At 70.1% G+C, this 224285-nt stretch carries 217 protein-coding genes, 6 tRNA genes and 3 pseudogenes (1 of these 226 running past the window's edge); 165 read left to right on the forward strand and 61 right to left on the reverse strand.

What is annotated here, in order from left to right; genetic code table 11:
• The first annotated feature begins 33 nt into the window (after positions 1-33).
• The 17 genes from ACFQ0P_RS12505 (at position 34) to ACFQ0P_RS12585 (ending at position 17036) form a co-directional block, all read left to right on the forward strand.
• Entirely contained in the window at positions 34-1533 is a 1500-nt protein-coding gene (locus ACFQ0P_RS12505) for a primosomal protein (RefSeq protein WP_378772448.1), read from the forward strand.
• Positions 1533-2570, forward strand: coding sequence for an HAD-IIA family hydrolase (locus ACFQ0P_RS12510; protein WP_204979005.1), 1038 nt, complete (start codon positions 1533-1535; stop codon positions 2568-2570). The genes ACFQ0P_RS12505 and ACFQ0P_RS12510 overlap by 1 nt, the downstream gene beginning before the upstream one ends.
• Positions 2571-2610: 40 nt before the next feature.
• Positions 2611-2778, forward strand: coding sequence for a hypothetical protein (locus ACFQ0P_RS12515; RefSeq protein WP_204979006.1), 168 nt, complete (start codon positions 2611-2613; stop codon positions 2776-2778).
• Positions 2775-3575 carry a TlyA family RNA methyltransferase gene (locus ACFQ0P_RS12520; protein WP_204979007.1) on the forward strand — a complete coding sequence of 267 codons (801 nt, stop codon included), beginning with the start codon at positions 2775-2777 and terminating at the stop codon, positions 3573-3575. The genes ACFQ0P_RS12515 and ACFQ0P_RS12520 overlap by 4 nt, the downstream gene beginning before the upstream one ends.
• Positions 3572-4516 (forward strand): NAD kinase, encoded by a 945-nt coding sequence (locus tag ACFQ0P_RS12525; protein WP_204979008.1) that lies wholly within the window; start codon positions 3572-3574, stop codon positions 4514-4516. The genes ACFQ0P_RS12520 and ACFQ0P_RS12525 overlap by 4 nt, the downstream gene beginning before the upstream one ends.
• The gene (gene recN, locus ACFQ0P_RS12530; protein WP_204979009.1) at positions 4513-6201 is read left to right on the forward strand and encodes a DNA repair protein RecN; all 1689 of its coding nucleotides are present in this window, start codon (positions 4513-4515) and stop codon (positions 6199-6201) included. Before ACFQ0P_RS12525 ends, recN begins: the two co-directional genes overlap by 4 nt.
• A gap of 95 nt (positions 6202-6296) precedes the next feature.
• On the forward strand, positions 6297-7994 hold the full coding sequence (locus tag ACFQ0P_RS12535; RefSeq protein WP_204981398.1) for a CTP synthase: 1698 nt from the start codon (positions 6297-6299) through the stop codon (positions 7992-7994).
• Positions 7987-8601 carry an NUDIX domain-containing protein gene (locus ACFQ0P_RS12540; protein ID WP_204979010.1) on the forward strand — a complete coding sequence of 205 codons (615 nt, stop codon included), beginning with the start codon at positions 7987-7989 and terminating at the stop codon, positions 8599-8601. Before ACFQ0P_RS12535 ends, ACFQ0P_RS12540 begins: the two co-directional genes overlap by 8 nt.
• A gap of 1 nt (position 8602) precedes the next feature.
• Positions 8603-9544 carry a site-specific tyrosine recombinase XerD gene (gene xerD, locus ACFQ0P_RS12545; protein ID WP_204979011.1) on the forward strand — a complete coding sequence of 314 codons (942 nt, stop codon included), beginning with the start codon at positions 8603-8605 and terminating at the stop codon, positions 9542-9544.
• A 47-nt stretch (positions 9545-9591) separates the two neighbouring features.
• The gene (locus tag ACFQ0P_RS12550; protein ID WP_378772455.1) at positions 9592-10497 is read left to right on the forward strand and encodes a ParA family protein; all 906 of its coding nucleotides are present in this window, start codon (positions 9592-9594) and stop codon (positions 10495-10497) included.
• On the forward strand, positions 10481-11347 hold the full coding sequence (locus ACFQ0P_RS12555; protein ID WP_204979012.1) for a segregation and condensation protein A: 867 nt from the start codon (positions 10481-10483) through the stop codon (positions 11345-11347). The genes ACFQ0P_RS12550 and ACFQ0P_RS12555 overlap by 17 nt, the downstream gene beginning before the upstream one ends.
• Positions 11337-11936: an SMC-Scp complex subunit ScpB gene (gene scpB, locus ACFQ0P_RS12560; protein ID WP_204979013.1), complete on the forward strand. Its 600-nt coding sequence runs from the start codon at positions 11337-11339 to the stop codon at positions 11934-11936. Before ACFQ0P_RS12555 ends, scpB begins: the two co-directional genes overlap by 11 nt.
• Positions 11933-12754 (forward strand): pseudouridine synthase, encoded by an 822-nt coding sequence (locus ACFQ0P_RS12565; protein WP_204979014.1) that lies wholly within the window; start codon positions 11933-11935, stop codon positions 12752-12754. The genes scpB and ACFQ0P_RS12565 overlap by 4 nt, the downstream gene beginning before the upstream one ends.
• Positions 12755-12765: 11 nt before the next feature.
• On the forward strand, positions 12766-13872 hold the full coding sequence (locus tag ACFQ0P_RS12570; protein ID WP_204981401.1) for a prephenate dehydrogenase: 1107 nt from the start codon (positions 12766-12768) through the stop codon (positions 13870-13872).
• The gene (cmk, locus tag ACFQ0P_RS12575; RefSeq protein WP_204979015.1) at positions 13865-14581 is read left to right on the forward strand and encodes a (d)CMP kinase; all 717 of its coding nucleotides are present in this window, start codon (positions 13865-13867) and stop codon (positions 14579-14581) included. Before ACFQ0P_RS12570 ends, cmk begins: the two co-directional genes overlap by 8 nt.
• Positions 14571-16106, forward strand: a complete 1536-nt coding sequence (der, locus tag ACFQ0P_RS12580; protein WP_204979016.1) for a ribosome biogenesis GTPase Der — start codon at positions 14571-14573, stop codon at positions 16104-16106. Before cmk ends, der begins: the two co-directional genes overlap by 11 nt.
• A 30-nt stretch (positions 16107-16136) precedes the next feature.
• Positions 16137-17036: an NUDIX domain-containing protein gene (locus ACFQ0P_RS12585; protein WP_204979017.1), complete on the forward strand. Its 900-nt coding sequence runs from the start codon at positions 16137-16139 to the stop codon at positions 17034-17036.
• A 12-nt stretch (positions 17037-17048) separates the two neighbouring features.
• Here the strand turns inward: ACFQ0P_RS12585 and ACFQ0P_RS12590 are convergent, their stop codons facing one another.
• From ACFQ0P_RS12590 to ACFQ0P_RS12600, 3 genes are all read right to left on the reverse strand, one after another.
• A complete protein-coding gene (locus ACFQ0P_RS12590; protein ID WP_204979018.1) occupies positions 17049-17414 on the reverse strand; it encodes an RNA-binding S4 domain-containing protein in 366 nt (121 codons plus the stop codon).
• 16 nt (positions 17415-17430) lie between these two features.
• Complete coding sequence (locus ACFQ0P_RS12595; RefSeq protein ID WP_204979019.1) at positions 17431-18120, reverse strand: lysoplasmalogenase family protein; 690 nt, start codon at positions 18118-18120, stop codon at positions 17431-17433.
• An 89-nt stretch (positions 18121-18209) separates the two neighbouring features.
• Positions 18210-18797, reverse strand: coding sequence for a GNAT family N-acetyltransferase (locus ACFQ0P_RS12600; RefSeq protein WP_204979020.1), 588 nt, complete (start codon positions 18795-18797; stop codon positions 18210-18212).
• Between the two features lie 124 nt (positions 18798-18921).
• On the opposite strand from ACFQ0P_RS12600, the gene ACFQ0P_RS12605 reads away from it, so the two are divergent.
• Positions 18922-18995: transfer RNA gene (locus ACFQ0P_RS12605), tRNA-Pro, on the forward strand.
• Positions 18996-19154: 159 nt separating this feature from the next.
• Positions 19155-20147 (forward strand): aldo/keto reductase, encoded by a 993-nt coding sequence (locus ACFQ0P_RS12610; protein ID WP_204979021.1) that lies wholly within the window; start codon positions 19155-19157, stop codon positions 20145-20147.
• A gap of 39 nt (positions 20148-20186) precedes the next feature.
• On the opposite strand, the gene ACFQ0P_RS12615 is transcribed toward ACFQ0P_RS12610, so the two are convergent.
• The 5 genes from ACFQ0P_RS12615 to ACFQ0P_RS12635 all read right to left on the reverse strand — a co-directional run bounded on the left by ACFQ0P_RS12615 (position 20187) and on the right by ACFQ0P_RS12635 (position 25267).
• Positions 20187-20654 carry a DUF1294 domain-containing protein gene (locus tag ACFQ0P_RS12615; protein ID WP_204979022.1) on the reverse strand — a complete coding sequence of 156 codons (468 nt, stop codon included), beginning with the start codon at positions 20652-20654 and terminating at the stop codon, positions 20187-20189.
• Between the two features lie 91 nt (positions 20655-20745).
• Positions 20746-22620 carry an adenylyl cyclase gene (locus ACFQ0P_RS12620; protein WP_204979023.1) on the reverse strand — a complete coding sequence of 625 codons (1875 nt, stop codon included), beginning with the start codon at positions 22618-22620 and terminating at the stop codon, positions 20746-20748.
• A 164-nt stretch (positions 22621-22784) separates the two neighbouring features.
• The gene (locus ACFQ0P_RS12625) at positions 22785-23186 is read right to left on the reverse strand and encodes a DUF7144 family membrane protein (protein ID WP_204979024.1); all 402 of its coding nucleotides are present in this window, start codon (positions 23184-23186) and stop codon (positions 22785-22787) included.
• 118 nt (positions 23187-23304) lie between these two features.
• Positions 23305-23907: a GNAT family N-acetyltransferase gene (locus ACFQ0P_RS12630; protein WP_204979025.1), complete on the reverse strand. Its 603-nt coding sequence runs from the start codon at positions 23905-23907 to the stop codon at positions 23305-23307.
• A gap of 34 nt (positions 23908-23941) precedes the next feature.
• Positions 23942-25267, reverse strand: coding sequence for an HNH endonuclease (locus tag ACFQ0P_RS12635; protein ID WP_204979026.1), 1326 nt, complete (start codon positions 25265-25267; stop codon positions 23942-23944).
• Between the two features lie 236 nt (positions 25268-25503).
• Between ACFQ0P_RS12635 and ACFQ0P_RS12640 the strand changes: the two genes are divergently transcribed.
• From ACFQ0P_RS12640 to ACFQ0P_RS12650, 3 genes are read left to right on the forward strand one after another with little or no spacing between them, the layout of a single operon-like run.
• A complete protein-coding gene (locus tag ACFQ0P_RS12640) occupies positions 25504-26310 on the forward strand; it encodes a glycosyltransferase (protein WP_204979027.1) in 807 nt (268 codons plus the stop codon).
• Between the two features lie 55 nt (positions 26311-26365).
• On the forward strand, positions 26366-26791 hold the full coding sequence (locus ACFQ0P_RS12645) for an SRPBCC family protein (RefSeq protein WP_204979028.1): 426 nt from the start codon (positions 26366-26368) through the stop codon (positions 26789-26791).
• Positions 26788-27084, forward strand: coding sequence for a DUF1905 domain-containing protein (locus tag ACFQ0P_RS12650; RefSeq protein WP_204979029.1), 297 nt, complete (start codon positions 26788-26790; stop codon positions 27082-27084). Before ACFQ0P_RS12645 ends, ACFQ0P_RS12650 begins: the two co-directional genes overlap by 4 nt.
• A gap of 22 nt (positions 27085-27106) precedes the next feature.
• Here ACFQ0P_RS12650 and ACFQ0P_RS12655 read toward each other — a convergent pair whose 3' ends face one another.
• On the reverse strand, positions 27107-27967 hold the full coding sequence (locus tag ACFQ0P_RS12655; RefSeq protein ID WP_204979030.1) for a DUF3800 domain-containing protein: 861 nt from the start codon (positions 27965-27967) through the stop codon (positions 27107-27109).
• A 277-nt stretch (positions 27968-28244) separates the two neighbouring features.
• On the opposite strand from ACFQ0P_RS12655, the gene ACFQ0P_RS12660 reads away from it, so the two are divergent.
• From ACFQ0P_RS12660 to ACFQ0P_RS12705, 10 genes are all read left to right on the forward strand, one after another.
• Entirely contained in the window at positions 28245-28637 is a 393-nt protein-coding gene (locus tag ACFQ0P_RS12660; RefSeq protein WP_204979031.1) for a type II secretion system protein, read from the forward strand.
• A gap of 202 nt (positions 28638-28839) precedes the next feature.
• Positions 28840-29247 carry a prepilin-type N-terminal cleavage/methylation domain-containing protein gene (locus tag ACFQ0P_RS12665; protein WP_204979032.1) on the forward strand — a complete coding sequence of 136 codons (408 nt, stop codon included), beginning with the start codon at positions 28840-28842 and terminating at the stop codon, positions 29245-29247.
• The gene (locus tag ACFQ0P_RS12670) at positions 29244-29915 is read left to right on the forward strand and encodes a hypothetical protein (protein WP_204979033.1); all 672 of its coding nucleotides are present in this window, start codon (positions 29244-29246) and stop codon (positions 29913-29915) included. The genes ACFQ0P_RS12665 and ACFQ0P_RS12670 overlap by 4 nt, the downstream gene beginning before the upstream one ends.
• Entirely contained in the window at positions 29906-31519 is a 1614-nt protein-coding gene (locus tag ACFQ0P_RS12675) for a hypothetical protein (RefSeq protein WP_204979034.1), read from the forward strand. Before ACFQ0P_RS12670 ends, ACFQ0P_RS12675 begins: the two co-directional genes overlap by 10 nt.
• The gene (locus ACFQ0P_RS12680) at positions 31516-32346 is read left to right on the forward strand and encodes a prepilin peptidase (protein ID WP_204979035.1); all 831 of its coding nucleotides are present in this window, start codon (positions 31516-31518) and stop codon (positions 32344-32346) included. The genes ACFQ0P_RS12675 and ACFQ0P_RS12680 overlap by 4 nt, the downstream gene beginning before the upstream one ends.
• 31 nt (positions 32347-32377) lie before the next feature.
• Positions 32378-33433: a type IV pilus biogenesis protein PilM gene (gene pilM, locus ACFQ0P_RS12685; RefSeq protein ID WP_204979036.1), complete on the forward strand. Its 1056-nt coding sequence runs from the start codon at positions 32378-32380 to the stop codon at positions 33431-33433.
• Positions 33433-34080 carry a hypothetical protein gene (locus ACFQ0P_RS12690; RefSeq protein WP_204979037.1) on the forward strand — a complete coding sequence of 216 codons (648 nt, stop codon included), beginning with the start codon at positions 33433-33435 and terminating at the stop codon, positions 34078-34080. The genes pilM and ACFQ0P_RS12690 overlap by 1 nt, the downstream gene beginning before the upstream one ends.
• A complete protein-coding gene (locus ACFQ0P_RS12695) occupies positions 34077-34787 on the forward strand; it encodes a hypothetical protein (protein WP_204979038.1) in 711 nt (236 codons plus the stop codon). Before ACFQ0P_RS12690 ends, ACFQ0P_RS12695 begins: the two co-directional genes overlap by 4 nt.
• Before the next feature lies 1 nt (position 34788).
• Complete coding sequence (locus ACFQ0P_RS12700; RefSeq protein WP_204979039.1) at positions 34789-35934, forward strand: type IV pilus twitching motility protein PilT; 1146 nt, start codon at positions 34789-34791, stop codon at positions 35932-35934.
• Positions 35934-37178, forward strand: a complete 1245-nt coding sequence (locus ACFQ0P_RS12705) for a type II secretion system F family protein (protein WP_204979040.1) — start codon at positions 35934-35936, stop codon at positions 37176-37178. Before ACFQ0P_RS12700 ends, ACFQ0P_RS12705 begins: the two co-directional genes overlap by 1 nt.
• Before the next feature lie 57 nt (positions 37179-37235).
• Here the strand turns inward: ACFQ0P_RS12705 and ACFQ0P_RS12710 are convergent, their stop codons facing one another.
• Positions 37236-38903, reverse strand: a complete 1668-nt coding sequence (locus ACFQ0P_RS12710; RefSeq protein WP_204979041.1) for a GspE/PulE family protein — start codon at positions 38901-38903, stop codon at positions 37236-37238.
• 125 nt (positions 38904-39028) lie between these two features.
• On the opposite strand from ACFQ0P_RS12710, the gene ACFQ0P_RS12715 reads away from it, so the two are divergent.
• Both ACFQ0P_RS12715 and ACFQ0P_RS12720 read left to right on the forward strand, forming a co-directional pair.
• A complete protein-coding gene (locus tag ACFQ0P_RS12715) occupies positions 39029-40069 on the forward strand; it encodes a YihY/virulence factor BrkB family protein (protein ID WP_204979042.1) in 1041 nt (346 codons plus the stop codon).
• A gap of 1 nt (position 40070) precedes the next feature.
• On the forward strand, positions 40071-40781 hold the full coding sequence (locus ACFQ0P_RS12720) for an NAD(P)H-hydrate epimerase (RefSeq protein WP_204979043.1): 711 nt from the start codon (positions 40071-40073) through the stop codon (positions 40779-40781).
• On the opposite strand, the gene ACFQ0P_RS12725 is transcribed toward ACFQ0P_RS12720, so the two are convergent.
• Together ACFQ0P_RS12725 and glgP are read right to left on the reverse strand one after the other, a co-directional pair.
• A complete protein-coding gene (locus ACFQ0P_RS12725) occupies positions 40769-41500 on the reverse strand; it encodes a glutamine amidotransferase (protein ID WP_204979044.1) in 732 nt (243 codons plus the stop codon). The genes ACFQ0P_RS12720 and ACFQ0P_RS12725 overlap by 13 nt on opposite strands.
• A 37-nt stretch (positions 41501-41537) precedes the next feature.
• Positions 41538-44090, reverse strand: coding sequence for an alpha-glucan family phosphorylase (gene glgP / locus ACFQ0P_RS12730; protein WP_204979045.1), 2553 nt, complete (start codon positions 44088-44090; stop codon positions 41538-41540).
• Positions 44091-44235: 145 nt separating this feature from the next.
• Here glgP and ACFQ0P_RS12735 point away from each other — a divergent pair, with 145 nt between their 5' ends.
• Positions 44236-44469 (forward strand): response regulator, encoded by a 234-nt coding sequence (locus tag ACFQ0P_RS12735; protein ID WP_204979046.1) that lies wholly within the window; start codon positions 44236-44238, stop codon positions 44467-44469.
• The gene (locus tag ACFQ0P_RS12740) at positions 44456-45091 is read left to right on the forward strand and encodes a CYTH domain-containing protein (protein ID WP_204979047.1); all 636 of its coding nucleotides are present in this window, start codon (positions 44456-44458) and stop codon (positions 45089-45091) included. Before ACFQ0P_RS12735 ends, ACFQ0P_RS12740 begins: the two co-directional genes overlap by 14 nt.
• A gap of 75 nt (positions 45092-45166) precedes the next feature.
• Here ACFQ0P_RS12740 and lpdA read toward each other — a convergent pair whose 3' ends face one another.
• Genes lpdA through ACFQ0P_RS12755 form a run of 3 tightly spaced genes read right to left on the reverse strand, consistent with a single transcriptional unit; the run spans position 45167 to position 47588 of the window.
• On the reverse strand, positions 45167-46567 hold the full coding sequence (lpdA, locus tag ACFQ0P_RS12745; protein ID WP_204979048.1) for a dihydrolipoyl dehydrogenase: 1401 nt from the start codon (positions 46565-46567) through the stop codon (positions 45167-45169).
• A 9-nt stretch (positions 46568-46576) separates the two neighbouring features.
• Entirely contained in the window at positions 46577-47269 is a 693-nt protein-coding gene (locus tag ACFQ0P_RS12750; RefSeq protein WP_204981404.1) for a copper resistance CopC family protein, read from the reverse strand.
• Positions 47270-47315: 46 nt separating this feature from the next.
• Positions 47316-47588 carry a hypothetical protein gene (locus ACFQ0P_RS12755; RefSeq protein ID WP_378772477.1) on the reverse strand — a complete coding sequence of 91 codons (273 nt, stop codon included), beginning with the start codon at positions 47586-47588 and terminating at the stop codon, positions 47316-47318.
• Here ACFQ0P_RS12755 and ACFQ0P_RS12760 point away from each other — a divergent pair.
• The gene (locus ACFQ0P_RS12760; protein WP_378772480.1) at positions 47578-47775 is read left to right on the forward strand and encodes a hypothetical protein; all 198 of its coding nucleotides are present in this window, start codon (positions 47578-47580) and stop codon (positions 47773-47775) included. The genes ACFQ0P_RS12755 and ACFQ0P_RS12760 overlap by 11 nt on opposite strands.
• Positions 47776-47812: 37 nt before the next feature.
• On the opposite strand, the gene ACFQ0P_RS12765 is transcribed toward ACFQ0P_RS12760, so the two are convergent.
• Positions 47813-48163 (reverse strand): hypothetical protein, encoded by a 351-nt coding sequence (locus ACFQ0P_RS12765; protein WP_378772482.1) that lies wholly within the window; start codon positions 48161-48163, stop codon positions 47813-47815.
• Between the two features lie 166 nt (positions 48164-48329).
• On the opposite strand from ACFQ0P_RS12765, the gene ACFQ0P_RS12770 reads away from it, so the two are divergent.
• From ACFQ0P_RS12770 to ACFQ0P_RS12780, 3 genes are all read left to right on the forward strand, one after another.
• Complete coding sequence (locus ACFQ0P_RS12770; protein WP_204979050.1) at positions 48330-48839, forward strand: FHA domain-containing protein; 510 nt, start codon at positions 48330-48332, stop codon at positions 48837-48839.
• The gene (gene ftsR / locus ACFQ0P_RS12775; protein WP_204979051.1) at positions 48839-49531 is read left to right on the forward strand and encodes a transcriptional regulator FtsR; all 693 of its coding nucleotides are present in this window, start codon (positions 48839-48841) and stop codon (positions 49529-49531) included. The genes ACFQ0P_RS12770 and ftsR overlap by 1 nt, the downstream gene beginning before the upstream one ends.
• 112 nt (positions 49532-49643) lie before the next feature.
• A complete protein-coding gene (locus tag ACFQ0P_RS12780; protein ID WP_204979052.1) occupies positions 49644-50189 on the forward strand; it encodes a MerR family transcriptional regulator in 546 nt (181 codons plus the stop codon).
• Between the two features lie 19 nt (positions 50190-50208).
• Here the strand turns inward: ACFQ0P_RS12780 and ACFQ0P_RS12785 are convergent.
• Positions 50209-51418 (reverse strand): annotated as a pseudogene (locus tag ACFQ0P_RS12785) (trans-sulfuration enzyme family protein).
• A 102-nt stretch (positions 51419-51520) separates the two neighbouring features.
• Between ACFQ0P_RS12785 and ACFQ0P_RS12790 the strand changes: the two are divergent.
• Complete coding sequence (locus tag ACFQ0P_RS12790) at positions 51521-52009, forward strand: Lrp/AsnC family transcriptional regulator (protein WP_204979053.1); 489 nt, start codon at positions 51521-51523, stop codon at positions 52007-52009.
• Positions 52010-52018: 9 nt separating this feature from the next.
• On the opposite strand, the gene ACFQ0P_RS12795 is transcribed toward ACFQ0P_RS12790, so the two are convergent.
• Entirely contained in the window at positions 52019-52828 is an 810-nt protein-coding gene (locus ACFQ0P_RS12795; protein WP_056119365.1) for a ParA family protein, read from the reverse strand.
• Between the two features lie 73 nt (positions 52829-52901).
• Here ACFQ0P_RS12795 and ACFQ0P_RS12800 point away from each other — a divergent pair, with 73 nt between their 5' ends.
• From ACFQ0P_RS12800 to ACFQ0P_RS12810, 3 genes are all read left to right on the forward strand, one after another.
• Entirely contained in the window at positions 52902-56309 is a 3408-nt protein-coding gene (locus ACFQ0P_RS12800; RefSeq protein WP_204979054.1) for a pyruvate carboxylase, read from the forward strand.
• A gap of 235 nt (positions 56310-56544) precedes the next feature.
• The gene (locus ACFQ0P_RS12805) at positions 56545-57873 is read left to right on the forward strand and encodes a MinD/ParA family ATP-binding protein (protein ID WP_378772890.1); all 1329 of its coding nucleotides are present in this window, start codon (positions 56545-56547) and stop codon (positions 57871-57873) included.
• A gap of 8 nt (positions 57874-57881) precedes the next feature.
• Positions 57882-58370, forward strand: coding sequence for a peptide deformylase (locus ACFQ0P_RS12810; RefSeq protein WP_204979056.1), 489 nt, complete (start codon positions 57882-57884; stop codon positions 58368-58370).
• 84 nt (positions 58371-58454) lie between these two features.
• Here ACFQ0P_RS12810 and ACFQ0P_RS12815 read toward each other — a convergent pair whose 3' ends face one another.
• On the reverse strand, positions 58455-60281 hold the full coding sequence (locus tag ACFQ0P_RS12815) for an AMP-dependent synthetase/ligase (RefSeq protein WP_204979057.1): 1827 nt from the start codon (positions 60279-60281) through the stop codon (positions 58455-58457).
• A 149-nt stretch (positions 60282-60430) separates the two neighbouring features.
• Here ACFQ0P_RS12815 and ACFQ0P_RS12820 point away from each other — a divergent pair, with 149 nt between their 5' ends.
• Genes ACFQ0P_RS12820 through ACFQ0P_RS12830 form a run of 3 tightly spaced genes read left to right on the forward strand, consistent with a single transcriptional unit; the run spans position 60431 to position 63442 of the window.
• A complete protein-coding gene (locus tag ACFQ0P_RS12820) occupies positions 60431-61366 on the forward strand; it encodes an ROK family glucokinase (RefSeq protein WP_204979058.1) in 936 nt (311 codons plus the stop codon).
• Between the two features lie 2 nt (positions 61367-61368).
• Complete coding sequence (locus tag ACFQ0P_RS12825) at positions 61369-62055, forward strand: lysophospholipid acyltransferase family protein (RefSeq protein ID WP_204979059.1); 687 nt, start codon at positions 61369-61371, stop codon at positions 62053-62055.
• A gap of 49 nt (positions 62056-62104) precedes the next feature.
• Positions 62105-63442: a class II 3-deoxy-7-phosphoheptulonate synthase gene (locus ACFQ0P_RS12830; RefSeq protein WP_204979060.1), complete on the forward strand. Its 1338-nt coding sequence runs from the start codon at positions 62105-62107 to the stop codon at positions 63440-63442.
• Between the two features lie 11 nt (positions 63443-63453).
• Here the strand turns inward: ACFQ0P_RS12830 and ACFQ0P_RS12835 are convergent, their stop codons facing one another.
• The 3 genes and pseudogenes from ACFQ0P_RS12835 to ACFQ0P_RS12845 form a co-directional block, all read right to left on the reverse strand.
• Complete coding sequence (locus ACFQ0P_RS12835; RefSeq protein ID WP_449288944.1) at positions 63454-64071, reverse strand: PASTA domain-containing protein; 618 nt, start codon at positions 64069-64071, stop codon at positions 63454-63456.
• Positions 64048-65307 (reverse strand): annotated as a pseudogene (locus ACFQ0P_RS12840) (protein kinase domain-containing protein); the annotation flags it as partial. The pseudogene ACFQ0P_RS12840 and the gene ACFQ0P_RS12835, both read right to left, overlap by 24 nt.
• Before the next feature lie 156 nt (positions 65308-65463).
• Positions 65464-66606 (reverse strand): LysM peptidoglycan-binding domain-containing protein, encoded by a 1143-nt coding sequence (locus ACFQ0P_RS12845; protein ID WP_378772487.1) that lies wholly within the window; start codon positions 66604-66606, stop codon positions 65464-65466.
• Positions 66607-66822: 216 nt separating this feature from the next.
• Between ACFQ0P_RS12845 and ACFQ0P_RS12850 the strand changes: the two genes are divergently transcribed.
• Positions 66823-67170 (forward strand): Rv2175c family DNA-binding protein, encoded by a 348-nt coding sequence (locus ACFQ0P_RS12850; protein ID WP_378772490.1) that lies wholly within the window; start codon positions 66823-66825, stop codon positions 67168-67170.
• Between the two features lie 12 nt (positions 67171-67182).
• Here ACFQ0P_RS12850 and ACFQ0P_RS12855 read toward each other — a convergent pair whose 3' ends face one another.
• Complete coding sequence (locus ACFQ0P_RS12855) at positions 67183-68277, reverse strand: polyprenyl synthetase family protein (protein ID WP_204979062.1); 1095 nt, start codon at positions 68275-68277, stop codon at positions 67183-67185.
• Positions 68278-68341: 64 nt separating this feature from the next.
• On the opposite strand from ACFQ0P_RS12855, the gene ACFQ0P_RS12860 reads away from it, so the two are divergent.
• From ACFQ0P_RS12860 to ACFQ0P_RS12955, 20 genes are all read left to right on the forward strand, one after another.
• Positions 68342-68710: a DUF3040 domain-containing protein gene (locus ACFQ0P_RS12860; RefSeq protein WP_204979063.1), complete on the forward strand. Its 369-nt coding sequence runs from the start codon at positions 68342-68344 to the stop codon at positions 68708-68710.
• Positions 68711-68895: 185 nt separating this feature from the next.
• Complete coding sequence (gene mraZ, locus ACFQ0P_RS12865) at positions 68896-69327, forward strand: division/cell wall cluster transcriptional repressor MraZ (protein ID WP_204979064.1); 432 nt, start codon at positions 68896-68898, stop codon at positions 69325-69327.
• Between the two features lie 103 nt (positions 69328-69430).
• Positions 69431-70384 (forward strand): 16S rRNA (cytosine(1402)-N(4))-methyltransferase RsmH, encoded by a 954-nt coding sequence (gene rsmH, locus ACFQ0P_RS12870; protein ID WP_204979065.1) that lies wholly within the window; start codon positions 69431-69433, stop codon positions 70382-70384.
• Entirely contained in the window at positions 70381-70974 is a 594-nt protein-coding gene (locus ACFQ0P_RS12875; RefSeq protein WP_204979066.1) for a hypothetical protein, read from the forward strand. The genes rsmH and ACFQ0P_RS12875 overlap by 4 nt, the downstream gene beginning before the upstream one ends.
• A gap of 4 nt (positions 70975-70978) precedes the next feature.
• Positions 70979-72763, forward strand: coding sequence for a peptidoglycan D,D-transpeptidase FtsI family protein (locus ACFQ0P_RS12880; RefSeq protein ID WP_204979067.1), 1785 nt, complete (start codon positions 70979-70981; stop codon positions 72761-72763).
• Between the two features lie 24 nt (positions 72764-72787).
• Entirely contained in the window at positions 72788-74200 is a 1413-nt protein-coding gene (locus ACFQ0P_RS12885; RefSeq protein ID WP_204979068.1) for a UDP-N-acetylmuramoyl-tripeptide--D-alanyl-D-alanine ligase, read from the forward strand.
• Positions 74197-75309, forward strand: coding sequence for a phospho-N-acetylmuramoyl-pentapeptide-transferase (gene mraY / locus ACFQ0P_RS12890; RefSeq protein WP_204979069.1), 1113 nt, complete (start codon positions 74197-74199; stop codon positions 75307-75309). The genes ACFQ0P_RS12885 and mraY overlap by 4 nt, the downstream gene beginning before the upstream one ends.
• A complete protein-coding gene (gene murD / locus ACFQ0P_RS12895; RefSeq protein ID WP_204979070.1) occupies positions 75306-76859 on the forward strand; it encodes a UDP-N-acetylmuramoyl-L-alanine--D-glutamate ligase in 1554 nt (517 codons plus the stop codon). Before mraY ends, murD begins: the two co-directional genes overlap by 4 nt.
• Positions 76810-78075, forward strand: a complete 1266-nt coding sequence (gene ftsW / locus ACFQ0P_RS12900) for a putative lipid II flippase FtsW (RefSeq protein ID WP_204979071.1) — start codon at positions 76810-76812, stop codon at positions 78073-78075. The genes murD and ftsW overlap by 50 nt, the downstream gene beginning before the upstream one ends.
• A 25-nt stretch (positions 78076-78100) precedes the next feature.
• Positions 78101-79198 carry a UDP-N-acetylglucosamine--N-acetylmuramyl-(pentapeptide) pyrophosphoryl-undecaprenol N-acetylglucosamine transferase gene (locus ACFQ0P_RS12905; RefSeq protein WP_204979072.1) on the forward strand — a complete coding sequence of 366 codons (1098 nt, stop codon included), beginning with the start codon at positions 78101-78103 and terminating at the stop codon, positions 79196-79198.
• Positions 79199-79259: 61 nt separating this feature from the next.
• A complete protein-coding gene (gene murC / locus ACFQ0P_RS12910; RefSeq protein ID WP_204979073.1) occupies positions 79260-80681 on the forward strand; it encodes a UDP-N-acetylmuramate--L-alanine ligase in 1422 nt (473 codons plus the stop codon).
• A gap of 6 nt (positions 80682-80687) precedes the next feature.
• Positions 80688-81659, forward strand: a complete 972-nt coding sequence (locus ACFQ0P_RS12915; protein ID WP_204979074.1) for an FtsQ-type POTRA domain-containing protein — start codon at positions 80688-80690, stop codon at positions 81657-81659.
• Positions 81660-81815: 156 nt separating this feature from the next.
• On the forward strand, positions 81816-82955 hold the full coding sequence (gene ftsZ, locus ACFQ0P_RS12920) for a cell division protein FtsZ (RefSeq protein ID WP_204979075.1): 1140 nt from the start codon (positions 81816-81818) through the stop codon (positions 82953-82955).
• A 31-nt stretch (positions 82956-82986) separates the two neighbouring features.
• Positions 82987-83694: a YggS family pyridoxal phosphate-dependent enzyme gene (locus ACFQ0P_RS12925; protein ID WP_204979076.1), complete on the forward strand. Its 708-nt coding sequence runs from the start codon at positions 82987-82989 to the stop codon at positions 83692-83694.
• A gap of 32 nt (positions 83695-83726) precedes the next feature.
• Positions 83727-84188: a cell division protein SepF gene (locus ACFQ0P_RS12930; RefSeq protein WP_204981412.1), complete on the forward strand. Its 462-nt coding sequence runs from the start codon at positions 83727-83729 to the stop codon at positions 84186-84188.
• Between the two features lie 9 nt (positions 84189-84197).
• Positions 84198-84497 (forward strand): YggT family protein, encoded by a 300-nt coding sequence (locus ACFQ0P_RS12935; RefSeq protein ID WP_204979077.1) that lies wholly within the window; start codon positions 84198-84200, stop codon positions 84495-84497.
• A gap of 135 nt (positions 84498-84632) precedes the next feature.
• Positions 84633-85232, forward strand: a complete 600-nt coding sequence (locus ACFQ0P_RS12940) for a DivIVA domain-containing protein (RefSeq protein WP_204979078.1) — start codon at positions 84633-84635, stop codon at positions 85230-85232.
• 9 nt (positions 85233-85241) lie between these two features.
• Complete coding sequence (lspA, locus tag ACFQ0P_RS12945; protein WP_204979079.1) at positions 85242-85850, forward strand: signal peptidase II; 609 nt, start codon at positions 85242-85244, stop codon at positions 85848-85850.
• 1 nt (position 85851) lies between these two features.
• Complete coding sequence (locus ACFQ0P_RS12950; RefSeq protein ID WP_378772502.1) at positions 85852-86772, forward strand: RluA family pseudouridine synthase; 921 nt, start codon at positions 85852-85854, stop codon at positions 86770-86772.
• A 40-nt stretch (positions 86773-86812) separates the two neighbouring features.
• The gene (locus tag ACFQ0P_RS12955; protein WP_204979081.1) at positions 86813-87382 is read left to right on the forward strand and encodes a GNAT family N-acetyltransferase; all 570 of its coding nucleotides are present in this window, start codon (positions 86813-86815) and stop codon (positions 87380-87382) included.
• Between the two features lie 3 nt (positions 87383-87385).
• Here ACFQ0P_RS12955 and ACFQ0P_RS12960 read toward each other — a convergent pair.
• A pseudogene (locus ACFQ0P_RS12960) lies at positions 87386-87858 on the reverse strand (NUDIX hydrolase).
• Between the two features lie 162 nt (positions 87859-88020).
• Between ACFQ0P_RS12960 and dnaE the strand changes: the two are divergent.
• The 5 genes from dnaE (at position 88021) to ACFQ0P_RS12985 (ending at position 95521) form a co-directional block, all read left to right on the forward strand.
• Positions 88021-91491, forward strand: a complete 3471-nt coding sequence (dnaE, locus tag ACFQ0P_RS12965; RefSeq protein WP_378772895.1) for a DNA polymerase III subunit alpha — start codon at positions 88021-88023, stop codon at positions 91489-91491.
• A gap of 85 nt (positions 91492-91576) precedes the next feature.
• Positions 91577-92578, forward strand: a complete 1002-nt coding sequence (locus tag ACFQ0P_RS12970) for a hypothetical protein (protein ID WP_204979083.1) — start codon at positions 91577-91579, stop codon at positions 92576-92578.
• 29 nt (positions 92579-92607) lie between these two features.
• Entirely contained in the window at positions 92608-93945 is a 1338-nt protein-coding gene (gene hisD, locus ACFQ0P_RS12975) for a histidinol dehydrogenase (RefSeq protein ID WP_204979084.1), read from the forward strand.
• Between the two features lie 11 nt (positions 93946-93956).
• Positions 93957-94436: a transcriptional regulator NrdR gene (nrdR, locus tag ACFQ0P_RS12980; protein WP_204979085.1), complete on the forward strand. Its 480-nt coding sequence runs from the start codon at positions 93957-93959 to the stop codon at positions 94434-94436.
• 41 nt (positions 94437-94477) lie between these two features.
• Positions 94478-95521 (forward strand): quinone-dependent dihydroorotate dehydrogenase, encoded by a 1044-nt coding sequence (locus ACFQ0P_RS12985; RefSeq protein WP_204979086.1) that lies wholly within the window; start codon positions 94478-94480, stop codon positions 95519-95521.
• Here the strand turns inward: ACFQ0P_RS12985 and ACFQ0P_RS12990 are convergent.
• The gene (locus ACFQ0P_RS12990) at positions 95496-96080 is read right to left on the reverse strand and encodes a DUF3043 domain-containing protein (RefSeq protein WP_204979087.1); all 585 of its coding nucleotides are present in this window, start codon (positions 96078-96080) and stop codon (positions 95496-95498) included. The genes ACFQ0P_RS12985 and ACFQ0P_RS12990 overlap by 26 nt on opposite strands.
• 48 nt (positions 96081-96128) lie before the next feature.
• Between ACFQ0P_RS12990 and ACFQ0P_RS12995 the strand changes: the two genes are divergently transcribed.
• The 6 genes from ACFQ0P_RS12995 to ACFQ0P_RS13020 all read left to right on the forward strand — a co-directional run bounded on the left by ACFQ0P_RS12995 (position 96129) and on the right by ACFQ0P_RS13020 (position 102059).
• The gene (locus tag ACFQ0P_RS12995; protein ID WP_204979088.1) at positions 96129-97529 is read left to right on the forward strand and encodes a dipeptidase; all 1401 of its coding nucleotides are present in this window, start codon (positions 96129-96131) and stop codon (positions 97527-97529) included.
• A 102-nt stretch (positions 97530-97631) separates the two neighbouring features.
• Positions 97632-97997 carry a HesB/IscA family protein gene (locus ACFQ0P_RS13000; RefSeq protein ID WP_204979089.1) on the forward strand — a complete coding sequence of 122 codons (366 nt, stop codon included), beginning with the start codon at positions 97632-97634 and terminating at the stop codon, positions 97995-97997.
• Between the two features lie 161 nt (positions 97998-98158).
• Positions 98159-99052 carry an aa3-type cytochrome oxidase subunit II gene (gene ctaC / locus ACFQ0P_RS13005; protein ID WP_204979090.1) on the forward strand — a complete coding sequence of 298 codons (894 nt, stop codon included), beginning with the start codon at positions 98159-98161 and terminating at the stop codon, positions 99050-99052.
• A gap of 2 nt (positions 99053-99054) precedes the next feature.
• Positions 99055-100818 (forward strand): aa3-type cytochrome oxidase subunit I, encoded by a 1764-nt coding sequence (gene ctaD / locus ACFQ0P_RS13010; protein ID WP_204979091.1) that lies wholly within the window; start codon positions 99055-99057, stop codon positions 100816-100818.
• Complete coding sequence (locus ACFQ0P_RS13015; RefSeq protein WP_204979092.1) at positions 100819-101253, forward strand: cytochrome c oxidase subunit 4; 435 nt, start codon at positions 100819-100821, stop codon at positions 101251-101253. It begins immediately after the preceding gene.
• A 2-nt stretch (positions 101254-101255) separates the two neighbouring features.
• Positions 101256-102059 (forward strand): PP2C family protein-serine/threonine phosphatase, encoded by an 804-nt coding sequence (locus tag ACFQ0P_RS13020; protein ID WP_204979093.1) that lies wholly within the window; start codon positions 101256-101258, stop codon positions 102057-102059.
• Between the two features lie 21 nt (positions 102060-102080).
• Here ACFQ0P_RS13020 and ACFQ0P_RS13025 read toward each other — a convergent pair whose 3' ends face one another.
• From ACFQ0P_RS13025 to ctaE, 5 genes are all read right to left on the reverse strand, one after another.
• Complete coding sequence (locus ACFQ0P_RS13025) at positions 102081-102509, reverse strand: rhodanese-like domain-containing protein (RefSeq protein ID WP_204979094.1); 429 nt, start codon at positions 102507-102509, stop codon at positions 102081-102083.
• Between the two features lie 142 nt (positions 102510-102651).
• Positions 102652-104505: a cytochrome bc1 complex cytochrome b subunit gene (qcrB, locus tag ACFQ0P_RS13030; RefSeq protein ID WP_378772511.1), complete on the reverse strand. Its 1854-nt coding sequence runs from the start codon at positions 104503-104505 to the stop codon at positions 102652-102654.
• 2 nt (positions 104506-104507) lie between these two features.
• Positions 104508-105587, reverse strand: a complete 1080-nt coding sequence (qcrA, locus tag ACFQ0P_RS13035) for a cytochrome bc1 complex Rieske iron-sulfur subunit (RefSeq protein ID WP_204979095.1) — start codon at positions 105585-105587, stop codon at positions 104508-104510.
• Positions 105588-105621: 34 nt separating this feature from the next.
• A complete protein-coding gene (gene qcrC / locus ACFQ0P_RS13040; protein ID WP_204979096.1) occupies positions 105622-106425 on the reverse strand; it encodes a cytochrome bc1 complex diheme cytochrome c subunit in 804 nt (267 codons plus the stop codon).
• A gap of 20 nt (positions 106426-106445) precedes the next feature.
• A complete protein-coding gene (gene ctaE / locus ACFQ0P_RS13045) occupies positions 106446-107090 on the reverse strand; it encodes an aa3-type cytochrome oxidase subunit III (protein ID WP_204979097.1) in 645 nt (214 codons plus the stop codon).
• Positions 107091-107277: 187 nt separating this feature from the next.
• Between ctaE and trpD the strand changes: the two genes are divergently transcribed.
• Together trpD and ACFQ0P_RS13055 are read left to right on the forward strand one after the other, a co-directional pair.
• Positions 107278-108339 (forward strand): anthranilate phosphoribosyltransferase, encoded by a 1062-nt coding sequence (gene trpD, locus ACFQ0P_RS13050; protein ID WP_204979098.1) that lies wholly within the window; start codon positions 107278-107280, stop codon positions 108337-108339.
• A 13-nt stretch (positions 108340-108352) separates the two neighbouring features.
• Positions 108353-109348, forward strand: a complete 996-nt coding sequence (locus ACFQ0P_RS13055) for a PHP domain-containing protein (protein ID WP_204979099.1) — start codon at positions 108353-108355, stop codon at positions 109346-109348.
• Between the two features lie 43 nt (positions 109349-109391).
• Here the strand turns inward: ACFQ0P_RS13055 and ACFQ0P_RS13060 are convergent, their stop codons facing one another.
• Both ACFQ0P_RS13060 and ACFQ0P_RS13065 read right to left on the reverse strand, forming a co-directional pair.
• Positions 109392-110324 (reverse strand): 5'-3' exonuclease, encoded by a 933-nt coding sequence (locus tag ACFQ0P_RS13060; RefSeq protein WP_204979100.1) that lies wholly within the window; start codon positions 110322-110324, stop codon positions 109392-109394.
• Positions 110325-110356: 32 nt separating this feature from the next.
• Positions 110357-110965: a dihydrofolate reductase family protein gene (locus ACFQ0P_RS13065; protein WP_204979101.1), complete on the reverse strand. Its 609-nt coding sequence runs from the start codon at positions 110963-110965 to the stop codon at positions 110357-110359.
• A 149-nt stretch (positions 110966-111114) separates the two neighbouring features.
• On the opposite strand from ACFQ0P_RS13065, the gene ACFQ0P_RS13070 reads away from it, so the two are divergent.
• The 14 genes from ACFQ0P_RS13070 (at position 111115) to ACFQ0P_RS13135 (ending at position 125246) form a co-directional block, all read left to right on the forward strand.
• Positions 111115-112029: a hypothetical protein gene (locus tag ACFQ0P_RS13070; protein WP_204979102.1), complete on the forward strand. Its 915-nt coding sequence runs from the start codon at positions 111115-111117 to the stop codon at positions 112027-112029.
• On the forward strand, positions 112026-113222 hold the full coding sequence (locus ACFQ0P_RS13075; RefSeq protein ID WP_204979103.1) for a cytidylyltransferase domain-containing protein: 1197 nt from the start codon (positions 112026-112028) through the stop codon (positions 113220-113222). Before ACFQ0P_RS13070 ends, ACFQ0P_RS13075 begins: the two co-directional genes overlap by 4 nt.
• The gene (locus tag ACFQ0P_RS13080) at positions 113219-114091 is read left to right on the forward strand and encodes an N-acetylneuraminate synthase family protein (protein ID WP_204979104.1); all 873 of its coding nucleotides are present in this window, start codon (positions 113219-113221) and stop codon (positions 114089-114091) included. The genes ACFQ0P_RS13075 and ACFQ0P_RS13080 overlap by 4 nt, the downstream gene beginning before the upstream one ends.
• Positions 114088-115407 carry a DUF6716 putative glycosyltransferase gene (locus ACFQ0P_RS13085; protein WP_204979105.1) on the forward strand — a complete coding sequence of 440 codons (1320 nt, stop codon included), beginning with the start codon at positions 114088-114090 and terminating at the stop codon, positions 115405-115407. The genes ACFQ0P_RS13080 and ACFQ0P_RS13085 overlap by 4 nt, the downstream gene beginning before the upstream one ends.
• Positions 115338-115721, forward strand: coding sequence for a TraR/DksA family transcriptional regulator (locus tag ACFQ0P_RS13090; protein ID WP_204979106.1), 384 nt, complete (start codon positions 115338-115340; stop codon positions 115719-115721). The genes ACFQ0P_RS13085 and ACFQ0P_RS13090 overlap by 70 nt, the downstream gene beginning before the upstream one ends.
• Before the next feature lies 1 nt (position 115722).
• Positions 115723-116154, forward strand: a complete 432-nt coding sequence (locus ACFQ0P_RS13095) for a YchJ family protein (RefSeq protein ID WP_378772520.1) — start codon at positions 115723-115725, stop codon at positions 116152-116154.
• A 38-nt stretch (positions 116155-116192) separates the two neighbouring features.
• A complete protein-coding gene (locus tag ACFQ0P_RS13100; protein ID WP_204979108.1) occupies positions 116193-116969 on the forward strand; it encodes an isocitrate lyase/PEP mutase family protein in 777 nt (258 codons plus the stop codon).
• 57 nt (positions 116970-117026) lie between these two features.
• Entirely contained in the window at positions 117027-118124 is a 1098-nt protein-coding gene (locus ACFQ0P_RS13105) for an NAD(P)-binding domain-containing protein (RefSeq protein WP_204979109.1), read from the forward strand.
• 81 nt (positions 118125-118205) lie between these two features.
• Positions 118206-118850, forward strand: coding sequence for an SDR family oxidoreductase (locus ACFQ0P_RS13110; RefSeq protein WP_204979110.1), 645 nt, complete (start codon positions 118206-118208; stop codon positions 118848-118850).
• A gap of 44 nt (positions 118851-118894) precedes the next feature.
• Complete coding sequence (locus ACFQ0P_RS13115; protein WP_204979111.1) at positions 118895-119944, forward strand: zinc-dependent alcohol dehydrogenase family protein; 1050 nt, start codon at positions 118895-118897, stop codon at positions 119942-119944.
• Between the two features lie 240 nt (positions 119945-120184).
• Positions 120185-121633: a 30S ribosomal protein S1 gene (gene rpsA / locus ACFQ0P_RS13120; protein WP_204979112.1), complete on the forward strand. Its 1449-nt coding sequence runs from the start codon at positions 120185-120187 to the stop codon at positions 121631-121633.
• Positions 121634-121771: 138 nt separating this feature from the next.
• A complete protein-coding gene (locus ACFQ0P_RS13125) occupies positions 121772-122305 on the forward strand; it encodes a GIY-YIG nuclease family protein (RefSeq protein ID WP_204981415.1) in 534 nt (177 codons plus the stop codon).
• A gap of 86 nt (positions 122306-122391) precedes the next feature.
• Complete coding sequence (locus tag ACFQ0P_RS13130; protein ID WP_204979113.1) at positions 122392-124083, forward strand: sensor histidine kinase; 1692 nt, start codon at positions 122392-122394, stop codon at positions 124081-124083.
• On the forward strand, positions 124080-125246 hold the full coding sequence (locus ACFQ0P_RS13135) for a hypothetical protein (protein WP_204979114.1): 1167 nt from the start codon (positions 124080-124082) through the stop codon (positions 125244-125246). The genes ACFQ0P_RS13130 and ACFQ0P_RS13135 overlap by 4 nt, the downstream gene beginning before the upstream one ends.
• 2 nt (positions 125247-125248) lie before the next feature.
• Here the strand turns inward: ACFQ0P_RS13135 and ACFQ0P_RS13140 are convergent, their stop codons facing one another.
• Positions 125249-126043, reverse strand: coding sequence for a response regulator transcription factor (locus ACFQ0P_RS13140; RefSeq protein ID WP_204979115.1), 795 nt, complete (start codon positions 126041-126043; stop codon positions 125249-125251).
• 487 nt (positions 126044-126530) lie between these two features.
• On the opposite strand from ACFQ0P_RS13140, the gene coaE reads away from it, so the two are divergent.
• Positions 126531-127148: a dephospho-CoA kinase gene (gene coaE, locus ACFQ0P_RS13145; protein WP_204979116.1), complete on the forward strand. Its 618-nt coding sequence runs from the start codon at positions 126531-126533 to the stop codon at positions 127146-127148.
• A gap of 55 nt (positions 127149-127203) precedes the next feature.
• Positions 127204-127827, forward strand: coding sequence for a hypothetical protein (locus tag ACFQ0P_RS13150; RefSeq protein ID WP_204979117.1), 624 nt, complete (start codon positions 127204-127206; stop codon positions 127825-127827).
• Between the two features lie 336 nt (positions 127828-128163).
• Here ACFQ0P_RS13150 and ACFQ0P_RS13155 read toward each other — a convergent pair.
• Positions 128164-128237, reverse strand: a tRNA-Gly gene (locus tag ACFQ0P_RS13155).
• Between the two features lie 98 nt (positions 128238-128335).
• On the opposite strand from ACFQ0P_RS13155, the gene ACFQ0P_RS13160 reads away from it, so the two are divergent.
• From ACFQ0P_RS13160 to ACFQ0P_RS13205, 10 genes are all read left to right on the forward strand, one after another.
• Positions 128336-128713 (forward strand): nuclear transport factor 2 family protein, encoded by a 378-nt coding sequence (locus ACFQ0P_RS13160; RefSeq protein ID WP_204979118.1) that lies wholly within the window; start codon positions 128336-128338, stop codon positions 128711-128713.
• 79 nt (positions 128714-128792) lie between these two features.
• A tRNA-Pro gene (locus ACFQ0P_RS13165) sits at positions 128793-128866 on the forward strand.
• Between the two features lie 80 nt (positions 128867-128946).
• Positions 128947-130368 carry a trigger factor gene (tig, locus tag ACFQ0P_RS13170; protein WP_204979119.1) on the forward strand — a complete coding sequence of 474 codons (1422 nt, stop codon included), beginning with the start codon at positions 128947-128949 and terminating at the stop codon, positions 130366-130368.
• 67 nt (positions 130369-130435) lie between these two features.
• Complete coding sequence (locus ACFQ0P_RS13175) at positions 130436-130921, forward strand: tetratricopeptide repeat protein (RefSeq protein ID WP_204979120.1); 486 nt, start codon at positions 130436-130438, stop codon at positions 130919-130921.
• A 291-nt stretch (positions 130922-131212) separates the two neighbouring features.
• Complete coding sequence (locus ACFQ0P_RS13180; protein ID WP_204979121.1) at positions 131213-131797, forward strand: ATP-dependent Clp protease proteolytic subunit; 585 nt, start codon at positions 131213-131215, stop codon at positions 131795-131797.
• 32 nt (positions 131798-131829) lie between these two features.
• The gene (locus ACFQ0P_RS13185; RefSeq protein WP_204979122.1) at positions 131830-132501 is read left to right on the forward strand and encodes an ATP-dependent Clp protease proteolytic subunit; all 672 of its coding nucleotides are present in this window, start codon (positions 131830-131832) and stop codon (positions 132499-132501) included.
• 168 nt (positions 132502-132669) lie between these two features.
• Positions 132670-133938: an ATP-dependent Clp protease ATP-binding subunit ClpX gene (gene clpX, locus ACFQ0P_RS13190; protein WP_204979123.1), complete on the forward strand. Its 1269-nt coding sequence runs from the start codon at positions 132670-132672 to the stop codon at positions 133936-133938.
• A gap of 88 nt (positions 133939-134026) precedes the next feature.
• Positions 134027-134866, forward strand: a complete 840-nt coding sequence (locus tag ACFQ0P_RS13195; protein WP_204979124.1) for a hypothetical protein — start codon at positions 134027-134029, stop codon at positions 134864-134866.
• Positions 134867-134961: 95 nt separating this feature from the next.
• Positions 134962-136089, forward strand: coding sequence for a class I SAM-dependent methyltransferase (locus ACFQ0P_RS13200; protein ID WP_204979125.1), 1128 nt, complete (start codon positions 134962-134964; stop codon positions 136087-136089).
• Between the two features lie 80 nt (positions 136090-136169).
• Positions 136170-137222 carry an alpha/beta fold hydrolase gene (locus ACFQ0P_RS13205; RefSeq protein ID WP_378772529.1) on the forward strand — a complete coding sequence of 351 codons (1053 nt, stop codon included), beginning with the start codon at positions 136170-136172 and terminating at the stop codon, positions 137220-137222.
• An 8-nt stretch (positions 137223-137230) separates the two neighbouring features.
• Here the strand turns inward: ACFQ0P_RS13205 and ACFQ0P_RS13210 are convergent, their stop codons facing one another.
• Positions 137231-139282 carry a M3 family metallopeptidase gene (locus ACFQ0P_RS13210; protein ID WP_204979126.1) on the reverse strand — a complete coding sequence of 684 codons (2052 nt, stop codon included), beginning with the start codon at positions 139280-139282 and terminating at the stop codon, positions 137231-137233.
• A gap of 106 nt (positions 139283-139388) precedes the next feature.
• On the opposite strand from ACFQ0P_RS13210, the gene ACFQ0P_RS13215 reads away from it, so the two are divergent.
• Genes ACFQ0P_RS13215 through ACFQ0P_RS13225 form a run of 3 tightly spaced genes read left to right on the forward strand, consistent with a single transcriptional unit; the run spans position 139389 to position 141567 of the window.
• Entirely contained in the window at positions 139389-140027 is a 639-nt protein-coding gene (locus ACFQ0P_RS13215; protein ID WP_378772531.1) for an ArsR/SmtB family transcription factor, read from the forward strand.
• A complete protein-coding gene (locus tag ACFQ0P_RS13220; RefSeq protein ID WP_204979127.1) occupies positions 140024-140230 on the forward strand; it encodes a hypothetical protein in 207 nt (68 codons plus the stop codon). Before ACFQ0P_RS13215 ends, ACFQ0P_RS13220 begins: the two co-directional genes overlap by 4 nt.
• Positions 140227-141567, forward strand: a complete 1341-nt coding sequence (locus ACFQ0P_RS13225; protein ID WP_204979128.1) for an MFS transporter — start codon at positions 140227-140229, stop codon at positions 141565-141567. Before ACFQ0P_RS13220 ends, ACFQ0P_RS13225 begins: the two co-directional genes overlap by 4 nt.
• Before the next feature lie 10 nt (positions 141568-141577).
• On the opposite strand, the gene ACFQ0P_RS13230 is transcribed toward ACFQ0P_RS13225, so the two are convergent.
• From ACFQ0P_RS13230 to ACFQ0P_RS13240, 3 genes are all read right to left on the reverse strand, one after another.
• Positions 141578-141826 carry a hypothetical protein gene (locus ACFQ0P_RS13230; protein WP_204979129.1) on the reverse strand — a complete coding sequence of 83 codons (249 nt, stop codon included), beginning with the start codon at positions 141824-141826 and terminating at the stop codon, positions 141578-141580.
• 1 nt (position 141827) lies between these two features.
• Entirely contained in the window at positions 141828-144407 is a 2580-nt protein-coding gene (gene valS, locus ACFQ0P_RS13235; RefSeq protein ID WP_204979130.1) for a valine--tRNA ligase, read from the reverse strand.
• Positions 144408-144505: 98 nt separating this feature from the next.
• Entirely contained in the window at positions 144506-145165 is a 660-nt protein-coding gene (locus ACFQ0P_RS13240; RefSeq protein ID WP_204979131.1) for a pentapeptide repeat-containing protein, read from the reverse strand.
• Positions 145166-145290: 125 nt separating this feature from the next.
• Here ACFQ0P_RS13240 and ACFQ0P_RS13245 point away from each other — a divergent pair, with 125 nt between their 5' ends.
• The 8 genes from ACFQ0P_RS13245 (at position 145291) to ndk (ending at position 156108) form a co-directional block, all read left to right on the forward strand.
• The gene (locus ACFQ0P_RS13245) at positions 145291-146907 is read left to right on the forward strand and encodes an ABC transporter substrate-binding protein (protein ID WP_204979132.1); all 1617 of its coding nucleotides are present in this window, start codon (positions 145291-145293) and stop codon (positions 146905-146907) included.
• A gap of 31 nt (positions 146908-146938) precedes the next feature.
• Complete coding sequence (locus ACFQ0P_RS13250; RefSeq protein ID WP_204979133.1) at positions 146939-147937, forward strand: ABC transporter permease; 999 nt, start codon at positions 146939-146941, stop codon at positions 147935-147937.
• On the forward strand, positions 147934-148746 hold the full coding sequence (locus ACFQ0P_RS13255) for an ABC transporter permease (RefSeq protein WP_204979134.1): 813 nt from the start codon (positions 147934-147936) through the stop codon (positions 148744-148746). Before ACFQ0P_RS13250 ends, ACFQ0P_RS13255 begins: the two co-directional genes overlap by 4 nt.
• Positions 148743-150284, forward strand: coding sequence for a dipeptide ABC transporter ATP-binding protein (locus tag ACFQ0P_RS13260; RefSeq protein WP_204979135.1), 1542 nt, complete (start codon positions 148743-148745; stop codon positions 150282-150284). Before ACFQ0P_RS13255 ends, ACFQ0P_RS13260 begins: the two co-directional genes overlap by 4 nt.
• A gap of 200 nt (positions 150285-150484) precedes the next feature.
• The gene (gene ileS / locus ACFQ0P_RS13265; RefSeq protein WP_204979136.1) at positions 150485-153922 is read left to right on the forward strand and encodes an isoleucine--tRNA ligase; all 3438 of its coding nucleotides are present in this window, start codon (positions 150485-150487) and stop codon (positions 153920-153922) included.
• A complete protein-coding gene (locus ACFQ0P_RS13270; protein WP_204979137.1) occupies positions 153919-155277 on the forward strand; it encodes a bifunctional folylpolyglutamate synthase/dihydrofolate synthase in 1359 nt (452 codons plus the stop codon). Before ileS ends, ACFQ0P_RS13270 begins: the two co-directional genes overlap by 4 nt.
• Positions 155274-155678: a DUF4233 domain-containing protein gene (locus ACFQ0P_RS13275; RefSeq protein ID WP_204979138.1), complete on the forward strand. Its 405-nt coding sequence runs from the start codon at positions 155274-155276 to the stop codon at positions 155676-155678. The genes ACFQ0P_RS13270 and ACFQ0P_RS13275 overlap by 4 nt, the downstream gene beginning before the upstream one ends.
• A 16-nt stretch (positions 155679-155694) precedes the next feature.
• Positions 155695-156108 (forward strand): nucleoside-diphosphate kinase, encoded by a 414-nt coding sequence (gene ndk / locus ACFQ0P_RS13280; RefSeq protein ID WP_204979139.1) that lies wholly within the window; start codon positions 155695-155697, stop codon positions 156106-156108.
• A gap of 78 nt (positions 156109-156186) precedes the next feature.
• On the opposite strand, the gene ACFQ0P_RS13285 is transcribed toward ndk, so the two are convergent.
• Entirely contained in the window at positions 156187-156789 is a 603-nt protein-coding gene (locus tag ACFQ0P_RS13285) for a vitamin K epoxide reductase family protein (RefSeq protein WP_204979140.1), read from the reverse strand.
• Positions 156790-157094: 305 nt separating this feature from the next.
• On the opposite strand from ACFQ0P_RS13285, the gene ACFQ0P_RS13290 reads away from it, so the two are divergent.
• A complete protein-coding gene (locus tag ACFQ0P_RS13290; RefSeq protein ID WP_204979141.1) occupies positions 157095-159476 on the forward strand; it encodes an Rne/Rng family ribonuclease in 2382 nt (793 codons plus the stop codon).
• A gap of 9 nt (positions 159477-159485) precedes the next feature.
• Here ACFQ0P_RS13290 and ACFQ0P_RS13295 read toward each other — a convergent pair whose 3' ends face one another.
• Complete coding sequence (locus ACFQ0P_RS13295) at positions 159486-159761, reverse strand: DUF4031 domain-containing protein (protein ID WP_204979142.1); 276 nt, start codon at positions 159759-159761, stop codon at positions 159486-159488.
• Between the two features lie 240 nt (positions 159762-160001).
• Between ACFQ0P_RS13295 and rplU the strand changes: the two genes are divergently transcribed.
• The 10 genes from rplU (at position 160002) to ACFQ0P_RS13345 (ending at position 166865) form a co-directional block, all read left to right on the forward strand.
• A complete protein-coding gene (rplU, locus tag ACFQ0P_RS13300) occupies positions 160002-160310 on the forward strand; it encodes a 50S ribosomal protein L21 (protein WP_168914039.1) in 309 nt (102 codons plus the stop codon).
• Between the two features lie 20 nt (positions 160311-160330).
• On the forward strand, positions 160331-160588 hold the full coding sequence (gene rpmA, locus ACFQ0P_RS13305) for a 50S ribosomal protein L27 (protein ID WP_204979143.1): 258 nt from the start codon (positions 160331-160333) through the stop codon (positions 160586-160588).
• A gap of 98 nt (positions 160589-160686) precedes the next feature.
• Positions 160687-162201 carry a GTPase ObgE gene (obgE, locus tag ACFQ0P_RS13310; RefSeq protein ID WP_204979144.1) on the forward strand — a complete coding sequence of 505 codons (1515 nt, stop codon included), beginning with the start codon at positions 160687-160689 and terminating at the stop codon, positions 162199-162201.
• Positions 162198-163028 (forward strand): glutamate 5-kinase, encoded by an 831-nt coding sequence (gene proB / locus ACFQ0P_RS13315; RefSeq protein WP_204979145.1) that lies wholly within the window; start codon positions 162198-162200, stop codon positions 163026-163028. Before obgE ends, proB begins: the two co-directional genes overlap by 4 nt.
• 9 nt (positions 163029-163037) lie before the next feature.
• The gene (locus ACFQ0P_RS13320) at positions 163038-164297 is read left to right on the forward strand and encodes a glutamate-5-semialdehyde dehydrogenase (protein WP_204979146.1); all 1260 of its coding nucleotides are present in this window, start codon (positions 163038-163040) and stop codon (positions 164295-164297) included.
• A 53-nt stretch (positions 164298-164350) separates the two neighbouring features.
• On the forward strand, positions 164351-164575 hold the full coding sequence (locus ACFQ0P_RS13325; protein WP_204979147.1) for a hypothetical protein: 225 nt from the start codon (positions 164351-164353) through the stop codon (positions 164573-164575).
• Between the two features lie 10 nt (positions 164576-164585).
• Positions 164586-165182 carry a nicotinate-nucleotide adenylyltransferase gene (nadD, locus tag ACFQ0P_RS13330; RefSeq protein ID WP_204979148.1) on the forward strand — a complete coding sequence of 199 codons (597 nt, stop codon included), beginning with the start codon at positions 164586-164588 and terminating at the stop codon, positions 165180-165182.
• A complete protein-coding gene (locus ACFQ0P_RS13335; RefSeq protein ID WP_204979149.1) occupies positions 165179-166345 on the forward strand; it encodes a hypothetical protein in 1167 nt (388 codons plus the stop codon). Before nadD ends, ACFQ0P_RS13335 begins: the two co-directional genes overlap by 4 nt.
• Positions 166345-166722: a ribosome silencing factor gene (gene rsfS / locus ACFQ0P_RS13340; protein WP_204979150.1), complete on the forward strand. Its 378-nt coding sequence runs from the start codon at positions 166345-166347 to the stop codon at positions 166720-166722. The genes ACFQ0P_RS13335 and rsfS overlap by 1 nt, the downstream gene beginning before the upstream one ends.
• 70 nt (positions 166723-166792) lie before the next feature.
• Positions 166793-166865, forward strand: a tRNA-Ala gene (locus ACFQ0P_RS13345).
• 115 nt (positions 166866-166980) lie between these two features.
• On the opposite strand, the gene ACFQ0P_RS13350 is transcribed toward ACFQ0P_RS13345, so the two are convergent.
• The 3 genes from ACFQ0P_RS13350 to ACFQ0P_RS13360 form a co-directional block, all read right to left on the reverse strand.
• Positions 166981-167823 carry a universal stress protein gene (locus ACFQ0P_RS13350; protein ID WP_204979151.1) on the reverse strand — a complete coding sequence of 281 codons (843 nt, stop codon included), beginning with the start codon at positions 167821-167823 and terminating at the stop codon, positions 166981-166983.
• A gap of 109 nt (positions 167824-167932) precedes the next feature.
• On the reverse strand, positions 167933-168424 hold the full coding sequence (locus ACFQ0P_RS13355) for an FBP domain-containing protein (RefSeq protein ID WP_204979152.1): 492 nt from the start codon (positions 168422-168424) through the stop codon (positions 167933-167935).
• Between the two features lie 287 nt (positions 168425-168711).
• Positions 168712-169893: a hypothetical protein gene (locus ACFQ0P_RS13360; RefSeq protein ID WP_204979153.1), complete on the reverse strand. Its 1182-nt coding sequence runs from the start codon at positions 169891-169893 to the stop codon at positions 168712-168714.
• Positions 169894-170060: 167 nt separating this feature from the next.
• Between ACFQ0P_RS13360 and ACFQ0P_RS13365 the strand changes: the two genes are divergently transcribed.
• The 4 genes from ACFQ0P_RS13365 to ACFQ0P_RS13380 are packed head-to-tail and all read left to right on the forward strand — an operon-like array spanning position 170061 to position 174487.
• A complete protein-coding gene (locus tag ACFQ0P_RS13365) occupies positions 170061-170537 on the forward strand; it encodes a VOC family protein (RefSeq protein ID WP_204979154.1) in 477 nt (158 codons plus the stop codon).
• Positions 170534-171679, forward strand: a complete 1146-nt coding sequence (locus ACFQ0P_RS13370) for a PQQ-dependent sugar dehydrogenase (RefSeq protein WP_204979155.1) — start codon at positions 170534-170536, stop codon at positions 171677-171679. The genes ACFQ0P_RS13365 and ACFQ0P_RS13370 overlap by 4 nt, the downstream gene beginning before the upstream one ends.
• A 46-nt stretch (positions 171680-171725) precedes the next feature.
• Positions 171726-172811: a zinc-binding metallopeptidase family protein gene (locus ACFQ0P_RS13375; RefSeq protein ID WP_204979156.1), complete on the forward strand. Its 1086-nt coding sequence runs from the start codon at positions 171726-171728 to the stop codon at positions 172809-172811.
• The gene (locus ACFQ0P_RS13380; protein WP_204979157.1) at positions 172808-174487 is read left to right on the forward strand and encodes an acyl-CoA dehydrogenase family protein; all 1680 of its coding nucleotides are present in this window, start codon (positions 172808-172810) and stop codon (positions 174485-174487) included. The genes ACFQ0P_RS13375 and ACFQ0P_RS13380 overlap by 4 nt, the downstream gene beginning before the upstream one ends.
• A 4-nt stretch (positions 174488-174491) precedes the next feature.
• On the opposite strand, the gene ACFQ0P_RS13385 is transcribed toward ACFQ0P_RS13380, so the two are convergent.
• Positions 174492-175592 carry an endonuclease/exonuclease/phosphatase family protein gene (locus ACFQ0P_RS13385; RefSeq protein ID WP_204979158.1) on the reverse strand — a complete coding sequence of 367 codons (1101 nt, stop codon included), beginning with the start codon at positions 175590-175592 and terminating at the stop codon, positions 174492-174494.
• A 91-nt stretch (positions 175593-175683) separates the two neighbouring features.
• Here ACFQ0P_RS13385 and ACFQ0P_RS13390 point away from each other — a divergent pair, with 91 nt between their 5' ends.
• Positions 175684-176892 carry a glycoside hydrolase family 3 N-terminal domain-containing protein gene (locus ACFQ0P_RS13390; RefSeq protein WP_204979159.1) on the forward strand — a complete coding sequence of 403 codons (1209 nt, stop codon included), beginning with the start codon at positions 175684-175686 and terminating at the stop codon, positions 176890-176892.
• A 10-nt stretch (positions 176893-176902) separates the two neighbouring features.
• On the opposite strand, the gene ACFQ0P_RS13395 is transcribed toward ACFQ0P_RS13390, so the two are convergent.
• Genes ACFQ0P_RS13395 through ACFQ0P_RS13410 form a run of 4 tightly spaced genes read right to left on the reverse strand, consistent with a single transcriptional unit; the run spans position 176903 to position 180275 of the window.
• Positions 176903-177772, reverse strand: a complete 870-nt coding sequence (locus ACFQ0P_RS13395) for a 3-methyladenine DNA glycosylase (RefSeq protein ID WP_204979160.1) — start codon at positions 177770-177772, stop codon at positions 176903-176905.
• Positions 177773-177804: 32 nt separating this feature from the next.
• Positions 177805-178518, reverse strand: coding sequence for an SOS response-associated peptidase (locus ACFQ0P_RS13400; protein ID WP_204979161.1), 714 nt, complete (start codon positions 178516-178518; stop codon positions 177805-177807).
• A 28-nt stretch (positions 178519-178546) separates the two neighbouring features.
• Entirely contained in the window at positions 178547-179584 is a 1038-nt protein-coding gene (locus ACFQ0P_RS13405; RefSeq protein WP_204979162.1) for an App1 family protein, read from the reverse strand.
• A gap of 4 nt (positions 179585-179588) precedes the next feature.
• A complete protein-coding gene (locus ACFQ0P_RS13410) occupies positions 179589-180275 on the reverse strand; it encodes a DedA family protein (protein ID WP_204979163.1) in 687 nt (228 codons plus the stop codon).
• 42 nt (positions 180276-180317) lie between these two features.
• Here ACFQ0P_RS13410 and pabB point away from each other — a divergent pair, with 42 nt between their 5' ends.
• The 5 genes from pabB to holA all read left to right on the forward strand — a co-directional run bounded on the left by pabB (position 180318) and on the right by holA (position 188403).
• Positions 180318-181619, forward strand: a complete 1302-nt coding sequence (gene pabB / locus ACFQ0P_RS13415; RefSeq protein ID WP_204979164.1) for an aminodeoxychorismate synthase component I — start codon at positions 180318-180320, stop codon at positions 181617-181619.
• Between the two features lie 69 nt (positions 181620-181688).
• The gene (leuS, locus tag ACFQ0P_RS13420) at positions 181689-184280 is read left to right on the forward strand and encodes a leucine--tRNA ligase (protein ID WP_204979165.1); all 2592 of its coding nucleotides are present in this window, start codon (positions 181689-181691) and stop codon (positions 184278-184280) included.
• A 95-nt stretch (positions 184281-184375) separates the two neighbouring features.
• Positions 184376-184996, forward strand: a complete 621-nt coding sequence (locus ACFQ0P_RS13425; protein WP_204979166.1) for a helix-hairpin-helix domain-containing protein — start codon at positions 184376-184378, stop codon at positions 184994-184996.
• The gene (locus ACFQ0P_RS13430; RefSeq protein ID WP_204979167.1) at positions 184993-187356 is read left to right on the forward strand and encodes a ComEC/Rec2 family competence protein; all 2364 of its coding nucleotides are present in this window, start codon (positions 184993-184995) and stop codon (positions 187354-187356) included. Before ACFQ0P_RS13425 ends, ACFQ0P_RS13430 begins: the two co-directional genes overlap by 4 nt.
• A 9-nt stretch (positions 187357-187365) precedes the next feature.
• Complete coding sequence (holA, locus tag ACFQ0P_RS13435; protein ID WP_204979168.1) at positions 187366-188403, forward strand: DNA polymerase III subunit delta; 1038 nt, start codon at positions 187366-187368, stop codon at positions 188401-188403.
• 69 nt (positions 188404-188472) lie between these two features.
• On the opposite strand, the gene rpsT is transcribed toward holA, so the two are convergent.
• Both rpsT and ACFQ0P_RS13445 read right to left on the reverse strand, forming a co-directional pair.
• Positions 188473-188733, reverse strand: coding sequence for a 30S ribosomal protein S20 (gene rpsT / locus ACFQ0P_RS13440; protein WP_204979169.1), 261 nt, complete (start codon positions 188731-188733; stop codon positions 188473-188475).
• A gap of 114 nt (positions 188734-188847) precedes the next feature.
• A complete protein-coding gene (locus tag ACFQ0P_RS13445) occupies positions 188848-189567 on the reverse strand; it encodes an alpha/beta fold hydrolase (RefSeq protein ID WP_204979170.1) in 720 nt (239 codons plus the stop codon).
• A gap of 73 nt (positions 189568-189640) precedes the next feature.
• Between ACFQ0P_RS13445 and lepA the strand changes: the two genes are divergently transcribed.
• The 11 genes from lepA to era all read left to right on the forward strand — a co-directional run bounded on the left by lepA (position 189641) and on the right by era (position 200619).
• Complete coding sequence (gene lepA / locus ACFQ0P_RS13450) at positions 189641-191491, forward strand: translation elongation factor 4 (RefSeq protein ID WP_204979171.1); 1851 nt, start codon at positions 189641-189643, stop codon at positions 191489-191491.
• A 10-nt stretch (positions 191492-191501) separates the two neighbouring features.
• Positions 191502-192152 carry a DUF1990 family protein gene (locus ACFQ0P_RS13455; protein WP_204979172.1) on the forward strand — a complete coding sequence of 217 codons (651 nt, stop codon included), beginning with the start codon at positions 191502-191504 and terminating at the stop codon, positions 192150-192152.
• Positions 192153-192159: 7 nt separating this feature from the next.
• Entirely contained in the window at positions 192160-193377 is a 1218-nt protein-coding gene (gene hemW / locus ACFQ0P_RS13460) for a radical SAM family heme chaperone HemW (RefSeq protein ID WP_204979173.1), read from the forward strand.
• Between the two features lie 95 nt (positions 193378-193472).
• Positions 193473-194513, forward strand: a complete 1041-nt coding sequence (hrcA, locus tag ACFQ0P_RS13465) for a heat-inducible transcriptional repressor HrcA (protein WP_204979174.1) — start codon at positions 193473-193475, stop codon at positions 194511-194513.
• A gap of 54 nt (positions 194514-194567) precedes the next feature.
• Positions 194568-195683 (forward strand): molecular chaperone DnaJ, encoded by a 1116-nt coding sequence (gene dnaJ / locus ACFQ0P_RS13470; RefSeq protein ID WP_204979175.1) that lies wholly within the window; start codon positions 194568-194570, stop codon positions 195681-195683.
• A 2-nt stretch (positions 195684-195685) separates the two neighbouring features.
• On the forward strand, positions 195686-196420 hold the full coding sequence (locus ACFQ0P_RS13475; protein WP_204979176.1) for a 16S rRNA (uracil(1498)-N(3))-methyltransferase: 735 nt from the start codon (positions 195686-195688) through the stop codon (positions 196418-196420).
• 49 nt (positions 196421-196469) lie between these two features.
• Positions 196470-196817, forward strand: a complete 348-nt coding sequence (locus ACFQ0P_RS13480) for an HIT domain-containing protein (protein ID WP_204979177.1) — start codon at positions 196470-196472, stop codon at positions 196815-196817.
• A 52-nt stretch (positions 196818-196869) separates the two neighbouring features.
• Entirely contained in the window at positions 196870-197898 is a 1029-nt protein-coding gene (locus tag ACFQ0P_RS13485; RefSeq protein ID WP_378772898.1) for a PhoH family protein, read from the forward strand.
• A complete protein-coding gene (gene ybeY / locus ACFQ0P_RS13490) occupies positions 197895-198365 on the forward strand; it encodes an rRNA maturation RNase YbeY (protein WP_204979179.1) in 471 nt (156 codons plus the stop codon). The genes ACFQ0P_RS13485 and ybeY overlap by 4 nt, the downstream gene beginning before the upstream one ends.
• A complete protein-coding gene (locus ACFQ0P_RS13495; RefSeq protein WP_204979180.1) occupies positions 198362-199726 on the forward strand; it encodes a hemolysin family protein in 1365 nt (454 codons plus the stop codon). The genes ybeY and ACFQ0P_RS13495 overlap by 4 nt, the downstream gene beginning before the upstream one ends.
• Positions 199723-200619 (forward strand): GTPase Era, encoded by an 897-nt coding sequence (gene era, locus ACFQ0P_RS13500; protein WP_204979181.1) that lies wholly within the window; start codon positions 199723-199725, stop codon positions 200617-200619. Before ACFQ0P_RS13495 ends, era begins: the two co-directional genes overlap by 4 nt.
• A 3-nt stretch (positions 200620-200622) precedes the next feature.
• On the opposite strand, the gene ACFQ0P_RS13505 is transcribed toward era, so the two are convergent.
• Entirely contained in the window at positions 200623-201270 is a 648-nt protein-coding gene (locus ACFQ0P_RS13505; protein ID WP_204979182.1) for a hypothetical protein, read from the reverse strand.
• Positions 201271-201474: 204 nt separating this feature from the next.
• Between ACFQ0P_RS13505 and leuA the strand changes: the two genes are divergently transcribed.
• Positions 201475-203235, forward strand: coding sequence for a 2-isopropylmalate synthase (leuA, locus tag ACFQ0P_RS13510; protein WP_204979183.1), 1761 nt, complete (start codon positions 201475-201477; stop codon positions 203233-203235).
• Between the two features lie 106 nt (positions 203236-203341).
• Here leuA and ACFQ0P_RS13515 read toward each other — a convergent pair whose 3' ends face one another.
• Genes ACFQ0P_RS13515 through ACFQ0P_RS13525 form a run of 3 tightly spaced genes read right to left on the reverse strand, consistent with a single transcriptional unit; the run spans position 203342 to position 205232 of the window.
• Complete coding sequence (locus ACFQ0P_RS13515; RefSeq protein ID WP_204979184.1) at positions 203342-204028, reverse strand: trimeric intracellular cation channel family protein; 687 nt, start codon at positions 204026-204028, stop codon at positions 203342-203344.
• A 20-nt stretch (positions 204029-204048) separates the two neighbouring features.
• Entirely contained in the window at positions 204049-204774 is a 726-nt protein-coding gene (locus ACFQ0P_RS13520) for a hypothetical protein (RefSeq protein WP_378772561.1), read from the reverse strand.
• The gene (locus tag ACFQ0P_RS13525) at positions 204768-205232 is read right to left on the reverse strand and encodes a MarR family winged helix-turn-helix transcriptional regulator (protein ID WP_204979185.1); all 465 of its coding nucleotides are present in this window, start codon (positions 205230-205232) and stop codon (positions 204768-204770) included. The genes ACFQ0P_RS13520 and ACFQ0P_RS13525 overlap by 7 nt, the downstream gene beginning before the upstream one ends.
• A 96-nt stretch (positions 205233-205328) precedes the next feature.
• Here ACFQ0P_RS13525 and ACFQ0P_RS13530 point away from each other — a divergent pair, with 96 nt between their 5' ends.
• The 6 genes from ACFQ0P_RS13530 (at position 205329) to ACFQ0P_RS13555 (ending at position 210545) form a co-directional block, all read left to right on the forward strand.
• Positions 205329-206516: an aminotransferase class I/II-fold pyridoxal phosphate-dependent enzyme gene (locus tag ACFQ0P_RS13530; RefSeq protein WP_204979186.1), complete on the forward strand. Its 1188-nt coding sequence runs from the start codon at positions 205329-205331 to the stop codon at positions 206514-206516.
• A 57-nt stretch (positions 206517-206573) separates the two neighbouring features.
• Positions 206574-207317 (forward strand): DNA repair protein RecO, encoded by a 744-nt coding sequence (gene recO / locus ACFQ0P_RS13535; protein ID WP_204979187.1) that lies wholly within the window; start codon positions 206574-206576, stop codon positions 207315-207317.
• Entirely contained in the window at positions 207314-208126 is an 813-nt protein-coding gene (locus ACFQ0P_RS13540; protein ID WP_204979188.1) for an isoprenyl transferase, read from the forward strand. Before recO ends, ACFQ0P_RS13540 begins: the two co-directional genes overlap by 4 nt.
• 94 nt (positions 208127-208220) lie before the next feature.
• Entirely contained in the window at positions 208221-208853 is a 633-nt protein-coding gene (locus tag ACFQ0P_RS13545) for a hypothetical protein (RefSeq protein ID WP_204979189.1), read from the forward strand.
• Positions 208853-209818, forward strand: coding sequence for a hypothetical protein (locus tag ACFQ0P_RS13550; protein WP_204979190.1), 966 nt, complete (start codon positions 208853-208855; stop codon positions 209816-209818). Before ACFQ0P_RS13545 ends, ACFQ0P_RS13550 begins: the two co-directional genes overlap by 1 nt.
• Before the next feature lie 46 nt (positions 209819-209864).
• On the forward strand, positions 209865-210545 hold the full coding sequence (locus tag ACFQ0P_RS13555) for a DsbA family oxidoreductase (protein WP_204979191.1): 681 nt from the start codon (positions 209865-209867) through the stop codon (positions 210543-210545).
• A gap of 87 nt (positions 210546-210632) precedes the next feature.
• Here the strand turns inward: ACFQ0P_RS13555 and ACFQ0P_RS13560 are convergent, their stop codons facing one another.
• Complete coding sequence (locus ACFQ0P_RS13560; RefSeq protein WP_204979192.1) at positions 210633-211136, reverse strand: glutathione peroxidase; 504 nt, start codon at positions 211134-211136, stop codon at positions 210633-210635.
• 81 nt (positions 211137-211217) lie between these two features.
• On the opposite strand from ACFQ0P_RS13560, the gene dusB reads away from it, so the two are divergent.
• From dusB to ACFQ0P_RS13585, 5 genes are all read left to right on the forward strand, one after another.
• The gene (gene dusB / locus ACFQ0P_RS13565) at positions 211218-212393 is read left to right on the forward strand and encodes a tRNA dihydrouridine synthase DusB (protein ID WP_378772566.1); all 1176 of its coding nucleotides are present in this window, start codon (positions 211218-211220) and stop codon (positions 212391-212393) included.
• A complete protein-coding gene (locus tag ACFQ0P_RS13570) occupies positions 212383-213723 on the forward strand; it encodes a deoxyguanosinetriphosphate triphosphohydrolase (RefSeq protein WP_204979193.1) in 1341 nt (446 codons plus the stop codon). Before dusB ends, ACFQ0P_RS13570 begins: the two co-directional genes overlap by 11 nt.
• Complete coding sequence (dnaG, locus tag ACFQ0P_RS13575; protein ID WP_204979194.1) at positions 213723-215582, forward strand: DNA primase; 1860 nt, start codon at positions 213723-213725, stop codon at positions 215580-215582. Before ACFQ0P_RS13570 ends, dnaG begins: the two co-directional genes overlap by 1 nt.
• A 46-nt stretch (positions 215583-215628) precedes the next feature.
• A complete protein-coding gene (locus ACFQ0P_RS13580; protein WP_204979195.1) occupies positions 215629-216417 on the forward strand; it encodes an ATP-binding cassette domain-containing protein in 789 nt (262 codons plus the stop codon).
• 62 nt (positions 216418-216479) lie between these two features.
• A tRNA-Asn gene (locus ACFQ0P_RS13585) sits at positions 216480-216552 on the forward strand.
• 55 nt (positions 216553-216607) lie between these two features.
• Here ACFQ0P_RS13585 and def read toward each other — a convergent pair.
• The gene (def, locus tag ACFQ0P_RS13590; protein ID WP_204979196.1) at positions 216608-217174 is read right to left on the reverse strand and encodes a peptide deformylase; all 567 of its coding nucleotides are present in this window, start codon (positions 217172-217174) and stop codon (positions 216608-216610) included.
• A gap of 51 nt (positions 217175-217225) precedes the next feature.
• On the opposite strand from def, the gene ACFQ0P_RS13595 reads away from it, so the two are divergent.
• Entirely contained in the window at positions 217226-218302 is a 1077-nt protein-coding gene (locus ACFQ0P_RS13595) for a DMT family transporter (protein WP_204981420.1), read from the forward strand.
• Between the two features lie 64 nt (positions 218303-218366).
• Here ACFQ0P_RS13595 and ACFQ0P_RS13600 read toward each other — a convergent pair.
• Positions 218367-218440: transfer RNA gene (locus ACFQ0P_RS13600), tRNA-Ile, on the reverse strand.
• Positions 218441-218454: 14 nt separating this feature from the next.
• A complete protein-coding gene (locus ACFQ0P_RS13605; protein ID WP_204979197.1) occupies positions 218455-220479 on the reverse strand; it encodes a DUF262 domain-containing protein in 2025 nt (674 codons plus the stop codon).
• Positions 220480-220692: 213 nt separating this feature from the next.
• Between ACFQ0P_RS13605 and ACFQ0P_RS13610 the strand changes: the two genes are divergently transcribed.
• Complete coding sequence (locus tag ACFQ0P_RS13610) at positions 220693-221466, forward strand: hypothetical protein (RefSeq protein WP_204979198.1); 774 nt, start codon at positions 220693-220695, stop codon at positions 221464-221466.
• A gap of 205 nt (positions 221467-221671) precedes the next feature.
• A complete protein-coding gene (locus ACFQ0P_RS13615; RefSeq protein WP_204979199.1) occupies positions 221672-222175 on the forward strand; it encodes a DUF3145 domain-containing protein in 504 nt (167 codons plus the stop codon).
• A gap of 141 nt (positions 222176-222316) precedes the next feature.
• Here ACFQ0P_RS13615 and ACFQ0P_RS13620 read toward each other — a convergent pair whose 3' ends face one another.
• From ACFQ0P_RS13620 to ACFQ0P_RS13630, 3 genes are all read right to left on the reverse strand, one after another.
• Entirely contained in the window at positions 222317-223555 is a 1239-nt protein-coding gene (locus ACFQ0P_RS13620; RefSeq protein WP_204979200.1) for a beta-ketoacyl-[acyl-carrier-protein] synthase family protein, read from the reverse strand.
• A 145-nt stretch (positions 223556-223700) separates the two neighbouring features.
• Positions 223701-223949 carry an acyl carrier protein gene (locus ACFQ0P_RS13625; RefSeq protein ID WP_124293295.1) on the reverse strand — a complete coding sequence of 83 codons (249 nt, stop codon included), beginning with the start codon at positions 223947-223949 and terminating at the stop codon, positions 223701-223703.
• Positions 223950-224020: 71 nt separating this feature from the next.
• Positions 224021-224285, reverse strand: the 3' portion of a protein-coding gene (locus ACFQ0P_RS13630; protein ID WP_204979201.1) for a beta-ketoacyl-ACP synthase III. The gene runs 737 nt beyond the window's last position; only the last 265 of its 1002 coding nucleotides appear in the window; its start codon lies beyond the right edge, outside the window; it ends in the stop codon at positions 224021-224023.

The following is a 224285-nucleotide window of genomic DNA, read 5'->3' on the forward strand; positions in this document are numbered from 1 at the left end:
TGATCAGATCACGGGTATCGGAAGGATCGAGATATGGCCGAGCAGGAGCCGCGAGACGGGTCGGGCGATCGCTCGTCGACCGGACGTGCGAGTGACAGGCCGTCTTCGACCCACGGATCCACATCCCGGAAGCCCTTTCAGAAGCGCGACGGTGACCGCAAGCCGTACCCGAAGCGCGATGGCGAGCGGAAGCCGTACGAGAAGCGCGACGGTGACCGCAAGCCGTACCCGAAGCGCGATGGCGAGCGGAAGCCGTACGAGAAGCGCGACGGTGACCGCAAGCCGTACGAGAAGCGCGACGGTGACCGCAAGCCGTACGCGAGCCGTGACGGTGATCGCAAGCCGTACCCGAAGCGCGATGGCGAGCGGAAGCCCTACGAGAAGCGCGACGGTGACCGCAAGCCGTACCCGAAGCGCGATGGCGAGCGGAAGCCCTACGAGAAGCGCGACGGTGACCGCAAGCCGTATGCGAGCCGCGACGGAGACCGTGGCTCCCAGCGTGCTGGCCGGCCGGATCGACCCACTCGGGGCGGAGCCGGGCGCCCGGATCGTGCCACTCGGCCGGAGGAGATCCGTCCGGTCCGGCCTCGCCACGACGACCCAGTCATTCCTGACGAGGTCACACCGAAGGATCTGCACCCGAGCGCGCGAAACGAGCTCAAGACGCTGAGCAAAGAGAACGCCGAGCAGGTGGCGCGGCATCTCGTGATGGCCTCAGAGCTCATCGACGACGACCCCGCGTTGGCGCATCAGCATGCGCTGTCGGCATCGCGGCGCGCCGGCCGGATCGCCATCGTGCGAGAGACCCTGGCCATCACGGCATACGCGACGGGGGACTACGCTCTCGCGCTCCGTGAGCTGCGCACGTACCGCCGCATCTCCGGCAAGGATGACCAGATCGCGCTCATGGTCGACAGTGAGCGCGGAGTAGGACGCCCCGACCGGGCACTCGAGGTCGGTCGGGGCGTGGACCGGGCCTCGCTCGCCACCGATGTCCGCGTGAGTCTTGCGATCGCCATGTCGGGCGCGCGCCTCGATCTCGGTCAGCCCGAGCGGGCGCTCCAAGAGCTCGACATCCCCGAGCTCGACCCTGATCGCGCGTTCGAGTGGAGCCCGGCGCTCTTCTCCGCACGGGCGACCGTGCTCGAGGAACTCGGCCGAACCGAGGAGGCTGCTCGCTGGACCGAGCGGGCGCAGGTGGCCGAAGACGCGATCGACGCGGCCCACGGCGCGGGCGATCTGGAGACGGTCTTCGTCGACGAGATCTTCGAGATCGACGACGCCGACTCCGAAACCGACGACGCCCCGGCAGAGCCCGACGCCGAGGACGACCCGACTGCCGAGGCCGCAGGCGAAGACGCCCCGACTGCGGAGGGAGTCCGCGATCACGACGACGGCGGGGGAGCGGCATCCACCTCGCTGACGGTTGAGGACGAGGTCGCCGAGATCCTCGCCGATGCCGGGGTCGATGAGGCGCCTGGCGCGGAGGACGGCTCGACGGGCGCCGTCGACGACGAAGGCACCGCCCGCTGATGCCGCTGTTCGGACGCCGCGCGCAGCCGGCCGCTCCGCTCGACGGCGTCGATGTCGTCCTCGCAGACCTCGACGGGGTCGTGTACGCGGGTGCGGGCGCGCTGCCGCACGCGGTGGAGAGCCTCAACCGCGCGCGCGAGGGCCGCGCGATCGGCTATATCACCAACAACGCTTCGCGAACGGATGCCTCGGTGGCGGCGCATCTGTCGGAACTGGGCCTCTCCACCCGACCCGCGGACGTGGTGACGAGTCCGCAGGCGGCGATGCGCCTGCTCTCGCGCCGGGTGGCGCCGGGCTCGAAGATCCTCGTGGTCGGGGGCGAGGGACTGGTCGACGAGGTGACGAAGGCGGGCTTCATCGTCACGCGGTCGGCCGAGGATGCCCCGGCAGCCGTCGTCCAGGGGTTCGCCCCCGAGGTCGGCTGGACGCAGCTGGCGGAGGCGGCTTTCGCGCTCAAGGTGCCGGAGGAAGACGGCGGCATCCCGTGGATCGCCACGAACACCGACTGGACGATCCCGCAAGCGCGTGGGGTGGCTCCGGGAAACGGCACCCTCGTGTCGGCGGTGCACACCGCGGTCGGCCGCCTGGCGACGGTCGCGGGCAAGCCCGAGGTGCCGATCTTCGAAGAGGCGGTCGCCCGCTTCGGCGCACAGCATCCGATCTTCCTCGGAGACCGCCTGGACACCGACATCCTCGGGGCGAATCGCGCGGGCATCCCCTCAGCGCTCGTGCTGACGGGAATCGACCGACCCAAGCACGTCCTCGCCGCTCCGCAGGGCTCGCAGCCCACCTTCATCCTCGGCGATCTGCGCGAACTGCACGAGCCGTACCCGGACGTCGTCGTCGTGAACTCGCGGGCGACCGTGCGGGGCGCGGCCGTCGAGATCGACGGACCCGACGTCCGCATCCTGTCTCAGGGCGACCGTCCGATCGACCTGCTGCGGGCCGGCGCCGCAGCGATCTGGTCGACCGGGCGCGCCATCTTCGGGTTCCGCGTTCCCGAGCAGCTTTACGCGGATCCGTTCCACCGTCCCTGAGTCGCCGGGCTGCGACGGAGGTTCGCCGTATCCTGGGGTGATGGTGCAGCCAGATCCGTCCCGCGAAATCGATCCCGGCGATCTGCTGTCCACCCTCGAGGTCATCGAAGCGCAGCCGCTGGTCACGCGGGCCGACGCCTACGAGGCGCTGCACGACACCCTCGCCCGCCGACTCGAGGCGGCTCCCGCCGATCCGGCGGCCCCGTGACCGCGCGTCTCGATGCCGCGCTCGCGGCCCGGGGGCTCGCCCGCTCGCGCACCCACGCGGCGACGCTCATCGCGGAGGGACTGGTCTCCGTCGACGGCAGGCCGGTCGTGAAGGCGTCGACGGCCGTGCCGGAGGAGGCCGTCATCGAGGTCGCCGGCGCGGATCACTACGTGAGCCGCGCCGCGCACAAGCTCATCGCCGGACTGGGCGCGTTCGGAGTGGATGTCCGCGGCCGGCTCGCGCTCGATATGGGCGCATCGACCGGCGGATTCACCCAGGTGCTGCGCGAGCGGGGCGCCGAGCCGGTGATCGCAGTGGATGTCGGACACGGGCAGCTCGCGGCATCCATCTCCGCCGACCGCGGCGTGGTATCGATCGAGGGCTTCAACGTGCGGCACATGACTGCCGCCTCCCTCGCCGAGGCCAGCGGCATCGCGGCGGCCCCGTCGGTCGTGACCGGCGATCTGTCGTTCATCTCGCTGACGCACGTCCTGCCCGCCGCGCGCGCCGTCGTCGACGACGACGGGGATCTCGTCCTCCTGGTCAAGCCCCAGTTCGAGGTGGGCCGCACGTCGGTCAAGGGCGGCCTGGTGACCGATCCCGGTCTTCGCGCCGACGCCGTCGCGGGAGTGCTGTGGTCGGCCTGGGACGCGGGCCTCGGCACGTGCGGGGTCATCGCCTCCCCGATCGCCGGGACGCACGGCAATTCCGAGTACATCGCGCACCTCGCGCCGGCGCGGGGGACCAATCCGACAGAATGGTTGAGCACCGTGAACCGACTGGCGGGAGCCCGATGACCGACCCCGATGACCGCGCCGAGCGCAACATCCTCGTCGTCGCGCACGCCCATCGCGACGACACCGTCTTCGCTGCCGAACGCGTGGTCGCGGCGCTGCGGGGGGCTGGCGCCCGCCCCGTCCTGGCGGCGGACGACCGCGCCGAGCTGTCGGCGGTGATCCCTTCCTTCGGCGAGGTGAGCGTGCTCGGCGAGGACGTGCCGGTGTCCGAGATCGAGCTCGCCATCGTGCTCGGCGGCGACGGCACGATCCTTCGCGCGGCCGAACTCGTGCGCGACGGCACGGCGCCCGTGCTCGGCATCAACATGGGGCACGTCGGCTTCCTGGCCGAGATCGAGCGCGACGACATGGACGACGCGGTGCGCCGCGTCATCGCCCGCGACTACGAGGTCGAGGAGCGGCTCGCACTTTCGGTCCGGGTGAAGGATGCCGCGGACTCCGTGCTCTACGAGACGTGGGCGCTGAACGAGGCGACGGTCGAGAAGGCCAGCCGCGAGCGGATGCTGGAGGTCGTCATCGAGGTCGACGGACGCCCGCTGTCGTCGTTCGGATGCGACGGCGTCGTGGTGTCCACTCCGACGGGCTCGACCGCCTACAACTTCTCCGCGGGCGGTCCGGTGATCTGGCCGACGGTGGAGGCGATCTCGGTCGTGCCGCTGTCGGCCCATGCGCTCTTCGCGAAGCCGCTCGTTGTCGGCCCCGAGCACGCGGTGGCGATCGAGGTGCTCGAACGCACCAACGGCGTCGGGATCCTGTGGTGCGACGGCCGGCGCTCGCACGATCTTCCACCGGGCGCGCGCGTCGTCGTGCGCCGCTCCGAGCGACCCGTCCGGCTCGCGCGGCTGCACCCCGCGCGCTTCACCGACCGCCTCGTGCGCAAGTTCCGGCTGCCCGTGGAGGGCTGGCGCGGGCCGGCCGCCATCGCGGGGGCGCCTGGATGATCGAGGAGATGCGGCTGCGGGATCTCGGCGTCATCGCCGAGGCGACGCTCCCGATCGGCCCTGGATTCACCGCGATCACCGGCGAGACCGGTGCGGGCAAGACGATGGTCGTCACGGGTCTCGGGCTCCTGCTGGGTCAGCGTGCCGACTCGGGCGCCGTGCGCTCGGGGGCGAGCCAGGCGACGGTGGACGGCGTGTGGATCGTCCCCGAGCAGGGTGCGGTTGCCGATCGCGTGCGGGATGCCGGCGGAGACCTGGAGCCGCTGGGCGACGGCCGGGCGGAGCTCTTCGTGGGGCGCTCGATCTCCAGCGAAGGGCGCGGACGCGCCTCGGTGGGCGGACGAACGGCTCCGGCGGGGGTGCTGGCCGATCTCGCCGACGACCTCGTCGTCGTCCACGGTCAGTCCGATCAGCTGCGACTGCGCAGCGCCGCGGCGCAGCGCGACGCGCTCGACCGCTTCGGAGGCGCGCCCGTGCAGTCGGCACTGGCCGGCTACCGCACCGCGTACGAAAGGTGGCGCGCGGTCGATCGCGAGCTCTCCGAACTCACCGATGATCGCGAGGCCCGCGCGCGAGAGGCCGACGAACTGCGCGCCCAGGTCGCCGAGATCGAACAGGCGGCACCGAGCCCCGGCGAGGACGCCGAGCTCTCGGCACGGGCGGAGCGGCTCGCCAACGCCGAGGAGCTGCGCGCCGCGGCGGCGATCGCGCACGACGCGCTCTCCGGCGACGGCGAGCCCGACGCGGCGTCGCTGCTGGCCGAGGCCCGGCGCGCACTCGAGCGAGTCCACGACCCGGCGCTCGAGGACCTCGCGGGCCAGGTGGCCGACCTCGGCTATCGCACCTCGGACGTCGCCGCTGCGCTGGCCGGGTACCTCGCGGATCTCGACGAATCCGGCCCTCACGAACTCGCCGCGGTGGAGGAGCGCCGGGCCGTGCTGGCGACGCTCGTTCGCGTCCACGGCTCGCTCGAGGCGGCGATCGATCTGCTCGACACCGGTTCGGCGCGGCTCGCCGAGCTCGACGACGACTCCGAGCGCGTCGAGCGTCTCTCGGCGGAGCGGGAGGCTGCAGCATCCGCCCTCGATGAAGCGGCCGACCTGCTCACCGCCGCCCGCACCGCCGCCGCCCAGCGGCTGGGAGAGGCCGTCACCGAAGAGTTGCGCGCACTGGCGATGCCCGATGCGCGCCTGACCGTCTCGGTCTCGCCGGGCGCCGAGTCCGCCTTCGGGCGCGACGACGTCTCCCTCCTCCTCGCTCCCCATCCTGGCGCCGTCCCCCGCCCGGTCTCGCGCGGCGCCTCGGGCGGTGAGCTCAGCCGCGTCATGCTCGCCATCGAGGTCGTCATCGCCGCCGTCGACCCCGTCCCGACGTTCGTCTTCGACGAAGTGGATGCCGGGATCGGCGGTGCGGCCGCGATCGAGGTGGGGCGTCGCCTGGCGAGACTCGCGCAGTCGTCGCAGGTCATCGCCGTGACACATCTCGCGCAGGTCGCGGCGTTCGCCACCAACCACCTCACGGTCGTCAAGGAGACGGGGGATTCGGTCACGGCGTCCGACGTCCGCCGCCTCGAGGGGGCGGACCGCGAGGCGGAGATGGCCCGGCTGCTGTCGGGGATGCCGGATTCGGATGCCGCGCTCCTGCACGCCCGCGAACTCCTCGGCCTTCGAGCGGAGGTCGTATGAGCCGGCCCGTCGCCCGCGACAGCGCCGCGTCGCCTCCACCGTGGCGCGTTCGCTCAGGCTCGACCCCCCGACGTGAGATAGGATAAAAGCCCGTGATGCAGACTTCTGGTTCTTCCCGCGGCGACTCTTCGAACGACACCACCAAGCACATCTTCGTGACCGGTGGTGTCGTTTCCTCTCTGGGCAAGGGCCTCACCGCCGCCAGCCTCGGAAACCTGCTCACCGCGCGGGGACTCCGGGTCGTGATGCAGAAGCTCGACCCGTATCTCAACGTCGACCCGGGAACCATGAACCCGTTCCAGCACGGCGAGGTCTTCGTCACCGACGACGGCGCCGAGACCGATCTGGACATCGGGCACTACGAACGATTCCTCGACATCGAGCTGAGCCAGGCGGCGAACGTCACGACGGGTCAGATCTACTCGCAGGTCATCGCGCGCGAGCGGCGCGGGGAGTACCTCGGCGACACGGTGCAGGTGATCCCGCACATCACCGACGAGATCAAGCGCCGCATGCGTCTGCAGGCGTCCGAAGAGCCGCGGCCCGACGTGATCATCACCGAGATCGGCGGCACGGTCGGCGACATCGAGTCCCAGCCGTTCATCGAGTCCGCGCGCCAGATCCGCCATGAGCTCGGCCGCAACAACGTCTTCTTCGTGCACGTGTCGCTCGTTCCCTTCATGGGCGCCTCGGGGGAGCAGAAGACCAAGCCGACGCAGCATTCGGTGCAGGCACTGCGTCAGATCGGCATCCAGCCCGACGCGCTCGTGCTGCGCAGCGATCGTCCGGTGACCGAGTCGAACAAGCGCAAGATCGCCCTCATGTGCGACGTCGACGAAGAGGCGGTGGTCAACGCCGTCGACGTGCCGAGCATCTACGACATCCCGTCGATGCTCAACGAGCAGGGTCTCGACGAGTACCTCGTCCGGGCGCTGGGTCTGTCGAAGGCGGCGGAGGTGGACTGGTCGCGATGGGAGCGGGTGCTCCAGGCGGTCCACAACCCCAAGCACGAGGTCACGATCGGTCTCGTGGGCAAGTACATCGATCTGCCCGACGCCTACCTGTCCGTGACCGAGGCGCTCAAGGCCGGCGGATTCGCGCAGGAGACCCACGTCACCATCCGGTGGATCCCGTCCGACGAGTGCGAGACCCCCGAGGGCGCCGCGAAGGCGCTCGCGCCGCTGGACGGCATCGTCATCCCGGGCGGCTTCGGCATCCGCGGTATCGAGGGGAAGATCGGGGCGCTCAAGTTCGCACGCGAGCAGGGCATTCCGACGCTCGGCATCTGTCTCGGCCTGCAGTGCATCGTGATCGAGTACGCCCGTCACGTCGCGGGGATCCAGGATGCGTCCTCGAGCGAGTTCGACCCCGACACCGAGCACCCGGTCATCGCGACGATGGAGGAGCAGATCGACATCCTCGAGAGCGGTGACCTGGGGGGCACGATGCGGCTCGGCCTCTATCCCGCGGCTCTCGCCGAGGGATCGATCGCGGCCGAGGTGTACGGCGCCACGACGGCGTCCGAGCGCCACCGTCACCGGTACGAGGTCAACAACCGCTACCGCGATCGGATCGCCGAGGCGGGCCTGGTGTTCTCGGGGATCAACCCCGACCTCGATCTCGTCGAGTACGTCGAGCTGCCGCGCGATGTCCACCCGTACTACATCGCGACGCAGGCCCACCCCGAGCTGCGCTCGCGCCCGACCGACGCGAACCCGCTCTTCCGGGGTCTCGTGGGTGCCGCGCTCGAGCGCCACCGGTCGAGCGAGCTGTTCGACGTCGAGAATGACTGACTCCGTGAGCGCGCCGCTGTCCGACGAGCCCGTCTCGGCGGAGGTGCTCGACAGCGACCTCGTGTACGAGGGGCGCGTGTGGGACGTGCGCAGCGACACCGTTGCCTACAACGGCGGGCGGATCGTCCGGCAGTACGTCGACCACCCGGGTGCGGCGGCGATCGTCGCGCTGGACGAGCGCGACCGGATGCTGCTCATCCAGCAGTACCGGCACCCGATCCGCCACCGCGACTGGGAGGTCCCCGCCGGACTGCTGGACATCGAGGGGGAGTCGCCGCAGCAGACCGCCGTGCGCGAGCTCGCCGAGGAGGCGGACCTCACCGCCACGTCGTGGGAGCCCCTCGTGAGCATCTTCACCACCCCCGGCGGCAACGACGAGGTCGTGCACCTGTTCCTCGCACGGGGCTTGTCGTCGGCAGGCGAGACGTATGCTCGCGAGGACGAGGAGGCTGACATCCGCATCGAGTGGATGCCGCTGGCCGACGTCGTCGCCGGCGTGCTCTCGGGCCGCCTGCGCAACGGCATCCTCGCGGTGGGGGCGCTCGCCGCGGCCGAGCGCCTGCGCGGCGCGGCCGCGGAGGTCGCGGGCGGCGTTCCCGGGGTGTGACGTGCGGCTCGAGCGCGCGATGGACGCCTACCTGCGTCACATCTCGATCGAGCGCGGCTTGTCGGAGAACACCGTCACGGCCTACCGTCGCGACCTCACGGGGTACGTGGCCTGGCTGGCGGAGCGCGGCATCGCCGACTCCACGGAGGTGACGCCCGAGGTCGTCGCGACGTTCGCGGCCGAGCGCGCCGCTGCTCAGCCGCCTGTCGCGGCGTCCTCGCTCGCCCGTCTTCAGTCCTCGGTGCGCGGGCTCCACCGCTTCCTGGCGCGCGAGGGCATCGAGTCCTCCGACCCCTCGGCACGGCTCCGGCCGCCGAAGCAGCCCCGCCGCCTGCCCAAGGCGCTCACGATCGACCAGGTCGAGTCGCTTCTCGACGCGGCGGGTCCGGCGCCGGCCCTACCCGACGGCGCCGCGGGTGCACCGGCCGGTGACCTCATCGGGTTGCGGGACCGCGCCCTGCTCGAACTGCTCTACGCCACCGGCGCGCGCGTTTCGGAGGCCGTGCAGCTCGACGTCGACGACCTCGCCCACGGCGATGTGATCCGGGTGAGGGGCAAGGGCTCCAAGGAGCGGATCGTGCCGGTCGGGTCCTACGCGCGCGCCGCCCTCGAGGCGTACCTGACGCGAGCACGTCCGGAGCTCTCGCGGCGCGGTCGCGCGACGCCCAAGCTGTTCCTCGGTGCGCGCGGTGCTCCGCTGTCGAGGCAGAGCGCGTGGCTCATCATCCACGACGCCGCAGAGCGTGCGCAGCTCACCTCGCACGTCTCGCCGCATACGCTGCGTCACTCGTTCGCCACGCACCTGCTGCAGGGCGGAGCCGACGTGCGCGTGGTCCAGGAGCTGCTCGGGCACGCGTCCGTCGCGACGACCCAGATCTACACGCACGTCTCGGTCGACGCCCTCCGCGACGTCTACGTGACCTCTCATCCGCGCGCCCGCTGACGGTTCCGGGGTGCGGGGCCGCACCGTGACTAGAATCGGTGCACGGCATGGGAAAGTCAGGAGAGTCTGTGGCGGGCAGCAAGCGGGGCGCGACGAAGGCCTCAGGCGACGACACGCCGATCGGTCCCACCGGGCGCCCGTATCAGGGTTTCCCGACTCCGCCCAAGCTCGACGGTCACGGTCCCGCTCGCATCATCTCGCTGTGCAACCAGAAGGGCGGCGTCGGCAAGACGACGACGACCATCAACCTCGCGGCGTCGCTGGCGAACTACGGCCGACGCGTGCTCGCGGTGGACTTCGACCCGCAGGGTGCGCTCTCGGCCGGGCTCGGCATCCCGACCCATGAGATCCCGACCATCTACGACCTGCTGCTCGACAGCAAGCGCGACCCGCACGAGGTCGTCGTGCAGACGCGCGTCGACGGCCTCGACGTGATCCCGGCGAACATCGACCTGTCCGCGGCCGAGGTGCATCTGGTCAACGAGGTCGCCCGCGAGCAGACACTGGCACGCGCGCTGCGCCGTCTGGCACCGGACTACGACGTGATCCTCGTCGACTGCCAGCCCTCCCTGGGCCTGCTCACGGTGAATGCGCTCACCGCCAGCCACGGGGTCATCATCCCGCTCGAGTGCGAGTTCTTCGCGCTGCGCGGGGTGGCGCTGCTGATCGAGACGATCGACAAGGTCCGCGACCGGCTCAATCCGACGATCACGCTCGACGGCGTGCTCGCCACGATGTACGACCCGCGCACGCTGCATTCCCGCGAGGTGCTCGAGCGCGTGGTGGACGCCTTCGGGGACGACGTCCTCGAGACGGTCATCGGCCGCACCGTGAAGTTCCCGGACGCGTCGGTGTCGGGCATGCCGATCACCGAGTTCGCGCCCGAGCACGCGGCTGCACAGGCGTATCTGCGGCTCGCGCGGGAGCTGGTCGCCCGTGGCGCCGTCGCCTGACCGAGAGCCCCTCGGTGCCGTTCCGTCGACCTCCGGCGGAACAGGGGATGCCCCGGCCGATGCGGGGGCGGACGGCTTCCGCGTCTCGCTCGCGGGGTTCGACGGCCCGTTCGACCTGCTGCTGACCCTCATCTCGAAGCACGAGCTCGACATCACCGAGATCTCGCTCTCGCTCGTGACGAACGAGTTCATCGCCTATCTGCGCGAGCTCGGACCGGACGAGGAGCTGGAGGAGGCCTCCGAGTTCCTCGTGGTCGCCGCGACACTCCTCGACATGAAGGTGGCCGGTCTCCTCCCGCAGGGCGAGCTGGTCGACGCCGAGTCCGTCGCCCTGCTCGAGGCACGGGACCTGCTGTTCGCACGGCTGCTGCAGTACCGCGCGTTCAAGGAGGTCTCGGCGTGGTTCGAGCGCTGCCTCCGCCGCGAGGATCGCCGGCACACGCGCTCGGTCCGCCTCGACGAGAAGTACCGGCGAGCGGTGCCCGAACTCGTCTGGACTCTCACAGTCGACGACTTCGCCGCGCTCGCCCTCCTCGCGATGACGCCGAAGGAGATCCCGCACGTCGGGCTCGACCACCTCCACGCCCCGCTCGTGAGCATCCGTGAGCAGGCCGCCGTCGTGGTGACGCTGCTGAGGGATGCCGGGACCCTGAGCTTCCGCGAGCTGGTCGCCGGCGTCACGCAGCCAGGTGTCGTCGTCGCGCGCTTCCTCTCGGTGCTGGAGCTCTATCGACACGCCGCACTGTCCTTCGAACAGCTCGAGCCGCTGGGCGAGCTCACACTGCGCTGGAGCGCGCAGCGCTGGTCCGACGAGAACCTCGCCACCCTGGGAGCCGACTATGACCGCTGAACCCCTCGATACCCCGGCGCCGCCCGCGCACACGACCGACGTCGCGCGGCGGCTCGAGGCGATCCTGCTCGTCGTCGAAGAGCCGCAGAGTCTCGTGAGCCTCGCCGCCGCGGTGGGCTCGCCCGTCCCCGCGGTGCGGCAGGCGATCGAGGGGCTCGTCGCCGACTACGACGGACTCACCGGTGGCCCGGTGCGCGGGTTCGAACTGCGTGAGGTCGGCGGCGGATGGCGACTCTACGTCCGCGAGGAGCACGACGACCTCGTCGGCGAGTTCATCAACGCGCAGGCCCCGTCGCGGCTCTCGCAGGCCGCGCTGGAGACCCTCGCCGTCATCGCGTACAAGCAGCCCGTCACGCGCAGTCAGGTCGCCTCGATCCGCGCCGTGAACGTGGACTCGGTCGTGCGCACGCTGCTCGCTCGCGGGCTCATCACCGAGCTGTTCACGGATGCCGAGACCGGTGCCATCAATTACGGGACGACCGACGCGCTGCTGGTCAACCTCGGCATCAACTCGCTCGACGAGCTGCCGCCTATCTCGCCACTGCTGGACGACGGCGCGGAAGGCTTCGACGAGGAGGCGCGGCGATGAGCGATCGCGATCCTTTCACCGCCCCCGAGGGCGTACGGCTGCAGAAGGTGCTCGCGGCCGCGGGTGTGGCGTCACGCCGTGTCGCGGAGCAGCTCATCGTCGAGGGCAGGGTGCGGGTGAACGGGAAGGTCGTCACCGAACTCGGGTCGCGGATCGACCCCGAGAACGACCTGGTCGACGTGGACGGCACCGCGGTGCAGCTGGATCAGTCCAAGCGCTACGTCATGCTCAACAAGCCGACGGGCGTGGTGAGCTCCATGAAGGACGAGCGCGGCCGCCCGGACCTTCGACGGTTCACGAATGAGTGGCCAGAGCGCCTCTACAACGTGGGCAGGCTGGATGCCGAGACCAGCGGGCTCCTCGTGCTCACCAACGACGGCGAACTCGCGCACGTGCTGGCCCATCCGTCGTTCGGTGTGACCAAGGTCTACATCGCGAAGGTGGAAGGACGCGTCACGCCGCAGACCGTTCAGCGGCTCCTCCGGGGGATCGACCTCGAGGACGGCCGGATCGCGGCAGACAAGGCGCGCCTGCTGTCGTCGTCGACCGAGGGAGGGGGATCGCTCGTCGAGCTGACCCTCCACTCGGGACGCAACCGCATCGTGCGCCGCATGATGGCCGAGGTGGGGCATCCGGTCGTCGAACTGGTCAGGCGCCAATTCGGCCCGCTCCACCTGGGAACGCTGCCAGCCGGGCGCGCACGCGAGTTGACTAAGGTGGAGCGGGGTGCTCTGCTGACTCTCGCGCGTCGCGCGACGGGCGATGCGCCCGAGCCTCGCGACGGCTCCGACCCGCGGAGCGATCAGGAGAACGAGTGACCGAGTCCACGATGTCTGCACGCGCGCGCGCCGCGCGCGTGCAGGGTACCGTGCGCATCGTCGGCGCCGGCCTCCTGGGCGCGAGCATCGGGCACGCCCTGACTGCGCTCGGGGTCGACGTCGCGCTGGATGACACGTCGCCCGCGCAGCTGCGGCTCGCCGTCGACTACGGTGCGGGCCGCCGCGCCGAAGCGGACGACGAGCCTTCGCTCGTGGTCGTGGCCGTGCCGCCGGATGTGACCTCAGACGTCATCGAGCGCGAGCTCGCCCGCTTCCCGCAGGCCGTGGTGACCGATGTCGCGAGCGTCAAGCTGGAGCCCCTGCGCGCGCTCCGCGATCGCGGCGTCGACCTCACGCACTACATCGGCTCGCATCCGCTGGCCGGGCGAGAGCGCGGCGGAGCGATCTCGGCGCGCGCCGACATCTTCATCGGCCGTCCGTGGGTGGTCTGCCGCGACGACGAGACGAGCACGGGCGACCTCGCCGTCGTCGAGGCCCTCGCTCTCGACCTCGGGGCCACGCCGATCGAGATGAGCCCCGAGGAGCACGACCGCGCCGTCGCGCTCGTGTCCCACGTGCCGCAACTCGTGGCGAGTCTCCTCGCCGGCCGCTTCGTCGAAGCGCCCGACGGCTCGCTGAGCCTCGCCGGACAGGGGGTGCGGGACACCACGCGGATCGCGGCATCCGCCCCCGAGCTGTGGGTCCAGATCCTCGGAGCCAACTCAGCGCCCGTCGTCGATGTGCTGGATGAGCTGGCGGCCGACCTCGCGACGGTCGCCGACGCGCTGCGCAGCCCCGACGCACCCGGTGCGCGCCGGGCGGTGGCCGACACGATCCGACGGGGGAACGAGGGCGTCGAGCGCCTTCCGGGCAAGCACGGTCAGAACCGTCGCTTCGAGCAGGTCGTCGTCATGGTCGACGACACGCCCGGCCAGCTCGGCCGTTTGTTCGGGGAGCTCGGCGAGCTCGACGTGAACGTGGAAGACCTTCGCCTGGAGCACTCTCCGGGCGCCCAATTCGGCTTGGCCGAGATCAGCGTCGTGCCCCGTGCGGTCCGGCGCGCCGTGGAGGGCCTGCAGGCCCGCGGCTGGAAGATTGCGAGCACCACCAATGACTGACCTCACCATCGTCGGCGGCGAGCCGTTCGTGGTCGCCATCGACGGGCCCGCCGGGAGCGGCAAGTCCAGCGTGTCCCGGCAGGTCGCACGCCGGCTCGGGTACGGGTTCCTCGACACCGGCGCCGCGTATCGCGCGCTCGCCTGGCACGCCCTCGAGCGCGGCATCGACACGTCCGACGCCACCGCGGTCCTGGAGCTCATGGGCGACTTCGACTACGCGATCTCGCTGGATCCCGACGCGTTCTGGGTGCGCGTCGGCGCCGCGGACGTGACCCAAGCGATCCGCGAGCCGCGCGTCTCCGAGGCCGTCAGCGGCGTCGCACGCGTCCCGGCGGTGCGGCAGGCCGTCAACACGCTCTTCCGGGCGCTGGTGGCGGCATCCGGTCGCCCCGGCGTGGTGATCGAAGGACGCGACATCACCACGGTCGTGGCACCCGACGCACCCGTGCGGATCCTGCTGACCGCCGCCCCGGAGGTACGCGCGGCCCGCCGCTCCGCGGAGCTGACCGGGCAGGATGCCGCTGACGTCGCCGCCGCTCTGCACAAGCGGGACGCGTCCGACTCCGCCGTGGTCGACTTCCTCACCGCCGCGCCCGGCGTCGAGGTCGTCGACTCCACCCACCTCGACTTCGATCAGACCGTGGATGCCGTGATCGGCGTGATCCACGCGACGGTCCCGGCACCCACGGGAGCGAACGATGGCCGCTGACAACCCCGAAAACGACGAGTACGAAGCCGGCGAGGACCACCTCGCCGAGAATCTCTCCGCCCTCGACGACGAGCTCGTCGAGCAGCGAGCGGCGTCGCTGCGGGCCGGTCTCGACGACTACGACCTTGATGACGAGGACGCGGCCATCCTGGCCGGCGTCGCGCGCGGCGAGGACGGCATCGAGCTCCTCCCGGCACTGCCGGTCGTGGCGATCGTCGGGCGTCCGAACGTCGGCAAGTCCGCGCTGGTGAACCGCATCCTCGGGCGCCGTGAGGCGGTCGTGGAGGACACGCCGGGCGTGACGCGCGACCGCGTGACCTATAAGGCCGAGTGGATGGATCGCCGGTTCTCGCTGGTGGACACCGGCGGGTGGGAGCCCGACGCGCGGGGGATCGACCGCTCGGTCGCGGCGCAGGCGGAGGTCGCGATCGATCTGTCCGACGTCGTCCTCTTCGTCGTGGACGCGATGGTTGGGGCGACCTCCACCGATGAGCATGTCGTGCGCTTGCTCCGCAAGAGCGGCAAGCCGGTCTTCCTCGTGGCGAACAAGATCGACGATGCCCGCCAGGAACCCGAGGCCGCGGCCCTGTGGAACCTGGGACTGGGGGAGCCGCACCCCGTGTCGGCCATCCACGGGCGCGGCGTCGCGGACCTCCTCGACGAGATCATGAAGGTGCTGCCGGATGTGTCCGCCGTGGCCAAGGCCGAGATCGGCGGCCCGCGCCGCGTCGCGATCCTCGGGCGTCCCAACGTCGGCAAGTCGTCGCTGCTCAACAAGGCGGCCGGCGAGGAGCGGGTCGTTGTCAACGAGCTCGCGGGCACCACGCGCGACCCGGTCGACGAGATCGTCGAGCTCGGCGGAAAGCTGTGGCGCCTCGTCGACACCGCCGGGATCCGCCGCCGTGTGCACCTCCAGCAGGGTGCCGACTTCTACGCGTCGCTGCGGACGTCGGCCGCGTTGGAGAAAGCCGAGGTCGCGATCGTCGTGATCGACGTGACCCAGCCGATCAGCGTGCAGGACCTCAACATCATCGACCTCGTGCTGGAGTCCGGCCGTGCGCTGGTGATCGCGTACAACAAGTGGGACCGTCTCAACGACGACGACATGGACGGTCAGGATCGCCGACGCTATCTCGAGCGCGAGATCGAGCAGGACCTCGCCCACGTCGCGTGGGCGCCGCGCGTGAACATCTCGGCGCGCACCGGCCGTCATCTCGACCGGCTCGTGCCCGCCCTCGAGACCGCGCTGGCGTCGTGGGACCAGCGCATCCCGACGGGCAAGTTCAACGCGTTCCTCACAGAGCTCGTGAACGAGCATCCGCACCCGGTGCGGGGTGGCAAGCAGCCTCGCATCCTGTTCGGAACGCAGGCCGCGACCCGGCCGCCGACGTTCGTGCTGTTCACGACCGGATTTCTCGATCCCGGGTATCGCAGGTTCATCCAGCGTCGCCTGCGAGAGATCTACGGCTTCGAAGGGTCGCCGATCGTCGTCAACATGCGGGTCCGGGAGCGGCGCCAGCGCTGACCGGTCCCGTCGGTGTGACAGGCTGGCACCGTGACGATCGAGCCCCCTGCGCCTGGTGAGCCCCGCCGGCCCACCGGGCCGCGCGACGCCGGTGACGCGTGGGTTGTCGCGCCGACGGGGGAGCGGTACTGGGGCAGGTTCGGCGCCGCGGGTCTGCTCGCCGTCGACCCCGAGCGCGGAGTGCTGCTGCAGCATCGCGTGTCGTGGAGTCACTTCGGCGACACGTGGGCGCTGCCGGGCGGTGCGCGGCACGAGGGCGAGTCCGCGTGCGACGCCGCTCTGCGCGAGGCCGCGGAAGAGGCGGGTGTTCCGGATGCCTCGATCCGGCCACGTGTGCTGTCGGTGCTCGATCTCGGCTACTGGAGCTACACGACGCTGGTCGGAGACGTCGCCACACCGTTCGAGCCGACGATCAGCGACCCGGAGAGCCGCGAACTCGCGTGGGTTCCGGTCGACGAGGTGGCGCGGCATCCACTCCACCCGGGATTCGCGGCGTCGTGGGAGCGGCTCCGGGCGCTGCTCGGCACGAGGCCGGCGATCGTCGTCGACGCCGCCGATGTGGTCGGCTCGGTGCCGGACGGGTGGTGGCGCGATCGCGCGAGGGCCGCGGAGCGCCTGCTCTCGGACGTCGCCGCTCTGGCTGCGGGCGGGGTTCCGGCGTCCGCCCTCGACCTTTCCGAAGAGTCTTGGTTCCCCGAGTGGAGCGTCGTGCTCGAGGGCCAGGCCCGCGCCGCCGGCGATGCACCGGGCGTGCACGTCGTGCGGGCCGAGGCATCCGGGGATGATGCGATCGTCGCCGAGACGCAGCGGCTGGTGACCGCGGGCCGAGTCGTGACAGTCGTCACGAGCGATCGCGGGCTGCGCGATCGTGTGGTGGATGCCGCGGCTGCGGTACGCGGGCCACGGTGGCTGCGGGATGTGATCGGGTAGACGGTAGCCGGTTCAGTGGCCCCGGAGCCGCTCGAGATCGCGCCGCTCGCGTTTGGTCGGTCGTCCGGCCCCGCGGTCGCGGACGGGAACGAACGCCGTGAGCTCGCGTGGCGGCGGGGGCGGCGTGCGGTCTTCGACCGCCTCGGCGGCGATCGCCGCGCCGACACGCTTGGTGATCGGGCGTCGCACGACGAGGATGCGGTCGAAGCCCGCGATGCGCACTCGCAGCTCGTCGCCAGGGCGGACTGGCTGAGCAGCCTTCGCCCGTTCGCCGTTCACGCGGACGTGTCCTGCGCGGCAGGCCGTCGTCGCTGCGGACCGGGTCTTGTAGACGCGGACCGCCCACAGCCACGCGTCCACGCGGGCGGCCTCGGTCACGCGATCGCCTCGGGAGTCACGCGATCGCCTCGGCCCTGACCGTCGACGGTTGACTCGAAACCGCCCGCTCCCGCACGGAGACGATGACCCCGGCGGCGAGGAGGCCCTGCCCGAGGCAGTACATGGTCATCACCACGGGGCTCGACCACGCCGGGAGGGCCTCCGGGCGGAAGAGCTCGAACGCGAGCACCGAGTCGGCGAGCAGGAAGGACGCGCCGCCGGAAGCGATGAGGGGGTGGCACCGCGCCGCGCTCGCGGCGGTTCCGGCGAGGAGCAGACCGTAGGCGGCCACGGGAACGAGGAGCGCGCCGAGGTCGTTCCAGAGCACCGCGAGAAGAGTGACGAACCACGCGGCATAGATCGCTGCCCACCAGGGAAGACGACGGACCGGGAGCACGCGCCAGAACAGCCAGATGTAGCAGAGGTGGGCCAGCGCGAAGAAGAGCAGCATGAGCGGAAGGGTGTCTGCGCCGGGGAACAGGGGGCCGGCGCCGTCACCGATCCAGGCCAGGCCGATCGCCGTCACGAGGACGGTGTGAGCGGTCGTCCACTCGCGGTGCCCCGCCCAGACGACCGCGAGAGCGAGGAACGGCATGAGCATGAGCTTCGTCGGCCCGGCGGCGTCGGTGGCGTCGACGGCGAGGGTCCAGACGTGGACGACCGACGCGAAGGCGAACGGAATGAAGGCGATCCAGAGCCGCGACATACTCCCCCTCGGATGTGCGGGCACAAGAGAGTCCATCGTCGCATGCCGAACGCCGATGTGGGAGTCCTCGCGGGTTAATTCGGTAACCGTCATCCCGCGAGCTCGAGTTCCACGATGGCGAGGTCCGCGCGCGGACGAGCGACCTCGTGGAAGCCCGCCCCGAGGAACGTCGTCAGCAGGCCATGGAACAGTTCGTTGGACGACTTCTTCCGCCCCTGATCCGGATCGAACGGGTAGGCCTCGATCGTGCGCGCGCCGCCCTCCTTTGCGAATCCGATCGCGGCCTCGAGGAGGCGTTCATTGAGGCCTTTGCCGCGGTGCTCCCTCCGGACCACGAAGCAGCTCACCGCCCACACCGTCTCGTCGTCCCACGGTTCTGGCGAATGTGCGGAGAAGTTGCGCGTGCGCGCGAGTCGGCGTTGGCGGGTACGCGGCCCGACTCGCACCCACCCGGCGGGTTCGCCGTCGACATACGCGATGAGCCCGGGTGGGGGCCCGGTCTCGACTTCGTCGCGGAACAGCTGCTCGCGTTCCTGCGCCGTCGACGCGTTCCACTCGGTGTTCGTGATCGTCCACCACTGGCACTGGCAGCTCCGCCCATCGCCGCCCCCTTCCCAGGTGTGCTGCGCATCGGCGAACCGGTCGGGGGTCGCGGGCTCGATGGTGATCTGAGGCATGCGGCGACGGTACTCCGGGCGACCGACATGGGCGAAGCAGGCGCCGTGACGTGTGGTGCGCCGGTTCGCGGCGCGTCCGGGGACCGGGTAGGATGGGGGAGTTGTCCGCGCTCCGGCCGGGCATCGGGATGTGGCGCAGCTTGGTAGCGCACTTGACTGGGGGTCAAGGGGTCGCAGGTTCAAATCCTGTCATCCCGACAGAGAAAGCCCCGGTAGATCTGAGGATCTGCCGGGGCTTCGTCGTTGCCCGCACCAGCAGGCGGGGGTGAAGCGGGATCGGGCTCCGAACCCGATGTCGCCCGCCCGTGCCATGCTGGATCACGCCGCAGGATCCGCGGCCATACGAAGGGGAACCCCATGCAGCACCGTCCTCTCGGCCGGACCGGACGCGCGGTCTCGGCGGTCGGCCTCGGCACCTGGCAGCTCGGCGCCGACTGGGGTGCCGTCAGCGAGGAGGACGCGCGTGCCGTGCTCGCGGCATCCGCAGATCGCGGAGTGACCCTGTTCGACACCGCCGACGTCTACGGCGATGGGCGCAGCGAGTCGATCATCGGGCGGTTCCTCGCCGGCCGTGGCGGCCACGACATCACGGTGGCGACCAAGATGGGTCGCCGGCTCGCCCAGGAACCCGAGAACTACACGCCCGAGAACTTCCGTGCGTGGACCGACCGCTCCCGAACGAACCTCGGGGTCGAGACCCTTGATCTGGTGCAGCTGCACTGCCCGCCGACGGCCGTCATCGAGGATGACGCGACCTACGAGGCGCTGGACGCACTGGTGGCAGACGGGGCGATCGCGGCTTATGGAGTATCGGTCGAGACGACCGCGCAGGCGCTCGCCGCGATCTCGCGGCCGAACGTGACGAATGTGCAGATCATCTTCAACCCGTTCCGTCTCAAGCCGCTGGACGAGGTGCTGCCCGCAGCCGAGGCGGCAGGAGTCGCGATCTTCGCGCGCGTCCCGCTGGCGTCGGGCCTGCTCTCGGGCAAGTACACCGCCGCGACCACGTTCGCCGACGACGACCACCGCACGTACAACCGCCACGGCGAGGCGTTCGATCGCGGCGAGACGTTCTCGGGCGTGGACTACGAGGTCGGGCTGGATGCCGCGGCCGAGCTCACCGCCGCGCTACCGGACGGGGTCTCGCTCCCCGCGGCGACGCTGGCGTGGATCGCCGCGCAGCCGGGCGTCACGTCGGTGATCCCCGGAGCCCGCAACGTGCGCCAGGCCGAGGCGAATGCAGCCGCGGCAGACCTGCTCGACGACGGCTTCGACATCGCCGCCTTCGATCGCGTCGTGCGCGACGTGTACGACCGGCGCCTGCGGGAGGCCATCCACCCGCTCTGGTGATTCCCTGGCACAGCCGGGGTATCGGGGCGGATGTGCGGATCAGGAGAGTCCGAGCACACCGGCGAGAGCTGGCAGCTCCAGGGTCCAGCCCTGCACGATCGCGAGAGTCAGGAAGCCCGCCAGCGTCACGACGTTGAGGACGACGGTCGTCCAGAAGGCGCGGCGGAACGATCGCTTGCGAGTCTTGTGACGGAACACCCGCTGAGCCACGATCGAGCCGGGCCAGCCACCCAGCGCCCCGAGAAGGAGAAGACTCTGCTCGGATACGCGGGGTCGACCCCGCCGCGCGGCGCGTTTGTCGCGTCCGTAGACGGCGAGGGCGACGAGGCTCAGCACGACGTAGAGCCCGGGAAGCCACCACGGCAGCCCCAGCACGAAGAACGCGACCGCGAACGACGCGACGAAGACGATCAGAACGCTCCAGCTGAGGCTCGCGGGCAGCGGTCGGCTGAGATCTCGCGGGCGCTCTGCGGCACGGGGCGGGCGATTGGCCGAGGCGAGGGACATGAGGACGATGATAGGTCGCGCCGACCTGCGCTGAAGGCGATGGATGCCTCATCCCGGCGCGATCGGCCGGGACGAGGCATCCGGTCCAGCCCTACGGGGCGGGGTAGTCCACGATGTACTGCGGAGTGCCCGTGTTGGAGTTGTCGGCCTGCCCGCCGACACCGTTCACCACGTGCTGGATCGTCCCCGCGCTGAGGTTCACCGTCATGATGTGGTGCAGCTGCACTCCCGGGCGCTCGGGGACCGAGAATCCGTTCGCGGTGATGATGGACGGGTTGTTCTGGTTGTACACGTAGACGCCCGCACCGTCGAGGCGGTGCTTCTTCACGTCGGGGGCCACGACGTAGCCCGGGTAGCCGAGCGTGCCGTCGCGCTGCGTCCAGTCCGCCTGAGTGGGCGGGTCGTAGGGCAGCTCGTTCTGGTACAGGATCACGCGGCCGTTCTCACCCTTCCAGAGAGTGTTGTAGCGCTGGAAGTGCTCGACGAAGAGGCCCGTCGCAGTCACGTTGTCGCCGTTGACGATCACCCCGTTCGTGCCCGTGTTGGTCTGCCAGCGCTGCGTGTCTCCGTTCACACCCTCGGTGAACCCCTCGACGCCGTGATCCGCGCGCCACACCCACGTGTGGTCGATGAGGACGTTGTCGGAGTTCACCTCGAGCGCCGTCGTCGCCTTGCCGATGTGCGGTCCGCCGACGCGGAAGTACACGTCGCTGAGGGTGATCGGGTCGGCGGCGCCGAGGGGCTTGCCGCCCCTCGCCTTTCCGACGCGCAGCAGCACGGGGGAGAGCTCGGAGCCGGCGTCGATCGTGACACCCGCGATGACGATGCCCGGCGCATCCTTCACCTCCATCGGAACAGCACCGCCCACGGCCGTGAGGGTCGCGTGCCCGATGCCGAGGACGACGGTGCCCGCGCGCTTGACATCGATCGTCTGGGCGATGTCGTAGACGCCCGGCGTGAGCAGCAGGTGCTGGCCGCGCGCGAGCGCGTTGTTGATGTCCTTCACGGAGTCGCCGGGCTTGGCGATGAAGAAGTCCGTGATCGGGATGCTGCGCCCCGGCGTCATTCCGTCCGCCCAGCTCACTCCGCGCGAGTCCTGCTGGACCTCGGGAACGCGGACGTTGTACTTTCCGTCGGCGTCCACGTACAGGTACGGCTTCTCCCGGCTGAGCGGGGTCTCGTCGATCGTCGTATACGGAGGGTCGGGGAATCCGGCGTCGTCCGGCGCGCCGACGACGCCCGAGAAGACCTGGTTCCATACGCCGTTCGACCAGCCGGCCACCTCGGTGTTGCGGGTCAGCCACTGCTGCTGCGAGCCGCTGACCACGTAAGGAAGCCGCGAGTCGGCGATGAACCCCCCGCTCGCGAACTGCGGACCGGCCGTGCAGTAGTCCATGAGGGAGAGATTCGCGCCAGAGATGTCGAGGCGGCGCATGGAGACGGCTTGCGACACCGCCCAGAAGTTGGCGCTGCCGCGACACCCGTCATCTCCGAGGCTGTTGATCTGGAGCGAGAGGTTGGAGATCGTGCGCCAAAAGTTGACGAGGGCGATGCAGTTGTCCGCGGTCAGGCAGCGGTTGTAGACCTCGACGGAGCCGTTGACGTCGACGTCGCCCGGCGACGAACCGAGTCCGGCGACCTCGGTGTAGTAGCCCACCTCGAACTGCAGCGGGTTGTCGGCCGTGCCGTACTGGCCGGGCTCGAACAGCACCGCCTTGCGGACCTCGCTCATCTCGGCGTCGCGCTGCTGGTCGGCGAGTGCGGCGAGATCGGCTTCGATCTCGTCGACGGGGGTCTCGGGGTCGTAGACCGTGACATTCGGGCCGAAGTCCGGGTCGAACGGGTCGACGGGGCGGGGCGGCGCAGCGTTGGCGGGGGACGCCATCAGTGCGCCCGCGATCAGCGCCACGCCGCTGACGGCGGCGGCGAGCCGAGTCACCGTGCGGTGGGGGGCGGTTTTCGTCATGCGAAGGTCCTCTCTTCGTCGAGGGATGTCGCGCGGCAGGGAGCGCCGCCTACTTACAGGACAGTAACTAATCCATGAGAGCGGTTTCAAGGGGGGTCGGGGCATCGAAACAGCGCCGCACCCCGGATGGGGTGCGGCGCTGTTTCGATGAGGTGGCGTCTGCGTCAGTCCTTGAGCTCCCGGCCGTGCACCGTGAGCGCGTAGATGATGATCACGTCGAGGGCGAGGACGGCGATCGACCACCACGGCTGCACGCCGAGGAGCGCGAGCTGACTGATGGCGTTGATCGCGACCAGGATGATCGCGATCACTCGCGCCCACGCGGCTCCGCGCAGGACGAAGATGCCCACGAGGACCAGCGCCAGCCCGATGATGAGGTGCCACCAGCCCCACCCGACGACGTTGAAGAGGAGGATGTAGGCGTCACCCGCGGCGATGAACTTCTCGGCCGGCGCGAGAATCGCGGTGAGACCGAGGAGCGCGTCGAAGGCGCCGGCGACGATGAGGACGATCCCTGCGAAGACGGCCCAGCCGGCCCAGCCCGAACGCTGTTGCGAATCCGACATGATGTTTCCTTCCGGAGGTGGGCCGCGGCGAGGTGCGACCCGGAGCGACTCCATCGTTCTGCGGTCGGAAAGACGCCGCGTCACCCCGCCGGGGTGAAGGTTCCGCCGGGGTGGAAGGTCACAGGTCGACGCGCACGACCACCCGGCGCTTCGTCGGGTGCGTGATCTCGCGGAATCCCGCGGCCGCGAACGGACCCAGCGGGCCGACGTTGAGCTCGTCCCAGATCACCTGCGATCCTCCGGTGAGGAGCGGGTAGCCCTCGACGGCCTTCGCGCCCCGGTCGCGCGCATGGTCCACCGCGGCGGCCACGAGCGGATACGTGAGCCCGCGTCCGCGGTGACCTTTGCGCACGATCATGCAGGCGATCGCCCACACGGTTTCGTCGTCCTTTTCTTCGTCGCGGCCCGCCCACGGCACGGGGGAGCCGCGGAGGCGGCCGAACACGCTCCGCCGGTCGATCGCGCACCAAGCGACGGGGACTTCCGCGTCGTACGCGACGATGCCGATCGTCTCGGTCGCGCGCGGGTCGTCGCAGTGCGTCTCGGCCCGAAGGATGGCCGCCCGCTCGCTTTCGGGCATGTGCCACCAGTCGCGGTCGCCAAGGCGCTGTCGCTGGCACTGACAGCGACCCGCCGTGCCCGTGAGGATCGCCTGAAGGTCGTCCCAGGTGGCTTCATTGGCCGGCACGACGCGCAGGTCCGGTGGGGCGGGTGCATCCATGCGCCGAGGGTAGCGCCGGGATCGGACAGTCGACTCACACCGCGAACGCGAATCGTCGCCGCCCGCCGAGCCGCGGGGTGCGGGACGGATCGACGTGGGCCGGCGGGATGAACCACACCTCCGCGTCGACTCCCGTACCGAGGATGCGGATCTCCCATCCGTTGTCGTGCACGCGATGATGACACGTCTCGCACAGCAGCACGCCGTTGGACAGGTCTGTGGACCCGGAGTCGCGAGCCCACCATCGGAGGTGGTGAACCTTCGTCATCCCCGGGGGGGGTCCGCACATCGCGCACCCGCCGTCTCGCTCCGTGAGCGCGAGCTTCTGGGCGGGGGTGAAGAGTCGCCTTCGACGCCCCCAGTCGAGGATCTCGCTGTCGCCTCCGAGCACACAGGGGATCACGGATCCCGATGCCGCCATGCGCCGGGCGGTCGCGGCCGATACCGGTTGGTCGAGCCCGTCGATGATTGCGCTTCCGCGCCCGGACTCCAGGTCGGCGAGACTCATACGCACCACCACCGTGGCGCCGCCGATCGGCGTGTCACGCTCGCAGCCCAGCAGGTGTGCGGCGATGATCGCGAGTGCGTCGGCCTGGCGTTGCGGCAGCGTCCGTCGCGGTGCGTCGGCGTCGGCGGGGTCGCCGACGGCGGCGCCGTCGGAAGCCCAGACCCGACCATGGGGGTCTGCGCCGAGGCGCCCCTCCGCGCGGAACTCCGACGTCACCATCGCCTCGATCGCCGCCTTCACTGGCGCCGCGGACTCGGGGTCGAGCGTCGCGCTGAGATGTAGCATCCCGTCACGCTCGAACATCGTGAGGCCGCGCTTCCCGCGAAGCTCCTGTTCCTGGGGCTCGAGTCCGTCAGGGTCGAGGTATGCCTCGGCGCGAGCGATGACCCGCCTCAGCAGATCGGGGCCGAGGCCCGCTGCCTGGCGCGCGAGCATCCGCTCGACGTCGTCGCAGGCTGCGGGGTTCGCACGCATTGCAACGCGATCGAGCATCTGGATGATCGCCGAGGCCGCGGCCGCGCCGATCGCGCCGGATGCCAGGGCGTCGCCGACATGCGGATGCCGCGCGGGTGTGTCGGCTCCGGTCAGGGTGCGACGCGGCGATGTCGCCTCGCCGACCGCCACCAGCCGCGCGGCGTCGCCGACGGTCGTGCCGCCGGACGCGGCGATCATCTGCGCGGCGCTGCGGTAGCCGTTCGCTTTGGCGAGACTGTCGGGACCGGCCTCGGGCCGAGAGCGACGGGCGATCTCGGCGGCAACCCCGGCGTGCACGGCCTCGACACGGCGACGGACGGCGCCGATGCCATCGTTCAGCTCGACGAGTTGGACGTTGGTCAGAGCATCCAGCGGCACCCGGCCGCCGCCTGGCGCTGCCGGCCAGGCGAGCGAGATCTCACCGAGCCCGAGGGCGAAATGCGCCGGAGGATCGTTCGAAGTTTCGATGATGTCGTGCCTTCCGTGTCGATGCGCGTCATTCGCGACGGCGGTGCGACAGGGCGGGCACTCCCTGGTGAGAACGAATGTACGACGTACCTCCGACACGAGCCAGGCTGTCTGTCGGGGAGGTCACCCGGGAGTAGGGTGTGGCTGTGTCTCTCGCGCCCCGCGTCACGGTCGTCATCCCGTGCCGCAACGACGCCGCCTTTCTTGACGCGTGCCTGGCGGCGCTCGCGGAGCAGCAGCATCCGCCCGATCGGATCGTCGTCGTCGACAACGCGAGCAGCGACGCGTCCGCCGCTGTGGCCCACCGCTACGGCGCGGACGTGGTTGAGGAACCCCGCATCGGGATCTGGCCCGCCGCCGCGCGCGGGTACGACGAAGCCCTCGCCGGCGCCGACATCATCGCGAGGCTCGACGCGGATTCCCGGCCCCACCCGGACTGGATCGCGAGACTCGTGCGCGCTTTCGTCGCCGATCCCGAGCTCGGGGTGCTCACCGGCGGATCGGAGTTCTACGGCGGCAGCGCGCTCACGAACCACCTCGGCGATCGATGGTACGTCGGCGGCGGTCACTACTGGGTGAAGAAGTGGCTGGGCATCCCTCTCGTCTTCGGCTCCAACTTCGCCATGCGGACGAGTGTCTGGGAGCGGGTCCGCGCGCGGGTCGACCGCGACAACTCCCGCATTCACGACGATCTCGATCTGACCATCCGCCTCCGTCGCGCCGACGGGGTCCGCTACGATCCGCAGTTGCGCATGCCGGTCTCGGCGCGCCCCCTCCAGACCGTCGGGGGCCTGTCGCGGCGTGTGTACAAGGTCGCCACGACGTTCGCCGCGAGCTGGCCCGAGGGTGCGGCCTGGCGACGCCGCGACGACCAGCGCTGGGTCGCGGATGCTCCGCCTGGCGGCGACTGGACTCCCGAGGCCGACGACCTCACGCCGGAGTTCGGCCGCTGAGCGACGCCGGGCGGACGACCGGCGCGTGTCGGTGTGCTCCGCTACGGTGGCGGGCATGAGGGAGATGACCGAAAGCGCGCTGGTCGCGGCATCCGTCGACGTCGTGTGGGCCGACCTGACCGACGCCACGCGTCTTGCTGAATGGTTCTGGCCGCCGCGATTCGAGACGGAGGCCATCGTCGATCGGGTCGAGCTGGGGCGATGGGAGGTCCGCTCGTCCGTCGCCGAGCTCGCTGTGATCGGCCGGGTGCTGGCGATCGATCCGCCTGAGCGACTCCGGCTCGAGTGGCGGTGGGAGGGCGAGGAGCACGCGACCGACGCCGAGTTGACTCTCGAGAGGGCAGCGGATGCCGCGACCCGCCTGACGGTCAGGCACACCGGGTTCGTGTCCGACGAAGAGCGCGCCAGTCACGTCGATGGCTGGTCGAGCTGCCTCCAGCGTCTCGTCGATCGCTACGGCGGAGTCTCCACGCGCGGATGATCGTCGAGTTCGAGGGTGATGTCTTCCGCTGGGACGCCCGCGAGGACTCGGCGTGGTTCTTCACGGCGGTGCCCCCGGAGCTGAGCGACGCGATCCGCGAGATTCCGCGCCCGCACCGCGGATTCGGCTCGGTGCGGGTGCGAGCGCGCGTGGGATCGACCCAATGGGCGACATCGATCTTCCCGTCGTCCGACGGCACGTACGTGCTCCCGCTCAAGAAGGCGGTGAGGGATGCCGAGCAGCTCGTCGAAGGCGGGATCGCCGTCGTGCGGCTCGAGGTGCTCGACGGCTGAGGGGGCCGGAAGCTGAGGGGCGCTAGAAGCTGAGTCTGCTCGACCGCGGCGGGTACATCGCGATGCCGCGTCCGAGCACCTTGCCCGACTTGTGGTGGAGCGCGAACTGGGGGAGCATCGCCTGCCACAGCCGCTCGAGCTCGGCGGGCGGCTCGCCCTCGTCGATGACCTTCGTCACGAGGAAGGACGCGATGTCGGCGAGTTGCAGGATCTCGCGGTCCCACATGCTCAGGTCGGTGTCGAGCCAGAGGGGCTTGTCGAGGACGAGGTTGTAGTTCGGGACGCGGGTCAGGTCCTTCTCGAGTTGCGCGCGGATCTCGTGGATGCCGCCGCTCTTGAACAGCGCCTCGTGCTGGGTCTGCTGGTCGGCGACGATCACCGCCGATTCGCCTGACAGCTGGTGCTCGAGGGTGAGGGCGATGTTGCGTTGGAGATAGCTGTACGCGATCCCGATGGGGTTGGTCTGATTTCCGCGCGCGATCATCTTCTGCTTGTCGACGACGTTCGTCATGATGAGCGGCCGGAAGATCGACAGGGCCAGCCCGAGCGCGTGGAGGAGCGCATCCATCGCCGGGGGCTCCGTGAGCGTTGAGTAGCCGGCGGGCGCGGAGTGCTGCTTGCGACCCCGCAGCGCCTTCGCGACGTGGAGGAGGTAGCGGCCCTTGATCTCGGTGTCCTCCCACGGCGCATCCGCGGCGGCGCCGAGGTGCTCGGCCTTCACGCGCAGCAGGTACTCGGCGAGAGAGCGGCGCGCGCTGTCACGGATCCCCACGGCCGCGAGCGTGAAGAAGCGGGCACTGCCCGCCACGAGGGCGGGCGGGTCGCTTCCGGGGACGGTGGCCAGCGAAGCGGTCCCGGTCTCGTCGACGTAGAAGATGAGCATCCCGACCAGTGTCGTCCACGATTTCACTGATGCCCGGCACCGCGAAGAGTGAGTCGCCGCTGAGCTTTCCTCAGCAAACCCTCAGGAAACTGCTTGCCGAATCTTGGGCAAATACCGTCTTGGACATCGGATGAGAAGTCCCTAATGTGAGTCGCGGGGAAGGGATACGTGCCAAGGCATGAATCCGAAGTGTGAAACCTGAGCCGGCTGGCAGACTGGGCGAAAACGCGGTCCGATCAGGGATGTTAGTACTCATCCGATCAGAAAGCTGTCCGACATGCGCACCTTCATCAAGAACTACCTCGAGGCCGAGAAGGCCCGCCGCGAGGAGAACGGCGAAGCCGGCTTCTCCCTCATCGAACTCATCGTCGTCGTCGTGATCCTCGGCATTCTCGCCGCGGTCGCGATCCCCGTCTTCCTGGGCCTTCAGGGTCAGGCGGAGCAGACCGCGCAGGACGCGGTCGCCGCCAACGCTGCGAGCCAGGCCGCTGCGGCGTACGCCCAGGACGACGCGTACGACATCACCGCCGCTGACTTCAGCAACCTCGCAGGCGGCACCGCCGCCGACCCGACCTACACGATCACTGGCACCGGCACGGGCATCGACGACTTCTGCGTCAGTGTGACGGGACCTGGTGACGCTACGTCCACGTCCGGCCCCGAGTGCTGATCGCAGCCTCGACCCGGACCCAGAACCGTCTGAGGGATTGATCCAGGTCCAGGACGCTGCGTCCCCAGCGCAGCCCTGAGTTCCTGACCCGAAGACCGAGGCGCAGCCGTCGCGTCCCCAGCGCGCAGCCTGCACCTCCACGGCCAGGGCGACCTTTCCCCAGAAGGTCGCCCTGGCCAAAACCGCATGAGGGAGGTGGAAGATGTTCCGCAATGAAGACGACGGGTTCAGCCTCGTCGAGGTCATCATGGCGATGTTCCTCCTCGCCGTGCTCGCGCTGACGGTGCTTCCGCTCATCATCGGCGCCACACAGGTCAGCGTCTCCAACCGGGACCTGGTGGCGGCGACCACCTTCGCCAACGCGCAGCTGGCTCCTATCAAGGCGGCCTTCCCGAATGATCCGGCTACGCCGACCTCCTGCGCCACGCTCCGCAGCACCTACGCGAGCACCGCGGTCCCCGACCCCGCGGGGACCGGGCTGACCGCCGACGTGACGATCGGCACCTGCCCCGCCGCCTATCCCGGGACCGTCGAGGTCACCGTCCGCGTCGTCGAAGACGGAACGACCATCGTGACCGTCCCCACCCGCATCATGGTGTCGCTCTCATGAGCATCCGGCGCGACGAGGACGGGCTCACGATGATGGAGCTCATCGTCGCCATGGTCGTCTCCGGGCTCTTCCTCGGGTTCCTCGCGGTGCTCTTCGCAAACGGCGTGCAGGCACAGGCGCAGGCCACTGAGCGCGACCTCGCCACCGGACGTGCGGGAGTCGTGAGCAACTCGATCCTCACGTCGGTGCGGGATGCCTCGGGCTTCGTCATCGTGTCGGGCAATCGCGCTCTGATCGCCGAGGTCGTGGACTCGACCGGCGCCTCGTCGTGCCGAGCGTGGCTCGTCCTCGCCCCCGGGGATGCCGAGTACCGCAGGAACGTGGGTGATGCTCCCTACCGGACGGGCGACCTCATCTACAAGGAGAGCGCCTCGACGATCCTCCTGAGCGACCGCACCGGCTGGTCGCCCCTCATCGAGCGCGGCAGCGCCGCCGGAGACGGAGTGGTCGGCTCCATGCGCGTGCGCAGCGGAACGAACGCCGACGGCACGCCGCGCTTCGTGAATGTCGACGCAGACGGCGACGGCCGCGCCGACGCGTTCGGTCGCTCGGGATCGACCCTCACCGTCGGACTCGACGTCACGCTCGGAGACGCCACCGTCGCCGTCACGAACGGCGTGACCATGCAGGCCCAGAGCAGTGGAACGGATACGACGACATGCTGGTGAAGCTCCGCCGCCGGTTGAGCGGCCACTCGGACGAGGGCTCGGCCCTCATCGCGGTCCTGGTCATCATGCTCGTGCTGAGCATCGGCGGCATGGCCCTGGCGGCCATCGTCACCAACACCTCGGGTGTGCTGTCGGATGCCCGCAGCACGACGCAGTCCCGCGCGGTGGCCGACGCGGGCCTCGCGGACGCCCTCGGTCTCGCCAAGCGCAGCGGCAGCTTCTGCGGGCTGACGCTCGAGGACGACCTCGCCGCGAGCGGCGGCGTCACTCCGGAGTACTCCGTCACTTCGACGTGCGACACGACGGCCAAGACCGTGACCTTCACGTCCATCGGACGGGCCGGCTCCGGCGAGACGACCACGCGCGCGGTGTACAACTACACGACCGGGTCGACCGGGCATGGCGCCGACATGGTGTTCTACAGTGACACGACCTTCACCAAGGAGGTCCTCACGTCGAGCGCGTCGAACGGACTGCTGTCGATCGTCATCCCGTCCGGCGGTTTCGAATGCATGGTGCATACGCCGGCAAACGTCATCGCCTCCGGCGATCTCGTGACCAAGAGCGGGTGCGTCATCGACGGTAATGCGCGCGTGGGCGGCAAGGTGACCATGAACGGCTCCGCCGACACGATCAAGGGAAACCTCACGGCCTCCTCGACGGTGAGTTCGAAACTGGAGGGACAGATCCTCGGCGACATCACCCTCGGCGGCGCTATGACGACAGGGTGGAACAACCGCACGTATCCCGGCAAGGTCAGCGTTCGCGGGAACGTCAATCTGGCGTCCAACAGCTTCGCGGGATCGCTCACCATCCCGAAGGCGAACGAGGTGGAGTACGACGGCTACCTCAAGATCAAGTCGCCGACCGCGACGAATCCGCGCGTCGCCGGCGGTCTCGTCTGGCAGGACTCCGTGCCGATCCCGACCAAGCCGACTTTCGATCCGTGGTTCGACTACTCCTACTCCGTCGCGGACTGGCGTCCCTTCAACGGCGTCACCTTCGCCGAGATCACGCTCGTGAACTCGGGAAACGGACCATGGACCTGCAACCGGTTCAAGGACAACAACCCCAGCACGTCGAACGCCGCCGGTTGGCGTGAACTCGGCGCACTCACGACACCGACGATCATCAACGCGACGGCCTGCGGGTCGCTCTCCTCCAACAACGGCTCGGTGCCCAATGTCGCCCTCGGCACGGACATCGTCTTCATCGCGAAGTCGTTCGACCTGACGCAGCTCACCTTCACGTCGAAGGCCGGGACGTCGCCGCGGGTCTGGTACATCGTCAACGACGGCGCGCCGACCGGTGCCGGCGCAGCGGTCCCGTCGTGCAACAACGGCGCAGGAAGCATCGTGAGCAACCACACGAACATGGCCGCCGTCACCGCGATGGTCTACACGCCGTGCACGATCGACATCAAGGGCAACAGCAAGTGGACAGGCGCGTTCTACGGCGGCGCATTCTCGTACGGTGGCGGGATGACCTTCGTCGGAGCGAACATCGCCCTTCCCGGTATGCCGTCCAGCGCCACCATGCCCGGAGCAGGCACCAGCACCAGCGCCGCGCTCGGCACGCTCGTCTCGCGAGGAGACCTGCCGTGACGCCGCTCGCCCCGCCCGTCCTCGCCTTCGTCCTCGTCTTCGCGGGGCTGTTCGGCCTGGTGATCGGCTCTTTCCTCAACGTCGTGATCCACCGCGTCCCGGCCCGTGTTCCTCTCACGCGCGAGAGCCGCTGCCCGTCGTGCGATCACGCGATCAAGCCATGGCAGAACGTGCCGGTGGTGGCGTGGCTGGCGCTGCGTGGGCGGTGCGCGCAGTGCGGCGAGCCGATCTCCCCCCGCTATCCGCTCGTCGAGCTCGCAACGGGACTGTCCTTCGTGGGCGTGGTGTGGTTCTTCCTGGCGACCGCCACGACCCCGATGCCCGCGACCGTCGTCGTCATCGTGGCCTACCTCTACTTCTCGGCGATCACCATCGCGCTCGCGATGATCGACCTGGACACCCACCGGCTGCCCAACGCGATCGTGCTTCCGGCATACGTCGTCTCGCTCCTGCTGCTCGCGCTCGCGTGCGTCCAGGGCGCGGACTGGTCGGCCCTGCTGCGCGCCGGGGCCGGCGGGGCGATCCTCTACGCGTTCTACTTCGTGCTCCGGCTCATCCGTCCGGGCGGCATGGGCGGCGGAGACGTGAAGCTCGCCGGGGTCATCGGCATCTACCTCGCATGGCTCGGTTGGGGGGCGCTGATCGTGGGCGCGTTCGCCGCCTTCGTGTTCGGAGGCGTCTTCGGACTGGCACTGATCGCCGCTCGACGGGCGGGGCGCAAGACCGCGATCCCGTTCGGCCCGTGGATGCTCGCGGGCGCATGGACGGGGATCTTCGCGGGCGAGGCCATCGCCCGCGGCTACATGGGACTGCTCGCCCCCGCGTGAGCGGGGGCGGGATCGAAAGGGAGGAGAGGCCATGGCGAAGACGATCGTGGGTCTGGAGATCACGGAGGAGGGTGTGCGGGCAGCCGAGGTGACCGTCGGCCGGTCGCCCTCGCTCGTCGCGTGGGGTTCCGTGCCCCTCCCGCCCGGGGCTGCCAAGGACTCGGAGATCTTCGACGTGGATGCCGTCGTGCTGGCGCTGCGACAGCTGTGGAGCCGGGCGGGCATCAAGAACCGCCGGGTCACGCTGGGCATCGGCAGCCGCCGCATCCTCGTGCGCGAGTACACGACGCAGGCGATGAAGCCGGAGCTGCTGAAGCAGGCGCTGCCGTTCCAGGTGCAGGACCTGCTCCCGGTCCCCGCCGACCAGGCCGTGCTCGACTTCTTCCCGACCGCGGCGCACGACGGCCAGGTCAGCGGGCTCCTCGTGGCAGCCGTGGCGGAGACCGTCGAGCAGCTGGTCTCCACCGTGGCGAAGGCCAAGCTCACCGTGGACGTCGTCGACCTCGCTCCGTTCGCGCTCGCCCGCGCCGTGAGCCGCGTGGCCGCGCCCGGCGAGACGGTGGCCGCACTCCATCTCGGCGACCACACCAGCTACGCCGTCGTGGTCCGCGACGGCATCCCGCAGTTCGTCCGCATCCTTCCGGTCGACATCGTGACCGAGGCGGTGCGCAACCGCGAGCTCGCGACCCTCGCCGCGGACGGCGAGTCCAGCATCCCCCTCGAAGAGGTGCTGGAGACGGTGCCGCCCTCGGATGCCGCGCCCGCGCGGCGGTCCCGCGCCGGCGGTCGCATCGCGCGGCCGGCCGGCATGTCGGAGTCGGCCCTGACGGCGCTCGCCACGAGCCTGCACAGCACCCTCGCGTTCTACGCGAGCCGCGCCGGCGAGCAGCAGGTGACCCGCGTGCTGTTGAGCGGCGCGGGTGCTGCTGCCCCCGGCGTGATGGATGCCGTGGCCTCGAGCCTTCCGCTGCCGGTCACGTTCGCCGGTGCCGCCGAGGTGATCGCGTCCAAGCGCGATCTTCCCGGCGGCGACGACGGCCTCAACCTCCTGACGACGGTCGGGCTCGCGCTCGGGGAGGCCCGCTGATGGCGGCCGCAGTCGCTCCGGCACTCGCGCTGCCTGCCGTCGCGCAGGTGAACCTCATGCCGCGCGCCGAGATCGAGCGGCGCCAGACTTCCGCGCTGCTGCGACGCTGGGTCGGGTTCCTGCTGCTCGCTCTGCTCGTGGTGGCGGTCGTCTGCGGCGGCACGGTGTGGTTGCAGTTCGGCGCTCAGCAGCGCCTCGCCAGCGAACAGGCGCGCACGCAATCCCTCCTCACCGATCTCGCTGCGCTCTCCGACGTGCGCGCGACCCTCGAGCTGGAGTCCGAGCTGACGACGTTCCGCGAGCAGGCCATGGCGACCGACCTCGAGTGGGCGGGACTTCTCAGCACGATCGAGAGCGCGCTTCCCGCGGGGGTCGCCGTCAGCGGATTCCAGCTCGCGCCGGGCGGCGTGCCCATCGGCGAGGAATCCGCGAGCGAGGTCGGCGCGGTCGGATCGGTCTTCCTGAAGAGCGCCGTGCCGCAGGACATCGTCGCACTGGTCCGCACGCTGCGCCCCGTCGAGGGGGTCCTCGTCGCCGAGGCGTGGAAGATCACGCCCGACCCCGAGGGCGGCTTCACGTACGAGATCCGTGTCGCGTTCGATCAGTCGGTCTACACCGGCGCCTACCGCGAGGAGAGCGGCGAATGAACGTCCCCAGGCAGTTCGTCAACCTCATCGGAGCGGTCGTCGTCGTGGCGATCCTCGCGCTGGGGATCACGCTCATCGCGGTGCCGCTGTACAGCGACTCGCAGACGATCGACGCCTCGCGCCGTGAGGTCGCGCAGACGAACGACATCTACGCGGTGCAGGTCGCCCAGCTCTCCTCGGCCAACGAGCGGATCGACGAGATCAACGCCGACGTCGCGACGCTGCGCGCGCAGATCACGCCGATCCTCGCCCTGGACGACATCATCGAGATCGTCCTGCGGTCGGCGGAGGCCAACGGCGCGGCGATCGAGAGCGTGACGGTCGCGGACATCGAGGCCTTCGCGCCGCGCCCCGGCGCCGCCGCCGAGGATGCGACCGCCCGAGCGACGGCATCCGATCCCACCGCGCCCACGGAAGAGGACCAGACGGCCGTCGACGAGTCAGCCGCCGAGACGGATGCCGCGGCCGCCGACGACACGACCGACGCCGCCGCCGCCGAAACTGCCGAGACGCCGCCCGCCGAAGCGGAGTCGCCGCAGAGCCAGGTCCCCCTCACGATCGAGGTGACGGTCGAGTCGGCGGCACGCGCCGCCGCCTTCATGGACGCTCTCGGACAGGGGCCGAGGCTCATCGTGCCCACCAGCGCCAAGCTCGACGCGGGACGACTCATCATCACCGCCTACGCCCTCATGCGAACGGGAGACTGACATGACCGACCCCGCGACCTCTCTCGCGCACATGCTGGCCGCCGCCGGCCGTGCCGGAGCATCCGACGTCCATCTCACCGCCAACCACCCGCCACTCATGCGGGTGGACGGCGATCTGGTCGAGATCGCCGGCTTCACAGACCCGACCAGCACCAACTGGCTCGAGCACGCGCTCGCCTCGCTCATGACGTCCGATCAGGTCGCGGAGTTCCGCAAGCACGGCGAAGTGGACCTGTCGTACTCGGTGCCGAACGTCGCCCGATTCCGCGTGAACGTCTTCCGTCAGCTCGGAGACGTGGCCGTCGCGATGCGATTCATTCCCGACAAGGCATTCACCCTCGACCAGCTGGGTGTTCCCGCCGTCGCGCGCGATCTCGTGCTCAAGCCGCGCGGGCTCGTCCTGGTGACCGGGCCGACCGGCTCCGGCAAGTCGACGACGCTCAGCGCCATGATCGACATCGTCAACCGCACGCTGCCGGCGCACATCGTCACCGTCGAGGACCCGGTCGAGTTCCAGCACACCAGCCGCAAGTCGCTCATCCACCAGCGCGAGATCGGCAGCGACACGGCCTCCTTCGCGGAGGCGCTGCGTCGCGTGCTCCGTCAGGACCCCGACGTGATCCTCATCGGCGAGCTCCGGGACCCGGCATCCATCTCCACCGCGCTGTCCGCGGCCGAGACCGGCCACCTCGTCCTCTCCACGCTCCACACCCAGAGCGCGGCCAAGTCGATCAACCGCATCGTCGACGCCTTCCCGCCCGACCAGCAGACGCAGGTGCGCACGCAGCTCGGCGACACGCTCCAGGGCATCATCAGCCAGACCCTGCTGCCCATGGCGCAGAGCGACGGACGCGTGATCGCCACCGAGGTCCTCATCAACACCCCCGCCATCGCCAATCTCATCCGGGAGGGCCAGGTCAGCCAGATCTACTCGATGCTCCAGGCCGGCGGCGGCCTCGGGATGCACACGCTCGATCAGGACCTGCGTCGCCACGTGGAGGCGGGAAGCATCGCGATGTCGGTCGCGAAGGCGTACGCGATGGACCCGTCGTCCCTCGACGACGCCCGCGTGCGTCCGCGGGACCTCGATGCGGAGGCCTGGTCGCTGCATTCGTCCGAGCGTCTCGAGGCGGGCTGGGGGCACTGATGGCACTGCTCGAGGAGTACACATACCGCGCCGTCGACACGAGCGGCGGGGCGATCGTCAAAGGCACGCTCGAGGCCGCGGGGGAGAACGCGGTCGCCTCGAAGCTGCGCGCGCAGGGTCTCACCCCGCTCGAGGTGAGCCTGACGTCCAAGACGGGGCTCAACCGGGACATCTCGATCCCCGGCTTCGAGAAGCGCGTCAAGATCGGCGCGCTCGCGGTCTTCGCAAAGCAGATGGCGGGCCTCATCAACGCCGGGCTGCCGCTGATGAGGACGCTGTCGATCCTCATCGAGCAGTCGGAGGACAAGAAGCTGCAGAGCGCCCTCATCGGCGTGCACGCCTCGATCGAGTCGGGCATGTCGTTCTCGCAGGCCCTCGCCCTGCACCCCGACGTCTTCCCGCCGCTCATGATCAGCATGGTGCGCGTCGGCGAGATGGGCGGCTTCCTCGGCCAGTCGCTGTCGACGATCGCCGACACGTACCAGGGTGAAGCCGAGCTGCAGGGCAAGATCAAGTCGGCCACCACCTATCCGATCATCGTGTTCGTCATCGCGATCCTCGGTGTGATCGCGATGGTCACGTTCGTCGTCCCGATCTTCGAGGGGATGTTCAAGAACCTCGGCTCGGAGCTCCCGATCCCCACGCAGATCCTCGTCACCCTGTCGAACAACATGGTGTGGCTGCTCCCGGTCGGCATCGTGCTCGCCATCGTGGGCTGGCTCTGGTGGATGCGCAACCGCCGCGAGGAGAAGGTGCGCAAGGTCGTCGACCCCTGGAAGCTCAAGCTCCCCGTCTTCGGTCCGCTCGCCACGAAGATCGCCGTCGCCCGCTTCACGCGGAGCCTCTCGATGATGCTCGACGCCGGCGTCCCGCTCGTGCAGGCCCTGTCGATCGTCGGCTCGGCGTCGAACAACTGGAAGATCGAGCAGGCCGTGCGCGACATCCAGGAGTCGGTGAAGCAGGGACGATCGTTCTCCGCGCCCCTCGCGAAGGCCGAGGTCTTTCCGCCGATGGTCGCGCAGATGATCGCGGTCGGAGAGGAGTCCGGCACGCTGGCCGACATGCTCGCGAGCATCGCCGACTTCTACGAGAACGAGGTCGAGACGGCCACCGACCAGCTCACCGCCTCGATCGAGCCCATCCTCATCGTCGGCATCGGCATCATCATCGGCGGCATGGTCATCTCGCTCTACATGCCGATCTTCTCGATCTACGGCGAACTGGGTCAGCAGGGCGCCGGCTGAGCCTCCGGACACGCGGCTCGGGGGCTCGCTGCGCCTGGTGCGAGCACCCGGGCCGCGTCAAACTGCGACGCGCAGCACCTCTTCGATCGTCGTGATGCCCTGGGCGACCTTGGAGAATCCGTCGTCCCGCAGCGAGACCATGCCCTCCTCGAGGGCGAGCTGACGCATCGCCGTGCCCGTCGCGCGTCCGACGGCCAGGTGCTCCAGACCCTCGCTGAGGGTCATCACCTCGTGCAGCGCCACGCGGCCGCGGAACCCCGTTCCCGAGCACGCGGAGCACCCCGCCGCGCGGTACAGCTGCGGGAGGTCGTGAGGGTCGTGGGGGAAAGCGACCGAGGCGAGCATGTCCGCGTTCTCGACGTACGGCTCCCGGCACTTCGTGCAGAGCCGCCGTGCGAGCCGCTGCGCGACCACGGCCGACAGCGCCGTCCCGACCAGGTACGGCTCGCAGCCGATCTCGATGAGGCGCGTGAGCGCACTGGGTGCGTCGTTGGTGTGGAGGGTCGAGAGGACCAGGTGGCCGGTGAGGGCGGCCTCGATCGAGATGGTGGCGGTCTCCTGATCACGGATCTCGCCCACCAGCACCACGTCGGGGTCGGACCGGAGGATCGACCGCAGCGCCGCCTGGAACGTCATCCCGGCGCGCTGGTTGACCTGCACCTGGTTGATCCCGGCGATGCGGTACTCGACGGGGTCCTCGACCGTGATCACGTTGATGCGGGAGTTGGCGACCGTGTTGAGCGCGGTGTACAGCGTCGTGGATTTGCCCGAGCCCGTCGGTCCGGTGACGAGCACCATACCGTGCGGCCGGGTGATCGCGGTGCGGAAGCGCTGCTCGTTGATCGCCGAGAACCGGAGGTCCGCCATCTCGAGCGCCGTGCCCGAGTTGTCCAGGATGCGCATGACGATCTTCTCGCCCCACACCGTCGGCAGCGTCGCCAGGCGCAGATCCACCTGTCGCCCGTCGTGCAGCACGGAGAGACGGCCGTCCTGCGGCTTGCGGCGCTCGGCGATGTCGATGGAGGCCATGATCTTCAACCGCGAGATCACGCCGTCCTGGATCGAGCGGTCGGCCTTCTGCATCTCGTGGAGCACGCCGTCGATGCGGTAGCGCACGGTGAGCTGGCGCTCGCCGGGCTCGATGTGGATGTCGCTCGCCCGGTCGTTGATGGCCTGGGTGATGAGGAGATTGACGAACCGCACGATGGGCGCGTCGTCGACCTGCTCCTCGAGGATCTCCGTCGTGCCGACGCCGTCCGCGGCGGCGATCTCGCCGATCTGCTCGGACAGATCGCTGAGCTCCTCGTCCGAGCGGAGGAGGCGGCTGAAAGCGGCGGCGAGCGCATCGGCGGCGACGACCACCGGACGGATGTTGAGGTCGGTGGCGGTGGCGACGTCATCCAGCGCGATGAGATCGGAGGGATCCAGCATCCCGACCGTCAGCTGACGCCGACCGCGGGCGATGGGGATGAGGTGGTAGCGCCGGCACAGCGTGGGCGACACGGTCGCGACGACCTCGGGATCGAGCACCGCTGCGCCGAGGTCGACGAAGCGATACCCGGTGTGCGCGGCGATCGCCTCGGCGATCTGCGTCTCGGTGGCCAGCTGCGCCGAGACCAGACGCTGCCGGAGCTCGGAGTCGTCGGAGATGTCGACGAGGATGGCGGAGATCTCATCGGCGTCCACCACTCCGGTGGTCACCAGAGTCTGCGCCAGGCCATTCATTGCGCACTCCTCCCCTCCATCGCTCCCACGATGTCCCCGACGCCATGATATTGCGCCCCATACGAAGAAGGGAATGCCTCGTCAACCCCGGCTTCTCGGCGCCTGCGCGCCGATAGCCTGACGCAATGGACGCCACCCAGCCCTCGAGTCGTTCGCTCGTCGAGAAGGTGACCGCGTGGGCGCTGTCGCTCAAACCGGTCCGGGTCTGGTTCCACTACGTCGAGCGCCGCGGGCCGATGCTGTCGGACAGCGTCACCTACCGGGCGCTGTTCTCGGTCTTCGCAGCGGTCCTGCTGGGGTTCTCGTTCGCCGCGCTCTGGCTGAGCGGCAATCCGCAGGCGTGGGACGCGCTCGTCGAGGCGGTGGATGCCGCCATCCCGGGCCTGCTCCAGGTCGACGGGTCCGACGGGCTCATCGACGTGACCACCATCACCGCTCCCGAGGCTCTGACCATCACGGGAATCCTCTCCCTCCTGGGTCTGGTCGGCGCCGCGATCGGCGCGATCGGCTCGCTGCGGGCGGCGCTGCGCACCCTGGCCGACGACATCCACGACGACGCCTTCTTCCTCTGGGTGATCCTGCGCAACCTGCTGCTCGCGGTGGCGATCGGCGGCGGCTTCGTGCTGTCGGCGGCAGTCACCGTCTACGGGTCGACCTTCATCGAGACGCTGGGGGACTGGTTCGATGCCGGCAGCGCGGTCGCCGACTTCGCGACGCAGGCGCTCGCGATCGTCGTCGTGTTCGTGCTCGACGCCGGACTGATCGCCCTGGCCTTCGTCGTCCTCAGCGGGGTGAAAGCACGTCCCGGCCGGGTCATCACCGGTGCGCTCATCGGCGGCGCCGGGCTGATCGTGCTGCAGCAGTTGTCCGGCCTCTTCGTCCGAGGAGCGGGCTCCAACCCCCTGCTCGCGTCGTTCGCCGCTCTCATCGCCCTGCTCCTGTGGTTCAACCTGTCGGCGCAGGTCATCCTGCTCGCCTCGACGTGGATCATCGTCGGCGTCGCGGAGGACACGGACCGCGTGCGGGAGAAGTACGGCACCCCGACCTTCGAGGCGCGGCGCGTCAAGCGTGCCGAGGACGCGGTGCGCGTGGCTACCCGGGAACTCGCCGCCGCTCAGACGGCCGCGGCGAAGGCTCGCACGCCGGACGACCCGAAGGACGAGTGACATGGTCCGCACGGTGCCGACGTATTCGGCGGCGCAGGTGCGGGCGGCCGAAGCGCCGCTCCTCACGGCCGGTGTCCCCCTCATGCGGCGGGCAGCGGCAGCCCTCGCCGAGATCACGCGAGAGCAGCTGGCGGATGCCGCGACCGCACGCATCCTCGTCCTCGCCGGAGGCGGCGACAACGGCGGCGACGCGCTCTACGCGGCAGCCGACCTCGCCGGGGCGGCGACGGTGGACGTGCTCCCCGTCGGAAGGAGAGTGCACGAGGCCGCGCTTGCCGCCGCGCTCGGGGCCGGCGCGCGGCGCATCGGTCCCGACGAGGCCGAGGCCGCGGCATCCGCATCGTCCGTCCTGATCGACGGGATCCTCGGCATCGGGGCCGCGAGTGATCCCGCACTGCGCGGGCTCGCGCGCGACGTCGTCGAGCGCCTGCTGCCCGTCGTGCGCGAGCGGGGGCCGCGCGTCATCGCCGTCGACGTGCCCAGTGGACTCCACCCGGACACGGGCGACGCCGACGAGGTCGTCCTCCCGGCGACGACGACGGTGACCTTCGGCGCGGTGAAGGCAGGGCTCCTCGCCGGTCGCGGACCCGAGCTCGCGGGCGACATCGTGCTGGTCGACATCGGGCTCGGTCCGACACTGAGCGGGGTGACGCCGGTCGGGGAGGGCGTAGTCTCGCGCCTCGTGCGGGCGCCCGGCCCTCACACCCCGTAGCGCTCGACGAACGTCCGCAGCATCCGGCTCGGGTGGGACACCGGCGCGCGCCGCACGGCCGCCAGAGTCGTGTCGAGCTCGTGCGGAGCGAAGTACCCGTAGCCGGCGTACGCGTGGATGCGGGTCACGATGCCGTCGAGGTCGAGCTCCGGGTGGAACTGCGTCGCATAGACGTTCGTGCCGACGCGGAACATCTGCACGGGGCACGCAGGTGACGAGGCGAGGAGCGTCGCCGATGCCGGCAGCGCCGTGATGGCCTCCTTGTGGCCGACGAACGCCTCGAACCGCGACGGGAACCCTGCGAGGAGGGGATCGGATGCCCCGGCCCCGGTGAGCGTCACCGGCACCACGCTGATCGGCTCGGTGTACGTCCGGTCGATGACGGCGCCCTGGTGGACCCCCAGGGTTCCGACGCCGTAACAGGCGCCGAGGAAAGGGAAGTCGCGCGCCACCACGTCGTCCAGCAGTCGTCGGAACTCGGCCTCCACCCGGTGCTGCACGGCCGACTTGGCGTGCTCGGGATCGGACGCGTTGAAGGGTCCGCCGCCGACGAAGATCCCGGAGTAGTCGTCGAGGTCGAAGTGCGGCATCGGCCCCGCCTCCAGTCGCACACGCACGAGCTCGCGCTCGTCGAGGCCGGTGTAGCGCAGGAACAGCGCGTACTCCTCGTCGGCGGGCACGTCCTCGGCGCGTGTGGCGAGGAGGAGGAACGGCTTCACGTGGGGGGATCTCGGTTCGGGTGGCGCGGTGCCGCGCTCAGGACGGGGACGTGACGAGCCCGAGTTCGACGGGGGAGACGAGCTGCGGGTGGGCCGGCACGACCCGCACGGTGTACCCGAACGTTCCGGTCACCGCGAGCGGAAGGGTGCCCGTGAAGGTCGTGACGCCGTCGACCGGGGCCGCCGCGGGCTGCAGTCGCTGGACGGAGTGGTCGCGCGCGAGCGTGTCGTCCTCGTCGGTGCGGCCGTATGCGAGCTCCACCGCGACGTCGTCGGGGGAGAGGCCGTCCAGCCGCACCGCGGCGGTCACCTCGAGGCTGTCGCCTGCCTGAGCCTGCGCGGGGATGCCGGACGAGTCGACGCTCGCGATCGAGACGTGCGGCCACGCGTCGGTCACGCGCGCGACGAATGCCGCGAGAGCCTTCGCGCCCGCGAACCCGTCGCGGCGCAGCGCGACATCGTGTGCCGCCGCGGGAACGTACAGCCGCTGCACGTAGTCGCGCACCATGCGGTCGCTCGTCGCCTTCTGCCCGAGGTCGGTCATCGTATGCCGCACCATGTCGAGCCACGCCACGGGGACCCCGCCCTCGCGCTCGTAGAAGCGCGGCACCAGCTGGTGCTCGATCAGGTCGTAGAGCGCGGACGCCTCGGCGTCGTCGCGCTCCTCGTCGCTCGTGGCGGTGTCGGCTGTCGGGATCGCCCAGCCGTTGCGGCCGTCGTACCACTCGTCCCACCAGCCGTCGAGGATCGAGAGGTTCAGCGCACCGTTGAGCGCCGCCTTCATCCCGCTGGTGCCGCACGCCTCCAGGGGACGCAGCGGGTTGTTGAGCCACACGTCGCAGCCCGGGTAGAGGTCCTTGGCGAGGCCGATGTCGTAGTCGGGGAGGAACACGATCCGCCCACGCACCTTCGGGTCGCGACTGAAGCGCACCAGCTGCTGGATCAGGATCTTGCCGGAGTCGTCGGCGGGGTGCGACTTGCCGCCGATCACGATCTGCACGGGGCGCTCCGGGTCGGTGAGGAGGGCGGTGAGCCGCTCGGGGTCGCGCAGCATCAGCGTGAGGCGCTTGTAGGTGGGCACGCGCCGGGCGAAGCCGATCGTGAGCACCTCGGGGTCGAGCAGGTCGTCGATCCACGCCGGCGCGTGTCCGTTGGAGAGGGATGCCGCGACCCTCCGCCGCGCCTCCGAGACCAGGGCCGCCTTCATCTGCTGACGGACTCCCCACAGCTCGGCGTCGCTCACGGCGCTGCGGTCGTTCCAGTCGTGGGTGTCGGTGTGCGCATCGCCCCATGCCTGCTCGCTGAGGGCTTTGAGGGCGGGATGGACCCAGGTCGGCGCGTGCACTCCGTTGGTGATCGAGGTGATCGGCACTTCGTCGACGTCGACGCCGGGCCACAGCATCCCGAACATGCCGCGGCTGACCTCGCCGTGCAGCACCGAGACGCCGTTGGCGTGCTGGCCGAGGTGGAGGCCCAGGACGGCCATGTTGAAGACGCCCGGGTCGCCGCCGCTCCACGACTCGAGCCCGAGGGCGATCGCGCGGCCGGCGTCCAGCCCCTCGAACAGGCCGCTCGCGAGATAGTCGGCGATCAGGTCGCGCGGGAAGCGGTCGATGCCGGCGGGCACCGGCGTATGGGTCGTGAAGACGGTGCCGGCCCGGACCTGTGCGAGCGCGTCGTCGAATCCGAGCCCGTCCTGCGTGATGAGCTCGGACATGCGCTCGAGCCCCTGGAACCCGGCGTGGCCTTCGTTCGTGTGGTAGACATCCGGCGCAGGGCGCGCGGTGAGCGCGCACCACGCGCGCACCGCGCGGACGCCGCCGACGCCGAGCAGGAGCTCCTGGAGCAGGCGGTGCTCGCCTCCGCCGCCGTAGAGGCGGTCGGTCACGCGTCGCATCTCGTCGGAGTTCGACGGCGTCTCGGAGTCGAGGAGGAGGAGCGGGACGCGCCCGATGTCGGCGACCCACACACGCGCATGGAGGACGCGGTCGCCCGGAAGATCGAGGGAGATCTCGACCGGGGAGCCCTCACCGTCGCGGAGCAGCGTGAGTCCGAGGCCGTAGGGGTCGAGGAGAGGGTAGCTCTCGCGCTGCCAGCCGTCGTCGCCGATGGACTGGCGGAAGTACCCCGCGCGGTAGAACAGGCCGACCCCCGTGAGCGGGACACCCAGATCGGACGCGCTCTTGAGGTGATCGCCGGCGAGGATGCCGAGTCCGCCCGAGTACTGCGGGAGTGAGCCGTCGACACCGAACTCGGGGGAGAAGTATGCGATGTGGGCCGGCTTGTCGCCCTCGAGCCGCTGGAACCAGCGGTCGCCCTCGAGGTAGGCGGTGAGGCGCTCGTCCTCCTCGCGGACGCGCTGCACGAATCCCTCGTCGTGCGCGAGCTCGTCGAGGCGATCCTGACCGAGAGCGCCGAGCATGCGTGCGGGGTTCTGGCCGATGTGCTCCCAGAGTGCCGGGTCCATCGAGGCGAAGAGGGCGTGGGTCGCACGGCTCCATGACCAGCGCCAGTTGGCGGCGAGCCGGTCGAGCGGGGCGAGGGCCTCGGCGAGGACGGGGCGGACGGTGAACGTTCGGATGGCCTTCACGCGTGAGATTCTAGGGGCTCCGGATGAAAACGCTTGCACGGGTGTGGATGACGTCATCCGGACAGCGACGTCGCCTCGCGGGCCCCCGGACACACGGTCCTCGCCGATCCGGGCGGTCGTCCGAGGGCGGGGCTACGCTGGGGACATGGCCATCGCACGACTCCACGGAGGCCCGCTCGACGGGCAGCTCATCCCTCTCGAAGACCCCGAGCTCGACCGGCTCATCGTCCCCTACAGCGAGACCCAGGTCGTCTACGAGCGCAAGGGCTCGCTCGAGAACACCGGCGAGGGCGACGGCCCGACCGAAGCCGAGTTCTGGTTCATCGAGGCGCAGGACGACATCGACCCGTACAGCGATTCACCCAGTGACCGACGCTGACCGCCAGCCGGTCCGCTCCGTCGAGATCGAGCGGAAGTTCGACGTCGACTCCGGCACGCCCGTGCCGGACTGGTCCGGACTCCCCGGGGTCGTGACGGTGAGCGCGGGAGAGTCCCGATCGCTCGACGCGACCTACCTGGACACCGCGGACCGCGCACTCGCCCGCCACGGCTACGCGCTGCGGCGCCGCACCGGCGGCCCGGACGCCGGCTGGCACATCAAGGGTCCGCGCGGCGCCGACGGCGGTCGCGTCGAGCTCCAGTGGCCGCTCGGGGATCCCGACTCGGTCCCCGCGGCCGCACGGGCCGAGCTCGCGGGGGTCGTCGCCGATGCGGCCCTCGAGCCTCTCGCCCGCATCCGCAACGAGCGCACGGCCTACGCCCTGCTCTCGGCCGGCGGCGGGGTGGTGGCCGAGTTCGCCGACGACCACGTCACGACCCGCGACGAGCGGTCCGGCATCGACCGCGAGTGGCACGAGTGGGAGGTCGAGCTCGGCCCCGCAGCCCCCACCGACCCCGCGTGGCGCGAGGCGTTCTTCACCGCGGTCGAGTCGGCCGCGGTCGCCGCCGGCGGACGGCCCGCGGCATCCGACTCCAAGCTCGCCCGTGCACTCGGACACTGATCCGCACACGCACCCGTACGCGAAGGAGCCCCGGATCGGATGGATCCGGGGCTCCTTCGTCGGCTGCGGTGCGGACTACAGGTTGATCATGTGTCCGGCGAGGCCGTGGAAGGCCTCCTGGACCGCCTCCGACAGCGTCGGGTGCGTGTGGACGTTCCGCGCAGCCTCGAGGGCGGTGAGGTCCCACTTCTGCGCGAGGGTCAGCTCGGGCAGAAGCTCGGAGACGTCCGGGCCGACCATGTGGCCGCCCAGGAGCTCGAGGTGCTCGCCGTCGGCGATCAGCTTGACGAAGCCGATGGCCTCGCCGAGCCCGTTGGCCTTGCCGTTGGCGGAGAACGGGAACTTCGCGACCTTCACGTCGTAACCGGCGTCGCGCGCCTGCTGCTCGGTGAGGCCGAACGAGGCGACCTGCGGCGAGCAGAACGTCGCGCGCGGCATCATCCGGTAGTCGCCGAGCGTCATGGTCTCGGCCTTGCCGATCGTCTCGGCCGCGACGACACCCTGGGCCTCGGCGACGTGGGCGAGCTGGAGCTTGGCGGTGACGTCGCCGATCGCGTAGATATGCGGCACATTGGTGCGCATGTGGTCGTCGATGTCGATGGCTCCGCGGTCGGTGAGCTTCACGCCGGTCGTCTCCAGGCCGAAGCCCTCGACGTTCGCGGCGAAGCCGATCGACATCATCACCTTGTCGGCGTCGATCGACTGCGTCTCGCCGCCGGAGGCAGGCGTGTAGGTGACGGTGACCCGGTCGCCGTGGTCGGTGACCGTCTCGACCTTCGTCGAGGTGAGGATGTCGACCCCGTAGCCCTTGTACTGCTTGGCGATCTCCTTCGACACGTCGGCGTCCTCGTTGGGAAGCGCGCGGTCGAGGAACTCGATGATGGTGACCTTGACGCCGTAGTTCGCCATGACGAAAGCGAACTCCATGCCGATCGCACCGGCGCCGACGATGACGATCGAGCCGGGCAGATCGCGAGCGAGGATCTGCTCTTCGTACGTCACGACGTTCTCGCTGAGCGTCACACCCGGCAGCAGGCGCACCTTGGAGCCGGTGGAGATGATCGCGTTGTCGAACGTGAGGTCTTCGGTGGAGCCGTCGGCCTTGGTCACCGTGATGGCGTTCGGGCCGGTGAACGACCCGCGACCCTCGTACTCGGTGACCTTGTTCTTCTTCATGAGGTAGTGGATGCCCTTGACGTGGGTGTCGGCTACCTTGCGGCTGCGGTCCCACGCCACTCCGAAGTCGAAGTGCACGTCGCCCGAGATGCCGAACAGCTCCGCCTTGTGGTGGAACTGGTGGGCCAGGTCGGCGTTCTTCAGGAGAGCCTTCGAGGGGATGCAGCCCACGTTCAGGCACACACCGCCCCAGTACTTCTCTTCGATGATCGCGACCGAGAGGCCCAGCTGTGCGCTGCGGACGGCCGCGACGTACCCGCCGGGGCCGGCGCCGAGGATGACGACGTCGTAGTGAGGCATGCTCCCAGCCTAGTGCGCGGCGGGAGGCTCGGAACCGGACCCCTCGGCTCCTCCCAGAGCCCGCTCGCGCGCCGCCGTGAGCTCACGCTCCCGTCGGGCGCGGGAGACGAGGAGGTAGAGCACCGCCCCGCCCAGGCCGGCCAGCAGGATCCCGCCGACCACCCACGGCCACGCCTCGGCGAACGTGCTGTCATCGCCGGACGGCACGGGGGTGGCCGAGGGCGACGTGGTCGCGGACGGCGTCGGCTCCGGCGTGGTCGTCTGCGTCGGCTCCGGAGTCGTGGTCTGCGTGGGGGAGGGCCCGCTCGCCACGGTGAACTCGAACTCGCCCGAGATGGGGTGCCCGTCGCTGGAGACGACCTTCCACAGCACCGTGAGGGCGCCGGATGCCTCGCCCGCGAGCGGCTGCGTCAGCACGTTGTCCTGCGCGGTCGGCGTCCCGTCCGCGAGCTCGGTGCCCGAGGCATCCGTCACCGACACCTCGGATGCGCCGTCGTCGGCCGCGATGATCCCGCTGAAGGTCAGGGAGATCTCGGCCGGAAGGGTGTCGACCGTCTCGTCGGCCGCGGGGTCGCTGCCGAGGAGTTCGTCGTGCGCGTGCGCCGGCGACGCGGGGAGGAGGAAGGCGGCCGCCGCGAGGAGGAGCGCGCCGACGAGCGCCATCGAGCGGATTCCGGGACGTGTGTGAATTCCTTGTGACATCACGCCGTCGAGCCTAACGACCCCTTCGGCGGGGAGCCTGAGAGGTCTAGCATGGCGCCAGGCGGGCGATCCTGCCCGTTCCCCACGGGAAAGGGAGGTGACCCATGGACGCCATGATGATGGACGCCATGTCGAAGGACATGATGTCGATGCCGGGCATGGACACGATGGACATGGCGGTGCTGCAGGCCTGTATGGACGCCTGCTCGGCGTGCGAGCAGGCGTGCACGGTGTGCTCGACGCAGATGATGTCGTGCGCGCCGGCGTGCATGAACTGCGCGGACATGTGCAACACGATGATGCGGGCGATGATGCGCATGCAGGGCATGACGCCCGCATCCATGATGGCCATGCTCGACGCGTGCATCGCGATGTGCCAGACGTGCATGGACGAGTGCATGGAGCACGCCGACGACTCCGACGTGTGCCGCATGTGCGCGCAGTCGTGCCAGGCGTGCATGGACGCGTGCATGGCCGTCAGGGACATGCTGAGGAAGGCCGCCTGAACCGGATCGGGTGATCAGCCGGGCCGCGCCGAGGAGCTCAGCGACGTACGACGTTGTACCGCGCGCGGCCGACGGCGAGCACGTGGTAGCGCTCGTGCACCGAGACCGGGGTGCCCGACGTCAGCGCGCCGGCGGCCCCGGACGCGTTCCACAGCGCCACCGTCGTGCCGTCGCCGAGGGAGCGCGCCAGGATGACGCCCGAGCGGGCGTCGGCGTGCTCCACGATCGCGTCCGTCCATTCGGACGGCGTCGCCGCGGCGAGGCGCGACTGGATGAGGTGCAGCGCGTGGCCGGGGGCGTACGTCGAGCACGGTTCGCCGCGGTCGCACATGCACTCCGCACGCTCACGCACCTCGAGGGGCGGGATCTGATGCGGGTGGCTCGACACGGCGGGGCTCCTTCTCGTAGGTTCGATGCTCATCCACGTTAGGTCGGGCGCCGCCCCCGGACACCCTGACCGACACGGGACGAAACATTGCGGGACGCCCGAGGGGTCGATCCGTCCTTTCGCCCCTCGGGCGATCGGCTAGGCTTGCAGGCAGAGGAGGGGCACAGTGGAGGAACTTCGCCGACCCGATGAGGGCGACATCCGCCGGGCATCCGGCGCGGGCGCCGTCTCAGGCGATACCGACCGCGGAACCGACACGACCCAGACCTTCGGGCACGACTCCGATCTCTCCTTCGTGCCGTTCGGAAGCGAACTGGCCACCGCCGAGCTCGAGGCGATCGACGCCCTCCCCTCCGGTGCCGCGCTGCTGCTCGTCCGATCCGGACCGACGGCCGGCGCCCGGTACCTGCTCGACACCGACGTGACGACCGTCGGCCGTCATCCCGAGGCCGACATCTTCTTCGATGACGTCACCGTCTCCCGTCGTCACGCCGAGATCACCCGCACGGGCACATCCTTCGAACTGGTCGATCAGCGCTCACTCAACGGCACCTACGTCAACGGGGAGCGCGTGGATCGCGCCGTCCTCGACAACGGCGCCGAGGTGCGCGTCGGGAAGTTCCGCTTGAACTTCTTCGTGTCGCCCGCCGACCTCGTCCAGCCAGCGGCCGGCTGATGCCGCCCGCAAGCGCCCGCGAACGATCCTCGTCCGCGGGTCTTCTGAGCATCGGACAAGTGCTGGCACGGCTGTCTCCCGAGTTCCCGTCCCTGACCTCCAGCAAGCTGCGCTTCCTCGAGGTCCAGGGCATCGTCACACCGCTGCGCACGGAGTCCGGGTACCGGAAGTTCTCTCCCGCCGACCTCGAGCGCCTGCGGCTCGCGCTCACGCTGCAGCGCGACCACTACCTCCCGCTCGTCGTGATCCGCGAGTATCTGGCGGACATCGACGCGGGGCGGGAGCCGCAGGCGCCGACCGCGGTGTCGCCGCCGTCGATCGTGCCGGCTCCCCGCCGCTATCGCCGTGACGAGCTGCTCGCGGCGGCGGGGGCCGCGCCCCAGCTCCTGAACGATGCGATCAGCACGGGCGTGCTCGCCGGGTCCGACGCCTACACAGAGCAGTCGGTCGCCCTCCTGCGCGCCCTCGTCGCGCTCGACCGGCACGGGATCGAACCGCGCCACGTGCGCGCGCTCCGTCAGAACGCCGAGCGCGACGTCGCCCTCGTCGAGCAGGCTCTCGCGCCGCTTCTGCGACGGACGGATGCCCCGTCCCGGGGTCGCGCCGGTGAGCTCGCCCCCGAGCTGGCCAAGCGCCTCGACGAGGTGCGGTCGATCTTCGTCCGCGCCGCGCTCGAGCGACTGCTCTCCTGAGCGGCTCGACGGCCGCCGGACGCGACACGCCGGACCGTTCGGCCCGATGTCGTTGCCGCAGCGGGGTGGCTCATCTAGCGTGGAACCAAGCGATCCGACAGGGGGGCCGAGCATGACTGCTCGAGAAGCGGCCGAGGGCGAGCCGTTCATGGCCGATCTCCTCTTCACCGATGGACTCCCCGCCATGGACGACGAGGTCGGCTACCGCGGTGCCGTCGCGGCGCGCGCCGCCGGCATCACCTACCGCCAGCTCGACTACTGGGCCCGGACGGAGCTCGTCGAGCCGACGGTGCGCGGGGCGAGCGGTTCGGGCTCGCAGCGGCTGTACGGCTTCCGCGACATCCTCGTCCTCAAGCTCGTCAAGCGCCTCCTCGACACCGGCATCTCGCTCCAGCAGATCCGCACCGCCGTCGACCAGCTTCGCGCGGCGGGCATCCGCGACCTCGCGGGCACGACGCTCATGAGCGACGGCGCTTCGGTGTACCTGTGCACCTCGAACGACGAGGTCATCGACCTCGTCAGCCGCGGCCAGGGCGTCTTCGGGATCGCGGTGGGCAAGGTCCTGCGCGAGGTGGAGTCCGAGCTCGTGGAGTTCGACGCGCAGGCGCCGGACACGATGGACGAGCTCGCGGCGCGTCGCGCGGCCCGCACCGCCTGACGCACCGCGTCCGTGGCGCTCAGTGTGCCGCGACCGCTCCCGTCGCGCGCACCGCGATGCCCGCGAAGGCCTGCGACAGGTCGGCGATGAGGTCCTCGGGCGCCTCGAGTCCGATCGACAGCCGCACCAGCGCCTCCGAAGGCTTCGCCTCGCTCTGCACCGGGCGGTGCGTGAGGGCGGCGGGGTGCTGGATGAGCGAGTCCACGCTGCCGAGTGATACGGCGTGCGTGAAGAGCTGCACGCCGGACGTGAGGGCCGCGGCGGCGGCGAAGCCCCCGGTGAGCTCGATCGCGATCATGGCCCCGGGGCCGGCCTGCTGCCTGCCGACCAGGCCGAGCGGGTCGCACTCATCGAACTCCGGGAAGTGGACCCGCGCCACCTCGACGCGAGTGGCGAGCCAGCGCGCGACGGCGCGCGCGCCCTCCTGCTGCGCGCGCATCCGCACGGGGAGCGTGGCCAGCCCGCGGTGGAGGAGGTAGGCGGCGAGGGGATGCATGATCGCCCCGGTGATGGCCCGCGTCCGTCGCAGGGCGGCGGCGACCCCGGCGTCGCACGCGACCACTCCGCCGACGACGTCGCCGTGGCCGCCGAGGTACTTCGTCGCGCTGTGCAGCGACATCGCCGCGCCGAGATCCAGCGGATGCTGCAGGACCGGCGTCGCGAACGTGTTGTCGACGAGCACCGGAACGTCACCGGCGGCGTCCACGACGGCGCGGATGTCGACGAGCTCGAGGGTCGGGTTGGCGGGCGACTCGATGATCACGAGCGCGGTGTCGGGCCGCACCGTCGCGGCCACGGCATCGGCTGCGCAGAAGGTCGTCTGCACACCGAGAAGCCCGGAGGCGAGCAGGTGGTCGGTTCCCCCGTACAGCGGGCGCACGGCGACGACGTGACGTCGGTCCCGCTCGTGGGACAGCCCCAGCAGCACGGCTGTCAGCGCGGCCATGCCCGACGAGAAGGCGACGGCCTCCTCCGCGTGCTCCAGACGCGAGCGCCTCCTCGAAGCGGGCGACCGTGGGGTTCCACAGCCTGGCGTAGACGTTCGAACCTCCCTCGAAGGGATGACCGCCCGTGGCGAGCACCTCGTACGACAGCCCGCCGGCGTCGATTCCGGGAAGCGGGTTCGTCGAGGACAGGTCCAGGGGGAGGGCATGCACTCCCAGCTCGGCGAGATCGTCGCGGCCGGCGTGGACGGCGAGGCTATCGGGATGCAGTGTCTTCGGCGACATGCCACGATGGTCGTCGATCCTTCAGAGAACAGCAAGCTGATTCGACCCTATTCGGTCAGAGTGGGAGAGTAGGCTGTGTTTTCCGCAAGATCGGAGGTTGGGATGCCGTCGCCGTCGAAGAAATCGCAAGCGGGCCTCGACTCGACCGATCGGGCGATCCTCGCGGCGCTGATTGAGGACGGTCGCATGACCAACTCCGCACTCGCTGCGCGAGTGGGCCTGGCGGAGTCCACGTGCGCCTACCGGGTGCGCGCGCTGCGGGAGTCCGGGGTCGTCGCCGACATCTCGGCGCGCATCGATCTCGCCGCCGTCGGACGACCGATCCAGGCAGTCGTGCAGGTGCAGCTCGCCAGCCACAGCCGGACGCACATCGATGCGCTGTTCGACCGGCTGGCCGGCATCCCGGGTGCGCTGTCGGTCGTCCACGTCGCCGGCGACAACGACTTCCACGTGCATGTCGCCGTGGCGAGCCCTGAACGGCTGCGCGACCTGATCCTCGAGCACATCACCAGCCATCCGGCGGTCACGAAGACCGAGACGCAGCTGATCTTCGAGGCGCGCCGGGGCAGCGGGGTCCTCGGGCCCCTGTGAACGCCTCTATCAGGCTCGTGCCTCGCCCGGCACCGGGATACGGCCGGTCCGCATGACGCGGTCGAGGAGCGAGTCGAAGTCGGCCGCGAGCTCTTGCGCGGAGTCGCCCGGCCAGATGTGCAGCGGCTTGGCCGCTCCCTGCGCCTGCTGAAGCGAGGTGCGTTCGGGGAGCTGCGGGGAGAGCACGAGGGGGCCGAACATGTCGCGGAGCTCCTTGATGCGGAACTGATGCTCGATGGACTGGGGGCGCACCCGGTTCACCACGATGCCGAGCGGCTGGAGGCGGGGGGACAGGCCCCGGCGGATCTCTTCGATCGCCCGCAGCGCGCGGTCCGCCGCGGCGACCGAGAACAGCCCGGGCTCGGTGATCACGATGACGCGGTCGCTGGCGGCCCACGCCGTGCGCGTCAGGGCGTTGAGGGAGGGCGCGCAGTCGATGAGCACGAGGTCGTAGTCGGCCTCGATCGTCGCGAGGGCCTCCTCGAGCTTCCACACGTCGCGCACGCTCGGGTGCGGGCCGTCGAAGTTGATCGCCGAGGGGCTGCCGATCATGACGTCGATCGTGCCGGGGTGCACCTTCGCCCAGCCGCTGGAGGTGATGGCCTGGCGGACCGTCTTCTCCTTCGGATTGGCGAGGACATCGGCGACATTCAGGCGGCCGGCCACCTGGATGTCCATGCCCGTCGAGACGTCGGACTGCGGGTCGAGGTCGACGACGAGCGTGCGGACGCCGCGGGCGAAAGCCGCCGAGGCGAGTCCGAGAGTCACGGTCGTCTTGCCGACACCACCCTTGAGCGAGCTGACGGAAAGGACGTGCACAATTCACCACGTTACCGTCCCCTAGGCTGAGAGCACACTCAGGCCCGCCCGCACTGCTGCCTTCGGAGGTCGAATGTTCCGCAAGATCCTCGTAGCGAACCGAGGCGAGATCGCCATCCGCGCCTTCCGCGCCGCATACGAGTTGGGGGCGCGGACCGTCGCGGTGTTCCCCTTCGAGGACCGCGGTTCCCTGCACCGGCAGAAGGCCGACGAGTCCTACGAGATCGGCGAGCAGGGGCATCCCGTGCGCGCGTATCTCGACGTCGACGAGATCATCCGCGTCGCCCTGGCCGCGGGAGCCGACGCGATCTATCCGGGCTACGGTTTCCTCTCCGAGAACCCGGAGCTCGCCGAGAAGGCGGCCGCGAACGGCATCGTCTTCATCGGCCCGCCCGCCTCCGTGCTCGAGATGGCCGGCAACAAGGTCACCGCGAAGCAGCACGCGGTCGCCGCCGGGGTTCCCGTGCTGCGTTCGACCGAGGCATCCGACGACGTCGACACGCTGGTCTCCCAGGCGGACGGGATCGGCTTCCCGATCTTCGTGAAGGCTGTGGCGGGGGGCGGCGGCCGCGGCATGCGTCGCGTCGAGCAGCCCGCCGAGCTGGCACCCGCGCTGGCCGAGGCGATGCGCGAGGCCAGCAGCGCCTTCGGTGACGCGCGCGTGTTCCTCGAGCAGGCGGTCCAGCGTCCTCGCCACGTCGAGGTGCAGATCCTCGCTGACAAGTCGGGGGAGACGGTCCACCTCTTCGAGCGGGACTGCTCGGTGCAGCGCCGGCACCAGAAGGTGATCGAGATCGCCCCAGCGCCCAACCTCGATCCCGCGATCCGCGACGCGCTGCACGGGTACGCCGTCGCCTTCGCACGCTCGATCGGATACGAGAACGCGGGCACGGTCGAGTTCCTCCTCGAGACGGCGGGCCCGCGCGCCGGCGAGGTCGTCTTCATCGAGATGAACCCTCGGATCCAGGTCGAGCACACGGTCACCGAAGAGGTCACCGACGTCGACCTCGTCCAGTCGCAGATCCGCATCGCCGCCGGTGAGACGCTGAGCGACCTCGGCCTCACCCAGGACCGCATTCAGCTGCGCGGCGCCGCGCTGCAGTGCCGCATCACGACCGAGGACCCCGCGCAGGGCTTCCGCCCCGACACCGGACGCATCACGACGTACCGCTCGCCGGGCGGTGCCGGCATCCGCCTCGACGGTGGTACGACGGCGGCCGGATCGCAGATCAGCCCGCACTTCGACTCCATGCTGGCCAAGCTCACGTGCCGCGGTCGGGACTTTCCCGCGGCGGTCACCCGCGCCCGGCGCGCGCTGGCGGAGTTCCGCATCCGCGGCGTGGCCACGAACATCCCGTTCCTCCGGGCCGTGCTCGATGACGAGGCGTTCGTCGCGGGGGACGTCAGCACGTCGTTCATCGACGAGCGACCGCAGCTGCTCACGAGCAACCCGTCGCGCGACCGCGCCACCAAGCTGCTCAACTGGCTGGCCGACGTCACCGTCAACCGGCCCTACGGCGAGAAGCCGCTCTCGGTCTCGCCCGGCAGCAAGCTCCCCGAGATCGACCTGACGACGGCCCCTCCGGCGGGCGCGCTCGAGCGGCTGAGGGCCCTCGGTCCGGAGGGCTTCGCACGGTCACTCCGGGAGCAGACGGCGCTCGCGGTCACCGAGACGACGTTCCGCGACGCGCACCAGTCGCTGCTGGCCACCCGCGTGCGCACGCGCGATCTCGTCCGCGTCGGGCCGCACGTGGCGCGCATGACCCCCCAGCTCCTGTCGGTCGAGGCATGGGGAGGGGCCACCTACGACGTGGCGCTGCGATTCCTGGCCGAGGACCCGTGGGAGCGCCTGGCCGCGGTGCGCGAGGCGATGCCGAACATCCCGGTTCAGATGCTGCTGCGCGGCCGCAACACCGTCGGCTATACGCCGCGTCCGGTCGAAGTGACGGACGCGTTCGTGACCGAGGCGGCCGCGACCGGGGTCGACATCTTCCGCATCTTCGACGCGCTCAATGACGTGTCGCAGATGAGGCCGGCGATCGACGCCGTCCGCGCGACCGGAACCGCGGTCGCCGAGGTGGCGGTCTGCTACACCTCCGACCTCCTCGACCCCGCCGAGAAGCTGTACACCCTCGACTACTACCTCCGCCTCGCCGACGAGATCGTCGCGGCGGGCGCGCACATCCTCGCGATCAAGGACATGGCGGGGCTGCTCCGCCCCGCGGCGGCGGCGCAGCTCGTCTCGGCGCTGCGGGAGCGGTTCGACCTGCCCGTTCACCTCCACACGCACGACACCGCCGGGGGACAGCTGGCGACGCTGCTCGCCGCGAGCGCAGCGGGCGTCGATGCGGTGGATGCCGCGGCGGCCCCGATGTCGGGGACGACCAGCCAGCCGTCTCTCTCGGCGCTCGTCGCGGCGCTCGCCCACACCGAGCGCGACACGGGCCTGGATCTGCAGGCGGTGTGCGATCTCGAGCCGTACTGGGAGGCGGTGCGCCAGCTGTACCGTCCGTTCGAGTCGGGTCTCCCGTCGCCGACCGGTCGCGTCTACCATCACGAGATCCCCGGTGGGCAGCTGTCGAACCTGCGTCAGCAGGCGATCGCGCTCGGCCTCGCCGACGACTTCGAGCTCATCGAGGACATGTACGCCGCCGCCGATCGTCTGCTCGGCCGCATCCCGAAGGTCACGCCCTCGTCCAAGGTCGTCGGCGATCTCGCACTCGCGCTCGTCGCGGTGCGTGCGGACCCGGCCGACTTCGAGCAGAACCCGCAGAACTACGACATCCCCGATTCGGTGGTCGGGTTCATGGCGGGGGAGTTGGGCGACCTTCCCGGCGGCTGGCCTGAGCCGTTCCGCACCAAGGTCCTCGCCGGCCGCTCGGTGTCGATCGACATCCCGCCGCTGACCGACGAGGAGCAGGCCGGGCTGGCCGGCAGCGGCGTCGAGCGGAAGCGCACGCTGAACCGGCTCCTCTTCCCGGGGCCGGCGCGCGAGTTCGAGAAGAACCGCGAGGCGTACGGCGATCTGACGGCTCTCGGCACGCCCGACTACCTCTACGGACTCAAGCCGGGCGAGGAGCACGTCGCCGAGATCGACCCCGGCGTGCAGCTCTACGTCGGCCTGGAGGCGATCGGCGAGGCCGACGCCAAGGGCATCCGCACCGTGATGACCACGCTCAACGGCCAGCTGCGCCCGGTCTTCGTGCGCGACCGCAGCATCGCCGTCGACGTCACGCCCGCCGAGCGGGCGGACACCACGAAGCCGGGTCAGGTGGCGGCGCCGTTCTCGGGCGTCGTGACGCTCAAGGTGGCGGTCGGCGACACGGTGACGGCGGGCCAGCCGGTCGCATCGATCGAGGCGATGAAGATGGAGGCGGCCATCACCGCGTCCGTCGACGGGGTCGTGGAGCGCATCGCGATCGGCGGAACGGCGCAGGTCGACGCGGGAGACCTTTTGGTCGTGATCCGCCCGGGCAAGTAACCTGGTGGGCGGTACCCGCCCGAATTCCCTCCCTGCCTTGGAGAACTCCGCAGTGACGCCTGATCGCACCGACCACACGCCCGACGACGCTGAGAACGGCGTGCTGTCCGACTCCGGCAGCCTCGACACCAGCGGAATCGGCATCCTCGGCGGCGGGACCGCTCAGGTCAACGTCGAATTGCCGTCCGAGACCGACGACGACGACTTCGTCGAGGACGAGGTGATCGACGGCGGCATGCCGTTCGTAGTCGAGATCCCGGCGGACACCACCGAGGCGGAGATCGTCGAGACCGCCGACGCGGAGGACTGGACCGTCGAGGGAGACATCGACGACTGGGCGGACCTCGACGACATCGCGGACGCGGATGTCGTGGACGACGAGACTGTCGTCGACCCGACGCCTGCGGCCACGCCGGCCCCCGAAGACGCCTCGCCGGAGCGGGGGACGGATGCCGCAGCATCCCTTCCGTCGGAAGACCCCACCGACGACGAGCTCGTCGTCGCGGCCGCCACCGCTGCCGCGCCCCGTGCCGCGGCGGCTCCCGTGGAGCGCGCGCCGTATCCGCACCCCGAGGTGACCCTGACCTCCAAGCGACTCGGCGAGTTCGAAGCCGATCGCGAGACGGCCGACCTGCTGACCGCCGACCGTCTGCTCGACCCGCACCACGTCGTCAAGAGCGAGCCCGAGGGCTACTGGCAGCACCTCGTGTACTCGATCTCCGGACGGCGCATCAACCTGGGCGACAGTAAGCGCGCCCGCGCGCGCAAAGAGCTCGACCGTCGGATCGCCGCCCCGCTGGCCGGCGGTGCGCGGTTCGTGCCCGTGCTTTCGCGCAAGGGCGGCGTCGGCAAGACCACGGTCACGACCCTGCTCGGCATGGCCCTTGCCGACGCCCGCGACGACCGTGTGATCGCCGTGGATGCCAACCCCGACCGCGGCACCCTCGCCGAGCGGATCGCCCGCACGAGTGGCAAGACCGTGCGCGATCTGGTCCGCACCAGCGGCGACGTCGTCGGATTCAACGACCTGTCGAACATCGTCGCGCGCGACGAGACCCGCCTCGACGTCGTGGCGTCCGACTCCGACCCGCGCGTCTCCGAGGCGTTCAGCGACGTCGATTACCGGAGCGTCGCGACGCTCGCCGCGCACTACTACTCGGTCGTGCTCACCGACACCGGCACGGGCATCGTCCACTCCGTCATGGGAGCGACCCTTGAGATGGCCGACCAGCTCGTCATCGTCGCCGGTCTCAGCGTCGACGAGGCTCGGCTCGCGTCCGAGACGCTCACGTGGCTCGAGACCAACGGATATGCCGACAAGGTCCGCAGTGCCGTCGTCGTGCTGAACAACTCGCGGCCGGGCGCGCCGCTCGTCCAGCTCGCGGAGCTGGAGGCGCACTTCCGCACCCGCGTTCGCGCCGTCGTGCGGATGCCGTACGACGCGCACATCGCCGCGGGCAGTGCGATCTCGTTCCGGGATCTCGAACCCGCGACGCGCGACGCCGCACGCGAGCTGGCAGCGACCGTGGTGGAGGGCCTGCGCGCCCTCGCGCCCGCCGCGTAGGCGCCGCCATGACGGTGCGTCCCATCCGGGTCTTCGGCGACCCCGTTCTCACGGCACCCAGCGCTCCCATCGAGGAGATCGACGACGGCGTGCGCGCACTCGTGCGCGATCTGCTCGAGACCGTCGCGCTCCCGGGCCGAGCGGGAGTCGCCGCGCCGCAGATCGGGGTCGCCCTGCGCGCGTTCAGCTACAACGTCGACGGAGAGATCGGCTACGTGCTCAACCCGGTGCTCGAAGTGTCGGGCGAACCGCAGCCGATCGGAGAGGGGTGCCTGTCGGTCCCCGGCCTGTGGCACGACGCGGTCCGTCATCCGTGGGCCCGCGTGACCGGGATCGACCTCGACGGCGCCGAGGTCGTGCTCGAGGGGGAAGGCCTCATGGCGCAGGCACTCCAGCACGAGACCGACCACCTCGACGGCATGCTCTACCTCAAGCGCCTCACGCCCGAGGAGCGCCGTATCGCGATGCGCGAGATCCGCGAGTCCGACTGGTTCTGACGCGACGCGCCACAGACCCGCCCCGGAACGCACGAAGCCCCGGCCCTCCGAGGAGGGCCGGGGCCGCGGCATCCGTCTACCGCGCTAAGACAGCGACACGTTCGACGTGTTGACCGGGACGCTGTAGAGCTCCTCGATCTGCGCGGCGAAGTCGTCCATGATGACGTTGCGCTTGATGCTCATCTTGGGCGTGAGGTGTCCGCTGGCCTCCGTCCACTCGGTGTCGAGGATCGTGAACTTGCGGATCGACTCCGCGCGGGAGACCGAGGTGTTGGCGCGGTCGATGGCTCGCTGCACCTCGGCGCGCACCGCGTCGTTCTTCGCGGCATCCGCGAGCGACATGTCTCCCGACAAGCCGTTGTTCGCCAGCCACGTCGGAAGCATCTCGGGGTCGAGCGTGACCAGGGCCGAGATGAACGGCTTCTGATCCCCGACGACGACGACCTGGCCGACGATCGGGTTCGCGCGGATCGGGTCCTCGAGCATCGCCGGGGCGACGTTCTTCCCGCCGGCGGTGACGATGATCTCCTTCTTGCGGCCCGTGATCGTGAGGAAGCCCTCCTGGTCGAACGCGCCGATGTCGCCGGTCTTGAACCAGTCGCCGTCGAACGCGGCGGCGGTCGCCTCGGGGTTGCGCCAGTACTCCTTGAACACGTTGATTCCGCGCACCTGGATCTCGCCGTCGTCGGCGAGCCGGATGCCCACGCCCGGGAGCACGGGGCCGACCGTGCCGATCTTGGACTTCGTGACGAGGTTGACCGTCGCGGGGGCGGTCGTCTCGGTGAGACCGTAGCCCTCGAGGATGGTCACGCCGAGGCTGTGGAAGAAGTGGCCGAGCCGAGGCCCGAGCGGCGCGGATCCCGACACGGCGTAGGCGACGTTGCCTCCCATCGCGGCACGGAGCTTGCTGTACACGAGGCGGTCGAAGAGGCGGAACTTGACCTTCGTCATGAACGGCACCTTCTTGCCCTCCTGCAGGAGGCGCGAGTGCTCGATCGCGGTGTGCGCGGCGGTGCGGAAGATCTTTCCCTTGCCGCCGGCCTCGGCCTTCTGCTCGGCCGAGTTGTACACCTTCTCGAAGACGCGGGGCACCGCGAGCAGATAGGTCGGCTTGAAAGAGCCCAGGGCGGGGAGCAGCTGCTTCGTGTCGGGCTGATGGCCGGTCTTGACGCCCGCGTGGATGTTCAGCACCGAGATGAAGCGCGCGAAGATGTGCGCGGTCGTGATGAACAGCAGCGTCGAGGCGCCGGGCTTGGCGACGACCTCCTGCAGCGCCTTGGCGGAGTTGCGCGTGAGCTCGACGAAGTTGCTGTGGGTGAGAACGCAGCCCTTCGGCCTGCCGGTGGAACCCGACGTGTAGATGAGCGTCGCGATGTCGGACCCGTTTGCGAGCCCGCGGCGACGCTGGATCTCGGCGTCGGTGACGTCCTTGCCGGCCGCGACGAGCTTGTCGAGGTCGCCGCGCGCCATCTCCCACGTCGAGCGCACGAGAGGGACGTCCGCGCGGACCTCGTCCAGGCGGGCGGAGTGGTCGGCCGACTCGGTCAGGCACGCCACGGCGCCGGAGTCGGTCAGGATCCAGCTGATCTGCGACGGCGAGCTCGTCTCGTACACGGGCACCATGACAGCGCCGGCGTAGAAGAGCGCGAAGTCGACGAGCGTCCAGTCGTACGTCGTGCGGGCGATGAAGGCGACCTTGTCGCCGGGCTCGATACCGGCGGCGACGAAGCCCTTCGCGAGGGCGATCACCTGCTTCTCGAAATCTGCGGCGGTGATGTCGCGCCAGCCTTCGCCGTCGGGAACGGCGAACAGAGCAAGCTGCGGCGTCGCCTTCACCCGCTCGGCGAGCAGATCGCTGACGTTCGCCTGGGGATCGGCGGGGACGATGGCGGGGACTTCGAATTGGACCACGGCAGCTCCTTCGGTACCGGATGATGAATCTCGGGTGGATCTCATCCGAGTCTAATCCGAAGAGCGGCTCGATCCGGCGGGGCGGCCGCGTCGCCTCGCCGCTAGACTGCATGGCGCCGTCGTGCGCGCGCCGGTGGGAGAGGAGTGCGGTGCTCAAGGTCGGGATCGACATCGGTGGGACGAAGATCGCCGGAGGCGTCGTCGATCCGGACGGCCGCATCCTGGAGAAGCTCCGCGTCGACACCCCCGTCGACACCGCGGCGCTCGCCGCAGCCGTCATCGACATGGCGCGCCACTTCGCCGCGGGCCACGAGATCGCCGCCGTCGGCGTGGCGGCGGCGGGGTTCATCGATCGCGATCGCGCGACGGTCATCCACGCGCCGAACATCGCGTGGCGCAACGAGCCGCTCAAAGCCACGCTGGAGGCGGGCATCGAGGTGCCGGTCGCGATCGAGAACGACGCCAACGCGGCCGGGTGGGCGGAGTTCCGGTTCGGGGCGGGGCGTGACGTCGACAACATGGTGATGCTCACGATGGGCACCGGCGTGGGCGGGGCGATCGTCCTGGACGGCGAGCTCTTCCGCGGCGGGCACGGCATCGCCGCGGAACTCGGGCACACGCGGTTCACCCGCGACGGGCTTCCCTGCGGCTGCGGACAGAACGGATGCCTCGAGCAGTACGCCTCCGGACGCGCCCTGCAGCGCGAGGCCAACGCCATCGCAGACGGCGGCGGCATCGGCCGAGCCCTCGCGGCGCTGCGCGAGGAGAAGGGGTCGATCAGCGGACCGGCCGTGTCGCGGCTCGTGCTCGCCGGCGACCCCGGCGCGACCGAGGCGCTGCGTCGCGTGGCGACGGCACTCGGCGAGGCGTGCGGCGGCTTCCAGGCCGTGCTCGACCCCGAGCTCTTCGTCATCGGCGGCGGCGTGGCGCAGCTGGGCGAAGACCTGCTGGCTCCGGTCCGCCTGGCCTACGAGACGTCTTTGCCCGGCTACGGCGACCGTCCGGTGGCCGAGTTCGCGATCGCGCAGCTCGTGAACGACGCCGGACTCATCGGGGCCGCCGACCTCGCCGGCGCGGAGGGGTAGCGATGTTCTACTGGCTGATGAAGTACGTGGTGATCGGACCGCTCGTCAAGGCGATCTTCCGCCCGTGGGTCGTCGGCCGTCGCAACATCCCCGCCGAAGGCGGCGCGATCCTCGCGAGCAACCACCTTTCGTTCATCGACTCCGTCATGCTCCCGCTCATGATCGACCGGCGCGTGGCATTCCTCGCCAAGAGCGACTACTTCACCGGCAGGGGCATCAAGGGGTGGGCGACCCGGATGTTCTTCAAGGGCACGGGCCAGCTTCCGATCGACCGCTCGGGAGGCAAGGCATCCGAGGCATCACTCAACACCGGGCTCCAGGTGCTCGGGGGCGGTGAGCTGCTGGGGATCTACCCGGAGGGCACGCGCAGCCCCGACGGCAAGCTCTACCGCGGACGCACCGGGATCGCCCGAATGGCGCTCGAGGCGCACGTGCCCGTGGTTCCCGTGGTGATGGTCGACACCGACACGATGATGCCGATCGGCCAGCGGCTGCCCAATGTCGTGCGCGTGGGAGTGGTGATCGGCGAGCCGCTCGACTTCTCGCGGTTCGCCGGGATGGAGGGTGATCGGTACATCCTCCGCTCCATCACCGACGAGATCATGGTCGCGCTCCAGCGGCTGGGTGAGCAGGAGTACGAGGACGTGTACGCGTCCACCGTGAAGGACCGCCTGAAGCCCAAGGCCTGAGCGCGTCACACGCGTCCGGGACCGAGTCCGCCGCGGGTAGGATCGAGGGATGCTCCAGCAGCTCGACAGTCTCGACCACTGGCGGACCCTGCCCATCAAGCAGCAGCCCGCGTGGCCCGACGCCGATGCGGTCGCCGCGGCATCCGCCGAGCTCGCGACCCTTCCGCCGCTCGTGTTCGCGGGCGAGGTCGACAACCTCCGCGAGCGCCTCGGGCGCGCCGCGTCCGGTCAGGCCTTCCTGCTCCAGGGCGGGGACTGCGCCGAGACGTTCGCCGGCGCGACGGCCGAGCAGATCCGCAACCGCATCAAGACCGTGCTGCAGATGGCCGTCGTCCTCACCTACGGCGCCTCGATGCCGGTCGTGAAGATGGGCCGCATGGCGGGGCAGTTCGCCAAGCCGCGCTCGAGCGACTCGGAGACCCGTGGAGACGTGACGCTGCCGGCCTACCGCGGCGACATCGTCAACGGCTACGACTTCACCGAGGGGTCCCGCCAGGCCGACCCCCAGCGCCTGCTGAAGGGCTACCACACGGCGGCCTCGACGATCAATCTGATCCGCGCCTTCACGCAGGGCGGGTTCGCCGACCTCCGCGAGGTGCACTCGTGGAACAAGGGCTTCGCGCAGAACCCGGCGAATCAGGCGTACGAGCGGATGGCTACCGAGATCGATCGCGCCATCCGCTTCATGGAGGCCGCCGGTGCGAACTTCGACGAGCTCAAGCGCGTCGAGTTCTACACCGGGCACGAGGGGCTGCTCATGGACTACGAGCGCCCTCTCACGCGGATCGATTCGCGAACCAATCTGCCCTACAACACGTCGGCGCACTTCCTGTGGATCGGCGAGCGCACACGCGAGCTCGACGGCGCCCACGTGGACTACTTCTCGAAGATCCGCAACCCGATCGGTGTCAAGCTCGGCCCCACCACGTCACCCGACGCCGCCCTCGCGCTCATCGACAAGCTCGACCCGGAGCGCGAGCCCGGACGCCTGACCTTCATCACACGCATGGGCGCCGGGAAGATCCGCGACGCGCTGCCTCCGCTGCTCGAGGCCGTCAAGGATTCCGGTGCGACACCGCTGTGGGTCACCGATCCCATGCACGGCAACGGCATCACGACGCCGACGGGCTACAAGACGCGCCGGTTCGACGACGTCGTCGACGAGGTGCGCGGCTTCTTCGAGGCTCATCGCGCGGCGGGCACGTTCCCGGGCGGCATCCACGTCGAGCTGACCGGGGACGACGTCACCGAGTGCCTCGGCGGATCCGAGCAGATCGACGAGGCCACGCTCGCGACCCGGTACGAGAGCCTGTGCGACCCGCGCCTCAACCACATGCAGTCGCTCGAGCTCGCCTTCCTCGTGGCCGAGGAGCTCGAGAAGCGCTGACGGATGCTTCGTCAGCCGCTGACGGTGATCTCGATGTAGATGCGGGTCCCCTTGACGAGCATCGACCCCGCGGCCGGGTCGGATGACGCGACCTCGGTGATCTCGTCGGGGAACGGTGTCCACAGCGCCGAGTAGTCGACCTGGAAGCCCGCGTCCTCGAGGGTCGCGATGGCGGTGTCACGGGTCTGCCCGACGACATCGGGGACCTCGAAGAGCGGGGGACCGGTCGAGACGATGAGGCTCACGCGGTCTCCGGGCCGCCACCAGCCGCCGCCCTCGCGCTCGGTGGTGCCGATGACGAGGCCCTGTGCGATCTCGTCGCTCGCCTGCTCGATGACCTCGTCGGCCACCTCGAGCTGCGCTCCCGTGAGGGTCGCGCGAGCAGCTTCGACCTCCTGCCCGCCCACACCCGGCAGCGCGCCGAGCGAGATCCACAGCGTGGCGGTGTCGCCCTCGCGAACGGTGCAGCCCTCGAGACAGGCGACGTCCTCCCCGCCGGCGCGGGGCGTGATCACCACGCCGACCGTGGTCTCGGCCGGGCTGCCGGTGTAGAAGACCTCGTCGCCCGTCACCTCGATGCTGTGCGAGGCGAGCACGGCGGTCGCGTCGTCGCGGGAGAGTCCTTCCATCGATTCGACCTGGGCTTCGGCTGGGCCGAGGGAGATCAGGACGGCGACCTCGGTCTCTTTGTCGACCCGCGATCCGGCCGGCGGATCGGTGCCGATCGCCTGCCCCGCCTCGACCTCGAGACTGCTCTCGCCGCGCTCGACGGCGATGAGCCCGTCTTGGGCGAGCCGCTCCTCGGCCTGGGCGAAGGTCAGACCGGAGACGTCGGCGACGGCGACCTGCGATCCCGGACCCGAGCCGAACCACCAGCCGAGGCCGGCGGCGAGGGCCGCCAGCAGCACGACCAGCGCGACCATCCATGCTCCGGTCGCGCGCCGCCGCTTCATCGCGCGACGCAGCCGGGTGGCGTTGTCGACCTCTTCGACGATGCGGGTGGGTGCGGTCCCGCCGGTGGGCAGGACGGCCGTCAGCTCGCCCGACGGAATCCCGTCGTCGTGGAGCGCGGTGATCGCTCCGGTGCGGGTGACCACGGGCGTGATCGCCAGCTCCTGCTCGATCTCGCGCAGCCGGTCGAGCATTTCGCGGGCGTCGACGGGCCGGTCGTCCGGGCTCTTCTCGGTGGCCCACAGCACGAGCTCGTCGAGCGGCTCAGGGACGCCGGGGTTCTTCACGCTGGGACGGGGGACGGAGTCGGTGGCGTGCTGGAACGCGATCTGCATCGGCTGCTCGCCCTTGTAGGGCTGCTCGCCGGTCAGCATCTCGTAGAGCATGATGCCGAGGGCGTAGATGTCGCTGCGGGCGTCGGCGGTTCCCCGCGTGACGAGTTCCGGCGCGAGATAGGCGATCGTTCCCAGCAGCTGGGCACCCGTGGCCGTGTTGGCCGTCGTCGCGCGCGCGAGCCCGAAGTCGCCGATCTTGATGCGCCCGTCTTCGGCGAGCAGGACGTTCTCGGGCTTGACGTCGCGGTGCACGATGCCCGCACGGTGGGCGGCTGCCAGCCCCGACAGGATCGCGTCGAGGATCGTCACCGCCTGCGGGACCGTCAGGCGCCGCTGCTCGCGCAGCAGTTCGCGCAGCGTGATTCCGGGCAGGTACTCCATCACGAGATACGCCATCTCGCCGTCCTGGCCCTGATCGAAGACGTTCACGACGTGCGGATCGGCCAGGCGTGCCGCGGCGCGTGCTTCCTGGATGAAGCGGCTCTGGAACACCGTGTCGTCGCTGAGATGGCCGTGCATGACCTTCAGCGCCACGCGCCGCTCGAGGCGCAGATCGGTGGCCACGTAGACGGTCGCCATCCCGCCTCGCGCGATGCGAGCACGGACGCGGTACCGGCCGTCGACCAGACGGCCGATCAGCGGATCCGTCTGCTGGCTCGTGCTCACGCCTGAAGTCTACGGACGCGTACCTGCGAGGCCGCGGAACGGCTCACCCTGCGTCACGGATGCCGCGGATCATCCGAGCGCGGCGAGCCAGGCGTACGCGGGCTTCTCCCACCGTGCATAACGATCCGGATACGCGGAGATCTGCACGGCCTGCGCGGCCTCGGCGAAGGACAGACCCTCCCAGCCGGGGATGTCGAGGAGTCCGCGGGTGCGCGTGCCGTTGGGATCGGATCGGCCGCCGTAGAACGCTGCGATCGCCCACGCGGGATCGCGGACCTGGTCGGCGGTGCCCCACCCGGTGCTCGGACGCTGCTGGAAGAGACCCAGCGAGTCACGGTCGCCCCGGTCGAGGTTGCGGATCCAGGACTCCTGCATGGCGGTTCCCAGGGCGATCGCGATGCCGCGATCGGGGACGCCCAGTTCACGGCCGATCCGGATGATCAGGCGCGCATTCGCGGCCTGCTCGGCGTCGAGTCCGGCGACGGCTCCGGCCTCCGCCGGCCCGGCGGCTACGGGAATGGAGAGCTGCTGCCCGGGGTAGATGATCGAGGAAGGTGAGAGTCCGTTCGCCGACAGGACCGAGGGCACGCTGACCCCGTGCCGCTGCGCGATCGCGGTGACGGTGTCGCCTGCGACGACGAGGTGGGTCGCCGCGGCGGGCGCGGGAGCCGGCGGAGGCGGCGCGACCGGCTTCGTCGCTGACGCGAGCACAGGGGTTTCAGGGATCGCGAGGGTCTGGCCCGGGTAGATGATCGATGACCAGCCGAGCCCGTTCGCAGAGAGGATCGACGCGACGGAGACGCCGTGGCGTCGTGCGATGTCGCTCACGGTGTCGCCCCGCACGACCACGTGCGCTCCGGATTCCGCGGCGGGGGTCGCCGGAGCGGCCGACGGAGGCGCCGCCGTCAGACGCAGGACCTGTCCGGGATGGATGACCGAGGACCACGAGAGTCCGTTGATCGCCAGCACGTCGGCGGTACGCAGCCCGAACCGCGCGGCGATCCCGCTCACGGTGTCTCCGGGGCGGACCTCGTAGGACGACGGAGTGGATGCCGCGGCCACCGCGGACCGCGCGATCGCGCTCCCGGCGCCTGCTCCCGCGAGGGCGGCGTGCCGGGAATCGGCCGGCCGAGGCATCCGCTGGTCTTCACGCTCTCCGCCGACGGCCTGAGCGGGCGCGGCGGACAGGGCCAGCGCGATGGATCCGGCCACTGCCGGGACCCCCGCCAACACGCCGTGTCGGAGCCGCGGCGAACGGTTCGAGATGTCGGGTCGCACGGGCTTCCCCCCTCCATGGACTCCCAGCACGGTGTCACGGATGTAAATCAAAGTCAACGCGTGAGGTCAGAGTGACAGCAGGGGCGGGAGTGAGGGAAGGAGGGTGAGCGGCGGTGTGCGAGTGCCGTCGGGGAGTGCAATAGTTGCTGGGTGACCGCTGACGCTTCGCGCATCGAGACCGAATGGCTCACCCTGCCCGAACTCGTGGAGGTGCTCGGCGAACCGCTCGGACGCGTTCGCCGCTTCCTCGACGAATCCCAGCTGATCGGCTCCCGACGTGACGGACCGCTGAAGGTGCCGGCGGTCTTCATCGTCGACGGGCACCCGATCCCGTCGCTGCGCGGCACCGTGATCGTGCTCCACGACGCCGGGTTCTCGGACGACGAGGCCATCGACTGGCTCCTCACCACGGAGGACTCGATCGGCCTCCCGCCGATCCAGGCGCTCATTGCCGGCCGGAAGGCGGAGGTCCGCCGCGTCGCCCAGGCCCAGGCCTGACCCTCGAGCGGCTCAGGTGACCCGCACCGTCGCCGCTCGCGCGAGGTCGCGCAGTTCGCCGACGGCGGCGTTGCCCAGCCGGACGCCCGAGAGCGCCCGCTCGGCCTCGCGAGCGTAGTCGGCGATGAGCGACTCGACGCGCTCGAGTGCACCGCTCTCGACGATCGTGCGCTGGAGCGCGGCGATCTGATCGGGCTGCAGGCCCGGGTCGCCGAGCATCTCGTCGACGATGCGGCGCGCCGGCGGGGCCAGCGATTCCCGCGCGTACGCGATGAGCACCGTGCGCTTGCCCTCGCGGAGATCGTCGCCGGACGGCTTGCCGGTCTCGCGCTCGTCGCCGAAGACGCCGAGCACGTCGTCTCGCAGCTGGAACGCCATACCCACCGGATGCCCGAACGCGGCCAATGCTGCGGTCTGCGCCGCGTCGGCTCCGGCGAGAGCCGCCCCGATCGCGAGGGGCTGCTGGATGCTGTATCGCGCGGACTTGAGCGATGCCACGCGGAGCGCGCGCTCGGCGTGACGCTCGTCGGGTTCGGTGCGGAACGCGGACTCCTCGGCGACATCGAGGAACTGTCCGATCGTGACCTCGCGACGCATCGCGGCGTATTCGGAGCGGGCCGTCGAGGCGGGCTTCATCTGTGCGAGGGCGAGGCCTTCCTCGAACAGATCGTCGCTCCACGCGACGAGCAGATCGCCGAGGAGGATCGCGCTGGAGCGGCCGAACGCGGCGGCGTCGCCCGCCCACGCCGATCGCCGGTGCGACTCCTCGAGCGCGCGGTGCGCGGCGGGGCGGCCGCGGCGGGTGTCCGAGTTGTCGATGATGTCGTCGTGCACCAGTGCTGCCGCGTGGAAGATCTCGAGCGCGGCGGCCGCCGCCACCACCTCCGCGGGCGGGGGACCGGCGGGCCGGTCGGCCTCCTCCACTGCCCTCCACCCCGCGACGCAGAATCGCCCGCGCAGGCGTTTTCCGCCCGTCACGGCCGCCGCGGCGGCCTCGATGAAGAGGGCGGCCTCGGCGCCGAGGTCGGCCGAAAGGAGGCGTTGCGCCGAGACGAAGATGTCCAGACGCTGGGAAATGGCTTCGACCGGGTCTGGAGAGGCGGACACGGGCCTAGCCTAGTGATCTACGGCACGCGTAGAATCGTCGTACTCGAGCTAAAGAGGGGGATGCATGCCACTCTCCGAACAGGAGCAGCGTCTGCTCGACGAGATGGAGCGGCACCTGATGCGCAACGACGCGGACGTCGTCAGCGCGCCGCGTGACGGTCGCAGTCTCAGTTACCGCAACATCGTCTACGGCACGATCCTCGTGCTCCTCGGCCTCGGCGGTCTCATCGTCGGCGTCTCCCTTCCGCTGATCGTCGTCGGGGTGATCGGCTTCGTCGTCATGCTCGGCGGCGTGGTCCTCGCCGTGACGCCGACCCGCGGACCCGGGCGAGTCCGGGTCGAGTCGCCCAAGCCCGCCACCGCCGGCAAGCAGGGCGCCTCCTTCATGGATCGCATGAACGACCGATGGGACAAGCGCCAAGGCGAGCGCTGACACTTCCCGCACCACGACGAAAGCACCGACCTCCGGGTCGGTGCTTTTTTCGTTGCCCGCGCTCGTGGCGAGGGTGCGTGCTCGCCCGGGGAGGAATTGGTGAGCGGATGGGTGACAAAGTGGAGGAAAGTGGAGTAATGTGGTGAGCATCCCGGGGGGCCGGACGAAGGGGGAGTGATGAAGCGATGCTTCTTGGCACGCACACTCCCAAGCTCGACGACAAGGGCCGCGTCATCCTCCCGGCAAAGTTCCGCGAGGATCTCGGCGGGGGCGTCGTGGTGACCCGGGGGCAGGATCGCTGCCTCTACGTCTTCAGCACCGCGGAGTTCGAGCGGGTCCACGAGCGCATCCGCGAGGCGCCCCTCGCCAACAAGCAGGCCCGTGACTTCCTGCGGATGTTCCTGTCGGGGGCGAGCGCCGAGAAGCCGGACAGCCAGAACCGCATCACCCTTCCCCCTCCGCTGCGCGCCTACGCCGGTCTGGAGCGCGACCTCGTCATCACCGGCGTGGGCGCCCATGCCGAGATCTGGAACGCCGACGCGTGGAGCACCTACGCCGAAGCGAACGAAGAGAGCTACGCCGAGTTGGAGCAGGAGGTGATCCCGGGCCTCTTCTGAGCCCCTCGGTCCTGACTCCCAGCCGCCCTCCCTGACGCACTTCCCCGGCGCCAGGTCGGAGCGGATGGGGATCAGGACCGAGGGACCAGGGCCCCGACCGATCATGAACCTGCGCGACATCCACACCCCGGTCCTGCTCGAGCGGTGCCTCGAGCTCCTCGCCCCCGCACTCGAGCGCGACGGGGCGGTGTTCGTCGATGCGACGCTCGGCATGGGCGGCCACTCCGAGGCGTTCCTCGACCGCTTCCCCGGAGCGCGGCTCGTAGGCCTCGACCGCGACACCGACGCGCTGCGCATCGCGGGTGAGCGCCTGGCGCGGTTCGGCGACCGGGTCACCCTCGTCCACACCGTCTACGACGGGATCTCCGACGCGGTTCGCGGCGCGGGGTTCGCCTCGGCCGACGCGATCCTCTTCGACCTGGGTGTCTCGTCCCTGCAGCTCGACGTCGCCGACCGCGGGTTCGCGTATGCCCAGGACGCCCCGCTCGACATGCGCATGGACCAGTCGGCCGGAACGACCGCGGCCGAGATCCTCGCCACGTACGGCGAGGGAGACCTTCGCCGCATCTTCGAGCGGTACGGCGAGGAGAAGCTCGCCGGCCGGTACGCGCGCGCCATCATCGCCGCGCGGGCCGAAGCGCCGATCGAGCGGTCGGGGAGGCTGGTCGAGATCCTGCAGGCCGCCACCCCCGCCGCGGTGCAGCGCACCGGCCACCCGGCCAAGCGGGTGTTCCAGGCGCTGCGCATCGAGGTCAATCGCGAGCTCTCCGTGCTCGAGCGTGCGATCCCCGCGGCCCTCGGCATCCTTCCGGTCGGCGGACGCATCGTCGTGCTGTCGTATCAGTCGCTAGAGGACCGCCTCGTCAAGCGAGAGTTCGCGGATGCCGCGGCGTCGACGGCGCCGGCAGGGCTCCCCGTCGAGCTGCCCGAGCACGCGCCCCGCTTCCGTCTGCTCGTGAAGGGCGCCGAACTGGCCTCCGACGAGGAGCGCGCCGCCAATCCCCGCGCCACCCCCGTGCGCCTGCGCGCCGCCGAGCGAATCCGGGAGGACGCATGAGCGCCGCCACGAACGTCCTCCAGACGCCCGCGGTCGCACCGATTCGCTCGGACGCCCCCACGCGCAGGCTCCGGGTCGTCGACGCACCCGTTCGCCGCCGCAGGCCGAAGCTCCTCTACGGGGTCGTGGCCGTCCTCGGCGCCTTCCTGATCGCCGGAGCGCAGATCGCGCTGTCCATCATGACGACCCAGGGCACGTACGAGCTGTCGACCCTCACCGCGCAGCAGCGCGAGCTCACGTTCCAGAAGCAGGTGCTCTACGACCAGGTCGCGGGGCTCAGCTCCCCGCAGTACCTCGCCGCCAACGCGGCGGCGCTCGGAATGGTCATCGACGAGTCGCCGAGCTACCTGCGCCTCAGCGACGGCGCGCTCCTCGGAGCGGGGGAGGTCTCGTTCGGCAACTCCTCCGTCAACGCCCTCGGGCGCGGGGTGGTCCCCAACGCCCTCATCACGCAGACCCCGCTCGTGACCGATCCTGACGCGACGATCGAGGGCGAGAAGGCGCCGAAGGCGGCACCCGTCGAGGACGCCGGAGTGGCCAACACTCCGCCGCCGATCACCGACGGACTGCCCACGCCCAGCACACACTGATCACATGACGACCCGCAGCACCCGAAGCCCGCGTCGGCGCACCGTCGTCGCCCTCGCCGTCGTCCTGGCGGTGCTGGGGGCGTTCATCGTCCGGCTGGTCGACATCCAGGTCGTCAACGCCGACGATCACGTGGCCGACTCGCTCGAGGTCGCCCTCGGGGACGGACAGGTCCTCCACGGCACCCGCGGCGCCATCGTCGACGCGTCCGGCCGGACACTGGCCGGCAGCATCCTCGAATACGACTGCCAGCTCGACCCGTCACTGATCGCGCAGATCGACGACGAGATCGCCGCGGGCGAGTCCGAGGCCCGCCCGTGGGAGGAGGTGTCGGGGGACGTCGCCGAGATCACCGGCCAGAAGGTGGAGGACGTCCGCGCGATCGTCACCGACACGCTCGCCGAGAACCCCGGCTCGCAGTACGCCGTGCTCCGCAACGGCGTGAGCACCGAGACCTACCGCGAACTCATGGACCTCAAGACGCCCTACCTCGCCTGCGGGCAGAACCCCGCACGTGCCTACCCGGACGGCGCCGTCGCGGGCAACCTCCTCGGCTTCGTGGGCACGGACGGCGACGCTCTCGAGGGCCTCGAGCGCTCCTACGACCAGTGCCTGCGTGCGACCGACGGCGCGCTGGCCTACCAGAAGGGCAAGGACGGCGTCGTCATCCCGGGCACGCGCCGCGAGCAGCCCGCCGTCGACGGCGGAACCCTCACGCTCACGATCGACCGCGACCTGCAGTGGTACATGCAGCAGCTCATCGGCGAAGAGGTCGTCGACCGCCGCGCCGAGTGGGGATCGATCTTCGTCGTCGACGTGAACACCGGCAAGATCAGGGCGGCGGCCGAATACCCGACGATCGACCCCAACGAGCCCACCGCGCTGGAGGGCGTCCGCGGAAGCAAGATCTTCGAGGCGACGTTCGAACCCGGGTCGACCTTCAAGGGCCTGACGGCGGCGACGGTCGTCGATGCGGGGGGTCAGCACGCCGACTCGACCGTCGTGGCGTCGGGATACGAGTTGTTCGCCAACGGCGCGTTCGCGCGGGACTCCTTCCAGCACCCGGCCTTCACCTACACGCTCACCGGTGTGCTCGTCGATTCGTCGAACGCGGGCATCTCGAAGTTCAGCGAACGGGTGTCGCCCGACGTGCGCTACGACTACTTCCGAAAGCTCGGGATCGGCTCCGGCAGCGACGTCGACTTCAGCGGTGAGGAGACGGGATACCTCCATCCGCTCGAGGACTGGGACCCCCAGACGACGTACAACACCGCCTTCGGCCAGGGACTCACCACGACGGTCCCCGAGCTGGCCGGCGCGTACGCCGCGATCGCCAACGGCGGCATCAAGGTGCCGCTGTCTCTCGTGGAGTCGTGCACGAGGGCAGACGGGACGGTCGTCGAGCCCGAGAAGCCCGAGCCGACCCGGGTCCTGAAGGAGAGCACCTCCGTCGAGATGCGCAAGATGCTCGAGAACGTGTTCCTGCAGTCGTCCTTCGCGCCGATGGTGGAGATCCCGGGCTACCGCATCGCCGGGAAGACCGGCACGGGAGAGAAGCCGGACCTGGTCAACGGCGGCTACAAGCGCGGCGTCTATTTCACGACGATGCTCGGCTTCGCGCCCGCCGAGGACCCCCAGTACCTCGTGATCGTCAGCCTGGACGAGCCCAAAACGGTAACATCGTCTGCGGCCAACGGGCCCACGTTCCAGCAGGCGATGACCCAGGTCCTGAAGACCTACCGCGTCATGCCGGCGACGTCGGCGCCGGAGCTGTTGCCCAAGTTCGGGTGACCTCCCGATCCGGCCGGAGAAGACATGATCGCGCTCACCATCGCCCAGCTCGCCCGTGCCGTCGGAGGAGAGGCGGTGCTCGCGGGCGACGCGACCGCCGACACCCTCGTCTCGGGCGGCGTCGACACCGACTCGCGCCTCATCGGCCCCGGCGGCGTGTTCGTGGCGAAGCCCGGTGAGGAGACCGACGGGCACCTCTTCGTGGACGCCGCCGTCGCGAACGGCGCGGCGGTCGCCATCGTCGAGCGACCTGTGGACGCGGACGTCCCCCAGATCATCGTGCCGAGCGCCGTCGAGGCCCTCGCCGATCTCGCGCGACACGTCGTCGCGACCGTCCGCGCGGACGGAGGCCTGCGGATCGTCGGCATCACGGGGTCCAACGGCAAGACGACCACGAAGAACCTGCTCGCCCGCATCCTCGAGGACGAGGGCGAGACGGTGTCGCCGAAGGCGTCCTTCAACAACGAGGTCGGTGCACCGCTGACGATGCTGCGCGTGACGCGCGACACCCGGTTCCTCGTGAGCGAGTTCGGCGCGAGCGCGCCGGGAGAGATCGCGCGCCTCGCCGGCCTCGTCGAGCCCGACGTGGGAATCGTGCTCATGGTCGGACTCGCGCACGCGGGCGGCTTCGGCGGCATCGAGGCCACCTTCCACGCGAAGTCCGAGCTCGTCCGGGCGGTGCGCCCCGGTGGGCTGGCCATCCTCAACGCGGACGACGGGCGGGTGGCGGCGATGGCGCCCATCGCCGCGGAGCTCGGGGTCGCGGTCCGCTGGTTCGGACGCGGGCACGGCGCCGAGGTGCGTGCCGACGACGTCGTGGTCGAGGCATCCGGAACCTCGTGCGTCGTGTCGGTCGACGGCGAGTCCGCCCCGCTGCGCCTGCGGGTGCTCGGCGAGCACCACGTCATGAACGCCCTCGCCGCGATCGCCGCCGCCACGGCGCTCGGCGTCTCGCTGACCGACTGCGTCGCGCGACTCGAGACCGTCGAGCTCGCCGAGCGCTGGCGCATGCAGCCGCTCGGGTCCGACCGGGTGCGGATCATCAACGACGCGTACAACGCCAGCCCCGACTCGATGGCCGCAGCGCTGCGCACCCTCGCGCAGATCACCGGACCGGGCGAGCGCACCGTGGCCGTCCTCGGAGCGATGAGCGAACTCGGGGAGCACGCCGACGAGGAGCACGATCGCGTCGGGCTGCTGGCCGTGCGCCTGGGCGTCAAGCGCATCGTCGTCGTGGGAGCCGACGCGCGCCGCATGTACCTCGAGGCGATCGCGCAGGGATCGTGGGACGGCGAGGCGGTCTTCTTCGCCACGGCGGACGAGGCCTACGCCTACCTCCTGACCGAGCTGCGCGACGGCGACCGGGTGCTGGTGAAGTCGTCGAACTCGGCGGGTCTGCGGTTCCTCGGGGATCGTCTGGGAGAATCGTTCTCGTGAGATCCCTCCTGACCGCGGCCGCGATCTCGCTGGCGTTCACGCTGTTCCTCACTCCGATCTTCCTCCGGCTCTTCCGGCGGTGGGGGTGGGGGCAGGTCATCCGCACCCCGGAGAACGTCCACAATCCGAGCCACGGCGCGAAGCGCGGGACCCCCACCATGGGCGGCACGATCTTCATCCTCGGAACGATCGTCGGGTACCTCGTCGGTGCCTACACCGGCAACAACCCGCCCACGATCTCGGGCCTCCTCGTGCTGTGGATGATGGTCGGGTTCGGCGCCGTCGGCTTCATCGACGACTTCATGAAGGTTCGCAGTCAGCGCAGCCTCGGTCTCAGCGGCTGGCGCAAGATCGTCGGGCAGCTGCTCGTCGTCGTGCCGTTCGCCGTCGTGGGTCTCAACTTCGCCAACACGTGGGAGGAGACCCCGGTCTCGCCGTACGTGTCGATCTTCCGCGATCTGCCGGTCCTGTCGTTCTTCGCACTCGGTCCCGTGCTCGGATGGCTGCTGTACCTGGCGTGGACGTCCTTCATCGGCGTGGCCTACTCCAACAGCGTGAACCTCACCGACGGCCTCGACGGCCTCGCCGCCGGGGCGGGGATCTTCGTCACCGGCGCCTACAGCCTGATCGCGTTCTGGCAGTTCAACCAGGCCTGCTGGGGCGGCGAGGGGCTCTCACCGGGCGCGTTCTCCGCGTGCTATCCGACGCCCAACCCCTTCGACCTCGCGATCGTGTCGGCCTCGTTCGTCGGCGCCCTGGTCGGGTTCCTCTGGTGGCAGGCCCCCAAGGCCGAGGTCTTCATGGGCGACGTCGGCTCGATGTCCATCGGCGGCGTGGTCGCGGCGATGGCCATCCTCACGCGGACCGAGCTGCTCTCGGTGCTGGTCGCGGGGGTGTTCATCATCGCCCCGGGCTCGGTCATCCTGCAGCGCATGTACTTCAAGGCCACGCGCGGCAAGCGGCTCTTCCTCATGAGCCCGTTCCACCACCACCTCGAGATGCGCGGCTGGCCAGAGGTGAAGATCACCGTGCGCATGTGGATCATCGCCGGTCTGCTCGCGGTCTCCGGCATCGGCTTCTTCTACGTCGAGTGGCTGTCGCAGACATGACGACGACACGCCTGAACACGCTCACCAGCTGGCACGCGGACTGGAAGGGCCTGCGCGTCGCGGTGCTCGGTCTGTCGGTCACAGGATTCTCGGTCGCCGACACCCTCGCCGAACTCGGCGCCGACGTGCTCGTGGTGACCGAGCACGCGGACGAGGAGTACGCGCGCCTGCTCCCGCTCATCGGCGCACGCCTGTGGACGGGGTCGCTCGATACCGTCCCCGCCGATCTCGCGGACTTCGGTCCCGAGGTGGTGGTCGCTTCGCCCGGCTTCGCGCCGGGGCATCCACTGATCTCCTGGACCCGTGAGAGCGGGATCGCCCTGTGGGGCGACATCGAGCTGGCCTGGCGCGTGCGCGACAAGGTGCTCCGGCCCGACGGCAGTCCCGCCGACTGGATCCTCATCACGGGGACCAACGGGAAGACGACCACGACGCGCCTGACCGCGACCATGCTCGTCGCGGGCGGGCTGCGGGCCGCGCCGGTCGGGAACATCGGGACGCCCGTCCTCGACGCCGTGCGCGACCCGGGCGGATTCGACGCGCTCGTGGTCGAGCTGTCGAGCCACCAGCTGTGGTACCTCGGGCTGCAGGACTCGCCCGATCCCGTGTCCCCGCACGCCGCCGTGTGTCTCAATCTCGCCGACGACCACCTCGAGTGGCACGGGTCGTTCGAGGCGTATCGAGACGCCAAGGCCCACGTGTACGACAACACGCGCGTCGCCTGCGTCTACAACAAGGCGGATGCCGCAACCCGGTCGATGGTCGAGGACGCCGAAGTGGTCGAAGGCGCCCGCGCGATCGGCTTCGATCTCGGCGTGCCCGGCCCGAGCGATCTCGGCGTGGTCGACGGCATCCTCGTCGACCGCGCTTTCCTCGAGGATCGGCGCACCAGCGCGCTGGAGCTGACGACCGTCGCCGAGCTCCAGGAGCTCGGGCTCTCTGCACCGCACATCGCCGCGAACATCCTCGCCGCGTCCGCCCTGGCCCGCTCTCTCGACGTCGCACCCGCGGATGTACGCGAAGCCCTGCGGACCTTCCGCCTCGACCCGCACCGCTCCGAGGTGGTCGCCCGTCACGACGGCATCGTGTGGGTGGATGACTCGAAGGCGACGAATCCGCACGCGGCGGCGTCTTCGCTGGCCGCGTATCCGGGCGCCGTCTGGGTGGTCGGGGGCCTCTTCAAGGGCGTCGACATCGCCGAGCTCGTGGCCGCACGCGGAGCACAGGCGAAGGCCGCCATCGTCATCGGCGCCGAGCGCGAGATCGTTCTTGCGGCGTTCTCGCGACACGCGCCGGGGGTGCCGGTGTTCGAGGTCGACGCCACCGACACTGAAGAGGTCATGGCGCGCGTCGTCGAACTGGCGGCCGGGATCGCGCGTGACGGGGACGTGGTTCTGCTCGCCCCCGCCGCGGCATCCTTCGATCAGTTCGCGTCGTACGCCGACCGCGGCCGGCGATTCGCGGCCGCGGTGAGGGAACGCATCGGGACGGGGGCCGCGGGTGAGCACGACGCAGCCACGGACCCGCCCGACGGCCCCGCTGCCGCCTGAATCCCCTCGGCGCGGCCTTGCGGCGCGCGTCAACCTGGGCAGGGTCTTCGCGCCCGTGCCGAGCGAGTTCCTGCTCATCGCCTCGACGGCCGTGCTGCTGACCATCTTCGGACTGGTGATGGTGCTCTCGGCGACCTCGGCGGTCGCCGCCGCGGCGGGGGAGTCCCCCTACGACACGGCGCTGCGCCAGGCGATGTTCGCGGCCCTCGGCATCCCGATCATGTTCATCGCGAGCCGGCTGCCGCTGTCGTTCCTCAAGCGCATCGCGTGGCCCGCGCTGATCCTCGCCACGACCTTCCAGCTGCTCGTGTTCACGCCCCTCGGCTTCGACAACGACGGCAACCGGAACTGGATCGTCATCGCCGGCGTGCAGGCGCAGCCGTCGGAGTTCCTCAAGCTCGCGCTCGCGCTGTGGGTGGGCTACGTCCTCTACCGCAAGCAGACGCTGCTGGGTCTGTGGCGCCACGTGTACATCCCGCTCGTGCCGGTGGCCGGTCTCGCGATCGCGACCGTCGTGGCGGGTAGGGACCTCGGCACCGCGATGATCCTGGTGCTCATCGTCCTCGGAGCGCTCTTCTTCTCGGGCGTCAAGCTGCGGATCTTCATCCTCCCCGCGATCGGGGCCGCGGCCGTCGTCGCGTTCCTCGCCGTCACGAGCCCCGACCGCATGCGGCGGTTCATGAGCTTCCTCAACCCGAACTGCCTCGACGACTACTTCAACGACTGCTGGCAGCCGCTTCACGGGATCTGGGGGCTCGCCAGCGGCGGAGTGTTCGGGCTGGGCATCGGCAATTCGCGCGAGAAGTACGACTGGCTTCCCGCCGCCGCGCACGACTACATCTTCGCGATCGTGGGCGAGGAGCTCGGGCTGATCGGCTGCGGCGTCGTGCTGGCCCTCTACGGACTCTTCGCGGTCGGCGCCTTCCACATCATCCGCAAGACGGACGACCCGTTCGTGCGCATCGTGGCTGGCGGCATCACGGTGTGGATCGTCGGGCAGGCGCTCATCAACATCGGCGTGGTGCTGCGGGTGTTCCCGGTTCTGGGCGTGCCGCTGCCGTTCATGTCGCAGGGCGGGACCTCGCTCCTGTCGGTGCTCGCGGCGTCCGGGGTGCTGCTCGCGTTCGCGCGCACGCTGCCCGACGCCGTCGCCCGCCGGCAGGCCGCGATCGACCTCGCCGCCGCGCGCCGGGCCGCCGCCGCCCGCACCCGCTGACGCGCGCGCCGGATAGGCTCGCCGGGTGACGACGTACCTCCTCGCCGGCGGCGGCACCGCCGGACACGTCAATCCGCTGCTCGCCGTGGCCGATGCCCTGCGGGCGCGGGAGCCCGACGCCGAGATCCTCGTCCTCGGCACCAGGGAGGGCCTGGAGGCCCGCCTCGTGCCCGCGCGCGGGTACGAGCTGCTGTTCGTCGACAAGGTGCCCTTCCCGCGGCGCCCGGACCGCGCTGCGGCCTCGTTCCCGGTGCGGTTCCCGCGTGCCGTGGCGCAGGTGCGCTCCGCGCTGACCTCGCGGGGTGTGGATGTCGTGGTCGGCTTCGGCGGGTACGCCTCCGCACCGGCGTATGTCGCGGCCCGGCGCCTGCGCGTGCCGTTCATCGTGCACGAGGCCAACGCACGGCCCGGCATGGCGAACGTCCTCGGAGCCCGCACGGCCGCCAAGGTCGGCGTCGCCTTCGAAGGCACCCCGCTCAAGCGCTCGCACGTGGTCGGGATGCCGCTGCGGCGCGAGATCGTGGAGTTGGACCGCGACGCGCGGCGCGAAGAGGCCGCCGCGTACTTCGGGCTGGATCCGGCGCGTCCCGTTCTCCTCGTCTTCGGCGGGTCGCTGGGAGCCCAGCGCCTCAACGAGGCCTTCGGCGCCGGCCACGGCGAAGCCTGGAGCGACGTGCTCGACGCCGGATGGCAGCTCCTCCACGTGACGGGGGAGCGCTCGGACCTGGCCGACCCCGAAGCGCCGGGATACTGCGTGCGCCGCTACGTCGACCGCATGGACCTGGCCTTCGCGCTCGCAGACCTGGTCGTCTCGCGCGCGGGGGCGGCGACCGTCAGCGAGATCAGCGCCCTCGCGATCCCCGCCGTCTACGTGCCGTACGCGGTCGGCAACGGCGAGCAGGCACTCAACGCCTCTTCCGCGATCCGCGCCGGGGCGGCGATCCTCATCCCCGACGCCGAGCTGACCGGTGATCGCGTACGATCCGAGATCGTCCCGCTCCTCGCCGACGACGATCGGCGCTCCCGAATGGCGGCGGCCGCGGCATCCACCGGCACCCGCACCGGAACCGAGAACGTCATCGCCCTCATCGACGAGGCGCTCGGGCGCCCCGCCGCCGGCTGAGGCGCCACGCCCCGCGCGGCGGGGCTCCGACGCGCGCGGCCCAACTTAGGATTGACGGGTCATGATCAGACCCGACCTCTCGCTTCCCCTCCCCGACACCATCGCGGCCGCGCACTTCATCGGCATCGGAGGCTCGGGGATGTCGGGCCTGGCGCGCATGTTCCTCGAGCGCGGGATCCGCGTGTCCGGTTCGGACCGCGCCGACAGCAAGGCCCTGCGCGAACTCGCCGAGCTCGGCGCCGACGTGCACGTCGGCCACGACGCCGCCCATCTCGGTGAGGATGTCGACACCGTGGTGCACACGGGGGCGATCTGGCCGCAGAATCCGGAGTTCCTCCTGGCGAAGGAACGCGGGCTGCATGTCATCCACCGTTCGCAGGCGCTCTACTGGCTCATCGGCGGACGTCGGCTGGTATCGGTCGCCGGCGCCCACGGCAAGACGACGTCGACGGGCATGATCGTGACGGCGCTGCACGCGCTCGGGGTCGATCCGACCTTCGTCAACGGCGGGGTCATCGCCCAGCTCGGCGTGTCGAGCGGGACGGGTTCCGACGACCTGTTCGTCATCGAAGCCGACGAATCCGACGGCACATTCCTGCTCTACGACACCTCGGTCGCGCTCATCACGAACGTGGATCCCGACCACCTGGATCACTGGGGTTCGCGCGACGCGTTCTACGACGCCTTCGCGCGGTTCGGCGATCGCGCGCGCGAGGCCGTTGTCATCTCGGCCGACGACGAGGGCGCGCGTCGCGTGACCGAGCGGCTGACCCACTCCCGGGTCGTCACCTTCGGCGAGTCCGACGATGCCTCGGTGCGCGTCGGCGACATCCGCACCGACGGGCCGGTCTCGTTCTCGATCACTTCCGCGGGGGTCACGGTCGCGGGCCGGCTCCCCGTCCCGGGAGCGCACAACGCCGTCAACGCCGCGGGAGCGGTGGCCGTGCTCCTGACCCTCGGGTTCGAGCTCGAGCCGGCCGTGCGCGCCGTCGAGGGGTTCGCGGGGACCGTCCGCCGCTTCGAACTGCACGGGGCTCGGCGGGGCGTGAGCGTGTACGACGACTACGCCCACCACCCGACCGAGGTGGAGGCCGCGCTCGTGGCCGCGCGCACCGTCGTCGGCGACGGGCGGATCATCGCGATCCAGCAGCCGCACACGTACTCGCGCACGCAGGAGATGTACCGCGAGTTCGCCCAGGTCCTCGAGACGCACGCCGATCACACCGTCATGCTCGACGTCTACGGTGCGCGCGAGGACCCGGTTCCGGGTGTCACCGGGGAACTGGTGAGCGGTGCGTTCGACGATCCTGCGCACGTGCACTTCGTTCCCGACTGGCAGGAGGCGGCGGAGTACACCGCGTCGGTGGCGCGCGAGGGTGACTTCGTCATCACGCTCGGCTGCGGAAACGTGAACCTCATCATCCCCCAGGTGCTGGAGGCGCTCGAGGGCACCGTGCCGCCGGCGGCGAGCGCGGGGGAGTAGCAGCGGATGCGCCGGCCGTCGCCGCTCCCGCCGCCGCCCGCGCGCGGCGACGCGAAGCCACCGGAGGCACCGCTTCCGCGCGGCGCTGAGGACGCCGACCCGCACACGGACGACGAGACCGCACCGGTCATCCCCCTGCCGGTGCCGCGGGACGATGCACCCGAGGAGACGCGCGAGTCGTCGGCTAATCCTCTGCCGGATTCCTCGGACGCCCCGGTCGGATGGCGGGAGGTCTGGCGTGCCGCGCGTGCACGCCGTAAGGCGCTGCGTGCCGAGGTGCGCAGGTTCACGGTGCGGCAGCGTCGCCGGCGCCTCGTGTGGCTGGGGTCGGCCGCCGCTCTCGTCGTGCTCGCGCTCGGCACGCTCGGCGCCGCGTACAGCCCGCTGTTCGCCGTGGAGCAGATCACCGTCTCCGGGGTCGAGCAGCTCGACGAGGCGCAGGTCGTCGCTGCGCTGGAGGGTCAGATCGGCACGCCGATGCCGCTCGTGGACACCAGTGCCGTCAAGGCGGCGCTGGTGGCGTTCCCGCTCGTCGAGTCGTACACCCTCGAGGCCCGCCCGCCGCACGAGCTCGTGGTGCGGATCGTGGAGCGCACCCCCATCGGCGTCGTCGAGACCCGTGCGGGGGCGACAGTGGTGGATGCCGCTGGCGTCGCCCTCTCGACGTCTGCCGAGGCGCCCGCAGGTCTCCCGCTGCTGGACATCCGCGGCGGGGTCGGATCGGATGCGTTCACGGCAGCCGGCCAGGTGATGCATTCGCTCCCGGCGGCGATCCGAGATCAGGTGACGGCGGTGGCCGCCGGAACCCCGAACGACGTCACCTTGACGCTCGGTGGGACCAACACCCAGGTGGTGTGGGGGAGCGCCGAGGAGTCGGCGCGCAAGGCGGTCGTGCTCGAACGGATCATGGCGGCGCGGCCGCCCGATTCGGTGCGGGTGTACGACGTGTCGGCGCCCGACGCCGTCGTCGTGCGCTGACCGATCTTCGACAGGATGTCGCGACACGCCGCACCGGTCCGCGCACTCCCGCGCCCTCCGCTTACTTTCGATTCAGGAATTGCATACCGGGCAATTCTTTATACCTCTACTAGAGGTTGAAGGTTTAGACAAGGGTCCAGGGCTACGGAGGCCGGCATGAGCCAGAACCAGAACTACCTCGCCGTCATCAAGGTGGTCGGAGTCGGCGGAGGCGGCGTCAACGCCGTCAACCGGATGATCGAGCTCGGACTCCGCGGCGTCGAGTTCATCGCGGTGAACACCGACGCCCAGGCGCTCCTCATGAGCGACGCCGACGTCAAGCTCGACGTGGGCCGTGAGCTCACGCGCGGGCTCGGTGCCGGCGCCGATCCCGAGGTCGGGCGCCGCGCGGCAGAGGATCACGCCGAAGAGATCGAAGAGGCCCTGCGCGGCGCCGACATGGTGTTCGTGACGGCCGGCGAGGGCGGCGGGACCGGCACCGGCGGTGCGCCCGTCGTCGCGAAGATCGCCAAGTCGATCGGCGCACTGACGATCGGTGTCGTCACGAAGCCCTTCTCCTTCGAGGGGCGCCGCCGTCAGCAGCAGGCGGAGACGGGCGTCGCCCGGCTCAAGGAAGAGGTCGACACCCTCATCGTGGTGCCGAACGACCGTCTGCTCGAGATCAGCGATCGCGGGATCTCCATGATCGAGGCGTTCGCCACCGCCGACCAGGTGCTCCTGGCCGGTGTGCAGGGCATCACCGACCTCATCACCACGCCGGGTCTCATCAACCTCGACTTCGCCGACGTCAAGTCGGTCATGCAGGGTGCCGGATCGGCGCTCATGGGCATCGGGTCGGCCCGGGGTGCGGACCGCGCCATCAAGGCCGCCGAGCTGGCCGTCGAGTCCCCGCTGCTCGAGGCGTCGATCGAGGGTGCGCACGGCGTGCTCCTCTCCATCCAGGGCGGGTCGAACCTCGGTATCTTCGAGATCAACGACGCTGCGCAACTGGTGAAAGAAGCCGCCCACCCCGAGGCGAACATCATCTTCGGAACGGTCATCGACGACACCCTCGGCGACGAGGTGCGCGTGACGGTGATCGCCGCCGGGTTCGACGGCGGGGAGCCGCAGCAGCGGATCGAGCCGATCACCGCGACCAGGGTCGTGACGACTCCGGCCGTGCCCGCGCTTCCGGCCGAGGAGGCTGCGAAGGAGGCAGACGCCGAGCCGGTGCCGGTGGGCGCATCGCTGCCCGAGGCATCGTTCGACTCCGCCTTCGGCGACGACGACCTCGACATCCCCGACTTCCTCAAGTAAGGCCCGCGCCGGGCTCTGGAGCGATACTGCCGTGCCACCGTCCCCAGAGCCCGCCTCGAATCTCGCCGCGCGGCTCGCCGACGTCGACGCGCGCATCGCGGCGGCGGCCGCGGCGGCCGGCCGCGAACCCTCGGAGATCACCCGGATCGTCGTGACGAAGTTCCATCCGGCGTCCGTCGTCCGCGAGCTGTACGGGCTCGGAGTCCGGGATGTGGGAGAGAACAGGCAGCAGGAGTTCTCCGTCAAGGCGGCCGAGCTCGAGGCGCTCCGCGACGTGCGCTGGCACTTCATCGGCCAGGCGCAGACCAACAAGGCCCGGGCGATTCGTGCCGCGGCATCCATGGTCCATTCGGTCGACCGATCGCGCCTCGCCGACGCCCTCGACGCGGCGGCACCCGCGGACGCTCAGCAGCTGGATGTCCTGCTTCAGGTGAACCTGACCGACGACCCCGGCCGAGGGGGCGTCCACGCCGCCGATCTCGAAAGGCTCGCGACCCACGTCGCCGGCCTGCCCACCCTTCGGGTCCGCGGAATCATGGCCGTCGCTCCGCTCGACGTGCCACCCGCGCAGGCTTTCGCGCGCCTGCCGGGGCTGTCCGACACCGTGCGCGGCGTCGTGCCCGATGCGACGTGGATCTCGGCGGGAATGACCGCCGACTTCGCCGAGGCGATCGCGGTCGGCGCGACACACCTTCGGATCGGCTCGGCAATCACGGGCCCGCGACCCGAGCGCGGTTAACCTCGGAACAGATGAGCACTACGGAGGATGCGATGTCGAACCCGCTCAAGAAGACCATGGTGTACCTGGGCCTCGCCGACGAGGAAGAGGTCTACGACGAGCCGGCACCCCAGCCGCGCTCGCGCAAGACCGAAGCCGCCGTCGAGAAGGCGGCCCCGGTGACGCCGATCCATCGCCCGGCCGTCGTGCGGCAGCCCGCACCGGCGGCGATCAACGAGATCGTCACCGTGCACCCGAAGCAGTACCGCGACGCGCAGGTCATCGCCGAGAACTTCCGGGACGGCGTGCCCGTCATCATCAACCTTTCCCAGATGAGCGACGCCGACGCCCGTCGACTCATCGACTTCGCCAGCGGGCTCTCGCTCGGCCTGTACGGGCGCATCGAGCGGGTGACCAGCAAGGTGTTCCTGCTCTCGCCCGAGAACGTCGCCGTGTCGGGTGACGGCGCCGTGGCGCAGGCCGATCCGGAATCCGTGCCCTTCGCACAGCCGTAGTCTGGATCCGTGGCCGTCGTTCAACTCATCGCCTCGATCCTCAATCTGGCGCTCCTCCTCTACGTGTTCGTGCTGCTTGCGCGGCTCATCATCGACTGGATCCCGTTCTTCAACCGCGAGTGGCGGCCTCGCGGCGCGGGACTGGTCGCCGCCGAGCTCGTCTATACGGTCACCGACCCGCCGATCAAGCTCTTCCGGCGCTTCATCCCGCCGTTGCGGGTGGGTGCCATCGCGATCGATTTCGGCTTCGCGCTGACCATGCTGCTGTGCTTCATCCTGCTCAGCGTCACGCGCGCGATCGCGACCTGACGCGCCACGCCGCGCCCGGGGCAGTCCTTCGACACCCTCGCGACCCGCGGCTATGCTTGGCTGATACGACCAGCCGCCGGCCGGTCGCGCCCCCGACATCGGCCAGCGACCTGAGCGCTCGAAAGAGGAATCACCATGGCATTGACCCCCGATGACGTCGTCACCAAGCAGTTCCAGCACGTTCGCTTCAAGGAGGGCTTCGACCCGGACGAGGTCGACGACTTCCTCGACGAGATCGTCGTCGAGTGGCGCAAGGCCCTCGCCGAGAACGAGGAGCTGAAGGCCAAGCTCGCCGCCTACGAGTCCGGCGCCGCCGCTCCCGCCCAGGCCGCCGCTCCCGCGCCGGCTGCGGAGCCCGTCGCCGCTCCGGCGCCGGCCCCGGCTCCCGCCGCCGACACGAGCGCTCCCGGAGCCGCGAGCGCGGGCATCATCGAGCTCGCGCAGCGTCTGCACGACGAGCACGTCGCCGAGGGTGTCGCCCAGCGCGACAAGCTCATCGCCGACGCGAAGGCGCAGGCGGCGTCGATCATCAACGACGCCGAGACGCGCGGCCGCGAAGAAGTGGCCAAGCTGGATCGCGAGCGGGCGCAGCTCGAGACCCGCATCTCGGAGCTGCGCAACTTCGAGCGCGACTACCGCGCGCAGCTGCGCAGCTACATCGAGGGCAAGCTGCGCGACCTCGAGACCACGGCCACGACGTCCGGGTCCAACCCGGTCTCGGCCATCGGTCTCTAGGCCGGTCCTTTGACGGGCCGATCCCCCCTGCGCAAGGCGGCGGCCGGCACCACCATCGCGATCCTCGCGGTGCTGGTGCTGGCCGCCGACCAGTTCACGAAGCATCTCGCCCTCGAGAATCTGCCGTACGAGCAGCCGGTCCCCGTGCTCGGCGACTTCCTGATCTTCTACCTCGTCCGGAACCCCGGCGCGGCCTTCTCCCTCGGGGAGGAGGTGACCTGGATCTTCACGATCGCCCTCGCCGCGGTCGCGATCGTCATCGTCTGGCTCGCGGCGACGCGGATCCGCTCACGCCTGTGGGCTGTCGCTCTCGGTCTGCTCCTGGGCGGGGTCCTGGGAAATCTCACGGATCGCGTCCTGCGCGAGCCGGGCTTCCCCGTCGGTCACGTCATCGACTTCATCAACACCCCGTGGATGATGCCGGCGATCTACAACGTCGCGGACATCTTCATCGTCTCGATGATGATCGGGGTCGCGCTGCTGGTGCTGATCGGGCTGCAGTTCGACGGAACGCGCGAGTCGCGTCGCACCGCGGTCGACGAGGGCACGACGCCCGATTCCGGGACACCCGGCGACGATGAAGCGGATGCCGCGGCATCCGACTCCCGTAGGGACTGACGTGGAGTCGCGCGGTCTTCCCGTCCCGGACGGACTCGACGGCGTGCGCGTGGACGCCGCCCTCGCCAAGATGCTCGGCTTCTCCCGTACCTTCGCCGCGGAGGTGGCTGAAGCAGGCGGCGCTGCGATGGACGGCCGCGTGCTGGCGAAGTCCGACCGGCTGCGGGGCGGAGCCTGGCTCGACGTGACGTGGGCACCGCGGGAGGAGCCCCGTGTGGTGCCGGTCGCGGTGCCCGATCTCGGAATCGTCCACGACGACGACGACATCGTCGTCGTCGACAAGCCGGCCGGTGTCGCCGCCCATCCCTCGGTGGGATGGGAGGGCCCGACCGTCCTCGGCGCGCTGGCGGCAGCGGGCTACCGGATCGCGACGACGGGGGCACCGGAGCGCCAGGGCGTCGTGCACCGACTCGACGTCGGCACCAGCGGCCTGATGGTCGTCGCGAAGACCGAACGCGCCTACACCGCCCTCAAGCGGTCGTTCAAGGAGCGCGAGGTGGAGAAGATCTATCACGCGGTCGTCCAGGGCCATCCCGACCCGCTGGCGGGAACGATCGACGCGCCGATCGGCCGCCACCCCACGCACTCGTGGAAGTTCGCCGTCACGCCCGACGGCAAGGACTCGGTGACCCACTACGAGACGCTCGAGGCGTTTCCGCGGGCGTCGCTCCTCGAGATCCATCTCGAGACCGGCCGCACGCACCAGATCCGGGTGCATATGGCGGCGCACCGGCATCCCTGCGTCGGGGACCCGCTCTACGGGGCCGACCCGACCCTCTCGGCGATGCTCCGGCTCACTCGCCAGTGGCTCCACGCCCGCGAACTGTCTTTCGCGCATCCCGCGTCGGGGGAGTGGGTGACCTTCACGTCGGAGTACCCGGCCGACCTCGCCCACGCTCTCGCGGTCCTGCGCGGCGAGTGAGCCCGGGCGCGATGTCGACGGCATCCGGCATGCTGGGCGGATGACCATCGAGGTGCGACCGGCGACGGAGTTCGGCGACGTCCGCACGATGGTCGGGCCCAAGCGTCCCGACGCGAATGTGTGCTGGTGCCTCAGCTACCGTCTGCCCGGCCCCGAACACCGCGCGCTGAGCGGAACCGCACGCGGTGAACGCGTGCGCGCCCTGATGCGTGACGGACCCCCAGGTGTGCTGGCGTACGACGACGAAGAGGTCGTCGGGTGGGCCGCGGTGCACGCGCGTGCGGACACCTCGTTCGCCACCAACCGGCGGATCCCGCACGTCGACGATGCCGACGTGTGGTCGGTCTGGTGCATCCGCGTGCGGCCGGGCCATCGAGGGCGCGGAATCTCGCACGACCTCCTCGCCGGCGCGGTCGAGTTCGCACGCAGCAACGGCGCCCCGGCGATCGAGGGGTACCCCGTCGACAACCGCGGCGAGAGGGTCGATCTCACCATGGCGTACGTCGGAACGCGGGCCCTCTTCGAGGCGAGCGGCTTCCACAAGGCCGCCGACACCGACTCCGTGCTCGCCGGGTTCCCGCGGGTGCTGATGCGCCGCGAACTGGCGTGACCGTCACCGCCCGCCCGCGAACACCGCCGGATCGTCCTCGGGCACGGCCAGGGCGATCTTGCGCACGTGCGCCGCATCCATCTCCCCCAGCTCGTGGAGCCCAGCCAGCCCACCTCGGTCAGCTCGCCGTCGGCCGGGTGCGGCTCTCCCGACACCCACGTGCACCGGAACACCAGGTCGAGGTAGTCGGCCTGATCGCCGTTCGCGTACGTGATCCGCGGAATCTGCTGCACGAGCGCGAGGCGTTGGGCGCGCACGACGACGCCGGCCTCCTCGAGGCACTCGCGAACCGCCGCGTCGGCCGGTTCCTCGCCGGGGTCCACGATTCCCGAGACGCACTGCAGCATCCCGTTGTCGGCTCGCCGCCCCACGAGCACGTCGTCGCCCCGGAAGACCACGGCCGTCACACCGACCAGGGGGAGCGGTTCCGTGCCGATCCGCTCCCGCAGCCGCAGCACGAAGTCGGGTGTCGCCATGGACCTCACCCTAACCTTGACCCTTCACTCGAACGTGAAGCGACCTGGCGCGGCGGTCCCCGGAAACCAGCGCCCACGACCAGGACTGTCCGAACCGCTCCATAGACTCGGGGGGTGGCATCCGACTCCTTCGTTCACCTGCACGTGCACAGCGAGTACTCGATGCTCGACGGGGCCGCCAAGATCGGCGCGATGACGCAGGCCGCCGCCGAGTACGGCATGCCCGCCATCGCCGTCACCGATCACGGCAACACCTTCGCGGCCTTCGAGTTCTACAACGCCGCGAAGGCCGCGGGCGTCAAGCCCATCATCGGCCTCGAGGCCTACGTGACCCCCGGCACCCACCGCAGCGACAAGTCGCGGGTGCAGTGGGGCACGCCCGAGCAGCGCAGCGACGACGTCTCGGGCTCCGGCGCGTACACCCACATGACGATGTGGAGCCAGAGCACCGCGGGAATGCACAATCTCTTCCGGCTGAGCTCGTTGTCCAGCATGGAGGGCTACTACTTCAAGCCCCGTATGGACCGCGAGCTGCTCGAGACCTACGGCAAGGGTCTCATCGCGACGACGGGGTGCCCGTCGGGCGAAGTGCAGACGCGCCTGCGCCTCGGCCAGTACGACGCGGCGCGCGCGGCGGCAGCCGAGTTCCAGGACATCTTCGGCAAAGAGAACTACTTCGCCGAGATCATGGACCACGGGCTCTCGATCGAACGCCGCGTGATGACAGACCTCATCCGCATCTCGAAAGATCTCGGCATCCCGCTGGTCGCGACGAACGACTCCCACTACACCCACCAGCACGAGGCCGACGCCCACGCCGCGCTCCTGTGCGTGCAGTCCGGGTCGACGCTGGACGATCCGAACCGCTTCAAGTTCGACGGAGACGGGTACTACATCAAGACGGCGCAGGAGATGCGTCAGCTGTTCCGCGATCATCCGGAGGCGTGCGACAACACGCTGCTGATCGCCGAGCGGTGCGAGGTCGAGTTCAACACCAGCGCCAACTACATGCCGCGCTTCCCGGTGCCCGATGGCGAGACCGAAGACAGCTGGCTGATCAAAGAGGTCGAGGCCGGGCTGCATTACCGGTACCCCGGCGGCATCCCCGACAAAGTCCGCAAGCAGGCCGAATACGAGACGGGCATCATCCTGCAGATGGGCTTCCCCGGCTACTTCCTCGTCGTCGCCGACTTCATCAACTGGGCGAAGGACAACGGGATCCGCGTGGGCCCGGGCCGCGGATCCGGTGCCGGGTCGATGGTCGCCTACGCGATGCGGATCACCGACCTCGATCCGCTCGAGCACGGCCTCATCTTCGAGCGGTTCCTCAACCCCGATCGTGTGTCGATGCCTGACTTCGACGTCGACTTCGACGACCGCCGCCGCGGCGAGGTGATCGACTACGTCACCGAGAAGTACGGCTCCGAGCGGGTGGCGCAGATCGTCACGTACGGCACCATCAAGTCCAAGCAGGCGCTCAAGGACGCCGGGCGCGTGCTCGGCTTCCCGTTCAGCATGGGTGAGCGGCTCACCAAGGCTATGCCGCCCGCCGTCATGGGCAAGGACATGGAGCTGGGGGGCATGTTCAACCCCCAGCATCCGCGGTACAAGGAGGCGTCCGAGTTCCGGGCGCTCATCGACACCGACCCCGAGGCCAAGACCGTCTTCGACCGCGCGCTCGGACTGGAAGGGCTGAAGCGCCAGTGGGGCGTGCACGCCGCCGGCGTGATCATGTCGAGCGAGCCGCTGCTCGACATCATCCCGATCATGCGGCGCGAGCAGGACGGGCAGATCGTCACGCAGTTCGACTACCCGTCGTGCGAGACGCTCGGGCTGATCAAGATGGACTTCCTGGGGCTGCGCAACCTCACGATCATCTCGGACGCGCTCGACAACATCCGCATGAACCGGGGGGAGGAGGTCGATCTCGAGCACCTCGCGCTCGACGATCGCGCGGCGTACGACCTGCTCACGCGGGGCGACACGCTCGGCGTGTTCCAGCTCGACGGCGGCCCCATGCGCTCGCTGCTGCGCCTGCTGAAGCCCGACAACTTCGAGGACGTCTCGGCCGTCATCGCGCTGTACCGTCCCGGCCCCATGGGAGCGAACTCCCACATCAACTACGCGCTGCGCAAGAACGGGCAGCAGGAGGTCACTCCGATCCACCCCGAGCTCGAGGAGCCCCTGCGGGAGATCCTCGACATCAGCTACGGCCTGATCATCTATCAGGAGCAGGTGATGGCGATCGCGCAGAAGGTGGCGGGGTTCTCGCTCGGGCAAGCAGACATCCTGCGGCGCGCGATGGGCAAGAAGAAGAAGTCCGAACTCGACAAGCAGTACGAGGGCTTCTCGAGCGGGATGAAGGAGCGCGGCTACGGCGAAGCCGCGATCACCGCGCTGTGGGACATCCTGCTCCCCTTCTCCGACTACGCCTTCAACAAAGCGCACTCGGCCGCATACGGCCTCGTCTCGTACTGGACGGCCTACCTCAAGGCGCACTATCCCGCCGAGTACATGGCGGCGCTCCTCACGAGCGTGGGCGACTCCAAGGACAAGATGGCGGTCTACCTCAACGAGTGCCGACGCATGGGGATCAGGGTGCTGCCGCCGGACGTGGGGGAGTCCATCCGCTACTTCGCCGCCGTCGGCGAGGACATCCGTTTCGGTCTCGGGGCGGTGCGCAACGTCGGTGCGAACGTCGTGGACGGCATCGTCGCGGCTCGCAAGGACGGCTCGTTCTCGTCGTTCCACGACTTCCTCACGAAGGTCCCCGTCCACGTCGCGAACAAGCGCACGATCGAGTCGCTCATCAAGGCCGGCGCGTTCGATTCGATGGGCGACACGCGTCGAGCCCTCCTCGAGGTCCACGAAGACGCGACCGAGGCGGCCGTGGACCGCAAGCGCAACGAAGCCCAGGGCGCGATCGGCTTCGACTTCGACAGCCTTTACGACCAGGCTGAAGAGGCGGTGCCGCCCAAGGTCCCGCCGCGGCCGGAGTTCGCCAAGAAGGACAAGCTCGCGTTCGAGCGCGAGATGCTCGGCCTGTACGTGTCGGATCACCCGCTCGCCGGGCTCGAGATCCCCCTCGCAAAGCACGCCTCGACGAGCATCCACGATCTGCTGTCCTCCGACGACGTCCAGGACGGCGACCAGGTCACGGTGGCGGGACTCGTCACGAGCGTGCAGCATCGAGTGGCCAAGGCCAGCGGCAACCCCTACGGCATGATCACCGTCGAGGATTTCAACGGCGAAGTGACGGTGATGTTCATGGGCAAGACCTACACCGAGTTCTCCTCGATGCTCGTGGCCGACTCGATCCTCGTCGTGCGCGGGCGCGTGTCGCGACGCGACGACGGGCTCAACCTCCACGCGCAGTCGGCGTTCTCGCCCGATCTCGGATCGACGGATGCCTCGGGGCCGCTCGTGCTGGTGATCCCGGAGCGCCGCGCGAGTGAGGCGACGGTCGGCGAGCTGAGGCAGATGCTGGACAGACACAAGGGCGACACGGAGGTCACGCTCAAGCTGCACGCGGGGTCCGTCGCGAAGGTCTTCGAGGTGCCACACCAGGTTCGTCTCACCGCCGATCTCTACGGCGAGCTCAAGGGCCTGCTCGGACCCCAGTGCCTCGGCTGACGGCGGCCGATCTCATTTCCGTCTCATACGCCGTGGGTAGCATGAAGAGGCTGCGCGCCGTCTCGCGCGGCCGGAAAGGAAGATCGTGACGGACGACCAGCGCAACGACGAGTTCGATGTCGAGGAGAAGACCACACACGCGGAGGAGCCGACGGCCGGCGATGCCCCGCAGTACGGAGTGGGGCCCTTCTCGATCCGCGAAGTCGCACTCGTCGGGATCTGGCTCGTCGCGTTCATCGTCTCGTTCTTCTCGATCAACGTGGGCAGGTTCGAGTCCGTGTGGACGTCGGCCATCCTGTGGATCCTCGCGATCTTCGTCCCCACGGCAGCCGTGTTCCTGCTCGTCCTGCGCCGCCTGTCGCCGCAGGGCATCCGCCGTGTCGGCTCGCTGGGGATCGATCAGTTCGCGTCGGTGGCCTTCTCGGTCGGAGCCCTGGTGTGGCTCCAGCTGATCTGGGAGACCGTCGAGTTCGCGATCGAGACCGGCGCGTGGGCGCGCACGTGGGTGATCTGGGTCGAGGGCGTCCTGATGCTCGCCGGCGTCGCGCTGACCGTCTTCGCGCCGCTCATCCCGGTGATCGGCGAGGACTTCCGCGGTCGCCGCGAGGTACCGGCCCACCGGTACGCTCGCCCGATCCGTCCCGTCGCTCCGCGCCCCGCGCGCGAACGCCGTCCCGACGCCGTCCCCGCGCAGGAACTCGACCCCTTCGCGCCCCCGCCGTCCGCACCCACCGCCCCGAACGCGCCCGCCGCGACGACGGGTGCCCCGCCCGCATCGACCGAGTCGCCCGAACCGACCGCGGAAACCCGCTCGTTCGCCCCGGCCCCGTCGCGCGACACCTACGAGCCCATCGAGGAGCCGTCCTCGACGGTCGAGCCGGCCGTCGAGCCGGCCCGCCAGCAGGCGTTCTGGGCTCTCGTGCCCGAAGAGCGCGACGTCGTCGACGAGATCGGCATCCCGGTGTTCCGCATTGGGCCGACGGCCTGGGCACTCGTCATCGAGGACCGCGGCGAGGTCTTCGTCGTGCGCCACGAAGACGGCCGCATCGGCTACCTGCACGACGTCGCCGACGTCACGCGCGGCTGAGCAGCCGCCGCGCCGGATAGCTTAGAAGGATGCTGCGCACGATCGACCTGCGCGGACGCACGTTCACGTCCGCCGAACTGCTTGCGACGGTGCCGCGCGCGACCGCCGCGCGCGAGGAGGCCCTCGCCACGGCGGCCCGCATCGTGGCCGACGTCGCGTCGCGCGGCGAGACCGCCTTGCGCGAGCAGGCGGAGCGGTTCGACGGGGTCACCGCGCACGCCATCCGAGTACCCGCGTCGCACATCGACGACGCGCTCGCGGCTCTCGACGCGTCGGTTCGCTCGGCCCTCGAGGAGGCGATCGAGCGCGTGCGCGCGGCATCCGCGGCGCAGGTTCCTCCGCCCGTGATGACCGAGCTCGGTCCCGGCGCGCGAGTGTCGCAGCGCTGGCAGCCCGTGCGTCGCGTGGGACTGTACGTTCCCGGCGGCAAGGCGGTGTACCCCTCGAGCGTGGTCATGAACGTCGTCCCGGCCCAGGTCGCCGGGGTGTCCGAGATCGCGCTCGCCTCACCGCCGCAGCGTGATCACGACGGCCGGTTGCATCCCGTCATCCTCGCCGCCGCCGGCCTGCTCGGGGTCGATGAGGTGTACGCGATGGGCGGAGCGGGCGCGATCGGCGCCCTCGCGTACGGCGTCCCCGCCCTCGGCCTCGATCCCGTCGACGTCGTCACCGGGCCGGGCAACAACTTCGTCGCCGCCGCCAAGCGTGCCGTGGCGGGCCGGGTGGGCACGGACTCCGAGGCCGGAGCGACGGAGATCCTCATCGTCGCCGACGACAGCGCCGATCCGGGGCTCATCGCAGCGGACCTGATCAGCCAGGCCGAGCACGACGAGCAGGCGTCGGCGGTGCTCGTCACGACGTCGCAGGAGCTCGCCGAGGCCGTCTCGTCCGACATCGGTCCCCGGGCGGCAGCGACGCGGCATGCGGAGAGGGTCGCCACCGCGCTGGCCGGCCCGCAGTCCGCCATCGTGCTCGTCGACGACCTCCGGGTGGCCACGGAGTTCAGCAACGCCTACGCCCCGGAGCACCTCGAGCTGCATCTGCGCGATCCGCGTCCCGAGGAGTTCGTCCACGCCGGGGCGGTCTTCGTCGGCCCGGACTCGCCGGTGAGTCTCGGGGACTACCTCGCCGGGAGCAATCACGTCCTGCCGACGGGCGGTCAGGCACGCTACGCCGCCGGTCTGTCCGCGTCCACCTTCCTCCGACCGCAGCAGGTCATCCAGTACGACCGTTCCGCCCTCGCGGCCGTGCGCGACGCGATCGTCACGCTCGCCGAGGCCGAGGCCCTCCCCGCCCACGGCGAGGCCGTGGTCGCCCGATTCGAGGCCGCGAGCCGCGTTCAGCCCCGCGCCGATCTCCAGGCGTAGTCTTTCCTGCCATGCACTGCCCGTTCTGCCGCCACCCCGACTCCCGTGTGATCGATTCGCGCACGAGCGACGACGGCCTCAGCATCCGCCGTCGCCGACAGTGCCCCGAGTGCGGCGGGCGCTTCACGACCATCGAGACCGCGAGCCTGAACGTCATCAAGCGATCCGGTGTCATCGAGCCGTTCAGCCGCGAGAAGGTGATGTCGGGCGTGCGCAAGGCCTGTCAGGGGCGACCCGTCACCGAGGCCGACCTCGCCGTCCTCGCCCAGACGGTCGAAGAGACGGTGCGCCAGACCGGTGCGTCGCAACTCGATACGAATGAGATCGGTCTGGCGATCCTCGGTCCGCTGCGGGAGCTCGATGAGGTCGCCTACCTGCGGTTCGCGAGCGTCTACCAGGCCTTCGACTCGCTCGAGGACTTCGAATCGGCCATCGAACAGCTGCGTGCGGATCACGTGCGCCCCGCACCCTCGGAGGCAGCCGGCGCCTGAGCCGCGCGGGCGCGCGCGGGCAACCGGCTAGCCTGGAGGCGATGTATCCCCTCCTCTTCCGGACCGTGCTGTCGCGTATGGACCCCGAGACGGCTCATCACGCCGGAATGGTCGTGATCCGCCTCCTGGGCCTCCCGCCGTTCGCGGCGATCACGCGAGCGATCACGCGGCCCGACGCCTCGCTCGCCGTATCCGCCCTCGGTCACCGCTTCGACTCGCCATTCGGCGTAGCCGCCGGGTTCGACAAGGACGCGCTCGGCGCGGCCGGCCTGTTCGCGCTCGGCTTCGGGCACGTCGAGGTCGGAACCGTCACGGCCATCCCGCAGGAGGGCAATCCGCGTCCCCGACTGTTCCGGCTCATCGCCGATCGCGCGGTGATCAACCGGATGGGCTTCAACAACCACGGCGCCGAGGCCGCCGCCCGACGTCTCGAGAGGCTTCGGCGTCGGCACCGCCGCGGCGTGCTCGGCGTGAACATCGGCAAGAGCCGTGTCGTCGACGTCGAGCGGGCCACCGACGACTATGTGAAGAGCGCCACCCTCCTCGCGCCGCTCGCCGACTATCTCGTCGTGAACGTGTCGTCCCCGAACACCCCGGGCCTGCGCGGACTTCAGGCCGTCGAGACGCTGCGTCCGCTCCTCGAAGCGGTACGCGACGCGTCGGGTTCGACCCCTCTGCTCGTGAAGATCGCGCCGGACCTGTCCGACGACGAGGTGACCCGCATCTCGCGCCTGGCGGTCGACCTCGGCCTCGCGGGTCTCATCGCCACGAACACCACGATCTCTCGCGACGGACTCGCGACGGACCCGGCGGTCGTCGCGGCGGCGGGCGTCGGAGGTCTCTCCGGCGCACCGCTGAAAGCACGCTCGCTCGAGGTGCTGAGGGTCGTGCGGGCCGTCGTCCCCGCGGATTTCAGCGTGATCTCGGTCGGCGGCGTCGAAACGGCCGCCGACGTCAACGAGCGATTGGATGCCGGGGCCACCCTCGTGCAGGGCTATACGGCGTTCCTCTACCGCGGCCCGCTGTGGGCGCGGCAGATCAATCGCGGACTGCGGAAGATCAGGACGGGCGCTGCCCCCGCTTGACCTGGGGCTTCGGAAGGCGCAGGAATCGCATCTGGACGGTGCGCATCGCCGAGTACCAGCCCAGTCCCTTCTCGATCTTGTCGGCGCCGAACTTCGTCTTCACGGCGCGCTTGACCAGGATCGACGTCAGGATCATGTCGCCGATGACGAAGAAGATGAAGATCCACAGTGCGACGAACGAGTAGTACTGGACTGCGGGCACGGGGATGAACGTCGCCAGGATGACGACCACCATGGCAGGCATCACGGCCTCGCCGAGGTGCCATCCGGCATCGACGTAGTCGCGGACGAACTTGCGCTGCGGACCCTGGTCGCGGGCGGGGAGGTACTTCGGGTCACCCGCCGCCATGCCGACGCGGGCCTTCTCGCGCGCCGCCTGGAGCTCGGCCCGCTGGCGCGCCTTCGCCTCTTTCGTGTCGGGGACGAGAGGGCGCTTCCGTGCGGCCTCCTGCTCGGCGCGGCTCGGGGTGGCGCGCCCCTTCCCCACCGGGACGCCGTTCAGGGTCGTCCCCTCGGAGGGCGCGTCGTTGGACGCGGGTGCTGCGGAGTTGTTGGCCACGATGATCCTCGGGAGTGCGGGTGACGGGGTGGACTTAAGATTACCCGCATGACCTCTGAGCTCTCCCGACAGGATTCCGTGCGCGAAGCCGCGGCATCCGGCATCCCCTCCGCCCTCGCCGACCTCGGGGCGCTCGTGCGCATCCCGTCGATCGCGTTCCCCGGATTCGACGGGGAGCCCGTGCAGCGCAGCGCGGAGGCGGTCGCCGAGCTCGTGCGCGACACGGGGCTGTTCGAGACGGTGGAGATCCGTCGCGCCGTGATCCCGGGCACGGATGAGCAGGGCAAGCCGGCCGTCCTGGCAACTCGCGCGGCGCGCAACGGACGCCCGACGATCCTGCTGTATGCGCACCACGACGTGCAGCCGGTGGGGGACGAGTCGCTGTGGCAGTCGCCGCCTTTCGAACCGACGTTGAGGGACGGTCGGCTGTACGGGCGCGGGGCCGCCGACGACAAGGCCGGGATCATGGCCCACATCGCCGCGCTGCGCGCGATGAAGGAGGCCGTCGGTGAGGACTTCGAACTCGGCGTCGCGCTGTTCTTCGAGGGCGAGGAGGAGGCGGGATCGAAGTCGTTCGCCCAGTTCCTCTCCGACAATGCCGACGCGCTGCGTGCCGATGTGATCGTCGTGGCCGACTCGGGCAACTGGGACGCTCGCACGCCCGCCCTCACCGTCTCGCTCCGCGGGAACACGCGATTCACGATGCGCGTGAAGACCCTCGAGCACGCCTCCCACTCCGGAATGTTCGGCGGGGCGGTTCCCGACGCGATGCTGGCGACCGTGAAGCTGCTCGCGACCCTGTGGGACGACGACGGCGCGGTGGCCGTAGCCGGACTCACGGAGCGGGATGCTGCGACTCCGCCGTACAGCGAGGAGACGCTGCGCGACGAGGCGGGCCTGCCCGAGGGGGTGTCGCCGATCGGGCGGGGCACCATTCTCAGCCGCATCTGGAACAAGCCGTCCGTCACGGTCACCGGAATCGACGCCACGAGCGTCCGGGATGCGTCGAACACCCTCATTCCCGAGGTCTCCGTCGTGATCAGCGCGCGGATCGCTCCGGGCCAGCCCGCGCGCGAGGCGTACGCCGCCATCGAAGCGCATCTGCGCGAGCACGCCCCGTTCGGCGCCGAGCTCACCTTCAGCGACCACGACTTCGGCGACGCGTTCCTCGTGGACACGTCCGGCTGGGCGGTGTCAGCGGCGCGCGAGGCGCTGAGCGAGGGCTACGGTGTCGAGCCGGTCGACATCGGCGTGGGAGGCTCCATCCCGTTCATCGCCGACCTCGTCCGCGAGTTCCCCGGTGCGCAGATCCTCGTCACGGGCGTCGAGGATCCCCACGCGAAGGCGCACAGCCCCAACGAGTCGCTGCACCTCGAGACGTTCCGCAACGCGGTGCTCTCCGAGGCGCTGCTGCTGGAGAAGCTCGACCGCCGCGATGCGGGGGAGTGAGCGGCGCAAGCGGGCGACACGCCTCGCTCGCAGCCCCCTTACCGAGAACGCGCGTAGAATCGCAGCATCCCGCCGCTGTCGCGGCCCGTTCCGAGGAGTGCCATGACCGACACCGCACTGTCGACCGACCAGCCCGTTCGCGAGCACGGCGTCCTGCTCACGGACGCGGCTTCGCTCAAGGTGAAGAGCCTTCTTTCGCAGGAGGGTCGCGACGATCTGCGCCTGCGCGTCGCCGTCCAGCCCGGCGGATGCAGCGGCCTGATCTACCAGCTGTACTTCGACGAGCGCTACCTCGACGGCGACAAGACGGTCGACTTCGACGGCGTCGAGGTGATCGTCGACGACATGAGCGTCCCCTACCTCGACGGAGCGACGATCGACTTCAAGGACACCATCTCGGAGCAGGGGTTCACCATCGACAACCCCAACGCCGCCGGCAGCTGCGCGTGCGGCGACAGCTTCCACTGATCCGCCCGGATTTCCGCCAGGCCCGGTGCGCTCGCATGAGCGCCCGGGCCTGCGTTTTTTAGGGTCGGCTCACCCGATACAACCTGGGCGGTTGGCCCGAATAGCCTGAGCGCTTGCCCTAGACTGAGGAGAGTCCTTCTCACGACCCGGAAAGGTGCACCGTGCCCTCGAAACGCCGAATCCGCTGGGCCGCTCTCCCCGTCGGGATCGCTGCGGCGGCAGTCCTCGCCGGGTGCACCCCGACGGAGCTGCACGGCTTCCTGCCGGGCTTCGTCGAAGACGGCACACCTGCCACGAACCACACCGACATGGTCGCCGGACTGTGGGTCAACTCGTGGATCGTGCTGCTCGCCGTCGGCATCATCACGTGGGGACTCATGGGATGGGCGGCGATCGCCTATCGCCGCCGCAAGGGTCAGGTGGGCCTGCCGGTCCAGCTGCGCTACAACATGCCGATCGAGATCTTCTACACGATCGTGCCGTTGATCCTCGTGATCGGCTTCTTCGCCTTCACCGCCCGCGATCAGGCCATCCTCGAGACCCAGACCGAAGACCCCGACGTCTCGATCGTCGCCATCGGCAAGCAGTGGTCGTGGGACTTCCAGTACGACGGCGACACCGAGGATGAGACGGTCTGGTCGATGGGCGTCCAGGCGCAGACCGACGACCAGGGCAACATCACCAGCGAGCTCCCGACCCTCGTTCTGCCGGTGGACCAGACCGTGAAGATCAAGCTGCAGTCGCGCGACGTGATCCACTCGTTCTGGATCATCGACTTCCTGTACAAGAAGGACATGTACATCGGGAAGGACAACTACTGGTCGTTCACGCCCACGCGTGAAGGCGAGTACGCCGGGAAGTGCGCGGAGCTCTGCGGCGAGTACCACTCGATGATGCTCTTCAACGTGAAGGTCGTCAGCGACGACGAGTACGAGCAGTACCTCGGCTCCCTCCGCGCGGCAGGTCAGACGGGCGACATCAACGACGAGTACGACCGCCTCCAGAACCTGCCCGGCACCGGTGGGACGCCCGAGGACGAAGAGGGAGACAACTGATCATGGCGACGACGCTTCCGCTTCAGGGGCAGACCCAGGGTCGCCCGACGACGCTGCCGCCTCGCCAGGCCGCACTGCTCAGCGCCTCGCGCGTCGAGCAGAAGGGCAACATCATCGTCAAGTGGATCACGTCCACCGACCACAAGACGATCGGCTACCTGTACCTCATCTCCTCGGTGCTGTTCTTCCTCCTCGGCGGGGTCATGGCGCTGATCATCCGCGCCGAGCTCTTCGAGCCCGGGATGCAGATCATCCCGACCAAGGAGCAGTACAACCAGCTGTTCACGATGCACGGCACGATCATGCTGCTGATGTTCGCGACGCCGTTGTTCGCGGGCTTCGCCAACGCGATCCTCCCGCTGCAGATCGGTGCCCCCGACGTCGCGTTCCCGCGACTGAACGCCTTCGCGTTCTGGCTGTTCCTGTTCGGCTCGACGATCGCCGTCGCCGGCTTCCTCACCCCGCAGGGCGCCGCCTCGTTCGGCTGGTTCGCCTACCAGCCCCTGGCCAATGCGAGCTTCTCACCGGGGGCCGGAGGCAATCTGTGGATGCTCGGCCTGGGCATGAGCGGATTCGGCACGATCCTCGGCGCCGTGAACTTCATCACGACGATCATCACGATGCGCGCGCCGGGAATGACGATGTGGCGCATGCCGATCTTCTCCTGGAACACCCTGGTCACCAGCATCCTGATCCTGATGGCCTTCCCGGTGCTCGCCGCAGCCATCCTGGCCGCGGCCGCCGACCGCGTTCTCGGCGCCCACATCTACGACCCGGCGAACGGCGGCGTGCTCCTGTGGCAGCACCTGTTCTGGTTCTTCGGGCACCCCGAGGTGTACATCATCGCGCTGCCGTTCTTCGGGATCGTGTCGGAGATCTTCCCGGTCTTCAGCCGCAAGCCGATTTTCGGGTACAAGACACTCGTTTACGCGACCATCGCGATCGCGGCGCTGTCGGTCGCGGTGTGGGCCCACCACATGTACGTCACGGGCGCCGTGCTGCTGCCGTTCTTCGCCCTGATGACGATGCTGATCGCGGTGCCCACCGGCGTGAAGATCTTCAACTGGATCGGCACGATGTGGCGCGGCTCGGTCACGTTCGAGACGCCGATGGTGTTCGCCCTGGGCTTCCTGGTGTCGTTCGTCTTCGGCGGGCTCACCGGCGTCATCCTGGCCTCGCCGCCGCTGGACTTCGCGCTCTCCGACTCCTACTTCGTCGTCGCCCACTTCCACTACGTCGTGTTCGGCACGGTGGTCTTCGCGATGTTCGCCGGCTTCTACTTCTGGTGGCCGAAGTGGACGGGCAAGATGCTCAACGAGCGTCTCGGGATCGTCCACTTCTGGCTGCTGTTCATCGGCTTCCACATGACCTTCCTCATCCAGCACTGGCTGGGAGTGGACGGCATGGTGCGCCGCTACGCGGACTACTCCGAGGCGGACGGGTGGACGTGGCAGAACCAGGTCTCGACCGTGGGTGCGATCATCCTCGGCGCCTCGATGATCCCGTTCCTCCTCAACGTGTGGATCACGGCCCGCAAGGCACCGCGCGTGACCGTGAACGACCCGTGGGGCTACGGCGCCTCGCTCGAGTGGGCGACGTCCTGCCCGCCGCCCCGCCACAACTTCACGTCGATCCCGCGGATCCGCAGCGAGCGTCCGGCGTTCGACCTGAACCACCCGGAGGCGGGGATCCCGGTCGGCGTGGGGCCGGCGAAGGACGCCCCCGAGGCCCCCGTGGTCGACATCGCCGAGGGAGAGGTCAAGTAAGTGCGCACCAACACCGGACTCTGGTGGCTGCTGGCCGCGTTCTTCCTGCTGGTCGCCGTCGTCTACACGACGTGGAACATTATCGCCCACCCGCAGCTGCCGATCGTGAACGCGATCGAGTGGGTCGGCACGGTGGCGCTTCTCTTCACTGCGTTCATGGGCGCGCTCATCGCGTTCTACATCGGCCGTGTGCACAAGGCCCAGGGCGGCGAGCTTCCCGAGGACGTGCTGACGTCGGACATCGATGACGGCGACCCCGAGCTGGGCGAGTTCAGCCCCTGGTCGTGGTGGCCCATCGTGCTCGCCTTCTCGGCGGCGCTGGCCATGATCGGCCTCGCCGTGGGCACGTGGATGGTGCCCATCGGACTGGGCGTGTTCCTCGTCGCGATCGTCGGCTGGGTCTACGAGTACTACCGCGGGTACTTCGCGCGCTGATCGTGCCGACGCCTCGCGTACGGCTCCGTGCCGCCGCCGTCTCCGACGTGGGCGTGCACCGGACCGTCAACCAGGATGCCGCGTTCACGGCTGCGTGGGGCAGCGCTGTGGCGGACGGCGTCGGAGGGGGCCCGGCGGGAGATCTGGCGTCTGCGGCACTCGTCCACCGGCTCGCCGCCGGCCGGGTCGACACCGTCGACGCCGAGTCACTTGCGGTGAGCGTGCGCACCGCGAATTGGGATCTGCGCGCCCACGTCCAACGTGATGCGTCCCTGACAGGCATGGCGACGACGTTCACCGGCGTCTTCGTCTCGGCCGTCGGCACGGTTCTGCTCGCTCACACCGGGGATTCCCGTGCGTATCTGCTCCGCGACGGCATGCTCGTGCAGCAGACGCGGGACGACTCGTACGTGCAGGCGCTCGTCGATCGTGGGCTCGTCGCGGCAGAGGACGCAGCATCCCACCCTCGGCGCAATCTCATCACGGCGTCGCTCAGCGGAGGCGAACGCGACCGCGTCGTCGTCGTCGAGCACGATGCCCGCCCGGGCGACCGCTGGGTGCTGTGCAGCGACGGTCTGAGCGACTACGTGCCACACGCCGAGATCGCCGCGGCGGTCACCCACAGCAGTGCCACGCAAGCCGCGTCTGTGGCCGTTTCCGAGGCGCTGGAGGCGGGGACGCGCGACAACGTCACGGTCGTCGTGTGCGACGTCGATCTCGACACGGAAGGCGTGTCACCCGAGCGGGAGACTTCGTTCTACGGCGCCGCGGCCGTCCGCTTCACGGAGAGTCTCGAGTCGGCCTGACTCGCACCGTACGCCGACCGGCTAGGCGCCCGCCGCGGAGGCGGGTTCGCGCACGACCATGACCTGCGGATCGAACGTGCGGGGGAGCGGCCCGCCGTCATTCTCGGTCGGCTGTCCCTCACGAACCCAGTACTCGTAGCCGCCGATCATCTCTCGCACGTCGAAGCCGGCAGTCGAGAAGGCCAGCGCACCCTTCGCACCGCCGTTGCACCCGGGGCTCCAGCAGTACACGACGACCGGCACCGATCGGTCGAGTTCTTTCGTCGCGCGGTCCGCGATCTCCGCGTGCGGCATGTGCAGGGCACCGGAGATCCGCCCCTGGGCCCAGGCGTCATCCCCGCGCACATCGACGAGCACGAACCGCTCGCCCGCCTTCTGGGCGGCGTACACGTCGGAGGCGTCCGTCTCGAGTGCGAGTTTGGCGGCGAAGTAGTCGCGGGAGCTGATCATGCCTTCACGCTACGGGGACGACGGCGCGGTGTGCTGTCCGCGGACAGCCATGCTCGCGCGCATTCCTGCCGAAGACGACGGATGCCTCGGCACCGTTACCGTGAGGTCAGGTGCCGAGGCATCCGATCTGATCGGTACCGACCTACTGGTCGGACTCCTTCTCGCGATTGCGCGGCTTCTTCGCGCCATCGTCCGTCACGATGATGTTCGACGGGCGCACGGCCGTCTCGGAGTTGTGTCCGTCATCGATGGGCTTGTGGGGTGCGTCCGGCACGCCGGCTCGCTCGTGCGCCCCCTGCAGCTCGAGGTCCTCTTCGGCGGCGATGTGCTCGAGCGCGTGGTGCTGGTGCGCGAGAGCCTCGTCGAGTTCGGTCTGCGTGACCGGAGTGAGGCGATCCTCGAAGAACCAGCGTGAGAATCCTGCGCGAAGGTTCTGGTGCCAGGGGATCTGGCCCTTGGCGTTCGGGCGCACCACGAGAGGCTCGTACGTCTCGAAGTCCACCAGCTTGTATCGCTCGTACTCGTCGACGGGCTGGTGCACCTCGATGTACTCGCCGCCCGGTAGGCGGACGATGCGACCGGACTCGTAGCCGTGAAGCGCGATCTCGCGGTCCTTCTTCTGCAGGGCGATGCAGATGCGCTTGGTGACGAAGTAGGCCACGACAGGACCGACGAACAGGAGTGCCTGGAGGGTGTGGATGACCCCCTCCATCGTGAGCCAGAAATGGGTCGCGATGATGTCGGAGGATGCCGCAGCCCACAGGACCGCGTAGAACGTGACGCCGGCCGCGCCGATCGCCGTGCGGGTCGCCGCGTTGCGCGGGCGCTGCGCGATGTGGTGCTCGCGCTTGTCTCCGGTCACCCACGCCTCGATGAAGGGGTAGATGAGCACGACCAGGATGAACAGCCCCAGACCGACCAGCGGAACGAGGATGTTGAACGACCACGTGTGGTCGAGGAAGACGAACTCCCACCCGGGTGGAATGAGGCGCAGGGCACCGTCGGCGAAGCCGATGTACCAGTCGGGCTGCGTGCCCGCCGACACGGGGGACGGGTCGTAGGGGCCGTAGTTCCAGATCGGGTTGATCGTGAACAGAGCGGCGATGAGGGCGATGAAGCCGAAGGTGATGAACAGGAAGCCGCCCATCTTCGACATGTACACCGGCATCATCGGGTAGCCCACGACGTTGCTGTTGGAGCGGCCCGCGCCGGCGAACTGCGTGTGCTTGTTGATGACCATGAGCATCAGGTGAAGCACCAGCAAGCCGACGAGGATCGCCGGGAGCAGGAGGATGTGGAGCGCGTAGAGGCGTCCGACGATCGCCGTGCCCGGGAACTCGCCGCCGAAGAGCAGGAACGACGTCCACGTGCCGATCAAAGGGATGCCCTTGATCATGCCGTCGATGATCCGCAGGCCGTTGCCCGACAGCACGTCATCGGGGAGGGAGTAGCCGGTGAAGCCCTCGCCCATCGCCAGGATGAACAGGACGAAGCCGATCACCCAGTTGAGCTCGCGCGGCTTGCGGAACGCGCCGGTGAAGAACACGCGCAGCATGTGCACGCCGATGCCGGCGACGAACACGAGCGCAGCCCAGTGGTGCATCTGGCGGACCAGCAGACCGCCGCGGAGATCGAAGGAGATCTCGAGCGTCGATGCCATCGCCGCCGACATCTCGATACCCCGCATGGGCAGGTAGGCGCCGTGGTAGTGGGTCTCGACCATCGAGGCCTGGAAGAAGAAGGTGAGGAACGTGCCCGTCAGGAGCACGACGACGAAGCTCCACAGCGCGATCTCGCCGAGCATGAACGACCAGTGGTCGGGGAAGATCTTGCGACCGAGCTCCTTGACGAAGCCGGAAAGGCTGGTGCGCTCGTCGATGTAGTTCGCCGTCGCGCCGACGAAGCGTCCGCCCAGGGGCTTCTCGCGGGGGGCCCTCGGCTCGGCGTACGACGCCGGCGCCTGCGTCAGGTTCTCAGGGGGGTGCGTGGTGGTCATGATCAGTGACGCTCCCAGAAGCTCGGGCCGACGGGTTCGGTGAAGTCGCTCCGCGCGATCAGGTAACCCTCGTCGTCAACGGTGATCGGCAGCTGCGGCAGCGGACGGGCGGCGGGTCCGAAGATGACCTTGGCGGCGTCGGTGACGTCGAACTGCGACTGGTGGCAGGGGCACAGCAGGTGGTGGGTCTGCTGCTCGTACAGCGCCACGGGGCATCCGACGTGCGTGCAGACCTTCGAGTAGGCGACGATGCCGTCGTAGGACCAGTCCGCGCGCTCGGGCGACTCGGTGAGCTGTTCGGGAAGAAGGCGCATCAGCAGGACGATGGCCTTCGCCTTCTCTTCGAGGTATCCGTCGGAGTGCGACAGATCGGCGAGGTCCTCGGGGATGACGTGGACCGCGGAGCCGAGGGTGACGTCGGCGGCGCGGATCGGCTCGCCGCTGGGGTCGTGCGCGAGCCGCGTGCCCTCCTTCCACATGGTGTGGCTGAGGAGATAGACCGGGTCGCCGCCGTGCGGGTGCTCGGGGGTGTTCTCGGGAGCGAGACCGCGGAAGAGCACGATCGCCGGCGCCACCGAAGCCACGAGCGCCGCGATCATGGAGTTGCGGATCATCGTGCGGCGTCCGAAGCCGGACTCCTCGTTCGCGTCGGAGAACGCCTGGATCGCCGCCGCACGCGTCGTGTCGCGTCCGCGCGTCGCGTGGCGGGGCTCCACGAACTCCTTGTCGGACATGATCGCCTTGGACCAGTGGATCGCGGCGATGCCGATCGCCAGGAGCGCCAGCGCGATCCCGAGGCCGATGAAGAGGTTGTTCTGCCGGATGTCGATCATCCGGCCGCTCTCGATGGGGAACAGCATGTACGCCGCGACGGCCCAGATGCTGCCGGCGATCGAGAGGTAGAAGAGCGTGTAGACCGTCCGCACGGCGCGCTTCATCGCGACCGGGTCCTTGTCGGTCATCCGCTCGCGGTGCGGCGGGAGCTCCGGGTTGCGCACCGGGTCGGTGACCGCGACGGCGAGCCCGGGGGAGGGCTTCCAGGAAGCCCTCTCGAGCTCGAGCGGGTCGTCCTCGTGTGCCATGCTGCTCCTCGTCAGTTCTTGCGTGTCAGTGCGTTCAGTTGGACTTCGCCGTGATCCACACGGTCAGGGCGATGAGGCCGCCGATCCCGAAGATCCAGATGAACAGGCCTTCGGAGACGGGTCCGAGTGAGCCCAGGGTGAAGCCACCGGGGGACGTGGTGTCCTGCAGGAAGAGGAGGTACGTGATGATGTCGCGCTTCTCCTCGGTCGTCAGCGTCATGTCGTTGAACACGGGCATGTTCTGAGGACCGGTCACCATGGCCGCGTACATGTTCAGCGGCGTGGTGTTGTAAAGGGCCGGGGCGTACTTGCCCTCGGTCAGCGCGCCGCCGGCACCGGCGACGTTGTGGCACATCGCGCAGTTGATGCGGAACAGCTCGCCGCCCTCGGATGCGTTGCCTTCACCGTCCAGGACCTCGGGATCGGGGTACGTCGGCCCGGGCGCGATGCTCTGGATGTACGCGCCGACCGCGGCGATCTGCTCCTCGGTGAACTGCACGGGCTTCTGCGGAGCCTGCGGTCCCTGCATCTGGAGGGGCATGCGGCCGGTGCTCATCTGGAAGTGCACCGCCAGCTCGCCGACGCCGTAGAGCGACGGGCCGTCGGCCGTGCCCTGGACGTCGAGTCCGTGGCAGGTCGCGCAGTTGGCCTGGAAGAGCCTCTCGCCGTCTTCGACGGTGGATGCGCTCACGACCGTCGCTTCGGTGTTGGTCGCGGCGACGGCTGCGGACGCGCCGGCATAGACACCGCCGGTGATCAGGAGGCCGATGCCGATGAGGGCGGCTGCGGCCCAAGGGCTGCGACGGCCTTTCGAGCGGCGCGGGGTCTCACGTGCCATGTCGGGAATCAGCTCCGCTCTTATTTCAGGAAGTAGATGACGAGGAACAGCGCGATCCAGACGACGTCGACGAAGTGCCAGTAGTACGACACGACGATCGAGGACGTCATCTCTTTGCGCCCGAAGTTCTTGACCGCGTAGGCCCGGCCGATGACCAGGAGGAACGCGATGAGGCCGCCGGTCACGTGCAGGGCGTGGAAGCCGGTGGTGAGATAGAAGGCCGACGCGTAGGAGTTGGCGTCGATCGGCATGCCCTCGGCGACGAGCTGGGCGTACTCCCACACCTGGCCGGACACGAAGATCGCGCCCAGGGCGAAGGTGAGCCAGAACCACTCGACCATGCCCCAGCGCTGCCAGAACGAGTTCGACTTCACGGTGTAGGGCTGGAAGCGCTCCGCGGCGAACACGCCCATCTGGCACGTGACCGAGGACAGCACGAGGATGATCGTGTTGACGGTCGCGTAGGGGATGTTGAGAAGCGCGGTCTCCTGCGCCCACAGATCGGGGGAGGTGCTGCGCAGGGTGAAGTAGATCGCGAAGAGGCCCGCGAAGAACATCACCTCGCTGCCCAGCCACACGATGGTGCCGACGGCGACCGGATCGGGCCGCTTGACGGACCGCATGGCCTGGGCGTAGGTCGCTGTAGTGGTCGTCACGCTCCCCATTATGGCCGATGGTGCGACCCGAGTTTCCCATCGGGAGGCAAGTCGTGATCTCCGGTAGAGCTTAGGCGACCCTAAGAGAACCACGGGAGTTCACCGTGAACATGCGATGAGGACGCAGAACCGCGGGAAGCGGCATCCCGTGTCACGAAACGGTTCCGGTTCGGGGGCGCGGCTAGGCTTCTGCGTTATGGCGGAGCTGTACACCTGGCCGGGCATCCTCACGACCCTCCTGGAGAGGCAGGATCTGAGTGTCTCGGAGTCGACCTGGGCGATGCGTCAGATCATGTCGGGCTCGGCGACGCCCTCGCAGCTCGGCGCGTTCCTGGTGGCGCTGCGGGGCAAGGGCGAGACCGTGGACGAGATCGTCGGATTCCGCGACGCGATCCTCGAGGCTGCGCTGCCGCTGCGGGTGGACCCGGCCGTGCTCGACATCGTCGGCACCGGCGGCGACCGCTTCGGCACCGTGAACGTCTCGACCATGGCGGCGCTCGTGGCCGCGGCATCCGGCATCCCCGTCGTCAAGCACGGCAACCGCGCCGCCAGCTCCTCGTCCGGCTCGTCGGACGTGCTCGCGGCGCTCGGCGTGGACCTGTCGCTTCCGCCGGAAGCCGTCGCGGAGGCGCTCTCGCGAGCGGGCATCACGTTCGCGTTCGCGGCGGCCTTCCACCCCGGGTTCCGTCACGCGGGGCCCACTCGGAGCGAGCTCGGCGTGCCGACGGTGTTCAACTTCCTCGGCCCGCTGTGCAACCCCGCCCGCGCCGAGGCCAATGCCGTCGGCGTCGCGCACCTCGATCGCGTCCCCCTCATCACCGGCGTGTTCCGTACCCGCGGCGCGACCGCCCTGGTCTTCCGCGGCGACGACGGACTGGACGAGCTGACCACCACCGGTCACAGCCGGCTGTGGGAGGTGAGCCGCGGCGACATCCACGAGCACGACCTGGATCCCCGTGATCTGGGAATCCCGCTCGCGGATATCGACGATCTGCTCGGGGCCGATCCGGCGCACAACGCTCAGGTCGTGCGCCGCGTCCTCGCGGGGGAGGAGGGGCCGGTGCGCGACATCGTGCTCCTCAACGCCGCAGCGGGGATCGTGGCCTACCGCCTCTTCCGGGATGCCGCGCAGGTGCAGCGCCCGATCCTCGAGCGGCTCGCCGAGGCGAGGGACGATGCCGCAGCGGCGATCGATTCGGGCGCCGCCACGACGACGCTGGATCGCTGGGTCGAGGTCACGCGCGACCTGGCGCCCTGACCGAGGGCCACCCGTGAACCCGCACGACGCGCTCACCGAGATCGCCACGCTGCTCGAGCGGGAGCGATCGTCGCGCTACAAGTCCAAGGCGTTCCGCGCTGCCGCCGACGCGATCGCGGAGCTGACCGACGAGCAGCTTCGGGATGCCGCATCCCTCCGCCGTCGCAAGGGGATCGGCGACTCCTCCTTCGCGGTCATCCAGGAAGCGCTGGCGGGGAACGTCCCCGCCTACCTGAGCGACCTGCGGGAGCGCGCGGGCGTTCCCGTGGCGTCCGGTCTGCGGGCGAAGCTCCGCGGCGACCTTCACTCGCACAGCGAGTGGTCGGACGGCCTGACGTCGATCGACCTCATGGTGGCGGCCGCCCGCTCGCTCGGACACGAGTACCTCGCGCTGACGGATCACTCGCCCCGTCTCCGTGTGGCGAACGGCCTCTCGCCCCAGCGGCTGCGCGCGCAACTGAAAGTCGTCGCCGGAATGAGCGGCGACGGCTTCACCCTGCTGTCGGGCATCGAGGTCGACATCCTCGACGACGGTTCGCTCGACCAGGAGCCCGACCTGCTCGACGAACTCGACATCGTGGTGGCGTCCGCGCACTCGAAGCTCCGGATGGAGCGCGGGCCGATGACCCGGCGCCTCGTGGCGGCCGCGTCCGATCCGCGAGTGGACGTGCTCGGTCATGTCACGGGACGACTGGTCGAGGGGTCACGGGGGACGAGGCCGCAATCGACGTTCGACGCGGGCGCCGTGTTCGAGGCCTGCGCCGCGCACGGCGTGGCCGTCGAGATCAATTCCCGCCCCGAACGGCAGGACCCGCCCGATGAGCTCATCGCGATGGCGCTGCGGAGCGGATGCCTCTTCTCGATCGACTCCGACGCGCACGCCCCGGGACAGCTGTCACTGCTGGATCACGGTGCAGCGCGCGCCGAGAACGCCGGGGTGCCGGCGGACCGCATCGTGACCACCTGGCCGCTCGATCGACTGCGCGAGTGGACCAGCCGGCCGCGCTGACCTGCCGCCGACCCTGAGGCGCTGGAGGATCTGGGGAGACTGATCAGTCGGAGCCGACCCCGTCCAGCGCGTCGATGATCCTCGACATAGACGAGCCCAGTGCCCATTGCCCGGCGAGCGCTTCCGCGTCGGCCCGGCGGCTGTCGTCGAGCGAACGCAGCCGGGCGTCGACCTCCGGAAGCGGCAGGTCCCGCACGACCTCGACGACGGTCGGCGCGACGGCCAGATAGGGACGACCCGCGTCGAGCTTGGCACGGACGCCGGCGGACATTCCTTCGCCGGACTCTGCCGCGGCGAGGATCCCGGCGAGATCGCCGTGCGCGGCGAGCAGACCCGCCGCGGTCTTCTCGCCGATGCCCGCGACGCCCGGCAGTCCGTCGGACGAGTCTCCGCGCAGCGTCGCGAAGTCGGCGTATTGGGAAGGCAGCACGCCGTACTTCGTCACGACGGTGGCGTCGGTGACGACCTCGAGGTTGCTCATGCCGCGCGCGGTGTAGATCACCCGCACCCCTCGATCGTCGTCGACGAGCTGGAACAGGTCGCGGTCGCCCGTGACGATGTCCACCGGCAATACTGCGCGGGTCGCGAGGGTGCCGATGACGTCGTCCGCCTCGTGTGCCTCGTGCCCGACGATCACGATGCCGAGGGCGTCGAGAGTTTCGCGGATGACCGGCACCTGAGCCTCGAGAGGGTCGGGCACGACCTCGACGTCGGGGCCGGTGGCGACGACCTCGGCGACGCGGTGGGTCTTGTACGTGGGGATGAGGTCGACGCGCCATTGCGGACGCCAGTCGTCGTCCCAGCACGCGACGAGATGCGTGGGGCGATAGGTGGTGACGAGCCGCGTGATGATGTCGAGGAATCCGCGCACCGCGTTCACCGGCGTCCCGTCCGGCGCCTTCACGGTGTCGGGCACGCCGTAGAAGGCGCGGAAGTACAGGCTGGCGGAGTCGAGGAGCATGAGGCGGTCGGTCACGCGCCTCATCCTGGCACGGGGGCCCGACTCCGTCAGCCCAGGCGGTACGTCACGTGGGTGACGTGGGGCGTGCCGCGCACGCTCACCGGAGCCAGGGCGAGAGGCGGCACCCCGTCGAAGAGTCGGACCACGTCGGAGCGGCCGTTGAGACCGAGCGTCACCGGTGCGATGTGCAGCCGCAGCTCGTCGATGAGACCGGCCGCGAGGAACTGGTTGAGGGTGCTCGCGCCTCCCGCGATCGACACCGAGCCGTCGCCTGCGGCGTCACGCGCCTGCGCCAGCGCGGACTCCGGGCCATCGGTCACGAAGTGGAACGTCGTGCCGCCGGCCATCTCCACCGGCTCGCGCGGATGGTGGGTGAGTACGAAGACCGGGCCCCGGTAGGGCGGTTCCGGACCCCACCAGCCGCGCCAATCTCCCTCCCATTCGCCGCGCACCGGCCCGAACATGTTGCGACCCATGACGTACGCACGCGCCTCCAGGATCGCGTCGAGTTCCGCGCGATGGTCCTCGGCGTGCTGGAACATCCAGCCGTGCAGCGCATCCTCGGCGAACACGCCGAGGGGGTGCTCCTCGGACTGATCGGGGCCGGCGGAGTAGCCGTCCAGGGAGAGGGCGATGTCGGCGGTCACGCGATTCATGGGTTCACCCTGCCTGCTGCGGGCCCGCTGCACCAGTCCGAGGGAGTAGCACCGCCCGTTCACCAGCCTGACCCCTCTCGTACCACGGGGATCTGGTGACTCGTTCACCGTCGACGTCCACCGTGGGGAAAACGGCCGGAGGAGGTCTCATGGCGCGCGAAGACGTGATCGCATGGGTCGAATCGCCGCTCCAGCTCATCGGGGCGGCGGAGTGGGCGGCCGCTCACCGCACGACGGTTCCGGTTGCCGGCAGGCTGACCGCGCAGATGTCGGCAACCGCCGACGCGCTCGTCGCCCGACGCGCCCGCTTCGGTCCGATGGAACCCTACGTCGGCGTGCCGTTCTCGCTTCTCGCCCGCCACGGGCACTGGCTCGTCGGGGATGGCTTCTCGGGGCAGTTCCGGCTCGCGGCATCCCTTCTGCGTCCGCGGCGCGTGACGTTCCTCGACGACGGCGCGAATGCGCTGCCCTATGCCGACTCTCTGCTCGGACGGCGCCCCTATTCGCGACCCGGGGTGCACGAGCGCGGACTCACCACGCTCTTCGCGCCCTTCGCGCACGAGATCGTCCTTCGTCGTGCGCTGAGTCGCCGTGCCGAATTCTTCACCGCTTTCGACTTCGGGCACGAACGCGTCGACGCGCTGTCGGACCGAGGCTTCGGCATCCGCCATCACCGCTTCGAGTGGACCAGGGAGACCGCGCCGGCCGCCGCCGGCCTCGGCGCGCGGATCGTGCTCGGCAGCGCGCAGCCCGTCGACGGACGACTCGACGTCGCCGACTACCTCTCCTGGGTGAGGGATGCCGCGGCCCCCGGCCCCGCGGTCTACCTTCCGCATCGGCGCGAGACGGCGGCGCAGCTGTCCGCCGTCGCCGCGGTGCCCGGGATCACGGTGCGCCGGACCGAGCTGCCGGTCGAACTCGTGTTGGCCGGCGCCGTCGAGGCCCTCGATGTCCGGACCCTCGCCTCGAGTACCGCCACCACCCTGCCGTTGATCCTCGAGGGCACCGGGTCGATCGTGAGCGTCGGCGACGTCGCCCCCGCACAGCGGGAGGCGTCGGCATGAGCGAAGTCGTCGCCATCGTCCCGGCGCGGGGCGGGTCGAAGGGCGTCATCCGAAAGAACCTTCGCCGGGTCGGTGGGATCCCGCTCGTGGCGCGCGCGATCGACGCGGCCCAGCGGTGCCCGTCGATCGATCGCGTCGTGGTGACGACCGACGACCATGACATCGCCGCTGTCGCGGCCGAGTGGGGCGCCGACGTCATCATCCGGCCCGACGAGCTCGCGGGCGACACCGCCAGCTCCGAGAGCGCGCTGCTGCACGCGCTCGCCGTCCTGGAGGAGCGCGGAGCCGACGTCGGCGTGCTGGCGTTCCTGCAGGCGACGTCCCCGTTCATCGACGCACCGGCGCTCGAGGAGGCGATCCAGCTCGTGCGGTCGCGTCGTCGTGACAGCGTGTTCTCGGCGGTGCAGACCTACGGCTTCCTCTGGGCCCGGACGGCGTCCAGCGCTGCCGAGGCCGTGAACCACGACGCCGAGGTCCGCCCCCGCCGCCAGGACCGCGACCCGCACTACCTCGAGACCGGCGCCTTCTACGTGCTGCGCGCGGCGGGGTTCCGGGCGCTGCGGCACCGCTTCTTCGGAAGCGTCGGATTCGTCGAGGTGCCCGCGCGGACCGCGATCGAGATCGACAGCGAGGGCGAGCTCGAGATCGCACGCGCATTGGCGCCGCTCATCGACGCTCCCGGTCCCCTCGCCGTCGACGCGGTCGTCACCGACTTCGACGGCGTGCACACCGACGACTCGCTCCAGCTGTCCCAGGACGGCACCGAATCGGTCACGGTGAGCCGCACCGACGGCATGGGCGTCGCGCTCCTGCGCGCGGCCGGCGTGCCGGTCCTCATCCTCTCGACCGAGACCAACCCGGTGGTGGCCGCGCGCGCGGCGAAGCTGCGCGTGGAGGTCGTGCACGGCGTCGCAGACAAGGCCGCGGCGCTGCGCGACTGGGCCGCCCGCCACGACATCGCGCTCTCGCGCACCGCCTACCTCGGCAACGACGTCAACGATCTCGCCTGCCTCGAGCTCGTCGGCTGGCCGGTCGCCGTCCCCGGTGCCCACCCGCAGGTGCTCGCCGCAGCACGGGTGGTGCTCGACAAACCCGGCGGCGCGGGTGCCGTGCGCGACCTCGCCGACCGCGTGCTCGCGGGCCGGGCCGCGGCATCCGTTCCCCCCTCCGTCCGACCCCAGGAGAGAGCATGACCGTCACGATCGGATCCCGCGTCATCGGAGGCGGTCGTCCCGCCTACGTCATCGCGGAGATCGGCCTCAACCACAACGGCGATGTCGAGCTGGCCAAGCAGCTGATCGATGTCGCCGCCGACGCCGATGCGGACGCCGTGAAGTTCCAGAAGCGCACGCCCGAGATCGCCACACCCGAGCACATGCGCGACCTGCCTCGCGAGACGCCGTGGGGGACGATGAGCTACCTCGACTACCGCCGCCGCGTCGAGTTCGACCGCGATCAGTACATCGAGATCTCCGATCACGCACTGCTGCGCGGGCTCGAGTGGTTCGCATCGCCGTGGGACGAGCCGAGCGTGGCATTCCTCGAGGACCTCGGCGTCGCCGCGCACAAGGTCGCCTCGGCCTCGCTCACCGACCATGATCTCCTGCGCGCCCTTCGAGACACGGGCAAGACGATCATCCTCTCGACCGGGATGTCGACCATCGAGCAGATCGACGCGGCGATCGGCGTGCTCGGCACCGAGCGGCTCCTCCTGCTCCACGCGACCTCGACCTACCCGATGGAGCCCGCCGAGGCGAACCTGCGCATGATCCCCGCTCTCCGAGACCGGTATCCGGGCGTCCCCGTCGGCTATTCCGGGCACGAGCGCGGTCTCCAGATCTCGCTCGCCGCCGTGGCGCTGGGCGCCGTGGCCGTCGAGCGCCACATCACGATCGACCGCACGATGTGGGGATCCGATCACGCCGCCTCGCTCGAGCCGACGGGCCTGCAGCACCTCGTGCGCGACATCCGCGTCATCGAGGAGGCGCTGGGCGACGGCGTCAAGCGCGTGTACCCCGGCGAGCTCGCTCCGATGGCGAAGCTGCGTCGCGTTCCCGCGTGAGCACCGGTCGGCGGATCGTCGCCGTCGCCGACACCGACTCCTACGTCAAGTGGGCGGCGGCGCTGATCGGCGGCCTGACGGAGTGGGATGCCTCTCTCCTCGTGCTCGAGACTCCGCTGGTCGTGTCGGAAGCGCAGCTCTCGGCGGCCGTCTCGGGCAGCGGACTGGCCGCGACACAGGTTTCGCGCGTGACGTGGGACCGGCTCGCGGCGTCAGTCGACGGTGCCGACGCGGTCCTGCTCGCGGCACGGGGACCGCTCGTGCGCGTCCTCGCGCGCGAGATCGCCGCGCTGTCGCCGCGACCCGTGCTGGTGACGGGACTTCCCGGCATCTCGATCCCCGCCACGCGCAAGGCGATCTCCTACCGCACGCAGTGCGACCTGTTCGTGCTCCACTCCCGCCGGGAGTGCCGCGACTTCGACGCTCTGGCGCGGGAACGGGGGATGCCGCAGCGCTTCGCTCTCGCGACCCTGCCCTTCGCGCGTGGTGGCATCGCGTCGGGGCCACGGGGAACGGACCTCGTGTTCGCCGGTCAGGCGAAGGTGCCCGCGGAGCGCGCGGACCGCGTCCGGATCGCGCGTCTGCTGCGACGAGCGGCCGAGGTCGATCCGACACGGCGGGTCGTGGTCAAGCTGCGCGCCGGAGCGGGGGAACAGCAGACTCATGCCGAGCGCGATGCGTATCCCGATCTGCTGGCCGCCCTGGGTCCCCTCCCGCCGAATCTGTCGACGAGCACCGCATCGATGCGAGAGGCGCTCGACACGGCCGAGGGCCTCGTGACGGTGAGTTCGACGGCCGCGATCGAAGCGGTCGGACGCGGCATCCCGGTGATCGCCCTCGACCTCTTCGGGGTCGCACCCGAACTGATCAACGAGGTCCTGGCCGAGGCGGGGCTCCTGGGCGGTGAGGACGACGTCGTCGCGCGCCGCTTCCGGATCCCCGACCCGGCATGGCTGGAGGACAACTACTTCCACGACGCCGCCGCCGACGACTGGGACTCGCGGCTCATCCGGCTGATCGAGGCGCGCGAAGCGGGACTGCTCGTGCCGCGCGCGCCGCTCGCTCGCCGCGGCGGCATCCTGCGCGACGCATGGGAGCGGCGGACGGCCCTCGGTTCGCATGACCGATCGGTGAGCGGCGGGATCGCTCTCGCGCTCGGGATGCCGGCGCGGGCTGCCGTGCGCGGTGCGAGGCGCGTCCAGGCCGTCACCCGTGGGTCGGAGGGGACGCGTACGCTCGAGGGGCAATGGCCTCCTCCTTCCTCCCTCGCGACGACGAGGGCGATGACGACCGCGACGCCCAGCTCGCCACGCTGAGGGATGCCGCGCAGACCCGCCTCGACGCCCTCGACCGCGACATCGCCGAGCTGCGCCGGGACCGCGGCGCCGACACCGCCGACGACGAGCACGATCCGGAGGGCGTGACCCTCTCGAGCGAGTGGGCGCGGCTCGCCGGCCTCCGTGAGGATGCCGTCCGAGAGCTCGCGGAGGCGGATGCCGCCATCGCACGGCGAGCCGGCGGCGACGACGGACGATGCGCGGACTGCGGCCGCAGCATCCCGCTTGCCCGCTTGATCGCGCGACCGGCCGCGACCCGCTGTGTCGAGTGCGCCGTGCGGGCAGGGGGCTGAGGTGTCCTTCGGTCCCGCCGTCCCCGGAGGCGACCCACGGTTTCCGCGCCCGGCCGACCATGATCCGTGTCCGTGCGGCAGCGGCAGCGAGTTCGGCGGATGCTGCGGCCCCGTATTGCGGGGCAGCCCCGCACCCACGGCAGAGCGCCTGATGCGGTCGCGCTACACCGCGTTCGTCGTCGGCGACGCGCGGTACCTGGCCAAGACGTGGCATCCGGGCACGAAGCCGGACGCGATCGAGCTCGACCCCGCTCAGCGATGGACCGGACTCGAGATCATCGACGTGGAGGCCGGCGGCTCCGCCGACTCGCGCGGAGTAGTCGAGTTCCGGGCCTCGTGGCGTCACGGCCGTGACACCGGCATGCTCCGCGAGCGCAGCCGCTTCCGGCGTCAGGGAGAGCGGTGGTGGTACGTCGACGGCGCGATCGGCTGACCGCCTCCGCGGCCCTCCGCGCGGATAGCGTTGGACCCATGAGCACCCAGGTCGAAAGAGCCCAGTCCCTCGAGCATCTGCACGCCGCCCCCGAGATCCTGCGCGTGGTGAACGTGTGGGACGTCGTCTCCGCGCGCACCGTCGCCGCGCTCCCCGAGACGCGCGCCATCGCCACCGCCGGTCACTCGATCGCGGCCACGTACGGCTATGCCGACGGCCAGATCCCGATCGAGACGATGCTCGACATGGTCGGGCGCATCGTCGATGCGGTGGGGGATCTCCCCGTCACCGCCGACCTCGACGACGGTCACGGGGACGCGGGAGAGACGGTGCGTCGTGCGATCGGCGCAGGAGTCGTCGGAGCCAACGTCGAGGATCGGCTGCGGCCGCTGGCGGAGTCGGTCGCGGTCGTCGAGGCGATCGTCGCCGCCGGCGAGGCCGAAGGGGTCCCGTTCGTGCTGAACGCCCGCACCGACGCGTTCGTGCGCGCCGGCGGGCGGTCGGTGGAGGACTCCGTCGCCGACGCGATCGAACGGGGTCGGGCATACCTCGACGCCGGCGCGAGCCTGGTCTTCGTGCCGGGCATCCTCGATGCCGACGTGACCCGGCGACTCGTCGAGGGGATCGGCGAGCGCAAGGTGAGCGTGATCGGCCTCCCCGGCTCCCTCAGTTCGAGCGAGTACGAGGCGCTCGGCGTCGCGCGCATCTCCTACGGCCCGATGACGCAGCGCGTAGCGCTGACCGCCCTTCAGGATCTCGCCGCGGACCTGTACGCCGGCGGGGTCATCCCCGCCTCGACGCGAAGCCTCAACTGATCCTCGCGCGGGGGGCGCGGAGGGAATCGGACGCGCCGCCTCCGCGTTGAGAACGGCATGCAGCCCCGCGATGTCGACGTCGTCGTGATCGGCGCCGGTCAGGCGGGGTTGTCCGCAGCCTTCCATCTGCAGCGACGGGGATTCGTACCCGCCCCTCGTGCCACCGGAGACGCCCGTACCTTCGTGGTCCTCGACGCCGAGGGGCGTCCGGGCGGCGCGTGGCAGCACCGCTGGGCGTCGCTGCGCATGGGCACGGTCAACGGCATCCACGAGCTGCCGGGATATCCGGTTCCGCCCGCGGATCCCCGCGCCCCCAGTCGCGATGTGCTCCCCGCCTACTTCGCGGAGTACGAGCGGCGGTTCTCCCTCGAGGTGCAGCGTCCGGTTCGCGTGCGGAGCGTGCGCCGACAGGACGACGATCCCGCGGGGCGCCTGGTCGTGGACACGGATGCCGGAGCCTGGGCCGCGTCGTACGTCGTCAACGCGACCGGCACGTGGTCCCGTCCGTTCTGGCCGCACTATCCCGGCCAGGACCGATTCCGGGGGCGGCAGCTGCACGTCGCGGACTACGTCTCCCGAGACGAGTTCGCCGGTCAGCGCGTCGTGATCGTCGGCGCGGGCGTCTCCGCGATCCAGCTCCTCGACGAGATCTCCCACGTCGCCGACACCTTCTGGGTCACCCGGCGCGAGCCGGAGTGGAGCGAGACGGAGTTCGACGTGCCGGCGCGGATCGCCGCGATCGCGGGTGTCGAGGACCGGGTGCGCCGCGGTCTTCCGCCGGGAAGCGTGATCGGGGTCACCGGCATGCATTGGACGCCGTGGGCGCGCGCCGCCCAGCGCCGGGGCGTCCTGGTGCGGCATCCGATGTTCTCCGCGATCGAGGAGCACGGCGTGCGCATGCCGGACGGGACGTTCGAACCCGCCGACGTGATCCTGTGGGCGACGGGGTTCCGCGCCGCCGTGGACCACCTCGCGCCGCTGCGCCTGCGCACGCGGGAGGGTGGCATGCGGGTGGCCGACGGCCGCTCGCTCGACGAGCCGCGCCTTTTCGTCATCGGCTACGGGCCGTCGCAGTCCACGGTGGGCGCGAACCGCGCCGGCCGCGACGCGGTGCGGGCGATCGTCGCGGAGAGCGCTGCGCTCGCGGCCGCGTGAGGAGCCGCGCCGCCGCCGTCAAGACCCGGCTCGGCCGAGGGTCGGCGCGTTAGCGTTGAGCTACCGACGAAAGGACTCCCCATGGCCCGCATCCTCGTCTTCGGCGGACACGGCAAAGTCGCCCTGCTGCTCGAGCGACTCCTGGTCTCCGAGGGGCATACCGTGACCGCGGTCGTCCGCAACCCCGACCATGAGCCCGACGTCGCGGCGGCGGGCGCGCAGCCCCTCGTCGCCGACGTCGAGGCGTTCGACGTCGGGCAGCTCACCAACGTGATCAGCGGCAACGACGTCGTCGTGTGGTCGGCGGGAGCGGGAGGAGGCGATTCATCCCGCACGTATGCGGTCGACCGGGATGCCGCCATCCGCTCCATGGACGCCGCCGCCGCAGCCGGGGTCGAGCGGTACGTCATGGTGTCGTGGCTGGGCTCCCGCGCCGATCACGGGGTCGCGGCGGACTCTTCGTTCTTCGCGTACGCCGACGCCAAGTGGGCGGCCGACGAACACCTCGCGAACAGTTCCCTGGACTGGACGATCCTCGGACCCGGCACCCTCACCCACGACGAGCCGACGGGGCGGATCGAGATCGACCCCGACGGGCGCGGCGAGGTCTCGCGCGCCGACGTGGCCGCCGTGATCGCGGCGACGATCGCCGACGACACCACGATCGGCCGGACGATCCGATTCGGCGCGGGCGACGAGCACATCGGTCACGCGATCGCCGGATGAGGAACGCACGCCTGACGACGGCCCGTGCGGCTTAGGCTCGGAACATGCGAGCCACCGTCATCCACGCCCCCCGAGACATCCGCGTCGAAGAAGTGCCCGACCCGCGGCTGTCCACCGGTGCCGATGCGATCGTGCGCGTCGTCGCCGCGTGCGTGTGCGGCTCCGACCTGTGGCCGTACCGAGGCGTCACGCCCACCGACGAGCCGCACCGCATCGGTCACGAGTTCGTCGGCGTCGTCGAGGAGGTCGGGCCCGATGTCCGCTCTGTCGCGGTGGGAGACTTCGTCATCGCGCCGTTCTACGTGTGCGACGGCACGTGCGCGAACTGCCGCAACGGCGTGAGCACGTCGTGCCTCTCCGGCGGCTGGTGGGGCAGCGATGACCAGTTCGGCGGTTTCGCCGACGGCGGCCAGGGCGAGCGCGTGCGCGTCCCCCTTGCCGATGGAACGCTCGCCGTCGTTCCCGGCCCGGTGTCCGACGCCGAGATCCCGGGCCTGCTGACGCTGAGCGACGTCATGGGGACGGGTCATCACGCCGCCGTGTCGGCGGGAGTCGGCGTCGGGGACTCGGTCGCGGTCGTGGGCGACGGGGCGGTCGGCCTGTGTGCGATCATCGCCGCCAAGAGGCTGGGTGCGGGCACGATCATCGCGATGTCGCGTCACCCGCAGCGTCAGGCGCTCGCCCGCGAGTTCGGCGCCACGCACATCGTCGAGGAGCGCGGCGACGAGGGGGTCGAGCGGGTGCTCGCACTCACCGGAGGAATCGGCGCGGACCGGGTCCTCGAGTGCGTCGGCACGAAGGAGTCGATGGATCAGGCGCTGCGCTCGGCCAGGCCGGGCGGCATGGTCGGCTACGTCGGGGTGCCCAACGGCGGCCCCGAGCTGCCGATCCGCCGGATGTTCGGCACCAATGTCGGCGTGAACGGGGGAGTCGCCCCTGTCCGCGGCTACATCGAAGAGCTCCTTCCGGACGTCCGCTCCGGGGCCATCCGGCCCGGGCTCGTGTTCGACCTCGAGCTCCCCCTCGCAGAGGCCGCCGAGGCCTACGCCGCGATGGACGAGCGGCGTGCCACGAAGGTCCTGCTCCGCCCGTAGCCTCGGCATCCCGCCCCGGCGGGAACATCGCGGTCCGAGTCCGCGTTCTGTTACCCTGGAGTGTCACTCGTGTGGCTGTCTTGCCACGCCTCGGCTGCGACTCGCGTCGCCAGCAGGGTGACATCGCATGAAAACAATCCGCTTCGCTTCGGCCCGAGGCATCCGTTCGCCATCGTGCGGACGGGCGGCGAAATCTCGGCCCGAGCCCGACACCCCAACCCAACAAGGACAACCCACTACATGACTACCGCAACGACCGCCCCGGCCACCAAGCAGGTCGCGATCAACGACATCGGATCTGCCGAGGACTTCCTGGCAGCGGTCGAGAAGACCCTCAAGTTCTTCAACGACGGAGACCTCATCGAAGGCACCGTGGTGAAGATCGACCGCGACGAGGTCCTCCTCGACGTCGGCTACAAGACCGAGGGCGTCATCCCCTCGCGCGAGCTCTCCATCAAGCACGACGTCGACCCCAACGAGGTCGTCAAGGTCGGCGACGCCGTCGAGGCGCTCGTTCTCCAGAAGGAGGACAAGGAAGGCCGCCTCATCCTGTCGAAGAAGCGCGCCCAGTACGAGCGCGCCTGGGGCGACGTCGAGAAGATCAAGGAGAACGACGGTGTCGTCACCGGCTCCGTGATCGAGGTCGTCAAGGGTGGCCTCATCGTCGACATCGGCCTGCGCGGCTTCCTCCCCGCCTCGCTGATCGAGCTCCGCCGCGTGCGCGACCTCACGCCGTACCTCGGCCAGGAGATCGAGGCGAAGATCCTCGAGCTCGACAAGAACCGCAACAACGTCGTGCTCTCGCGCCGCGCGCTCCTCGAGCAGACGCAGTCCGAGTCGCGCACCACGTTCCTCAACAACCTGCACAAGGGTCAGGTCCGCAAGGGCGTCGTCTCCTCGATCGTCAACTTCGGCGCCTTCGTCGACCTCGGCGGCGTGGACGGCCTCGTGCACGTCTCCGAGCTGTCCTGGAAGCACATCGAGCACGCGTCCGAGGTCGTCGAGGTCGGCCAGGAGGTCACCGTCGAGATCCTCGAGGTCGACCTGGACCGTGAGCGCGTCTCGCTGTCGCTGAAGGCGACCCAGGAGGACCCGTGGCAGGTCTTCGCCCGCACCCACGCGATCGGCCAGGTCGCCCCGGGCAAGGTCACCAAGCTCGTTCCGTTCGGTGCGTTCGTGCGCGTCGCGGACGGCATCGAGGGCCTCGTGCACATCTCGGAGCTCTCGGGCAAGCACGTCGAGCTCGCCGAGCAGGTCGTGTCGGTCGGCGAAGAGGTCTTCGTCAAGATCATCGACATCGACCTCGAGCGTCGCCGCATCTCGCTGTCGCTCAAGCAGGCGAACGAGTCGGTCGACCCGTTCGGCACCGAGTTCGACCCCGCCCTCTACGGGATGGTCACCGAGTACGACGAGAACGGCGAGTACAAGTACCCCGAGGGCTTCGACCCCGAGACCAACGCGTGGCTCGAGGGTTTCGACGCCCAGCGCGAGAAGTGGGAGCAGGAGTACGCTGCGGCCCAGGGTCGTTGGGAGGCCCACAAGGCCGCCGTCGCCAAGGCCCTCGAGGCCGAGGCGAACGCACCCGCCGAGACCGGCTCGTCGAGCTTCGCCTCCGACAGCGGCTCGGTCGGAACGCTGGCCGACGACGAGGCTCTCGCCGCTCTGCGCGAGAAGCTGTCGGGACGCTGATCCCGCTGTCGTGATCGATCGGCGCGCGACGCGCTGAGACATACGGTCGAAAGGGCCGGGACCTTCGGGTCCCGGCCCTTTCGCGTGGCCGATGTCGGCGGCGCGGCATACCCTCGCGACGTGCCCTCAGACTGCCTCATGGCGAGCGGATGCCGCGGCCCGGTGCCCGCCGATGCCCCGATCCCGCTGTGCGAATGGCATCTCGCGGTAGCATCCGACTGGGAGCAGCGGCGCAACGGCGTCACCGACGCCCTCCCGTCACCGTGCGCCCTGTGCGGTTCTCGGCTCGGGGTGCGCCATGGGTCGGCGTGGCTGTGCGCCGTGTGCGAGTGGCGCTACGGCGAGGTCGTGGACGCCGAGCTCCCGCCCCCGCGGGTGGACGTCGTCTACTACCTGCGGTACGACGACCGCATCAAGATCGGCACGACGGCGAACCCCCGCCAGCGGCTCGCGGCCATCTGGCACGACGAGCTCCTCGCCTTCGAACGCGGCGATCGCGCCGTGGAGCGGCGGCGCCACGTCCAGTTCGCCGACGACCGGTTCGGCGGCACGGAGTGGTTCCGGCGCTCCCCGGCGCTGGAGGCGCACGTGGGGTCGCTCGCCGCCGGCGTCGACGATCCGTGGCTCCTCCATGCGCGGTGGGTGAGCGAGGCCGTCGCCCGCTCCGGCTGACCTCGACGATCCGTCGCGGAGCCGGGGTTCGGACGAGTCTCGCGAGCCGAACGCGCGGAGGGCGCGGCATCCACTAGTTTCACCATATGGTCGGCGCGCCACACGGCGAACAGCGTCGCGCCCGGCGTCCCCCCGAAGCGCGCGGCGGTCGCGCGCGCGCCACGTGGCTGCGCGATGATTTCGCCGATCGCACGCGGGGCCGCACGGCCACATTGAACCAGCTGCTTCTCGCCTCCGTCGTCTTCGCGCTCGGCACCCTCGTCGCGGTGGGGCCGTTCCCCGGAGACGCCGTGCTGTTCTTCGTCGGCGTGGTCGTGATCGTTGTCGTGACGGGCGCGACCCTCGTCGTGCCCTGGAACCGCCTCGCCTACGGCTGGGTCGCGGTCGTCCCGGCGATCGACATCATCGCGATCACCCTGCTCCAGCTCGCCGCGCCGGGGTCGGCGATGGGTCTGCTGTGGATCTTCCCGACCACGTGGCTGGCGTCCGGGTTCGGCCTCCTGGGGCTCTTCGCCGTGATCGTGGCGATCGCCGGGATCACCTCCGTGCTGGCGGTGGTGAGCGCACAGCAGGTGACGTACACGACCTTCCTGCTGCCGCTGGTCCTGTTCGCGGTCGCCGCCACGAGTCACCTCACCGCGCGCCGCTCCGACGCTCAACGCACCCTGCTGGCCAAACAGGCGCAGCTGCTGCACGGCGTCCTCGACAGCTCCCGGCGGCAGGAGCAGGTCGTCACGGAGGTGCTGGATGCCGTGGACTTCGGGCTGGTGCGCATCGATGGCTCCGGCCGCATCGCCGTCACGAACGAGGCGCACGGCCGGCTCCAGCAGGCGCTCGGGGGCGAGGACGGCGAGCAGCCGCCCGCATTCCGGGACGACGGCGTGACCCGGCTCCCGCCGGACGAGCTGCCCGTCGAGCGTGCGCTGCGGGGCGAGGCCTTCAGCGGTCAGATCGTGTGGTTCGGCGAGGATCCCGGCCCGCGCAAGGCGCTGAGCGTCACCGCACGCCGCCTGATCGACCCCGACGGCGGCGACGGGGGAGCCGTCGTGATCTCGCGCGACGTGACGAGCGAACTCGAGGCGCTGCGCGCGCGCGACGAACTGGTCGCGTCGGTGTCGCACGAGCTGCGCACGCCCCTGACCTCGATCCTCGGATACCTCGATCTCGTCATCGAGGATCCGGCGATCCCCGATCAGGCGCGCGCCAACCTCGACATCGCCGAGCGCAACGCGGAGCGCCTCCTGCGGATCGTCGCGGACATCCTGGCGGCTTCGAGCTCGTCGTCCTCGTCGATCGAAGCCACCATGGCGGCCCAGTCCCTCGACGTGCGCGACATCGTCCGCGCCTCCGGCGAAGCGCTGCTGCCGCGTGCGGCGTCGCGTGCGATCACGATCGACACCACGGGCCTGGAGGAGGCGACGGTGTGGGCCGACCCGATGCGCCTGCGCCAAGTCGTCGACAACCTCGTGTCGAACGCGATCGCATACAACAAAGACGGCGGCACCGTCTACCTCGGCACCACCACGGACGGCCGTTCGACCTGGATCCTCGTTCGCGACACGGGCATCGGGATCACCGACGCCGATCGGTCGCGGCTCTTCCAGCGCTACTACAAGGCGGGCGCCGAACGGCGTGCCGGCACCGGCCTCGGCCTGGCGATCACTCGCGACATCGTGCGTGCGCACGGCGGCGAGCTCGGCCTCCACAGTTCACCGGGCGTCGGTTCGACCTTCATCGTGAAGCTGCCCGCGACCGCCCCGGGAGGGACGACCTCATGACACTCCAACTCGCGAGCGTTCTGGTGATGACGGCGCTCGTCGTCAACACGAGCGGCGTGCTCTTCATCGTCGAGACGCTGCTGCGCCGCGACGAGGGCGCCGGTCGGATCTGGGCGCTCGGCTTCCTCGCCGCCATGCTCACGACCCTCGCGTACACCGTGTGGACTCAGATCCCCGACGCGTGGTGGGCGGTCGCCGTCGGCAACGGCGCCTTCGTGGCGGGGACGGGATGCATGTGGCTCGGATGCCGTCGCTTCAACGGTCGGCGCATGGACTGGGCATCGGGTGCCGTGGCGCTCGGGGTGGTGCTCTCCGCGGGGTCGGTGGTGATCGCCGGCGATACGGGCGGCCCCTGGACCGGCGCCCTGTGGATGTTCGCCGCGCTCGTCGTGTTCGCCGGCGCGGGCGCGGTGGAGTGCCTCCGCGGCGCCCTGCGCGAATCTCGGACCGCGTGGGTGCTCGGCGCCGTGCTGGGGGTCCAGTCGCTGTACTACGTCTCGCGCACGACCGCGTTCGTCACGGCCGGACCGGAGTCGACGCTGTTCGAAGCGGCGTTCGGAACGATCCCCACGAGCTTCCTCACGGTGGTGCTCATCATCGTCGCCGTCGTCGTGACCTCCGTGCTGCGCGCCTCGCGCGCGCCGATGCGCGGTTACCGCAGAGGGGTCGCCTCCGTCGCCATCCGTGACGGGGTGCTCGAGCACGCGATGTTCGGCGAAGCGTTCTCCGACCTGTGTGAGCGCGCCTCGTGGCGCGGCGAGCTCGTCGGGGTGATCGCCGTGCGCGTCGAGGACCTCGAGCAGATCTCGACGGCCTTCGGGAGCGAGGTCGCACGTGCGGTCACCGAGACGTGGCGGACGGGGGTTCGCCGTCACGCACCGTCCAACGCGCTCGTGGGCGAGGACGGTCCCACCGGGCTGTGCGTGGGAATCCTGGTCGAGTCTCCGTCGGAGGCCCGGCGTCAGGCGGGAGTCATCTACCGCGGGCTCTTCGACGATCTGGGCAAGGTCGGCGGGGGCGTGATCCCGGTGGTCGGCGTCGGGATCGCGCTGAGCGACACCACCGGGTACGACCCCCGGGCGCTCCAGGGCAGCGCGCGGGACACGGCGATTCGCGCCGCCGACAGCGTCGAGACGTCGGTGCTCGTCGCCGAGGCGGGCTAGCGTCAGGGCGCGGTGAGCCGGTACCCGACCCCGCGGACGGTTTCGATCCATCGCGGATTGGTGGGGGACTCCCCGAGCTTGCGTCGCAGATTCGCCACGTGCACCTCGATCGCGCGCGCATCGCTGTCGCTGACGAACTCAGCGCCGGTGAACTGCTCGCCGCGCAGCATCAGCGCGAGGTCCGACTTGCCGCGAACGCGGCGGCCGGCGGCGAGGAGATCGGCGAGGATGTCGAATTCGCTGCGCGTGAGATCGAGATCGGCTCCGTCGACCGTGACGACGCGCATCTCGGTGTTGAGCCTCAGGCCCTGATGCTCGAGCCAGTCGCCCGACGGCTCGGCCGTCTCGGCGGCCGGCGCGGCGGCGATGTGATGGCGCGGGCGCCGGAGCATCGCGTCGATGCGCGCCCGCAGCTCGCGAGGACGGAACGGCTTGGCGACGTAGTCGTCGGCACCGGCCTCGAGTCCCTGCAGGGCGTCGATCTCCTCGGTGCGGGCGCTGAGCATCACGATGTAGGTCGTGCTGACGGCACGGATGCGCTTCGCGGTCTCGAAGCCGTCCATTCCCGGCATGTTGACGTCGAGCGTCGTGACGATCGGCTGGTGCTCGCGAACGAGCTCGAGCCCGATGTAGCCGTCGGGAGCGCCGTGGACCTCGAATCCGGCCTGCGCGAGCACGGCAGTGAGCAGGGAACGGATGTCTTCCTCATCCTCGATCACGACCGCGACGCGCGTTTGTTCCACCGATTCACCCTCCGGCGTCGGGGAGACGACCACCGGCTCCTGGACGTCGGTCATGATATCCCAGAACGCGGTCTGGAACAGGCGTGGCGGGTGCGTCACGGCGTGTCCGCGAAGCTCGCCCGCCGTGAACGGCGGGCTGCCCCGGTGGGCCGGCGAACCGCATCGCGCGGATCTCGGGTGCCGGTCCCACCGGGGAGGCAGGCCGCGCGTGTCGTGACGTGTACCCCCACACGCCGCGCCGCGCGCGTCCCTGCGGTGCGGGATGAGGTGGCGCCCGCCCCCACGGTCGCCACCCCTCCGCACCGAATCCGGATCCGATCGCTGCGCCTGATGGCGTTTCGGGCCGAGGGGGAGCGGCGCGCGGGGGACGTCACACAGTCACGTCCGTCCACGTCTACTCCTTCTGACCCCGAGCTTCGGACCCGGCTTCATTCGGGTTGATCCGACCGTAGCCCTCGGGGCTCAGCCCACCCTCAGGCGGGCCTCAGGAGCACCCAAGGGTTGCAGTCACGAGGTCGCCGGGCCGTGGCATCCTCGTTCCATGCCTCTCGTCGCACTCACCGGTGGAATCGCGTCCGGAAAGTCCACCATCGCCCGGCGGCTGGCCGAGCACGGTGCCGTCGTGGTCGACGCCGATCAGATCGTGCGCGATGTCCAGCAGCCCGGGTCGCCGGTGCTCGCCGACCTCGCGGATGCGTTCGGCGCCGACATCCTCCGCGCCGACGGGTCTCTCGACCGCGCCGCGCTGGGCACCCGCGCTTTCGGCGACGACGACGCCGTCGCGCGCCTCAACGCGATCGTGCATCCGGCCGTCCGGATCGAGTCGGCCGAGCGGTTCGCCGCGGCGTTCGCGGCCGACCCCGAAGCGGTCGTGGTGTACGACGTTCCCCTTCTCGTCGAGGCGCGCGTCGACGACCCGTGGGAGCTGATCGTCGTCGCCCACGCGCCCGCCGACGTGCGGCGGCACAGGCTCGTCGAGCTGCGCGGTCTGAGTGAGGCGGATGCCGCGGCCCGCCTCGCCTCGCAGGTGTCGGACGAGGCGCGACTGGCGGTCGCCGACGTGGTGATCGACACCGCCGGCTCGCTCGAAGAGACGCACCGGCAGGTCGACGAGCTGTGGCGCGACTTGCCCGGTCTGATAGCGTCGCGCGATCGCTAGGAAGCGGCGCGATCGCGAGGTAGCCTGGGCGCGACGGGGAGGTCCGCTCATGGGAATGTTCGCGAGGTTCCGGCGCAAGAAGCGCTTCGAGGCGCTGACCGACGAGGAGCGCATCGGGCGATACGTCTACCTGCTCAACACTCTTCCCGCCTCAGTCATCGAGAGCGCGCACGCGACGGCATTCAAGGATCTGCCGGCGGAGCGTCGACGCGAGATGTTCGAGCAGCTGCGGCCCTTTCTGTCCGACAAGGAGCGGGATGCCGCATCCGACGACCCGACGGTGCTCGCCAAGCTCGTCCGGCGCGCAGAGGAGCGCAGGGCGCAGCGCGAGGCGGCCGCGAACGCGCCGGTCCCTGCCGCCGTCGCCACCGACACGCTCGACCCACGGGATCCGCGCGACGCCATCGATTCGCGCGACCTGCTCATGCGCAACGGCATGGCCGGGATCGTGTCGCAGAACTTCCTGCTTTCCGCGGCGGTGATCACGTACTTCTCGGTCGGGGGCGGCTCGGTGGGCCTCGCGGCCGAGCCGGCGTGGATCGGGGAGAGCTACGACCAGGGCTCCGCCGGCGGGTTCGACGGCGGAGGTTTCGGGGGCGGCTACGACGGGGGCGGTTTCGGCGGCGGATTCGACGGCGGGGGCTTCGGCGGCGGAGACGCCGGCGGCGGCTTCGGCTGATCCGCCGACATTCGGCGGACGCGGCGTCACGGCGCACCAGGAGCGGCAGGGCGGGCCGCCCCTCGCCGGTCAGCCCGCCCTGCCTCGCCTCCCCGGGCGTCTGGCGCGTCTGGGGGTCGCGCGCGCCCGGTACTGGGGTTGTGGAGACGCCAACCGCCGCGGATGCCGCGGGCGGTGTCGTACTCGGCCACTTCGCCGTAGCCCGGCATATGTGTGTTCCGACGGACGGGGCCTCTCGGATGCAGTCGCGTAAATCCGTGTAAGGGCGATGGGCGCGCTCGGGTTCTGCCGAGGGGAGAGATCCGGGGTGCGTCAATCGCGCCGCCGAAGTCGATGTGGAGGGGATGACGGGAATCGAACCCGCACCATCAGTTTGGAAGACTGAGGCTCTACCATTGAGCTACATCCCCGTGCGCCCGCGGACGGGCACCGACCAATCGTAGTACATCGTGGCCTCCGCCCCGTTCAGACCCGCGAACCCGACGCGCGGACGAGGGAAGGAGACGCGATGGTGCGTTCAGGTGAGCAGGTGGTCGAGGCGCTCGTGGCCACGTTGAATGCCGGCGACGTGGGAGGCATGGACGATCTCTTCCACGAGGATGCGGTGATGGACTGGCCGCAGTCGGGGGAGCGGATCAACGGTGCCGACAACCGGCGAGCGATCTACGGGTCGTTCCCGCGACTGCCGACGGTCGCACCGCGCAGGCTCACGGGCAGCGGCGACCTGTGGGTTCTCGAGGCCGATCTCGACTACGGCGACGGCGACCCGTTCCAGAGCGTCTTCGTCTTCGAGCTTCGAGACGGTCGCATCGCCCGCGAGACGGCGTATTGGACCAAGCCGTTCCCCGCGCCGGACTGGCGGGCGCAGTGGGTGGAGCGCGTCTGAGCGCCCGCGCAGATACGTTCCGGGTGCGTCGGCTAGACTTCCAGGGGCCGAAAGGCGCACGCATGTGTGCGAACCCGCCCGGGGCGTAGCTCAGCTTGGTAGAGCGCCCGCTTTGGGAGCGGGAGGCCGCAGGTTCAAATCCTGTCGCCCCGACATCACGGCCGCAGATTCCGCGAAACCAGACTTTCAGCCGCCGCGCACGCGCGCGGTCAGATAGAGGAGAACGAAAAGGCATGGTGAACAGCACCGTCGAGAAGCTCAGCCCGACCCGGGTGAAGCTCCACATCACGGTCACGCCCGAGGAGCTCAAGCCGAGCATCGCGCACGCGTACGAGCACATCGCGCAGGACGTGCAGATCCCCGGCTTCCGCAAGGGCAAGGTCCCCGCGCCGATCATCGATCAGCGCATCGGCCGCGTGGCGGTGCTGGAGCACGCGGTGAGTGAGGGACTGGACGGCTTCTACCGTCAGGCCGTCGAGGCCAACGAGCTGCGCGTCCTGGGTCGCCCGAGCGCCGAGGTCACCGAGTGGCCGAATGAGAAGGACTTCTCCGGCGACCTCGAGGTCCAGGTCGAGGTCGACGTCCGTCCCGAGTTCGACCTTCCCGCGTTCGAGGGCACGACCGTCGAGGTCGAGGCCGTCGAGGTCGACGAGTCGGCGATCGACGAGGAGCTCGACCGCCTGCGCGCCCGCTTCGGCACCCTGGTGACCGTTGATCGTCCCGCTACGACGGGCGACTTCGTCGAGCTCGACCTCATCGCCACGATCGACGGCGCCGAGATCGACCGCGCCGAGGGCGTGTCGTACGAGGTCGGCTCGGGCGAACTGCTCGAGGGCATCGACGAGGCCATCGACTCGCTCACCGCGGGCGAGGACACCACGTTCCGCTCCACCCTCGTCGGCGGCGACCACGCCGGCGAAGAGGCCGAGGTCTCGGTCACCGTCAAGGCCGTCAAGGAGCGCGAGCTGCCCGAGGCCGACGACGACTTCGCGCAGATCGCCAGCGAGTTCGACACGATCGCCGAGCTCCGCGACAGCCTCAAGGAGCGCGTCGGCCAGCAGTCGGTGTTCACTCAGGGCTCCGCCGCGCGCGACAAGCTCATCGAGCAGCTGCTCGAGCAGGTCGAGATCCCGGTGCCGCAGCAGCTCATCGACGACGAGGTGCACAACCACCTCGAGGGCGAGGGGCGTCTCGAGGACGACGTGCACCGCGCCGAGGTCGCCGAGGCCAGCGAGAAGCAGTTCAAGACGCAGATGCTGCTCGACAAGATCGCCGAGAGCGTCAACGTTCAGGTCTCGCAGGACGAGCTCACGCAGTACCTCGTGCAGTCGGCGGCGCAGTACGGCATGGCCCCGCAGGACTTCGTCAACGCTCTCCAGGAGGGCAACCAGCTGCCCGCCATGGTCGGCGAGGTCGCGCGCAACAAGGCCCTCGCGGTCGCGCTCGGCAAGGTCACCGTGGTCGACACCAACGGCAATCCGGTCGACCTGACCGGCTTCGTGGCGGTCGAAGACGAGGCCCAGGCCGAGGAAGAGGTCGTCGAAGAGGCGCAGGAGATCGCGGATGCCGCGGCCGACGCCGACGCCGTGATCGCGGCCGAGGAGAAGCCCAAGAAGAAGGCGCCGGCCCGGAAGAAGGCCGCCGACAAGGAGTAGTCGCACAGAAGCGACGAGGGGACGGATGCCGCGGCATCCGTCCCCTTCTTCGTCGAGGAGGACGAGCATGACCGATGACTGGCAGCAACGCGTCGACGCGGTATGGGCCGACGACGACCTGGACGACGCCGCACGCCTCGAGCGGATCGATGCCCTCGCCGCCGAGCTCGCGCCGAACGACGCGCGCGGCCTGTTCGAACGGGCCGGGGCGCGCGATTCGGCAGGACTCGAGGCCGACGCCGAGCCGCTCTACCGGGCCGCGCTCGACGCCGGACTCGACGACGCGCGCCGACCGCAGGCGGTGATCCAGCTCGCGAGCACCGTCCGCAATCTCGGACGCGCCGGCGAAGCCGTGCGGATGCTGCGCGCCGAGGTCGAACGCGAGCCCGCGTCGCCGCTGCACGACGAGGCGGCGGCGTTCCTCGCACTCGCGCTGGTGTCGGACGGAGACGCGCGGGGTGCGGCATCCGTCGCCCTTCTCGCTCTGGCGCCCCACCTGTCGCGCTACCGCCGTTCGGTAACCTGGTACGCCGAGGAATTGCGACCGACGTGACGCGGACGACTCCGCTCAGCTCAGCCAGATGACTCCATCCTCATCGGGGAGCGCTCGCGTGCTCTGCGCGGTCGTCTCGTAGACCGCCAGCAGTTCGGGGATCACCGCCATCTTCGCCCACTCTTACGGCGACCGTGGTCCGCAACTCGCCACCCGCTGCCGAGATCTCGTTCGGGCCAGCCCCATCCGACGCATTGGGCTGCACGCCTGATCTGCCCACGGCGAACACGGGCGGGTCGCTCTCGGCGCGCCGGTAGATTCGATGGCACGACCACGGAATCAGGAGTACACATGGCCGAACCACTTGTCGCGACCAGCGTCTTCGACAGGCTGCTGAAGGACCGCATCATCTGGCTGGGGTCGGAGGTGCGTGACGAGAACGCCAACGAGATCTGCGCGAAGATCCTCCTTCTCGCCGCCGAGGACTCCGAGAAGGACATCTATCTCTACATCAACTCGCCCGGCGGCTCGATCACGGCCGGCATGGCGATCTACGACACGATGCAGTTCGTGCCGAACGACATCGTCACCGTCGGCATCGGGATGGCCGCGTCCATGGGTCAGCTGCTGCTGACGGCCGGCACGAAGGGCAAGCGCTACATCACGCCCAACGCCCGCGTGTTGCTCCACCAGCCGCACGGCGGCTTCGGCGGCACGGCGAGCGACATCCAGACCCAGGCGCAGCTGATCCTCGACATGAAGAAGCGCCTCGCCGAGATCACGGCGGCCCAGACCGGCAAGTCGGTCGAGCAGATCAACGCCGACGGCGATCGTGACCGGTGGTTCAGCGCGGACGAGGCGCTGGAGTACGGTTTCGTCGACCACATCCGCGAGTCCGCGACCGACGTCGTCGGCGGCGGCGGAACCGCGTCCTGACGGATCCGAAGGCGAAAGAGAGAGAACCCGGAATGCAGACCCCCACCTTCGGACCCAGCGCCCCGCAGTCGCTCCAGATGCCCGGCAGCCGGTATATCCTGCCGCAGTTCGAGGAGCGCACCGCCTACGGCTACAAGCGCCAGGACCCGTACAACAAGCTGTTCGAGGACCGCGTGATCTTCCTGGGCGTCCAGGTCGACGACGCGTCGGCCGACGACGTGATGGCGCAGCTGCTCGTGCTCGAGTCCCAGGACCCCGACCGCGACATCATCATGTACATCAACTCGCCCGGCGGATCGTTCACCGCGATGACCGCGATCTACGACACCATGCAGTACGTGTCCCCGCAGATCCAGACCGTCGTGCTCGGGCAGGCAGCGTCGGCGGCGGCGGTGCTGCTGGCAGCCGGCGCGCCCGGCAAGCGCCTCGCGCTGCCGAACGCGCGCATCCTGATCCACCAGCCGGCGATGGGCGAGGCCGGGCACGGCCAGGCCTCCGACATCGAGATCCAGGCGCAGGAGATCATGCGCATGCGCACGTGGCTCGAGCAGACGCTGTCGAAGCACTCGACGAAGAGCGTCGAAGAGGTCAACAAGGACATCGATCGCGACAAGATCCTGTCCGCCGAAGAGGCCGTGGCCTATGGTCTCGTCGACCAGGTGCTCACGACCCGCAAGCGCACCCCCGCCGCACTGACCAAGTAGAGCGGATGCCGCGAAGCCCCGTCCCCGGATCACTCCGGGCGGCGGGGCTTCGCCGTGAGCAGAATCGCAGGCGCGCACAACGCGTGTCGCAATCCCTCCGCATGTCGCCCGATGCGATTAGGCTCGGAGAACAGCCGGGGGCCGCCCCGTCGCACGAGAGGGAGCCGTATGGCACGCATCGGTGAGAGCGCCGACCTGTTCAAGTGCTCCTTCTGCGGAAAGAGCCAGAAGCAGGTCCAGCAGCTGATCGCAGGTCCCGGCGTCTACATCTGCGACGAATGCGTCGAGCTGTGCAACGAGATCATCGAAGAGCGCATGGCCGAGTCCAGCTCGGGCGTCGTGACCGACTTCGACCTGCCGAAGCCCCGCGAGATCTTCGGCTTCCTCGAGGAGTACGTCGTCGGCCAGCACGCCGCCAAGCGCGCGCTCTCGGTCGCGGTCTACAACCACTACAAGCGCGTGCGCGCCCACGGCACGATCCAGTCCGCCGAGCAGCGGGCCGATGAGGTCGAGATCGCCAAGAGCAACATCCTGCTCCTCGGTCCGACCGGTTGCGGCAAGACCTACCTCGCGCAGACGCTCGCGAAGCGCCTCAACGTGCCGTTCGCCGTCGCCGACGCCACCGCCCTCACCGAGGCGGGCTACGTCGGCGAGGACGTCGAGAACATCCTGCTCAAGCTGCTGCAGGCGGCCGACTTCGACACGAAGCGCGCCGAGACCGGCATCATCTACATCGACGAGGTCGACAAGATCGCTCGCAAAGCCGAGAATCCCTCGATCACGCGTGACGTGTCGGGTGAAGGCGTGCAGCAGGCGCTGCTCAAGATCCTCGAGGGCACGGTCGCCTCGGTCCCGCCGCAGGGCGGCCGCAAGCACCCCCACCAGGAATTCATCCAGATCGACACGACGAACGTGCTGTTCATCGTGGCGGGGGCCTTCGCCGGGTTGGAAGACATCATCTCCTCTCGCGTCGGCAAGCACGGGATCGGGTTCGGAGCCCCGCTGCACAACAAGGGCGACGACCTCAGCCTCTTCAGCGAGGTGAAGCCCGAAGACCTCCACAAGTTCGGCCTCATCCCCGAGTTCATCGGCCGTCTGCCGGTCGTGGCGTCGGTGTCGCCACTCGACCGTGAGGCTCTCATGGAGATCCTCACGGTGCCCAAGAATGCGCTCGTGAAGCAGTATCAGCGCATGTTCGAACTCGACGGCGTCACCCTCGAGTTCGACACCGAGGCGCTCGAGGCGATTGCCGACCTGGCTGTCGAGCGCAAGACCGGTGCCCGGGGCCTGCGCGCGATCCTCGAGGACGTGCTGGGCCCGATCATGTTCGAGATCCCGTCCACCGACGATGTCGACAAGGCGATCGTGACGCGCGCGTCCGTCGAGGAGGGCGCTCCGCCCACGCTCGTGCTCCGCCAGAAGCGCAAGAGCGCCTGACTCCCGGCAGGGATTGGCCGATTCCGGCCATGCCTGATGGCCGATCCCGGCGACGCGGGGAGGACTGCCCGAGCGATTGACTCGGGGCATGTCAGAAATCGTCCTCTCCACCCACGACGCCGCCGGGCTCTTCGGCCGGCCCGCCGCGTTCGACCTCCGGCACCCGGCGCCTCGTGGTGCGTCGACGCTTATGGAGCCGATCGTCATCCATCCGCGCCACAACGGACCACGTCGCTCGGCCAACGGCGGTTTCGCAGCAGGTGCGATCGCGCGTCGCGTCGACGCCGACGTCGTCACGGTGAAGCTCCGACGCCCCGTTCCGCTCGGGAAGACGCTGCGTGTCATCGCACGCGAAGGTCAGGGCTGCGAGGTGCTGAACGGTCGGACGCTCATCGCCGATGCGGCGCCCGGGCGTCTCGTCGAGACTGTCATGCCCCAGGCGCCTGACTGGCACGAGGCCGAGGCCGCCCGCAACGCCCACCCGCTCGCCGGGGTGCGTCATCCGTTCTCCGACTGCGTGGTGTGCGCGCCGGGGCGCCGTGACGGCATGCACGTCACCCCCGGACCGCTCCCGGATCGACCCGAGATGCTCGCGGCCCCGTGGCTCGTCGACAGCCGGGATGCCGTCGGAGGAACCGCACCGTTCGCCGCCGTCTGGGCGGCCATGGACTGCCCGAGCTATCCGGCGGCAGCGCTCCGGGAGCGCGAGCTGTGCCTGCTCGGGACGATGACCGCGTCCGTGATGCGTCGCCCGCGCGTCGGAGAACAGCTCGTCGTCTTCAGCTGGACGCGTGAGCGTGTCGGACGCCGCATCGAGACCTCCGTCGCGGTCGTCGACGCCTCGGGTGTCGTCGCCGCCCGCGCGGATTCGACGTGGATCGCCGTGCGGCGCCAGCGCCTCGCCCGTGCCATCGGCCGCTTCGCCTGAACCGACCGAGCGCTTTTCCACCTCCAGGCGCGTATCCCGCGCGCCAGACCGAACCCCTCCGCCCGGCGCCGCCGGGGCTCCAGAAAGGAAACACCATGACCACCCATGTTCACGACGGCGTCGACACCGCCGAAGCCGAGCTGCGCGCGGCAGAAGCGGACGAGGGCGCCGCGCTCACCATGCGTCTGCTGGCCTCTCTCACCCCGGCGCTGGAACTGCTCACCGTCGAACTCGGCCTCCGCCACGGTATCTACGCGTCCATCGACCAGGCGGGGGCCGTCACTTCGGCCGAGCTTTCGGCGCAGACCGGGATCACCGAGCGGCAGCTGCGTGAGTGGCTCGACCAGCAGGCGATCGCGGGCATCCTCCTCGCCGACTCGGGCGAGCCACGACGATACCGTCTTCCCGGAGCGTTCCGGCCCGTGCTCCTGGATCCGACCAGCCCGCTCCACGGCGCGGGACTCGCCGAGATGTTCGCGGGGATCGCCGAGACGTTCGACGACGTCGCCGCGACTTTCCCGCACGGCGGTGCCGTCCGGTACGCCGACTTCGGACCGGCCGTGCGCCACGGTCTCGAGACGATCTATCGCCCCGGCTACACGCACGCCCTTCCCCTGTGGATGGAGGCCCTGCCCGACATCACGGCGCGCCTCGAAGCGGGCGGGACGATCCTGGATGCCGGATGCGGCACGGGCTGGTCGAGCGTCGCGCTCGCGCAGCGGTTCCCGCGTGCCCGGGTGATCGGCGTCGACCTCGACGAGGCATCCATCGACGAAGCCCGCCGACATGCCGCGGCTTCGGGCGTGGGGGACCGTGTCTCCTTCGCCTGTCTGGACGCGACCGACGCCGGAGCGATCTCGCGGGTCGTCGACGGTGAGGTGGCCCTGGTCACCGTCTTCCTCGCCCTCCACGACATGAGGGATCCCCGTCGCGGGCTCGCGGCGCTCTCGAGCACGCTGGAGCCGGGCGGAGCGATCCTGATCGGCGATGCCCAGGTCTCCGACGAGTTCGTCGCGCCGGGCACCGACACCGACCGCATGTTCTCGGCCTTCAGCGTTCTGCACTGTCTGCCGGCCACGCTCGCAGAGGGCGGCGGGCACGCGCACGGCACGGTCCTGCGAGCGCCGTCGGTGATCGCCTGGGGCCGCGACGTGGGACTCGCTCACGCCCGGCAGCTCCCGATCGAGCACCCGGCCTGGTCGTTCTACCGACTGAACGCGTGAGCGTCGGTCTGCTCAAGGCCCGACCGGGACGTCCGCCCGGCCCGTACCACACGGGCCGGGCGGTATCCCATACTGAGATCGTGCGACCGGACGAGCCCTCCATCCGCTACGCGTGGTCGGGAACCGACGACGTCGCGTGGTCGGCGGTGGGCGAGGGGCCGCCGGTGCTGATCGGCGGCTGGTGGATGAGTCACCTCGAGCGCGATGCGGAGTACGCGCCGTTCGGCGACTTCGTCGCTCGCATCGCGCAGCACCGGCGCGTGATCCGGATGGACCCGCCGGGCAGCGGCCTCTCGCGGACGCGAGAGACCCCCTCCGATCTCGCGCCCCACGTCGCCGCCATGCTGGCCGTGCTCGACGCCGCGGGAGTGTCCGAGGCCACGCTGCTGGCGGGTTCGTCGGGCTGCCCGGTCGCGATCGCGTTTGCTGCGAAGCATCCGGAACGGGTACGGCGCCTGGTGCTCTGCGGCGCATACCTGGCCGGCGGTCTCATCGCGCCGGACGCGGACCGGCAGGCGCTGATCGATCTGGTGCGGCGGAGCTGGGGCGTGAGCTCCCGGGTGATGTCCGACATCTTCTATCCCGACGCGACGCCGGCCCAGCGCGAGGCCTACGTGCGCCACCAGCGCTCGACCGCGACGGCCGAGGCGGCCGCGGCGGCGCTCGAAGCGGTCTACTCCTTCGATGCCCGTCCGTACGCTTCGCAGGTGTCTGCGCCGGCAGTCGTGCTCCACCGCCGTGGCGACCGTGCGATCCGCCTGGCTCTGGGAGCGGCCGTCGCCGACGCGCTTCCCGATGCGCGCCTGGTCGTGCTCGACGGCGCCGACCACCATCCCTGGCACGGTGACACCGACTCCCTGCTGAATGCCGCGCTGCGATTCGACGGCGTTCCCGACGCTGCGCTGGCGCGCGGTGCCGACGAGCCGGCCCCGCACCGTCAGCCGCTGCCGATCACGGTCAGGGAACTCGAGGTTCTCCTGCTTGTCGCGCGCGGCATGACCGACGCGCAGATCGCGGCAGAGCTCTTCCTCAGCGCCCACACCGTCCACCGCCACGTCGCCAACGCGCGAGCGAAACTGGGTGCGCGCTCGCGCGCCGCCGCAGCCGCGTGGGCCGTCGCCCACGGCGGCTGACGGGCGGTTCAGGCGACGAGGCCCCGGCGCTCGAGAAGCGGCCGGATGTCGGCATCCCTCCCGCGGAAGTCGCGATAGGCCTCGAGAGGATCCTTCGATCCGCCCACGCCGAGCAGGCGCTCCCGGAATCGGTCGCCGTTGTCGCGTGTGAGTCCGCCGTTCTCGCGGAACCACTCGACGGTGTCGGCGTCGAGCACCTCGCTCCAGATGTACGAGTAGTAGCCGGCGCTGTAGCCGCCGGAGAACACGTGCGCGAAGTAGGTCGACGAGTAGCGCGTGGGCACGGCGGGATTGTCGAGCCCGATCTCCCGCAGGGCGGATGCCTCGAACTCGGCGACGTCGATGTCGAGGCCGGCCTGCTCGCGCGTGAGCGAGTGCCAGGCCTGGTCGAGCCACGAGGCGGCGAGATACTCGCTGGTCGCGAAGCCCTGGTTGAACGCCTCCGACGCGTGGAGCTTCTCGACGACGTCAGCGGGGAGCGGCTCGCCGGTGTCGACGTGCCGTGCGTACTGGTCGAGGATCTGCGGCCAGTAGATCCACATCTCGTTCACCTGGCTCGGGAACTCCACGAAGTCGCGGAACACGTTCGTCCCGGCGAAGTGCGGATAGGTGACGGTCGCGAAGAGACCGTGGAGCGCGTGACCGAATTCGTGGAAGAGCGTCGTGACCTCGTCGAGCGTCAGCAGGGTGGGGCTTCCGGCGGCGGGCTTCGGAACGTTGAGGTTGTTGACCACGATCGGCCGCGTGCCGCGAAGGCGGGACTGCGACACGATCGCGTTCATCCAGGCTCCGCCGCGCTTGGTGTCGCGCGTGTAGAGGTCGAGGATGAACAGGCCGAGCTCAGACCCGTCGGGGTTGTGGATCTCGAACACGCGGGCGTCGGGGTGGTAGGCCCGGATGTCGGCCCGCTCGCGGAACGTGATCCCGTACAGTTCGGATGCCGCGTGGAACACGCCGTCCTGCAGCACGCCCTCCGCCTCGAACCACGGCCGCAGCGCCGCACGATCGAGGTCGTACTCGGCGGCGCGGACCTTCTCCGTGTAGAACGCCCAGTCGTGTGCCTCGAGGGCGAACGGCTCGGGCTCGGCGTCGATGAGCGACTGCAGTGCCCTCTGCTCGCGCACCGCGTTGGCCGCGGCCGGCGCGGCGAGGCGTCGAAGCAGGTCGTGCACGGCCGCGGGTGAGCCCGCCGTCTCGTCCGAAGTGATGTACGCCGCATGGGTGTCGTAGCCCAGCAGCTCCGCGCGCTCGGCCCGGAGCCGGACGATCTCGAGGAGCACCTCGCGGTTGTCGTGGGCATTGCCGCGCGACCCACGCGATCGGGAGGCGTCCAGGATGCGCTTGCGGCTGTCGCGACGGGTGAGGGAGGAGAGGTACGGGTGTCCGGTGAACAGCGTGAGCGTCACGACCCATCTCCCCTCGAGCCCGCGGTCCGCCGCCGCCTGCGCGGCGGCGGACAGTTCGCCGTCGGTGAGCCCGTCGAGCTCGTCGGCCGTCTCGAAGACGACGGCGAGGTCGTTGGTGTCGGCGAGCAGGTTCTTCTCGAAGGCGGTGGTGCGCGTCGACAGGCGCTGGTTGAGCGCTGTCAGTCGCTCCTTCGCGGCGTCGTCGAGCGCGGCGCCGGCGTGTGTCATCTCGCGGTAGTGACGCTCGACGAGGTAGCGCTGCTCGGGCTCGAGCTCGAGTTCATCGAGCTGGTCGTGGATCGTCTTGATGCGCCAGTACAGCTGCGCGTCGAGCTGGATCGAGTCCTGGTGCGCCGACATGAGCGGGGCGAGCTCTTCTTCGATCGCCTGGATCTCTTCGGTCGCGTCGGCGGAGGACACCGTGTAGAACGTGCGGGCGACGTCGCCGAGCAGCCGGCCGCTCTCTTCGAGGGGGACGAGCGTGTTCTCGAAGGTCGGCATCGAGCGCACGCGGGTGATCCGCGACACCTCGGCGGAGTGTTCCTCGAACGCCGCCCGGAAGGCGGGGAGGTAGTGCTCGGGACGGATCGCCGAGTAATCGGGGAGGCCATAGGGAAGGGCGCTGGGGGAGAGAAGCGGGTTGTCGTTCGACATGCCGCCCAGCCTAATCAGCGAGACCGAGAATGCCCACATTTGTTTGCAAAGAAGTAATTGCAAAGAAAAGCTTGCAAAGAAACCTTTGCATGGCTAATCTGTGAGCATGGCAGAGAAAAAGGTCGACGCGCAGGCGGAGGCGATGGCGCGCTCCGAGCAGCGCCACAACGAGGACCGCGTCCTGGACTCGGGCGCGCTGCGGGCTCTGGCGCATCCACTCCGAGTCAAGATCTACGACATCCTCAGCCAGTACGGTCCTCAGACCGCGAGCTCACTCGCTGAGCGCCTCGGAGAGTCCAGCGGCTCGACGAGCTACCACCTGCGCGCCCTCGCGAAGCACGACCTCATCCGTGAGGCGGAGGACCGCGGAACGGCGCGCGAGCGTTGGTGGGAACGACCGGTGGGCGGCGTCTCGTTCGCGAACCCCGATGCCATGACCACCCCGGCCGGCCGCGCCGCGACCCAGGTCGTCATGAACGAATTCCTCCGCAACCGCAACGACCAGCTCCTCGACTTCGTCAACCGCGGGATCAGTGGCGAGGACGAGGTCTGGCAGGAGGGCACGCTCATCTCCACCGCCACGGCGCGCCTCACTCCGGAGCAGAGCAAAGAACTCGCGCTGCGGATCATGGCCCTCATCGACGAGACCGTCGACAACTACCGCAATCAATCCGGCGAGAACGTCCGCCCGGTCACCATCCGGGCGGATCTCTTCCCGCTTCCGACCCTGGGGGATCAGTCATGACCGCACTCACCGCACCCCGCTCCGTCAGCGCGACGGGATTCGAGAGGATGCTGCTCGCCGCCGCCGTGGGGGTGGATCAGTTCGTCGCCGCCCGCCTGGAGCGCCGGGCCGCGAGCGCCTCGCCCGTACCGGCGCAGACAGCCGCGACCGACGCACGCTCCGACGCCCTCGCGATGGGCTCTGTCGGAATGCTGCCGAGATGACCGACACCGCGGACGCCCCGGCGACGACGGAGGGGGCCGGGCGCAAGGGCCGGCCCCCTCTGGGTCGCGATTTCGGCAAGCTGTGGACGGCCGCCGCCTTCAGCAACCTCGCCGACGGACTGGGTCGCACCGCGGTGCCGCTGATCGGCACGACCCTCACCGACGACCCGCTGGCGATCGCCGCGCTGGGCGCGGTAGCTTTCTTGCCCTGGCTGCTGTTCGGCTTGCCGGCCGGAATGATCGTCGATCATTTCGACCGCCGGATCGTCATGGCGATCGCCAACGCGCTGCGGGGCGGGGTGGCGCTGTGGCTCTCTCTTCTCGCTGTGACGAGCTCGATGAGCCTGTGGGCCCTCATCGCCGGAACGCTCGCGTTCGGACTCGGTGAGACGCTGTTCGACAACGCGACCAACGCCATCGTCCCCGCGGTGGTCCGCAGAGAAGGGCTGGATCGCGCGAACGGCTGGCTGCAGGCCGCCCAGATCACGATCGACAACTTCATCGCGACACCCATCGCGGGGGTGCTGTTCGCCGTCTCCCTCGCGCTGCCGCTGTGGTCGACCACGGGAGCCTATCTCGTGCCGATTGCGCTTGCGCTGTTCCTTCCCCTCAGCGCGGCTCGACCTCTCAGGGGTGCGGCTGCTCCCGCGGTGCCCGATCCGGATGCCCCGGATGTGACGGCGGGCATGATGTCCGAGCCGGTCGCGGTTCCTCCAGCACGTACTCGGGTCACCACGCGCGAGGCGCTCAGATACCTGTGGCAGCACCGCTACCTGCGCTCCATGGTGGTGTTCACGTCCCTCATCGGGTCGGCCCTCTCGTTGTCGCAGGGCGTCATCATCCTGTTCTTCCTCGACGAGCAGCAGGTCGCCTACGTGGCGATAGGGTTCGTGACCGCCGGGATCGGAATCGGCGCACTCGCCGGTTCGCTGATCGCACCCCGCCTGGTGGAGCGCTTCGGCCGCGGCCCGATCATGGTCGGGGCCATCGTCATCGCCGGTGTCGGAACCGTGCTCACCGGGCTCGCGCCCGACGCGATCACAGCCGTGAGCGCCTTCGCCGTCGCCGCCGGCGCGGTCTCCGTCTGGAACGTCCCGTGGGGTGCGCTGCGTCAGCAGATCGTGCCGGGTGAGATGTTCGGCCGGGTTCTGGGGGTCATCCGCACCCTGACGTGGGGGCTGTTCCCGATCGCGACACTCGTCGGCGGATGGATCGGCCGCACCGACCTGCGCCTCCCCTTCTTCATCGGGGGCGGGTTCATCGTGGTCGCAGCCCTCGTCGCCATCCCTCTCCTCGTCGGCGGAACCCGCCGAGCCGGGGCTGAGATCGACCGCTGACGGTCCGGGTTCAGGCGAACCCGTCTTCCGTGTCGTGGTGAGCAACGGCCACGCCGTCTTCGTCGAGCGTCACGATCACACCGGTGTCCAGCTCGGCGATGGGACGCCCCTCGAGCCAGGTGAGCGTCCAGCGCGGCCGGGGCTGGCCGAACTGATCGGTCGGGATCGTCGCGTCCACGGCGGCGATCCCGGTGCGGAGCGCGGGCGGGACGGCGGCGGGGGGCTCGTCGCCCGAGGTCCAGCGTGTGCCGAGCTGCATGTCAGGCCTCCTGGGGTGCGAGGACGATCTCCGACACGGACAGCTCGTCGGCCTCGGCATAGGAGATGCCCGCGATGCGGCCGACGGCCTTGAGGTCGCCCTCCGCGAGCCGCAGCATCTCGAGAGCGGTGGCAGGCCCCGCGATCGTGACGCTGTCCACGGGCGTCTTCTGCGAGGCCTTGGCCTCGGTCTTCGCGCGGCGGACGCCGATGAGAGCCTCACCGACGACGTCGAGCACCGCGGGGTCGCCGCCGGAGCCCAGGGGCTCCGGCCAGGCGGCCGCGTGGACGGATCCCTCGTTGAACCAGGACCACGCCTCCTCTGCGGCGAACGAGATGACCGGCGCGAACAGGCGCAGGAGCGTCGACAGCGCGGTGCGCAGCGAGAGGGCGGCCGAGGCCTGCCCGACGTCGGTCCGGTCGTACGCGCGCTCCTTGACCAGTTCGAGGTAGTCGTCGCAGAACGTCCAGAAGAACGACTCCGTCACCTCCAGCGCCCGTGCGTGGTCGTAGGCGTCCAGTGCCCGCGTGGCCTCGGCGACGACGTCGTCCAGGTTCGCGAGCATCGACGCGTCCAGCGCGTGGGTGACCTCCGCACCCTCGGGCACGGGGAAGGACAGCACGAACTTCGCGGCGTTGAGGATCTTGATGGCGAGGCGGCGCCCGATCTTGATCTGCGTCGGATTCTGCGGGTCGAAGGCGGCGTCCGTGCCGAGCCTGCTCGAGGCGGCCCAATAGCGCACCGCGTCCGATCCGTGCTGAGCGAGGATGTCGGCGGGCGTGACGACGTTGCCCTTGGACTTCGACATCTTCTTGCGGTCGGGATCGACGATGAAGCCCGAGATCGCGGCATCCGTCCACGGCGCGCGGCCGTCTTCGAGGGCGCTGCGGAGCAGGGTCGAGAACAGCCAGGTCCGGATGATGTCCTGACCCTGCGGGCGCACATCGAACGGCGAGACCAGGTCCCACAGCTCCGGGTCGCGCTCCCACCCGCCGGCGAGCTGCGGGGTCAGCGACGACGTCGCCCACGTGTCGAAGATGTCGCGCTCGCCGTCGAAGCCGCCCGGGACGCCGCGCTGCTCGGCGGTGTAGCCGGGAGGCACGTCGCTGGTCGGGTCGACCGGGAGCTGCTCCGGCGCGGGAACGAGCACCCGCGCGTAGTCGCGCTCGCCGTTCTCGTCGAGCGCGTACCACACCGGGATGGGCACGCCGAAGAAGCGCTGGCGCGAGACCAGCCAGTCGCCGGTGAGGCCGTTGGTCCAGTTCTCGAAGCGGACGCGCATGAAGTCCGGATGCCACGACATGCTCTTGCCGAGTGCGATCAGGCGCTCGCGGAGAGACTCATCGCGGGCGCCGTTGCGGACGTACCACTGGCGCGTCGACACGATCTCGAGCGGGCGATCGCCCTTCTCGTAGAACTTCACGGGGTGGGTGAACGGCCGGGGCTCGCCCTCCAGTTCGCCGGACTCCGAAAGGAGCTCGACGATCCGCTTCTTCGCGCTGAACACCGTCTTGCCCGCCAGCTCCGCGTACGCGGCCTTCGCGGCATCCGTGACGATCACGTCGGGCGCCTCGGGGACGACGCGTCCGTCCTGGCCGAGGATCGTGCGGTTCGGCAGATCGAGCTCGCGCCACCACACGATGTCGGTGACGTCGCCGAACGTGCAGATCATCGCGATGCCCGACCCCTTGTCCTGCTGGGCGAGCGGGTGGGCGAGGATCGGCACTTCGACGTCGAAGAGCGGCGTGCGCACCGTGGTGCCGAAGAGCGGCTGGTAGCGCTCGTCGTCGGGGTTGGCGACGAGGGCGACGCACGCGGGCAGAAGCTCGGGCCGCGTGGTCTCGATGTGCACGTCGCCCGAGCCGTCGGTCTTGTGGAAGGCCACGCGGTGATAGGCGGCGGGCTGATCGCGGTCCTCGAGCTCGGCCTGGGCGATCGCGCTGCGGAAGTCGATGTCCCACAGCGTCGGGGCCATCGCCTGGTACGCCTCGCCGCGCTCCACGTTGCGCAGGAACGCGAGCTGGCTCGTGCGGATCGTGTCGTCGGAGATGGTGCGGTAGGTCTGCGTCCAGTCGACGCTCAGCCCGAGCGAGCGCCACAGCGCCTCGAAGTGCTTCTCGTCTTCGACTGTGAGCTTCTCGCACAGCTCGATGAAGTTGCGGCGGCTCACCGGCACCTGGTCGGCCGCGCGGCTCGACTTGTTGTCGCCGCCCTCGTAGGGCGGGGTGAACCCGGGGTCGTACGGCAGGGAAGGGTCGCAGCGGACGCCGTAGTAGTTCTGGACGCGGCGCTCTGTGGGGAGGCCGTTGTCGTCCCAGCCCATCGGGTAGAAGACGGTCTTGCCGCGCATCCGCTCGAAGCGCACCTTGACGTCGGTGTGGGTGTAGCTGAACACGTGCCCGATGTGCAGGCTGCCGGAAGCCGTCGGCGGGGGAGTGTCGACGGAGAAGATTCCCGCTCGGCCGACCTCGGCGGCGCGGTGACGATCGAACAGGTACGTCCCCTGCGCCGTCCACGCGGCATCCCACTTGGATTCGAGACCCTCGAGGGCGGGCTTGTCGGGAATGTGCGCGTCGGACATGCGGGTCTCCTGGACGATATGTTCGGCACTGTGTGAGCGTGCCTGAGTGTGGGATGCCCGCCGATTCTACCGGGTGGACATCGCCGGGGAGTGCGCCGTCAGTCGCGCACGTCGATGCCGGCCGCCGCAGCGAGGGCCGGCGCGAGCTGCTCGACCTGCCACCCGGACAGCGTCGCGCCGCGCAGCGACGACACGTCCGTGAACGAGAGCACCTCAAGTCCGCGGAGGTCGAGGCTGTCGGCGCGCATCCCGCGTGGATCGACCTCGTCGACGCGGCAGTCCTCGAACCGCACCCGTGACAGCGTTGCCCGGGGGAGGTCGAGCGTGACGATCGTGCAGCCGGCGAAGAGCGCGTCCTCGGCCTTCGCGCCGCCGAGGGACAGGTAGTCGATGCGCACGCCTCGCAGCTCGAGCTCGGAGACGTCCGCGCTCCCGAGGTCGAGTGTGCCGAGTCGCCCTCCCGTGAGGCGCACCCGTCGCAGGCGCGCCTCGCGCGCGTTCACGGTCGTCGCCCGCAGCTCCGTGATCTCGACGTCCACGAGCGTCGCTCCCGTGAGGTCGAGGCGGTCGACGGATGCCGCCGCCACCGCGGTCTCGGTGATGGCCGCGTGCGCGGCATCCACTTCTCCCGTGAGCCCCGCGACACGCTCCCGGAAGTGCTCGCCGTGACGCCCGAGTCGCGTGCCGTCCGAGAGCACGGCCGGCAGCTCCGGTGCGTCGAGGCGCGGGGCGAGGGGGAGTTCGGGGCGTCGGCGCATGCGTCCGACCGTACTCGGGCGTCATCGCAGCGGGAATGCGCACGGGTCCGGACGCGTTGATCGACTGGGTCCACAAAACCGGTACGGTAGACAACCGTCCCCCATCTGAACCCCTGAGGTCCGTCATGCCCTTCTCCGCTCGGCGCCGCATCGCCGCCCTCGTCTCGATCCCGCTCGCGGGAGCGCTGATCCTCTCCTCGTGCGCGGGCGGCGGCCCGCAGCAGGCGGAGTCGGGCGGCGAGGTCGTGTGGGCGATCGAGGGGGCCAACCTGTCTGCGGGCCACATGGACCCTCAGACGAGTCAGCTCGACGTTTCCGCGATGGTGCAGCGCGCGGCGCTCGACTCCCTTGTGTTCCAGGAGCCCGACGGATCGTTCACGCCGTGGCTCGCCGAGGACTGGGAGATCGAGGACGACGGCGCCTCGTACGTGTTCACCCTCCGTGACGACGTCACCTTCCACGACGGCGAGCCGTTCGACGCGGCGGCGGTCAAGGCGAACTTCGACCGCATCGCCGACCCCGAGACCGCGTCCGCGCAGGCGGCCAGCATGCTCGGCGGCGAGTTCTACGCGGGTACCGAGGTCGTCGACGAGCACACCGTGCGCGTGTCGTTCACCCAGCCGTACTCACCGTTCCTCCAGGCCGCCAGCACCGCCCTCCTCGGGTTCTACTCGCCCGCGGTCCTGGAGTCCTCCGCCGATCAGCTGAAGGCCGGCGGTCCCGGCATCACCGTCGGGACCGGCCCGTTCGAGCTCACCGAGTACACGCCGGACCAGGAGATCGTGTACACCCGCAACGAGGACTACGCGTGGGGCCCGCACGACACGGATGCGGCGGAGTTCGAGACGCTGCGCGTCGAGATCCTGCCCGAGGCCTCCGTGCGCGTCGGGGTGGTCGAGAGCGGTGAGGCAGACCTCGCCAGCCAGCTGCCGCCGAACCTCGCGGCCGATCTCGGGGCGCCCCTCACGGTCGACTCCGAGGAGTATCCGGGCCTGCCGTACTCGCTCTACCTGAACGAGCAGTACGGCGTGTTCGCCGACGAGCGCGTGCGCGAGGCCTTCTCGCGCGCGATCGACATCGACACCGCGGTGGAGGAGATCTTCTTCGGGCAGTTCCCGCGCGCGTGGTCGATCCTGGGGTCGACCACGCCGACGTACGACGCGTCGCTCGAGGACACGTGGTCGTTCGACCCGGCCGTGGCGGACGAGCTCCTCGACGAGGCGGGCTGGACCGAGCGCGACGCCGAGGGCTACCGCGTCAAGGACGGACAGCGTCTCTCCGCACGCTGGATCGCCTGGACGCCCGTCCCCGACGACCGCGCGGCTCTCGCCAACGCGATCCAGTCCGACCTCAAGGCCGTCGGGTTCGAGCTCGTGCGCGAGGTCCTCGAGCCGGGCGCGTACAACGAGCAGTACGGACCCAAGACGTTCGACCTCACCGACTGGGGCTTCTCGGGCGTCGACCCCGACCTCCTGCGCAGCCACCTCCACACCGACGGGTTCCAGAACGCGTCCCAGGTGAGTGACCCCGCCCTCGACGAACTGCTCGAGCGCGGCGTCGCGACGGCCGACGCCGACGAGCGGGCCGAGATCTACGGTCAGGTGCAGCAGTGGAACGCGGACCACGTGGCGATCGTCCCGCTGTACAGCCCGTCCTTGATCACCGCGGTCTCCGAGGCCGTGTCCGGCCTCGCCTACGATCTCTACGGGCGTCCGCTGTTCTACGACGTCAGCGTCGGCTGACCGGGCACCGGGAGGGCGGACTCGACGGGCGATGACGGCATCGCGGGCAGGAGCACGGCGGGTCGCCCTCCGCATCGCCGGCATCGCGGCATCCGTCCTCGTCGTCCTGTGGGGGGCGGCGACTCTGGCGTTCCTCGCATTCCGCGTCATCCCCGGCGACCCGGTCGAGGTCATGCTCGGCCCGCAGGCGCAGGTGAGCGACGAGGTCAAGGCCGCGATCCGCACAGAGCTCGGCCTGGACCGTCCGCCGTTCGAGCAGTACTTCGCCTACCTCGGCCAGCTGCTGCGCGGAGATCTCGGCGAGTCGTATCAGCTCCGGATGCCGGTCACCGAGGTCATCGGCCGTCAGCTGGGCGCCACACTCCAGCTGTCCGCGCTCGCGCTCGCGATCGCGGTGGTGCTGGCCTTCGCGGTGGCGATGCTCGCCGCGGGGCGGACATCACGCGCGATCGCGTCCGCGGTGGAACTCGTGGTCCTCTCCACTCCCGTCTTCTGGATCGGCCTCCTGCTGCTGAGCGTCTTCGCCTTCGGTCTCGGCTGGTTCCCCGTCGCGGGGTCCCGCAATCCGTCCACGATCGTGCTCCCGGCGGTGACCCTCGCACTCCCGGTCGCCGCCCTGCTCGGGCAGGTGCTGCGCGACGGCATCGAGTCCGCCGAGGCCCAGCCGTTCGCGACCACGGTGCGCGCCCGCGGCGCGACGACGTCCCGGCTGACCCTGCACCACACCCTGCGGCACGGCTCGGCCGGTGCGCTGACCCTCGCCGCCTACCTCGTGGGCTCGCTGCTCGGCGGTGCGGTGCTGGTGGAGACGGTCTTCGCCCGCCCCGGCCTCGGGCGCGTCACCCTCACCGCGATCACCGACCGCGACCTGCCCGTCATCACCGGCGTCATCCTGCTCAGCGCCGTCGTCTTCGCCGTGGTGAGCCTCGTCGTGGAGGCCGTGTACCCACTCATCGACCCCCGGTTGCGACGGGGGGCCGGCACCACCGCCGTCGACACGGCTGCGGCTCGGCAGAGGGTTGCGGCATGAGTGTTCCGCGCCGCATCGCCCTGGCCGTCGCGCTCGTGGTGCTCGCCCTCATCGCGGCGGTCGCGCTCGCCCCGCAGCTGTTCGCCACCGCCGACCCCCTCCAGACCGACGTGCGCTCCGCCCTGCTGCCGCCGAGTCCCGAGCACTTCTTCGGCACGGATCAGAGCGGGCGCGACGTGTACTCGCGGGTCGTCTACGGCGCGGCGAGGTCCGTCGGGATCGGCGTGCTCGCAACGGCGACGGCGTTCGCGCTCGGCCTGATGTTCGGCGCGCTGTCGGGCGTCGCCCCTCGTGCGATCGACGCCGCGGCGATGCGGGTCACCGACGTCCTCCTCGCGTTCCCCGAGTTCCTCGTGGCCCTCGTCGTCGTGGCCGTGCTCGGGCCGGGCCCCGTCAACGTCGCGATCGCCGTGACCATCGCCGCGGTCCCGATCTACATCCGGCTCGCACGCGTGCAGACCCGCACGCTGCGCCTCGCCGAGCACGTGGAGGCGGCGCGGATCCTGGGGGTTCCCGCCGCTCGGGCCTTCGGCCGCCACGTCCTTCCCGGCGTGGTCGGTGCGGTCAGCGTGCTCGCGACGATCGGGATCGGCTCGAGCATCCTCGCCGCGGCAGGCCTGAGCTTTCTCGGACTCGGGCCGACCGAGCCCAGCCCGGAATGGGGCCTCATGCTCGCCGGAGGGCGCAACGTCATCGGCCAGGCCTGGTGGGTGTCGGCGTTCCCCGGCGCCGCCATCACGGTGACGGTCATGGCCGCGACGATCGTGGGGCGCACCCTGCGGGCGCGCGCCGAGGGGGCGGGTCGATGAGCGGCCTCTCGGTGACGGGGCTCACGGTGTCCTTCGGCGACGCTCGTGCCGTGGACGGGCTCGATCTGCAAGTCGCTCCCGGTGAGTGCGTCGCGATCATCGGCGAGTCCGGCGCGGGCAAGTCGCTCACGGCCCGGGCGCTCCTCGGTCTCGCCCCCCGTGCCGCGCGCGTCGAGGCCCGGGCGCTCGACATCGCGGGCGTCGATGCGCGCGAGCTCGGCGAGCGCGCGTGGCGCCGCCTCCGCGGGTCGCGGATCGCGCTCGTCTCCCAGGACGCCCTCGTGTCGCTCGACCCGTTGCGCCGGGTGGGGGCCGAGGTGGCCGAGCCGCTCGTGATCCACGGTCGGATGCCGCGCGCCGCGCGCCGCGCGCGGGTCGAAGCTCTGCTCGCCCAGGTCGCGATGCCCGAACCATCGCGCCGGGTGCGCCAGTACCCTCACGAACTGTCCGGCGGGCTCCGCCAGCGCGCTCTCATCGCGTCGGCGCTCGCTGCAGAGCCTGCGATCCTCGTCGCGGACGAGGCGACCACGGCGCTCGATGCCACCGTCCAGGCGAAGATCCTCGCCCTGCTGCGGTCCATCGCGGACCGCGGCGTGGCCGTCGTCTTCATCAGCCACGACTTCGCGGCGGTGCGGGGCGTCGCCGACCGCGTGCTGGTGATGCGCGACGGACGGGTGGTCGAGACCGGAGCGACGGCAGACGTGTTCGCCGAGCCGACGCATCCGTACACGCGGAGCCTCGTCGCGGCGGCCGTGCACGCCCCGCGCCCCTCCGCCGACGCCGCCCCGTCACGGCTGGAGGTGCGGAATCTGTCGAAGTCGTTCGACGTTCCCGCCGTTCGCGATGTGTCGTTCGCGGTGCCGCGGGGGCGGACGCTGGGCGTGGTGGGGGAGTCGGGTTCGGGCAAGACCACGCTCGCCCGCATGATCGTCGGCGTGGAGCGTCCGGATGCCGGGGAGGTGCTGCTGGACGGACGGCCGCCGACGCCCGCCGGGCAGCGGCGCATCCAGCTCGTGCACCAGAATCCGCTCGGCGCGCTCGATCCGCGCTGGCGCATCGGCCGGTCGCTCGCCGAGGCGCTCGAAGCGGGCGGAGTACCGCGATCCCGGCGCGCCGAAGGCGTGCGGGCGCTGCTCGCCGAGGTGGAACTCGATCCGTCGCTTGCTCGCCGCCGACCCGCGGAACTGTCCGGCGGACAGCGACAGCGGACCGTGATCGCGCGCGCGCTGGCCGCCGCACCCGAGGTCCTCGTGCTCGACGAGCCGGTGTCGGCGCTCGATCCCCTCGTGCGGGAGCGGATCCTCGAGCTCCTCGCCCGGCTCCAGCACGAACGCGACCTCACGCTGGTGTTCGTGTCGCACGACCTCGATGTCGTGGCGGCGGTCTCCGACGAGGTCGTCGTGATGAAGGACGGCGCCGTGGTCGAACGAGGAAGCACCGCCGCCGTGTTCGCCGGGGCGCAGCATCCGTTCACGCAGGAGCTCATCGCGGCGTCCCGTACCGTTCCGCCGCGTGCGCCCACCGCTCCGCCCGCGTAGACTGGGCGCAGCAGCATCGATCCGGCCATCACCGGGGAGCTCTCGGAAGAACGCCCTCGCGGGTCAGTAGAACCGAGCGGGGCAGGCCCGTCACAGCCGCAGTGAGAGAGGGCGTCCGTGGAGTCGGGCGCCACGCGGGGTGGTACCGCGGCTCGGGAGAGTCGTCCTCGCAGGAAGCATTCGCAACCTGCTGGAGTGACATGAGCTACCCAAGACCGAGTCGGTTGTCGAGCAGCGGCGAAGCCGCGAATCGAGACATCGGACCCGCCGCCGACGCCGTCGTGCCGAGCCCGCGGTTCCCGGAGATCGAGCGCGAGACGCTCGCGTTCTGGGAGTCCGACGACACCTTCCGTGCCTCGATCGCCCAGCGCGAGGGCGCGGAGGAGTGGGTCTTCTACGACGGTCCTCCTTTCGCGAACGGCCTGCCGCACTACGGCCACCTCCTCACCGGCTACGCCAAGGATCTCTTCCCGCGGTTCCAGACCATGCGCGGCAAGAAGGTCGACCGCGTCTTCGGCTGGGACACCCACGGCCTGCCCGCGGAGCTCGAGGCGATGAAGCAGCTCGGGATCACCGAGAAGGCCGAGATCGAGCAGATGGGGGTGGCGGCCTTCAACGCCAAGGCCCGCGAGTCGGTGCTCGCCTACACCCGCGAGTGGGAGGACTACGTCACCCGCCAGGCCCGCTGGGTCGACTTCGAGCGCGGGTACAAGACGCTGGACCCCTCGTACATGGAGTCCGTCCTGTGGGCCTTCAAGACCCTCCACGACAAGGGACTCGCGTACGAGGGCCACCGGGTGCTCCCGTACTGCTGGCGCGACGAGACGCCGCTGTCCAGCCACGAGCTGCGCATGGACGACGATGTCTACAAGATGCGCCAGGACCCGTCGGTCACGGTGACCTTCCCGCTCGTCGGCGCCAAGGCCGAAGCCCTGGGCCTCACCGGGGTGCGCGCCCTGGCCTGGACGACCACCCCCTGGACCCTCCCGACGAACCTCGCGCTCGCCGTGGGACCCGACATCCGCTACGTCGTCGTCCCGGGCGGTCCCGCGGGCGCAGCCGACGTGCACCACGCGCCGGACGGCCACGCCGACGAGCCGGCCGAGGCCTACGCGCACCGGTATCTCCTCGCCGAGGAGCTGCTGTCCGGGTACGCCAAGGATCTCGGCTACGAGTCGGCCGACGCCGCCCGTGACGCCGTCGTGCAGACCGTCGTGGGCTCCGAGCTCCAGGACGTCGCCTACGACCGGCTCTTCGACTACTACGCCGACGCCGAGACGTGGGGGACGGGCGACGCCTGGCGCATCCTCGTGGACGACTACGTCACGACGGGCGACGGCACCGGCATCGTGCACCAGGCGCCCGCCTACGGTGAGGACGACCAGCGGGTCACCGAGGCGGCCGGCATCCCGCTGATCATGAGCCTCGACGACGGCGGCCGGTTCCTGCCGCAGGTGACCGACGTCGCCGGAGAGCTATGGATGGATGCGAACACGCCGCTCGTGCGGCTGCTCCGCCAGTCCGGCAGGCTGCTGCGCCTGGCGAGCTACGAGCACTCCTATCCGCACTGCTGGCGGTGCCGCAATCCGCTGATCTACCGCGCAGTATCGAGCTGGTTCGTCCGCGTGACCGACATCAAGGACCGCCTGCTCGAGAACAACGAGCAGATCACGTGGGTGCCCGAGAACGTCAAGCACGGGCAGTTCGGCAAGTGGCTCGAGGGGGCCCGCGACTGGTCGGTGAGCCGCAACCGGTACTGGGGCTCTCCGATCCCGGTGTGGAAGAGCGATGACCCCGAGCACCCGCGGATCGACGTGTACGGCTCGCTCGAAGAACTCGAACGCGACTTCGGCCGCCTGCCGGTGAACACCGACGGCGAGGTGGACCTGCATCGCCCGTTCATCGACGAGCTGACGCGCCCCAATCCCGACGATCCCACGGGCCGGAGTACGATGCGCCGCATCGAGGACGTCTTCGACGTGTGGTTCGACTCCGGGTCGATGCCCTACGCGCAGGTGCACTACCCGTTCGAGAACCAGCAGTGGTTCGACGAGCACGCGCCCGCGGACTTCATCGTGGAGTACATCGGCCAGACGCGCGGCTGGTTCTACGTCATGCACGTGCTGTCGACCGCACTCTTCGACCGGCCGGCCTTCACCGGCGTCTCGTGCCACGGCATCGTCCTCGGCAACGACGGGCAGAAGATGTCGAAGTCGCTGCGCAACTACCCCGACGTCAGCGAGGTCTTCGACCGCGACGGCTCGGACGCGATGCGGTGGTTCCTCATGGCGAGCTCGGTGCTGCGCGGCGGAAACCTCGTCGTGACCGAGGAGGGCATCCGTGCGGGGGTGCGTGAGTTCCTGCTCCCGCTGTGGAACGCCTGGTACTTCTTCGCGACCTACGCCAACGCGGCGGGGGGCCCCGATGGGGCGGGGTACGAGGCATCCTGGCGCACCGACTCCACCGACGTGCTCGACCGCTACATCCTCGCCCTCACGGGCGACCTGGTGCGGGATGTCGCGGCCGACCTGGAGGGGCTCGACTCGACGTCCGCGGCCGCCAAGCTGCGCGACTTCGGCGAGGCGCTCACGAACTGGTACATCCGTCGCTCGCGCGACCGGTTCTGGCTCGGAGTGACCGACGACCCGCAGAGCCGTGAAGCCTTCGACACGCTCTACACGGTGCTGGAGACCCTCACGCGCGTCGCAGCACCGCTGATCCCGCTCATCTCGGAGCGCGTGTGGCAGGGCCTCACCGGCGGTCGCAGCGTTCACCTGCAGGACTGGCCGGATGCATCGGTGTTCGCCGCCGCGGACGACATCCGCTCCGCGATGGATGCCGTCCGTCAGGTCTCCAGTGTCGCCAACGCCCTGCGCAAGCGCGAGGGGAAGCGCGTGCGCCTTCCGCTGGCGACCCTCACGGTGGTGATGAAGGATGCCGCGTCCCTCGCCCAGTTCGAGGGGATCCTGCGCGACGAGCTCAACGTCAAGTCGGTCCAGCTGGTCGAGCTCGACGCGGGCGTGGCCGAGCGGTACGGCATCAGCAGCCGCCTGAGCGTCAACGCCCGAGCCGCCGGTCCGCGCCTGGGCAAGCAGGTGCAGCACGTCATCGCCGGGGCGAAGGCGGGCGTGTGGGAGGAGATCGACGGCTCCGTCGTCGTCGACGGCATCGCGCTGCAGGAAGGCGAGTACGAGCTCACCCTCGAGGCGGGAGGCGTCGACGAGGGCACGGCGATCGCGCTCCTCACGGACGGCGGGTTCGTCCTGCTGGACACCGCGACGACTCCGGAGCTCGAGGCGGAGGGCCTCGCGCGCGACGTCATCCGCGCGGTGCAGGACACCCGCAAGGCGGCCGGGTTCGAGGTGAGTGACCGCATCGATCTGCGTCTGGCATTCGACGACGCCGACGACGCCGCAGCCGTGGCGAGTGCGTTCGCGGCGGCGGATGTCGCGGGTGAGACCCTCGCCCTGGACTACTCGCTCGCGGGTCCCGACGGCCGGCCGCTGCTCGCCGGCGGTGCCGTGCTCGCCGGCGCGGTCGCCCACCCCGGAGATTTCGTGCGCGAGCATGCGGCGCGCGACTTCGCCAACCGCGGAGCTTTCCGGGTCGCCGTGACGAAGGTGGAGGCATCCCAGTGACCGATCGCGACACCGCGCGCGCCGACGCCGTCTACGCCGCGCTCCTCGAACGGCAGGGGGAGCGGTGGGTGCAGCCGCGCGTCGAGCGCACACGCCGCGTGCTCGAGCTCCTGGACGATCCCCAGAAGACCTACCGCGTCGTGCACGTGACGGGCACCAACGGGAAGACCTCGACGAGCCGGCTCATCGAGAGCCTCGTGCGCGCGCACGGGCTGCGCACGGGCCTGTTCACCAGTCCGCATCTCGAGCGATTCACCGAGCGGATCATGGTCGACGGCGAGCCGATCGCCGACGCCGCGGTGGCGGACGCGTGGGACGAGATCGAGCCGTTCGTCGGCCTGGTCGACGCGGAACTGGAGGCCGCGGGCGATGCCCCCCTCACGTTCTTCGAACTGCTGACCGTGCTCGCCTTCGTCGCGTTCGCGGACGCGCCGATCGACGTCCTCGTGCTCGAGGTGGGCATGGGCGGCTCGTGGGACTCGACGAACACCGCCGACGGCGACGTGGCGGTGTTCACCCCCATCGACATCGATCACGCCGATCGCCTCGGATCGACCATCGCCGAGATCGCCTCGGTCAAGGCCGGGATCATCAAGGACGGCGCGGCCGTCGTGTCGGCGCGACAGGATGCCTCGGCCGAGGCCGTCCTGCGCGACGCCGCCGCGGCGCGCGGCGCCACGATCGCGTTCGAGGGCGACGGCTTCGCCCTCGTGGAGCAGCGGCTCGCCGTCGGCGGACAGCAGGTCACCGTCCGCGGGCTGGCCGGCACCTATGAGGAGGAGTACCTGCCGCTCTACGGCGGCCATCAGGGGTTCAACGCCGCCCTCGCGATCGCGGCGGTGGAGGCGCTCATCGGCGGCGGTGAGCAGCCCGTCGCGGCGGACGTTCTCGCCGAAGGCCTCGGCGAGGCGACGGCGCCCGGACGCCTGCAGCTCGTGGGGATCGCACCGACCGTGCTCGTCGACGCCGCCCACAATCCGCACGGTGCGCGCGCGCTGGCCACGGCACTCCGCGAGTCGTTCGACTTCGATGAGTGGGGAGTCGTGGTCGGCGTGCTCGCCGACAAGGACGCCGGGGGCATCGTCGAGGGGTTCGCTCCCGTCGCGACGCACGTGTTCGCGACCTCACCGGCATCGGATCGCGCCGAGGATGCCGAGCGACTGGCCGATCTCGCCGAGGGCCGCGGACTCCCCGTGACCGTCCACGGCGACCTCGCGCAGGCCGCAGAGGCCGCGCGCGCGTGGGCTGCGGCAGCCGATCGACGCGCGGTCGTGATCGCCGGGTCGGTCGTCCTCGCCGGTGAGGCCCTCGCCCTGGCGAACGCCGAAGACTGGAAGAGCGGGTGGACGGCATGACGACGCAGGAGGCTCCGCCGCCGCGCCGGCGACCGCGCGGGGCGGCGGAATCGCTCGGGTCGATCGTGCTCGCGTTCGAGTCGATCATCGCGTTCCTGGGCGGCCTCGTCGTCTACGGGCTGCGGGCGCTTCCGGAGCCGATCGCCCCATGGTGGGGGATCGTCGCCGGGGCCGTCGTGGCCGCGCTGATGATCGTCACGACACGGTTCCTCCGCTACTCGTGGGGGATCGCGCTCGGGTGGGTGCTGCAGGTCGTCGTGGCGCTCGGCGCGTTCCTCGTGCCCGCGCTGGCGATCGTGGCGCTCATTTTCGGCGGCATGTACGCGTATGCGACGATCAAGGGAGCCGCGCTCGACCGGCGCAACGCGCAGCTCGCGGCCAACCCCCCTGAAGATGCCTGACGAACGGAGACTCCCCATGGCCACCGAAGAGACGCTCGTACTCGTCAAGCCCGACGGTGTCGCGCGCGGACTGACCGGCGCGATCCTGGCCCGCATCGAGGCGAAGGGGTACTCGCTCGTCGACATCCGGCTCGTCGAGCCCGACCGTGACCTCCTGGAGCGGCACTATGCCGAGCACGAGGGCAAGCCGTTCTACGAGCCGCTGCTGGAGTTCATGATGTCGGGGCCGTCCGTGGCGATCCGCCTGGCGGGCAACCGGGTGATCGAGGGCTTCCGCTCGCTCGCGGGCACCACCGACCCCACGACGGCAGCGCCGGGAACGATCCGCGGCGACTTCGGGCGGGACTGGGGCCTCAAGGTGCAGCAGAACCTGGTCCACGGATCGGACAGCGCCGAGTCCGCGGCCCGCGAGCTCGCGATCTGGTTCTGACGCCTTGCCGAGAGGGCGCGAACGACCGTCGCACAGCGGCCTTTCCCGACGCGCGCGCCCTCTCCACCGCGCGAGGGGTCAGAAGAGGTTGTCGAGCACGTCCAGGCGAACCTGGGCGATCACGGCCACCACGGCGTAGCTGAGGACCGCCAGGAGGGGCACCCAGCCCATCAGGTCGGCGGCCACGCGGCGCACGCGGGGTCCGACCGGGGCCACGCCGCTCCGCAGCAGATGCAGCGTGACGACGTAGAACGTCGGAATCGTCACGACCCACGTCACCATGCACCACGGGCACAGCGTGCCCAGCACGAAGATGCTCTGCGAGATCAGCCAGATCACGAAGCCGAAGGCGAACAGCATACCGAGCCAGAAGAGCCACCAGAACCAGCGGGCGAACCGCGCGCCCGCAAGGATCGCCGCCCCGACGACGATCGGGGCCACCCAGCCGGTGAGCCCCAGGATCGGGTTGGGGAAGCCGAAGACGCTTCCCTGCCAGGAGGTCAGGTTCGCCGAGCACTGCACCAGCAGGCTGAAGTCGCACGACGCGCCGGCATCGGGGTCGGCAAGGAGGTGGAAGCGCTCCAGGGTGAGCGAGAACGCCGCCCACCATCCGATCGCGCCGGCGATGATGAGCCACACGGCCATGATCCGGGGATGAGGATGCGAGGGTCGCTCTGGCATGCTCCGGATTATGGCACCGCCGACTGGGTGGATGCCGCGCACAGCGCCGGAGGAAACCACCGGCGCGCCGCCGACGAGCAATCGGCGGGGGAAAGTGCGATAATGGTCCCCGATGAGCAGCGGCCGCGCCGCGACGCGCATCACCAGAAGACTTCAGGGCGACGAATGCCCGTGGCAGCGACACCTCCCGCCGCATGAGCCGGGATCCGCTGCAGACCGAGTGAGTTCGCGGCACCGCAGGTGCGGCACCGCAAGAGATTTCGCCGGGCGGCGCGCGGTGCCGACCCGCAAGGAGTAAGCCAGTGATGGCCGATGGCACAGATGAAGAGTTCACCCCGCAGACCGGATCGGATGCCCCGCTGACGCCCGGCGACGACGCCGCGGCAGCGGAGACAGAAGCCGTGATCGAGTCGGTCGAGGTCTACGAGGAGGGTGCTCCGGCGCCCGCCACAGACGACGTGGATGCCGCGGAGCCCGCGGTGGAGCCCGAGCCGGAGCCTGAGCCTGAGCCCGCTACGGAGCCTGAGCCTGAGCCCGCTGCGGAGCCTGAGCCCGCTGCGGAGCCTGAGCCTGAGCCCGCTGCGGAGCCTGAGCCCGCTGCGGAGCCTGAAGCGGCTCCGGAGCCCGAGCCGACTCCGGATCCCGAGCCCGACGGACCCGTCACCGCCGTGTCGCTCGGGCTCCTCCCCGAGACCTTCGTCTCGGCGGTCTCGACGCAGCTCCACTTCTACGCCCCGGAGATCGCCCCGCTTCCGTCTCTCCCCGATGAGGACCGCGAGCAGGAGCAGCAGCCGCAGGGGTCCGCCCGTCGCCGAAACCGTCGTCGCGGGGGAGAGGCCCGGGATGAGGCATCCGGTCCTGCCGACCAGTCCCAGCCCCGCCAGCGCGCGGTCGAGCTCATCACCGAGCCGCAGCGCATCAAGGGCTCTACGCGTCTCGAAGCCAAGAAGCAGCGCCGCCGCGACGGCCGCGAGGCGGGCCGCCGCCGGGCCGTCGTGACCGAAGCCGAGTTCCTCGCACGTCGCGAGGCCGTCGACCGCGTCATGATCGTGCGCTCGAAGAACGGCCGCATCCAGATCGCGGTGCTCGAGGACAACGTCCTCGTCGAGCACTACGTCGCCCGCAACCAGGACGCCTCGCTGATCGGCAACGTCTACCTGGGCCGCGTGCAGAACGTGCTCCCCAGCATGGAGGCGGCGTTCGTCGACATCGGCCGCGGCCGCAACGCGGTGCTCTACTCCGGCGAGGTCGACTGGGATGCCGTCGAGACCGGCAATCAGCCGCGTCGCATCGAACTCGCCCTCAAGTCGGGTGACAAGGTGCTCGTCCAGGTCACGAAGGACCCGGTCGGCCACAAGGGCGCGCGACTGACGAGCCAGATCTCGCTGCCCGGACGCTACCTCGTCTACGTTCCCGGCGGAGCGATGAACGGCATCTCCCGCAAGCTCCCCGACACCGAGCGCGCCCGCCTGAAGAAGATCCTCAAGGAGGTGCTTCCGGAGTCGTCGGGCGTGATCGTGCGCACGGCCGCCGAGGGGGCGACCGAGGAGCAGCTCACGCGCGACGTCCAGCGACTGACCACCCAGTGGGAGCACATCAGCAAGCAGGTGCAGTCGATCGGGGCCCCCGCGCTCCTTCACTCCGAGCCCGACCTCCTTGTCAAGATCGTGCGCGACGTGTTCAACGAGGACTTCTCGAAGATGCTCATCCAGGGTGAGGACGCGCACCACACCATCACCAAGTACGTCGAGAGCGTGGCGCCCGACCTGCTCGAGCGGATCGAGGCGTACGACGACGAGGGCGACCCGTTCGACCGGTTCCGCGTGACCGAGCAGATCGAGAAGGCCCTGGACCGCAAGGTCTGGCTGCCGTCGGGCGGATCGCTGGTCATCGACCGCACCGAGGCGATGACGGTCGTCGACGTCAACACCGGCAAGTTCGTCGGCTCGGGCGGGAACCTCGAGGAGACCGTCACCAAGAACAACCTCGAGGCCGCGGAGGAGATCGTGCGTCAGCTGCGGCTGCGCGACATCGGCGGCATCATCGTCGTCGACTTCATCGACATGGTGCTCGAGTCCAACCGCGACCTTGTCCTGCGGCGGCTCGTCGAGTGCCTCAGCCGTGATCGCACGAAGCACCAGGTCGCGGAGGTCACCTCGCTCGGGCTGGTGCAGATGACCCGCAAGAAGCTCGGCCTCGGACTGCTCGAGACGTTCAGCGAGCCGTGCGAGGTGTGCGCGGGTCGTGGCGTCATCGTCCACCATGACCCGGTCGTGAAGCACCGGGGGGCGCAGTCGTCCTCCAGCTCGTCGGGACGCCGCCAGCGCGGCGGTGCCGCCCAGCCGACTACCGGCGGGTCCAACGGCACGCACGTGATCACCGAGGGCGTCAAGTCCGCCCTCGCGCAGATCGCGGCGTCCACGATCCATCACCACGACGAGGTTCCCGCCGAAGAGCCGGCAGAGGTCGTGGAGCCCCCTGTCGAGCGGCCGAAGAAGGCGCGCAAGAAGCGCCCCGAAGCCAAGGAGCGCGGCAAGGGCCCCAAGACCGAGAAGGACCTCCTCCTCGACTCGGTGCTCAGCGCACTCCCTGAGCCCAAAGCTCCGGGTCAGGGTCGCTCACGGCGTCGCGTCACGACGGCGGCCCTCACCGGCACCCCGGTCGCACACACTCCGGTAGACGACTGACGGAAGCATTCAGCGGCCGGCCCTGCGCTCCTTCGCGGTCACGCGCAGGCCGGAGGCGATGAGCCTGCGAACGAGTTCATGGCCGTCGACATGCTGCGCGCCGGCGGCGATGAGCCGGGCATGGGCGTGATCCGGGACGTCGTAGTGGTCACGATCGAACCCTCGTCGGGGGATGCCGTTCGCCGCGGCGAAGGCGTGGAGCTCGTCGAGATCGGCATCGCTGACCAGGTGTGCCCACAGCCGGCCGTGCGCCGGCCAGCGCGGGTCGTCGATCAGGATCGCCATTCCGTGATCCTACAAACGCCCGGCCCCGCGACGGCCCGCGGCGCTTTTGCCGTATGTGACGGCATCCGGTAAAGTTGTCCTTTGGTGCGTCACGCGTCGCAGGTTCACGGCGACGGTCGACGGGCCCCGGCAACCGGCTCGGGCCGTCCTTCCGCACCACGACTTCCTCTTCTCGCAAGAGCAGAGTCTCGCAAAAGCAACCGGAGCCGTGCGCTCCAATCCAGTAGAAACAGGTGTGAAGTGGTTTACGCAGTTGTGCGCGCCGGTGGCCGGCAGGAGAAGGTCGAGGTCGGCACGATCGTCGTTCTCGACCGCCAGGCCGCGAAGATCGGCGACAAGATCGAGCTGCCCGCCGTCCTGCTCGTCGACGGCGACGCTGTCACGACCGACGCCGACAAGCTTGCCAAGGTGACCGTCACCGCCGAGGTCCTCGGCGAGGAGCGCGGCCCCAAGATCGTGATCCAGAAGTTCAAGAACAAGACCGGCTACAAGAAGCGCCAGGGCCACCGTCAGGACCTCACGCGCGTCAAGGTCACCGGAATCAAGTAAGTCCAGGAAGAGACGCAGAGATGGCACACAAAAAGGGCGCAAGCTCCACCCGCAACGGTCGTGACTCCAACGCTCAGCGACTGGGCGTGAAGCGATTCGGCGGTCAGGTCGTGAGCGCCGGCGAGATCATCGTCCGCCAGCGCGGCACGCACTTCCACCCCGGCGCCAACGTCGGCCGCGGTGGCGACGACACGCTGTTCGCGCTGGCCGCGGGCTCGGTCGAGTTCGGTCAGAAGGGCGGCCGCAAGGTCGTCAACATCGTGGCCGCCGCGGAGTAATCGCGGCGCTGCGCACAACGTGAGGAAGGGGCGGGCTTCGGCTCGCCCCTTCCCTTTTACCCTGGGGAGACACCCAGGCATCTTCGGAAGGGGATCGCATGGTCACGTTCGTCGATCGTGTGACGCTGCACCTGCGCGCCGGCAAGGGCGGCAACGGCTGCGTGTCCGTGCGCCGCGAGAAATTCAAGCCGCTCGCGGGGCCAGACGGAGGGAACGGCGGCCACGGCGGAGACATCGTGCTGATCGCCGACCCGCAGGTCACGACGCTGCTCTCGTACCACCACTCGCCCCATCGAGCCGCCGGCAACGGCGGCTTCGGTATGGGCGACAACCGATCGGGGGCTGCGGGCGACTCGCTCGAACTGCCCGTCCCGGTCGGCACCGTCGTCAAGGATCCGTCGGGGGAGACCCTCGTCGACATGATCGATCCCGGCATGCGGTTCGTCGTCGCGCCCGGTGGTCTCGGCGGGCTCGGCAACGCGGCCCTGGCCAACCCCAAGCGCAAGGCTCCCGGCTTCGCGCTCCTGGGAACGCCCGGCTGGGAGGGCGATGTCCTTCTCGAGCTCAAGACCGTCGCCGACGTGGCGCTGGTCGGGTTCCCTTCCGCAGGAAAGTCCAGCCTCATTGCGGCGGTCTCCGCGGCTCGCCCCAAGATCGCCGACTACCCGTTCACGACCCTTCACCCCAACCTCGGCGTCGTGCAGGCGGGTGACACGCGGTTCACGGTCGCCGATGTGCCCGGTCTCATCGAGGGCGCGAGCGAGGGCAAGGGTCTGGGGCTGGAGTTCCTGCGTCATGTCGAGCGCTGCACAGCACTGGTCCACGTGCTGGACTGCGCCACCCTCGACCCGGGCCGCGACCCCCTCACCGACCTCGACGTCATCCTCGCCGAGCTCGGCGCCTATCCGGTGCCCGAAGGGCAGGTGCCGCTCCTGGAGCGCCCGCAGCTCGTCGCGCTCAACAAGGTGGACGTCCCCGAGGCCAAGGACCTGGCCGACATGGTCCGGCCCGAGCTCGAGGAGCGCGGATTCCGCGTGTTCGAGATCTCGACCGTGAGCCACGAGGGCCTGCGCCCGCTCACCTACGCGCTCGGAGACATCGTGGCCCGCCACCGCGCCGAGCAAGCCGCCGCGCCTGTGCCCGAGCGCATCGTGATCCGCCCGAAGGGATCGGAACGCGCCTTCTGGGTCCGCGTGGAGGGCGGCACCTACGGGAACATCTACCGCATCCTCGGCGAGAAGCCGGTGCGCTGGGTGCAGCAGACCGACTTCCAGAACGAGGAGGCCGTCGGCTACCTCGCCGATCGTCTCGAGAAGCTGGGCGTCGAGGACGAGCTCTTCCGCGCGGGGGCGACGCCCGGCGCGACGGTCGTCATCGGGGAGGGCGACGGCGTCGTCTTCGACTGGGATCCGTCCCTCACCTCCGTCGCCGAACTGGCCACCGCGCCGCGCGGCACGGATCCGCGCCTCCTCCAGAGCTCGCGCCGCACGACGTCGGAGCGACGCGAGAAGTACCACGACATGATGGATGCCAAGGCCGAGGCGCGCGCCCAGCTCGAGGCGGAGCGGCTGGCCACGCGCGCCGACGTGGACGGCGACGGAGACGACGAATGACCTTTTCGGCGCGCCAGGGTATCGCCACGGCGCGACGAGTGGTCGTGAAGGTCGGGTCGTCGTCGATCAGCGGCGAGAACGCCGAGAAGATCGGGCCGATCGTCGATGCTCTCGCCGAGGCGCACGGGCGCGGGACCGAGGTCGTGCTGGTCTCCTCGGGCGCGATCGCGACCGGCATGCCGTTCCTGCAACTCGACGAGCGCCCGAGCGATCTCGCGACGCAGCAGGCGGCTGCGGCCGTGGGTCAGAACGTGCTGATCTACCGCTACCAGGCGGCGCTGCGCGAGTACGGCATCGTGGCCGGACAGGTGCTGCTCACCGCGGGAGACCTGGAGAACCCGACGCACCGGTCGAACGCCCGTCGCGCGATGGAGCGGCTGCTCGGCCTGCGCATCCTCCCGATCGTGAACGAGAACGACACCGTCGCGACGCACGAGATCCGCTTCGGTGACAACGACCGGCTCGCCGCCCTCGTCGCGCAGCTGGTCGGCGCCGACGCGCTCGTCCTGCTGAGCGACATCGAGTGCCTCTACACCCGCCCACCGGGCGAGCCCGGAGCGACGCCCATCAAGCGCGTGGCGTACGGCGACGATCTGCACGGGTTCGAATTCGGCTCGGTCGTCGTCAACAGCGTCGGCACCGGGGGCGCCGCGACGAAGGTGTCGGCCGCGCGACTGGCCGCGGCATCCGGAATCGGGGTGCTCGTCACCAGCGCGGATCTCGTCGGGCAGGCCCTCACGGGAGCCGACATCGGCACGTGGTTCCAGCCGAATCCCGAGCCCGCGGCGCCCGCCGCGACCGGGCCGGTGCGGACCGCTCGTCGATAAACTGGCACGATGACCACCACGGCCACGACCGCCCGCGAGCGGATGCTGCTCGCCAAGGAAGCCTCGCGCACCGTCGGCCTCCTCGACGACGCCCGCAAGACGGAAGCCCTCCACGCCATCGCGGACGCGATCGAGCGTGCGGCCGACGAGATCTCGGCCGCCAACGGCGAGGACCTCGAGCGCGGACGCGCCACCGGTCTGTCGACCGCCCTGCAGGACCGCCTGCGTCTCGACGTGCCGCGGATCTCCGCGCTGGCAACGGCCGTCCGCGACATCGCCGCGCTTCCCGACCCTGTCGGACGGATCCTCGACGAGCGGACGCTCCCGAACGGCATCTCGCTGACGAAGGTCTCGGTCCCGTTCGGAGTGGTCGGCTCGATCTACGAGGCCCGGCCGAACGTCACCGTCGACATCGCGGCGCTGGCGCTGCGTTCGGGCAACGCCGTGGTGCTCCGCGGCGGATCGGCAGCGGAGCGCACGAACGCCGCCCTCATCCGTGCGATGCGCGGTGCGCTGGCCGACCAGGGCATCGACCCCGAGGCGATCCAGACCGTGGACGACTTCGGGCGCGACGGGGCCCGCGAGCTCATGCAGGCGCGCGGGCTGATCGATGTGCTCGTGCCTCGAGGCAGTGCCCAGCTCATCGAGACCGTGGTCACCGAGTCCTCGGTCCCGGTCATCGAGACCGGTGCCGGTGTCGTCCACATCGTGCTGGACGAGTCCGCCCCGCTCGAGTGGGCGCGCGACATCGTCGTGAACGCGAAGGTGCAGCGTCCGAGCGTGTGCAACTCGGTCGAGACCGTGCTGGTGCTCTCGGACGCCGCCTCCCGCCTGATACCGCCGGTCGTCGAGGCGCTGCAGGCCCAGGGCGTCACGGTCCACGGTGATGACGTCGTGGCCGGTCTTGCCGACGGAATCGTCCCCGCGACCGAGGAGGACTGGGCGACAGAGCACCTCAGCCTCGACATCTCGGTGCGAGTGGTCGATGATCTCGACGAGGCGCTCGATCACATCCGCCGCTATTCGACGCACCACACGGAATCGATCATCACGCGCGACGAGGCCAATGCGGAGCGGTTCCTCGCTGAGGTCGACTCCGCGGTGGTGATGGCGAATGCCTCCACGCGCTTCACGGACGGCGGGGAATTCGGCTTCGGCGCCGAAGTGGGGATCTCGACCCAGAAGCTCCACGCCCGGGGCCCGATGGGCCTGCCCGAGCTCACCAGCACGAAGTGGCTCGCGCGGGGCGTCGGACAAGTCCGGGGCTGAGCGCCTAAACTGAACCACACCACGCCCACCGGCGAACCCGAATTGGAGCACGAATGACCATCGCCACGATCGTCGCCCTCGCCGCCGAAGAGTCCGAACACCACGGAAACGTCGCCCTCGAGACCGTCGGCTACGGCATCATCGCGGTTGCGGTCTTCGCAGTCCTGGCGCTCGTCACCCTCTCCTACCGCAACGTCGCCAACCGCCACGCGCACAAGGCCGAGGCCTACGCCGCGGCACACGCCGACGACGTCCACCGAGCGGGGCACGGCCACTAGGCCGCACTGCATGTCGGTGACGGGAGCCCCGAGGATCGGGGTCATGGGTGGGACGTTCGATCCCATCCATCACGGACACCTCGTCGCCGCGAGCGAAGTCGCCCAGTGGTTCGACCTCGACGAGGTCGTCTTCGTCCCGACCGGTGAGCCGTGGCAGAAGACGGAAGTATCGCCGAGCGAGCATCGCTACCTGATGACCGTGATCGCCACGGCATCCAATCCGCGCTTCACCGTCAGCCGCGTCGACATCGACCGGTCCGGACCGACGTACACGATCGACACGCTGCGCGATCTCAAGGCGCAGCGTCCCGGAGCGGAGCTCTACTTCATCACGGGCGCGGACGCCATAGCGCAAATTCTCAGTTGGAGGGACCATGATGAGTTGTGGGATCTCGCGCACTTCGTCGCGGTCTCCCGCCCCGGGCATGTGCTCAGCACCGACGGGCTGCCCAGTGAGGACGTGAGTCAGCTCGAGATCCCCGCTCTCGCCATCTCGTCCACGGACTGCCGTGACCGGGTACGTCAAGGACACCCGGTGTGGTACCTCGTCCCCGACGGGGTCGTCCAATACATTGCGAAGCATCATCTCTACCGGAGCAAGGAATGACTACACCCGAGCAGCCGGCGAACCCACCGCTGACACGTAAGCAGATGCGTGAGATCCGCAACACCGGATCCACCCCCGTGATCACCCCTGAAGAGATGGCGGATGCCGCGGCCGGCGTCGGAGAGGTCGACGACTCTTCCGCGCCGATCGCGTCCGCCCCCGCTGCGGCCACGGCGCACGAGTCCGTCCCGACGGCGGTCGCCGTCGCGCCGTTGCCGCGCCCCGCGGAGCCGGTCGCCGTGCCGCCCGCACCGGGTCCCGACTCCGCCGTCGATCTGGGTGCTTCGCCCCTCACCCGCAGGCAGGCGCGCCAGCAGGAGCGCATCCGCACGGCCTCGGTTCCCGTCATCACCCCCGAAGTCGCCGCGGCGCACACGGCGTCGATGACCACGCCGCCCGCGCAGGCACCGGCCGAAGCGCGCGAGGAGGCTCCGACCACCGGGGTCATGCACGACCTCTTCGGCCTCGCCACGTCGTCGACACCCGTCACGACTGCCCCGCGAGCGGTCGACGCGCCCGTGGTCGACGCGCCCGTGGTGGACGCCCCCTTCTCCCAGGGTGCGCCCGATGCAGCGGAGGCGACGGATGAGGCCAACGCAGACGTGACCGAGTCCGTGTGGCCGACCGACGCTCCGGACGCGCGCGACGACGAGTCCGACGAGAAGCCGAAGGAGCGGGTCGTGAACCCCATGCTCGGTGCCGGTCTTCTCGCGGGAGAGCCGGAGCAGGCCGACCTGCCGCCGTCATTCGATCAGCTGCTCGCGCGGTCGACGGGCGCCGTGTCGGTGCCCAACGCGCTCATCCTCTCGCAGGCGCCCGAGGTCGCGCCGATCTCGGGCGCGCTGAGCGCGACGGGTGAGGTCCTGATCACCGGCACGCTCAATCTCCCCGAAGGGCTCGGCTCCACCGGCCACGCGCTCGGTACGGCGGACGGCAAGGAGGTCGACGCCACCCTGATCGACGGCGAACTCCCCGCGCACTCGTCCCCGACGCCGATCGCCGCGAGCGCCGCGATCAGCACCGTCAAATCCGCCGGTGACGTCATCAAGCCCCCGGCGCCGGAGAAGGGCAGCAAGCTCGTTCTGGCCCTCGCGATCATGGCAGGCGCGCTCGGTCTCGTTCTGGTCGGCCTCCTCGTTGCGATCGTGGTCGGAGCCCTGTGATGGCGGCAACCGCTCAGGCGCGGGAGATGCTGCAGATCGCCGCCGTCGCCGCCGACGCCAAGGGCGGCGAGGACCTCGTCGCGCTCGACGTGTCGGAGCCGCTGCCTCTCGTCGACATCTTCCTGCTGGTCACGGGCCGCAGCGAGCGCAACGTCGCCGCGATCGCCGACGAGGTCGAGGACAGGCTGATCGAGGCCGGACACAAGCGTCTCCGGCGCGAAGGCCGCCAGGAGGCCCGCTGGGTGCTCCTGGACTTCGGTGATCTCGTGGTGCACGTGTTCCACGAGCAGGAGCGCGTCTACTACGGTCTCGAGCGGCTCTGGAAGGACTGCCCGGTGGTGCCCGTCGAGCTTCCCGCGGCGGCTCCGGCGGAGTGACCCGCCGGTTCGAAGCACCGTCGGACGTGTTGTAAGCTTGTCTGGTTGCCCCGTCAGGGGCGGCGAATCAGGGCCTGTGGCGCAGCTGGTAGCGCACCTGCATGGCATGCAGGGGGTCAGGGGTTCGAGTCCCCTCAGGTCCACCGAATTGTATAGCTCCGCGGGTTTGGGCTCGCGAACGAGTCTCCGTAGCGCTCGAGGCCGGCTTCTCGCGCCGGGCAAGACTGCGGAGCGGACGCCCGAGGATGAGGGCACCCCTCAGCGCACGACGACCGTGGTGGTCGCGACTCGGGCGAGGACCTGCTGGCTGGTCGAGCCGAGGAGGAATCGGGCGATCCGCCCGTATCCGTGAGAGCCGATCACCGTCAACCGAGCTTGGGCGGCCAGACGGTTGATCACCGCAGCCGGATCGGCGCTGCTCTCGACCACCCGACGAAGGTGCAGATCGGGATACATCTGCGAGATCCCCGCGACCGATATCGCGAGCGATTCCTCGGTCAGCTGCTGCATGTTCTGCAGGTAGTCATCCGGGTAGGACCGCACGGATAGCGGCAGAGCGACCGGTGACCATGTGCTCACAGCGGTGAGCGGCTCCCCGGATCTGTCGGCCTCGGCGGCGGCGAATGCGATCGCGCGTTCGGATGTCTCCGAGCCGTCCACTCCGACGATCACCCCGGTCCGATCCGTCAGGTCCAGGTCCGGGACCACCGCGACCGGGCAGTGCGCGCCGGCGGCGATGCGAATGCCGTGGGGGCCGCGGGCCGGTCCGGACTCCGGCCCGCGGTAGTCGCTGCCTATCGCCAGCAGGGCCGCGTCCTGCGAAGCGATGATCAGCCGCTCGACAGGCTTGCCGCGTTCGACCCGTGTCTCGACCTGTACCCCGCGAACCCGCACCTGCTCCGCGTCGCGATCCAGCATCTCGTGAGTCATCGCCATCGCGTCATCGATCACGTCGCCTTCCCCGACGACACCGAGTGCGCCGCCGACGATCGATATCAGCTCGAGCTGGTCGCCGCGCTGGGCCGCTCGGTGGGCGGCCCAACTCACGGCACGACGAGACGCGGCCGCATCCGTGACGCCGACGATGATCTTCTCTTGCATCACGCCTCCTCGGGGTCGGGGGCGAACCCTCGAGGTTCACTCTCGCGCGCGCCTCGCGCCTGCACAGGGCCGATAGTCCTGTCGAGTCCGTGAGCGAAGCAGGTCGTTCTCACATCGAGCTGCGCACCTCGCGCGCGAACCCCTCGGCGCTGGCGCGCAGGGACTCGATGCGGCGATCGCGTGCGGCTTCGCGGTCGAAGCCCAGGTATGCCGAAGGCGGCAGCTTGCGGACGTTCTGCGAGCACTCGAAGTCCTCGCACACGAGGATGCCGATGGTGTCGCCCCGCCTGCCCGCTTCGCCGGCGCGCTTGGTGGAGTACATGACGACCTCGTTCGGCAGATGGATGTCGTTGCACCACGAGCATTGCGGGCGCGTGCGAGGCCGCGATTCGGTCCGACGGAGGAGCATCCCGACCGGTTCGCCGTCGAGCTCGACCACGACGTACGCGACCCGAGCCAGCTTCGGGTCACGGAAGCCGAAGTAGTCGAGTCGACTCCAGTCGAGGTCGTCGAAACCTGCGGGCAGGGTGAGATTCTTGCGCTCGCTTCGCGAGGCGTTGATGAGGGATGCCCGTATCTGGGCGTCAGTGAGGGGACGCACGTGCGTGCCTTCCGCGTGGGGGCGTGCCGAGGGCGCGCCGAGATGAACCGGAGGGTGGGTGCCGTATCAGAGAGGCGGCATCGCCCGGAGCGCGGGGGGCGCTCCGACGGGCGGATCGGGGATGAGCCTCAGGCTCGCTGGCCGATCGACGCGGAGCGCGTCGACGGCCTCCTGACGCCCGAGGGCTCCACACGTCCGTTCATTCTCACAAGCCTACGCCGACCAGCTGGTGCGCGGACGCGTCGCGCCGCGCTCGGTCGGCCGTCTCGTATCGACGGAGCGCGCCGTCACAGGTGCGGAGGCGTGTCCGACGGAGGAGGCGCCATCGGCGTGACCGGCTCCGACGATCGCTCGGACGGCTCGCGGATCGGCGCGCCCTCACGATGCCAGGGGCGCTGGTGGTGAATCGCCAGCAGCTGGGCGCCGAGGCCGAAGAACACCATGGCCAGCCAGACCACGACGTTGAGCCAGGGGATCTGCAGGGCCACGATCAGGATCGCGCCCCCGAGCAGCCCCGTCAGAACGGGATGGTGCCGGTCGCGCAGCAGGAGGCGTCCGAGGTAGTAGGCGCTGAACACGAACGTGGCGAGCACCATGACCGTCCACACGAGCGCGCCGGCCAGGGCGAGCGGCGCCCCGATGATCGTGAGCGCCGTCAGCAGCAGTGCGAAGGGAACGGCGATGGATGCCACGAATCCGACGAGGAGCGCCTTCCACGGCGACGGCATGAGCCGGTCGGTGACACGATCGAGCCAGCGCGGGACGAGGAGCGCGGCGAGCAGCATGATCAGGCTCAGCGCGACGAAGCCGTAGACGGCGCCGAGGAACCAGCCGAGGAAGATCGCCCACGGTGACACCTCCATCCGGGGCGTCTGCGGGGGCTCGACGCGCTCGACGGTGCCGTCGACGGCGGTCGCGCCGATGCTCGCCTCCTTGTCGCTGACGTACGTCACATCGCCACCGACCGTGCCCTCGATCGTGAGGCGACCGACGCTCGCCACGACATCGCGCCCGACGTCGCCGGCGAGGTCGATGGTGCCGGCGGCTGCCACGACATCGTCGCCCAGGGAACCCGTCTCGGCCACCGTCAGGTTCGCCGCGGCGACCGACGCGCTTCGTGACACCTCGCCGCTGATCGTCACGTCCTGGGCGAACAGCCGCACATCACCGTCCACTGTGCCCGTGATGGTGATCGTCTGGGCGGCGGCGATCACGTCCCCCACCACGTCGCCGCTGATGGTGATGCTCTGACCGGACGCGTAGACATCGCCGACGACGCTGCCGGAGACGTCGAGAACGACGCCCGACAGGAAGTGCGGGCCTTCGTCGTCGGCGAGCGCGGACACCGCGGGTCCGGATGTCGGCGCGCTCGTCGGGGCGGCGACCGCGGCACCCCCCGTCGCGATCATCAGCATTCCGGCGGTGAGAAGAATGGTCAGCCATCGGCGCATGCGCGACACACCGTTCATTGCGGCACCTCCAGGGTCTCGACATGCGTGACGCAGGTCACCACTCCACTGTGCGGACTCCGAGCGCGCACCGACGGGCCGAAGGTCCCTCGCGACGACGGACGGTCGACGGCGTTGACCTCGCCGCGTCGGCGGGAGAGGCTGAGAGCGACGCCCGGGAGGATGCGATGTCCGATGTGATCCCGTTCCTGTGGTTCGACGATGACGCCGAAGCGGCGATCGCGTTCTACACGGAGCTCATCCCCGATTCGACGATCGTGTCGATCGGCAGGTACCCCGACGAGGTCCCCGGCATGGGCGGCAAGGTCATGCACGCGCATTTCCGGCTGGCGGGCCGCGACTACTACGCGATGGATGCCGGCCCGCAGTTCCCGTTCACCGAGGCCGTGTCTCTCTACGTCCCGTGCAGCGATCAGGCCGAGGTCGACCGGTACTGGGACGCCCTCACGGCCAACGGCGGGCAGGAGCAGCCGTGCGGTTGGCTCAAGGACCGGTGGGGGGTGTCGTGGCAGATCATCCCCGATCGCCTCATCGAGCTCATCCGTCATTCCGATCCTGAGACAGCGCATCGGGCGGTGCAGGCAATGCTCCGGATGCACCGGATCGACATCGCCGCCCTCGAACAGGCGGCGGCGGGAGCGTGAGGCGGCGACGCGCGCGTTTCGCGGCGGCGGGATGCCTCGTCGCGGCAGTGGTGGCGGCATCCGGATGCGCCGCGGGGGACGACCGCGCCAGCGTCCCCGCGACTGTCGCCCCCACCACGTCCGCGTCGGCATCGGCCACGCCCGCCGTGGGCGCGTGGCGGATCGACGGTGATCCCGAGGTCCTTGCGACGGGGCTCGCGGTGCCGTGGTCGGTCGTGCCTCTCGAGGGTGGCGGCGCGCTCATCTCGCAGCGCGACGACGGAACCCTCCTCGAGCTCACGCCGGATGGGCGCCTCCGCGAGGCGGGAACGGTCCCGGGGGTCGTGTCGGGCGGTGAGTCCGGGCTGCACGGCCTCGCACTCCTCGAAGACGGCGGCAGGTGGCTCTACGCCTACCACGGCGCGGCGGAGGACAATCGCGTCGTACGGATGCCGCTGCGTGGGCGGGCAGGCGCGCTCGAGGTGGGCGAAGCCGAGGTGATCTTCGACGGCATCCCACGGGCGAGCACGCACGATGGCGGCCGCATCGCCTTCGGACCGGACGGCAAGCTGTACGTCGCGACGGGCGACGCGCAGAACCGCGACGCGCCACAGGATCCGGAGTCGCTCGGCGGCAAGATCCTGCGTCTGGAGCCGGATGGCGCCCCCGCCGACGGAAACCCTTGGGACAACGCCGTCTGGTCGATGGGTCACCGCAATGTGCAGGGGCTGGCATGGACCGCAGACGGCACCCTGTGGGCGAGCGAGTTCGGCCAGAACACGTGGGACGAGCTCAACCGGATCGAAGCGGGCGCGAACTACGGCTGGCCGCTCGTCGAGGGGGAGGCGGGAAGGGACGGACTGACCGACCCCGTCGCCACCTGGACGACGGCCGAGGCGAGCCCCAGCGGCATCGCGGCCGTCGGCGACACCGTGGTGCTCGCGGGCCTTCGCGGTGAGCGTCTGTGGCTCGTCGACACCGTCGATGGGGCTGTCATCGGCGACCCCGAGGCGGCGCTCACGGGTGCGTACGGACGCCTTCGCGACGCGGTGATCGTGCCGGACGGCACCCTCTGGGTGCTCACGAACAACACCGACGGTCGCGGGTCGCCACGCCCCGAAGACGATCTTCTGCTGCGCTTGAGGCTCGTTCCCGCGCGATGAGTCATCGCCGCTCCCACCCTCGCCGACTCGACGCTACGGTGAGATCGTGAGCTCTCAGCCCCGCTGTCCGCACTGTCGCCACTTCGTCTATCTCGACACGCTGACATGTCCGAACTGCGAGGCGGAACTGGGTTATCACATCGTCAGCCGGCAGTTCCACGGAGTCCGCCACGGCCGGGTGCAGATCGACGACGTGACGTGGTACACCTGCTCGAACCGCGAGTGGGCGTGCAACTGGCTCGTGCGCGAGGATGCTCCCGCGGGCCGGTGCTTCTCGTGCCGGCTGACTCGCCGGCGTCCGGCGGCCGACGACACCGTCGCCTTGGAGAAGCTCGCCAAGACCGAGGAGGCCAAGCGGCGGCTCCTGCTCCAGCTGGGCGACCTCGGCCTGCCCATCCTGCCGTGGGACGTCAAGGAAGGCGGGCTCGGATTCGACCTCATCTCCAGCCTCACCGATGGCAGACCGGTCATGATCGGCCACGCCAACGGCATCATCACGATCGACCTCGCCGAGAACCTCGACGACCGGCGAGAAGCGCTGCGGGTGCGTCTGGGGGAGCCGTACCGCACGATCCTCGGGCACCTCCGCCACGAAGTCGGCCACTACTACCAGAACGTGCTCCTGACCGACGATCAGCTTTGGGAGAGGTCCCGCGACCTGTTCGGCGACGAGCGCGCCAGCTACCGCGACGCGCTCACGCGGCACTACAAGGTCGGCGCACCGCCCGACTGGCAGGACAGCTTCATCTCGGAGTACGCCACCATGCACCCCTGGGAGGACTTCGCCGAGACGTTCGCTCACTACCTGCACCTCACCGGCACGCTCCAGACCGCCGCGGTGCTCGGAATCCATCTCGATTCCGCGGTGACGAGCCTGCGCGACACCGACGTGGTCCCGCTGGAGTCGTACCGCGACGAGCCGATCCAGCGGCTCCTCACCGACTGGGAATGGATGTCGCAGGCGTTCAACCGGATCAATCGCGCGATGGGCTTCGGAGACCTCTACCCCTTCACGATCGCCGGGCCGGTGCGCCACAAGCTCGAGTTCGTGCACGACATCATCACGCGTGCGCCGCTCACCTTCGAAGAGCAGTTCGCGCTCGCCTTCGCACCTGAGCCGGAGCGGACGTGACCGCCTTCTCGCGGGGTCGGCGAGTCATCGGCGCGGCCACCCACTACGTCGAGAACCAGTCGCCGTGGCGCGTCGGGATCGACGAGTACGCCTCGAACGCGCCGCTCGTTGCCGCGGTCGAGGCGTTCGGCGCCGGCTGGGCCGACGCCGCGTTGCGCGAGACCGGCGCTCACGTGGGCTCGCTCGACTTCCAGCGCGACGCCGAACTCGCCAACGTCCATACGCCGACCCTGCACGCGCACGACCGCTGGGGCTTCCGCCTCGACGAGGTCGAGTACGACCCTGCCTACCACCGCGTGATTGCGGCCGCCCTGGCGCGCGGTGCGCACACTTCCGCGTGGGCCGACCCGCGTCCGGGCGCCCACGTGGCGCGCGCGGCGACGTTCCTGCTCTTCGCGCAGGTCGAGCCCGGACACGCGTGCCCGGTGTCGATGACCCACGCGGCGGTGGCATCGATCGAAGGCTCGCCGTGGGTGGCCGACGAGTGGATGCCGCGGCTGCTCTCCCGCGACTACGATCCCCGTCTTCTGCCGGCGGATGAGAAGCCCAGCGCGCTCGTGGGGATGGCGATGACCGAGAAGCAGGGAGGCTCGGACGTTCGAGCAGGCACGACCGTCGGTGTCTCGATGGGAGGCCACGCGTACCAGCTCACCGGGCACAAGTGGTTCTGCTCGGCGCCCATGTCCGACGGCTTCCTCGTGCTCGCCCAGACGAGACGCGGCACGGTGGAGGAGGGCCTGTCCTGCCTCTTCGTCCCGCGCCTCCTGCCGCACGGGATGCGCAATGTGTTCCGGCTTCAGCGGCTGAAGGACAAGCTCGGCAACCGATCGAACGCGTCCGCGGAGGTCGAGTTCGACGGAACCGTCGGGTTCGTGCTCGGAGAGCCGGGCCGCGGGGTGCGCACGATCATCGAGATGGTGCAGCGCACACGCCTGGACTGCGTGCTCGGAACAGCCGCCGGGATGCGGCAGTCCGTCGCGGAGGCCCTCTGGCATGCGCGCGGGCGACAGGCGTTCGGCGCGCCCCTCGTCGACCAGCCCGCGATGACCGCCGTCCTGGCCGATCTCGCCCTCGAGTCGGAGGCGGCGATGCTCACCGGCCTGCGGCTCGCGCAGCTGTTCGAGGCCGAGGCATCCGATCACGACATCGCCCTGCGCCGGCTGGCCACGCCCGTCTCGAAGTACTGGGTCTGCAAGCGGGGTCCGCACCACGCGTACGAGGCACTGGAATGCCTCGGTGGCAACGGCTACACCGAGTCCTTCCCGCTGGCGCGCCGCTATCGAGAGCAGCCCGTCATGGCGATCTGGGAGGGTTCGGGCAACGTGATCGCCCTCGACGTGCTCCGCGCACTCACGCGGGATCCCGAGTCCGCCGACGCGTTCGCCGCCGAGCTCGCCACCACTGGCGGGGCGTCCGCGGTCCTGGACGCGCACACGGAGCGGACCCTCGCTCACCTCCGCGGGCTTCAAGGTGCCGACCCCGCGGCGGCGCAGGCCGAGGCGCGGAGACTCACCGAGTCGCTCGCCCTCGCGTTCCAGGGCTCCCTGATGCTGCGGTACGCCCCGTCGCGTGACGCGGAGGCCTTCATCGCCGCGCGCTTGGGCGAGGACCGTGGGGCGCAGTACGGCGTCCTGCCGCACGGGACCGACGCGGCGGCGATCGTCGCGCGGCACTGACGCGTCAGGCGGCGGCGAGGGGTCGCAGGTAGGCGTCCGAGAAGTCCGTGCGGATCTCGACCCACAGCGGAGAGTGATCCGACATCTGCCAGGTGCGCCACTTCCGGTACGCGGCGAGGACGGCGTTCTCGTCGGCGCCCTCGGGCACGGTGCGGGCGAAGTGCGGGCGGTACGCCTCGAGATCCTCGTCCCGGAACACGTCGGCGAACGGGTTCTCGATTCCTCCCGCCGTCACCTCGAAGCGGTCGTCCCTCACGCGTGTGGCGATCTGATCGTAGAAGTGGTCTCGGTCGGGGATGCGGGAGCCGTCGATCGCAGCGGGCACCTCGAATCCGTGGCGCAGCAGCGCCTGCATCGTGCGGTGCTCGGGACTGACGACGTTGAAGTCCCCGAGGGCGATGACGTTCTCGACGGCGCCGATGCCCCCTCCGACGGGCCGGGGTGCGTCATCCTGCCTCTTCGCGAGGAAGGCCGCCAGTCGGTCGATCTCGCCGATCCGACGCTCGAGCGCCGCGCCGCTGTCCTCGCCGAAGTAGATGTGCACGGTGCACAGTGAGAAGCGGAACCAGCCCGAGGAGAACGACACGAGGAACGGACTGCGCGCGAACTGCAGTCCGCGGTCGGCCGCATCGGCACCGGCGCCGGAGTTCCCGACGACGAGCTGTCCCTCCGGGAGCACGATCTCCCCGGCGATGTTGCGGAAGCGCACGCGATCACGGTTGTACAGGAACGCCATCCGCTCACCGTTACCGCTGCGCCCCTCAGTGATGTCGGTGGCGATGTAGTCCCAGTCCGGCCCGAGGGTACCGATCACGCGTTCGAGCGGCGCGAGATCCCTGCTCACCTCCTGGACGGCGACGAGGTCGAAGCTCGACAGCATCTCGGCGAGGTAGAAGAAGGTTTCGGGGAGCCGAGGACCCATGCCGAATCGGCCCGAGTCGAAGTCGCGGATGTTCCACGTCGCCAGCAGCAGACGGGTGTCGTCGCGCCTGTCGCGGAGCGGGCGCAGACGCTCGCGCATCGCGAGGAGTCGATCCGCGCACCGCCGCCCGGCCGCGGCGTCCTCTGCCGCGAGGCGCTTCACGCCCGAATAGTTCGTGCCCATCGGATCCCCCCGTCCGCCTTCCCTTGAGAGGGGGCGCCGCCTTCCGGTGATACCGACGACGCGACGAAGGAGAGAACGTAGGCTGTCGGGCATGGATGTCGCGCTCCGGGGGCTCATCGCGGCTGCCCTGACGGCGGCCGTGCTGTGGGCCGGCGCACCGGCGTCGGCTGTGACCGCAACCGACGACGCCGATACCCCGACGAGCACCGGCGCGGTCCGGGTGGAGGCGAGCGCACCGCACGCGACGTCGACCACGGCGGCGCGGGAGGTGGCAGCCATGTCGCTGCGCGAGCGCGCGGCATCCGTCGTCATGGGCCACATCCCCACGACCGACCCGACAGCGCTTCGCGCCTACATGGAGGCCGGCGGCATCGGCGGCTTCATCCTCATGGGAGCGAACATCCCCGCCGGCGAGGACGAACTGCGAGCGGTGACCGCCGCGCTCACGATCGATCCCGCGCTGCCGCCGCTGATCGCGATCGACCAGGAGGGCGGGGACGTCTCACGGCTTCCGTGGGACACCTTCGCGTCATCGGTCGAGCTGAAGAACGCGCCGCCCGAAGCCGCTCGGGACGCGTTCGCGGGGCGCGCCGCGCTCGTCCAGCGCGCCGGCATCGGCGTGAACTTCGGCGTCGTCGCCGATGAGACCGACGACCCCGGCTCGTTCATCTACCGGCGCTCTCTCGGAACGACGCCCGCCGCCGCCTCCGACCGCGTGGCCGCAGCGGTCGCGGGGGAGGAGGGAGCCGCGTTCTCGACCCTCAAGCACTTCCCCGGACACGGCGCCGCCCCCGGGGACTCGCATCTCGGCATCCCCCGCACCGCCATGCCCCCCGAGGAGTGGCGCGAGACGGACGGACTCCCCTTCCAGGCGGGCGTCGACGCCGGTGCACCGCTCCTGATGTTCGGCCATCTGTCGTACACCGCCGTCGACGAGGCGCCGGCGAGTCTGTCAGCGGAGTGGCACCGGATCGCGCGAGAGGAGCTCGGCTTCGCCGGTGTGGCGGTCACGGACGACCTCGGGATGCTGCAGGCCTCCGGTGACCCGCGCTACGCCGATCCTGTGGCGAACGCCGTCGCCGCCCTCGCCGCCGGGAACGATCTGGTGCTCGGCGTGATGTTCTCCGATGCCCAGAGCGCGACGCGCATCGTCGACGGCATCGTGGCCGCCGTCGAGTCGGGGGCGCTTCCGCAGGAGCGGCTCGACGAGGCGGCGGAGCGTGTGCTCGCCCTCCGCCTGCAGCTCGCGGCCGAGGGACGGGGACTCGTCCCGTGCGACGAGTGCGCCCCCGCGGGATGACCGCGCTGCCTCAGGGGCGCTCTGCGATGTCGAGCAGTCGCGCGCGGATCGCCTGCCCGCGCTCGGCGAAGCCGCGCTGAGCCCGGACGTACTGCGCCTTGCCCTCGGGCGTCTCGATCGCCACCGCCGAGTACCCCCACGCACGCAGATCGTACGGTGAAGCGCGCATGTCGAGGGTGCGGATGTCGCGCGCCAGCTCGAACGCATCGAGCAGCAGCTCGCCCGGCACGAGGGGGCCGAGCTTGACCGCCCACTTGTACAGATCCATTCCCGCGTGGAGGCAGCCGGGCTGCTCCAGGGCCGCCTGGCGCTCGCGGGTGGGCTCCACGCGATTCCTCGGAACGGCATCGGGCGTGAAGAAGCGATAGGCGTCGAAGTGCGTGCAGCGCAAGTCGTGCGCTTCGACCACGGCATCCGTGCCGCCAGCCCCGAGTCGAAGGGGGACCTCGTGGCGGGTCTCGGCGGCGCGGTACACCATCGCCCACTCATGGAGCCCGAAGCATCCGAACCCCGCCGCCCGGCCCGCGGTCGCCCGAAGGAGGCGGGCGATGTTCTCGATCAGAGCGCCGTGCTCGGTCCGCCACGCGACAACGTCGACGATCAGCGAGCCGGGTTCACGACCGGGACGGTAGCCGCGCCAGTGTACGCGAGCGGTGGTGGCGGCATCCCTCAGTTCGATCTCCGCGCCCGGGTGCCAGCGGCGCAGAAGCGCGGGCTTGTAGGAGTAGTAGGTGAACAGGAAGTCCTCGACCGGATGCTTCTCACCGCGCGCGGCGCGCGCACGATGCGCAGCGGTCAGCTCGTCGGCGCGACGTCGATGAGCGTCTTCGAGCGCGGTCCACTCGGCCAGCCCGAGCGCGGCGGCGGTCGCGGTCGTCACCGTACGAGGATACGCGGGACGGACGGGCTGCTTCAGTCGTCGACGGGCTCGATGAGCTCGGGCGAGTTGTTGCGCACATTGCCGACCGCTCGCGAGACCACGTGGTCGTCGAGCGTGTCGGCGAGAGCCGGTGCCGCGTCGATCGCGGCGTCGAGCACATCGCGGACGTTGTCGGTCGTCGGATCGAGCCAGGCATCGGCGTGGTCGGGATCGAGAAACAGCGGCATGCGGTCATGGATCGAGCCCAGCCGGCCGATGGAGTCGCGCGTGAGGATCGTGAAGCTCAGCAGCCAGCGGGACGGGTCGTCGTCGGCCTTCGAGGTGTCGCGCCACCACTCGTACAGCCCGGCCATGAACAGCGGCGAGCCGTCGGCGGGATGGATGTAGTGCGGGATCTTCGCCCCATCGACCGTCTTCCACTCGTAGTAGCCCGAGGTCGGGACGACCGCGCGACGCTTCTCGAGCGCGCTGCGGAACATCGGCTTGCCTTCGAGCTCTTCGGAGCGTGCGTTGAACGCCCGCGCCCCGATCTTGACGTCTTTCGCCCACCCGGGGACGAGCCCCCATCGCGCGCTCTCGAGCCGACGGACCGGCAGCTCCTCCTTCACGGAATCGAGCACGATGGCGACCTGAGCCGTCGGCGCGACGTTGTACGAGGGCTCGGGCAGGTCATCGCCCTCGACATCGACGCGCAGCACGCCGACGAGGTCGGATCCGGCACTGGCAACCACGAAGCGTCCGCACATGCGGTCAGCCTACGCGCGGCCCCCGACGTCAGGCGGAGACGACGCCCACGGTCTCGAGGCGCTCGAGCAGCCCCGCGCCGTCGGACTCCGTGACCCAGGGCACCCGGGCCGCACTGTGGTCGTTCACCGCCGTCCGCCCGCCCGCGAGAACCGCCTCGGCGGGAGATAGACGACGGATCGCGACGCCGGCGACCTGGCCGGGATGCTCCGCCGCGAACGTCGTGTAGATCTCATCGTCGTGCTGGCCGTCGTCGCCGACGAGCAGCCACCGCACATGCGGGAACTCCGCGGCCAGGCGCCGCAGGTTCGAAGTCTTGTGGGCCTTGCCGCTGCGGAACCACCGATCGTGCGTGGGGCCCCAGTCGGTGAGCAGCAGGGCGCCGGGCGGGAACAGATGGCGGCGCAGGAAGCGCATGAGGGTGGGGGCGATGTTCCACGCCCCGGTGGAGAGGTAGACGACGGGTGCGCCGGGGTTCTCGCGGACGACACGCTCCATGAGCACCGCCATGCCGGGCACCGGCTGACGGGCATGCTCGTCGACGACGAACGAGTTCCACGCGGCCAGCAGCGGACGGGGGAGCGCCGTGACCATCACCGTGTCGTCGACGTCCGACACCACGCCGAAGCGCACCTCGGGGCCCACGACGAACACGCGGGTCTCGATCGGCTCGCCGTCTTCGACGGTCATCGTGAAGGTCTGCCATCCCGGCTCGAGCACGGCGGGAAGCCGGACGTCGATGACGCCGCCGCGGTCGGCGACGACCTCGTGGTCGACCCCCGCGATCGTCACGGTGACCTGCGCGTAGCCGATCGGCACCGCGACGAAGCTCCGCCACCCGCGCACGCTCGCGTACTCGCCGGACTCGTTCTGCTTCATCGGAGGCACGATCATCACCCGCCCGAGCACCCTCACCCAGTCGGGTCCGGCGTAGCCCGGGAACGGGGTGATCGTCGGTGCGTGACCGCGGCGCCGCGCACGGCGCTCTCGCCAGGCGTGGAAGCGGTACTCGAGGCGAGCGAACCAGAGCACCTTGGTGCGGGCCGGCGGCGTGGCTGTCTCGGGCATCGCCTCAGTCTTTCACGTCCCCCTCGATGGTGCCCGACGCGGGCTCGGCCGTCTCGTGTTCGAGGTGCTTGCGCTCGGCCCGCTCGATCACCTTCTTGGTCACGTAGACGAGGACGAGGAAGACGACGATGATCGCGACGAAGATGTACCCGGCGTAATGCAGCTGATCGGCCAGTTCGCGATACGTCCCCGCCGCCGCAGCGCCCACCGAGACGTAGAGGGCCGCCCAGATGACGCACGCGGGAACGGTCCACGCCAGGAATCGCCGGTAGGGGTAGCCGCTCATGCCGACCGTGAGCGGCACGAGGGAGTGCAGGACGGGAAGGAACCGCGACAGGAAGATGGCGGGTCCGCCGCGGCGGCGCAGGTACCGCTCCGATCGGACCCAGTTGGCCTCCCCGATGCGACGGCCGAGGGCGGAGTGGCGGATCCTGGGTCCGAGGAACCGGCCGAGCGCGAACCCGATGCTCTCGCCGATGAGCGCGCCGATGACGACCGCGACTCCGAGGAGCACGCCTTCCAGCGGGGAGGCGACGGCCGTCGCCGCGACGATGACGACGGTGTCGCCGGGCACGACGAGGCCGATCAGGACGCTCGTCTCGAGCATGATCGCGATGCCCGCCAGCAGGGTTCTGACGATCGGGTCGACGCTCTGCACCGCGTCGAGCAGCCACGTCAGGAACTCGTTCACGCCACGAGCCTAGAACGCGGCGCCCCCGTCTAGCCTGGGAACATGTCGGACCCCCTCGTCGCCGTCCCGCTGGCGGACTGGGTGGATCCGGCATCCGTTCACCATGGCCTCTACGGCGGGGCCTCCTTCGCGTTCTGGCTCGACGCGGGTCCCGACGCGACCGACGGGTGGAGCTGGGTCGGAGCGGGGGAGCCGGAGACCGATCCCGCGCGGGTGCGCGAGGTCGCCTGCCAGCTCTCTCCGGGCGAGGAGTGGGAAGCCGGACCGTTCCGCGGCGGGTGGGTGGGGTGGCTCGGCTACGACGACGCCGCCGCACGCGCGGGGGCGCCGGCGAGCTTCGACGAGGGGATGCCGCGCCAAGCCTGGCTGCGTGCCACACGGTTCGTCGCGTTCGATCACAGGTCCCGCCGAGTATGGGCCGTCGCCCCCGCGAGCGAGGTGGCGGCGCTCGCCGCGCGGGTCGCGGCGCTGGTGCCGGCGCGCGCGGAGGTCGCCACTGCGCCCGCGGCTCTCGCGCGTTCGCGTCACGACCCCGCCCGCTACGCCGCGCTGATCGAGAGCTGTCGCGACGCGATCCGCGCGGGCGATGCCTATCAGCTGTGCCTGACGACACGGTTCGAGATCGACGACGCGGTCGACCCGGTCGCCGCGTACGGTCGACTGCGCACGCTCACCCCCGCCCACCACGGTGGGCTGGTTCGCACGGGCGACGTGGCGCTGGCCAGCGCGAGTCCGGAGCGGTTCCTCGAGGTCTCCGCCGGCATCGTGCGCACGAGACCGATCAAGGGGACTCGGCCGCGGAGCGCGGATCCCGCCGTCGACGCGGTGCTCGCCGAGCAGCTGCGGACGAACGAGAAGGAGCGCGCCGAGAACGTCATGATCGTGGATCTCATGCGCAACGACCTCTCGCGCGTGTGCGAACCCGGGTCGGTGGGCGTGGACGGACTGCTCGAGGTGGAGTCGTATCCCGCGGTCCACCAGCTCGTCAGCACGGTCTCGGGACGGCTCGTGGCGGGGATCACAGTGGGCGACCTCCTGGACGCCGCGTTCCCGGCGGGGAGCATGACGGGTGCGCCCAAGCTCTCGGCGATGACGATCCTGCACGAGCTCGAGGGCGCGCCGCGAGGCGTGTTCGCCGGCAGCTTCGGCTGGGTCGGAACCGACGGCGCCCTCGATCTCGCGATGGTGATCCGCTCGATCGTCGTCCATCCCGGCGGTGCGTACGTCGGGGCGGGCGGAGGCATCACCTGGAGATCGGATGCCGCGGCCGAGGTCGCCGAGGTGGGCATCAAGGCCCGGGGACCGCTCGCCGCGATCGGGGCATCGCTGCCCCCCGGCTGGTGAGCGCGCGGGTCCGGTAACCTGGAGTTTCGCGCCGCCCGCGCCCCCGGCATCCGTTCGATTGGTTCTCCCGTGTCACAGACCCTCCCGCCCGACACCGCCGTGCCCGCTGACGGCGGTGGCTTCGACGCGTACGCCATCCAGCAGAAGTGGCAGGCGCGCTGGCAGGAGGCCGACCCGTTCCGGGCCGGCGGCGACGACGACACGCGTCCGCGCAAGTACGTGCTGGGGATGTTCCCGTATCCCTCGGGCGACCTGCACATGGGTCACGCGGAGAGCTATGCCTACGTCGACGTGGTCGCCCGCTTCTGGCGGCACCGCGGCTACAACGTGCTCAACCCGATCGGGTGGGACTCCTTCGGCCTTCCCGCCGAGAACGCCGCGATCCAGCGGGGGGCCGATCCCCGCGAGTGGACGTACGCCAACATCGATCAGCACAAGAAGAGCTTCCGCGAGTACGGCTCTTCGTACGACTGGTCCCGCATCCTGCACACGAGCGACCCGGAGTACTACCGCTGGAACCAGTGGCTGTTCCAGCGCCTGTACGAGCGGGGTCTGGCTTATCGCAAGGAGAGCCCGGTCAACTGGTGCCCCAACGACCAGACGGTGCTCGCCAACGAGCAGGTCGTCGACGGGCACTGCGAGCGGTGCGGCGCCGAGGTCGTCAAGAAGAAGCTCACCCAGTGGTACTTCAAGATCACCGAGTATGCCGACCGCCTGCTCGACGACCTGAATCAGCTCGAGGGATTCTGGCCGCAGAAGGTCATCCGCATGCAGCGGAACTGGATCGGCCGCTCTGTCGGTGCGGACATCGAGTTCGAGATCGAAGGTCGTGAGGACCGCGTGACGGTCTTCTCCACGAGGCCCGACACGCTCTACGGTGCGACCTTCATGGTCGTTGCCCCCGACAGCGACCTCGCGGCCGAGCTGGCGGCGGGCTCGTCGGCCGAAGTGCGCATGAGGTTCCAGGACTACCTGGAGCGCGTCCAGCGAGAGACCGACATCGAGCGCCAGAGCACCGACCGGCCGAAGACCGGGGTCTTCCTCGACCGCTACGCGATCAATCCGGTCAACGGCGAGCGCCTGCCGATCTGGGCCGCGGACTACGTCCTGGCCGACTACGGCCATGGCGCCGTGATGGCCGTCCCCGCGCACGACCAGCGCGACCTGGACTTCGCGAGGGCGTTCGACCTTCCCGTGCGCACCGTGGTCGACACGACGGCGCCGATCACCGGAGCCATCCCGGTCATCGAGCTCGACGACGACGGCGTGCCGATCGACCCGGGCACCGACTCGCCGTCGCTGGCTGACATCGACCCGGCGACCACCGGCATCGCCCTGACCGGCGACGGCCGGATGATCAACTCGGGTCCGCTCGACGGTCTGTCCAAGCGCCACGCGATCGCGCGCATCATCGAGCAGCTCGAGGCACTCGGCGCCGGGCGCGCCGCGAAGTCGTACCGCCTGCGCGACTGGCTCATTTCACGCCAGCGATTCTGGGGCACGCCCATCCCCATGATCCACACGGCCGACGGCCGCATCGTGCCGGTTCCCGACGATCAACTGCCGCTGCGTCTGCCCGACGCCAAGGGTCTGGACCTGGCACCGAAGGGCACATCGCCCCTGGGCGCGGCGTCTGAGTGGATGGCGACCACGGACCCCGAGACCGGTGAGCCGGCCCTGCGCGACGCAGACACGATGGACACCTTCGTCGACAGCTCGTGGTATTTCCTGCGCTTCCTGTCCGCCGGAGATCCGTCGCAGGCGTTCCCGCCGCGCGAAGCCGCCAAGTGGGCGCCCGTCGATTCCTACATCGGCGGTGTCGAGCACGCGATCCTGCACCTGCTCTACGCGCGGTTCATCACCAAGGTGCTCTTCGACATGGGCCTGGTCGACTTCACCGAGCCTTTCACGAGCCTCATCAACCAGGGCATGGTGCTGCTGGACGGCTCGAAGATGTCCAAGAGCAAGGGCAATCTCGTCGAGTTCGCCGCCAGCATGGTCGACCCCGGCGCGGACGCCGTCCGCGTGGCGATCGCCTTCGCCGGCCCGGTCGAGGACGACATCCACTGGGAGGACGTCTCGACCACCGGCGCCCAGAAGTTCCTCGCCCGCGCGTGGCGCGTGGCCAAGGACGTCACGAGCGATCCCGACGTCATCTGGGCGGAGGGCGACCCGGCGCTGCGCCGCGTGACCCACCGTCTGCTCGCGGATGCTCCGGGGCTGATCGAGCAGACGAAGTTCAACGTCGTCGTCGCCCGTCTGATGGAGCTCGTCAACGCCACCCGAAAGGCGATCGACACCGGCGCCGGCCCCGCGGACCCCGCGGTGCGCGAGGCGGCCGAGGCGACCGCGATGGTGCTCGACCTCTTCGCTCCGCACACCGCCGAGGAGATGTGGGAGATCCTGGGCTACGACGGATTCGTCGGTCTCGTCCCGTGGCGCAGCGCCGACCCGACCCTGCTCGTCGAGGAGACGGTGACCTCGGTCGTGCAGATCGACGGCAAGGTGCGCGCGACGCTCCAGGTGCCCGCGCGCATCGACGCCGCTGAGCTCGAGCGCATCGCGCGCGCGGACGAGCGCGTGCAGCGGTCGCTCGCGGGACGCGAGATCACCCGGGCGGTCGTGCGTCCGCCCAAGGTCGTGAGCTTCAGCACGCACTGAGGCTCGGTTCCTCCCCGGTCGCCGCCGGGGCGGGGATTTCCCCAGGTGCTGCCGCACCGCTGATCGGCGGTGACGACGGCTTCTACCGTGAGCGGGTGGCCGCAGCATCCGATCCCGATCCCGAAGCCGTCATACCCGCGCGGCGCCGACTCGGGGCGGGCGCCGCGGTCGTCGTCGTCATCGGAGCGCTCGCGATCACGGTGGGAATCGGCATCTTCCGCGGCGCGTCGACTCCGGTCGAGCACGTGCGCGTCGACCGCCAGGCGACGGATGCCGCCGCCCCGGCGGCCGTGTACGTCCACGTGTCCGGTGCCGTGGCGGAACCCGGTCTGTACGTCCTCGGCGAGGGAGCCCGGGTGATGGATGCCGTCGCCGCCGCGGGCGGTTTCGCCGACGACGCGGATCGGGCGGCTGTGAATCTCGCCCGGCCGGTGTCCGACGGAGAGCAGCTGGCCGTGCCCGCGGAGGGCGAGGTGCCCCCGACGGCCGATCCGGCGACGGGCGCGGCCGGCGGGGCCGCGGGGGGAGTGGTCGATCTGAACACCGCCGACCTCGCGACGCTCGACACCCTCCCGCGCATCGGTCCCGCGCTCGCGCAGCGCATCATCGAGTGGCGTGAGGCGAACGGGCGCTTCACGTCCGTCGAAGACCTGCTGGCGGTGCCGGGGATCGGCGACAAGATGCTCGAGTCCCTCCGGGAGCTGGTGACGGTGTGACCCCGTCGCTGCGTCTGTCGCTGCGCCTCCTGCCCGTCGCGGCTGCCGCGTGGTGTGCTGCTCTCACGGCGATCTACGCACCCGCGGCCGCCCCGCTCCTCGCCGGCGTGCTGTGGATCGCCGCGCTCACGGCAGTGGCCGTGGCCGCTCGGAGGGCACGAGGAACTTCCGCACGGACGGGGCGCCTGAACGCGGCGGTCCTCGTGCTCGCGGTCGCGGCCGCGGCAGCCGCGGCATCCCATGTCGCCTTCGCGCAACCAGAGCGCGAGGGAGTCCTCATGCGAGGGATGGTCGACGGCCGCGCCGTCGCAGTCACGGCCGAGGTGATCGGGAAGGTCGAGCGACGGGACGACGGGGCACTCGCGTTCGACGCGCACGCGACGAGAGTCGCGATCGGCGCCGAGGTGTACGCGGTGAGAGCACCGGTCGTCGTGCGCGTGGACCCTGACGATGTCGATGATCTCCGCGCCCTCGACGTCGGCGCGACCATCGAAGCGGCGGGCACGGTGGCGGCAGCGCGACCCGGCGAGCGTGCCGTGCTCGTCGTGCGCGCGTCGCGAGGGGTGACCGTGACCGTCGCGCCGGCCGGACCCGCGCAGGCGGCGGGCGCCCTGCGGCAGAGCCTCGTCGAGGCGGTGGCCGGACTGCCCGGGCCAGGCGCCGCGCTGGTGCCGGGGCTCGCCGTCGGCGACACGTCCGCCGTCCACGCAGAGCTGGACACCGCGATGAAGGAGTCCTCGCTGTCGCACCTCACGGCGGTCTCGGGGGCCAACTGCGCGCTCGTCGTCGGGCTCGCCTTCGCCGCGACCGCCGCCGTCGGCGGCTCGCGCGCGATGCGGGTGGCGGGGGGACTTCTGGCGCTGACCGGGTTCGTGCTGCTCGTGACACCCGAGCCGAGCGTGGTGCGTGCCGCTGCGATGGCCGCGATCGCCATGCTCGGGGTGCTGCTCGGCCGACCGGGGGCGGGGGCGGCGACGCTGTCGCTGTGCGTCACCGTGCTCCTCGTCGCCGACCCGTGGCTCGCCGCTTCTCTCGGATTCGCGCTGTCGGTCACCGCGACAGGCTCGCTGCTCCTCTTCGCCCGGCCGCTGGCGAGAGGACTCTCACGCCGGCTGCCTCGTGCCCTGGCGCTGGCGCTGTCGGTGCCGCTCGCTGCACAGCTGGCCTGCGGACCACTCCTGGTGCTCATCGATCCGGCCGTCCCCGTCTACGGGGTCCTCGCCAATCTCCTCGCCGCGCCGGCGGCGCCCGTCGCGACGGTCGTGGGGCTGGCCGCTTGTCTGAGTGCGCCGATCCCGCTCCTTCAGGACGGCCTCGCCGCCGTCGCGTGGCTGCCCGCATCGTGGATCTCGGCGACGGCGACCACGGTGTCCGGGCTCCCGGCCGATCGGATCCCGTGGGCGCAGGGATGGCCGGGCGCCCTCGCGCTGGGGGTCGTCGGGCTGGCCATCGGAGTGATCATCGGTCTACGGCCCCTTTCGCGGCGTCGGGTCCTCACGCGCCGCGCGGCGGCGGTGCTGGTCACCGTGCTCGCGGGAGTCCTCGGCGGAACCGGCCTCCTCGCGACCTCGGCGGGGCGGCTGACGCTGCCCGACGGGTGGAGCGTCCTCGCGTGCGAGGTCGGACAGGGCGACGCCGTGCTCCTGCGTTCCGCGGGCGCCGTCGCGCTCGTCGACACCGGTCCGGAGCCGGCGGCGCTGGCATCGTGCCTCGACCGGGTGGGCATCGCGCGGATCGACCTCCTGGTCCTCACCCACTTCGACATCGACCACGTCGGCGGCGCCGACGCCGTTCACGGCCGGGTCACGACGGTCCTCCACGGCCCGCCCGACGACGACGGGAGCGCGGTCCTCGAACGCCTCGCCCACGGCGGGGCCGAGGTCATCGACGCGCGCGCGGGCCTGTCGGGGTCGCTCGGCGGCGCGCGGTGGCGAGTCCTCTGGCCGGCGAGGGAGGGGCGGGCCTATCCGCCGGGCAATGACGCGAGCGTTGTCCTCGACGTGCGCGGTGGAGGCATCCCTCCGACTCTGCTGCTCGGGGACCTCTCCGCGTCGCCGCAACGCGCGATCGTCTCCGCTCACGTCCTCGATCCGCCGTACGACATCGTCAAGGTCGCCCATCACGGCAGTGCGGATCAGGATGCCGCGCTGTACCGCGCGGCCGCACCCGCGGTCGCGCTCGTCACCGTCGGTGCCGAGAACGACCACGGTCACCCGCGACGGGAGATCCTCGACATCCTCGATGAGGTGGGCGCACGGGTTGCGCGGACCGACGTGGAAGGGCTGCTCGCCGTGTGGCGGAGCTCGGACGGTCTCCGGGTGTGGCGCGAGCGCGACGGGGGAGTCCCACCCCCTCGCTAGGCTGGGAACATGGCCCCGACCGCGCGACGCGCCCCCGCGAAGTCCACGCGCAGCGCGATCCCGCAGCTGTCCTGGCGCTCTCCGCAGCCGGCCCCGATCGTGCTCGTCTCCGGTCCCGAAGACGTCTGCGCGGAGCGGGCGATCGCCGGGGTCCGCGACTACCTGCGCGCGGAGGACGCGAGCCTCGAGGTGTCCGATCTCCGCGCCGACGACTACGCCGCGGGCTCGCTCCTCGCGATGACGTCGCCGTCCCTGTTCGGCGAGCCCCGGCTCGTGCGCGTGACCGGGGTGGAGAAGTGCTCCGACGCCTTCCTCTCCGAGGCGCTGTCGTACCTCGCCGTCCCGCAGGAGGGCGCGACCGTCGTCCTCCGTCACACGGGAGCCAGCGTCCGCGGCAAGAAGCTGCTCGACGCGATCCGTGCCGGCGAGGGCGGGGGCGTCGAGATCGCGTGCCCCGCGATCAAGCGCGACTCCGATCGCTACGATTTCGCGGCGGGCGAGTTCCAGGCCGCCAAGAGGCGGATCGCACCGCCCGCGTTGCGCACGCTCGTCTCCGCGTTCGCCGACGACGTCACCGAGCTCGCCGCCGCGTGTCAGCAGCTCATCTCCGACGTGCCGGGCGACATCACCGAGCAGGTCGTGGAACGGTACTACGGGGGCCGCGTCGAGACGTCCGCGTTCGTCGTCGCCGACACGGCCATCGCGGGCCGCTACGGTGACGCGCTGATCGCGCTGCGGCACGCGCTCGCGTCCGGCGCCGACCCGGTGCCGATGGTCGCTGCCATCGCTCTCAAGCTCCGCACGATGGCACGCGTCGCCGGCAGCCGCGAGCCGGCCGCTGCCCTCGCCGCCCGGGTGGGCCTGAAGGACTGGCAGGTCGATCGCGCGCGACGCGACCTGGCCGGGTGGAACGAGGCATCCCTCGGCAGGGCGATCCAGGCGGCGGCGCGAGCGGATGCCGAGGTCAAGGGGGGCTCGCGTGACGCGGTGTTCGCGCTCGAGCGGCTCGTCACCGTCATCGCGACCCGCGCACCCTACGCCGTGTGAGTCGAGCGCGGCGGAAACGCCGAAGGCCCGCCCCCGGGGGGACGGGCCTTCGATCGGTGCGGTGCCTGCTCAGAGAGCGGCGACCTGCTGGGCGATGGCCGACTTGCGGTTCGCCGCCTGGTTCTTGTGGATGACGCCCTTGCTCACGGCCTTGTCGAGCTTCTTGGTCGCCTTGAGCAGAGCCTTCTCGGCGGCGGCCTTGTCGCCGGCGGCGACGGCCTCGCGGGTGCGACGCACCTCGGTCTTCAGCTCGCTCTTGACGGCCTTGTTGCGCTCGCGCGCCTTCTCGTTGGTCTTGTTGCGCTTGATCTGCGACTTGATGTTCGCCACGGGGAATGATCCTTCGTAGGTGGGTGATGGGAGGGTGCCGCGTTACGGGTAGAGGGGCCGCTCGCGACGTCGTGCGGAGGTGGGACCCCACACGCAAGCCAATCACCGAGTCTATCAGGTCTGTTCGAGCGTCGTGATCGCGAGGTGGAGCACCGCGTTGAAGACCTGGGGGCGCATGACCGTGACGTGGTGGGTCGTGCGTGGCACCACCACCAGCTCGGAGTGCGGCGCGAGGCCGACGAAGAGCTTCTCGTTCACGCGCAGCTGGTCGTACTGGCCGTTGACGAACCACAGCGGCACTTCGACACGGCCGACGGCCGCGAGCAGGTCGAGCACCGACAGGCTCCGCAGCGCCGTGTCCTGCGCATCGAGAGCGTACCCTCCCGCGCCGAAGTCGTCGCGCGTCTCGTCGGGGAGTATCCGGTCGAGCATGCGGTTGGTGAGCCACATGCCGCGGTCGGGGAGCGAGTCGAACCCTCGTGCGAGGAGACGGTAGGCGGCCAGGCCGACGCCGCGCGGAATCGCGGTGCACGACGCGGCGATGAGCCCGGCGACGGGCGGCGGATGCTCCGCTCCGACGTACTCCAGGCACAGCAGGCCGCCCATCGAATGACCCACGAGGAGCACGGGGCCTCGGGCCGAAGCATCCGTCACCGTCTCGTCGATCGTCTTCATCGCGCCGTCGAGCGTGAACGTCTCGGACATCCGCGATCCGTGCCCCGGAAGGTCGACGGCCGTCACGGGATTTCCCCGCGCCTCGAGGTAGCCCACCTGCGCGCGCCACATCGTCGCGGACGTGCGGATGCCGTGCACGAGCACGACCTGCACCACCATCGCCCCAGGCTAACCTCCGGATACAGCACTCGCGCAGGGCGGGGCGTCGCCCCACCCGTAGAATCGATGGGATATGTCACCGCGCGCCCTGAAGCCTCTCGAGCCGTCCGCGACCCCGCCCGAGCTGATCCGCAACTTCTGCATCATCGCCCACATCGACCACGGCAAGTCGACGCTGGCTGATCGGATGCTGCAGATCACCGGCGTCGTCGCCGACCGCGACATGCGCGCGCAGTACCTCGATCGCATGGACATCGAGCGCGAGCGCGGCATCACGATCAAGTCGCAGGCCGTGCGGATGCCGTGGGCGACCGAGGGCGGCACGTTCGCCCTCAACATGATCGACACGCCGGGCCACGTGGACTTCACGTACGAGGTGAGCCGGTCCCTGGCGGCGTGCGAAGGGGCCATCCTGCTGGTCGACGCCGCGCAGGGGATCGAGGCGCAGACCCTCGCCAACCTCTACCTCGCGCTCGAGAACGACCTGCACATCATCCCGGTCCTTAATAAGATCGACCTTCCCGCGGCCGATCCGGATCGGTTCGCGAAGGAGCTGGCGAATCTCATCGGCGGCGACCCCGACGACGTGCTGCGCGTGAGCGGCAAGACCGGTATGGGCGTCGAATCGCTGCTCGATCGCATCGTCGAGCAGATCCCCGCTCCCACCGGGAACGCGGATGCCCCGGCCCGCGCCATGATCTTCGACTCGGTCTACGACTCCTACCGGGGCGTCGTGACGTACGTCCGCATGGTGGACGGCAAGCTCGAGCCGCGCGAGCGCATCCAGATGATGTCGACACGGGCCCAGCACGATCTCCTCGAGATCGGGGTCTCCAGCCCCGAACCCGTCCCCACGAAGGGACTGGGCGTGGGCGAGGTGGGCTACCTGATCACCGGCGTGAAGGACGTCCGCCAGTCCAAGGTCGGCGACACCATCACCCATGCGCGCAAGCCCGCGACCGAGGCCCTTGCGGGTTACACCGACCCGAAGCCGATGGTCTTCTCCGGCATCTATCCGATCGACGGCAGCGACTACGGCGACCTGCGGGAGGCCCTCGACAAGCTCAAGCTGTCCGATGCCTCGCTGCAGTACGAGCCCGAGACGTCCGTGGCCCTCGGTTTCGGATTCCGCTGCGGCTTCCTGGGCCTGCTGCACCTCGAGATCATCACGGAGCGGCTTTCGCGCGAGTTCGGCCTCGACCTGATCACGACGGCGCCGTCGGTGATCTACGAGGTGCTCACCGACACCGGCGAGCACGTCACGGTGACCAACCCGAGCGAATACCCCGACGGGCGGGTGGCGAGCGTCTCCGAGCCGATGGTCAAGGCGGCGATCCTGCTGCCGAAGGACTACGTGGGAACGGTCATGGAGCTGTGCCAGGGCCGCCGCGGCCAGCTCCTGGGCATGGAGTACTTCAGCGAGGAGCGCGTCGAGCTGCGCTACAACATGCCGCTCGGCGAGATCGTCTTCGACTTCTTCGACCAGCTGAAATCGCGCACGCAGGGATACGCGAGCCTGGACTACGAGCCCAGCGGCCAGCAGGAGGCAGACCTGGTCAAGGTCGACATCCTGCTCCAGGGCGACAAGGTGGATGCGTTCAGCTCGATCGTCCACCGCGACAAGGCCTACGCCTACGGCACGATGATGACCGAGCGCCTTCGCAAGCTCATCCCGCGACAGCAGTTCGAGGTGCCGATCCAGGCCGCGATCGGTGCGCGGATCATCGCGCGCGAGAACATCCGCGCCATGCGAAAGGACGTTCTCGCCAAGTGCTACGGCGGCGACATCACACGCAAGCGCAAACTGCTCGAGAAGCAGAAGGAGGGCAAGAAGCGCATGAAGATGGTCGGACGCGTCGAAGTGCCCCAGGAGGCGTTCATCGCGGCGCTGTCGGGCGACGTCGAGGGCAAGGCCGCGAAGTAGGCTGGTCGGCATGCGTCGAGGTACCTTCCGGGACGACACGGTCGACTATGCCGCCGTGGGGGCGACGCAGGCGCCCGATCTGATGTCTTACCCGCCCGAGCGAAGCGTTCCGGCCGAGGAGTCGTGGCGCATTGGCAGCGGCGAGGCGCGTTTTCAGACGGCGAGCGAGGCGCTGCTGTCGTGGTCGGCGCAGCGCGGAGCGGGTCTCGAGCTCAAGGACGTGCGGCCCGCGTCCGGACCCATGTACTCCGGCGTGAGCTTCGACGCCGAGGGCAACCCCATCGCCCCGAGTCGCTCCGAGACCGATCTGCGCTACGACGCGGACGGCACCCCCTATGTCGGAGCGGGGACCACGGTGCGGGTTCACGGCCGTGTGCGCGGCCTGCGGGCCGACGCCGAACTGCGTGTCATCTTCGCGGTCGAAGAGCCGCGAAGAGTCGGCTTCGCGCTGGGGACCGTCGGCGAATCGGTGGTGTCGGGCGAGGAGTCGTTCATGCTCGACTGGAACGACAACGACGAGGTGTGGTTCACGGTCCGCGCCTTCGATTCGCCGCGCGCGCTGTTCTACCGACTTCTCCCGGGTCTGGTGCGGCGTCGGCGTCGAGAGCTCTTCACGAGATATCTGCGGGCCATCTCGCCCCTCTACGCGACCCCCGCGTGAGCCGCTGATGGGCTCCGCGCTACCGCTGGGCGAGCCGGTCCCCGCCGACGGCTCCCTCCCGGCCGGGACGGTCGTCGATCCGCGCACGCCGTTCGGCGTCTACCTTCACGTGCCGTTCTGCCGCGTGCGCTGCGGCTACTGCGACTTCAACACGTACACCGCGGGCGAGCTGCGCGGCGCGCGCCAGGACGAGTACGCCGACACGCTTCTCCGCGAGGTCGAACTCGCCCGTGCGGTGCTCGAGGGCCTCGGCCCCGCCCGTCGGGCCGCCACCGTGTTCTTCGGGGGCGGCACCCCCACACTGCTCCCCCCGGGCGATCTCGGCCGAATGCTCGACGGCGTGCGCGAGGCGTTCGGCGTCGAGGGCGGTGCGGAGGTGACCGTCGAGGCCAATCCCGACACAGTGACGGATGCCGCGGCCGCCGAGCTCGCGGCATCCGGGGTCACGCGGCTGTCGATCGGCATGCAGTCGGCGGTACCGCACGTGCTCGCGGCCCTCGACCGCACCCACGACCCGGCGAACGTGCGCACCGCGGTGACCGCCGCCCGTCGCGCGGGCCTGGATGTCAGCCTCGATCTCATCTACGGCGCGCCGGGGGAATCGCTCGACGACTGGCGGGCCTCCGTCCGCACCGCCGTCGAGCTGGAGCCGGACCACGTCTCGGCGTACGCGCTGATCATCGAGGACGGCACCAAGCTCGCCCGTCAGATCCGGCGCGGCGAGGTGCCCGCACCCGACGACGACCTGCAGGCCGACATGTACGAGTTCGTCGACGACGCGCTCGGGGCTGCCGGCTTCGACTGGTACGAGGTGTCCAACTGGGCGCGTTCGGAAGCGCAGCGGTCCCGCCACAACCTCGCGTACTGGCAAGGCGCGGATTGGTGGGGTTTCGGCCCGGGCGCGCACAGCCACGTCGGCGGGGTGCGGTTCTGGAACGTGAAGCACCCGGCGGCCTACGCGCAGCGACTGGCGGCGGGGGAGTCCCCCGCCGCGGCCCGCGAGATCCCCGACGTCGAGGCGGCCACGCTGGAGAGGGTGCTCTTGCGCACCCGCATCCGTGAAGGGCTGCCGGTTTCCGAGGCGCTCGGCGAAGGGCGTCGCGCCGTCGCGGCGCTCATCGCGGACGGGCTCATCGACGGATCGGCCGCGGTCCACGGCCGTATCGTGCTGACGCGGCGCGGCCGGCTGCTCGCGGACGCGGTGGTGCGCGCCCTCACTGAGTAGACCGCGCGGTCCGCTCCTCCCGGCTTCGGGTCGGAGCATCCGGTAGAATTGGCACTCCAGTCATGCGAGTGCCAGAACGGGCGTGAGGAGGCGGGATGGTCAGCGAACGCGGACTCCAGGTGCTGCGCGCGATCGTCGAGGACTACGTCGACACACGCGAGCCCGTCGGCAGCAAGACGATCGTCGAGCGTCACGCCTTCGGCGTGTCGGCGGCGACGATCCGCAACGACATGGCCCTGCTCGAGGACGAGGAACTCATCACCGCCCCTCACACCTCGTCCGGTCGGGTCCCGACCGACAAGGGCTACCGGGTCTTCGTCGATCACCTGGCCGAGGTTCGCCCGCTCAGCTCGGCGCAGCGAACGGCGATCACGTCGTTCCTCGAGGGCCCCGGCGACCTCGACGACGTCCTCGCCCGCACCGTCCGTGCGCTCACCCAGCTCACGGGCCAGGTCGCGATCGTGCAGTACCCGTCCTTCGCCCGCGCGAACGCCACCCACGTCGAGCTGGTGCAGCTCGGTGGGGGGCGGATGCTGGTGATCGTCGTCACCGACACCGGTCGGGTGTCGCAGCGCATGGCGTTCGTGCGTGACGATTTCGACGACGCCGACCTCGCCCGCATCCGCGCGGAGCTGGGAACCCTCCTCGTCGGCCGGTCCGTCCGCGAGGGGCTGCAGCGCATCGCCGATCACCTCGCCGCCTCGCCTGCGACCGGCGCCGCTCATGAGGTCGCGACCGCGGCGATCGTGCGCGTCGTCGCCGAGGAGCTCGACGAATTCCGCCAGGACAAGCTCGTGATGGCCGGCAGTGCGACGCTCGCTCGACTGGAGGCCGATTTCCGTGGCAGCATCTACCCGCTGCTCGAGGCGATCGAGGAGCAGGTGACGATCCTCCGACTGATGGGAGAGATGGTCGCCGACGAGAAGGGCCTCGCCGCCAGCATCGGCCGCGAGAACGAGCCGTTCGGCCTGGCCGAGGCATCCGTCGTCGCCAGCGACTACGACGCGACCGGATCACGCGCGCGCGTCGGGGTGCTCGGACCGACCCGCATGGACTACCCCACCAATCTCGCGGCGGTCCGTGCCGTCGCCCGTTATCTGACGCGAATGCTCGAGGAAGACGAGAGCAGCCGCTGACGCGGACGCGCACCGACACGATCCCCGCGGCCAACCGCGGGCAGGAAGGCGAAAGTGGCTGACCACTACGAGGTTCTCGGCGTCTCGCGCGACGCCACCCCCGACGAGATCAAGAAGGCCTATCGGCGGCTTGCGCGCGAACTGCACCCGGACGTGAACCCCGGGGAGGACGCGTCCGAGCGCTTCAAGCTCGTGACGCACGCCTACGACGTGCTCAGCGACCCGGAGCAGCGCGCCCGCTACGACATGGGCGGAGGCGAGAACCCCTTCGCCGGGGCCGGCGGATTCGGCGGTTTCAACGACATCTTCGAGACCTTCTTCGGCGCGGCGGGCGGCGGTTCGCGCGGGGCGCGGCCGCGCTCTCGCCGCGAGCGCGGCCAGGACGCCCTCGTGCGCGTGTCGCTCGAGCTCGGCGATGTCGTCTTCGGCGTCCACCGCGACATCGAGGTCGACACGGCGGTGCTCTGCGAGACCTGCCAGGGGTCGTGCTGCCAGCCGGGGACGTCGCCGGTCACGTGCGACATCTGCCACGGCACCGGCCACGTGCAGCGTCAGGTGCGGAGCCTGTTGGGCAACGTCCTCACCAACCAGCCCTGCAACGTCTGCCAGGGTTACGGCACGACGATCCCCTACCCCTGCGCCACCTGCCAGGGTCAGGGTCGCGTCCGCGCGCGTCGCACCGTGTCGCTCGACATCCCGGCCGGCGTCGAGACGGGCCTGCGGCTGCAGCTGCCCGGCTCGGGCGAGGTCGGCCCCGCCGGCGGCCCGAACGGCGACCTCTACATCGAGGTGACCGTCGCGCCGCACGAGGTGTTCAGCCGTGACGGCGACGACCTGCTCGCGACGCTCGAGGTGTCGATGCCCGACGCGATCCTCGGCACGACGACGACCATCGAGTCGCTCGACGGCCCGGTCGACCTCGAGCTGCGGCCCGGGGTCCAAGGCGGCGACGTGCTCACGATCAAGGGCCGCGGCATCACGCCGCTGCGCGGCTCGCAGCGCGGTGACCTGCGCGTGGGCGTGCACGTCGTCACGCCGACCCGCCTCGACCACAAGGAGCGGTCGCTCATCGAAGAGTTCGCCAAGCGCACGAAGGCGCCGAGCCCTCGCCTGGCCGAGTTCCACCAGGGGCTGTTCGCCAAACTGCGCGATCGCTTCCGGAACGGCTGAGCATGGCCCTGCACTTCGTGCTCGACGAGCCGGCCGTCGCCGGTCCGGGCGACGCCGTGGTGCTGACCGGCTCCGAGGCGCATCATGCCGCGTCGGTGCGCCGTGTGCGCGTCGGCGAGGAGGTCACGGTCGGCGATGGGCGCGGTGCCTGGCTCACCGGGAGATGCGAGTCCGTTGCGCCGCGCGAGGTGGTCGTGCGCATCGAGACCAGGATGGACTCCCCGGCCCCGCGTCCGCGGGTGGTGCTGGTCCAGGCGCTGGCGAAGGGGGACCGCGACGAGCTGGCGATCCAAGCGGCGACCGAGCTCGGCGTCGACGTGATCGTGCCCTGGCAGGCGGCGCGGAGCGTGTCCCGATGGGATGCCGCGAAGGCCGAGAAGGGACGCGCCCGGTGGGCGACCATCGTCCGGGAGGCGGCGAAGCAGGCGCACCGCGCGTGGATCCCCGAGGTCGCGCCGCTCGTCACCACCGCCGAGCTCGTCGCGCGGGCGGGGGAGTCCCGCGTTCTCGTGCTCGAGCCGTCCGGGCCGGATCGGCTCACGGAGGTCGACCTCCGCGGCGAGGAGCGCGACGTGCTGCTGGTCGTCGGGCCGGAGGGCGGCATCGCTCCGGAGGAGCGGGAGCGGCTCTCCGCCGCCGGTGCCGCGACCGTGCGTCTCGGCGAGAGCGTGTTGCGCACCTCGACCGCGGGACCCGCGGCGCTCGTCCTGGTGAGCGCCGCGCTCGGGCGGTGGTGACCGCGGTCGCCCCCATCCCGGCGTCGGGGCGCGTCGGTAGACTTGCCGCATGAGCGAACCATCGATCTTCACGCGCATCCGGAACGGCGAGATCCCGTCCGAGATCGTCGCCGAGACCGAGAACGTGTTCGCGATCCGCGATATCGCGCCGCAGGCTCCGGTCCACCTCCTCGTGATCCCCAAGAGCGAGGAGTACCGCAACGTCGTCGAGCTCGCAGCCGGCGATCCCGACCTCCTCGCCGAGGTCGTGGGCGTCGCCAACAGCCTCGCGGCCGAGCACGCCGACGGCGACTTCCGCCTTGTGTTCAACACCGGCCCGCGAGCGGGCCAGACCGTCTTCCACGTGCACGCCCACGTGCTCGCCGGAGGACTCGAAGAAGAGAGTCTCGGTGCCTGACGAATCAGCACACGACCCCGTCATCGACCGGGTGTACGCCGACGGCGTCGCCATGGTCCAGCTCCTCGGTCCGCAGGACCGCCTCCTCCGCGTCGTCGAGCGCGAGCATCCCGACGTCGATGTGCACGTTCGCGGGAACGAGATCACCCTCACGGGAGAAGCCGACGCGGTCGCCGCCGCCCGATCGCTCGTCGACGAGCTGCTGGCGATGACGCGGGCCGGCCAGGGGCTCGATCCCTCCGACGTCTCCTCATCGAGCCGCATCCTGCGAACCGAAGGCGGACCCCGGCCGTCCGAGGTGCTCGGAGAGGCGATCCTCTCGTCGCGCGGCAAGGTCATCCGCCCGAAGACGCTGGGGCAGAAGGCGTATGTCGACGCGATCGAGGAGAACACGATCGTCTTCGGCATCGGCCCCGCGGGCACGGGGAAGACGTACCTCGCGATGGCCAAGGCCGTCCAGGCGCTGCAGCGCAAGGAGGTCAGCCGCATCATCCTGACCCGTCCGGCCGTCGAGGCGGGGGAGCGGCTCGGGTTCCTCCCGGGCACCCTGACCGACAAGATCGACCCCTACCTCCGGCCGCTCTACGACGCGCTCAACGAGATGATGGACCCCGAGCTCGTGCCGAAGCTCATGGCGACCGGCACCATCGAGGTCGCCCCGCTTGCCTACATGCGCGGACGCACCCTCAACGACTCGTTCGTCGTGCTCGACGAGGCGCAGAACACCACGCCCGAGCAGATGAAGATGTTCCTGACGCGGCTCGGCTTCGGCACCCGCATGGTGGTCACCGGTGACATCACCCAGATCGACCTTCCCCAGGGGGCATCCGGACTCCGACTCGTGACGCGCGTGCTGGGCGAGATCGACGACATCCACTTCTCCTACCTCACGAGCGATGACGTCGTGCGCCACACGCTCGTCGGACGCATCGTCGACGCCTACAGCGAGTACGACGAGCGCCGTATCGCCGCGCGGCGCGAGCGGGACGAGGCATCCGAGTTCGCCAATCGTGCCGAGAGGCGCGCCGGCATGCGTCCCCACAACCCGCGCGATCACCTGCCCAAGCGAGGACGCTCATGACCATCGAGATCAGCAACGAGTCGGGCGTGGCCGTCGACGAGACGGTTCTGCTGCGTCTCATGGAGAACAACCTGGCGGAGCTGCACGTGAGCCCCGACGCTGATGTGGCGATCCTCCTGGTCGACGAGGGCGCGATGGAGGCGCTGCACGTGCAGTGGATGGACGAGCCAGGACCCACCGACGTCCTCAGCTTCCCGATGGACGAGCTCCGTCCGGGCACCGACGACATGCCCACGCCGGCCGGGCTCCTCGGCGACATCGTGCTGTGCCCGCAGGTCGCCGAGACGCAGGCGGTCGCGGCCAAGCACTCCACCATGGACGAGCTCGTGATGCTCACGACGCACGGCCTGCTGCATCTCCTCGGCTTCGACCACGCGGAGCCCGAAGAGGAGCGCGAGATGTTCGGGCTGCAGCGCGAGCTCATCACGGCCTTCCAGGCCACCGAGCGTCGCCGAAATCGAGCATGACCGCCGCTCTCCTCCTCGTCGCCGCGGCACTGCTGCTCGCGTTCGGCGCGCTCATGGTCGCGATCGACGCGGCGCTCGGCGTCACCTCGCGCGCGGATCTGGCCGAGCTCGGCTCGTCGGGGAGGAACGCGGCGTCGTTGCGGCGCATCGCCGCCGATCCCGAGGCACACGCCAACGCGGTCATCTTCATCCGCGTGCTCGCCGAGACGACGGCGGCGGTGCTCGTCACGGTGGCGTTCACCCTTCTCTTCGACAGCATCTGGTGGGCGATGCTCGCGGCCGCCGTGCTTATGACGGGCGTGTCCTACGTCGTAGTGGGCGCGAGTCCGCGCCATGTCGGCCGTCAGCACGCGAAAGGCCTCCTGCGCGGGTCGGCGCCGATCGTGCGCGGCGTGCGCGTGCTGCTCGGACCCCTCGCGCACGGACTCGTCGCGCTCGGCACCCGCATCACCCCCGGCGTCTCCCGCGGCGCATCCTTCGCCTCCGAGGAGCAGCTGCTCAGCATCATCGACGAGGCTGCCGAGAACGAGCTCATCGAGGAGGACGACCGCGAGCTCATCCACTCCGTCTTCGACTTCACCGACACCTTCGTGCGAGAAGTCATGGTCCCCCGCACCGACATGGTGACGGTGGATGCCACGGCGTCGACCCGTGAGGCGATGCGGCTCTTCCTCGACAAGGGCGTCTCGCGCGTGCCGATCGTCGACGACGAAGCCGATGACGTCGTCGGCGTGCTCTACCTGAAGGACCTCGTCCAGTTCGGGTTCCGCGACGAGGCGGGCTGGCGGGATGCGCCGATCACGCGAATCGCGCGGCCTGCGGTGTTCGTGCCCGAGTCGATGAAGGCCGAGACGCTGCTGCAGCAGATCAAGCGCGATGCCGTGCACGTGTGCCTCGTGGTGGACGAGTACGGCGGGGTTTCGGGGCTCGTGACGCTCGAGGACCTCATCGAGGAGCTCGTCGGCGAGATCGCCGACGAGTACGACCCTCGTGCGGACGAGGTCGTCGAGATCGAGCCCGGGCGATTCCGTGTGAGCGCACGGCTGGGTCTCGACGAGGTCGGCGACTTGTTCGGCATCGATCTCGAGGACGAGGACGTCGACTCGATCGGCGGCCTGCTCGGCAAGGCGCTCGGCCGCATCCCGCAGCCGGGCGCGACCGCCGAGTACTCCGGTCTCGTGATGACCGGCGGTGCCTCCCGCGGGCGAGGACGCGGGATCTCGACCGTCTTCGTAGAGCGCGGCGAGTCGCCCGACGAGTCCGAGTCCGCGGGGGGTCGCTCTCCGAGGACCGACGAGATCCGTGTTGTGCCGGCGCGAACCGGCGACGTACGCACCGGCAGGAAGGCCGACCGCTCGTGACCGATGAGACCCGCTCCGGATTCGTGACCTTCGTCGGCCGGCCCAACGTCGGCAAGTCCACCCTCACGAACGCCCTCGTCGGCGAGAAGGTCGCGATCACGAGCGACAAGCCCCAGACGACGCGGCGGGCGATCCGCGGCATCCTGAACCGCCCGGCGGGGCAGCTCGTGATCGTGGACACGCCCGGCATCCACAAGCCTCGCACGCTCTTGGGCGAGCGACTGAACAGCCTCGTCGAGCAGGTTCTCGGCGATGTGGATGTGATCGGGTTCTGCGTGCCGGCGACCGAGAAGGTAGGACCGGGCGATCGGCGCATCGCCGAGTCCCTCGACGGCTACCCGCGTGCGAAGAAGGTCGCGATCGTCACGAAGACCGACGCGGGTTCGCGCGATCAGATCACCGAGCGTCTCCTCGAGGTCGACGCGCTGCGCGAGGACTGGGCGGCGGTGATCCCGCTTTCCGCGCTCACCCGCGAGCAGCTCGATGTGCTGACCGACGAGCTGCTGGCGCTCATGCCCGAGGGCCCGGCGCTCTACGACGCCGACGTGGTCACCGACGAGTCTCTCGAGGATCGCATCGCGGAGATCATCCGGGAAGCCGCCCTCGAGGGCGTGCGCGATGAGCTGCCGCACTCGATCGCCGTGACGATCGAGGACATCGCACCCCGCGAGGATTCCGACCTGACCGATATCTACGCGAACATCGTCGTCGAGCGCGACAGTCAGAAGGCGATCATCATCGGGCGCAAGGGGTCGCGTCTCGCCGACGTCGGCAAGCGCGCCCGCGCGGGCATCGAGCCCCTGGTGGGCACCCGCGTCTTCCTGTCGCTCCGCGTGCGCGTCGCGAAGGAGTGGCAGCGCGACCCGAAGCAGCTCGGACGACTCGGATTCTGAGCCTCAGCCCGCGACCGGGCGCAGCGCGGAGCGGATGATCACCGTGTCCTCGCCGTAGTCGGCGTCCGCGGCATCCTGCCAGGTGCCGTCGTCCCACACGACGTCGACCCACAGCCAGCCGTTGTCGGGATAGGACCCGAGGTACGCCTCGCCGAGCGCGTCGGGGAGCTCCTCCTGCATCGCCTGCAGCGTCTGCTCGTCACCCGCCCCCGGCTCACCACCCGTGGGATCCTCGGGCGCCAGCGGGTCGTACAGCGCGAGCATCACCGGCGGCTGGGTCACGGTGAATGCCTCGCCGTCGTACGTGCCCTGCACGGCATACGCGCCCCACGTCGTGTCGCCCGAGCTCTCCGAGCCGTCGACTCCCTCCCACGTCCAGTTCGTGAGCGGGAGGCCGCTGCACTGCGGCGGGTAGGACTCGGCGACCGCACCCAGACACAGTTCGGCGTCGCCGTCGACGTCCAGCACGGTGCCTTGAGCGATGACCTCGCCCGAGGGCGGCGCCGGCCACACCGATCCGAGCGGGGCGGTCGGCGGCGAGTCGGGTGAACCCGCGGATCCGCCGGGACCCGATGGGGTCGCGCAGCCCGCGAGGATCACGACGGATGCCGCGCCCAGCGCGGCGGCGAGGAATCGGCGGTGACGTGTCATGCCTGTGGAGTGTCGCGACCGCCGTGATCGTCTCACTCCTCGTGACAGGAGGTTCGCGCGCGCCGCGCGCACGGGTGTACCCTGGGGCCATGCGTGCAGGCTCGCTGCTTCTCCTTAGCTGCCGCGACGAGGCCTCGATCTAGGGCCTTCCTCGTCGCGGAGCTTGTCGTCGGCCCGCCCTTTGGACGAGAGAAGAACGACATCATGGAGAACACCCAGAAGCCCTCGGGCATGCCGATCCACAAGTATCGGCCGTATCACGAGCAGATCGCCGTGACCCTGCCCGACCGAACGTGGCCGGACCGGCGCATCACGACCGCACCCCGATGGTGCGCGGTCGACCTGCGGGACGGCAACCAGGCCCTCATCGATCCGATGAGCCCGGAGCGCAAGCGCATCATGTTCGAGCTCCTCGTGAAGATGGGCTACAAGGAGATCGAGGTCGGCTTCCCCTCGGCGAGCCAGACCGATTTCGACTTCGTGCGTCAGCTCATCGAAGAGAACCTCATCCCCGACGACGTGACCATCCAGGTGCTGACCCAGGCACGAGAGCACCTCATCGAGCGCACCTATGAGTCGATCGCTGGCGCGAAGCAGGCCATCGTCCACCTGTACAACTCCACCAGCATCCTGCAGCGGGATGTGGTCTTCCGCACCGACAAGCAGGGGATCATCGACATCGCGCTCGAGGGCGCGCGGCTGTGCCGCCAGTTCGAGAAGCGCATCCCCGAGACGAAGGTGTTCTACGAGTACTCACCGGAGAGCTACACCGGCACCGAGCTGGACTTCGCCGTCGACGTCTGCAATCAGGTGATCGAGATCTTCGAGCCGACGCCGGAGCGCAAGGTCATCATCAATCTTCCCGCGACGGTCGAGATGGCGACGCCGAACGTCTACGCCGACTCGATCGAGTGGATGAGCCGGCGCCTGGCGCATCGCGAGAACGTCATCCTGTCGCTGCATCCGCACAACGACCGCGGAACGGCGATCGCGGCGGCGGAGCTGGGCTACATGGCCGGCGCCGACCGCATCGAGGGATGCCTGTTCGGCAACGGCGAGCGCACCGGGAACGTCGACCTGGTGGCGTTGGGCATCAACCTGCTGACCCAGGGCATCGATCCGCAGATCGACTTCAGCGACATCGATCAGGTCAAGCGCACCGTCGAGTACTGCAACCAGCTGCCCGTGCACGAGCGGAGCCCGTGGGCCGGCGACCTCGTCTTCACGGCCTTCAGCGGCTCCCACCAGGACGCCATCAAGAAGGGCTTCGAGGCGATGGCCGCCCGTGCGGCGTCGGACGGCGTGAGTGTCGACGAGATCGAATGGGCCGTGCCGTATCTGCCGATCGACCCGAAGGATCTCGGACGCTCGTACGAGGCAGTGATCCGCGTCAACTCGCAGTCGGGCAAGGGCGGGGTCGCGTATCTGCTCAAGACCGACCACGCGATCGACCTGCCCCGCAAGCTCCAGATCGAGTTCTCCGGAGTGGTCCAGGCCAAGACGGATGCCGAGGGTGGCGAGGTCACGAGCGACCAGATCTGGGCGATCTTCCGCGATGAGTACCTTCCGTCGGCGGTCGCCGACGAGCGGTGGGGGCGCTTCGAGCTGCTTGCGACGAGCACCCGCAGCGACATGTCGGGCGATGTCTCCCTCGACGTCACCCTGCGGGACGGCGACGCGCGGTACGAGGCATCCGGTCACGGCAACGGTCCTGTCGCCGCGTTCCTCGAGATCGTCCGCGGCCAGGGGTTCGATGTGACGCTCTACGACTACGTCGAGCATGCGCTCAGCGCCGGCGGCGACGCGCAGGCTGCGGCCTACATCGAGCTGCAGGTCGACGGCGAGCGCCTGTGGGGCGTCGGCATCGACGGCGACATCTCGACGGCGTCCCTCAAGGCGATCGTGTCGGGTGTGAACCGCGCGATTCGCACGCGGGAGCGTTCGGGGGCCCTGGCAGGGGTGTGACGGCGGTCCGATCGTCGAGACGCGGGATCTGAGGCGAACCCGGGGGTGTCGACCCCTGGCTCGACGTGATCCCCGGTCTCGGTGGTGTGCGCGAGGCGCAGCGGGTTCAGGGCTTGACGATCGGGATCGACGAGGTCTCGACCGCCACCTTGCGCCGGTAGAGGGCGCGCTGCTCGGGCAGTGAGATGTCGAAGATCACGGCGAGCAGCCGGATCACCGTGGTGACGGCGACGCCGATGATCGCGGCGACGGTGAGGTCCGCGCCGAAGGCATTGGCGCCGGCGAGGACGAGGCAACCGGCACCCGCGGCGACGGCGTAGAGCGACCCGACGTGCATGATCGCGACGGGCAGGCCCATGATCATGTCGCGCAGGATGCCGCCGCCGACCGCAGCGCACACTCCGACGAACACCGCGGGCACCAGGGGGAGCCCGAGGTACAGCGCCTTGCTCGTGCCGAAGGCGCCGAAGAGACCGATCACGAGAGCGTCGAGTCCGACGATCGCGGCGTTGAGTCGCTGGAACAGCCCGGCCAGCAGCATGCCAACGAGGGCCGCCACGGTCGCGGTGATGAGGTACCAGTTGCTCTGCAGCGTCACCGGGGTCACGTTGAGCAGCAGGTCGCGGATGAGACCGCCGCCCATGCCCATCACGATCCCGATGATCGCGACGCCGAGAAGGTCGAGGCGGCGCTGACCGCGGAATCCCGATGCGAACAGGGCACCTTGGATGCCGCCGAGGCCGACGGCGATGAGGTCCGCCCACAGGGGGATCACGAAGATCGGTTCGTTCACCCCACCATTGTCGCGTCGGGTCAGGGGATGTGCGTGCGCACCGCCGTCATGAAGCCGTCGAGGTCATCGACCCACAGGCGAACCGCGTCGACCTCGATCTCCTCGTCACCGAGTCGCGTGACCACCGGCTGCTCGAGGGTGACGAGCACATTCGTCTCGTTGTTCATGCGAAGCGCGAGTGTGCGTCCGTGCGGCTCGTCGCGCACCTTCGGTGCCTTCTCGATCACATCGCGGGATTTCTCGACGGCAGCCACCGCCTCCCAGGGCAGATCGACGTCGACGTGCGCGCCGTAGCGCGCGCGGATCCCGTCCGGCCCGACCGCATGAGGGCGCGTGAAGAAGCTCAGGAGGAGTCCGACCATCCAGGTGACGCCCCATATGCCGAGGGCGAGCAGAGGGATGCGCACCCACGGCCAGCGGTGCACGATGAGGTCCACGATGGGGATCTCGATGGCGGAGAGGACGATGAAGATCACGAGGATCGTCAGCACCGGGGAGTGGTACGTGAATCCGGATGCTCCGCGCGGCACGCGTGGGCGACGGAACAGCCAGCGGTAGAAGCTCTGCCAGACCCCGACCTCGGCCCGCCACGCGGCGCGTCCGAGGGCGGCGAACCGCGCGAGCGGATGCCGCGGGGCGGGGTCTTCGCTCGTCCCCATCGCAGCGGACTCGGGGGCGGCGGACTCGGGGGCGGCGGACGCGGGGGCGGCGGAAGCCGCGGTCGGGGGCGTGGCGTCCGTCACCATTCCTCGCGCTCCTTCTGGGCGTGCTCGTGCTCGGCGACGAGGGTCTCGAGCCGGCCGCGCACGTGGTCGAGCGCGCGTATCGCGGCGGCGACCGTCTCGCCGTCGAGCCCGTCGATGAGTGAAGCGCCGAGTTGTTCGTGCTCGGCATCCATCGTCTCCATCATCGAGAGTCCGCGCTCCGTGAGATCGACGAGGACGGCTCGCCGGTCGGTGGGATGCGGCTCGCGTCGCGCGAGGCCGGTGGCGTCGAGGGCGTCGACGAGCGTCGTGACGTAGCGCGGAGTGACACCGAGCTGTTCTGCCAGGTGGACCTGCGTCTGTGGCCCCTCGTGGAAGAGCACCCACATGAGGTGGGTGCGGGGAACGGTGAGTCCGCGTCGGTCGAGCTCCCGCTCCTGATCCGCCTCGAGGATACGAGAGATCGCGAGGAGCGAATCAAGGACGTGCGTTCCGGACATAGTGAACAGAGTACAGTATGTGGACACCCCGTTGACCGGGAACTCCGCGGTTGGGATCCTTTCCTCAGGTTCCGCGGCTCTGGGCAAGGGGGGACGATGGGGATTTCTGCGCGCGCATCGCGGGCGAAGGCGGCGGTGGACGTCGTGACAGCGTTCTTCGCCAAGGTCCAAGCCGCCGCCGACGACCCCGATGCGCTCGACTTCACCTTCGGCAACCCGCACGAATTCGCTCTGCCGGGCCTCGTCGAGGCCATTCGCAACCAGGTCGAGCCGCGCACAGTCGACTGGTACGCGTACCGCACCAGCGAGGCCGACGCACAGCAGACCATCGCCGCCGGACTGCGCACGGAGCTCGGGCTGCCCTTCGCGCCCGAGGACATCGCGATGACGCAGGGAGCCTTCGGCGCCATCTCCCTCGCCCTCGCCCTCCTGACGGATGCCGGTGACGAGGTCGTCATCCCGGTTCCGGGGTGGTTCTGCTACGAGCCGATGCTCTATGCCGCCGACCTCGTCCCCGTCCGTGCGCCGCTTGCGGCGGACACCTTCGACCTCGACCTGGGGGCGATCGCCGCCGCGATCACGCCCCGCACCCGCGTCGTCATCGTGAACTCGCCGGCCAACCCCACCGGCCGCGTGTACCCGGCGTCGACGTGGCGCGAGCTCGCCGATCTGCTTGAGCGCGCGTCCGCCGAGCACGGACGGCGCATCTGGCTGCTGTCGGACGAGCCCTACCGCCGCATCCGCTTCGACGGTGTGGAGTTCGCGAGCCCGGCGGCTGTGTACCCCTGGACTCTGATCGACTACAGCTACGGGAAGGTGCTGCTGGCGCCCGGGCAGCGTCTGGGCTACCTCGCGCTCTCGCCGCTCATCCCGGCGGAAGAGCGGGACGTGCTGCGCGAGGCGCTGTTCCCGCTGGGTCTTGCGATCGGGTGGGGATTCCCGGACGCGGTGATGCAGTACGCCGCGCCCGCCCTCGAGTCGGTGTCGATCGACATGGTCGAGCTGGCGCGCAAGCGCGACCGGCTCTTCGGGGCCCTGGCCGGTGCCGGGGTCGAACTGACGAGACCCGAGGGCACGTTCTACCTGTGGGGTCGCGCCCCGGGAGGCGACGGTCAGGCGTTCTGCGAGGCTCTCGCAGAACGTGGCGTCCACTTCATGCCGGGCACGCTGTTCGACCGGCCCGAGCACTTCCGGGTCTCGCTCACGGCGACGATGCAGACGATCGATCGCGCACTCCCCGAGCTGCTCGACGTCGTCGCGGGCTTCCGCGCAGGCGAGCGCTGATCGTCGCGAGCGGGGCGCCGCCGCCCCGGTGGGGACGGCGCCGACCATAATTGACGAGTGCCCACCTACCGTGACGAGGTCGTGGTCCTGCGCACCCACAAGCTGGGGGAGGCAGACAGGATCGTGACCATGCTCAGCCGGCGTCACGGCAAGATCCGTGCCGTGGCGAAGGGGGTCCGGCGCACGTCCTCGCGCTTCGGAGCGCGGTTGGAGCCGTTCATGGTCGCCGACGTGCAGCTCTATGAAGGACGCTCGCTCGACATCGTGCAGCAGGCGGAGTCCCTGGGCTCCTACGGTGCGGACATCGCCGCGCACTACGACCGCTACACGTCCGCCCACGCGATGGTCGAGGCAGCAGACCGGCTCAATGAGGCCGAAGCCACGCCGCAGCAGTATCTGCTCCTCGTCGGTGGGCTGCGAGCGCTGGCGCGCGGCGAGCACGCGTCGCGCAGCGTCCTGGACTCCTACCTGCTGCGGGCCATGGCCCTGTCCGGCTGGGCGCCCGGACTCACCGAGTGCGCGCGCTGCGGCGCCCCCGGGCCGCATGACACATTCGTCGCGCAGCTGGGCGGCATGGTCTGCAGCGACTGCGCGCCCACCGGTTCGGCGCGCGTCCACGCCGATACCGCGGGCCTCCTCCAGTCGCTCATGGCGGGCGAGTGGGAGCGAGTGGATGCCGCGTCCCCGGCGTCGTGCGCCGCCGCCTCCGGCCTCATTGCGGCGTACGCGCAGTGGCACCTCGAGCGCGGCATCCGTTCACTGTCGCACGTCGCGAGCGCACCGCAGGGGAGGAGCCGATGAGCCCGAAGCCGTTCACCCACCGCGACGCGGTCCCGTATCGCCCGGTCGACTGGACCGGGCTGTATCCGCCGGACTTCCCGAAGGGATCGGTGCCGAAGCACGTCGCGATCGTGATGGACGGCAACGGCCGCTGGGCGAACCGCCGCGGCCTCACGCGCGTCGAGGGTCACAAGGCCGGCGAGGCTGCGCTGCTCGACGTGGTCGCCGGTGCGATCCAAGCCGGGGTCACTCATCTCTCGGTGTATGCCTTCTCGACCGAGAACTGGTCACGCTCGCCCGACGAGGTCCGCTTCCTGATGGGGTTCAACCGCGACGTCCTCCATCGCCGCCGCGATCAGCTCAACGAGTGGGGCGTGCGCGTGCGCTGGTCCGGGCGCAAACCTCGCCTCTGGTCGAGCGTCATCAAGGAGCTCCAGTTCGCCGAGCGGCTCACCGCCGACAACAGCGTGCTGACCCTCACGATGTGCGTCAACTACGGCGGCCGCATCGAGCTCGTCGACGCGATGCGCTCGATCGGCGACGACATCGCCGCCGGTCGCCTCGCGCCCTCCGCCGTCACGGAGAAGCTCATCCGCTCGCGCCTCTACCAGCCCGGCATGCCCGACGTCGACCTCTTCATCCGCTCGAGCGGCGAGCAGCGGACCTCGAACTTCCTCCTGTGGGAGTCCGCCTATGCGGAGTTCGTGTTCCTCGACACGCTGTGGCCGGACTTCTCCCGCACCGACCTGTGGCGCGCGATCGGGCTCTACCTCGATCGCGACCGCCGCTTCGGCGGCGCCGTCGATGCTCCGGAGCCCCCCGCGCTCTAGGCCTGTCCGGATGCCTCGGCACGGCGTATCCTGCGAGCGTCAGCGTCCTCTTCACTGAAGAGCGCCGCGTCTGCGGTCGGTCAGGGGGTGTGCCATGTTCTTCTCGCGTCGCTCGGGGAGGACCGTGATCGCCGTCGCCGTCCTCGCTTTCGCCCTGTCGTTCGCCGGATGCGCCCCGACGACGACCGAAGGAGGCGCCGTCGGTCCGACGGAGACCGGTACGCCGGAGCCCGAGCCCGAGCCGGAACCCACGCCGACCAACGGCGACGTGGACCCGGATCAGGAGCGCGTGCGCGTCGGCCCGACGGTCGACTACGGCGGTCCCGCTTACGGCGATCAGGGCGAGACCGAGCTCGTGGCGGATGGTGTGTGGTGCGAGACGGTCGCCATGTTCTGGGGCGGGACCGAACCGATCCCCGACGGTGTGGTGATGGAGTTCAGCGAGGCCCTCATCGAGCCGACGCTTGTGGAGGTCACGGCGAATCCCTGCGGCGTGGATCCGGGCACGGGAGCGCCATTGCCGTCGTGCATCGGGCTGCAGCTGGAGGCCAATGCGTCCGCATTCTGCGGGCTCGAGATCCTGCCCGGGCCTGACTTCCTGGAAGGCACCATCATCACGTTCGCGGGCACGATGACCTGCCCCACCGCCGCTGTCTGCGACGCCGTCGCTGCTCGCGACGCTGAGGAAGGGCCGCAGATCCTCATCAACACGCCCGCGGGGGCGTGATGGCCATCGGCACGAGGCGAGCGGCCCCGCCTCCCGCGCCGGAGGCGCCCCCTGCGGTCGCCGACGAGCCCGCACCGGAGCGCGGTCTCGGCTTCGAGAAGTGGATGGGGTTCCTCTCGTCGTTCGTCGCGCCGCTCACGCTCGTCACGGCGCTGCTGTTCTACTTCGGCTACGTCTCGACGCGGGAGTTCTTCCGCTACTTCGGAATCGACGTCGACCTGATCGGGCTCAGTTCCCAGGAGTTCGTGATGCGCAGCCCGGGTGCGCTCTTCGTCCCGGTGATGGTGCTCCTGCTCCTGGCCGCAGGTCTCATGGTCGCCCACCGGCGCATGCGGCGTCACATCGAGCGCGTCGAACCCGACGATCGCCGGCGACTCATCGCGGGCCTGGCGTGGACGGGCATCGGGTTCCTGCTGGCCGGCCTCGTCCTCGCGTTCGTCGAGCCGCTTCTGGCCGACTGGGCTTGGGGTCAGCTGCTGACGCCGCTGTTCCTCGCGGTCGGCGCGGGACTGGCTGCCTATGCTGCGTCGACCGTCCGGGCGCTCGGGGGCAAGGGGATCGGCCGCGGGGTCGTGGTGATCCTCGTCCTCGTTCTCGTGGCGGGCACCTTCTGGGCCACGGCCACGATCGCCCAATGGTGGGGTCTCGGGCAGGCCCGGGCGCTCGCGTCCGATCTGACCGCGCTCCCGGCCGTGGTGCTGGACACGAAGGAGCGCCTGTATCCCGGCAACGACGCCATCACGTCACGCGACCTGGGGGAGCCGGCCGATGTTCCTGCTGAGGGCGAGCGCGGGCCGGTGTTCGGGTACCGCTACTTCGGCCTGCGCCTGCTCGCGCAAGGTGGGGGGCGGCTGTATCTCGTGCCCGACGAGTGGTCGGCGGATGCCTCGACCATCGTGGTCCCGTACGACGATGTGCGCGTGCGGTTCCGCTTCCTCCCCGACGCGGATCCGCCCACCGGATGACACATTCACCGGAATAGACGGCGGCCGCCGCGCCTTGTCCTTGAGCATGACGGATGCCATCAAGATCGACGTGTGGAGCGACATCGCCTGCCCCTGGTGCTACATCGGCAAGCGGAATCTCGAGAAGGGGCTTGCCGAGGCATCCGGTGACGACGACGCCCCCGCCGTGGAGGTGGTGTTCCACTCCTTCGAGCTCTCGCCCGACACACCCGTGGACTTCGAGGGTGGGGAGGCGGACTACCTCGCCACGCACAAGGGGATCTCGCGCGATCAGGCACAGCAGATGCTCGACCGCGTCACCGGCGTCGCCGCCGAGGCGGGGCTCGAGTACCGGTTCGACCTGCTCAAGCACACCAACACCGTCAAGGCGCACGAGCTGCTGCACTTCGCGAAGGAGCAGGGGCGTCAGCACGAGGTCGCCGAGCGCCTCATGTCCGCGTACTTCACCGAGGGCCGTCACCTCGGAGACGAGGCGGAACTCGTCACCCTCGCCGCGGACACCGGACTGGACGCCGACGCGGCGCGGGAGGCGCTGCGCAGCGGCCGGTTCCTCGACGCCGTGCGCGCGGATCAGGCGCAGGCGCAGGCGTACGGGATCAACGGCGTGCCGTTCTTCGTGATCGACGGCAAGTACGGGGTCTCCGGGGCGCAGCCCGCCGAGGCGTTCGCGCAGATCGTGCGCCAGGTGTGGGCCGAGCACCGCGACGAGGCTCCTGTCAGCGCGTGACGTCCGCGCTGCAGTTCCCGTCATGGGCGCCGTCGCGGGACGCAGCGCTCGCCGGGAACTGCAGCGGTCGCGGCCGCGGTCGCCTGTTCAGCCGGGCAGGTTCGCCTCGATGACGCCGACGATCGCCGGGTCGTCGGGCTTGACGTTCGGGCGGAAGCGGTGGACCTCACCGTCAGGCGTGAGCACGAACTTCTCGAAGTTCCACTGGATGCGGCCCTTCTTGCCGTCGACATCCGGGGTGTCGCGGAGCGCCTTGTAGATCGGCGCCGCCTTGCCGCCGTTGACCCTGACCTTGTCGTGGACGGGGAAGGAGACTCCCCAGGTGGTCGAGCAGTATTCGAGGATGTCCTCCATCGAGCCCGGCTCCTGGCCCATGAACTGATTGCACGGAAAGCCCAGCACGGTGAATCCGCGTTCGGCGTACGCGCGCTGCAGCTCCTCGAGCTGCTCGTACTGCGGGGTGAGGCCGCAGCGCGAGGCGACGTTCACGACGAGAAGGACCTTGTCGCCGTAGTCGGCCAGCGTGGCGGTGCCGCCGTCGGCGGTCTGGAACGGGATGCTGCGCAGATCGGTCGCGGTAGCGTCGGTCATGTCCCCAGGCTAAGGCTTCCCGGAGCACGCGGCTCCACAGGTGGTCACGGCTCTGCGCGCGCTCAGCGGGAGTCTGGGAGAATGGACGACGTGACGACCGCCCTCGCCCCCTCGCGCACCCTGCGCATCGGACCCATCGAGCTCGATGCGCCCGTCGTCCTGGCGCCGATGGCGGGGATCACGAACACCGCGTTCCGTCGACTGTGCCGCGAATACGGCGCCGGCCTCTACGTGAGCGAGATGATCACGACGCGTGCGCTGGTCGAGCGGAATGCCACCACGATGCGTCTGATCACGCACCACGAGTCCGAGAAGCCCCGCTCGATCCAGCTCTACGGCGTCGACCCGGCCACGACCGAGGCGGCCGTCCGTCTCCTCGTCGAGGAGGATCGCGCAGATCACATCGACCTGAACTTCGGATGTCCCGTGCCCAAGGTCACGCGCAAGGGCGGCGGCGCCGCGCTGCCGTGGAAGCTCGGGCTCTTCCGCGACATCGTCACGCGCGCGGCCCGTGCCGCGGGCGACGTGCCGCTGACGGTCAAGATGCGCAAGGGCATCGACGGCGATCACCTGACCTACCTCGACGCCGGACGCATCGCCGAGGACGCCGGCGTCGCTGCGGTCGCCCTCCACGCCCGCACCGCGGCCGAGTTCTACTCGGGCGAGGCGGACTGGTCGGCGATCGCGGCTCTCAAGGAAGCGGTCACGAGCGTTCCCGTGCTGGGCAACGGCGACATCTGGTCCGCGGCCGACGCGGCGCGCATGATGGCCGAGACCGGCTGCGACGGCGTGGTCGTCGGCCGCGGCTGCCTCGGCCGTCCGTGGCTCTTCGGCGACCTCGCGCGTGAGCTCGGCGGCCCGGCTGCGGCATCTGCCCCGCCCGTCGATGCGACGCTCGGCTTCGTCGCCCACGCGTTCCGGCGTCACGCCGAGCTGCTGGTGGAGTTCTTCGAAGACGAGGGGCGCGGGTGCCGCGACATCCGCAAGCACGTGGCCTGGTACTTCAAGGGGTACCCGGTGGGCGGCGACCTGCGTGCTCGACTGGCAACGGTCTCCACACTCGCCGAGATCGACGATCTGCTCGGCACGCTCGACCTCGACGCCCCGTATCCGGGAGCGGCGGCGGAGGGGCAGCGCGGCAGGGCCGGAACCCCCAAGCGGCCCGCGCTCCCCGAGCACTGGCTCGATTCCCGCGAGCTGACCGCCGAAGCATCCTGTGCCATCGCCGAAGCGGAACTCGACCACAGTGGCGGGTGACGGCGCCGTGGCGATCGGCGTCTCGTCCGAGCGACCCTCGGGCTACGACGATGCCGATGCGCAGCGTTTCCACGCCGAGCGCCACCGCTCGCAGCGCGATGACTTCGCCCGCGACCGCGCGCGCGTGCTGCACTCGGCGGCGCTGCGACGGCTCGCCGCGAAGACGCAGGTGCTCAGTCCGGCGAGCCCGGCCGACTTCGCGCGCAACCGCCTGACGCACTCTCTCGAGGTCGCCCAGGTGGGGCGCGAGCTGGCGACCGCGCTGCGCCTCGCGCCCGACGTCGTCGACACGGCGTGCTTGAGTCACGATCTCGGTCACCCGCCCTTCGGCCACAACGGCGAACGGGCCATGAACGAGTGGGCCGAAGACATCGGGGGATTCGAGGGCAACGCGCAGACCCTGCGGATCGTGACGCGCCTGGAGCCCAAGGTGGTCGACGACGACGGCCGGACGTTCGGTCTCAACCTCACGCGCGCGAGCCTCGACGCGACGTGCAAGTACCCGTGGACGGCCGAGCATCCTCTCCCCGACCCGGGCGGCCGCCTGAAGTTCGGGGTGTATCCCGACGACGAGCCGGTCTTCCGCTGGATGAGGGAGGGCGCGCCCGGTCGGGTCCGCTGCATCGAGGCCGAGGTGATGGATCTCTCCGACGACATCGCCTACTCGGTCCACGATTTCGAGGACGCCGTGGTCAACGGCTACCTCGACCCCGCGCGGCTGGCCGACCCGGCCGAGCACGAAGCTCTGCTGCGAGCGATCCAGTCCTGGGTGGGCTACGACTTCGCCCGCGACGAGCTCGAGGACGCGCTGTACCGCCTCATGCGCATGCCGGAGTGGATCACCGCCTTCGACGGAACGCGCGCCTCGCTGGCGCGCCTCAAGAACCTGACCTCCGACCTCATCGGAAGGTTCGCACGCGCCGCGACGACGGCGACCCGTGACGCCTACGGGATGTCGGCGCTCACGCGCTATCGTGCCCACGTGGTGGTGCCGCGCGTGGTGGAGGCGGAGATGGCCGTGCTCAAGGGCATCATCGGTGCGGTGGTGGTGTCGATCGAGGGGCGCAAGGACCTCTACAAGGAGCAGCGCCGAGTCCTGAAGCGGCTCGCGAACGCGCTGTGGGAAGCGCCCGAGGCACTCGACGCCCTTCATGCCCAGGATTTCGCCGCCGCCGAGACGGACGCCGCGCGCCGGCGGGCGGTGGTCGATCAGGTGGCGAGTCTCACCGATCAGGTCGCGATCGCCTGGCACGGCCGCCTGGTCGGCGAACTGGATGCCGCATCCCTCGGCGTGTGGTCTCCCGGGGCCCGCGCCACCGGGGTGCGCTGATGGCCGGTCGCATCCGCCAGGCGGACGTCGAGGAGGTCAAGGCGCGCACCAACATCGCCGACATCATCGGCGAGCGCGTGGCGCTCAAGAACGCCGGTGTCGGAGCGATGAAGGGACTGTGCCCCTTCCACGACGAACGCAGTCCCAGCTTCAACGTGCGCCCCCAAGCGGGCTTCTACCACTGCTTCGGCTGCGGCGAGTCGGGTGACGTCTACTCGTTCCTCACCAAGATGGATCACGTCTCCTTCACCGAGGCGGTCGAGCGCCTGGCGGGACGGATCGGCTACACGCTGCACTACGAGGACGGCGGAGCGGCACCCGAGCACACCGGTCGCACCCGCCTGTTCGCCGCGAACGCGGCGGCGGCCGAATTCTTCCGCGAGCAGCTTGCGACCGGCGAGGCCGAGATCGCGCGGCGGTTCCTCGGGGAGCGCGGGTTCGATGCCGGCGCCGCCGCGCACTTCGGCGTCGGTTACGCACCCAAGGGGTGGGACGGTATGCGCGACGCGCTCCGCGCGAAGGGCTTCACCGACGAGGAGCTCACGGGTGCGGGCCTGGTCTCGCAGGGGCAGCGCGGCGTATACGACCGGTTCCGCGGCCGGGTGGTCTGGCCGATCCGCGACGTCACCGGGCAGGTGATCGGCTTCGGGGCGCGGCGGCTGTTCGACGACGACAAGGGCCCCAAGTACCTCAACACGCCCGAGACGGCGATCTACAAGAAGGCGCAGGTGCTCTACGGGCTCGACTTGGCCAAGCGCGACATCTCGCGCGAGCACCGCGTCGTCGTGGTCGAGGGGTACACCGACGTCATGGCGTGCCACCTCGCCGGCATCACGACGGCGATCGCGACGTGCGGCACCGCCTTCGGGTCGGACCACATCACGGTGCTGCGCCGCGTGATGGGCGACGATTCGACGGCGGGTGAGGTGGTCTTCACCTTCGATCCGGATGCCGCCGGTCAGAAGGCGGCGCTTCGCGCCTTCGCGGACGCCAAGCGCTTCAACGCGCAGACCTACGTCGCCACCGGTCCCGACGGCCTCGACCCGTGCGATCTTCGCCTGCAGCGCGGCGACGCGGCCGTGCGGGGTCTGATGGAGACGAAGGCGCCGATGGTCGAGTTCGTGCTGGATCAGCGGATCGCCGGCTTCGACCTCGCCGCCGTGGAGGGCCGCGTCGGGGCACTGCGTGCCGCGGCGCCCGTGGTGGCCGAGCTCCGCGACGCGCTCCTGCAGCCGGAGTACGTCCGCGTGTTGGCGCGACGCCTGGGCATGGACACCGAGGACGTCCGGCGCGAGGTGGAGCGAGCCGGCCGCGGTGCGGCGCGGCGAGATCACCCGCACGAGCCGGCAGCGCCGCCATCTGCGGCCGAGGGTGAGCCGGTCATGCGGGTGACTCTCGCTTCGCTGCCCCGCACGGCCGATGTCACTCTCGAGCGCGACGCGCTGATGGGGTTCCTCCAGTTCGGCCATCGACTGGATGCCGAACTCGTCGCCCGAGCGCTCGACCTGCCGTTCCGGCATCCCGCTCTCGACGCCGTCCGGCAGGCCGTGCGACAGCACGCGGCAGGCATGGCCCGCCCGGGATGGGCGATGGACGCGATCGGCGAGGTGCGGGAGCCGTACCGGACGCTGGGCGGGCAGCTTCTCGCGGCCGACTTCCCTGCTCTCGACGACGCGGCTGCGGTCTCGTCGACGAACGACCTCGCCCGGCGGCTCGTGATCCGCGGGCTGGAGGGTCGCAAGCACGAGCTTCTCGGCGCCATCCAGCGCGTGCCGGCGGCGTCGGACGAGGGCCGTGCCATCCGCCTCGAGCTGCGCGAACTGGACGCGCAGAGGCAGCAGCTGGTCGCCGACGTCTGAGGCCCGCGCAGTGGCGCCACGCGCGGCGGCACGGCAGGATGAGGAGATGACTCGACGACGAGAAGCCGACGTCGCCATCCGTGCGATCGATCTGTCCATCGCCCGAGCCGGACGCGGCGGCCCCGCCCAGCGCGTGGTCGACGGGGTGACCTTCGAGGTGGCTCACGGCGGAACGCTGGCGGTGATGGGTCCGACGGGCTCGGGCAAGTCGACCCTCGTCTCGGTTCTCGGCGGGGCGGGCGACGACGGCGTCGCCGTGGTCGGCGGCGATGCGGTCGTCGAGGGCATCCCGGTCCGGCGCCCGGGCCGCGCGCTGCGCGAGCTCACGTACTTCACCGGTTTGCTCCCTCAGGCGGCGGGCGCCCGGCTGCCGGCGCGACTGACGGTGTCGGAGGTCATCGGCGAGCCCATCACCGGTCGGGACCGGCGCGTGAACCAGCGTGCGCTGTCGGTGCGCGTCGCGACGCTCCTCGACGAGCTCATGCTGCCGCTGGGCGCCGCGGCGAAGTACCCGTACGAGCTGAGCGCCGGCATGCGCCAGCGGGTCGCCTTCGCGCGCGCGCTGGTGCTGCAGCCGAAGCTGTTCATCGGCGACGACCCTTTTGCGAACCTGGACGTCGAGGCGCGGAAGGCTGCGCGCGACGCGCTCCTGCGCCGGAGGCGGGAGCTCGGCATGTCGATGCTCGTGGTCACCAACGAGCCGGACGTGGTGGGCGAACTGGACGCCGACGTGCTGGTGCTGCGCGCGGGACACGCCGTCGCCTACGGGCACGGGACGAGGGACCTGCTGTGGACGCCCAGCGGTGAGGCCGACCCCCGCCTGGTGGCGTCGTGACGTCACGAGCACGCTGAAGCGTTTGCTAAGATGGTGTGGTTGTCCGCGCGAGCGGGCAGTATTCCTCCATAGCTCAATTGGCAGAGCAATCGGCTGTTAACCGATAGGTTCTTGGTTCGAGTCCAAGTGGGGGAGCGAAGGCCCCGAGGCTCCACCCTCGGGGCCTTCTTCGTTGTCCGGGGGCCCCGGTTCAGGCATCGATGTCGTCGACGCCCGGCGTCCAGGAGTGACCGGGCCGGCCCCAGCCGCGCTTGCGCGCGATCTTCTGCGCGGTCTTCCAATCGCCGTCGCCGAGCCGGTCGACGTAGAGGATGCCGTCGAGGTGATCGAACTCGTGCTGCATGATGCGGGCGCGCCAGCCGTCGACCTGGATCCGCACCGGCTCGCCCTCGAGATCCGTGCCCGTGACGAGCACCTCCTCGGACCGCCGGAGCGGGAACCGCTCGCCCGGGAAGGACAGGCACCCCTCGGACTCCTCGTCCTCGTCGGGCTCTCCGGGTTCGAGTGGCCGCATCCACAGTTCCGGATTGATGATGACGCCGCGCCAGGGGGCGCCGTCGTCGTCGGTGTACGAGTAGGTGTAGACGCGAAGGGGAACGCCGACCTGCGGGCCCGCGAGGCCGACCCCGGGCGCGGCATCCATCGTCTCGAACATGTCGGCGACCAGCGTGCGGATCTCGTCGGTGATTTGGTCGATGGGGCTCGCGGGTGCGTGCAGGACGGGGTCACCCATGATGCGAATCGGCAGAACGGCCACGCCTTGAGCCTACCGACGGGCGACGGCGGCTAGTGTCGATGTGTGCTGTGGATGACGGACGAGCTCCAGGACGTGGGCGACCAGCTGGTCGGCGCGTTCCAGAATCCGGCCCTCCTCTACGGCATCCCGCTGGCGCTCCTCGGCGCCGTCTTCATGTCCTTCGGCGCCCAGTACCAGCACCGCGGAGTCACGAAGGTCGAAGCGCTCACCGGTTCCACGGGCACGAGCGGCCTGAACGTCCATCACCTCCTCAAGCTGCTGTCGCGGCCCTCGTGGGTGATCGGCACGGTCATGCTCGGCCTCGCGATCGTGTGCCAACTGTCGGCTCTCGCCGTCGCTCCGCTGATCGTCGTGCAGCCGCTCGGCGCCATCGCCCTGGTCATCACGACCCTGCTCAACGCGCAGATCAGCGGCCATCGGCCGACGAAACGGTCGCTCATCGCGATCGCCGCCTGCGTGGGCGGCATCTTCGTCTTCGTCACCATCGCCGCCCTTTTCGCCACCGAGAAGCCGGTGACCAACCAGCAGCTGATCACGATCCTGATCCTGTTCGGCGTCGTGACCCTCGCGCTGGGCGGACTGTGGCTGTGGCGTCGTCAGCGCATCGGCGCGCTCTTCTACATCTCGGCCGCCGGCATCATGTACGGCTTCGTCGCGACGCTCGCCAAGGTCATCATCGAGCGGATCAAGGCGGGCGACTTCGAGTGGCTGACCCTCACGTGCGTCGTCGCTCTGATCCTGGGTGCGATCATCGGCGCCTACTTCGTGCAGACCGCGTACGCGTCCGGGCCCCCGGACCTCGTGATCGCGGGTCTCACGGTGATCGACCCCATCGTCGCGATCCTCATCGGTCTCACGATCCTGGGTGAGGCCAGCGGTGCGCCGCTCTGGGTGTATCTCGCGTTCACGGCGGTCGGTGCGATCGCCGTGTGGGGTGTGTACCAGCTCGCTCGATACCACCCCCAGATCCTCAGCGACAGTCAGGAGCTCCCGATCAAGAGGGGCAGTGAGCCGGGCGCGGATTCCACGCAGCCGATGACCAGCTCCATCCGCGTCACGGAAGCCGTGGCGAAGGTCTGGCCGGAACCGCCGGTCAAAGACAAGGCGGACCCGCCGGGTTCAGTCTGAGGCGACCGACCTCGATTCGTCGATCGTGCCGGAGGGGTCGCCCGATGGCGACCCCTCCTCGAAGTGGGGCGGGTGGGACTTGAACCCACGATCGTCGGGTTATGAGCCCGCTGCCTTGACCAGCTTGGCCACCGCCCCCTGCGTGACCGAGCCTAACGCCCGGCGACCCGGTTCATCGCGTCGCCGATGTAGGAGTACTTCACGAAGACCTCCGGGGCTATTCCCGCCTCCTCCAGCACTCCCTGCACCGCGCTGAGCATGTAGCTCGAGTCCCAGCCCATGTAGAGCCACGTGCCCTCGTCGAGGCTGTCCCACTGCCCGTTCCACGCCCGTTCCGCGTAGACGGGTCCGCCACGCCGATCGCTGTAGGAGGTGACCGCACGCCGGTCATCCGCCCACAGCCGCTTGAAGATGCGGTTGAAGAGGTACTTGACGTCAGGGACCTCCCAGTGCTCGCCGCGGTATTCGACATACGACCACTCGCGCTCCCAGCCCATCGGCCACCCGCGGCGATGCACCGCGTCGAGGATGGGGGTGAGGCCGTCATCGTCGATGAGCGTCGTCCCCGGCCGGGGCCAGATCTCGACGAACCGCCCGCCGAGGGCGGCGGAGCGCTCCGAGACTGCGGCGGTGCTCCAGGACTCGGTGAGGGCGAGCTCCTCGTTGAGAGGGATCGCGCTGCGCGCGTAGACCCTGCGCTTCTCGGGGAACGAGGCATCGAACGCGCGGAGCGCGAGGTCGCTTTCGAGAAGCGTCAGGTTGCCGAGGGTGCCGCCGAGAGCCCGTGCGCTGTTCTGCTCGTCCTCGGAGTACTCCGACCACGCCCGCGCGCCGTCTCCGGTCCAGGTGTCGGACGGCGCCGCGGGGAACACCCGCTCCACGTCGAGCCCGTCCACGTGGTCCAGGCCTGCCAGGCGACCGAGGACATACGCGGGGTGGGGGAGTTCGGTATACTTCAGCGCGGCGCGGATGCGCTCATCCGACGGGGTGATGCGCGAGATCGCGGCGACCAGCGAGTCCCACCCGGCGTCCCGCGCGCGGCAGAGCCGGGCGACCAGCCGATCCGTTCCCGGCCCGACGATCGAGCGTCGAAGGAGGAGGGCCTGGACGTGCTCGAGGGTGGCGATCAGCTCGTCACGGTCGCACCCGCCACTCTTCCAGTCGCGGTACGCGCGCATCACGAGCGGATGCATCGCCGTGCCGAAGGTCCCGAGCCACCGGAGCTGCTGTGAGACCGCGGCATCCGTTTCGAGGTGCGGTTCGCGGAGCACGCGGTGGATCTGCGAGTAGTCCCGCCACTCCGCGGCGTGCGCGCGGAGGTCATCGATGTCGAGGCGCGGGAAGACCTGCCGGAAGGTGTCGTAGACGCCGCGGCCTCGCGCGACCACCACTTCGCGTCCCGTGGTCATCACGAGGTACTGACGCCAGAATTCGCCGATCGAGTCGCCGGTGTTCTGCTCGATGGGGAGCCAGTACTCCGTCTCGATCTCCCGCTGCTCGGCATGCGACAGACCCATCAGGACGTAGTTGTGGATGAGCTCGTGATCGCGCAGCGGCTCACCCGTGGAATTGAGGCTCTCGAAGATCTGCTGGGCGTTGGCACCCGCGCCGAGGGTGATGGCGACGTGCTCGAGCTTCTGCAGGCCGCGCCAGATGTGTGCGGCTTCGTCGGCTGCCACCTGGCTGCGGAAGAACGCGTAGTTGTCGTCGAAGCGCGACTCGCGGGCGGCCGCGTCGGCTCCGCGCCGGCCGAGGACGACGCTCTCGAAGACGTCGGCCCACGCCGCGTGCGGACGCAGCTTCGTCGCGGTGTCGTCGCCGGGCGCGAGCAGCACCCGTGCGAGCTCGTCCGCCATGGCCGGGTCGGACTCGCGGACCGTGTGCTGCAGCGCGGCGACGAGCAGCATGAGGGTGGTGATGCGCTGCTGCCCGTCGATGAGCACCAGTTCCGGGCCATCGCCGGCGCGCCCCGTCGACGACAGGACGGACCCCAGGAAGTGCATCCGCCGGTCGTCGAGATCGGCGACGGCGCGGATGTCTGACAGCAGCTGTTCGCAGGCCCCGATGTCCCAGCGGTACTGCCTCTGGTACACCGGCACGACGATCGTCCATTCGCCCGCCGACAGCCAACCGATCGTGTTGACCGCGGTCGCGTCGACATTCGTGGCACTGACCATCGCCCGGATACGCTCCTTCGAAGCTCATCGGCGCGGGAGCTGGAAGCCGCCGGACACGCCGCGGACGAGTCTAATCGACCCTCCGCCGCACGCTGAGGAGGCGGCATCCATTTTCACGGTCCCGCCTCGGGGGCTCCCAGGACCCCGCGGGTAGGCTTGCCTTAGTTGGGCCTGTTAAAACGTGCTGGCCCGCTGACCGAAAGGCAATCCGTCATGGGTTACATCAAGTCCGCTGCGCTCGAGGAGACCGGCTACGTCGTCCTCGACCGCTACAACCAGGAGCTCGACCCCAAGGAGTGGCTCGACATCGAGTACAACGACTGGAAGTCGTCGGGCGACACGCGCTTCGCGCCCCTCGCCAGCGCGTTCGGCGAGATCGAGTGCAACGGGTTCTGGAACCACAAGCCGCCGCGCACCGACAAGGACGGTGTCTGGATCGACTCGCAGGTCGAGAAGGCGCCGAACCTCACGCGCCGCGCCCAGGAGCCCGGCGCGAACGTCGGCCGCTGCCGCGTGATCGAGCTGCAGCCGACCCCGTACGGCGAGTGCCTGTACAACCTGCACCAGGACGACAACAACCGGCTGAACCCCGACGGCACCGGCTGGGTCGTGCGCGGTTTCTTCAACCTCACCGACGACAAGGACAGCTTCTTCGTGCTGCGTGAGAACCGCACCGACCCGGAGGGCGAGGTGCGCATCGCGCTTCCCGCCGGCGCGCAGCTCATCATCGACACGCAGCGCCTGTGGCACGCGGCCACGCACGTCGGCAGCGAGCCCCGCTACTGCCTGATCACCTCGTGGACGTCCGGCCCCGAGCTCGACGCCTACATCGAGAAGTACAACGGCGTGAACCACACCGAGAGCGTCTACGTCCCGCAGGACGTGCTCGAGGCAGGCTACGCCGAGCAGGCACGCAAGGACGCCGCTCGCGCCGCTTACTACGCCGCGAAGGGGCAGGCCGCCGTCAACGTCATGAGCGAAGCCTGATCCACGGATCCCTCGAGCGCCCCGGTCGATTCGGCCGGGGCGCTCGTCGTCGCCGCCAGGTCCGCGAAGGGATGCTGCGACAGGCCGAATGACACGCTTGTCATTACGTCGGAGGTTGGTGATAATGGCGAAAGCACAATCGAACATCCGCTGGATCCCGTGCTCAGGTCGTTGGGGAAGACGCACCTGATGAAACGGAGAGATCATGGCGACACCACAGGCGCGTGGAGTGATCTACATTCACTCCGCGCCACGGGCATTGTGCCCCCACCTCGAGTGGGCGGTCGGTCGTGCGCTCGGGCGGGCGGTGAGCTTCGACTGGGCGGACCAGCCCGTCCTGCACGGCGCTCGGCGCACGGAGCACTACTGGGAGGGCCCCGCCGGCACGGGGGCGGCGCTCGCGACCGCGATCCGCGGCTGGGAGCACCTGCGCTTCGAGGTGACGGAGGACCCGACGCCGCGCAGCGACGGCGGACGGTGGCTCCACACGCCCGGTCTCGGCATCCATTACGCCCAGACCGACACGGCCGGCAACGTGGTGATCGGTGAAGACCGCATCCGCTACGCCATGGAGGTCTCGGGCGGCAGCGCGTCGGAGCTCCACCGCGAACTCCAGGTGGCACTCGGCGCCGCGTGGGATGAGGAGCTCGAGCCGTTCCGTCACGCCAGCGACGACGCGCCCGTCGTGTGGCTGCACAAGGTCGGCTGAGGACGGATCGCAGACTCGGGCGCGCGAGGCGTCAATACCGAGGCTCGGAGGACGATGATCCCGGGCCGCGGGAACGCGAATCGCCGCCTGACACGACAGACGCCCCCGGAGCACTCCGGGGGCGTCTTCGTACGCGGCGGATCAGACCGAGCGGATCGCCACCACGGCGTTGTGACCGCCGAAGCCGAACGAGTTGCTGATGGCGAGCTGCGGGCCGTCGCCGAGCGGCACGGTCTCTCCCGACACCCGCAGCGGGATCTCGGGGTCCTGGGTCGAGATGTTGATCGTCGGCGGTGCGACGCGGTCCCGCAGCGCGAGGATGGTGAAGATCGCCTCCAATGCGCCCGTGCCGCCCAGGAGATGTCCCGTGGCGCCCTTCGTCGCAGAGACGGGGATCTCGTGCACCCTGTCGCCGAAGACGCTCAGCAGCGCCTTGTACTCGGCGATGTCGCCCGTGGGGGTCGACGTGGCGTGGGCGTTGATGTGGGTCACCTCGTCGGGCGTGGCCCCGGCCTGCTCGAGTGCAAGGCGCACCGCGCGCGAGGCGCCCAGGCCCTCCGGCTCCGGTGCGGTGATGTGGTACGAGTCGGCCGTGACGCCGCCGCCGACGATCTCGGCGTAGATCTTGGCGCCGCGGGCCCTGGCATGCTCCTCCGTCTCGAGGACCAGGCATGCGGCGCCCTCGCCCATCACGAAGCCGTCGCGGTCGACGCTGTACGGGCGCGACGCGGTCTCGGGGGAGTCGTTGCGCTTCGACAGCGCCTGCATCGCGGCGAACGCGGCGAGCGTGAGGCCGTGGATGACCGCTTCGGAGCCGCCCGCGATGATGACGTCGGCCTGACCCGACCGCAGGGCCTCGAACGCGTTCACGAGCGACTCGGTGCTCGAGGCACACGCGGAGGCGACCGTGCGCGCGTATCCGCGCGCGCCCAGATGCATCGACACGGCGGCCGCGGGCGCGTTCGGCATGAGCATCGGCACACTCATCGGCATCACGCGACGCGGACCCTTGGTCTTGAGCACGTCCCACGCGGCGAGCGTGGTCTGGAGGCCGCCGATGCCGGTGGCGAAGTCCACGGCGAAGCGCTCCGGGTCCACCTCGGGCTTGCCGGCATCCGCCCACGCCTCGAGCGCGGCCACGAGGGCGAACTGCGCCGACGGGTCGAGCCGGTTCGCGACCGGCCGCTCCAGGACGGTGTCGGGACGCACGAGCGCCTCGGCGGCGAACGTCACGGGGATCTGGTATTCCTCCACCCAGTCGTACTCGAGGGTGTGGGCGCCTGAGGCGCCTCCCAGGAGAGCGGACCAGCTCTCGGGCGCGGTTCCGCCGAGCGGGGTGGACGCACCGATGCCGGTGACGACGATGCGGGGTGTGCTCATGAATCAGAGTCCTCGGTGTTGACCGGTGGGGGCCGTAGCCCCCACCGAGGCGTGCGTCAGCAAGCCGGGGGTGTGGGGCGGAGCCCCATCAAGGTGCGTGCGTCAGCAAGCCGGGGGTGTGGGGCGGAGCCCCACGGGGATGGTCCTACGCCTGGTTCGACGTGATGTAGGTGACGGCGTCGCCGACGGTCTTGAGGTTCTTGACCTCGTCGTCGGGGATCGTGACCCCGAACTTCTCCTCGGCGTTCACGACGATGGTCATCATCGAGATCGAGTCGATGTCGAGGTCGTCCGTGAAGGACTTCTCGAGGGCGACCTCGTCGGCCGAGATGCCGGTCTCGTCGGTGATGAGCTCGGCGAGTCCTGCGAGGACCTCGTCGTTGGTGAATGCCATGGTTTCTCCTGTTCTCGGGGGGTGCGGGACCGGGCGGTCCGCGTCAAGTCTATGGTCGGGGTCGTGCCGGTTCAGGGGAGGACGACCACCTGCGCGCCGAACACCAGTCCCGCGCCGAAGCCGATCTGCAATGCCAGTCCGCCGCTCAGCTCGGGGTGCTCCTGAAGGAGCCGGTGGGTCGCGAGGGGGATGGAGGCCGCGGAGGTGTTGCCGGTCGTCTCGATGTCGCGGCCGATGATGACGGACTCGGGCAGCCCCAGCTGCTTTGCGAACTCGTCGATGATGCGCATGTTGGCCTGGTGGGGCACGAAGGCGGCGAGATCGGATGCCTCGACC

The organism is Microbacterium insulae, assembly GCF_042677065.1.
GTDB lineage: Bacteria > Actinomycetota > Actinomycetes > Actinomycetales > Microbacteriaceae > Microbacterium > Microbacterium insulae.

Excerpts from the sequence above, each read along its gene's own strand:
- pilM (WP_204979036.1), top strand. The coding sequence starts at position 32,378 with ATGGCGAAGACGATCGTGGGTCTGGAGATCACGGAGGAGGGTGTGCGG.
- coaE (WP_204979116.1), top strand. The coding sequence starts at position 126,531 with ATGCCTCTCGTCGCACTCACCGGTGGAATCGCGTCCGGAAAGTCCACC.
- ACFQ0P_RS12565 (WP_204979014.1), top strand. The coding sequence starts at position 11,933 with ATGAGCGATCGCGATCCTTTCACCGCCCCCGAGGGCGTACGGCTGCAG.
- ACFQ0P_RS13625 (WP_124293295.1), bottom strand. The coding sequence starts at position 223,949 with ATGGCATTCACCAACGACGAGGTCCTCGCAGGACTCGCCGAGCTCATC.
- ACFQ0P_RS13135 (WP_204979114.1), top strand. The coding sequence starts at position 124,080 with ATGACACTCCAACTCGCGAGCGTTCTGGTGATGACGGCGCTCGTCGTC.
- ACFQ0P_RS12570 (WP_204981401.1), top strand. The coding sequence starts at position 12,766 with ATGTCTGCACGCGCGCGCGCCGCGCGCGTGCAGGGTACCGTGCGCATC.
- hisD (WP_204979084.1), top strand. The coding sequence starts at position 92,608 with ATGCTGCGCACGATCGACCTGCGCGGACGCACGTTCACGTCCGCCGAA.
- ACFQ0P_RS13545 (WP_204979189.1), top strand. The coding sequence starts at position 208,221 with ATGTTCTTCTCGCGTCGCTCGGGGAGGACCGTGATCGCCGTCGCCGTC.
- ACFQ0P_RS13620 (WP_204979200.1), bottom strand. The coding sequence starts at position 223,555 with ATGAGCACACCCCGCATCGTCGTCACCGGCATCGGTGCGTCCACCCCG.
- nrdR (WP_204979085.1), top strand. The coding sequence starts at position 93,957 with ATGCACTGCCCGTTCTGCCGCCACCCCGACTCCCGTGTGATCGATTCG.
- rsmH (WP_204979065.1), top strand. The coding sequence starts at position 69,431 with ATGAACCTGCGCGACATCCACACCCCGGTCCTGCTCGAGCGGTGCCTC.
- ACFQ0P_RS12860 (WP_204979063.1), top strand. The coding sequence starts at position 68,342 with ATGCCACTCTCCGAACAGGAGCAGCGTCTGCTCGACGAGATGGAGCGG.
- ACFQ0P_RS13090 (WP_204979106.1), top strand. The coding sequence starts at position 115,338 with ATGGCCTCCTCCTTCCTCCCTCGCGACGACGAGGGCGATGACGACCGC.
- ACFQ0P_RS13520 (WP_378772561.1), bottom strand. The coding sequence starts at position 204,774 with ATGGTGACGGACGCCACGCCCCCGACCGCGGCTTCCGCCGCCCCCGCG.
- ACFQ0P_RS12805 (WP_378772890.1), top strand. The coding sequence starts at position 56,545 with ATGCCGTTCGTAGTCGAGATCCCGGCGGACACCACCGAGGCGGAGATC.
- ACFQ0P_RS12525 (WP_204979008.1), top strand. The coding sequence starts at position 3,572 with ATGACCGACCCCGATGACCGCGCCGAGCGCAACATCCTCGTCGTCGCG.
- ACFQ0P_RS12835 (WP_449288944.1), bottom strand. The coding sequence starts at position 64,071 with ATGGAAGGACTCTCCCGCGACGACGCGACCGCCGTGCTCGCCTCGCAC.
- ACFQ0P_RS13220 (WP_204979127.1), top strand. The coding sequence starts at position 140,024 with ATGACCGCACTCACCGCACCCCGCTCCGTCAGCGCGACGGGATTCGAG.
- ACFQ0P_RS13275 (WP_204979138.1), top strand. The coding sequence starts at position 155,274 with ATGACGACGCAGGAGGCTCCGCCGCCGCGCCGGCGACCGCGCGGGGCG.
- ACFQ0P_RS12940 (WP_204979078.1), top strand. The coding sequence starts at position 84,633 with ATGGCATTGACCCCCGATGACGTCGTCACCAAGCAGTTCCAGCACGTT.
- obgE (WP_204979144.1), top strand. The coding sequence starts at position 160,687 with ATGGTCACGTTCGTCGATCGTGTGACGCTGCACCTGCGCGCCGGCAAG.
- ACFQ0P_RS12955 (WP_204979081.1), top strand. The coding sequence starts at position 86,813 with ATGACCATCGAGGTGCGACCGGCGACGGAGTTCGGCGACGTCCGCACG.
- ACFQ0P_RS13070 (WP_204979102.1), top strand. The coding sequence starts at position 111,115 with ATGGCGCGCGAAGACGTGATCGCATGGGTCGAATCGCCGCTCCAGCTC.
- valS (WP_204979130.1), bottom strand. The coding sequence starts at position 144,407 with ATGTCCGACGCGCACATTCCCGACAAGCCCGCCCTCGAGGGTCTCGAA.
- ACFQ0P_RS13175 (WP_204979120.1), top strand. The coding sequence starts at position 130,436 with ATGACCGATGACTGGCAGCAACGCGTCGACGCGGTATGGGCCGACGAC.
- ACFQ0P_RS13290 (WP_204979141.1), top strand. The coding sequence starts at position 157,095 with ATGGCCGATGGCACAGATGAAGAGTTCACCCCGCAGACCGGATCGGAT.
- ftsR (WP_204979051.1), top strand. The coding sequence starts at position 48,839 with ATGCCGCCCGCAAGCGCCCGCGAACGATCCTCGTCCGCGGGTCTTCTG.
- ACFQ0P_RS12735 (WP_204979046.1), top strand. The coding sequence starts at position 44,236 with ATGGCCATCGCACGACTCCACGGAGGCCCGCTCGACGGGCAGCTCATC.
- ACFQ0P_RS12700 (WP_204979039.1), top strand. The coding sequence starts at position 34,789 with ATGACCGACCCCGCGACCTCTCTCGCGCACATGCTGGCCGCCGCCGGC.
- ACFQ0P_RS13400 (WP_204979161.1), bottom strand. The coding sequence starts at position 178,518 with ATGTGCGGACGCTTCGTGGTTGCCAGTGCCGGATCCGACCTCGTCGGC.
- ACFQ0P_RS13365 (WP_204979154.1), top strand. The coding sequence starts at position 170,061 with ATGTCCGATGTGATCCCGTTCCTGTGGTTCGACGATGACGCCGAAGCG.
- ACFQ0P_RS13240 (WP_204979131.1), bottom strand. The coding sequence starts at position 145,165 with ATGCGCCGACGCCCCGAACTCCCCCTCGCCCCGCGCCTCGACGCACCG.
- hemW (WP_204979173.1), top strand. The coding sequence starts at position 192,160 with ATGGGCTCCGCGCTACCGCTGGGCGAGCCGGTCCCCGCCGACGGCTCC.
- ACFQ0P_RS13180 (WP_204979121.1), top strand. The coding sequence starts at position 131,213 with ATGGCCGAACCACTTGTCGCGACCAGCGTCTTCGACAGGCTGCTGAAG.
- ACFQ0P_RS13185 (WP_204979122.1), top strand. The coding sequence starts at position 131,830 with ATGCAGACCCCCACCTTCGGACCCAGCGCCCCGCAGTCGCTCCAGATG.
- qcrA (WP_204979095.1), bottom strand. The coding sequence starts at position 105,587 with ATGGCACACGAGGACGACCCGCTCGAGCTCGAGAGGGCTTCCTGGAAG.
- ACFQ0P_RS12660 (WP_204979031.1), top strand. The coding sequence starts at position 28,245 with ATGCGCACCTTCATCAAGAACTACCTCGAGGCCGAGAAGGCCCGCCGC.
- ACFQ0P_RS13225 (WP_204979128.1), top strand. The coding sequence starts at position 140,227 with ATGACCGACACCGCGGACGCCCCGGCGACGACGGAGGGGGCCGGGCGC.
- ACFQ0P_RS12760 (WP_378772480.1), top strand. The coding sequence starts at position 47,578 with ATGATGCGCATGCAGGGCATGACGCCCGCATCCATGATGGCCATGCTC.
- trpD (WP_204979098.1), top strand. The coding sequence starts at position 107,278 with ATGGCGGAGCTGTACACCTGGCCGGGCATCCTCACGACCCTCCTGGAG.
- ACFQ0P_RS13065 (WP_204979101.1), bottom strand. The coding sequence starts at position 110,965 with ATGAATCGCGTGACCGCCGACATCGCCCTCTCCCTGGACGGCTACTCC.
- ACFQ0P_RS12790 (WP_204979053.1), top strand. The coding sequence starts at position 51,521 with ATGCCGTCGCCGTCGAAGAAATCGCAAGCGGGCCTCGACTCGACCGAT.
- ACFQ0P_RS13255 (WP_204979134.1), top strand. The coding sequence starts at position 147,934 with ATGAGTGTTCCGCGCCGCATCGCCCTGGCCGTCGCGCTCGTGGTGCTC.
- ACFQ0P_RS12505 (WP_378772448.1), top strand. The coding sequence starts at position 34 with ATGGCCGAGCAGGAGCCGCGAGACGGGTCGGGCGATCGCTCGTCGACC.
- ACFQ0P_RS12810 (WP_204979056.1), top strand. The coding sequence starts at position 57,882 with ATGACGGTGCGTCCCATCCGGGTCTTCGGCGACCCCGTTCTCACGGCA.
- ACFQ0P_RS12510 (WP_204979005.1), top strand. The coding sequence starts at position 1,533 with ATGCCGCTGTTCGGACGCCGCGCGCAGCCGGCCGCTCCGCTCGACGGC.
- ACFQ0P_RS13610 (WP_204979198.1), top strand. The coding sequence starts at position 220,693 with ATGGGTTACATCAAGTCCGCTGCGCTCGAGGAGACCGGCTACGTCGTC.
- ACFQ0P_RS13335 (WP_204979149.1), top strand. The coding sequence starts at position 165,179 with ATGACTACACCCGAGCAGCCGGCGAACCCACCGCTGACACGTAAGCAG.
- ACFQ0P_RS13245 (WP_204979132.1), top strand. The coding sequence starts at position 145,291 with ATGCCCTTCTCCGCTCGGCGCCGCATCGCCGCCCTCGTCTCGATCCCG.
- ACFQ0P_RS13445 (WP_204979170.1), bottom strand. The coding sequence starts at position 189,567 with ATGGTGGTGCAGGTCGTGCTCGTGCACGGCATCCGCACGTCCGCGACG.
- ACFQ0P_RS12690 (WP_204979037.1), top strand. The coding sequence starts at position 33,433 with ATGGCGGCCGCAGTCGCTCCGGCACTCGCGCTGCCTGCCGTCGCGCAG.
- ACFQ0P_RS13140 (WP_204979115.1), bottom strand. The coding sequence starts at position 126,043 with ATGACCGACGTCCAGGAGCCGGTGGTCGTCTCCCCGACGCCGGAGGGT.
- ybeY (WP_204979179.1), top strand. The coding sequence starts at position 197,895 with ATGACCATCGAGATCAGCAACGAGTCGGGCGTGGCCGTCGACGAGACG.
- lepA (WP_204979171.1), top strand. The coding sequence starts at position 189,641 with ATGTCACCGCGCGCCCTGAAGCCTCTCGAGCCGTCCGCGACCCCGCCC.
- ACFQ0P_RS13080 (WP_204979104.1), top strand. The coding sequence starts at position 113,219 with ATGACCGTCACGATCGGATCCCGCGTCATCGGAGGCGGTCGTCCCGCC.
- ACFQ0P_RS13405 (WP_204979162.1), bottom strand. The coding sequence starts at position 179,584 with ATGCCCGAGACAGCCACGCCGCCGGCCCGCACCAAGGTGCTCTGGTTC.
- ACFQ0P_RS13195 (WP_204979124.1), top strand. The coding sequence starts at position 134,027 with ATGTCAGAAATCGTCCTCTCCACCCACGACGCCGCCGGGCTCTTCGGC.
- ACFQ0P_RS12915 (WP_204979074.1), top strand. The coding sequence starts at position 80,688 with ATGCGCCGGCCGTCGCCGCTCCCGCCGCCGCCCGCGCGCGGCGACGCG.
- ctaD (WP_204979091.1), top strand. The coding sequence starts at position 99,055 with ATGGCGACGACGCTTCCGCTTCAGGGGCAGACCCAGGGTCGCCCGACG.
- ACFQ0P_RS12800 (WP_204979054.1), top strand. The coding sequence starts at position 52,902 with ATGTTCCGCAAGATCCTCGTAGCGAACCGAGGCGAGATCGCCATCCGC.
- ACFQ0P_RS13530 (WP_204979186.1), top strand. The coding sequence starts at position 205,329 with ATGGGGATTTCTGCGCGCGCATCGCGGGCGAAGGCGGCGGTGGACGTC.
- ACFQ0P_RS12750 (WP_204981404.1), bottom strand. The coding sequence starts at position 47,269 with ATGTCACAAGGAATTCACACACGTCCCGGAATCCGCTCGATGGCGCTC.
- ACFQ0P_RS12655 (WP_204979030.1), bottom strand. The coding sequence starts at position 27,967 with ATGCTCATCTTCTACGTCGACGAGACCGGGACCGCTTCGCTGGCCACC.
- ACFQ0P_RS13295 (WP_204979142.1), bottom strand. The coding sequence starts at position 159,761 with ATGGCGATCCTGATCGACGACCCGCGCTGGCCGGCGCACGGCCGGCTG.
- ctaE (WP_204979097.1), bottom strand. The coding sequence starts at position 107,090 with ATGGGGAGCGTGACGACCACTACAGCGACCTACGCCCAGGCCATGCGG.
- dusB (WP_378772566.1), top strand. The coding sequence starts at position 211,218 with ATGGACGACGTGACGACCGCCCTCGCCCCCTCGCGCACCCTGCGCATC.
- ACFQ0P_RS12620 (WP_204979023.1), bottom strand. The coding sequence starts at position 22,620 with ATGACGAAAACCGCCCCCCACCGCACGGTGACTCGGCTCGCCGCCGCC.
- ACFQ0P_RS13605 (WP_204979197.1), bottom strand. The coding sequence starts at position 220,479 with ATGGTCAGTGCCACGAATGTCGACGCGACCGCGGTCAACACGATCGGT.
- ACFQ0P_RS13495 (WP_204979180.1), top strand. The coding sequence starts at position 198,362 with ATGACCGCCGCTCTCCTCCTCGTCGCCGCGGCACTGCTGCTCGCGTTC.
- ACFQ0P_RS13110 (WP_204979110.1), top strand. The coding sequence starts at position 118,206 with ATGGCCCGCATCCTCGTCTTCGGCGGACACGGCAAAGTCGCCCTGCTG.
- ACFQ0P_RS12715 (WP_204979042.1), top strand. The coding sequence starts at position 39,029 with ATGGACGCCACCCAGCCCTCGAGTCGTTCGCTCGTCGAGAAGGTGACC.
- proB (WP_204979145.1), top strand. The coding sequence starts at position 162,198 with ATGACCTTTTCGGCGCGCCAGGGTATCGCCACGGCGCGACGAGTGGTC.
- dnaE (WP_378772895.1), top strand. The coding sequence starts at position 88,021 with ATGCTCGACGGGGCCGCCAAGATCGGCGCGATGACGCAGGCCGCCGCC.
- ACFQ0P_RS12665 (WP_204979032.1), top strand. The coding sequence starts at position 28,840 with ATGTTCCGCAATGAAGACGACGGGTTCAGCCTCGTCGAGGTCATCATG.
- ACFQ0P_RS13130 (WP_204979113.1), top strand. The coding sequence starts at position 122,392 with ATGGTCGGCGCGCCACACGGCGAACAGCGTCGCGCCCGGCGTCCCCCC.
- mraZ (WP_204979064.1), top strand. The coding sequence starts at position 68,896 with ATGCTTCTTGGCACGCACACTCCCAAGCTCGACGACAAGGGCCGCGTC.
- ACFQ0P_RS13560 (WP_204979192.1), bottom strand. The coding sequence starts at position 211,136 with ATGACCGACGCTACCGCGACCGATCTGCGCAGCATCCCGTTCCAGACC.
- ACFQ0P_RS12755 (WP_378772477.1), bottom strand. The coding sequence starts at position 47,588 with ATGCGCATCATCGCCCGCATCATCGTGTTGCACATGTCCGCGCAGTTC.
- ACFQ0P_RS13105 (WP_204979109.1), top strand. The coding sequence starts at position 117,027 with ATGCAGCCCCGCGATGTCGACGTCGTCGTGATCGGCGCCGGTCAGGCG.
- ACFQ0P_RS13540 (WP_204979188.1), top strand. The coding sequence starts at position 207,314 with ATGAGCCCGAAGCCGTTCACCCACCGCGACGCGGTCCCGTATCGCCCG.
- ACFQ0P_RS13350 (WP_204979151.1), bottom strand. The coding sequence starts at position 167,823 with ATGCAAGAGAAGATCATCGTCGGCGTCACGGATGCGGCCGCGTCTCGT.
- ACFQ0P_RS13550 (WP_204979190.1), top strand. The coding sequence starts at position 208,853 with ATGGCCATCGGCACGAGGCGAGCGGCCCCGCCTCCCGCGCCGGAGGCG.
- ACFQ0P_RS12885 (WP_204979068.1), top strand. The coding sequence starts at position 72,788 with ATGATCGCGCTCACCATCGCCCAGCTCGCCCGTGCCGTCGGAGGAGAG.
- ACFQ0P_RS13150 (WP_204979117.1), top strand. The coding sequence starts at position 127,204 with ATGTTCGCGAGGTTCCGGCGCAAGAAGCGCTTCGAGGCGCTGACCGAC.
- ACFQ0P_RS13580 (WP_204979195.1), top strand. The coding sequence starts at position 215,629 with ATGACTCGACGACGAGAAGCCGACGTCGCCATCCGTGCGATCGATCTG.
- tig (WP_204979119.1), top strand. The coding sequence starts at position 128,947 with ATGGTGAACAGCACCGTCGAGAAGCTCAGCCCGACCCGGGTGAAGCTC.
- ftsZ (WP_204979075.1), top strand. The coding sequence starts at position 81,816 with ATGAGCCAGAACCAGAACTACCTCGCCGTCATCAAGGTGGTCGGAGTC.
- ACFQ0P_RS13025 (WP_204979094.1), bottom strand. The coding sequence starts at position 102,509 with ATGATCAGCTCCCGCGACTACTTCGCCGCCAAACTCGCACTCGAGACG.
- der (WP_204979016.1), top strand. The coding sequence starts at position 14,571 with ATGGCCGCTGACAACCCCGAAAACGACGAGTACGAAGCCGGCGAGGAC.
- ACFQ0P_RS12645 (WP_204979028.1), top strand. The coding sequence starts at position 26,366 with ATGAGGGAGATGACCGAAAGCGCGCTGGTCGCGGCATCCGTCGACGTC.
- ileS (WP_204979136.1), top strand. The coding sequence starts at position 150,485 with ATGAGCTACCCAAGACCGAGTCGGTTGTCGAGCAGCGGCGAAGCCGCG.
- ACFQ0P_RS12825 (WP_204979059.1), top strand. The coding sequence starts at position 61,369 with ATGTTCTACTGGCTGATGAAGTACGTGGTGATCGGACCGCTCGTCAAG.
- ACFQ0P_RS13320 (WP_204979146.1), top strand. The coding sequence starts at position 163,038 with ATGACCACCACGGCCACGACCGCCCGCGAGCGGATGCTGCTCGCCAAG.
- ACFQ0P_RS13285 (WP_204979140.1), bottom strand. The coding sequence starts at position 156,789 with ATGCCAGAGCGACCCTCGCATCCTCATCCCCGGATCATGGCCGTGTGG.
- ACFQ0P_RS13260 (WP_204979135.1), top strand. The coding sequence starts at position 148,743 with ATGAGCGGCCTCTCGGTGACGGGGCTCACGGTGTCCTTCGGCGACGCT.
- ndk (WP_204979139.1), top strand. The coding sequence starts at position 155,695 with ATGGCCACCGAAGAGACGCTCGTACTCGTCAAGCCCGACGGTGTCGCG.
- dnaG (WP_204979194.1), top strand. The coding sequence starts at position 213,723 with ATGGCCGGTCGCATCCGCCAGGCGGACGTCGAGGAGGTCAAGGCGCGC.
- ACFQ0P_RS12600 (WP_204979020.1), bottom strand. The coding sequence starts at position 18,797 with ATGCCTCAGATCACCATCGAGCCCGCGACCCCCGACCGGTTCGCCGAT.
- recN (WP_204979009.1), top strand. The coding sequence starts at position 4,513 with ATGATCGAGGAGATGCGGCTGCGGGATCTCGGCGTCATCGCCGAGGCG.
- ACFQ0P_RS12630 (WP_204979025.1), bottom strand. The coding sequence starts at position 23,907 with ATGGATGCACCCGCCCCACCGGACCTGCGCGTCGTGCCGGCCAATGAA.
- ACFQ0P_RS12830 (WP_204979060.1), top strand. The coding sequence starts at position 62,105 with ATGCTCCAGCAGCTCGACAGTCTCGACCACTGGCGGACCCTGCCCATC.
- rsfS (WP_204979150.1), top strand. The coding sequence starts at position 166,345 with ATGGCGGCAACCGCTCAGGCGCGGGAGATGCTGCAGATCGCCGCCGTC.
- ACFQ0P_RS13475 (WP_204979176.1), top strand. The coding sequence starts at position 195,686 with ATGGCCCTGCACTTCGTGCTCGACGAGCCGGCCGTCGCCGGTCCGGGC.
- ACFQ0P_RS12610 (WP_204979021.1), top strand. The coding sequence starts at position 19,155 with ATGCAGCACCGTCCTCTCGGCCGGACCGGACGCGCGGTCTCGGCGGTC.
- ACFQ0P_RS13160 (WP_204979118.1), top strand. The coding sequence starts at position 128,336 with ATGGTGCGTTCAGGTGAGCAGGTGGTCGAGGCGCTCGTGGCCACGTTG.
- ACFQ0P_RS13125 (WP_204981415.1), top strand. The coding sequence starts at position 121,772 with ATGGCGAGCGGATGCCGCGGCCCGGTGCCCGCCGATGCCCCGATCCCG.
- qcrB (WP_378772511.1), bottom strand. The coding sequence starts at position 104,505 with ATGACCACCACGCACCCCCCTGAGAACCTGACGCAGGCGCCGGCGTCG.
- pabB (WP_204979164.1), top strand. The coding sequence starts at position 180,318 with ATGTCGGACCCCCTCGTCGCCGTCCCGCTGGCGGACTGGGTGGATCCG.
- nadD (WP_204979148.1), top strand. The coding sequence starts at position 164,586 with ATGTCGGTGACGGGAGCCCCGAGGATCGGGGTCATGGGTGGGACGTTC.
- ACFQ0P_RS12705 (WP_204979040.1), top strand. The coding sequence starts at position 35,934 with ATGGCACTGCTCGAGGAGTACACATACCGCGCCGTCGACACGAGCGGC.
- rpsA (WP_204979112.1), top strand. The coding sequence starts at position 120,185 with ATGACTACCGCAACGACCGCCCCGGCCACCAAGCAGGTCGCGATCAAC.
- ACFQ0P_RS13385 (WP_204979158.1), bottom strand. The coding sequence starts at position 175,592 with ATGGGCACGAACTATTCGGGCGTGAAGCGCCTCGCGGCAGAGGACGCC.
- hrcA (WP_204979174.1), top strand. The coding sequence starts at position 193,473 with ATGGTCAGCGAACGCGGACTCCAGGTGCTGCGCGCGATCGTCGAGGAC.
- ACFQ0P_RS13230 (WP_204979129.1), bottom strand. The coding sequence starts at position 141,826 with ATGCAGCTCGGCACACGCTGGACCTCGGGCGACGAGCCCCCCGCCGCC.
- ACFQ0P_RS12710 (WP_204979041.1), bottom strand. The coding sequence starts at position 38,903 with ATGAATGGCCTGGCGCAGACTCTGGTGACCACCGGAGTGGTGGACGCC.
- ACFQ0P_RS13000 (WP_204979089.1), top strand. The coding sequence starts at position 97,632 with ATGACCGACACCGCACTGTCGACCGACCAGCCCGTTCGCGAGCACGGC.
- ACFQ0P_RS12780 (WP_204979052.1), top strand. The coding sequence starts at position 49,644 with ATGACTGCTCGAGAAGCGGCCGAGGGCGAGCCGTTCATGGCCGATCTC.
- ACFQ0P_RS13485 (WP_378772898.1), top strand. The coding sequence starts at position 196,870 with ATGGTCCAGCTCCTCGGTCCGCAGGACCGCCTCCTCCGCGTCGTCGAG.
- ACFQ0P_RS13200 (WP_204979125.1), top strand. The coding sequence starts at position 134,962 with ATGACCACCCATGTTCACGACGGCGTCGACACCGCCGAAGCCGAGCTG.
- ACFQ0P_RS12695 (WP_204979038.1), top strand. The coding sequence starts at position 34,077 with ATGAACGTCCCCAGGCAGTTCGTCAACCTCATCGGAGCGGTCGTCGTC.
- ACFQ0P_RS12615 (WP_204979022.1), bottom strand. The coding sequence starts at position 20,654 with ATGTCCCTCGCCTCGGCCAATCGCCCGCCCCGTGCCGCAGAGCGCCCG.
- lpdA (WP_204979048.1), bottom strand. The coding sequence starts at position 46,567 with ATGCCTCACTACGACGTCGTCATCCTCGGCGCCGGCCCCGGCGGGTAC.
- murC (WP_204979073.1), top strand. The coding sequence starts at position 79,260 with ATGATCAGACCCGACCTCTCGCTTCCCCTCCCCGACACCATCGCGGCC.
- leuA (WP_204979183.1), top strand. The coding sequence starts at position 201,475 with ATGGAGAACACCCAGAAGCCCTCGGGCATGCCGATCCACAAGTATCGG.
- rpmA (WP_204979143.1), top strand. The coding sequence starts at position 160,331 with ATGGCACACAAAAAGGGCGCAAGCTCCACCCGCAACGGTCGTGACTCC.
- cmk (WP_204979015.1), top strand. The coding sequence starts at position 13,865 with ATGACTGACCTCACCATCGTCGGCGGCGAGCCGTTCGTGGTCGCCATC.
- ACFQ0P_RS12515 (WP_204979006.1), top strand. The coding sequence starts at position 2,611 with ATGGTGCAGCCAGATCCGTCCCGCGAAATCGATCCCGGCGATCTGCTG.
- ACFQ0P_RS13455 (WP_204979172.1), top strand. The coding sequence starts at position 191,502 with ATGCGTCGAGGTACCTTCCGGGACGACACGGTCGACTATGCCGCCGTG.
- ACFQ0P_RS13100 (WP_204979108.1), top strand. The coding sequence starts at position 116,193 with ATGAGCACCCAGGTCGAAAGAGCCCAGTCCCTCGAGCATCTGCACGCC.
- qcrC (WP_204979096.1), bottom strand. The coding sequence starts at position 106,425 with ATGGCACGTGAGACCCCGCGCCGCTCGAAAGGCCGTCGCAGCCCTTGG.
- ACFQ0P_RS12930 (WP_204981412.1), top strand. The coding sequence starts at position 83,727 with ATGTCGAACCCGCTCAAGAAGACCATGGTGTACCTGGGCCTCGCCGAC.
- ACFQ0P_RS13525 (WP_204979185.1), bottom strand. The coding sequence starts at position 205,232 with ATGTCCGGAACGCACGTCCTTGATTCGCTCCTCGCGATCTCTCGTATC.
- ACFQ0P_RS12720 (WP_204979043.1), top strand. The coding sequence starts at position 40,071 with ATGGTCCGCACGGTGCCGACGTATTCGGCGGCGCAGGTGCGGGCGGCC.
- ACFQ0P_RS13390 (WP_204979159.1), top strand. The coding sequence starts at position 175,684 with ATGGATGTCGCGCTCCGGGGGCTCATCGCGGCTGCCCTGACGGCGGCC.
- ACFQ0P_RS12540 (WP_204979010.1), top strand. The coding sequence starts at position 7,987 with ATGACTGACTCCGTGAGCGCGCCGCTGTCCGACGAGCCCGTCTCGGCG.
- ACFQ0P_RS13615 (WP_204979199.1), top strand. The coding sequence starts at position 221,672 with ATGGCGACACCACAGGCGCGTGGAGTGATCTACATTCACTCCGCGCCA.
- clpX (WP_204979123.1), top strand. The coding sequence starts at position 132,670 with ATGGCACGCATCGGTGAGAGCGCCGACCTGTTCAAGTGCTCCTTCTGC.
- ACFQ0P_RS12650 (WP_204979029.1), top strand. The coding sequence starts at position 26,788 with ATGATCGTCGAGTTCGAGGGTGATGTCTTCCGCTGGGACGCCCGCGAG.
- ACFQ0P_RS12535 (WP_204981398.1), top strand. The coding sequence starts at position 6,297 with ATGCAGACTTCTGGTTCTTCCCGCGGCGACTCTTCGAACGACACCACC.
- ACFQ0P_RS12995 (WP_204979088.1), top strand. The coding sequence starts at position 96,129 with ATGACCTCTGAGCTCTCCCGACAGGATTCCGTGCGCGAAGCCGCGGCA.
- ACFQ0P_RS12670 (WP_204979033.1), top strand. The coding sequence starts at position 29,244 with ATGAGCATCCGGCGCGACGAGGACGGGCTCACGATGATGGAGCTCATC.
- ACFQ0P_RS12675 (WP_204979034.1), top strand. The coding sequence starts at position 29,906 with ATGCTGGTGAAGCTCCGCCGCCGGTTGAGCGGCCACTCGGACGAGGGC.
- scpB (WP_204979013.1), top strand. The coding sequence starts at position 11,337 with ATGACCGCTGAACCCCTCGATACCCCGGCGCCGCCCGCGCACACGACC.
- ACFQ0P_RS12880 (WP_204979067.1), top strand. The coding sequence starts at position 70,979 with ATGACGACCCGCAGCACCCGAAGCCCGCGTCGGCGCACCGTCGTCGCC.
- ACFQ0P_RS13325 (WP_204979147.1), top strand. The coding sequence starts at position 164,351 with ATGACCATCGCCACGATCGTCGCCCTCGCCGCCGAAGAGTCCGAACAC.
- ACFQ0P_RS13115 (WP_204979111.1), top strand. The coding sequence starts at position 118,895 with ATGCGAGCCACCGTCATCCACGCCCCCCGAGACATCCGCGTCGAAGAA.
- ACFQ0P_RS13210 (WP_204979126.1), bottom strand. The coding sequence starts at position 139,282 with ATGTCGAACGACAACCCGCTTCTCTCCCCCAGCGCCCTTCCCTATGGC.
- ACFQ0P_RS13595 (WP_204981420.1), top strand. The coding sequence starts at position 217,226 with ATGACGGACGAGCTCCAGGACGTGGGCGACCAGCTGGTCGGCGCGTTC.
- ACFQ0P_RS12625 (WP_204979024.1), bottom strand. The coding sequence starts at position 23,186 with ATGTCGGATTCGCAACAGCGTTCGGGCTGGGCCGGCTGGGCCGTCTTC.
- ACFQ0P_RS12595 (WP_204979019.1), bottom strand. The coding sequence starts at position 18,120 with ATGTCGCGGCTCTGGATCGCCTTCATTCCGTTCGCCTTCGCGTCGGTC.
- ACFQ0P_RS13075 (WP_204979103.1), top strand. The coding sequence starts at position 112,026 with ATGAGCGAAGTCGTCGCCATCGTCCCGGCGCGGGGCGGGTCGAAGGGC.
- holA (WP_204979168.1), top strand. The coding sequence starts at position 187,366 with ATGGCCCCGACCGCGCGACGCGCCCCCGCGAAGTCCACGCGCAGCGCG.
- ACFQ0P_RS13480 (WP_204979177.1), top strand. The coding sequence starts at position 196,470 with ATGAGCGAACCATCGATCTTCACGCGCATCCGGAACGGCGAGATCCCG.
- murD (WP_204979070.1), top strand. The coding sequence starts at position 75,306 with ATGACGACGACACGCCTGAACACGCTCACCAGCTGGCACGCGGACTGG.
- ACFQ0P_RS13505 (WP_204979182.1), bottom strand. The coding sequence starts at position 201,270 with ATGACACGTCACCGCCGATTCCTCGCCGCCGCGCTGGGCGCGGCATCC.
- ACFQ0P_RS13215 (WP_378772531.1), top strand. The coding sequence starts at position 139,389 with ATGGCAGAGAAAAAGGTCGACGCGCAGGCGGAGGCGATGGCGCGCTCC.
- ACFQ0P_RS12985 (WP_204979086.1), top strand. The coding sequence starts at position 94,478 with ATGTATCCCCTCCTCTTCCGGACCGTGCTGTCGCGTATGGACCCCGAG.
- ACFQ0P_RS12875 (WP_204979066.1), top strand. The coding sequence starts at position 70,381 with ATGAGCGCCGCCACGAACGTCCTCCAGACGCCCGCGGTCGCACCGATT.
- ACFQ0P_RS13360 (WP_204979153.1), bottom strand. The coding sequence starts at position 169,893 with ATGAACGGTGTGTCGCGCATGCGCCGATGGCTGACCATTCTTCTCACC.
- ACFQ0P_RS12550 (WP_378772455.1), top strand. The coding sequence starts at position 9,592 with ATGGGAAAGTCAGGAGAGTCTGTGGCGGGCAGCAAGCGGGGCGCGACG.
- ACFQ0P_RS13555 (WP_204979191.1), top strand. The coding sequence starts at position 209,865 with ATGACGGATGCCATCAAGATCGACGTGTGGAGCGACATCGCCTGCCCC.
- ACFQ0P_RS13250 (WP_204979133.1), top strand. The coding sequence starts at position 146,939 with ATGACGGCATCGCGGGCAGGAGCACGGCGGGTCGCCCTCCGCATCGCC.